The organism is Pseudovibrio exalbescens (assembly GCF_028737195.1).
GTDB lineage: Bacteria > Pseudomonadota > Alphaproteobacteria > Rhizobiales > Stappiaceae > Pseudovibrio > Pseudovibrio zosterae.
Genome location: NZ_JAQZAJ010000004.1, coordinates 113730 through 344415, shown reverse-complemented (window position 1 = coordinate 344415; position 230686 = coordinate 113730). Strand labels below are relative to the sequence as shown.

At 57.0% G+C, this 230686-nt stretch carries 195 protein-coding genes and 1 riboswitch (1 of these 196 running past the window's edge); of the genes, 88 read left to right on the top strand and 107 right to left on the bottom strand.

Going from position 1 to position 230686, the window contains the following annotated elements; all coding sequences use genetic code 11:
• Positions 1-1262, top strand: partial view of an SLC13 family permease gene (locus tag PUV47_RS13905; RefSeq protein WP_274219178.1) — the 3' portion only. Its footprint begins 199 nt before the window's first position; the window shows 1262 of its 1461 coding nt (coding positions 200-1461); the start codon falls outside the window, past its left edge; the stop codon is at positions 1260-1262.
• A gap of 48 nt (positions 1263-1310) precedes the next feature.
• Positions 1311-2219 carry a LysR family transcriptional regulator gene (locus PUV47_RS13900; RefSeq protein WP_274219177.1) on the top strand — a complete coding sequence of 303 codons (909 nt, stop codon included), beginning with the start codon at positions 1311-1313 and terminating at the stop codon, positions 2217-2219.
• A 26-nt stretch (positions 2220-2245) separates the two neighbouring features.
• On the opposite strand, the gene idi is transcribed toward PUV47_RS13900, so the two are convergent.
• The 8 genes from idi to PUV47_RS13860 form a co-directional block, all read right to left on the bottom strand.
• Positions 2246-2806: an isopentenyl-diphosphate Delta-isomerase gene (idi, locus tag PUV47_RS13895; RefSeq protein ID WP_274219176.1), complete on the bottom strand. Its 561-nt coding sequence runs from the start codon at positions 2804-2806 to the stop codon at positions 2246-2248.
• 81 nt (positions 2807-2887) lie between these two features.
• The gene (locus tag PUV47_RS13890; RefSeq protein ID WP_274219175.1) at positions 2888-3541 is read right to left on the bottom strand and encodes an energy-coupling factor ABC transporter ATP-binding protein; all 654 of its coding nucleotides are present in this window, start codon (positions 3539-3541) and stop codon (positions 2888-2890) included.
• Positions 3525-4316 (bottom strand): cobalt ECF transporter T component CbiQ, encoded by a 792-nt coding sequence (gene cbiQ, locus PUV47_RS13885; RefSeq protein ID WP_274219174.1) that lies wholly within the window; start codon positions 4314-4316, stop codon positions 3525-3527. The genes PUV47_RS13890 and cbiQ overlap by 17 nt, the downstream gene beginning before the upstream one ends.
• Positions 4317-4991 carry a cobalt ABC transporter permease gene (locus PUV47_RS13880; protein ID WP_274219173.1) on the bottom strand — a complete coding sequence of 225 codons (675 nt, stop codon included), beginning with the start codon at positions 4989-4991 and terminating at the stop codon, positions 4317-4319.
• Positions 4988-5608, bottom strand: a complete 621-nt coding sequence (gene cbiM, locus PUV47_RS13875) for a cobalt transporter CbiM (RefSeq protein ID WP_274219172.1) — start codon at positions 5606-5608, stop codon at positions 4988-4990. The genes PUV47_RS13880 and cbiM overlap by 4 nt, the downstream gene beginning before the upstream one ends.
• 35 nt (positions 5609-5643) lie before the next feature.
• Complete coding sequence (locus PUV47_RS13870; protein WP_274219171.1) at positions 5644-6441, bottom strand: DUF4198 domain-containing protein; 798 nt, start codon at positions 6439-6441, stop codon at positions 5644-5646.
• 153 nt (positions 6442-6594) lie between these two features.
• A riboswitch (cobalamin riboswitch) is annotated at positions 6595-6813 on the bottom strand.
• Positions 6814-6872: 59 nt separating this feature from the next.
• Positions 6873-8198, bottom strand: a complete 1326-nt coding sequence (locus PUV47_RS13865) for an MFS transporter (RefSeq protein ID WP_274219170.1) — start codon at positions 8196-8198, stop codon at positions 6873-6875.
• A gap of 245 nt (positions 8199-8443) precedes the next feature.
• A complete protein-coding gene (locus PUV47_RS13860; RefSeq protein ID WP_274219169.1) occupies positions 8444-9130 on the bottom strand; it encodes an MOSC domain-containing protein in 687 nt (228 codons plus the stop codon).
• 456 nt (positions 9131-9586) lie between these two features.
• Here PUV47_RS13860 and PUV47_RS13855 point away from each other — a divergent pair, with 456 nt between their 5' ends.
• Positions 9587-13264 carry an autotransporter domain-containing protein gene (locus PUV47_RS13855; protein ID WP_274219168.1) on the top strand — a complete coding sequence of 1226 codons (3678 nt, stop codon included), beginning with the start codon at positions 9587-9589 and terminating at the stop codon, positions 13262-13264.
• 144 nt (positions 13265-13408) lie between these two features.
• On the top strand, positions 13409-14152 hold the full coding sequence (locus PUV47_RS13850) for a glucosamine-6-phosphate deaminase (protein ID WP_274219167.1): 744 nt from the start codon (positions 13409-13411) through the stop codon (positions 14150-14152).
• Between the two features lie 213 nt (positions 14153-14365).
• Here PUV47_RS13850 and PUV47_RS13845 read toward each other — a convergent pair whose 3' ends face one another.
• The gene (locus tag PUV47_RS13845; protein WP_274219166.1) at positions 14366-15025 is read right to left on the bottom strand and encodes a Crp/Fnr family transcriptional regulator; all 660 of its coding nucleotides are present in this window, start codon (positions 15023-15025) and stop codon (positions 14366-14368) included.
• Positions 15026-15122: 97 nt separating this feature from the next.
• Between PUV47_RS13845 and deoD the strand changes: the two genes are divergently transcribed.
• Entirely contained in the window at positions 15123-15836 is a 714-nt protein-coding gene (gene deoD, locus PUV47_RS13840; RefSeq protein ID WP_274219165.1) for a purine-nucleoside phosphorylase, read from the top strand.
• Complete coding sequence (locus PUV47_RS13835; RefSeq protein WP_274219164.1) at positions 15833-16075, top strand: uroporphyrinogen decarboxylase; 243 nt, start codon at positions 15833-15835, stop codon at positions 16073-16075. Before deoD ends, PUV47_RS13835 begins: the two co-directional genes overlap by 4 nt.
• 97 nt (positions 16076-16172) lie before the next feature.
• Here the strand turns inward: PUV47_RS13835 and PUV47_RS13830 are convergent, their stop codons facing one another.
• The 8 genes from PUV47_RS13830 to PUV47_RS13795 form a co-directional block, all read right to left on the bottom strand.
• Positions 16173-16652 (bottom strand): pyridoxamine 5'-phosphate oxidase family protein, encoded by a 480-nt coding sequence (locus tag PUV47_RS13830; RefSeq protein WP_274219163.1) that lies wholly within the window; start codon positions 16650-16652, stop codon positions 16173-16175.
• Between the two features lie 13 nt (positions 16653-16665).
• Entirely contained in the window at positions 16666-17019 is a 354-nt protein-coding gene (locus tag PUV47_RS13825; protein ID WP_274219162.1) for a DUF1428 domain-containing protein, read from the bottom strand.
• Positions 17020-17105: 86 nt separating this feature from the next.
• Positions 17106-18269: a DUF1513 domain-containing protein gene (locus tag PUV47_RS13820; RefSeq protein ID WP_274219161.1), complete on the bottom strand. Its 1164-nt coding sequence runs from the start codon at positions 18267-18269 to the stop codon at positions 17106-17108.
• Positions 18250-19374: an imelysin family protein gene (locus tag PUV47_RS13815; RefSeq protein WP_274219160.1), complete on the bottom strand. Its 1125-nt coding sequence runs from the start codon at positions 19372-19374 to the stop codon at positions 18250-18252. The genes PUV47_RS13820 and PUV47_RS13815 overlap by 20 nt, the downstream gene beginning before the upstream one ends.
• Positions 19374-20918, bottom strand: coding sequence for a di-heme oxidoredictase family protein (locus tag PUV47_RS13810; protein WP_274219159.1), 1545 nt, complete (start codon positions 20916-20918; stop codon positions 19374-19376). Before PUV47_RS13810 ends, PUV47_RS13815 begins: the two co-directional genes overlap by 1 nt.
• A gap of 104 nt (positions 20919-21022) precedes the next feature.
• A complete protein-coding gene (locus PUV47_RS13805) occupies positions 21023-22291 on the bottom strand; it encodes an imelysin family protein (RefSeq protein ID WP_274219158.1) in 1269 nt (422 codons plus the stop codon).
• A gap of 1335 nt (positions 22292-23626) precedes the next feature.
• On the bottom strand, positions 23627-24466 hold the full coding sequence (gene fghA / locus PUV47_RS13800) for an S-formylglutathione hydrolase (RefSeq protein ID WP_274219157.1): 840 nt from the start codon (positions 24464-24466) through the stop codon (positions 23627-23629).
• A gap of 77 nt (positions 24467-24543) precedes the next feature.
• Complete coding sequence (locus PUV47_RS13795) at positions 24544-25671, bottom strand: S-(hydroxymethyl)glutathione dehydrogenase/class III alcohol dehydrogenase (protein ID WP_274219156.1); 1128 nt, start codon at positions 25669-25671, stop codon at positions 24544-24546.
• Positions 25672-25855: 184 nt separating this feature from the next.
• Between PUV47_RS13795 and PUV47_RS13790 the strand changes: the two genes are divergently transcribed.
• Together PUV47_RS13790 and PUV47_RS13785 are read left to right on the top strand one after the other, a co-directional pair.
• Positions 25856-26740, top strand: coding sequence for a LysR substrate-binding domain-containing protein (locus tag PUV47_RS13790; RefSeq protein ID WP_274219155.1), 885 nt, complete (start codon positions 25856-25858; stop codon positions 26738-26740).
• Between the two features lie 718 nt (positions 26741-27458).
• Entirely contained in the window at positions 27459-27830 is a 372-nt protein-coding gene (locus tag PUV47_RS13785) for a thiol-disulfide oxidoreductase DCC family protein (protein WP_274219154.1), read from the top strand.
• 96 nt (positions 27831-27926) lie between these two features.
• Here PUV47_RS13785 and PUV47_RS13780 read toward each other — a convergent pair whose 3' ends face one another.
• Entirely contained in the window at positions 27927-30596 is a 2670-nt protein-coding gene (locus PUV47_RS13780; protein ID WP_274219153.1) for a beta-N-acetylhexosaminidase, read from the bottom strand.
• Between the two features lie 460 nt (positions 30597-31056).
• Between PUV47_RS13780 and PUV47_RS13775 the strand changes: the two genes are divergently transcribed.
• Positions 31057-31875 carry an alpha/beta family hydrolase gene (locus PUV47_RS13775; RefSeq protein ID WP_274219152.1) on the top strand — a complete coding sequence of 273 codons (819 nt, stop codon included), beginning with the start codon at positions 31057-31059 and terminating at the stop codon, positions 31873-31875.
• Here the strand turns inward: PUV47_RS13775 and PUV47_RS13770 are convergent.
• Entirely contained in the window at positions 31818-32243 is a 426-nt protein-coding gene (locus PUV47_RS13770; protein ID WP_274219151.1) for a hypothetical protein, read from the bottom strand. The genes PUV47_RS13775 and PUV47_RS13770 overlap by 58 nt on opposite strands.
• 242 nt (positions 32244-32485) lie before the next feature.
• Between PUV47_RS13770 and PUV47_RS13765 the strand changes: the two genes are divergently transcribed.
• A complete protein-coding gene (locus PUV47_RS13765) occupies positions 32486-32803 on the top strand; it encodes a PilZ domain-containing protein (RefSeq protein ID WP_274219150.1) in 318 nt (105 codons plus the stop codon).
• A 162-nt stretch (positions 32804-32965) separates the two neighbouring features.
• Here PUV47_RS13765 and PUV47_RS13760 read toward each other — a convergent pair whose 3' ends face one another.
• Together PUV47_RS13760 and PUV47_RS13755 are read right to left on the bottom strand one after the other, a co-directional pair.
• The gene (locus PUV47_RS13760; RefSeq protein ID WP_274219149.1) at positions 32966-34237 is read right to left on the bottom strand and encodes an amino acid permease; all 1272 of its coding nucleotides are present in this window, start codon (positions 34235-34237) and stop codon (positions 32966-32968) included.
• 223 nt (positions 34238-34460) lie between these two features.
• Positions 34461-35837 carry a tyrosine phenol-lyase gene (locus PUV47_RS13755; protein WP_274219148.1) on the bottom strand — a complete coding sequence of 459 codons (1377 nt, stop codon included), beginning with the start codon at positions 35835-35837 and terminating at the stop codon, positions 34461-34463.
• A 1372-nt stretch (positions 35838-37209) separates the two neighbouring features.
• Here PUV47_RS13755 and PUV47_RS13750 point away from each other — a divergent pair.
• Positions 37210-38085, top strand: coding sequence for a DMT family transporter (locus PUV47_RS13750; protein WP_274219147.1), 876 nt, complete (start codon positions 37210-37212; stop codon positions 38083-38085).
• Between the two features lie 79 nt (positions 38086-38164).
• Here the strand turns inward: PUV47_RS13750 and PUV47_RS13745 are convergent, their stop codons facing one another.
• Together PUV47_RS13745 and PUV47_RS13740 are read right to left on the bottom strand one after the other, a co-directional pair.
• Positions 38165-38698 (bottom strand): hypothetical protein, encoded by a 534-nt coding sequence (locus PUV47_RS13745; protein ID WP_274219146.1) that lies wholly within the window; start codon positions 38696-38698, stop codon positions 38165-38167.
• 162 nt (positions 38699-38860) lie between these two features.
• A complete protein-coding gene (locus PUV47_RS13740; protein WP_274219145.1) occupies positions 38861-39856 on the bottom strand; it encodes a zinc-dependent alcohol dehydrogenase family protein in 996 nt (331 codons plus the stop codon).
• A gap of 149 nt (positions 39857-40005) precedes the next feature.
• Between PUV47_RS13740 and PUV47_RS13735 the strand changes: the two genes are divergently transcribed.
• From PUV47_RS13735 to PUV47_RS13725, 3 genes are all read left to right on the top strand, one after another.
• On the top strand, positions 40006-41628 hold the full coding sequence (locus PUV47_RS13735) for an MBL fold metallo-hydrolase (protein ID WP_274219144.1): 1623 nt from the start codon (positions 40006-40008) through the stop codon (positions 41626-41628).
• 222 nt (positions 41629-41850) lie between these two features.
• Complete coding sequence (locus PUV47_RS13730; RefSeq protein ID WP_274219143.1) at positions 41851-42222, top strand: VOC family protein; 372 nt, start codon at positions 41851-41853, stop codon at positions 42220-42222.
• A 219-nt stretch (positions 42223-42441) separates the two neighbouring features.
• Entirely contained in the window at positions 42442-44055 is a 1614-nt protein-coding gene (locus tag PUV47_RS13725) for a Na/Pi cotransporter family protein (protein WP_274219142.1), read from the top strand.
• Between the two features lie 4 nt (positions 44056-44059).
• On the opposite strand, the gene PUV47_RS13720 is transcribed toward PUV47_RS13725, so the two are convergent.
• The 12 genes from PUV47_RS13720 to PUV47_RS13665 all read right to left on the bottom strand — a co-directional run bounded on the left by PUV47_RS13720 (position 44060) and on the right by PUV47_RS13665 (position 57241).
• Positions 44060-45289, bottom strand: a complete 1230-nt coding sequence (locus PUV47_RS13720; protein WP_274219141.1) for an efflux RND transporter periplasmic adaptor subunit — start codon at positions 45287-45289, stop codon at positions 44060-44062.
• Between the two features lie 4 nt (positions 45290-45293).
• A complete protein-coding gene (locus PUV47_RS13715; RefSeq protein WP_274219140.1) occupies positions 45294-47657 on the bottom strand; it encodes an FtsX-like permease family protein in 2364 nt (787 codons plus the stop codon).
• Positions 47658-47661: 4 nt separating this feature from the next.
• Entirely contained in the window at positions 47662-48381 is a 720-nt protein-coding gene (locus PUV47_RS13710; RefSeq protein WP_274219139.1) for an ABC transporter ATP-binding protein, read from the bottom strand.
• A 186-nt stretch (positions 48382-48567) separates the two neighbouring features.
• On the bottom strand, positions 48568-49842 hold the full coding sequence (locus tag PUV47_RS13705; protein ID WP_274219138.1) for a lipopolysaccharide biosynthesis protein: 1275 nt from the start codon (positions 49840-49842) through the stop codon (positions 48568-48570).
• A 3-nt stretch (positions 49843-49845) separates the two neighbouring features.
• Positions 49846-50961: a lipid II:glycine glycyltransferase FemX gene (locus PUV47_RS13700; RefSeq protein ID WP_274219137.1), complete on the bottom strand. Its 1116-nt coding sequence runs from the start codon at positions 50959-50961 to the stop codon at positions 49846-49848.
• Complete coding sequence (locus PUV47_RS13695) at positions 50958-52220, bottom strand: hypothetical protein (RefSeq protein ID WP_274219136.1); 1263 nt, start codon at positions 52218-52220, stop codon at positions 50958-50960. The genes PUV47_RS13700 and PUV47_RS13695 overlap by 4 nt, the downstream gene beginning before the upstream one ends.
• On the bottom strand, positions 52217-52897 hold the full coding sequence (locus PUV47_RS13690) for a hypothetical protein (RefSeq protein ID WP_274219135.1): 681 nt from the start codon (positions 52895-52897) through the stop codon (positions 52217-52219). Before PUV47_RS13690 ends, PUV47_RS13695 begins: the two co-directional genes overlap by 4 nt.
• The gene (locus PUV47_RS13685; protein ID WP_274219134.1) at positions 52894-54132 is read right to left on the bottom strand and encodes a GNAT family N-acetyltransferase; all 1239 of its coding nucleotides are present in this window, start codon (positions 54130-54132) and stop codon (positions 52894-52896) included. Before PUV47_RS13685 ends, PUV47_RS13690 begins: the two co-directional genes overlap by 4 nt.
• 304 nt (positions 54133-54436) lie before the next feature.
• Complete coding sequence (locus PUV47_RS13680) at positions 54437-55039, bottom strand: hypothetical protein (protein ID WP_274219133.1); 603 nt, start codon at positions 55037-55039, stop codon at positions 54437-54439.
• Between the two features lies 1 nt (position 55040).
• Positions 55041-55529, bottom strand: a complete 489-nt coding sequence (locus tag PUV47_RS13675; protein WP_274219132.1) for a hypothetical protein — start codon at positions 55527-55529, stop codon at positions 55041-55043.
• On the bottom strand, positions 55526-56668 hold the full coding sequence (locus tag PUV47_RS13670) for a hypothetical protein (protein ID WP_274219131.1): 1143 nt from the start codon (positions 56666-56668) through the stop codon (positions 55526-55528). The genes PUV47_RS13675 and PUV47_RS13670 overlap by 4 nt, the downstream gene beginning before the upstream one ends.
• Positions 56669-56872: 204 nt before the next feature.
• Complete coding sequence (locus tag PUV47_RS13665; RefSeq protein ID WP_274219130.1) at positions 56873-57241, bottom strand: helix-turn-helix domain-containing protein; 369 nt, start codon at positions 57239-57241, stop codon at positions 56873-56875.
• A gap of 196 nt (positions 57242-57437) precedes the next feature.
• On the opposite strand from PUV47_RS13665, the gene PUV47_RS13660 reads away from it, so the two are divergent.
• The 3 genes from PUV47_RS13660 to PUV47_RS13650 all read left to right on the top strand — a co-directional run bounded on the left by PUV47_RS13660 (position 57438) and on the right by PUV47_RS13650 (position 59803).
• On the top strand, positions 57438-58757 hold the full coding sequence (locus PUV47_RS13660) for a ubiquitin-like protein (protein ID WP_274219129.1): 1320 nt from the start codon (positions 57438-57440) through the stop codon (positions 58755-58757).
• A gap of 264 nt (positions 58758-59021) precedes the next feature.
• Positions 59022-59372 carry a TM2 domain-containing protein gene (locus tag PUV47_RS13655; RefSeq protein WP_274219128.1) on the top strand — a complete coding sequence of 117 codons (351 nt, stop codon included), beginning with the start codon at positions 59022-59024 and terminating at the stop codon, positions 59370-59372.
• Positions 59369-59803, top strand: a complete 435-nt coding sequence (locus PUV47_RS13650; RefSeq protein ID WP_274219127.1) for a TM2 domain-containing protein — start codon at positions 59369-59371, stop codon at positions 59801-59803. Before PUV47_RS13655 ends, PUV47_RS13650 begins: the two co-directional genes overlap by 4 nt.
• A 22-nt stretch (positions 59804-59825) precedes the next feature.
• Here PUV47_RS13650 and PUV47_RS13645 read toward each other — a convergent pair whose 3' ends face one another.
• The gene (locus tag PUV47_RS13645; protein WP_274219126.1) at positions 59826-60683 is read right to left on the bottom strand and encodes a helix-turn-helix domain-containing protein; all 858 of its coding nucleotides are present in this window, start codon (positions 60681-60683) and stop codon (positions 59826-59828) included.
• A gap of 167 nt (positions 60684-60850) precedes the next feature.
• Between PUV47_RS13645 and PUV47_RS13640 the strand changes: the two genes are divergently transcribed.
• The 3 genes from PUV47_RS13640 (at position 60851) to PUV47_RS13630 (ending at position 64218) form a co-directional block, all read left to right on the top strand.
• Positions 60851-61750, top strand: coding sequence for a DMT family transporter (locus PUV47_RS13640; RefSeq protein WP_274219125.1), 900 nt, complete (start codon positions 60851-60853; stop codon positions 61748-61750).
• A 634-nt stretch (positions 61751-62384) separates the two neighbouring features.
• Positions 62385-63437, top strand: a complete 1053-nt coding sequence (locus PUV47_RS13635; RefSeq protein ID WP_274219124.1) for a bifunctional transcriptional activator/DNA repair enzyme AdaA — start codon at positions 62385-62387, stop codon at positions 63435-63437.
• Between the two features lie 19 nt (positions 63438-63456).
• Positions 63457-64218 carry an isocitrate lyase/PEP mutase family protein gene (locus PUV47_RS13630; RefSeq protein ID WP_274219123.1) on the top strand — a complete coding sequence of 254 codons (762 nt, stop codon included), beginning with the start codon at positions 63457-63459 and terminating at the stop codon, positions 64216-64218.
• 231 nt (positions 64219-64449) lie between these two features.
• On the opposite strand, the gene PUV47_RS13625 is transcribed toward PUV47_RS13630, so the two are convergent.
• Complete coding sequence (locus PUV47_RS13625; RefSeq protein ID WP_274219122.1) at positions 64450-64659, bottom strand: cold-shock protein; 210 nt, start codon at positions 64657-64659, stop codon at positions 64450-64452.
• Positions 64660-65154: 495 nt separating this feature from the next.
• Between PUV47_RS13625 and PUV47_RS13620 the strand changes: the two genes are divergently transcribed.
• Both PUV47_RS13620 and PUV47_RS13615 read left to right on the top strand, forming a co-directional pair.
• Positions 65155-67044, top strand: a complete 1890-nt coding sequence (locus PUV47_RS13620; RefSeq protein WP_274219121.1) for a 2-oxoacid:acceptor oxidoreductase subunit alpha — start codon at positions 65155-65157, stop codon at positions 67042-67044.
• A gap of 1 nt (position 67045) precedes the next feature.
• On the top strand, positions 67046-68059 hold the full coding sequence (locus tag PUV47_RS13615) for a 2-oxoacid:ferredoxin oxidoreductase subunit beta (protein WP_274219120.1): 1014 nt from the start codon (positions 67046-67048) through the stop codon (positions 68057-68059).
• Positions 68060-68603: 544 nt separating this feature from the next.
• On the opposite strand, the gene PUV47_RS13610 is transcribed toward PUV47_RS13615, so the two are convergent.
• From PUV47_RS13610 to PUV47_RS13600, 3 genes are all read right to left on the bottom strand, one after another.
• Positions 68604-69062, bottom strand: coding sequence for a DUF411 domain-containing protein (locus PUV47_RS13610; RefSeq protein WP_274219119.1), 459 nt, complete (start codon positions 69060-69062; stop codon positions 68604-68606).
• 50 nt (positions 69063-69112) lie between these two features.
• Positions 69113-69478 (bottom strand): hypothetical protein, encoded by a 366-nt coding sequence (locus PUV47_RS13605; RefSeq protein ID WP_274219118.1) that lies wholly within the window; start codon positions 69476-69478, stop codon positions 69113-69115.
• A gap of 106 nt (positions 69479-69584) precedes the next feature.
• Positions 69585-70556, bottom strand: coding sequence for a ChaN family lipoprotein (locus PUV47_RS13600; protein ID WP_274219117.1), 972 nt, complete (start codon positions 70554-70556; stop codon positions 69585-69587).
• 677 nt (positions 70557-71233) lie between these two features.
• Between PUV47_RS13600 and PUV47_RS13595 the strand changes: the two genes are divergently transcribed.
• Both PUV47_RS13595 and PUV47_RS13590 read left to right on the top strand, forming a co-directional pair.
• Entirely contained in the window at positions 71234-72166 is a 933-nt protein-coding gene (locus tag PUV47_RS13595; protein WP_274219116.1) for a flagellin, read from the top strand.
• A 651-nt stretch (positions 72167-72817) separates the two neighbouring features.
• On the top strand, positions 72818-73753 hold the full coding sequence (locus tag PUV47_RS13590; RefSeq protein ID WP_274219115.1) for a flagellin: 936 nt from the start codon (positions 72818-72820) through the stop codon (positions 73751-73753).
• Between the two features lie 115 nt (positions 73754-73868).
• Here the strand turns inward: PUV47_RS13590 and PUV47_RS13585 are convergent, their stop codons facing one another.
• The 4 genes from PUV47_RS13585 to PUV47_RS13570 form a co-directional block, all read right to left on the bottom strand.
• The gene (locus PUV47_RS13585; RefSeq protein ID WP_274219114.1) at positions 73869-74762 is read right to left on the bottom strand and encodes a DMT family transporter; all 894 of its coding nucleotides are present in this window, start codon (positions 74760-74762) and stop codon (positions 73869-73871) included.
• Between the two features lie 224 nt (positions 74763-74986).
• Positions 74987-75538, bottom strand: a complete 552-nt coding sequence (locus PUV47_RS13580) for a metallophosphoesterase (RefSeq protein ID WP_274219113.1) — start codon at positions 75536-75538, stop codon at positions 74987-74989.
• Positions 75539-76969, bottom strand: a complete 1431-nt coding sequence (locus PUV47_RS13575; RefSeq protein WP_274219112.1) for a sensor histidine kinase — start codon at positions 76967-76969, stop codon at positions 75539-75541.
• A 36-nt stretch (positions 76970-77005) separates the two neighbouring features.
• Entirely contained in the window at positions 77006-77728 is a 723-nt protein-coding gene (locus PUV47_RS13570) for a response regulator (RefSeq protein ID WP_274219111.1), read from the bottom strand.
• Between the two features lie 202 nt (positions 77729-77930).
• Between PUV47_RS13570 and PUV47_RS13565 the strand changes: the two genes are divergently transcribed.
• The 4 genes from PUV47_RS13565 (at position 77931) to PUV47_RS13550 (ending at position 82198) form a co-directional block, all read left to right on the top strand.
• Positions 77931-79202 carry an ABC transporter substrate-binding protein gene (locus PUV47_RS13565; RefSeq protein ID WP_274219110.1) on the top strand — a complete coding sequence of 424 codons (1272 nt, stop codon included), beginning with the start codon at positions 77931-77933 and terminating at the stop codon, positions 79200-79202.
• A gap of 74 nt (positions 79203-79276) precedes the next feature.
• Positions 79277-80188, top strand: a complete 912-nt coding sequence (locus tag PUV47_RS13560) for a carbohydrate ABC transporter permease (protein ID WP_274219109.1) — start codon at positions 79277-79279, stop codon at positions 80186-80188.
• A complete protein-coding gene (locus PUV47_RS13555) occupies positions 80181-81068 on the top strand; it encodes a carbohydrate ABC transporter permease (protein WP_274219108.1) in 888 nt (295 codons plus the stop codon). Before PUV47_RS13560 ends, PUV47_RS13555 begins: the two co-directional genes overlap by 8 nt.
• 17 nt (positions 81069-81085) lie before the next feature.
• Positions 81086-82198 carry an ABC transporter ATP-binding protein gene (locus tag PUV47_RS13550; RefSeq protein WP_274219107.1) on the top strand — a complete coding sequence of 371 codons (1113 nt, stop codon included), beginning with the start codon at positions 81086-81088 and terminating at the stop codon, positions 82196-82198.
• 11 nt (positions 82199-82209) lie between these two features.
• Here PUV47_RS13550 and PUV47_RS13545 read toward each other — a convergent pair whose 3' ends face one another.
• The 4 genes from PUV47_RS13545 to PUV47_RS13530 all read right to left on the bottom strand — a co-directional run bounded on the left by PUV47_RS13545 (position 82210) and on the right by PUV47_RS13530 (position 88717).
• Positions 82210-82830, bottom strand: a complete 621-nt coding sequence (locus PUV47_RS13545; RefSeq protein ID WP_274219106.1) for a 2OG-Fe(II) oxygenase — start codon at positions 82828-82830, stop codon at positions 82210-82212.
• A gap of 292 nt (positions 82831-83122) precedes the next feature.
• Entirely contained in the window at positions 83123-84838 is a 1716-nt protein-coding gene (ptsG, locus tag PUV47_RS13540; RefSeq protein WP_274219105.1) for a PTS glucose transporter subunit IIBC, read from the bottom strand.
• A 103-nt stretch (positions 84839-84941) separates the two neighbouring features.
• The gene (gene ptsP, locus PUV47_RS13535) at positions 84942-87512 is read right to left on the bottom strand and encodes a phosphoenolpyruvate--protein phosphotransferase (RefSeq protein ID WP_274219104.1); all 2571 of its coding nucleotides are present in this window, start codon (positions 87510-87512) and stop codon (positions 84942-84944) included.
• A 569-nt stretch (positions 87513-88081) separates the two neighbouring features.
• The gene (locus PUV47_RS13530) at positions 88082-88717 is read right to left on the bottom strand and encodes a hypothetical protein (RefSeq protein WP_274219103.1); all 636 of its coding nucleotides are present in this window, start codon (positions 88715-88717) and stop codon (positions 88082-88084) included.
• Between the two features lie 296 nt (positions 88718-89013).
• Here PUV47_RS13530 and PUV47_RS13525 point away from each other — a divergent pair, with 296 nt between their 5' ends.
• The 3 genes from PUV47_RS13525 to yghU all read left to right on the top strand — a co-directional run bounded on the left by PUV47_RS13525 (position 89014) and on the right by yghU (position 93266).
• Positions 89014-90591, top strand: coding sequence for an arylsulfatase (locus PUV47_RS13525; protein ID WP_274219102.1), 1578 nt, complete (start codon positions 89014-89016; stop codon positions 90589-90591).
• Between the two features lie 3 nt (positions 90592-90594).
• On the top strand, positions 90595-91620 hold the full coding sequence (locus PUV47_RS13520; RefSeq protein WP_274219101.1) for a formylglycine-generating enzyme family protein: 1026 nt from the start codon (positions 90595-90597) through the stop codon (positions 91618-91620).
• 767 nt (positions 91621-92387) lie between these two features.
• Positions 92388-93266 carry a glutathione-dependent disulfide-bond oxidoreductase gene (yghU, locus tag PUV47_RS13515; RefSeq protein WP_274219100.1) on the top strand — a complete coding sequence of 293 codons (879 nt, stop codon included), beginning with the start codon at positions 92388-92390 and terminating at the stop codon, positions 93264-93266.
• Between the two features lie 41 nt (positions 93267-93307).
• On the opposite strand, the gene PUV47_RS13510 is transcribed toward yghU, so the two are convergent.
• The 7 genes from PUV47_RS13510 to PUV47_RS13480 form a co-directional block, all read right to left on the bottom strand.
• Positions 93308-94042 (bottom strand): DUF1062 domain-containing protein, encoded by a 735-nt coding sequence (locus tag PUV47_RS13510; RefSeq protein WP_274219099.1) that lies wholly within the window; start codon positions 94040-94042, stop codon positions 93308-93310.
• 209 nt (positions 94043-94251) lie between these two features.
• Positions 94252-95073 (bottom strand): M55 family metallopeptidase, encoded by an 822-nt coding sequence (locus PUV47_RS13505; protein ID WP_274219098.1) that lies wholly within the window; start codon positions 95071-95073, stop codon positions 94252-94254.
• 165 nt (positions 95074-95238) lie between these two features.
• Positions 95239-96993: a SulP family inorganic anion transporter gene (locus PUV47_RS13500; protein WP_274219097.1), complete on the bottom strand. Its 1755-nt coding sequence runs from the start codon at positions 96991-96993 to the stop codon at positions 95239-95241.
• Between the two features lie 96 nt (positions 96994-97089).
• A complete protein-coding gene (locus PUV47_RS13495) occupies positions 97090-98778 on the bottom strand; it encodes a bifunctional protein tyrosine phosphatase family protein/NAD(P)/FAD-dependent oxidoreductase (RefSeq protein ID WP_274219096.1) in 1689 nt (562 codons plus the stop codon).
• 34 nt (positions 98779-98812) lie between these two features.
• Entirely contained in the window at positions 98813-99694 is an 882-nt protein-coding gene (locus PUV47_RS13490) for an MBL fold metallo-hydrolase (protein WP_274219095.1), read from the bottom strand.
• Between the two features lie 38 nt (positions 99695-99732).
• Complete coding sequence (locus PUV47_RS13485) at positions 99733-99945, bottom strand: YgaP family membrane protein (protein WP_274219094.1); 213 nt, start codon at positions 99943-99945, stop codon at positions 99733-99735.
• A gap of 217 nt (positions 99946-100162) precedes the next feature.
• The gene (locus PUV47_RS13480; RefSeq protein WP_274219093.1) at positions 100163-100837 is read right to left on the bottom strand and encodes a Crp/Fnr family transcriptional regulator; all 675 of its coding nucleotides are present in this window, start codon (positions 100835-100837) and stop codon (positions 100163-100165) included.
• Between the two features lie 220 nt (positions 100838-101057).
• On the opposite strand from PUV47_RS13480, the gene PUV47_RS13475 reads away from it, so the two are divergent.
• Together PUV47_RS13475 and PUV47_RS13470 are read left to right on the top strand one after the other, a co-directional pair.
• Complete coding sequence (locus tag PUV47_RS13475; RefSeq protein ID WP_274219092.1) at positions 101058-101891, top strand: aldo/keto reductase; 834 nt, start codon at positions 101058-101060, stop codon at positions 101889-101891.
• A gap of 114 nt (positions 101892-102005) precedes the next feature.
• The gene (locus PUV47_RS13470) at positions 102006-102473 is read left to right on the top strand and encodes a YbaK/EbsC family protein (protein WP_274219091.1); all 468 of its coding nucleotides are present in this window, start codon (positions 102006-102008) and stop codon (positions 102471-102473) included.
• A 105-nt stretch (positions 102474-102578) separates the two neighbouring features.
• Here PUV47_RS13470 and PUV47_RS13465 read toward each other — a convergent pair whose 3' ends face one another.
• The gene (locus PUV47_RS13465; RefSeq protein WP_274219090.1) at positions 102579-102878 is read right to left on the bottom strand and encodes a hypothetical protein; all 300 of its coding nucleotides are present in this window, start codon (positions 102876-102878) and stop codon (positions 102579-102581) included.
• Positions 102879-103117: 239 nt separating this feature from the next.
• Here PUV47_RS13465 and PUV47_RS13460 point away from each other — a divergent pair, with 239 nt between their 5' ends.
• Positions 103118-103675 (top strand): sugar O-acetyltransferase, encoded by a 558-nt coding sequence (locus PUV47_RS13460; RefSeq protein WP_425313768.1) that lies wholly within the window; start codon positions 103118-103120, stop codon positions 103673-103675.
• Between the two features lie 101 nt (positions 103676-103776).
• Here PUV47_RS13460 and PUV47_RS13455 read toward each other — a convergent pair whose 3' ends face one another.
• Both PUV47_RS13455 and focA read right to left on the bottom strand, forming a co-directional pair.
• On the bottom strand, positions 103777-104364 hold the full coding sequence (locus PUV47_RS13455; RefSeq protein ID WP_274219088.1) for a hypothetical protein: 588 nt from the start codon (positions 104362-104364) through the stop codon (positions 103777-103779).
• 190 nt (positions 104365-104554) lie between these two features.
• Positions 104555-106021 (bottom strand): formate transporter FocA, encoded by a 1467-nt coding sequence (gene focA / locus PUV47_RS13450; RefSeq protein ID WP_274219087.1) that lies wholly within the window; start codon positions 106019-106021, stop codon positions 104555-104557.
• Positions 106022-106275: 254 nt separating this feature from the next.
• Here focA and PUV47_RS13445 point away from each other — a divergent pair, with 254 nt between their 5' ends.
• Positions 106276-107181, top strand: a complete 906-nt coding sequence (locus tag PUV47_RS13445; protein WP_274219086.1) for a LysR substrate-binding domain-containing protein — start codon at positions 106276-106278, stop codon at positions 107179-107181.
• 770 nt (positions 107182-107951) lie between these two features.
• Here PUV47_RS13445 and PUV47_RS13440 read toward each other — a convergent pair.
• Positions 107952-108956 carry an alpha/beta hydrolase family protein gene (locus tag PUV47_RS13440; protein WP_274219085.1) on the bottom strand — a complete coding sequence of 335 codons (1005 nt, stop codon included), beginning with the start codon at positions 108954-108956 and terminating at the stop codon, positions 107952-107954.
• A 154-nt stretch (positions 108957-109110) separates the two neighbouring features.
• Here PUV47_RS13440 and PUV47_RS13435 point away from each other — a divergent pair, with 154 nt between their 5' ends.
• On the top strand, positions 109111-109377 hold the full coding sequence (locus PUV47_RS13435; protein ID WP_274219084.1) for a hypothetical protein: 267 nt from the start codon (positions 109111-109113) through the stop codon (positions 109375-109377).
• 154 nt (positions 109378-109531) lie between these two features.
• Here PUV47_RS13435 and PUV47_RS13430 read toward each other — a convergent pair whose 3' ends face one another.
• Both PUV47_RS13430 and PUV47_RS13425 read right to left on the bottom strand, forming a co-directional pair.
• The gene (locus tag PUV47_RS13430; protein WP_274219083.1) at positions 109532-109744 is read right to left on the bottom strand and encodes a hypothetical protein; all 213 of its coding nucleotides are present in this window, start codon (positions 109742-109744) and stop codon (positions 109532-109534) included.
• 633 nt (positions 109745-110377) lie between these two features.
• Positions 110378-111412, bottom strand: coding sequence for an ABC transporter substrate-binding protein (locus tag PUV47_RS13425; RefSeq protein ID WP_274219082.1), 1035 nt, complete (start codon positions 111410-111412; stop codon positions 110378-110380).
• A gap of 902 nt (positions 111413-112314) precedes the next feature.
• Between PUV47_RS13425 and PUV47_RS13420 the strand changes: the two genes are divergently transcribed.
• From PUV47_RS13420 to PUV47_RS13390, 7 genes are all read left to right on the top strand, one after another.
• Positions 112315-112995: a hydrolase gene (locus PUV47_RS13420; protein ID WP_274219081.1), complete on the top strand. Its 681-nt coding sequence runs from the start codon at positions 112315-112317 to the stop codon at positions 112993-112995.
• A 120-nt stretch (positions 112996-113115) separates the two neighbouring features.
• Positions 113116-114915, top strand: a complete 1800-nt coding sequence (locus PUV47_RS13415) for an amidohydrolase (RefSeq protein WP_274219080.1) — start codon at positions 113116-113118, stop codon at positions 114913-114915.
• A gap of 154 nt (positions 114916-115069) precedes the next feature.
• Positions 115070-116935, top strand: coding sequence for an amidohydrolase (locus PUV47_RS13410; protein WP_274219079.1), 1866 nt, complete (start codon positions 115070-115072; stop codon positions 116933-116935).
• 15 nt (positions 116936-116950) lie between these two features.
• Positions 116951-117238 carry a DUF1427 family protein gene (locus tag PUV47_RS13405; protein ID WP_274219078.1) on the top strand — a complete coding sequence of 96 codons (288 nt, stop codon included), beginning with the start codon at positions 116951-116953 and terminating at the stop codon, positions 117236-117238.
• A gap of 62 nt (positions 117239-117300) precedes the next feature.
• The gene (locus PUV47_RS13400) at positions 117301-117606 is read left to right on the top strand and encodes a GNAT family N-acetyltransferase (protein WP_274219077.1); all 306 of its coding nucleotides are present in this window, start codon (positions 117301-117303) and stop codon (positions 117604-117606) included.
• Entirely contained in the window at positions 117590-119203 is a 1614-nt protein-coding gene (locus PUV47_RS13395; RefSeq protein WP_274219076.1) for an MFS transporter, read from the top strand. Before PUV47_RS13400 ends, PUV47_RS13395 begins: the two co-directional genes overlap by 17 nt.
• 317 nt (positions 119204-119520) lie before the next feature.
• Positions 119521-121530, top strand: a complete 2010-nt coding sequence (locus PUV47_RS13390) for a BCCT family transporter (protein ID WP_274219075.1) — start codon at positions 119521-119523, stop codon at positions 121528-121530.
• A gap of 427 nt (positions 121531-121957) precedes the next feature.
• Here the strand turns inward: PUV47_RS13390 and PUV47_RS13385 are convergent, their stop codons facing one another.
• Together PUV47_RS13385 and PUV47_RS13380 are read right to left on the bottom strand one after the other, a co-directional pair.
• Positions 121958-123130 carry a helix-turn-helix transcriptional regulator gene (locus PUV47_RS13385; protein ID WP_274219074.1) on the bottom strand — a complete coding sequence of 391 codons (1173 nt, stop codon included), beginning with the start codon at positions 123128-123130 and terminating at the stop codon, positions 121958-121960.
• Between the two features lie 123 nt (positions 123131-123253).
• Positions 123254-124417 (bottom strand): helix-turn-helix transcriptional regulator, encoded by a 1164-nt coding sequence (locus tag PUV47_RS13380; protein WP_274219073.1) that lies wholly within the window; start codon positions 124415-124417, stop codon positions 123254-123256.
• A 495-nt stretch (positions 124418-124912) separates the two neighbouring features.
• Here PUV47_RS13380 and nrdD point away from each other — a divergent pair, with 495 nt between their 5' ends.
• The 9 genes from nrdD to PUV47_RS13335 all read left to right on the top strand — a co-directional run bounded on the left by nrdD (position 124913) and on the right by PUV47_RS13335 (position 135978).
• Entirely contained in the window at positions 124913-127033 is a 2121-nt protein-coding gene (gene nrdD / locus PUV47_RS13375) for an anaerobic ribonucleoside-triphosphate reductase (protein WP_274219072.1), read from the top strand.
• Positions 127034-127059: 26 nt separating this feature from the next.
• Entirely contained in the window at positions 127060-127617 is a 558-nt protein-coding gene (nrdG, locus tag PUV47_RS13370) for an anaerobic ribonucleoside-triphosphate reductase-activating protein (protein ID WP_274219071.1), read from the top strand.
• 136 nt (positions 127618-127753) lie between these two features.
• Positions 127754-129739 carry a hypothetical protein gene (locus tag PUV47_RS13365; protein ID WP_274219070.1) on the top strand — a complete coding sequence of 662 codons (1986 nt, stop codon included), beginning with the start codon at positions 127754-127756 and terminating at the stop codon, positions 129737-129739.
• A 122-nt stretch (positions 129740-129861) separates the two neighbouring features.
• The gene (locus tag PUV47_RS13360; protein WP_274219069.1) at positions 129862-131853 is read left to right on the top strand and encodes a hypothetical protein; all 1992 of its coding nucleotides are present in this window, start codon (positions 129862-129864) and stop codon (positions 131851-131853) included.
• Between the two features lie 238 nt (positions 131854-132091).
• Complete coding sequence (locus tag PUV47_RS13355; RefSeq protein WP_274219068.1) at positions 132092-132538, top strand: hypothetical protein; 447 nt, start codon at positions 132092-132094, stop codon at positions 132536-132538.
• Positions 132539-132888: 350 nt separating this feature from the next.
• The gene (locus tag PUV47_RS13350) at positions 132889-133632 is read left to right on the top strand and encodes an amino acid ABC transporter substrate-binding protein (protein ID WP_274219067.1); all 744 of its coding nucleotides are present in this window, start codon (positions 132889-132891) and stop codon (positions 133630-133632) included.
• A 54-nt stretch (positions 133633-133686) separates the two neighbouring features.
• The gene (locus PUV47_RS13345) at positions 133687-134361 is read left to right on the top strand and encodes an amino acid ABC transporter permease (RefSeq protein WP_274219066.1); all 675 of its coding nucleotides are present in this window, start codon (positions 133687-133689) and stop codon (positions 134359-134361) included.
• Positions 134358-135101: an amino acid ABC transporter ATP-binding protein gene (locus PUV47_RS13340; protein ID WP_274219065.1), complete on the top strand. Its 744-nt coding sequence runs from the start codon at positions 134358-134360 to the stop codon at positions 135099-135101. Before PUV47_RS13345 ends, PUV47_RS13340 begins: the two co-directional genes overlap by 4 nt.
• Before the next feature lie 106 nt (positions 135102-135207).
• A complete protein-coding gene (locus PUV47_RS13335) occupies positions 135208-135978 on the top strand; it encodes a hypothetical protein (protein ID WP_274219064.1) in 771 nt (256 codons plus the stop codon).
• Between the two features lie 48 nt (positions 135979-136026).
• Here PUV47_RS13335 and PUV47_RS13330 read toward each other — a convergent pair whose 3' ends face one another.
• Entirely contained in the window at positions 136027-136566 is a 540-nt protein-coding gene (locus PUV47_RS13330) for a cytochrome b (protein ID WP_274219063.1), read from the bottom strand.
• A gap of 78 nt (positions 136567-136644) precedes the next feature.
• On the opposite strand from PUV47_RS13330, the gene PUV47_RS13325 reads away from it, so the two are divergent.
• The 5 genes from PUV47_RS13325 (at position 136645) to PUV47_RS13305 (ending at position 140060) form a co-directional block, all read left to right on the top strand.
• Positions 136645-137085, top strand: coding sequence for a MarR family winged helix-turn-helix transcriptional regulator (locus PUV47_RS13325; RefSeq protein WP_274219062.1), 441 nt, complete (start codon positions 136645-136647; stop codon positions 137083-137085).
• 165 nt (positions 137086-137250) lie between these two features.
• A complete protein-coding gene (locus PUV47_RS13320) occupies positions 137251-137820 on the top strand; it encodes a VUT family protein (RefSeq protein ID WP_274219061.1) in 570 nt (189 codons plus the stop codon).
• Positions 137821-137845: 25 nt separating this feature from the next.
• Positions 137846-138307, top strand: coding sequence for a preQ(1) synthase (gene queF, locus PUV47_RS13315; RefSeq protein ID WP_274219060.1), 462 nt, complete (start codon positions 137846-137848; stop codon positions 138305-138307).
• Positions 138308-138450: 143 nt separating this feature from the next.
• Positions 138451-139941: a BCCT family transporter gene (locus PUV47_RS13310; RefSeq protein WP_274219059.1), complete on the top strand. Its 1491-nt coding sequence runs from the start codon at positions 138451-138453 to the stop codon at positions 139939-139941.
• The gene (locus tag PUV47_RS13305) at positions 139938-140060 is read left to right on the top strand and encodes a hypothetical protein (RefSeq protein WP_274219058.1); all 123 of its coding nucleotides are present in this window, start codon (positions 139938-139940) and stop codon (positions 140058-140060) included. Before PUV47_RS13310 ends, PUV47_RS13305 begins: the two co-directional genes overlap by 4 nt.
• A gap of 8 nt (positions 140061-140068) precedes the next feature.
• Here the strand turns inward: PUV47_RS13305 and PUV47_RS13300 are convergent, their stop codons facing one another.
• Positions 140069-140395: a hypothetical protein gene (locus PUV47_RS13300; protein ID WP_274219057.1), complete on the bottom strand. Its 327-nt coding sequence runs from the start codon at positions 140393-140395 to the stop codon at positions 140069-140071.
• 146 nt (positions 140396-140541) lie between these two features.
• Between PUV47_RS13300 and PUV47_RS13295 the strand changes: the two genes are divergently transcribed.
• The 5 genes from PUV47_RS13295 to PUV47_RS13275 all read left to right on the top strand — a co-directional run bounded on the left by PUV47_RS13295 (position 140542) and on the right by PUV47_RS13275 (position 144498).
• On the top strand, positions 140542-141714 hold the full coding sequence (locus PUV47_RS13295; protein WP_274219056.1) for a benzoate/H(+) symporter BenE family transporter: 1173 nt from the start codon (positions 140542-140544) through the stop codon (positions 141712-141714).
• A 133-nt stretch (positions 141715-141847) separates the two neighbouring features.
• Complete coding sequence (locus PUV47_RS13290) at positions 141848-142282, top strand: YeeE/YedE family protein (protein ID WP_274219055.1); 435 nt, start codon at positions 141848-141850, stop codon at positions 142280-142282.
• Positions 142283-142286: 4 nt separating this feature from the next.
• Positions 142287-142691, top strand: coding sequence for a DUF6691 family protein (locus tag PUV47_RS13285; RefSeq protein ID WP_274219054.1), 405 nt, complete (start codon positions 142287-142289; stop codon positions 142689-142691).
• 137 nt (positions 142692-142828) lie between these two features.
• Positions 142829-143173 (top strand): TIGR01244 family sulfur transferase, encoded by a 345-nt coding sequence (locus PUV47_RS13280; RefSeq protein WP_274219053.1) that lies wholly within the window; start codon positions 142829-142831, stop codon positions 143171-143173.
• Positions 143174-143283: 110 nt separating this feature from the next.
• The gene (locus PUV47_RS13275) at positions 143284-144498 is read left to right on the top strand and encodes a serine hydrolase (protein ID WP_274219052.1); all 1215 of its coding nucleotides are present in this window, start codon (positions 143284-143286) and stop codon (positions 144496-144498) included.
• Here PUV47_RS13275 and PUV47_RS13270 read toward each other — a convergent pair.
• From PUV47_RS13270 to PUV47_RS13245, 6 genes are read right to left on the bottom strand one after another with little or no spacing between them, the layout of a single operon-like run.
• A complete protein-coding gene (locus tag PUV47_RS13270; protein ID WP_274219051.1) occupies positions 144495-145223 on the bottom strand; it encodes a hypothetical protein in 729 nt (242 codons plus the stop codon). The two genes, PUV47_RS13275 and PUV47_RS13270, sit on opposite strands and share 4 nt — an antisense overlap.
• 43 nt (positions 145224-145266) lie before the next feature.
• Positions 145267-146244 (bottom strand): polysaccharide pyruvyl transferase family protein, encoded by a 978-nt coding sequence (locus PUV47_RS13265; RefSeq protein ID WP_337994504.1) that lies wholly within the window; start codon positions 146242-146244, stop codon positions 145267-145269.
• The gene (locus PUV47_RS13260) at positions 146241-146861 is read right to left on the bottom strand and encodes a glycosyltransferase family 29 protein (protein WP_274219049.1); all 621 of its coding nucleotides are present in this window, start codon (positions 146859-146861) and stop codon (positions 146241-146243) included. Before PUV47_RS13260 ends, PUV47_RS13265 begins: the two co-directional genes overlap by 4 nt.
• Positions 146852-147808 (bottom strand): polysaccharide pyruvyl transferase family protein, encoded by a 957-nt coding sequence (locus tag PUV47_RS13255; RefSeq protein WP_274219048.1) that lies wholly within the window; start codon positions 147806-147808, stop codon positions 146852-146854. The genes PUV47_RS13260 and PUV47_RS13255 overlap by 10 nt, the downstream gene beginning before the upstream one ends.
• 1 nt (position 147809) lies before the next feature.
• Entirely contained in the window at positions 147810-148736 is a 927-nt protein-coding gene (locus tag PUV47_RS13250) for a glycosyltransferase family 2 protein (protein ID WP_274219233.1), read from the bottom strand.
• A 53-nt stretch (positions 148737-148789) separates the two neighbouring features.
• Positions 148790-149560, bottom strand: coding sequence for a glycosyltransferase family 2 protein (locus PUV47_RS13245; RefSeq protein ID WP_274219047.1), 771 nt, complete (start codon positions 149558-149560; stop codon positions 148790-148792).
• A gap of 94 nt (positions 149561-149654) precedes the next feature.
• On the opposite strand from PUV47_RS13245, the gene PUV47_RS13240 reads away from it, so the two are divergent.
• Together PUV47_RS13240 and PUV47_RS13235 are read left to right on the top strand one after the other, a co-directional pair.
• Positions 149655-150431, top strand: a complete 777-nt coding sequence (locus tag PUV47_RS13240) for a glycosyltransferase (protein ID WP_274219046.1) — start codon at positions 149655-149657, stop codon at positions 150429-150431.
• A gap of 148 nt (positions 150432-150579) precedes the next feature.
• Entirely contained in the window at positions 150580-150927 is a 348-nt protein-coding gene (locus tag PUV47_RS13235; RefSeq protein WP_274219045.1) for a RidA family protein, read from the top strand.
• A gap of 48 nt (positions 150928-150975) precedes the next feature.
• Here the strand turns inward: PUV47_RS13235 and PUV47_RS13230 are convergent, their stop codons facing one another.
• The 4 genes from PUV47_RS13230 to PUV47_RS13215 are packed head-to-tail and all read right to left on the bottom strand — an operon-like array spanning position 150976 to position 154991.
• A complete protein-coding gene (locus PUV47_RS13230; RefSeq protein WP_274219044.1) occupies positions 150976-152505 on the bottom strand; it encodes an acyl CoA:acetate/3-ketoacid CoA transferase in 1530 nt (509 codons plus the stop codon).
• A gap of 26 nt (positions 152506-152531) precedes the next feature.
• The gene (locus PUV47_RS13225) at positions 152532-153311 is read right to left on the bottom strand and encodes an enoyl-CoA hydratase/isomerase family protein (RefSeq protein ID WP_274219043.1); all 780 of its coding nucleotides are present in this window, start codon (positions 153309-153311) and stop codon (positions 152532-152534) included.
• A gap of 15 nt (positions 153312-153326) precedes the next feature.
• Complete coding sequence (locus PUV47_RS13220; RefSeq protein WP_274219042.1) at positions 153327-154178, bottom strand: sugar phosphate isomerase/epimerase family protein; 852 nt, start codon at positions 154176-154178, stop codon at positions 153327-153329.
• Between the two features lie 24 nt (positions 154179-154202).
• The gene (locus PUV47_RS13215; RefSeq protein ID WP_274219041.1) at positions 154203-154991 is read right to left on the bottom strand and encodes a 3-ketoacyl-ACP reductase; all 789 of its coding nucleotides are present in this window, start codon (positions 154989-154991) and stop codon (positions 154203-154205) included.
• A gap of 260 nt (positions 154992-155251) precedes the next feature.
• On the opposite strand from PUV47_RS13215, the gene PUV47_RS13210 reads away from it, so the two are divergent.
• From PUV47_RS13210 to PUV47_RS13200, 3 genes are all read left to right on the top strand, one after another.
• The gene (locus PUV47_RS13210) at positions 155252-155902 is read left to right on the top strand and encodes a TetR/AcrR family transcriptional regulator (RefSeq protein ID WP_274219040.1); all 651 of its coding nucleotides are present in this window, start codon (positions 155252-155254) and stop codon (positions 155900-155902) included.
• A 76-nt stretch (positions 155903-155978) separates the two neighbouring features.
• The gene (locus tag PUV47_RS13205) at positions 155979-157196 is read left to right on the top strand and encodes a glycoside hydrolase family 108 protein (protein WP_274219039.1); all 1218 of its coding nucleotides are present in this window, start codon (positions 155979-155981) and stop codon (positions 157194-157196) included.
• Between the two features lie 219 nt (positions 157197-157415).
• Positions 157416-158675, top strand: a complete 1260-nt coding sequence (locus PUV47_RS13200; protein WP_274219038.1) for an Hsp70 family protein — start codon at positions 157416-157418, stop codon at positions 158673-158675.
• On the opposite strand, the gene PUV47_RS13195 is transcribed toward PUV47_RS13200, so the two are convergent.
• From PUV47_RS13195 to PUV47_RS13165, 7 genes are all read right to left on the bottom strand, one after another.
• Complete coding sequence (locus PUV47_RS13195) at positions 158672-159409, bottom strand: hypothetical protein (RefSeq protein WP_274219037.1); 738 nt, start codon at positions 159407-159409, stop codon at positions 158672-158674. The genes PUV47_RS13200 and PUV47_RS13195 overlap by 4 nt on opposite strands.
• Positions 159410-159559: 150 nt before the next feature.
• On the bottom strand, positions 159560-159943 hold the full coding sequence (gene cueR / locus PUV47_RS13190) for a Cu(I)-responsive transcriptional regulator (protein WP_274219036.1): 384 nt from the start codon (positions 159941-159943) through the stop codon (positions 159560-159562).
• Between the two features lie 61 nt (positions 159944-160004).
• Positions 160005-162407, bottom strand: a complete 2403-nt coding sequence (locus PUV47_RS13185) for a heavy metal translocating P-type ATPase (RefSeq protein WP_274219035.1) — start codon at positions 162405-162407, stop codon at positions 160005-160007.
• A 183-nt stretch (positions 162408-162590) separates the two neighbouring features.
• The gene (locus PUV47_RS13180) at positions 162591-163931 is read right to left on the bottom strand and encodes an HlyD family type I secretion periplasmic adaptor subunit (RefSeq protein ID WP_274219034.1); all 1341 of its coding nucleotides are present in this window, start codon (positions 163929-163931) and stop codon (positions 162591-162593) included.
• Entirely contained in the window at positions 163928-165964 is a 2037-nt protein-coding gene (locus tag PUV47_RS13175) for a type I secretion system permease/ATPase (protein ID WP_274219033.1), read from the bottom strand. The genes PUV47_RS13180 and PUV47_RS13175 overlap by 4 nt, the downstream gene beginning before the upstream one ends.
• Before the next feature lie 36 nt (positions 165965-166000).
• On the bottom strand, positions 166001-167932 hold the full coding sequence (locus PUV47_RS13170; protein ID WP_274219032.1) for a hypothetical protein: 1932 nt from the start codon (positions 167930-167932) through the stop codon (positions 166001-166003).
• Between the two features lie 78 nt (positions 167933-168010).
• Positions 168011-172549, bottom strand: a complete 4539-nt coding sequence (locus PUV47_RS13165; protein ID WP_274219031.1) for a beta strand repeat-containing protein — start codon at positions 172547-172549, stop codon at positions 168011-168013.
• A 767-nt stretch (positions 172550-173316) separates the two neighbouring features.
• Here PUV47_RS13165 and PUV47_RS13160 point away from each other — a divergent pair.
• Complete coding sequence (locus tag PUV47_RS13160; RefSeq protein WP_274219030.1) at positions 173317-173868, top strand: hypothetical protein; 552 nt, start codon at positions 173317-173319, stop codon at positions 173866-173868.
• Between the two features lie 249 nt (positions 173869-174117).
• On the opposite strand, the gene PUV47_RS13155 is transcribed toward PUV47_RS13160, so the two are convergent.
• The 4 genes from PUV47_RS13155 to PUV47_RS13140 form a co-directional block, all read right to left on the bottom strand.
• Positions 174118-175182, bottom strand: coding sequence for a PLP-dependent cysteine synthase family protein (locus PUV47_RS13155; RefSeq protein WP_274219029.1), 1065 nt, complete (start codon positions 175180-175182; stop codon positions 174118-174120).
• Between the two features lie 168 nt (positions 175183-175350).
• A complete protein-coding gene (locus PUV47_RS13150) occupies positions 175351-176868 on the bottom strand; it encodes a SpoVR family protein (protein WP_274219028.1) in 1518 nt (505 codons plus the stop codon).
• Positions 176868-178181: a YeaH/YhbH family protein gene (locus PUV47_RS13145; RefSeq protein ID WP_274219027.1), complete on the bottom strand. Its 1314-nt coding sequence runs from the start codon at positions 178179-178181 to the stop codon at positions 176868-176870. The genes PUV47_RS13150 and PUV47_RS13145 overlap by 1 nt, the downstream gene beginning before the upstream one ends.
• A 123-nt stretch (positions 178182-178304) precedes the next feature.
• Positions 178305-180239 carry a PrkA family serine protein kinase gene (locus PUV47_RS13140; protein WP_274219026.1) on the bottom strand — a complete coding sequence of 645 codons (1935 nt, stop codon included), beginning with the start codon at positions 180237-180239 and terminating at the stop codon, positions 178305-178307.
• Between the two features lie 412 nt (positions 180240-180651).
• Here PUV47_RS13140 and PUV47_RS13135 point away from each other — a divergent pair, with 412 nt between their 5' ends.
• The 3 genes from PUV47_RS13135 (at position 180652) to PUV47_RS13125 (ending at position 184398) form a co-directional block, all read left to right on the top strand.
• Positions 180652-181563, top strand: coding sequence for an alpha/beta fold hydrolase (locus PUV47_RS13135; RefSeq protein ID WP_274219025.1), 912 nt, complete (start codon positions 180652-180654; stop codon positions 181561-181563).
• Positions 181564-181780: 217 nt separating this feature from the next.
• Positions 181781-183106 (top strand): flavin-containing monooxygenase, encoded by a 1326-nt coding sequence (locus PUV47_RS13130; RefSeq protein ID WP_274219024.1) that lies wholly within the window; start codon positions 181781-181783, stop codon positions 183104-183106.
• Positions 183107-183237: 131 nt separating this feature from the next.
• Positions 183238-184398, top strand: a complete 1161-nt coding sequence (locus PUV47_RS13125; RefSeq protein WP_274219023.1) for a PQQ-dependent sugar dehydrogenase — start codon at positions 183238-183240, stop codon at positions 184396-184398.
• A 119-nt stretch (positions 184399-184517) separates the two neighbouring features.
• On the opposite strand, the gene repC is transcribed toward PUV47_RS13125, so the two are convergent.
• From repC to repA, 3 genes are all read right to left on the bottom strand, one after another.
• Positions 184518-185861: a plasmid replication protein RepC gene (gene repC, locus PUV47_RS13120; RefSeq protein ID WP_274219022.1), complete on the bottom strand. Its 1344-nt coding sequence runs from the start codon at positions 185859-185861 to the stop codon at positions 184518-184520.
• Between the two features lie 237 nt (positions 185862-186098).
• The gene (gene repB / locus PUV47_RS13115) at positions 186099-187178 is read right to left on the bottom strand and encodes a plasmid partitioning protein RepB (RefSeq protein WP_274219021.1); all 1080 of its coding nucleotides are present in this window, start codon (positions 187176-187178) and stop codon (positions 186099-186101) included.
• Complete coding sequence (gene repA, locus PUV47_RS13110; protein ID WP_274219020.1) at positions 187175-188383, bottom strand: plasmid partitioning protein RepA; 1209 nt, start codon at positions 188381-188383, stop codon at positions 187175-187177. The genes repB and repA overlap by 4 nt, the downstream gene beginning before the upstream one ends.
• Before the next feature lie 534 nt (positions 188384-188917).
• Between repA and PUV47_RS13105 the strand changes: the two genes are divergently transcribed.
• Positions 188918-190246: a hypothetical protein gene (locus PUV47_RS13105; protein WP_274219019.1), complete on the top strand. Its 1329-nt coding sequence runs from the start codon at positions 188918-188920 to the stop codon at positions 190244-190246.
• Positions 190247-190397: 151 nt separating this feature from the next.
• Positions 190398-191207, top strand: a complete 810-nt coding sequence (locus PUV47_RS13100; protein WP_274219018.1) for a mechanosensitive ion channel family protein — start codon at positions 190398-190400, stop codon at positions 191205-191207.
• A 50-nt stretch (positions 191208-191257) separates the two neighbouring features.
• On the opposite strand, the gene PUV47_RS13095 is transcribed toward PUV47_RS13100, so the two are convergent.
• The 3 genes from PUV47_RS13095 to rsgA form a co-directional block, all read right to left on the bottom strand.
• A complete protein-coding gene (locus PUV47_RS13095) occupies positions 191258-191731 on the bottom strand; it encodes a GNAT family N-acetyltransferase (RefSeq protein WP_274219017.1) in 474 nt (157 codons plus the stop codon).
• A 23-nt stretch (positions 191732-191754) separates the two neighbouring features.
• Positions 191755-192279, bottom strand: coding sequence for a protein-tyrosine phosphatase family protein (locus PUV47_RS13090; RefSeq protein WP_274219016.1), 525 nt, complete (start codon positions 192277-192279; stop codon positions 191755-191757).
• A 490-nt stretch (positions 192280-192769) separates the two neighbouring features.
• Positions 192770-193837 carry a ribosome small subunit-dependent GTPase A gene (rsgA, locus tag PUV47_RS13085; RefSeq protein ID WP_274219015.1) on the bottom strand — a complete coding sequence of 356 codons (1068 nt, stop codon included), beginning with the start codon at positions 193835-193837 and terminating at the stop codon, positions 192770-192772.
• An 816-nt stretch (positions 193838-194653) separates the two neighbouring features.
• On the opposite strand from rsgA, the gene PUV47_RS13080 reads away from it, so the two are divergent.
• From PUV47_RS13080 to PUV47_RS13070, 3 genes are all read left to right on the top strand, one after another.
• The gene (locus PUV47_RS13080) at positions 194654-196225 is read left to right on the top strand and encodes a Re/Si-specific NAD(P)(+) transhydrogenase subunit alpha (protein WP_274219014.1); all 1572 of its coding nucleotides are present in this window, start codon (positions 194654-194656) and stop codon (positions 196223-196225) included.
• Positions 196226-196239: 14 nt separating this feature from the next.
• Positions 196240-197676, top strand: coding sequence for an NAD(P)(+) transhydrogenase (Re/Si-specific) subunit beta (locus PUV47_RS13075; protein WP_274219013.1), 1437 nt, complete (start codon positions 196240-196242; stop codon positions 197674-197676).
• Positions 197677-197764: 88 nt separating this feature from the next.
• Positions 197765-198217, top strand: a complete 453-nt coding sequence (locus tag PUV47_RS13070; RefSeq protein ID WP_274219012.1) for a DUF805 domain-containing protein — start codon at positions 197765-197767, stop codon at positions 198215-198217.
• A 439-nt stretch (positions 198218-198656) separates the two neighbouring features.
• On the opposite strand, the gene PUV47_RS13065 is transcribed toward PUV47_RS13070, so the two are convergent.
• Positions 198657-198803 (bottom strand): hypothetical protein, encoded by a 147-nt coding sequence (locus tag PUV47_RS13065; protein WP_274219011.1) that lies wholly within the window; start codon positions 198801-198803, stop codon positions 198657-198659.
• 187 nt (positions 198804-198990) lie between these two features.
• Entirely contained in the window at positions 198991-199590 is a 600-nt protein-coding gene (locus PUV47_RS13060) for a TetR/AcrR family transcriptional regulator (RefSeq protein WP_274219010.1), read from the bottom strand.
• A gap of 80 nt (positions 199591-199670) precedes the next feature.
• Between PUV47_RS13060 and PUV47_RS13055 the strand changes: the two genes are divergently transcribed.
• Genes PUV47_RS13055 through PUV47_RS13045 form a run of 3 tightly spaced genes read left to right on the top strand, consistent with a single transcriptional unit; the run spans position 199671 to position 202199 of the window.
• A complete protein-coding gene (locus PUV47_RS13055; protein ID WP_274219009.1) occupies positions 199671-200639 on the top strand; it encodes an alpha/beta fold hydrolase in 969 nt (322 codons plus the stop codon).
• Between the two features lie 28 nt (positions 200640-200667).
• Entirely contained in the window at positions 200668-201588 is a 921-nt protein-coding gene (locus PUV47_RS13050) for a hypothetical protein (protein WP_274219008.1), read from the top strand.
• Positions 201589-201644: 56 nt separating this feature from the next.
• The gene (locus PUV47_RS13045) at positions 201645-202199 is read left to right on the top strand and encodes a DinB family protein (RefSeq protein ID WP_274219007.1); all 555 of its coding nucleotides are present in this window, start codon (positions 201645-201647) and stop codon (positions 202197-202199) included.
• Between the two features lie 892 nt (positions 202200-203091).
• Here the strand turns inward: PUV47_RS13045 and PUV47_RS13040 are convergent.
• Positions 203092-203985: an AraC family transcriptional regulator gene (locus PUV47_RS13040; RefSeq protein WP_274219006.1), complete on the bottom strand. Its 894-nt coding sequence runs from the start codon at positions 203983-203985 to the stop codon at positions 203092-203094.
• A 402-nt stretch (positions 203986-204387) separates the two neighbouring features.
• Between PUV47_RS13040 and PUV47_RS13035 the strand changes: the two genes are divergently transcribed.
• The gene (locus PUV47_RS13035) at positions 204388-205536 is read left to right on the top strand and encodes an iron-containing alcohol dehydrogenase (protein WP_274219005.1); all 1149 of its coding nucleotides are present in this window, start codon (positions 204388-204390) and stop codon (positions 205534-205536) included.
• A gap of 1255 nt (positions 205537-206791) precedes the next feature.
• Here the strand turns inward: PUV47_RS13035 and PUV47_RS13030 are convergent.
• Positions 206792-207886: a pentapeptide repeat-containing protein gene (locus PUV47_RS13030; protein ID WP_274219004.1), complete on the bottom strand. Its 1095-nt coding sequence runs from the start codon at positions 207884-207886 to the stop codon at positions 206792-206794.
• A gap of 904 nt (positions 207887-208790) precedes the next feature.
• Here PUV47_RS13030 and PUV47_RS13025 point away from each other — a divergent pair.
• The 4 genes from PUV47_RS13025 to PUV47_RS13010 all read left to right on the top strand — a co-directional run bounded on the left by PUV47_RS13025 (position 208791) and on the right by PUV47_RS13010 (position 211794).
• A complete protein-coding gene (locus PUV47_RS13025; RefSeq protein WP_274219003.1) occupies positions 208791-209996 on the top strand; it encodes an MFS transporter in 1206 nt (401 codons plus the stop codon).
• Between the two features lie 469 nt (positions 209997-210465).
• The gene (locus PUV47_RS13020) at positions 210466-210849 is read left to right on the top strand and encodes an MbcA/ParS/Xre antitoxin family protein (RefSeq protein ID WP_274219002.1); all 384 of its coding nucleotides are present in this window, start codon (positions 210466-210468) and stop codon (positions 210847-210849) included.
• Positions 210827-211582, top strand: a complete 756-nt coding sequence (locus PUV47_RS13015) for an RES family NAD+ phosphorylase (RefSeq protein ID WP_425313767.1) — start codon at positions 210827-210829, stop codon at positions 211580-211582. The genes PUV47_RS13020 and PUV47_RS13015 overlap by 23 nt, the downstream gene beginning before the upstream one ends.
• Positions 211582-211794 (top strand): DUF3955 domain-containing protein, encoded by a 213-nt coding sequence (locus tag PUV47_RS13010; RefSeq protein WP_274219000.1) that lies wholly within the window; start codon positions 211582-211584, stop codon positions 211792-211794. The genes PUV47_RS13015 and PUV47_RS13010 overlap by 1 nt, the downstream gene beginning before the upstream one ends.
• 1 nt (position 211795) lies before the next feature.
• On the opposite strand, the gene PUV47_RS13005 is transcribed toward PUV47_RS13010, so the two are convergent.
• The 9 genes from PUV47_RS13005 to PUV47_RS12965 all read right to left on the bottom strand — a co-directional run bounded on the left by PUV47_RS13005 (position 211796) and on the right by PUV47_RS12965 (position 219960).
• The gene (locus PUV47_RS13005) at positions 211796-212200 is read right to left on the bottom strand and encodes a PaaI family thioesterase (RefSeq protein ID WP_274218999.1); all 405 of its coding nucleotides are present in this window, start codon (positions 212198-212200) and stop codon (positions 211796-211798) included.
• An 83-nt stretch (positions 212201-212283) separates the two neighbouring features.
• The gene (locus PUV47_RS13000; RefSeq protein ID WP_274218998.1) at positions 212284-212781 is read right to left on the bottom strand and encodes a gluconokinase; all 498 of its coding nucleotides are present in this window, start codon (positions 212779-212781) and stop codon (positions 212284-212286) included.
• A gap of 161 nt (positions 212782-212942) precedes the next feature.
• Positions 212943-213863 (bottom strand): ribokinase, encoded by a 921-nt coding sequence (gene rbsK, locus PUV47_RS12995; protein ID WP_274218997.1) that lies wholly within the window; start codon positions 213861-213863, stop codon positions 212943-212945.
• Between the two features lie 7 nt (positions 213864-213870).
• Positions 213871-214866, bottom strand: coding sequence for a LacI family DNA-binding transcriptional regulator (locus tag PUV47_RS12990; RefSeq protein WP_274218996.1), 996 nt, complete (start codon positions 214864-214866; stop codon positions 213871-213873).
• A gap of 74 nt (positions 214867-214940) precedes the next feature.
• Entirely contained in the window at positions 214941-215822 is an 882-nt protein-coding gene (gene rbsB, locus PUV47_RS12985) for a ribose ABC transporter substrate-binding protein RbsB (RefSeq protein ID WP_274218995.1), read from the bottom strand.
• Between the two features lie 31 nt (positions 215823-215853).
• Positions 215854-216798, bottom strand: a complete 945-nt coding sequence (gene rbsC / locus PUV47_RS12980; RefSeq protein WP_274218994.1) for a ribose ABC transporter permease — start codon at positions 216796-216798, stop codon at positions 215854-215856.
• A 24-nt stretch (positions 216799-216822) separates the two neighbouring features.
• Positions 216823-218307, bottom strand: a complete 1485-nt coding sequence (locus PUV47_RS12975) for a sugar ABC transporter ATP-binding protein (protein WP_274218993.1) — start codon at positions 218305-218307, stop codon at positions 216823-216825.
• Between the two features lie 41 nt (positions 218308-218348).
• Positions 218349-218768 carry a D-ribose pyranase gene (rbsD, locus tag PUV47_RS12970; protein ID WP_274218992.1) on the bottom strand — a complete coding sequence of 140 codons (420 nt, stop codon included), beginning with the start codon at positions 218766-218768 and terminating at the stop codon, positions 218349-218351.
• A 691-nt stretch (positions 218769-219459) separates the two neighbouring features.
• Positions 219460-219960 carry a TetR/AcrR family transcriptional regulator gene (locus PUV47_RS12965; protein ID WP_274218991.1) on the bottom strand — a complete coding sequence of 167 codons (501 nt, stop codon included), beginning with the start codon at positions 219958-219960 and terminating at the stop codon, positions 219460-219462.
• Between the two features lie 254 nt (positions 219961-220214).
• Here PUV47_RS12965 and PUV47_RS12960 point away from each other — a divergent pair, with 254 nt between their 5' ends.
• From PUV47_RS12960 to PUV47_RS12945, 4 genes are all read left to right on the top strand, one after another.
• A complete protein-coding gene (locus PUV47_RS12960) occupies positions 220215-221348 on the top strand; it encodes an efflux RND transporter periplasmic adaptor subunit (protein ID WP_274218990.1) in 1134 nt (377 codons plus the stop codon).
• Positions 221349-221351: 3 nt separating this feature from the next.
• Complete coding sequence (locus PUV47_RS12955; RefSeq protein WP_274218989.1) at positions 221352-224549, top strand: efflux RND transporter permease subunit; 3198 nt, start codon at positions 221352-221354, stop codon at positions 224547-224549.
• Between the two features lie 143 nt (positions 224550-224692).
• Positions 224693-225181 (top strand): protoglobin domain-containing protein, encoded by a 489-nt coding sequence (locus tag PUV47_RS12950; RefSeq protein ID WP_274218988.1) that lies wholly within the window; start codon positions 224693-224695, stop codon positions 225179-225181.
• Positions 225182-225497: 316 nt separating this feature from the next.
• Entirely contained in the window at positions 225498-225986 is a 489-nt protein-coding gene (locus tag PUV47_RS12945) for a protoglobin family protein (protein ID WP_274218987.1), read from the top strand.
• Between the two features lie 70 nt (positions 225987-226056).
• Here PUV47_RS12945 and PUV47_RS12940 read toward each other — a convergent pair whose 3' ends face one another.
• Complete coding sequence (locus PUV47_RS12940) at positions 226057-228033, bottom strand: methyl-accepting chemotaxis protein (RefSeq protein WP_274218986.1); 1977 nt, start codon at positions 228031-228033, stop codon at positions 226057-226059.
• Positions 228034-228376: 343 nt separating this feature from the next.
• Positions 228377-230353, bottom strand: coding sequence for a methyl-accepting chemotaxis protein (locus PUV47_RS12935; protein ID WP_274218985.1), 1977 nt, complete (start codon positions 230351-230353; stop codon positions 228377-228379).
• Positions 230354-230686: the final 333 nt, after the last annotated feature.

Below are 230686 nucleotides of genomic sequence, written 5' to 3'. Positions count from 1 at the left end.
TCGTGTTCTGCATTGGCATGTGGGCGACTGCCGTCGTCCCTCTGCACTGGACGTCCCTGCTGTTCTTCCTGATTGTGGTTGTGTTTCAGATTGCCCCGGCACAGACGGTGTTCTCCGGTTTCGGCTCTTCAACATTCTGGCTGCTGTTTGCCAGCCTGGTTCTGAATGCCTCCATCCGCTTTACCGGACTCGATCAACGCGCAGCAGTGCTGATTGCACGGCTCCTTGGAAGCTCCTATCGCGGCGTTTTAGGCGGCGTCATCGTGTTTGCCTTGGCGCTCAGTTTTGTCATTCCATCCGCCATTGGCCGCATCGTCATCATGGTGCCCATCATCATCACGCTGGCCGGACGCATGGGGTACGGTGAAGGCTCTAACGGCCGCACGGGCATGGTGCTCGCAGCTTCCTTTGCCACCTTCATGCCAGCACTCACCATTTTGCCTGCAAACGTGCCGAACCTCATCCTGTCCAGCATGGCGGAGACGCTCTACGGCCACCAGATTTCCTATGCAGACTATCTGCTGCTGCACTTCCCCATTCTTGGTGCGCTGAAAGCTGTTCTCATGCTTTTTGTGATTGCCTGGCTGTTTCCGGATCAAGACCCAACCCACAGCGCCAAAACCGATGGCCCGGCCGCGCCGCTTTCCGGTCACGAACGCCACCTATTGGCCGTTCTTGCTCTTTGCCTTGGGCTCTGGCTGACGGACAGCATTCACCATGTGTCACCGGGCTGGGTTGCCATGGGCGCTGCAATCTACTGCCTGCTGCCCCAAACAAACCTTGCCGCCAAAGACTGCTTTGAAAAGCTGAACTATGCCTCCCTGTTCTTTGTCGTTGGGTTCATCGGCCTTGGCTCTGTTATCTCCGAAACGGGACTGGGGGAGGTCTTCGTACACTCCATCTCAGCCTACGCTTCGTTTGACCAAAGCGCACAACTGTGGAATGTGAGCGTGCTCACGGGCATCTCGTCGCTTGTCGCCCTTGTCACCAACCTGCCGGGCGTTCCTGCTGTCATGACACCCATGGCGCAAGACCTTGCGGCCCTGACCGGACTTCCCCTCTCCACCGTACTGATGACGCAGGTCTTGGCGTTCTCCAATGTGTTCTTGCCCTATCAGGCACCGCCACTGGTAGCCGCCATGCAGATTGGCAACCTGACCATTGGAGCCGTGACCAAGGTGTGTCTCACCCTGTTCTTTCTTGGGGCGTTTATCCTCTGGCCGCTTGATCTGCTCTGGTGGCATCTGCTTGGCTTGGTCTAAACTGCAAGGCAACCATCCAGAGCGCGATGGCAACCGGAAAGATCTCTGATGGAAATCTATCAGCTGAAGACATTTGTGAGTGTGGCGCGGGAGGGCAGCATCACCCGCGCCTCAGAAAAGCTCAACCTGAGCCAACCTGCCGTCAGCGCGCACATCAAGGCCATTGAAGAAACACTGGGCCTTGAGGTCTTTGAACGCACCGCCCGCGGGATGGTGCTCACCAACGCGGGCGCACGTCTTCTCATCAAGGCCGAAGCCACTTTGAGTGTCCATCAGGATCTCATCGCAGAAGCCTCCCGCATCAAGGGAAGCATCACCGGCAAGCTCCGCATCGGAGCAGGGGATGTGTCCAACGCCGAGGCGGTTGGCCGCTTGCTGACCCAGTTGGCGCAGCGCTGCCCCGAAGTTGAAGTGGAGCTGCAACACGGCTTTGGTCCTTCGGTGCTAAATGGGATCAAGGATGGGTCGCTGGATGCAGGCATCTTTAACCGCTCCCACGCCGATGATCCTGACCTGACCACCGTGGAAATGTCCCACTTCAATGTGTATCTTGCCGCGCCGAAGGGGTCGGGCTTCACACCGGGCGAGCCGGATTGGGCCCGTCTTGCAGACATGCAGTGGATCTGCCCGGCCAGCAACACCTGCTGTGGCCGCACGGCGGAAAACCTGTTTGCTACCCATAACATCCAGCCCAAACGCATCATCAGCATCGACCGGGAAAGCGTAACCCGAACCCTTGTTGCAGGCGGGGTCGGCGTTGGGCTCTTGCATGCCGACACGGCCAAAGAAGCCGAAGAAAATGGCGAAGTGGAGCTTGTCTATCAAACCCCAACCCACGTTCGGGTCCTGTTCGCCCATCTCAAGAGCCGTCATAACGATCCGCTCCTCCAGATTGCACGGGGTTTGGCGCAAGACAGTGCCCACGCGCCTGCTGCTGGAAAAGCAGAGCCTTACTGAAAAGCCTCTTGGCAGCTGTTCAATGCTCAGAGTTTGGCGATCTCGCGCTGCAGATCGTCAAAGTGCTCATCAAGGTAAAACTGGAACCACACCGCGAACTCATCGCGAGAACTGGCCAGCTCTTGCCGAACTTGCGCGAGGGACACACTGCGGACCCTTTCCACCTCGGAAGGAACAGGCGAAGGGGCCTCATCGGTCTTGCAAAAGAACACATGCACCAGCTCGTGTTCAGTCAACCCGTTCCCGCAATCGGCTTTGTACAGCGTTGAAAATCCATGGGTCAGCGGGGCTTCAAACCCCAGCTCTGCGCGCATGCGCCGGCGAGCGGCCGCTTCCAACGGTTCGCCGGGGCGCGGATGGCCGCACGCCGTGTTCGCCCATTTTCCGGCGCTATGGTATTTGGCAGCGGCGCGCTTTTGGATAATCAGCTCACCCGCGCTGGTTACTGCAAACACAGAGACGGCCCTGTGCAGCCTTGCATCCAGATGCACCTCCAGCTTGCCTGCCGTACCGATTGCCTCGTCGTTTTCGTCAACGAGAATAACCGTCTCCTTGTCATCAGGCAGGGTGTCTGGGTGCATGGTCATTTTTGTCTTTCATGGCGTGATCTGTTGCGGTCGTAAACCACGGAATCGTCCAGAAACGCAAGCTTTACCTTCCGGCGGGGCTCATGCTTCCTTCAAGATGCCGTCCTTCAGGTGCAGCCGCCGGGTTGCAAGCTGGTCACGAAAGCCAGCGTTGTGGGAGATAACGATCATGGCCTGCGGCAACCCCAGCAGGATCTCAAGGAGCCGCGCCTCGTTGGCCTCATCCAGATCATTGGTGGGCTCATCAAGAAGCAGCACCTCCGGTTTCATGGCAAGAACGGAGGCGAGGGCAACCAATCGCTTCTCACCGCCGGAGAGCTTGTAGGTGATGGCATCGCGCAAGTGCGACAGGTGCAGATTGCTAAGGATTTCTTCTGCAATGGCAACGGCTTCAGCCTTGGAAGCCCCAAGGTTCAGCGGACCAAAGGCGATGTCTTCAAGAACGGTGGGGCAGAACAACTGGTCATCCGGGTCTTGAAACATGTAGCCCGCCTTGCAGCGCACCTCATGAAAATCTGCCTCCTCCCGTCGCTCCCGTCCAAAGGCAGTTATGGTGCCGCCCTGCGGATGGTGAAGCCCCACAAGGAGCCGCAAAAGGGTGCTTTTTCCCGCCCCGTTAGCCCCGATGAGCGCCAGCCTTTCGCCGGGTGCCAGCGTCAGGCTGGTGCCATTGAGCACAGGCGCGCGGCCGGAATAGGCAAACCGCAGGTCTTTCAGATCAAACAGCAGAGCCACTGAAAACCTCCAGACCAATCAACACCACAAGAGCGCCGGAAAAAACGAGAGCAAAGGTAAAGTCGGCCTTGGAGTAGCGCAGATCATCCAAAAGGTAGAGCCTGCCATCAAACCCTCGGCACTTCATGGCATCAAGGATACGCTCCGAGCGATCAACGGCCCGCACCAGCAACATGCCCACCAGATACCCGAATGACCGGTAGGTGTGCAGAGTGTTTTTGGGCGTGAAGCCGCGCATCTTCATGGCAGCGCGCAGCCGGGTGTATTCCTCCTGCAATACGCTGATGTAGCGCACGGTGAAAAGCATGAGATGTACAAGTGTTTCCGGTGCTCTGAGCCGCGCGAGTGCATGGCCAAGCTGCCCTGGCTCCAGTGTCCCGACAAGCACCAATACCATGAGAATGATGGCGTTGGCCGTCAGGCCGATCTCAACCGCCTTCCAGATGCCGGTCGTGGACGCGTCGAACCCGAACAGGGTAAAGGCCGCCGGTCCCGCCGTGGTGAACGGCAGCAGCACCAGCATGAAGATGATGAAACCATCCATGGCGGCCATGCGGCGCAAGGTCTTGCCAATGGGCAGCCCCTGCACCAGCATGAGCGTAGCGGGCACGGCCAGAGCGACGGCAAGTGCCAGCGGGCTGGAGAGCGCCACAACACAAACAGCAAACACCAGAACACAGATCACCCGCGTACGCGGATCAAGCCGCTGCAGAAGACGCGATTCAGCGGTCGCGGTGTTCAACGTTGCCCGTTCGCTGCCAGCCAGATGGCCCATTCAGGTTGTCTCCTTCAGCTTCCGCCGGGCGGCGATGTAAAAGCCAACGCCAAAAATCCCGAGGATGTAGCCAATGCCGCCCAGAACGGTCTGGAGGTCGGTCTTTTCCTTGTAGGCGATCAACTCTCGCTGCAATGGGCGCACTTCCTTGCGCACCGCCTCAGCAATCATTTTGCGCTGTGCCTCTTCAAAGGCGGCCAGATCAAACGAAGGCTGAGCTGTAAACGCGGTTTGTTCCGCCGCAGGGCTTGCAGCAGGGGCAACTTCCGCACCTGAAGGAGAGGCCGTGGTATCACTGGCCAGACCTGGCTTTTCGGCCCAGGAGAGCGCATTTGAGCCGCCCCGGTCAAAAGGCACGTCGTCTGCCGGTAGCTCCGCCTGCGCAACATGGCCCTGTCCAAGATTTGCCTTGAAGATGTGGGGCACCTTGGCGGTTGGCACATAGGTGAAGAAACCTTCCTCATCCGTTGTGGTTTCGCCAAGCTTCGTGCCGTTGTCGTCAAAGACTTCCACCAGCGCTCCAGCGGCCATATCGCCATTTGAAAAACCCACTTCCCCTTCAATGGCCGAGCCGCTGACGAAAACGGAAGTGATGACCTTGTGCGCCTCGGCGGGCGTTGAATGCCAACTCAGGCAGGCGAACAGCACGAAGACTGCGGTTGCAAAGTGTTTCATATTGCCTTTCCCGGTGTCAGAGCGCCGAAAAGCTCCGGCTTCACCTTGGTTGCAAGATACACCGCCATGCCCGTCAGAACAGCTTCCACGGCAATCACCGGGATGTGGGCGAAGAACACCAGCTTTGCCGCTGGAATGAACGCCTCTCCCGAAAGGGCCAGAGACGCCCCCACCAGCACGGTAGTGAAGGCAATGGCAAGCCCCCCCGCCAGCCCGCCCCAAAGCGATGCGACGAAAGGCGAGCCGCGCACCACGCCCGGTCGGCAGAGGACGCCAGCCAGTACCGCGGCAAGGGCGATGTTGGTGGTGTTGACGCCCAATACGGTGAGCCCGCCAAAGCCAAAAAACACGGCCTGCAAGAGGAGCCCAACGAACAGGGCGGGAAATGCCGCCCAGCCCAGAACAAGCCCGGCGAGCCCGTTCAGGATCAGGTGCACACTGGTGGGTCCCAGAGGGACATGAATGAGCGAGGCGACAAAGAAGCAGGCGGACAGAACGCCCGCTGCGGGTATCCGCTCCAGCGGAAGTTTCTTGAGGCCCACGGCCACGCCGCCAGCGGCGATCAGTGCCCCGCCGATGACGACGGGGCTGGAGAGGGCACCATCAACGATGTGCATGGGCCGTTTCCTTGAACAGGTTGAGAGCGTTGGGTTCAATCCATGGCATAGGCACGCACCCAGATTACCGCATCCTGCGAAAGCTCTTTGCCCTCATGCACTTTGTCCGGACCAGTACCAAGCGCGGCGAAGCCCCAGAACCCGGCCTTGGGCACACCAAAGGTAAAGGTGCCATTGGCATCGGTCACCGCGACCAGAGAGCCCCCCGGCAAAGGAGAAGCCGTTGCTTCCGAAGCGCGGTTGTTCTCCATGTCGGGCTCTGCGGCCATGTACTCAATCTCGATTTCGGCACCGGCCACCGGCTTGCCATCAGACAGCACCTTGCCGCTGAAAGTGGAGCCCGCCACGATGTTGGTGGGCCGGTTCAGCGGAATGATCTCCGTTTTCAGCCCTTGCGGTTCCATCCAATCGGTCGGCACCTCACTACGGTTGAAGTAAGACTTGGTGATCTGCTGAATGAAGATGTCTTCGCTGGCCTCAAAGTAGGGGGCAGGTTCCACCACCACCACATAGTCGCCAGAGCGCTTGACCGGCAGCGTTGCCTCGAAGGCCGAACCGGCATTTTCTGAACCTTGAAACGAAATGGGCTTCAAGCTGCCCATAAGATCAATCTTTTTGCCACGGTTGATGGCATAGACCGCTTGCGGCGTTTCCATATCCATCACATGGCCGTTTTCGAAGGGATGCCAGAACACCAGCTTCAGCGGCAGGTCTCCTGACTCTTGCAGGTTCACTTCAGGCGAATAGGCGAGCTGAAAGTGGGCCTGTGCGGGCAGGGAAGCCAAAATGGCGGTTGCAGCAAGGGCGGAAAGCCCAAGTTTTTTAAAAGACATAGGTATCGTCTCTCCATAAGTCCGGCAGCGCCGGGTGCTAGGAAAGGACGAAGGGGGAACGGCAAAGAAAGAGAATACGGCTCAAATCTTTGGGCCTGCAGCTCATTTCCGCGCCAGACGCTCACCCCGGCGTCCGGTTGGATCCAAGGGCTTGCCCCTTGGCGATCAACGGCAGGTCTCCTGGCTTGCGGGTCGTTGCGAATTGGCTTTCCTTCCCGGAAGAAACTCCTTCCAGTGGTCTCTCAAGCCTCGCTCGCCGCTTACAGTTGCGGGGGCAGCCACGGATTTGGTCCCTGATGGGTACGCCGCACCGTGTTCCCTTTTAATCCCAGTAACGCATGTTCCTGAGAACCAATTGACGGGCGCAAAGGTGCCCCGACTTCAACTCAAAAGTCAATCGCTTCTAACGTGGGGGCGTGGGCAGCCCCGCCTCACATCCGATGTGGCCAATGCGGGTGCAGGTCATCAATTACATAGGCATGGCGGTGGGTACGCCCAAATCGGCGATCGCCCTGCGAAAGGTGCGGATCATCCCTCGACATTTCCGGGTGAGAATGCACCAGAGCTTCGCGGTCGGAAGCAGGCCAGAGCCACAGGCTCAAAATCAACCCCAGCCAACACAGCGCCGCCAGAACAACGAATGTCGGCCCCAAGCCAATGCCAGCGCCCAACCATCCGGCAAGCGGATAGGTCAACAGCCAACAGGCGTGGCTCAGGGCAAATTGCGCGGCAAACAGTGCGGGGCGGTCCGCACTGTGCGAAGACCGCTTCAAAACCCGGCCCGACGGTGTTTGCGCCGCGCCATATCCAAGCCCCATCAACGCCCAAAGCACCAGAAGTGTCTCATAGCCGGTTGTGAAGGTGCCCACAGACATGAGCACCGCCATGAGCGCAGCGCCCGCCTGCATGACAACACGGTCTGGCACCTGCTCCAGTACAGCTGGCAACACCAACGCTGCCACCATGGAGCCACCGCCAAAGCAGGCCAGCGCGATGGCTACATCACCCGGTTGCAGGCCGTAGGACCCTTGAACCAACACCACCGTATTGACGATCACCATGGCCCCGCCTGCTGCAACGCTCAGATAGATTGCCAGCATTCCGCGCAGCCGCGGTGTGCGCAGATAAATGTTGAGGCCAGATGTGAGCCGCTTACCGAAGGGCGCAGCGCCCTTGGCCCTGGGTGAAGGCAACACGACGCTGAGCACCAACAACGCAGAGGCAAGGAAGCCAATTGAAGTGCCCCAGAACAGGCTCTGGTAACTGGTCACCAGCAAGATAACAGCGGCAACAGAGGGCGTCAGAAGGTTCTCAAGGTCGTAGGCCAGTCGGGACAGGGAGAGCGCGTTGGTGTAGGTCTTTTCGTCCGGCAGAACCTCTGGAATGGTGGCCTGAAAAGTGGGCGTGAACGCAGCAGAAGCGGCTTGCATGATGAAAATCAGCAGGTAGATCTGCCAGATCTCCGTCACAAATGGCAGCAGCAACGCCACACTTGCGCGCACCAGCCCAAGCGCGACCAACACCGCCCGGCGGGGCAGGCGTTCGGTAAACACAGCGCTCAGTGGCGCAAGCCCCACATACGCCACCATCTTGATGGTGAAGGCCGTTCCCAACACCAGCCCAGCCTCTTCTCCCGCCAGATCGAACGCGAGCAACGACAACGCGACCGTGGCAAGGCCAGTGCCAAACAGCGCGATCACTTGAGCCGCGAAAAGATACCGGTAACGCCGGTCAGCAAGAGGTAGGAGAAGCTCCATCGGGTGCCTTTTTGCGCCTGTGCTCTTCACAGGATGCACGAAAGCATATCCCATTACGGGCAGATCGAAATGGCACAAAGGTTCAACTGAATTTCAGAGGATACCCTGCTGCACGGCACAAAAAAGAAACGGCTTGCCAGCAGAGGAGGAGCGCGCAGGCAAGCCGTCAATGGGAGGTTGGATGATCTGAAGATGGGGGGCACACATCCCGATTTTTAGTAGGGAGTGTTGCTTAACCGACCCGTTTAGCCGTCCAGCCGCTTGCTGGTGTCTTCTTTAAAACCCGCATGGGATTTCTTCAAAAAGGCTTTGCGCCAACTCTCGCTGAGAACAGCGGTGTCTGCAAGCTTCTGTGCCAAGGCTGGGTCAAGACGTGGATTGAACCGGGCAGCAATCACATCCGCGAGCACCAGATCCTCATGAGGACGGTCCAAGAGGCTCATGGTATCGCCCGCGCGCGCGCTGCCGCCTTCAAGAACGCGGTAGTACCACCCCGTAAATCCGGTCTTTTGAAATCGCATGGCCATGGAGGCAATACCCGTGTGTGAGACCAGCTTCCAGCAGGGCTGGCGGCCCTGGCAAATCTGCACCCTTGCGCTGCCCAAAGAGAAAACATCACCAAGGCACAAATTGCTTTCGGTCAGGCCCGTTGTGGAGATGTTCTCGCCAACTGCACCGGGTTTGAACAGGGCCGCATGCTCTGGAAACTCCTCTGCCCACCGCGCGTAATGTTCGGCAGCATAGTGATGCAGTGCCTTTTCCGGCCCGCCATGAACCTCCAGATCCGCTTGCTCATCCTCTAGAAAACCGAGTTTGTTCAACTCCAGCGGCCCTTCCCGATACTTTTTGCGTATCGCTGAGGGCGCCTTGTCCTGCCACAGACGTTCCGATTTGCCTACGTAAAGGCCGGTAATGCGCGCTGAAAGGGTCATAGCCAGTCTCCTGTAAAGGTGGCTAGTTCCTACGCTCTCTCCGCTCAGTTGTACAGCTTGAAGCGGAGTACAAGATTTTCAACAAAGCGCAGAAAAGGAAATTTCGGTCTTTGAAGAAGTTAGCTGTCGAATACAACCGTCTTGCTGGATGACAGGTCTTCGCCTGCTGCGATGACTTGACTGGTTAATAGAAGGTTACCGAAAAACCTGTATAAAACTTTGTTTTCCGTACTGTTTCTGATGTGCCTAGTGCAATTGCATCATGCGTAAAAGTAACAACTATGGCATTTAAAGGGCAAATCGTTCTCATTTGGCTCTTTTTAGGGCCATTGTTCGGAAGGCCCTAGAATGAAAAGCTGCAGCACTCGCGCACCAAAATATTCAACTCTTTCGCTTAGACCTTTTTTGTTGGCAACCACGGCAATAACAATTCTGTGTGTGCCGACTGCCAAGGGCATGGCTGCTGATCTTGATCTGTCAAATGAGGCCCGAACGATCTCGGATGAGCAAACGTTCAACAGTGTGATTGTGCGCGACGACGCGTCACTAACTATTGATAGTTCAGGTAAACTGATCGCTCAGGATGGACCGTCCGGATACGGAAGGGTCGATCTTGGGGGCAGTTACGCAGACAAGACAACTGTGCTGAGTGTTAACGGAGGCACTTTAGAGGCCGAGAGTTCGCTCCATGTGAGCGGCGCAAATGTGGTCGCAGAGTTCTTGAATGGAGCCTCCGCGAGCTTTGGTCAAGTTTGGGTATCTGACACGTTTTACCAAGATACAACAGCCTACATGCGTATTGATGGTGTAGGGACAGAAGTAGAGTTCAGGGGCACGTCATTCGTCGGCCAACGTGACACAGGGTATCTGGAACTGAGCAATTCCGCGAAACTCTCCACACAGGGAGATTTTTGGTTGGGGCACCTCAACGGTACGGCCCACATCTCCATTTCATCCGGCGCAGTTTTGAGCAGCAAGAACCTTGAAGCTCAGTCGGGCGGTGCGGTTGCTGTTAATGTGGACGGCGGGACCATACAAGCACTTGAAGACAATGCCTCTTTTATCTCAGGCTTTGACTCTAACGATACATTTACATTGTCCGGTTCTGGGCTGACTTTGGACACTCAGGCCTTCAACGTGGGAGTACAAGCCGATCTTTCTGGCGATGGGGGCCTGACCAAGACCGGTACCGGCACGCTCATATTGACCGGTACCAATACATATTCGGGAATTACTTGGCTCAACGAGGGTACTCTACAAGGTACGGCAGATAGCCTCCAAGGGTATATTTCGTCCTCTACAGGAACAACTCTCACATTTGATCAGGCAACGAGCGGCACTTCTTCTGTAAGGTACGTCGGGGATGGCCGCCTCGTAAAAACGGGTACCGGCACTGTCACACTGACAGGGACCAATAGCCATACGGGCGGCACTGTTGTTGAACAAGGGACACTATCTGGCCGAACGTCCAATCTGATTGGTGACATTTCCGTTGCAAATGGCGCAACGTTGGAGGTGAACCCTCCATCGGGCTCTACTGCGGATACCAGTTTTACAGCAAACGTTTCGGGTGAAGGGCGCCTTGTGAAGACCGGGCCAGAATCGCTTGTGCTAGAGGGGCAGTACACCCATACCGGCGGCACCCGCATTGAGGGCGGATCTCTGGTCGTAAAGTCAAGCAACCTGCAGGGCGATATTGATATCTCAGATGAGGGCTGGCTGAGATTTTATCAAGAAACCAGTGGCACTCACACTGGCAACATCACTGGTGGCGGCAAAATCGACAAATACGGGTCCGGCACTCTCATACTGACTGGCATGAATACCTATACTGGCGGAACGACAGTCAGCAAAGGCACTCTGGCGGGCAATACCGACAGCCTACAGGGGCAGTTTGCGCTCTATTACAACTCCAATATCCGTTTCGATCAGGATACCGATGGCACTTTCAACGGTGACATCTGGGGTAATGGAACGGTCACAAAACGCGGTACGGGCACGCTCACTTTGACCGATGAGATCAATGTTTTCAATGGGGTCACCATTGAAGAAGGTCGGCTTGTTGGCACCACTGAGAATTTGAAAAGCAGTGTCGACGTTGAGAGTGGGGCTGAGTTCGAACTGGATCAGAATGATGACGGCACTTTTTACGGTGTCATCAGTGGTGAAGGCAAGCTGATCAAGTCTGGCGAGGGCGACATCACTCTTACGGCCGCCAACACCTACTCCGGCGGCACCTTGATCAATGGCGGCGTTCTTACAGTCTCTCACATCAGTCAGCTCGGTACCGGTGCCATTTCTTTGAATGGGGGTACCTTCCGCACGACCGGCACAGAGGCAATCGAGCTCGATAACTTCGATCTGGATGGCGCGAATGGAACGGTGGATGTTTCCGGCAACACCCTGTCGCTCACCGGCGCAGTGACCACCGCAGGCCGTCTTGAAAAAACCGGTCTGGGCGACCTCCACCTTGATGCCGCCAACAACGTTGTTGGTGGCACGACAATCGTCAGAGACGGCAAGCTGGTGGTTGGCTCTTCTTCTGACAAGAACACGGCAAGCCTGCAAAGTAACGTTGAAGTCGAAGGCACGGGTGTTTTGGGTGGTCATGGCTCCATTATTGGCAATGTCACGAACAACAACGGCCGAATCGCGCCGGGCAACTCCATTGGCGTGACGACCATTAACGGCAACTACTCTGGCATTGGCGTGCTGGAAATCGAGGTGGAAGGCAACGTCAATGCCTCTCTTGCCAAGGCCGATCAGCTGGTTGTCACAGGTGATGTGGACATCAGCGGCACCACGCTTGAGCTGGTGATGACGCCAAACGACTCCACCCAGTGGGACGTTGCCCCAACAGGTCCGTTCATCATCCTTGACAATCAGGGCACAAACGCCATCACCGGCACTTTTACTGAGGTAAAGGACATCAACGACCTGTTGTTCCTTGATGAGACGCTTGACTATGCATCGGGCGATGGCAACGACATCTCCCTGACCTTGACCCGCAACGATGTAACCTTTGAAATCGCGGATGCCTCGGTCAACCAGAACGCGGTTGGCGCGGTTATTGGGTCCATGGACACCTCCAATGCGGTCTACAACGCTGTTGTGATGAGCACCTCCTCTGAAGCTGAGGCCGCCGCCGCCTATGACAGTTTGTCCGGCGAAATCAACGCTTCCGCACGCGGTGCGCTCATTGAAGACAGCCGCTTTGCCCGCACTGCGGCTGCCGATCGCCTCTATGAGGCCTCCGCCGGCGATGCCGCCCGTGTCGGGTCTGACCTGAGCACCGAAAAACTCGGCAGCCTTGCGCTGTGGAGCCAGGCTTTCGGCAGCTGGGGCCAGTCTGATGCAGATGGCAATGCCGCTGAAATGGACCGTTCAACCGGCGGCGTCATGTTCGGTGCGGACGCGCTTGCCTTTGGCACCGCCCGCGTGGGCGTGATGGGCGGCTACAGCACCTCCAACATGGATGTGGATGACCGCCAGTCTTCCATGGACAGCGACAACTACACCATCGGCGCTTACATCGGATCGCAGTTTGACCAGTTCAAAGTGCGCGGCGGCATGGCGGCCACCTGGCACCAGATGGACGGTAAGCGCGCTGTGTCCTTGGGCGGCGGTACGTTTACCGACAGCGTGACCTCCGATCAGGATGCCATGACCTATCAGGCCTTCGGTGAACTGGGCTACGGCTTTGATGTTTCTGGTGTTTATCTGGAGCCATTTGCAGGCCTTGCCTATGTCAACCTGGAGAGTGACGGCTTCACCGAGGAAGGCGGCAACGCAGTTCTGACAGCAGATGACCAGAGCGATGACGTTTTGTTCACCACCCTGGGTCTGCGGGTTGCGTCCACCTTCATGCTTGGCGACACCGCCATCACCGCACGCGGCATGGCTGGCTGGCAGCATGCATCTGAGGAAACCATTGATTTCACTCAGAGCTTTGCATCCGGCGGCAACAGCTTCACCGTGGAAGGGACGCCAATTGCACAGGATGTTGGCCTTGTGGAAGCAGGCTTTGCAGCAGCCCTCAGCGATCGCGCCAGCGTGGGCGTGACCTACTCCGGTCAGATCGCATCGGATGCCCAGAACCACGGCCTCAACGCCCGGTTTAACCTGCAATTCTAAGGGCTTATTCACCAACCCGGCGTCTTCAGAAATCCATTGGGTTTCTGAAGACGCAGAAAACAGCTAGTATTTTCAAAGGGAAACTTTTGATAGTCTAGGCTGGCTACCTGAGGTGAATTCACCGGTCTGGGTTGGGAGAAACGCATGCAGGTCATAATTGCCGACGACAAGACGGATTTGGACGCCCGGGCCGCTGAACTGGGCGTTCAGCTTATCAAGAAGGCCATCTCAGAGCATGGCCACGCCAACATCATTCTGGCCACAGGCACAAGCCAGATCGGAATGCTGGAAGACCTGGTGAAACCTGAGCACGACGTGCCCTGGGACAAGGTCACCGCGTTCCATCTGGACGAGTTCGTGGGCATTGCAGACGATCATCCCGCCAGCTTTCGCAAGTATCTTCTGGAGCGCTTTGTAGCCCATGCGCCGGGCGTGGAATTTGTGCCCGTGGAAGCAGACGCCGAGGATATGGTGGCAGAACTGACGCGGCTCACAGATCGTCTGGACCAAACCCGCATCGATCTATGTTATTGCGGAATTGGGGAAAATTGCCATCTGGCCTTCAATGAACCACCCGCCAACTTTGAAAGCGGCAGCGCCTTCATAGGGGTACAACTTGATGATGTCTCCCGCGTCCAACAGGTAAAGGAAGGCTGGTTTTCCGACCTGGACGCCGTGCCGCGCACCGCGATCACCATGACCATTCCGCAGATGATGAAAGCAGAGCAAATCATTTGCGTTGCCCCAGATGAGCGCAAGGCGGAAGCCGTGAAACACACCATCAGCGGGCCGGTGGACCCGATGTACCCAGCCTCCATTTTGCAGACCCACCAGAACGCGGTTGTGTTTCTGGATCCTCAGTCCGCCGGTTTGCTGGAGACAGCGTAAGATCTGACCCGACTAGATGAGGGCTGGGTGAGCCTTGGGGACCGCCCCCAAGGCTTGCAGGTTATCCCCGCACCCGGCCTCTTGCGGTGAAAAGTTATGCCCGCTCGACCCAATGGCCATAGCGGCAGCGGGCTTTCCCTGTCGCACAGAACGTCATGAGGCGGTGCGCCTTGTACAACGTTGCGAGTGATACGCCCGATCCATGAGCGCTCCTCAGCTTTCTTCTTCTTCCAGATAGCGTTTGAGGCGTTCGATGTCGGTAATTCGTAGCAGGGAATTTGTTTTTTCCACCAACTCAAGATCGATAAGCTGAGTTACGGCACGCCGATACACCCGTTCGGAGCAGCCAAACCGCTCGGCCTCCCGAAACACCTTGTCAAACTGTACCGCTGGCCGGTTTCCCAGCTCCCGTTCCAACAGGTCTTTGGCAATGCTGTAGGCGAGGGGGAACATGAACTGGTTCGTGAGATGCTGGGTAACATGGTGGTAGGTTTCCGCCATGCACTGCGCCAACCAGATGATCACATTTGGCTGCTCCTGCATAACGGTCGCCAGCGCGGCGGGCGGAATGACGACCACCTCCGCATCCTCATCGCAGCAAATGTCGAACTGAACGGGCCGCCCGTTCAGGAACTCGATCTCGCCGTAAAGGCGGTCACCGGGCCCAAACCGGCCATGGCTATATCTGCGCCCGTTCGCCGCAGTGTAATTCACCGTACATGTGCCCTTGGAGAGCCAGTAAAGCTGATCGATCTGCTGCCCTTGCCGCAGCACAAAGTCCCCTTTTTTCAGGGTTTTACGGAGGAAGCCGGACTTGGATATCCACTCGGTCAAATAGGCCAGGCCCGCATCAGCCTGCTGCTTTACGCACATTTTCCTCTGGCAACTCCCACTGAGGCGGACAAATGTCCTGTTTTGAATCCCTAGCGTTATTTACCGTCCCTTGTGAGGAATGCACAGGGAGAAAATGATGACCGCCCACATTAACGCGGAGATTGGCGATTTCGCCGAAACCGTTCTTATGCCAGGCGATCCATTGCGGGCCAAATTCATCGCCGACACATACCTGCAAGATGTGCGCGAAGTAACCAACGTGCGCAATATGCTGGGCTTTACAGGCACTTACAAAGGAATGCCACTCTCCGTGATGGGACACGGAATGGGCATGCCTTCCATTTCCATTTACGCTCATGAGCTGATCCACGAATACGGCGTCAAGAAGTTGATGCGCATTGGCAGCTGCGGCGCGGTTTGCGAAGAGTTGAAGCTGCTGGACCTTGTTGTTGCAACAGGGGCAAGCTGCTCCTCCTCCATCAACCGGGAGCGGTTCTCAGGTTATGACTTTGCAGCCGTACCAGATTTTGCGCTGCTGAAGGCCTGCGCCGACACTGCGGAGAAACTGAAGCTTTCGCCCGCCTTCGGCAACATTTTGTCGGACGATCTGTTTTACGGGTCGAGCCCGGCGCTGCTTCCAGCCATGCAGAAGATGAACATTCTGGCGGTTGAGATGGAAGCGGCAGCGTTGTTTGCCATTGCGGCCGAAGCGCGGGTTCAGGCGCTGTGCGTGCTCACCGTGTCAGACCACCTGATCACTTCTGAACAAGCCACCTCGGAACAACGCCAGACCAGCTTTAACCAGATGATGGAACTGGCACTCGAAACCGCCTTTGAGGTCTCCAAATGATAATTGAAGCAATGGGCTATCTGGCCTCGATCACGATCATGATTTCCCTTTTGATGGGCAATGTGGTTTGGCTGCGCGTGCTGAACATGATTGGCTGCATTTTCTTCACCGCCTATGGCTTCGCCATCGAAGCATGGCCCGTGGTGTTCTTGAATGGCACCTGCGTGTTCATCAACCTCTACCACCTGTGGAAGCTGAAGAAGGACGACCTTCGGCCTTTGAAAGTGGTGAAGGCTTAGAGCTTTTCAGCGTCAAGATAAGAAGAACAGCGACCAAGATCAGACTATGCCGGAGGGATGAGCACGCCTCCGGCATTTTTGTTTGGCTGAGGACGATTCAAGAGCCATCGTCTTCGGTAAGCGGACGCACGCCATACAAGGTGTAGGCTTCGCGCATCAGTTGCTCTTCTCCCTTGTCCGGAAAGAGATTGTAGCTGGGTGCCCAGATGCGCTGAACTTTCTCCACCTGAACGCAGATGATGTTGCGGATCGGATAATCCGGCCCCGCCTTTTCCAGAAGCGGATAGGCGATTTCCTGAAACCCCGGATCGCCCAATGGAATGACCTTAGCTACCCCCTTGACTTTAAACCCCTTTTGCCGAAATACGTCGACGAAACTCACGCACACCTTGTTGTAGGTGTTCAGGTTTCGAATACTGCCACGCGAGGCAATGTCGGCAATGATAAGACGATCACTGCCATAGGCGCAGAACATTTCCTTGGGGCTTACGGTTGGAAATCCATCCGCGTCCACGGTCGCCAACCAGCACAAAACAGAGCGATTAATGTCGTCGCGCACGGCGTCATTAAGGTGCATTGCCAGTATCCGATCAAATTTGGGAAAAGACAGAAAAACCGCCGAAAATCATGCGCTTGCCATCAAAGGGCATGTCCATGTCGGGATCTGAAAAAACGGGATCTTGCCAGACCTTGGCTGAGCCTTCCTCCCGCGCTTCCTTGGAGGGCCATACCACCCAGCCAACAGCCACCGTTTCATCTGGCTTGCAGGCAACCGCTTTCAAGAACGAGGTGACCTCGCCCTCCGGCACATCCGCGCCCCAGGCATCCAGCACCTCTGTGGCGCCGTACTTTTTGAAAACCCGTTGTATTTCAACACATTTTTCTTGATAGGCGGCTTTGTTTGCAGTCGGAACTGCAGCCACAAACACGTCCACATAGGCCATTGTCTTTCCCTCGCACTGTTCGGTTGCCGCAAAGGAAAGAGTGCCCGAGATCCAGCCCGGGCACAAGGACCTTATTCCTGTAAATGCTAAAGGGAAATCAAATGGTTATCCCAAGAGGTTCCAGGAACTTGCGCTGTCAGCTCCAGATACTCGGAGGTGCCTTCGGCAAAACGCAGGCCGCCGGACCCGTCGGAGATGAGAAAGAACTCCTGATCGAGCGGGGCAACACCGCACCCGTCTGCAACCGCTTGCGCTCCGAGGTAATCCCCGGAGGATGCGTTCCAGAACAAAATCTTACCCCCTCTCGGGCAGGAGGTGACGATGACTTCGCCGTCGCCGCTGGCGGTAACGCTGCCGACGTAGTTGCTCAGCTGCGCTTTAATTTGCTGTGGCATTTCATGGATGCGGGGCGTGCCATCCAACGTGAAGCTGGCGATGAGCGGGGGTAATTCTGACTTATCCCCCTGATACTGCCCGCCAACCCAGACGCGGCCGTGCCCATCCATGGCCATATGGCGCAGGGATAACTGGTGCAAACTTGGATCAAGCTCATGACGCGCGCGGATCTCCCCGGTTTGCGGGTGGAGGAAGGCAACGCTTGGCAACATGCTGTCGATATTAAGCTTTTCCCGATCACGATCAGGGCGGGTATGAATGCCGCCATTGGCAATGACCAATGATCCGCAGGTGGGCGAGAGGAGAATATCGTGGGGACCAATCCCGCCGGTCTCCATTTCCCCAATCCGGTGCGGGCGCGCACCTGTCATATCATAAAGCCCAAGGACACCGCGCTTGTGCACCCAGTCGTTTTCCGGGGCATAGAGCACCTTGCCGTCTTGGGAGAACACGCCGTGGCCGTAAAAGTGGCGGTATTCCGGTGCGGTGAACATGACCGGCCCATCTCCAGCCATGCCATTGACATACATGGCAAAATTGCCCGGCCTGCGGGCAAAGGCCACCAGCCGCGCCGTTTCCCGGTGCCATGCGGCAGAGTGCCCTCTGTCTGGAAGGGGCGCTTCGAAAACCGATGAACCATCTTCACGCATTACACGGAAAGCAAAGCTGCCATCTGCCTTTCGAAACGCGCTGGCAAACAGCGGTTCTTCTGCGTTGGTTTGAAACAATCGCGTATTTTTTGCGTTGGCCAACGCAACGCCGCCGGGAACGAGCGTGGTCACTGCCAACCCGAAGAGCCCTTGCAGCAAACTGCGCCGGGAAAGGGGGAGCGCCCTAGTCACCATCGAGCGCATTGAAGCCTCCGCTCAGCGCGAGATAGCCGGCGACATTGTTGGCCAGTGTGTCCTTCAACCCATCAATGACCAGTGTCAGGTAGACCAGCTTCTTGCGCTCCTCAATGTCCTTGCCGATGACCCGGATCGGGCCGCCGAGTTCTTCAATGACGCGGGCTCCATTTTGGAACTCGAAGTTGAGGCTGTCCGCTGCCCATGCGCCGTCTTCCGGCAAGGCATCCATGTAGCCTGCCGCGATCAGCGCTTGGTTGATGCCCTCAAGCGAGGAGGCCATGTAAAGCGCCCCATTATGACTGCGCGAGAACGGTGCGCGGTACGGCTTGGCCTTTTCCACCGAGGGGCCAATGACTGGCAGCAGGATTTGATCCTTGATCAGCACCAGCCCAGTAACCATTGAGTTGAACATGAGTTCCGCCGCTTCCTTGTGGGTCTGCACAAGGGCGTGGTCGCTGGCGGGGGCGCTCAAGGTTTTGGAAAAGCCTTCAGGGTCGGCCCATGCGGCCTCAAGCTCCTGCGCCGTGCCCACCAGATTTCGGGTGAGGGCAACCGCATAGGCGCATTCGAAGCTTTCATGGTCGCCGCGGGCGAGCTGCAAGGTGCCGTCGGTGGCAAAGCCGAAATGCTCCAGCGCGGTGAGACCTTGAAGCGCAACGGACTTGCCCGCAAGGCTTTCGGCGGTGGTGACGCTTGGGTCTTCAGTGGCCATGATCTTGTTCAGCTGCCGCGCGATCACGCCGCGCCGGTCTGGCAAGAAGGCAAGACGCTGTGCGCGGTTGTTCTCTGCCAGCGGGCCGAAGCGCAAAAAATCCACCCGAGCCAATTGGGCAATGCTGCCGGAGAGCGCCTGACGGAAGGCGTTTTCGCTCTCTGCCGACTGCCCAGAATGGCACAGAGCCCCTGTGGCTTGCTCCAGTCTCTTCAGCTTCTCAGTGAGCGCTGAGGTCTCGGGCCGTATGTATCCCTCAATCAGAGCAGGGGCAAAACGGCTGTAGTCTGTTGCGTACGTCTGTGGCCGTTCAACGGCGGCCTCCTGGGCCCAAACGGCCAAGCCCCCACCAAGGGTGAGGGCGGCTGAAAGCGCGATGGTTGCCAGTGTCTTGCGCATCACAGGGACTCCAGAAACTTGATGAGCGCTTCGCGGTCCTGCCGCTCCATGGCGACCACCGACTGCTTGGCGGCTTCTGCCTCTCCACCATGCCATAGCACAGCTTCCAGCAGATTGCGCGCCCTGCCATCATGCAGGAAGTAGGTGTGATCGCTCACGGTTTTGGTCAGGCCAATGCCCCAGAGCGGCGGCGTTTTCCACTCCCGGCCCGAAGCTGAGCCAATGGGCCGGTCATCCGCAAGGCCTTCGCCCATGTCGTGGAGCAGAAGGTCGGTGTAAGGCCATATGAGCTGGAACCGGTGGGCCTTGGTGGGCGCATCGCGGCGGGTCACGTATTTTGGAGTGTGGCAGCTGGTGCAACCGGAGGCGTAAAACAGCTCCTTGCCGCGCAGCACTTCCGGATCATCCACGTCGCGGCGGGCCGGAACCGCCAGATTCTGCGAGTAGAACGTGACAAGATCCAGCACCGGATCGGGTGCTTCCGTATCCCCCAAACGTTCCTGAACGCCGGAGGGTTGGGCATAGCAGCTTTCCTGTGCCTCGGTGCAATCGCCGTAAGGGTTTGGGGCGTCCGGGGTGGAGATGCCGATGTCGCCGTTGAAAGCGCCTGCGGACTGGGCGCGCACCGTGGCGTTGGCCCCTTTCCAGCCAAAGCGCCCGAGGATCATGGCGTCTTTGTCTGCGTCATACACCCAGCTGGCGCGGCCAGAAATGCCGTCGCCGTCCTCATCCTCCGGGTCCACCTTGGCCAGAATGTCACCCTCATGCACTTGTTCAAGCAGCCCGAGGCCAATCATCTGCGGCGCAACCCGAGGGGAAATCAAGGTGTTGGGCCCAAACGGCCCAAAGCCCGGATTGTCGATGCCATAGGTTGGCTTGCGTAGCTGCACCACGGTGCCGTCTGCAAGTTCCACCGGCACGTCCTCATAGGAAATGGTCATCTGGCCTTCACCGGGAAGACCGGGCACGGCAAAGGCCTGAAGCTGCCCGCCGTAAATGGGGTGGGGAATGGACGCGGCCATGCCGCTCTCCAGAAGGGCCTTCTGCTCTTCTGTTTGCGGCTTGACGGAAAGGCGCAGGAACATGGATACCGCGCGCTCACCCGGTTCTGGCGGGCGGCCGCGGCCATCCTTCAGGTGGCAGCCTTGGCAGGAGCGGGCATTGTAAAGCGGACCGAGGCCATCTGAGGCCTGCGTGGAAGAGGGCGAGGACACCCACAGCTTCTTGAAGAGGCCGTTGCCGACCTTGAAGTCCTGCTCTTCCTCAAAGGTGATGTTCTGGGTTGGGTGGGAAAAAGCATCCCGGTTGACCATCTTGCGCGAGGTGCCCGCGCCGCCTTGCATCAGCTCGTAAGCTTCTGCAGCTGAGAAGTCTTCGGCGGGCGCAAGCACCGCCTGAATGCGGGCGCGGTCTTTTTCGGAAAGATCATCCCGGTGCGCAAAAACACCTTCAGCGCCGGACGGGGCGCTGAGCGAAAAAAGCAGTGAACCGGTGATGGCTAACGCGGCAGTTGAAAGAAGCGCGGCTTTACCGACCTGTGGCATGATGGGGCCTTAAATTTTTGAAAACGTGCAGCAATTTGGAAAGAGAACAAGGCGGGAAGGAAAGAACAGCCCCGGACTGACGCGTCCGGGGCTTTCACTGGCTCTTATTGGAAAACAGCGGATGGGTTATCCAGAGAGTCAGAGCCTTCAAAGGCGATGTCTTCCAGCTCAAGCACCTTTACGGCACGCTGGATGGAAGCCGTCTGGTCGATCAGCGCGTCGATGGCCGCCTGTACAACCGCGTTGCCTTCTGCGTTGCCTTCGCCAATCATCTGATCGTAGGCCTCAACCGTTTCCGCGCGGGTGTTGACCGCTTCAAACGCCGCAAGCGAAGCCGCCAGCTTTGCTTCCAGCTCCTCGGCAACAGCCGGGTCTTTCGCAGCAATCAGCTCCTTCAAGGATGCGCCGGAAACTTCCGTGCCATCGATGCGGGTGTAGCCGCCGTGGAACACGTTGTTGATGCCAACCACATCGTAGTAGTGGGACATGTGCGTGTTGTCGGAGAAGCAGTCATGCTCTTCCTCCGGGTCGTTCAGCATCAGGCCCAGCTTCATGCGCTCGCCTGCCAGCTCGCCGTAGGACAGAGAGCCCATGCCGGTGAGAATGGTGGCAACCCCGCCAGCTTCACCCTTGTCTGCCAGTTCCTTGCGCGCGTCGCCGCCGTCTTTCCAGTTGGCAACCATGTCTTCCAGATCGGAGATCAGCAGGTCTGTCGCCGCCTGAAGGTACTGAATGCGGCGCTCACAATTGCCGCCGGTGCAGTTTGCCGGATCAAAGTCCGTTGCCGGGCGCGTGCCTGCGCCTGCGTCGGTGCCGTTCAGATCCTGCCCCCAAAGCAAGAACTCAATGGCGTGATACCCGGTCGCAACGTTTGCTTCAACTTCACCGGCTTCCTGCAGCTGGTCTGCCAGAAGTTCTGCGGTGATAACCGTTGCATCAATGGTTTCGCCCGCAGCGGTGAAGGTCGGGTTGGCGATGACATTGGCGGCGTAGTAGGGGTTTTCTTCGGACTCGACGCCGTAGGAGGCATCGGTGTAGTCGATCATGCCCTCGTCAAGCGGCCATGCGTTCACCTTGCCTTCCCAATCGTCAACGATGGCGTTGCCAAAGCGGTAGACTTCGCTCTGCTGATACGGGTTGCGGGAAGCCAGCCACGCTTGGCGGGCAGCGGCCAACGTTTCCTCAGAAGGGTTGGCCACAAGGCCATCGATGGCGCTCTTCAGGTCCTTGGCGCTGGCCAGGGAGTCTTCATAGATCGCCAGTGCGATGTCGCCGTAATTGTCCAGAACGTCGGTGGAAGTGGCTGCGCCCGCTGCGGTGCTGGCCATGATAACGGCGGATGCGGAAAGCAGTGCTGACTTGATCAGTCGCATGTGGTGTCCCCTGTTGCTTGCGCTGGTCGTTGCTTCTTCCGCGAATATTCGAAGGCTCCTTGAGCGACTTTGCCGGGTCAAAAAACCTGCGAATAATTCGCAAAAACTCGTCTCTGGGTTGGGACTATTCCTGCCTCACTCCGGCAAAGTCAACAAAACCTTTGATTTTTCAATAGTTTAGAATTGTTATAATATAAAAGTGACGGTCAAGCCCTTGAAAACATGCGAATTATAATCATTCGCATTTCAAGGTGGGCGGTGGATAACTTGATTGTAAGAGTGAAGTTTTGATTCTGACCACCCTGCAAGCGCGGATTTGAACCTACGCGTTACTATGTAGCCCCCACCGAACCACACCGCCGCCATACCGGAGAGGTGAACGCGCCATCCGGTATCTAGAGCCGCGAGCACTGAGCTGAGGGAGAGGCCGGGCTGGATCCCGCATCAAGTGCGGGATGACGGCAGTGGGGAGGGGTGACGTCCTAAGGATGACCGAGGGGGTGAGGAAGCGTGAAGGCGGAAAGCAGTGGGAGGCGACGCGCGGAGAATGACGGTGAATGGAGGCAAAGGTTTGAGAATAAGGTGGGAGACGCTGCCCAAACCGCCACCGTCATACTAGACAAGATGAGCGCTGCCCACACCACCCCTGTCATGCCAGAGAAGATGAGCACCACCCCAAACCACCACCGTCATACCGGACAAGGTGAGCGCAGCGAGGCGTAGATCCGGTATCCAGCGCAAAACAGACAGCAAAATCGGCACCACCGCTGCGCCTATGAGACCCAGCCCCAACCACACACAGCCGTCATGCTGGAGAAGCGAAAGCGCGCATCCGGTATGCAGAGCCGCGCGCACAGAGCGGGGTGAGAGGCCGGGGTGGATCCCGCATCAAGTGCGGGATGACGGTAGTGGGGAGGGGTGACGTCCTAGCGATGGCCGAGGGGGGAGGTGAGCGCGGGGGACGACGGCGGAGGGGGAGGCAGAGCCCGGAGAATGGCACGGGAAACGCGAGCGTGGAGGAGGAAAGCAGTGGGAGGTGACGCGCGGAGAATGACGGTGAATGGAGGCAAAGGTTTGAGAATAAGGTGGGAGACGCTGCCCAAACCACCACCGTCATACCGGACAAGGTGAGCGCAGCGAGGCGTAGATCCGGTATCCAGCGCAAAACTTACGGCAAAGCCGCTACCACCGCCGATCCGGTATCCAGAGCCCCACGCACAGAGCTGAGGGAGGGGCTGAGGTGGATCCCGCATCAAGTGCGGGATGACGCAAGTGGAAAGGCAACGCCCTAGGCATGCCCCGGTGGGGCAGAGAGGACGTTACCTTCCAGAGGGGTTAGTCCGTCAGATGCGCGGCGTGGAAGCGCAGGTGATCCTCGATGAACGAGGCGATGAAGTAGTAGCTGTGGTCGTACCCTTCTCGCATGTTGAGCGTGAGCGGGTAGTTCTTTTCCTGCGCGGCGGCCAGAAGGGTTTCCGGCAAGAGCTGTTCTGAAAGGAACTGGTCGGCATCCCCCTGATCCACCAGTGCCGGGATCTGGACATCTGCATTGCGCATCAACTTGCTGGCATCATACTGGGCCCATTGGTCCCGGTCCGGCCCCAAATAGGCCTCCAGCGCCTTTTCGCCCCATGGGCAGTTCACCGGGTTGCTGATGGGCGCAAAAGCGGAAATGGAGGTGTAGACCTCCGGGTTGCGCAGGCCCAGAACGAGCGCGCCATGGCCGCCCATGGAGTGTCCGGAAATGGCGCGTTTGCGCGAAACGGGGAACATCTCCTCGATCAGTTTTGGCAGTTCCAAATACACATAGTCGTACATCTGGTAGTGCCGGTTCCATGGTGCCTGTGTGGCGTTTACATAAAACCCTGCACCGGTGCCAAGATCATACCCCGGATCGTCGGCAACGGCTTCACCGCGCGGGCTGGTATCCGGTGCCACAATGGCCAGCCCGAGTTCCGCCGCCACCCGGTGCGCCCCCGCCTTTTGCATGAAGTTTTCATCCGTGCAGGTGAGGCCGGAAAGCCAGTAAAGCACCGGCACCTTTGCACCTTGAAAGGCCTGCGGCGGCAGGAAGATGGCAAAACGCATTTGGCAATTGAGCGCGCTGGACTGGTGCGTGAACTGCTTGTGCCAGCCGCCAAAGGACTTTGAGCTGGAGATGTTTTCGAACGACATGGTGCACCTGAGAACAAGAATGTTATTTCAAATGGGAGAGCCGCGCAGCTTGCCCGCCGCTCCCCATCATGAGCGGGTTATTGGGCGTAGTGAATGACAGAACGAATGCTCTTGCCTTCGTGCATCAGGTCAAACGCTTGGTTGATCTCCTCCAGCGGCATGGTGTGTGTGATGAAATCATTCAGCTTGAACTCACCGCGCATATATTGCTCCACAATACCCGGCAGTTCGGAGCGGCCCTTGACACCCCCAAAGGCGGAGCCCTTCCACACGCGGCCGGTGACTAGCTGGAATGGACGGGTGGAGATTTCCTCTCCCGCTCCGGCCACGCCGATGATGACGGACTCGCCCCACCCCTTGTGGCAGCATTCCAGCGCCGAACGCATGACGTTGACATTGCCGATGCACTCGAAGGAGTAATCCACGCCGCCGTCGGTCATGTCGATGATGACCTCCTGAATGGGCTTGTCGAACTTTTTCGGGTTGATGCAGTCGGTCGCGCCAAGCTTCTTGGCGAGTTCAAACTTGCTCTCGTTGATGTCGATGGCAATGATGCGGCCCGCCTTTGCCATGGTGGCACCAATGATGGCTGAAAGACCAATGCCCCCCAAACCGAAGATGGCGACGGTTGCGCCTTCTTCCACACTGGCCGTGTTCATGACAGCGCCGATGCCGGTGGTAACACCGCAGCCAAGCAGGCAGACCTCCTCAAGCGGTGCGGCCTTGTTCACCTTGGCGATGGCGATCTCAGGCAGCACGGTATACTCGGCAAATGTGGAGCAGCCCATGTAGTGATAGATTGGCTTGCCGTTCTGGCTGAAGCGGGTGGTGCCGTCGGGCATCAAACCCTTGCCCTGCGTGGCGCGGATTTTTTGACAGAGGTTGGTTTTGCCTGACATGCAGAATTTGCACTCGCCGCACTCGGGCGTGTAGAGCGGGATCACATGGTCGCCGACAGCCACAGAGGTGACACCCTCGCCAACGGACTCCACAATGCCACCGCCTTCATGACCGAGGATGGAGGGGAACACGCCTTCCGGATCGGCCCCGGACAGGGTGTAAGCGTCCGTGTGGCATACACCACTGGCAACCACCTTGATGCGCACTTCGCCCGCTTGCGGCGGCATCACGTCAACTTCCTCAATGGAAAGAGGCTGCTTTGGGCCCCAGGCAATGGCGGCTTTGCACTTGAGTGTTTCTGGCATGTGGATCCTCATCGGTTGAAGCGACGCTGCCGGGCCGGACAGCAGGCAGTCGCAAGCGCCTACGGGTTGTTACGTTAGCGGCAGTATAACTGATGCCCTCCTTGTGATAATCGGGATAAAATGCAAATTACTTTTACCAGTGGGTAACAATCTCCCGCACACCGGTGCAGAACAAGGATGACGCATGCAAATCTGGGAAGGCGTGAGCGAGTTTGTTGCAGTGGCAGAAACGAGCAGTTTTACCGCCGCGGCCAAACGGCTGGGCATTTCCACCGCCCAAGTAAGCCGACAGGTGAGCGCCTTGGAGCACCGGCTTGGCATCAAGCTGTTTTATCGCACAACGCGAAAGGTCTCGATGACGGAGGCCGGGCAGCTTTACTTCCAGCAATGCCGCCGGTCGCTGGATGGGTTGGAGGAAGCGGAGCGCGCCATCACCAACCTGCAGCTGACCCCGCGCGGCCTGCTGCGGCTGACTGCGCCTGTCACCTATGGCGAGCGAACCATTGCCCCGATCCTGAATGATTACCTGCACCGCTATCGGGACGTAGAAGCGCAACTGCACCTGACCAACCAGATGGTGGACCTGGTGGCGGATGGCTATGACCTTGCCATTCGGCTGGGCAAGCTGGAGGATTCAACGCTGATGGCGCGGCGACTGACATCGCGCACGTTCTATGTGTGTGCCTCCCCGGACTATCTGGCCCGACACGGCGAGCCCCACGCGCTATCCGAGCTGGACCAGCACCGCTGCCTTTTGGGAACGCAGGATACATGGCGGTTTCAGGAGCAAGGCCGCGCCCGTTCCGTGCGGGTGAAAGGCAAGCTGCGCTGCAACAGCGGGTGGGCTCTGGTGGACGCTGCGCTGAAGGGCATGGGGCTGATCCAACTGCCAGACTACTATGTGAAAGACTACATCGAGGCCGGGGCGCTGGTCTCGCTTCTGGAACCCTATCAGGAGCGGGAGGATGGCATTTGGGGCGTCTACCCCCACAACCGGCACTTGTCGCCGAAGGTGAGCTTCTTTCTGGACCACCTGACAGAGGCCTTGAAGGGGCAAGAGGCGGGCTGACATGAGCCTGCTACACGGCGGGGAAGGAACCCAACCCACCACCGTCATGCCGGAGAAGCAACAGCGCGCGTCCGGTATCCAGAACCGCGAGCACTGAGGTGTGGGCGAGGCCGGGGTGGATCCCGCATCAAGTGCGGGATGACGGCAGCGGGGAGGTGAGCGTGGAGGATGACGCAAAGGGGGAGGTGACGTCCTAGGGATGGCCGAGGGGGGAGGTGAGCGCGGGGGACGACGGCGGGGGGAGGCGGAGCCCGGAGAATTAGACGGGAGACGCTAACCAAACCACCACTGTCATACCCGACAAGATGAGCGCTGCCCACACCACCACAGTCATACCGGACAAGGCGAGCGCAGCTAGGCGTAGATCCGGTATCCAGAACCACGAGCACTGAGCTGAAGGAGAGGCCGGGGTGGATCCCGCATCAAGTGCGGGATGACGGTGGAGGGAGAGAATGCGCACGGCGAGGTGACGCTGGTGGGTGTTTAGACCTGAAAGCCGTTCTTCCCCTTTTACCGTCATACCGGACAAGGTGAGCGCAGCGAGCCGCCGATCCGGTATCCAGAACCGCGCGCACTGAGCTGGGGAGAGGCTGAGCTGGATCCCGCATCAAGTGCGGGATGACGCAAAGGGGGAGGTGACGTCCTCGAGATGGCCGAGGGGGGAAGAGTGAACCGCGGCGCGGGTTTGGCTCTATAACCTCAGGAAAGGCAAAGGGTCATGATCACAGTATTTTACGACGGGAAATGCGGATTGTGCGCGCGGGAGATCAACCACTATCGCAAGATTGCGCCGGAAGGTCGGATCACCTTCGCGGATGTGGCCACCTATCCCCAATGGCTGGATGGGACAGGACTGAACCAGGCGGATGCGCTGCGCTACCTGCACGCAGTTGATGCGGCGGGGCAGGTCCACAAGGGGGCCTCAGCCTTCACCTTGATCTGGAGCGAAATCGACGGGTGGCGCTGGCTGGTGCCGGTGGTGCGCGCCCCCATCATCAAGCAGCTCGTCGACGTGGCCTACGCTGGATTTGCCCACCTGCGGTTCAAAATGTACCGGCACTGCCGCGTTGCGGAGCTGACAGAACGCTAGCTGACAGGCAAAACAGGAAAGGCCGCTGAGAAAACCCAGCGGCCTTTTTTGTGTCCCAATACACCCCACCTTTAGTGGCGGTTTTTGACCTTGGCGTTATTGGAGAATCTCAACCCGGCTGATGCGCGTGCCATCTGGAGAGGTGGTGCGCAGGTGTACCGGCGTTGCGACTGCAGGCGGGGTGGCTGCATCATAGGTCTGCCAAGTGCTGCCGCCATCCAACGAATACTCGATGGTCAGGCCCGGAAACGCCGCATTTGCCTGCAGTTTGCCATCCGCCACTGTGGCACCCGGCACAGGCAGACGGTAGGAAACGCCGCCCCGATCAAGGCGCGCCAACTCGCGCTGGCCCAAGAGGTTGGCAAACCGGTTCCAGTCAGCGCGCAGCGCGTCGTGGTCCACATGGTTGGTTTCCCCGCCAACATATTCGCGGCCCGGTTCATAGTCTTGTTCCCATGCCGCCCGGTGCCACGCCCGCTCTGCAACAGACAGAAGACGCGGGAAGATCATGCTGTCCATCTGCGCGTCGGTGCGCACCGTCTCGCTCCACAGCTGAGCTGAAAGGCCTGTTGCACCCGGCCATTGCTTGTCGCTCTTGGCGGTGAAGTGGTTGCCATCCCGGTCAACGGACGTTTCCGCGTTTTGTGGCAGGTTGTCCGGCGCAAAGCTGAAGACCTTGGCCTCATCACTGAAGCGTGTGGCCCAGTAATACCCGCGCTCTGCCGGGTTCACCTCGTACGGCATGTCCAGGTAGACATAATCAGGGTTGGAGAGGATCACCTCAAAGCCCTTGTTGGCCCAATCCTGCGCACTGTCAAAGCCACCCCAGAACAGCGTATCCCAGAAGTTGACCCGCACCGTGTCAACGGCAAAATCCGCAGCGGAGCTGGCGTGCTTCAGACCATCCTGCCATGCCTGCATGGTGGAAATGCCGTTGTCTTTCAGGATCTTGCTCACCTCAACAGCGAAGTAGCTGGCAAGCTCGTCCACATCCCCAATGGTACCGGCATCGACCATGGCCTGACAGACCTGCGACTTGGCCCAAGGCTTGTCCTGAACGCTCTTGTCGATGGTTCCCTTCCATGGCACCAGCTCGTCGTTGAGGTCCTGATAGCCCCCACCAAGGTAGATGTTCTTGGCTTCATCGCCGCCAAAGTGCCATGTGGTCAGCGGCACGCCTGCCTCTGCATGCATGGCGGCAATTTCACTCACCACCTTGGTAACAAAGCGCTTGGACGAGTCCAGACACGGGTTCAGGTAGCTTTTGCGATCATAAAACTGAACGGAAGTGGTGTTGGAAGTGTCCGTTGGATCGACAAGGCGGAACTCGTTGGCCGCAACCTCGTTGCCTTCCGACATGTAGCGCTGGTAACGCGCTTCCATGGAAACCACAGCAGCACGCGCGTGGGCGGGCATGTCAATTTCCGGGATCACCTCGATGTGGCGGGCCTTGGCATAGGCCAGGATCTCCAGATAGTCCGGGCGCGTGAAGTGACCAGAACCGAAGTTGTCACTGTTCGGGCCAGAACCGAGCTGTGGCAGCAGACAAGTGGTTTCGGAGGGATCGTGACAGCGCTTGCTGCCCACTTCGGTCAGCTCTGGCAGACCGGGCACCTCAATACGCCAGCCTTCATCATCACTCAGGTGGAAGTGGAACTTGTTGAGCTTGTAGGCGGCCATCTGATCGAGCAGACGCAACACGGCCTGCTTGGAATGGAAGTTGCGGGCCACATCCAGAAACGCTCCGCGATAGGCAAGGCGCGGCGCATCTTCCACGCTGAGGTGGGGCAGGGTGAGGCTGCCGTCCGCAGGCAGCACGGAGAGCATGGACTGAAGGCCATAAAACAGGCCCGCTTCATCGAAGCCGACCACATCAACCCCCTCGGGCGTAATGTTGAGGCGGTAGGCGCCGCTCTTGGCAAGGTCGCCGTCAAACCCATCAGCGTCAACACGGCCCATGACCGGAGCCCCTTCGCCGCTGAAGTTCAAACCGGCACCTGCCATCTGCTCGCGCACAACGCTGAGCGATGCCTCAGAAAGACCCGAAAGAGACAGGTCAAGACCATTGGCAATGTCAAGGTCTGCCGCGCCAACCTCTAGCTTCATGGGGCTTGGAATGATCTGCCCCCGCAGCGCGGTCGCATCGAGCGGAGAAACGTGCTGATTTTTCTCGAAACGGCTTTGCGCGGTCATAAGAACATTGTTGTCCTTGGTGGTGCGCTTCCAGTTATCGCCGCTGATTGGTGCCAAAAACGCGCTTAGGTCTTCCGTGTCCGTGGCCGCCAGAACCTTGGGCTCGGCTCCCTCGGCGACGGCATACCAGCGCGGCATGAAGTCCGTTTCAAACAGCTGCCAGTACTCCCCGATGTAAGGCAGCGTGATGGACGCGCCCGCGGCAAGACCGGTGAACTTGTCTGTAGGTTCAAGCTTGTGCAAGTCGCCCGTAACGTGGGTGATCGTGAACTGATCGCTGTCCAGCTTCAGGATTTGGCGAATGCTATGGAAATACAGCGCCCAGCCGGTGCCTTCGATGGCGGTATCACCATTGGTCAGGGTCAGATTGACGGTGTTGCATGACCCCCAATCAGCGCCCAATGACGAACAATCAACGCCATCTTCAGCAGCCTGATTATCGAGGACCTGAAACTTGACGGAGATTTCGCTCAAGGCATCCACCAGCTGATGTGGTGTTTGATCGGCCTGAGCCGTAGAAAGGCCCAGCAGCAAGGGAACCATCGCTGCCAAAGGTCCTGAAAGATTTCGCATTCGCCACCCCACGAGTTGCAGTGAGCCTTGCCGACGCCGTTCACCCGAAAGGGTTTCGGCGGAAGGTTCACCAAACCATTAAGTCCTAAGGAACACCGCAGGTTCGGTTGACGACGCGTCCTCCCATTCAGGCCTTGCCGTCTCCTCCCATCATCTGCGGATTTCAGGAATTTAGCATATCCACCTGAAATATATCGTCGTTTCTCAACTAAAGGTGGTGGTCTGTGGAAGACCGAACCCACTGGCTCCCCTAGGTTATGAGGGTGTTGGGACGTTTATTCTTGATGGGCCAGCCTGTTAGAGCAATCCTAAACAACAGTAGGTTTACGTAGTGTCATGAGGAAGGGTTTATCAGGCCACTCGGTGAGCGGCGCTTTGTTCTCAAAACTTCGAGATGAAGATCTAACGGTCGGGCATATCCATGGAGAGATTGGTTGTCTCGCGAGGCGGCGAATGCCAAATGCGGTTGATTGCCGGCAAGGAGGATGCCTCCCGGCCTGTTTTGGTGTTGGGCCGCAGCAATCGATCTTTTCGGTCCATTCAAATCGATCGTCTGAACGCGCAGCTGCGGGATTGGGGCCTTGCGATTTGGCGTCTGGAGCCACGACCGACACCGCCCACGCAGAACGCCACTGAACCGGCTCACAGCTCTGCCGCGAAATCTCGCAGGGGCGGCTTGAGGGCGATGACACGCGCCATGAGCAGCGCCCTGCCCAAAGTTTTTGGCGGCTATCCGGGTTGGACGGACTATTTTTCCCCCAGCTTTGCGCAGGCCGCAGATCGCAGGGATGAGGTCCGCTCCATGCTCGACCAATTCCCAGTTTCTGCTCGGTTTTTACTGCTTGGACATTCCATGGGCGCACGGGTTGGCACCTATCTGGACCGCCATGCTCGGGTATCAGGCCATATCGCGTTCGGTTACCCCTTCCAGAACCCGGAGGAAGGCCCCGCCCTGTCACGGGTTCATCACCTGCGCAAGCTGAAGGTGCCGACCTTGATCATTCAGGGCCGAAGCGATGCCTATGGCGGCGAGGAGGTGGCAACCAAATACCGGTTCAGCCCCTCGATCTCATTTCTGTTTGTCGAAGACGATCACAGCTACAATTCTGCGTGCCAGACACTGACACGGCACATAACGTCCCGCGTCAGGGCCTTCATTTTGGAAACGCAAGACGGCCTGCCAAGTGCGCTTATGGCAGGCCGCGGGAGCGGTCAATCCGATCAACTGGACGGAAAAGCAGGGAAGTTGAAGTCTTCACGCACCTTGACGCTGTCATAGATGATGGTGACGTCCGTGATCTTGTCCAGCTCCGGCGTAAAGCAGAACAGGTCAACCACATCGATGGTGCGCGGCAGTGCGCCGGTCACCTGACGGTTGTAGCGCGCATGCAAGGCAGCGCGGGTTGGGTTTTCCGGACTCACCATTACCGATTGCACCCGAATGGATCGGTTGGAGATCTCGGTCAGGATGAAGGTATAAAATTCCTTTGCCCGCTGCTCTTCGAAGATGGGTGAGCGCACACGGGCATCGCTCGTGAACAGCTCCAGCAGGTAGTTCAGATCATTACCTTCCAGACGCCGGGCATATTCACGGCACATTGCTTCTGCTTTGGCGGTCCGTTCCGCGTTCTGTTCAGCGGCGATCATGTGGTTTCCTCCTGTGGTGCTCATCTGTTTTGCGCCGAGTATAGGCAGCGTTTTTCAGAATCGAAAGCACCGGATTTTTCCTGAGGCGCGTAGAGCGCGTGTAGCGGACCGGAAAAAAGCCATGGAGTCCGAAGAGGTTATTAGCCGTTAAAACTCCCTCAAGAAATGCCCTGCTACTACAAAGGAGCATTTTCATTTGAGCATTCAAATCAATTATTTCCGGCTTTTCTTACGAGTAAAACATGCTTCCAAAGCCCAAGCTGATCGAGATGGAAAACAGGGCGCATCCACGTCGGGCCTGCCGCTGGCGCGCCGTTTTGTTGGTGGAGCCTTTTAACCGCGCGTGCGTGGTGGAAGACATCGGCGAGGGCGGATGCCGGATATCGGTCAATCCCAGAGATCTGACAATCGGGTCCCATGTGGTGATCAACGTTGTGTCCAAAGGCACGCGGTTTGAAGGCATCATCCGCTGGATACAAGGCGATGAGGTGGGCATTGCCTTTGAAGGCGCGCACGCCGGGGTCGCACCAGCCCTTGTCTCTACCGGGCACCAACCCTAAGGACCACAGGCCGGGACGCCGCTGTGGCACCTCGCCTGAATCATAAAAAAATCCCCGCCGTGATCGACCAAATCGCGGCGAGGACTTCTTTTGTCACTACGAAGTTGCGGGCCCTTTTCAGGGATAGCGGGGGGCTATCCCTGTGAGAACCTATGGTGCAACTTAGGCTCCGAAGATCGGCAGGAGACCTGCGATTTCCAGGAAGGCAACGATGAAGATCAGTATGCCAAAGCCGAACACCAGAGCCATGCGCGGCATGCCACCTGTAACCTGATACATGTTCGGGTTACGCTTGCGGCAAATCATCACCATGACGATTGGGGAGAGAAGGCTGAAGATGACCAGTACAACGCCTGCGTAGCCAATCGCGGTGATGAATCCGTCTGGATACAAGATAGCCAGAACCACAGTAGGAAGGAATGCAATTGCACTTGCCTTCAGCTTGCCGTCCCAAGTGTGCTTATCGAAGTTGCACAGGTCACAAATGTAGTCGAACAGGGAGAGAGACACACCCAGGAAGGAGGTCGCAACTGCCATGTTGCCGAACACCTGCAGAGCAGTAGAAATGTTCGCGCTTACACCTGTTTCAGCCAGTGCAGCAAGGATGTTACCAATGTTACCACCATCTGCAATAATCTGTGGGAACTGCTCGCGTGGAACGTTTCCAAATACTGCCAGCATCCAGCAGAAGTAGAAACCACCTGCGATCATCATCGCATAGATCAGTGCACGACTCGTCCGCTTAGGGTCGAGACCGAGATAGTTGGTAATGGTAGGCACCGTGATCTGGAAGCCGAAGCTGGCTACCATGAAGCTAATTGTATAGAAGACGTAAGGTAGTTGATCGCCAAGATTGACCTGAGGGAACAGGATTTCCGTTGAAGAGTTGGAAATCAGTCCACCAAGGCTCATGACGAACGTAATGACCATACCACCGATAAGAACGGTGTTCACACGGTCCACTGCAGTCGCACCCAACATCACGATGGAGATGAGCACCGCCGCGAAGATGAAGCTGGCCATGCCGGAGGACAGGGCAAAGCCATCGCCAAGCAACGACAGGGAATATGTGATTACCGAGCTACCGCCGGAAATGTAGGCATAAGTGAGAACGTAGCACAAGAAAGCAACGGACAAGCCATTGATCAAGCGACCGAAATTGCCGAGCGTGCCTTTTGCGATACTGTCGTAGTTCGAGTCCTTAGGGAAGTGCAGTGTTGCTTCCATGATATACATAGACGCGCTATGCATGATGTACGCAACGGCTGCCATGACCACCAAGGCGATGGTGAACCACACACCACTGTTTGCCACGGGTAGAGAGAAAATGCCTGCACCCACACCTGTGCCCGCTGCAATAACAGCAGCGCCCAGAACAGTGCCTTGCGGCGAGGCCTTTTCTTTGGTTTGAGATTTTGCAGTTACATCAGTCATTAAGAGCCTCCCAACTCCGAAAAATTCGAGATCTGACGTGAAGGTTCAAATAGTTGCTTCGTCAAAAGCTGCTGAGTTGGGGTTCCCATAATTCCTGGCCCAAGAGCTGATGGTTAGTCAGCTTAGTCTTCCCGGTACAAATGACTTGAGGGGAGCCTGTGGCCCCCCTCTGTCACATAAGGCCTTATAGGTCGCTGGTATTCAGCAGTTTAACGTAAGGACCTTAGATTTCGCTAAAGCGACCGGTGAAGAAGCGCAGTACCTTTGGTTCGTATTCGAACTTCAGGCCACGGATGCTATCGCGGTTCTTGTAGAGCTCGATACATGCGTCTGCGACGTAGTCCATGTGAGCGTAGGTGTATACGCGGCGTGGGATCGTCAGACGAACGGTTTCGAGCTTTGGACGGTGATGGTCGCCAGTTTCGATGTTACGGCCAGCGGAAACGATACCGCGTTCCATGGTACGAACGCCGGAAGTGCGGTAGATCGCAGCTGCCAGAGCCTGTGCTGGGAACTGGTCCTGCTCAAGGTGAGGCAGGAATGCACGTGCGTCGAGGAAGATCGCGTGACCACCGTATGGCTTAACCATTGGTACGCCAGCTGCATCGAGACGCTCGCCCAGGTAACGGATCTGGTTTACGCGGTGTGCGATGTAATCGTACTCAACGGATTCCTTGATGCCGATCGCCATGGCTTCCATGTCACGGCCAGCAAGACCACCGTAAGAAGGCATACCTTCGAACTGTACAACCATTGCCTTAGCTTCGAGGAACAGATCGTCGTCGTTCAGGCAGAGGAAGCCACCGTTGTTGGTCAGACAGTCCTTCTTACCGGACATGGTACAACCATCGCCGTAAGAGAACATTTCGAAGAGGATTTCCTTGATGGACTTGTCTTCGAAGCCTGCTTCACGCTCCTTGATGAAGTACGCGTTTTCTACGCAACGGGTTGCGTCGTACATCACCTTGATGCCGTGCTTCTTACAAAGTTCGCTAACAGCCTTGATGTTTGCCATGGAAACAGGCTGACCACCAGCCAGGTTCACGGTTACAGCAAGACAGATGTAAGGGATCTTGTCTGCGCCAACTTCGTCGATCAGCTTCTGCAGCTTTTCGAGAGAAACGTTACCCTTGAATGGAACGCCGTCCATGTCTGGGTTGTGAGCTTCGTCGCAGATTACGTCTACGAACTTCGCACCGTTACGCTCCTGGTGGAAACGAGTGGTGGTGAAGTACATGTTGCCTGGTACGTAGTCGCCTGGCTTAATTGTCAGAGAAGACAGGATGTTTTCAGCGCCACGACCCTGGTGGGTTGGAACCAGGTGCTTGAAGCCGAAGTATTCACGAACAACTTCTTCAAGGTGGTAGAAGTTTTCGGAACCAGCGTAAGCTTCGTCACCAATCATCAGACCGGCCCACTGCTTGTCGGACATCGCGGAAGTACCGGAGTCAGTCAGCAAGTCAATGTAGCAGTCTTTGGACTTGATCAAGAAGGTGTTGAAGCCAGCGTCCTGGATAGCCTTTTCACGACGTTCCGGGTCAATGAAGTACATTGGCTCTACGGATTTGATCTTGAACGGCTCCGGCATGAACTTTTTCATTGCATCTTCCTTTTCGTACAAGTTTGATCTTAAGCAGGCCCATCTGCTTAAGAATGATGGATTGCCTGATAGTTCTTAAGTAATTCTGGAATCATTGCATGAACAAACTCCCATTTGTTCATGTAATGCAGATGCGACATCTTTAGCTTCGGCTTTGTGTTGCATGTGAATTACATGAGCTATACTGAACAGAAGTTTCAGAGTTTCTCAAGTAAGATCTAATGCTTATTTCACCTCGTTTATTCTTCGCTGTGGAAAATATAGTTTGTCTATTTTCACATATATACAGGCGTAGAGCCCCATTCACGTAAGTATAAATATAGGCATCGCCTACATTTTATTACGCGTTTACTTGATTATCGATTTGTTGGACGGTGCCATGCAGGACACAAAACGGACGGCGACTGACCGCCAGACAAGACTTACCCGCATCCTCAACTGTTTACTTCAGAGAGGATCAAGTATTTCCATCTACTCAAGAAACCCAGAACAGCAACTTTGAACCAAAACTGCGACGCCGGGAATGTTGAGACCCATTTTGTTTGGAGGAAGTTTTCTGGCTTGGCCTTGGAAGACTTGATCCCGTCAATTCTTCTTGGCAGCGCAGAAGCAGCAACCTCACGTCCAGAGGAACAGGCGCGCCCCGCCTATTCCCGGGCACGGTGGTTACCGAGCAGGAAAGTCGTAGGCAACGGTCACATCATCGATGTGCCAGAGGAGTTTAGAACTCTTTATTTGGGTGCAATACTGCTGGTGCCAGCGCATATGTCAACCTGCGATATAACTATGAATTTTCTTCACGTTTTGGATTTTGTCATCAAATATATTTTAGTCAAGGGAAACCGGGGAGGCTACGTGATCATGCCTAGCTGCGAACTGTTAGCAACTAGGCGGACTCTTAGATAAATCGGCTGAAATCTGCGATTCTTCCGTGATACTGCGAGAATTAGGGGGATTTTGAAGAAGTTTTTCCTCAATGGAAAGAATTTCACCTGAAAAACCGCAGTATTTCGCGCAAATCTCTGATATTTAAGCCTTATTCCGCAATTCACACGAGCAACCTGTCTGTGAGCGCCTCCATGGAGAGTGATTCACTTTCTGTGGAATCATGTGCTTTCGTTTTCGTAATTGTTGGAATCATTCGCCCCATTTCTTGGATATCAGGCAACCATTAACCCCTTCGCAGGATGAGTGTTGATACGTAGTTTAAATCATCATGTTTTCACGTAAAGGTGCCGCCCGGCGCGGACCTTGGGCGTAATTCTCTAGGTTTAATCGCCGCCATTGCTGCAACTCAAAAATCTAACAGCTCAGGTGCCGTAGCGGAGACGCAGGTTCATGTGGGCCGCGCATAGGCGCAGGAAATTAAGTGATGACCACTTTGCACACCACTGTGCGCGCGGATGCGTCCGCGGCTCAGGGCATGGCGCTCATGACGCTCAGCATGCTGTTGTTCGTCAGCGTCGACACCATGGCCAGATACCTGACACAGGACTACCCCGTCTTGATGGTGGTCTGGGCTCGGTTCTTCGTACATTTGGCGTTGATGCTCGTCTTTATCTTGCCGCGCATGCCTGCCATCGCCCGGCCAAAGAACCCCACTGTCATCTATGCCCGCGCGTTGCTGGTGTTCATTACCACCGCGCTGGCGGTCGCCGCATTTCAGCTGATGCCCGTGGCAGACTTTCACGCAATCAGCCTGATCTCCCCCATGGTCGTGACCGCCCTTTGCGCCCCCATGCTGGGAGAACGGGTTGGCCGGACCGCGTGGGGCTGCATCGCGGTGGCGTGCATAGGCGCTGCGCTTGTGGTCAAACCGGGCCTGTCCACATTGGGCCTGGGCACCTTGTTTGCCCTTGGCTCTGTGGGGACGTTCGCCCTTGGTGCCATCTTCACCCGCATCGCCAACCGCCATGACACGCCCATGACCGTGTTGTTCCATACCGCGCTGTTGTGCGGCGTGCTGTCCTGCGCGGTGCTGCCGTTTGTCTGGGTCACTCCCGATCTGGATGGCTGGGTGATGATTTTTGCCATCGGGCTGGTCTCGAGCCTGGCCCAATACTGCTCGGTGAAAGCCTTTGCAGCCGGGCCCGCCGCCCTGATCATGCCCTTCAACTATACCGGTCTGTTGTGGGCCACTCTGGCGGGTCTATTGATCTTCGGGGAATATCCTGACCACCTGACCATTTTGGGTGCCATGATCATTGCCGCCTGTGCGGCCTATATGTACGTGCGCGAGGGCCGTTGAACATTTATGCGCGTGTCAGGCGCTGGTTCCACGAAAAGGGCAACCGGCTGGTTCGAATGTACCAGCCGGCCAAGGCACCTTAACGGGCTTGATAGGAAACAATGACGCCAGCGCGCCCCCCGGTTTGCATGAAGCCGGACTTTGCGTATTGAACGAACACCGAAGTCAACTCTGTGCCGTTAATTTGCATGTCTTCGATTGGACCAGACATGGCTTCCTTGTCAGCCCAGATCTCCCCACGGTAGCCGGTAGAGCTGGACGGGTTGTCATAGTTCACACCGCGCACGCCGAAATTGTCGACCAGATCAGCATGAATGGCTTCATAGTCCTGAACGCTTGCCTCAGGCGCGTTGATGTCGCACATGGGCGCGCCAAAACGTTCGCCAAGGTCAATGCGCACATCAACCCCGGTCAATTTGCCTTCATAAGCCGCGGTCATAAACGGCACTTCAGTTGCTTCAGCCGAGGGGGTGAAGCCCATTTCTTCGATGGAAGCGCCTTCAATGATGCTGAGGCACAGCTCGTTGGCGTCCGCAAGAAATGCGCTTTGTGCAGATGCTGCGCTTGAAATCATGGCAGCGCCCACAAACGCTAAGGTAAAGGTCTTCTTCATGTGTTTGAGTCCATTTTCAATATTGGCTTAAACCGCCGTGAAATATGCGCTCTACATCATTTTTATCGGCAACCTCAAGCTGTAACTGACCGTAACTTGCAAGTAATGTGAGGAATCGGCGTTTTAAGTGCAGTCGGGTTGCCGCGAAAGTTCATCACCGAACTAAGGAGCCTCTGGGGGAACAAGAACCGCTGCACCGGATATGCGGCCCCGCCTTAAATCATCAAGCGCTTGATTGGCGGCTTGGAGCGGATAGGTGACCCAATGCGTTTTAACGCCTGCTTTCCTCGCAATGGGGAAAAACTCCTCCCCATCTTCACGGGTAAGATTGGCAACGGACAGCAGCTCCCGCTCTTCCCAGAGCAACGCGTAGGGCATGGCTGGAATGTCGCTCATGTGAATGCCGCCACACACCACGCGGCCGCCTTTGCGTACGGCTTTGAGGGCCAACGGGACGAGATCGCCAACCGGGGCGAAAATCAAGACCGCATCAAGCGCCACTGGCGGCAGCGCCGTTGAGGGGCCGACCCACGTGGCCCCCAAGGAGCGGGCAAATGCCTGCGCTTGATCATCCCCCTCGCGGGTGAAAGCGTAAACCTCCCGACCTTGCCACAGGCAAACCTGTGTGACGATGTGGGCTGCTGCTCCAAACCCATAAACCCCAACCCGCTGAGATTCTCCCGCCTTCTTCAAGCTCCGCCATCCAATAAGGCCCGCGCACAAAAGCGGTGCCAGATCAATGGCATTTGCCTCCTCGTCCAACGGGAACGCATAGGCGCGATCGGCGATGGTGTGGGTGGCAAAGCCACCGTCGCGGGTGTAGCCGGTAAACAAGGGGGCATCACAGAGATTCTCCTGATGCCGCGCGCAATAGGAACAGCACCCGCAGGTATGCCCGAGCCACGGAATGCCAACCCGCGTCCCCAGTGCCAGATCGCGCACCCCGTCACCAAGCTGGTCGACCCGGCCCACAATCTCATGCCCCGGTATCAGCGGCAGCTTCGGGTGGTCCAGATCACCATCCACCACATGCAGGTCGGTCCGACACACAGCGCAGGCTTCCACCTTGATCCGGATTTCGCCGGGGCCGGGGACAGGGTCTGGCCAGCTCTCCAAGGTAAGGGGCTCTCCCTTGCCGTGAAACACCATTGCTTTCATGGCAGTCTCCTTGAATGGGCGTTAGCCGCTTGGCCAAGTGGTGGAAGGAGGCGGGGAGATGGTAGTCTCCACCCACGTTCCTTCGCGGGCTGAAGTCTTCCTGACCTTAAGGCAACGCAGTGCGCGGCGGCAAGTGGAGGCACCTGACAATGGCACACCCCCAAACGACCCAGCCCTCCGGTCCCGTCAGCCTTTACTTTTATGGCGCGGCTCAAACCGTCACCGGATCGTGCATTCTGGTGGTGACGGAACGGGCGAAAGTGCTGGTGGATTGCGGCATGTTTCAAGGCTCGAAGACGGAGCGGGAACTGAACTACCGCGCCTTCCCCTTCGACCCCGGTGCCGTGGATGCCGTCATTCTGACCCATGCCCACATCGACCATTCCGGCCTGCTGCCAAAGCTGGTGAAGGCGGGCTTTGGCGGACCGATCCACGCCACGGAGGCGACGCGGGACCTTTGTTCTGTCATGCTGCCGGACTCCGGCCACATTCAGGAAATGGAAGTTCAGCACCTTAACAAGCGCAACAGTTGGCGCGGGCGCCGCCGTGTCGAGCCGATCTACACCGCTGCCGATGCCATGCGGACGCTGCACCAGTTCGTCTCCCAGCCCTATGAAACATGGGTACCGGTGGCCCACGGCATCCGCATACGGTTTTGGAACGCGGGCCACCTGCTGGGCTCCGCCTCCATTGAAATGGAGCTGGTAGAAAGCGAGCAACGGGTGCGCCTGCTCTTTTCCGGTGACATTGGCCCCGGCCACAAGCTGCTGCAGTATGATCCGGAAGCCCCGTCCGGTTGGGACTACGTGATTTGCGAGAGCACCTATGGCGATGAAGATCGGCTGGGAATCTCTGAGAGCCAGCGCCGCGGCATGTTGCGCGCTATCGTCAAGGAAGCTTACAAGCCAGATGGTGCGCTGATCATCCCGTCGTTCGCCGTGGAACGCACACAGGAACTTCTGGCCGATCTGGTCTGGTTGATGGACAGCGGCAAGGTTCCGCAAGCCCCCATCATCATCGACTCGCCGCTGGCGACCCGGGCCTCTGCCATCTTCCACGACCACGCCAACGAACTTGAGCACGGCGATGTGATCCACCGAGCCATGACAGCACACCACGTTCGCTTTACCGAAACGGTGGAGCAATCCAAAGCCCTTGATCACATGCACGGGTTCCACATCGTGATTTCCGCCAGCGGCATGTGCGAGGCCGGGCGCATTCGTCATCGCTTGAAAAACTGGCTGTGGCGGGAAGAGGGCACCATCTTGCTGGTGGGCTATCAGGCGGCGGGCACCTTGGGCCGCGTGTTGGAAGACGGGGCAAGCACCGTGCGCATTCAGGGCCAGGAGCTGGCCGTGCGCGCTCATATCAGAAAGCTGGACCTTTACTCCGGCCACGCTGATGCGCCCGAACTGGAAGCTTGGATCAAGGCCCGGTTGCCGATCCGAAGTGGCCTGTTTCTGGTTCATGGGGAGGATCAGGCAATCAAAGCCCTGCACCAACGGGTCGGCCGGTTCCTGCCGGAGGGGCGGGTGATCGTGCCAACCCTTGATGTGGCCTACGATTTGACGCCACAGGGACCAGAACTGAAGCTGAATGAGCTGCCGCCACCACGCCTTGCCCCAATGCATCTTGGACACGGGGATTGGAACAACGATTTTCAAGAGCTGCTGCTGGACATGCAGGATGAACTGCGCAATGCGCCAGACGACAAAGCGCGGCGCGTGTTGCTGCGCCGCATCCGGCGAGCGCTCGAAGAGCATCGGCCCTGAGCCCCATTTTGCGCTTTGATGTCCTGTCATTTCGCCCACCAGCCCCAAGCCCCCAGATATTAATTGTTCTCTATTTGTTCACAGCTTATTACAGCCAGCCGCTTTCACAATCCGTGGCTTCTGGTAGGTTTGATGTCGAGGGCAAGAGCGCCTGCAGCCCCTGCCTCCTACCTTTAATTGAACTTCTTTTATTCATGTAAAACAAAGACTTGGAGGCCTGAAATGGCAACAACAGTCAAAGCGAACCTTCAATTGATCTATGTGTCTGACATTGAACGCTCTACAGCATTTTACAAGGCCCTGCTGAACGACGAGCCGGTCATGGAGGTGCCCCGTTACGTGGCTTTTGGCGTGGAAGGCAAGGCGCTGTTTGCGCTCTGGTCTGGCGCAGAAGCACCACAGCCCGGCGCACCCGCTCATGGCGAGATCGGCATCATGATGCCAACGGGAGATGACGTGGACCGGCTTTATGCCGAGTGGCAGGAGCGCCTTGATCTGGACGTTGTTCTTGAACCAGTCACGGAGGTTTTTGGCCGCACATTCATGGTGCGCGATCCGGACGGTCACATGATCCGCGTCAGCCCTCTGGACTAGAGCCTGAGGCGAGCGCCACAGACGAGACCTAGGGCGCTAGGTTTTATTAGCCTGCTAATACCATTGGGCAATATTCTGGAAAGGGAATGGGCATAGACTAAGAGCAATGTCTGGGCCTTCTGGTGAAGGCCCTTGATGGATCGTTACGCCGCGGCGGCTTGCTGCCCCTGACCATGCCAGCCTTCCGTGGCAACGCCGGAACCAAGGCGGTGATCAGTCATGGTGCTCAGTTTTCTGTCGGCTCTTGGGGGTATCGGCTTGTTTCTGGTGGGCATGCACCTGCTCACCAGTGGCAGCCGTTCATTGGCAGGCACCAGCATTCGGTCCGCGCTTGCCCGGTTCACCTCAACCCCGCTTTCTGGCGCGGTCACCGGCGCTGTAACGACCGCCACCATCCAGTCTTCAAGCGCCACAACAGTGGCTGCGGTCGGGTTTGTCGCTTCAGGGCTGCTCACCTTTCCTCAAGCGCTTGGCATCATCTTCGGTGCCAACATCGGCACCACGTTCACTGGCTGGATTGTTGCCGTTCTTGGCTTCAAACTGGACCTTGGCGAAGTGATGCTGCCGCTTGTGTTCGTCGGTGCCCTGATGATGCTGATGGGCAAGGGCCGGCTTGCGAGCTTTGGCAAGGCGCTGGCCGGTTTCAGCCTGCTGTTTATCGGCATCGACAGCATGAAGGATGGCCTTGATGCTTTTCAGGGCATCGTGACGCCAACGGATTTTCCGCAGGATACGCTGTTCGGCCGCCTTCAACTGATCATCATCGGCATTGTCATAACACTCGTTACCCAGTCTTCAAGCGCCGGGGTCGCGACCGCCTTGGCGGCGCTGGGGGCAGGAGCGATCAACTTCCCGCAAGCGGCGGCCTTGGTCATTGGCATGGATGTGGGCACCACGTTTACCGCCGCCCTTGCCACCTTGGGGGGCGGCACCATGGCGCGCCGCACCGGCTTTGCACACGTCATTTACAACGTGCTCACCGGTGTCATGGCGTTCTTCCTGCTGGTGCCATACGCCAAAGGGGTTGAGCAGTTCGTGGCAGATGGCAACGGGCAAGTCGCCCTTGTTGCTTTTCACAGCATCTTCAATGTTCTCGGCGTCGTGCTCATTCTGCCGTTCGCAAAGCCGTTCGCCCGGCTGATGGAGTGGCTGGTGCCCGAAAAGGGCGAGAGCCTGACAAAATCGCTGGACCCGCTCTTGCTGCGAGAGCCCAAGACGGCGGCGGATCAGGCGGGCGCTGCGCTGACCCAGCTTACGCAAGCGGTGGCGGACCATCTTGCCGCGGCCCTTGAGGAAGAGCGGACCGGCCCGACCTATAGCCGCGAGAGTTTGCTGAGCGCGCTCGATGAAACACGCGGGTATCTGGACCGGATCAACGTGCCCCCGCAAGATCCGGTTCTGGCTGGCCAAACCAACACCCAGTTTCATGCCCTAGATCATCTGGCGCGGCTGTTATACCGCTGTGACCAACGAGAGCGCATCAAGGCTCTTGATGAAGATCCACGGCTTCACCGGTTGAAAGGGCTTGTGGCCAAGGGCGCCAGTTTGTTGGCGACCCCGGACGAAGATCGCCGCGGTGCCGATGAACTGAACCACTTGAGAAGCCTTTTGAGGCACCAGCGAAAAACACAGCGAGACAACATCATCGCACGGGCCGTCAGCGGCGAAATCAGTGACGAAGATGCGGCGCGCCACCTTGACGGACTGCGCTGGCTCCACCGCGTCAGTTATCACCTCTGGCGCATCAAGGTTCATCTCAATGGACTTTCCAGCCCAGCCTTGCTTGCCCCTTCTGCCTCACGAGAAGCCGAACTGGAGGTGAAGGCGGACTAGCGCTTCACTCTCCCATATGCCGGGGGATGACCTTGAGGCCATCTTCAATGCCGGAGGCGGGGTATTGGATCAGCGTATTGCCCTCTTCAAGGCCGCTGAGGATTTGAGCATGGATGCCGTTGTTCTGGCCCACTTCCACGGTCTTCAGCCGGGCGATGCCGTCTTCCACGGCGAACACCGCCCAGTTGGTGCCATCACGAAACAGGGCGTTGGACGGGATCTTCAAGGCGTTATCGTTCTCCCACACGACGATTTGCGCCTCGATGCGGTAGCCGTGGCCAAGGCTCTGCCGCGTCTCGGCCGGGTCGGTAAAGTGGACCACCGCGTTGACCCGCTGTTCCTCCACCCCAAGAGCGGAAAACTTGGTAAAGCCCCATGGGTCTACCCGGTCCACCACGCCGTTCAGCGGTTCATCCCCGCCCCAGGCATCAATGATGACCCGGTCCCCTGCGGAGACCTGAACTGCGTCCGTTGACAAAAGCTCCACCACAATTTCCAAATCACTGGTCACATCCCCAATTTCCATGATGGGTGTGCCAACGGGCAGGGTGGTTTCGCTCTTTTGCATCACTTGCAGAATGCGCCCGGTGGCCGGGGCGAACAGCGGTATGCCTTCCATGGCATCAACCTGAGCGGCATGCGCCGGATCGTTGAAGCTGATGAGCCGGGCACGGGTGTTGGCCAGCTCCGCCTCGCGCATGGAAATGGCCGCCTCCGCCGTATCCATTGTGGCCTGGGCAAGCCGCGCTTCCCGCAGGGCGCGCTCATAAACCACCTGACTGACAGTGCCCGAGTCGATGAGTTTCTTTACCCGGTTCAGGTCGCTTTCGCGCAGCTCCATGTCGGCAATGGCTTTGTTAAGGTCCGCACGGGCCACGCGCAGCGCCGCCTCAGCCGCCGTTACAGCCGCGCGGGCCTGCTCACGGGTGCGCACATCCAGGGCAGAAGGGTTGGTGGGCAGCATTTGCGCCACCACCGTTTCGCCGCGCACCACCGGGTCTCCCGGCAACACCCCGACACGCAGCAGACGGCCCGTGACCGGCGTTGACACTACATACGCATCATGCACACGGGTTCGGCCCTCTTCGGTAATGGTCACCACCATGGGGCCGCGTTCGGCCACGCCCATGTCCACCGGCGTCGGCTGCGGCCAGAACGAATAGGTCAGCGCGGCGCCCAGCAACACCAGAGCCCCAGTGGTCAGAATGAGCCGTGAACGTTTCTTCTTCGCCACGCTGCTACTCCCTTGTCTTCAAAGCAGTAATGATGTCTGCCCGGTCCACGTCGCGTTTCACCAGCCAGCCAGAAAAGGCCGCAGCAACCAGCACGGCCAACGCTGCACCGCCATAGCTCTTTGGCGCAAAAACGACAGGTATTTGATAGATATCGGTGCTGAAACCCGCCGCAACACCGTATGTCAGAAAATAGCCCAACACCGCACCAAGGGGCAGAGCCATCAAGGTGACAACCGCCAGCTCGCCCAAAAGCACAAAGCTGGCTTCGCCCTTGGTAAAGCCAATGACCCGCAAGCTGGCAAGGTCGCGCCCCCGTTCAGCCTGCGCAATGCGCGCCGCGTTGTAAACAATGCCAAAGGTGATCACCCCAGCAATGGCCGCCATAATGAACCGCATGGAGCCTGCGCCGGTGTTCATCACACGAATGAAGGCCTGCCGGGCATCTTCCTTGAGGCTTACACCGGCCACGGAGGGCATGTCTTTCAAAGCCCGATAGACAAACCCAGCTTCAGCTGCATCAATGCGCAGGTAGGCACCGGACACGCGGCCGGGCTCGCGCATGGCCTCGTTCAGGGCAGAGAGCTCCATATAGGCAGGCGCGCCAAGCAAGCTTTCGGTGATGCCAACCACCGGCACGGACAGGATTGGCCTGCGGCCCTCATGCACATCCACCTGAATGGTATCGCCAACGGCGGCCCGAATTTCCCCGGCCAAAGACTTGGAAAGCACAATGCCGTCGCTCGGCATTGTCAGCGCGTCCTCGTTCTTGTCAACGGCGCGGTTCAGACGCGGCTGTGTGACCAGCCCGTTGACGCCGCCGCGATAGCTCTCCACACCGTTGCGAAGGGTTGCAGAGACACTTCGGGTTGGTTCCACCTCAATCACGTGGGGCAGGCGCTGCAGCTCGTAAATCACCGTATCCGACAGGGGATCGGTGAAGGTGACGGTCACATCGCTGCGGTCCAGAACGTTGAAGGTCAGATCCAACGTCTTTTCAAAGCTTGAAAACAGCGAGATCATGGCAACAGCCAGCGCCATGCCCGCAGCAATGCCGAGCGTGGAGCCCAGCATGCGGCCCGGCTGCCGTGTCAGTCGGCGCAGCACCATTCGGCTTGGCTGGTCCAACAGGCGGCTGAGGGAAGCGCCAATCCGGCCGGAGCGGCTGTAGTCTGCCGGGGCAGGGGGGCGCATGGCCACCGCTGGGGTCAGCGTAAAGACACCCCTCAGCACAATGAAACCGCCCGCCGAGGCGGCCAATACGCTGGAGAGCACCCCAATGAGGAACGAGGCAGGTTCCACCCGAAACACCAGCAGGGGGAACTTGTAGTACTCAAGGTAGATGTCCACCATGCCGCGCCCGGCCATTGTGCCGAGCACGCAGCCCATCGCCGCCCCACCTGCCGAAATGATGAGGATCAGCTTGAAGTAATGCAGTGCCACCTCAAAACTGGTGTAGCCAAAGGCCTTGAGCAGGCCAATCTGCTCCCGTTCTGCCTGCACCATGCGCGAGATGACGATGTAAAGCAGAAACGCCGCCACGGCCATGAACAGCGGCGGCACTGTCTGGCTGGTTGAGCGCATGCTGTAGATCTCCTCCATCACGAAGCGGTTGGAGGTGTGATCCTTGACCAGATACGCGCCCCGGCTGCCATAGGGCTCCAGAATGCGGTCGACTGCGTTGAGTACCGCCGTTTCATTGGCGGAGCGCGACAGGGTCAGCAGGGCTTCGTTAAAGGCGCCTTTCATGTCATAGGCGGCTGCGAGGGCGGTTTCGTTCATCCACAGCGCCCCAAACCGGCTGTCATCGGACACCAGCTCACCGGGCGCAACGGTGTAGAGAAACTCGGGCGAGTGCACCAGACCAACAATGTGAAAGGTGCGCCGCGCGCCGTTCATGGTGGCAGACAAAGTGTCCCCGGGTTCAAGCCCGTGGGCTCTTGCAAAGCTGTTCAACAGCAGGATCTCGTCGGCCCGGTTGCGGGCCAGCCAGCGCCCGGCGGTCAGGTCCGGCAGGTTCAGCCGAGGCGGCCCTGCGTCTGGCACGGACAGCGCCTGAGCCCGGATGGGCAAGTCCAGCCCCTTGATGTCTACCAGAGCCGACCCGTTGACCCGGCCTTCCACCGCAGAAACGCCAGGCACTTCTGCGAGGTTGCGCAGCATGTGCAGCGGGGCACGTACCACCGGCGCAAACACGTTGGCAAGCCGGTTGCGCTCATAGTAGGCAAGGCGCGTCTGGTCCAGCGAAGTCACGATGCCGGACATCATCACCAGCAGCAATACGCCCGTGGCAATCACGGCGCTGATGGCAAGGGCCTGTCCCTTCATCCGCCACAGATCGCGTCCCAGTTTCTTGTTGAGCGGGCTCATGGCATCACCACTCAATCTGGTCGGGTGTCAGTTTGTGGGTGTTCTTGGTCACTTCACGAATGGCCCCATCTGCAAAGTGGATCACGCGGTCCGCCATGGCGGCAGTGTTGGCCGCGTGGGTTACAATCAGCACCGTGGCCCCCAGCTTCTCGTTGACCTCCTTGAGCACCTCCAGCACCGTGCGCCCTGTGGTGCTGTCCAGCGCACCGGTCGGCTCATCGCAAAACAACACGCGGGGGTTTTTGGCAATCGCCCGCGCAATCGCGACACGCTGCTGCTCGCCGCCGGAAAGTTGGGCCGGGAAGTGGTCGACCCGTTCCTTGAGGCCCACCAGTGCCAACGCGTCCTCTGGCGCCATGGGATCATCGGCAATCTCGGTAACCAGCTCCACATTCTCATAGGCGGTCAGGCTGGGCATGAGGTTGTAGAACTGAAACACAAAGCCCACGTGCTCGCGGCGATAGGCGGTCAGTTCCGCATCGCTCATGGCCGTTAGCTCATCGTTTTCGAAATATGCTGTGCCATCGCTGGCGCGGTCCAGCCCGCCAATGATGTTGAGAAGGGTCGATTTTCCGCTGCCAGAGGCCCCAAGCAGAACAACGATCTCGCCGCTGGGGATCTCCAGATCCACCCCGCGCAGCGCGTGTACGGCGGCCTCGCCCTCCCCATAAACCTTGGTAAGGCCCGTGGTTCGGAAGGCAAGAGGAACGGCGTTCTGCGGCATTGCGATGGTTCCGGATCTGTTAGACCGACGTCTCGGGCGGCGGGCAACTCGTCATTTATGACCAGATGGTCATCTAAGCACCCGAGTTGACGATTCGGTCAAGTAGAATCGATTCTGCTCGGGCACGCAAACAGCACAGACAAGGGTTTTGCAGCCTGCATCCGACGCTCAGCGCAGGTTCACTGCTCACGAGGCCTTCGCGATTTCGGTCCTTGGCTGCATCAAAAGCAAACCATAGAGCACGGCGGTGCCAAGCGCGCTCCAGAAGGTGTAGCCGAGGGCGATGCCCATCATGCCCAAGTGGTTCACGGCAAACGGCGCGGAGGCCGCTGACCCCACAAGGCACATCACCATGACCAGCGATGGAAGCCGGTGTTGTCCGTGCATGGCCAGCAGCGCTGAGGCTGGACCGAACACCCCACGGAAAAAGATGACGGCGCATACCACAAGAAGCACCGGCAGAGCCTCTTCAAACGCGGGACCGAACAGCCCGAGCACCCACTCGCCCAACAGCACGCACCCCGCAAGGACGGCCAATCCGTAAAGCGCTCCAAGGCCCTGTATCTGCAAGATGCCTTTGGTGGTGCTCAGCCCCTTGGCGTGCTGCTCATAAACCCGCGGCAGCAAAAGCATGTAAAGCGCACGCATTCCAAAGCCCGCCAGAGAGCGCAAGCGAAAACAGACATGCAGCATGGCCACCTGTTTTGCGGGCAAGAGCAACAGCCCAGCCAACAGGATTTGCACCTCAATGAAAAAGTCCCAGACCAGCGTGGTCACCACCCATGGAGGGGCGGACCGGCGCCATTCTGGCCGCTCGGTGTTGTCTGGCGGGCCGCTTCCAAGGGGCACAAAGCGACGCACGAAAGTCCGGCTCAGCAACAGCGCCGCCACATTGGCAACGGCAAACAGGAAAAACAGGCCCGAAGCGTTTTGCGGCCAGGAAAGGGCACTGGCTCCAAGGAGCGCACCCGCAAACAACAGGGGACGAAAGGCCACTTCCGGCAAGGCAGCGCGGACCTGCTGGTCAAACGCCACCAATACCGCACCGAAAAACGACAGAGAGGCGATGGCGTAGGCAGACAGCGCCAACACGGCGGCTGTTGCCCACAAACCCATACCGGAAAGGGGCGTTGCCCACGTCAGATAGGCCGCGCCGAGGGGCAGCACGAGCACAGTTACCAGCGCCCGAAGCTGGCCCGTATCCCGGCACAGGCCGCGCAGTTTTGCCAGTTGATCCGTTGCCTTGAAACGAGAGGCAAGCACCGTGGCGATGGAAGAAAAGCCAAGCCCGATCAGCTGCGCCATCACCGCGTTTGCCGCAAGCAGCAAGGAAAACAGCCCCAACACCTCGCCAGACCACATCCGGGCAATCAAAAGGTTCGCGCCAAACATGAGCACCGCCCCAAACAGGCGCAGGGCAAAGAGCGAGGTAAACCTTTGCAGCAAGGTGGAAATCTTCATGGCCTAGCGCCCAGTGCGTGTTTTGAGCGCAGACAGGAGACGATCGGTCTGCTGCTTGGCCCGGCGCAGGGAAAAAACGCCACGCGCAACGAGCGCCGCCTTGAGGCTGGCGCTGAAATGATAGTCCTCGGGGCATTCCATCTGCACGCCGGTCTTGCCAAGAAAACCGCTCTTGAACTGATGCAGGCCGGCGTCAAGGTCGTTGCCCCCAAGGTCATACCACTTGATGGCTAGGTCCGCGCACAGCCGTTCTGCCACCGCCCAGTGCAGGGCATAGCCCGCCCGTAAGGTCAGCGCGTCATCGCTGGTTGCGCCATAAAGGTAAGCGGCGGTATCACCGCAACGATGAATAACCGCTGAGGCACATAACCTGCCGCTGTGTTCTACATGCACAAAGATTGGCTGCAAGGCCGCCGGTGCGCTTTGGCAAAATGCAGGCAAGGTCGCAATCGCGGAATGGTCGGAAAAGCCCTTGCGCGCCAGCATCTCCTCATAAAGCGCCATGAAAGGAGCAAGCCCCTCATCGGCGTCGGTCAAGCGCACGGAGAAGGCGTTTTTCTCTGCTTTCTTCAGGTTGTATCGCCATTTTTGCGAGAGCGATTGGCGCAGGCCGCTCAAGGGCTGGTCCACATTTACAAAGTAACGAGCGGGCGCGGGCAGTTTTGCCCCGCCACGGAAGCCCAGCCGCTCCAACGCCTCAACGGCCGCGCCCGGCCACGAAGGCTCCGCCCGTGGCATCACGGTGAGATGCAACCGCCGACGCCCGCAAAGTTCCGCCTTTAAAGCTGAAAGAACTGTCTCAAGCCGCGCCGGGTCAGCAGGCTCACCCGCTTTGCGCCAAACAGGGCCCCATTTGACGATGGCAAGGCCGCCGCCGATCACGGGCATCTTCAACAGAACAACACCTGCACCGCCAAGGACTTGGCCGCCTTGGCTCACCTTGAAAAAGGCACAGCGATGGGCACCCCATCGCGCCTGCAAGAACGCGGCAGATTGCTCATGGAGCGCATCGTCAAAACCGCTCAAAAGCCCGTCCCAGTCAGCAGGGGAAAGGGCTGCCAGCTCCACGGCTGCGGTTTGCGCACATGCTGCTCGCCGGGCTAGAGAAAGTGTGTTCACGGGCTCACCTGCCTGTCTTTCTCCCGGCTTTCCTCTTGCTTGAAAAACAGCTTCTTTAAACGACGCTTAACACCGGAAAGCGACGGCATCAGCCGCCACAGTGTCACCAGCGCGGGCAGGGGGTCTTTCCAACTCCACACCATGTGGAGGTCGGCACGGAACGCGCTGCCAAGCGCCACGCCAAAGCGCTTGACCATTGTGGCAAAGCCGATTTCGCCTTTCATCTGCGCAACAATTGCCGCCAGCAGCTCGCCTGAAACCCAGACATAACGCATGCCCGTACGCCCCTCTGTCAAAGAAGCGACGGGGTGGGCGGTGGTCCGCACCCCAAGCGCCTTGCTCACCAGCAAAGGCCCCAGAGCCAGGCCCGCAGCTTCTGGCACATTCAGGTTGCCAGCAATACGCGCGTTGATTTCCAGAAAGCTGATCGCGCCCGTGCGCTCGTCCACCAGATACTGGGCACAGCCGATGCCGTCATACTCAAGATCCGCAATCAAGCGCATGGTATAGGTGCGCAGCGGCTCCAGCGGGGGAATTGTCTCTCCCTCCACCGCAAGACCAGAGCCGTCCGGACTGTCCGTGCGCAAAATGACGGCCTGCACATGGCGGGTCAGAACACCCTTTTCCGCTGCAAAATAAAGGTTGTAGCGCCGCCCACTGAAGTGCTGTTGCAGCACCAGGGCAGAGCTGCGGTTGTGCCACAGCGCCACAAGAGCGTCCACTTCCTGCGCCGTGTGCAGCGTCACCGCTTTCTTGCCGCCAAGCCGCTGGGTGGAAAGTTCCGGGCGCACCACCAGCGGAAAACCGAGTGTATCGCAGGCAGCTTGCAGCTCCTCCGCCGAGCGGGCCAGCGCAAACGGCGCACACGGCACCTGAAGACGGACACATCTTTGCATCATGCCCACCTTGTCCAGACAGGCAGAGACCAGCTCCGGCTCCATCATGGCGACAGGGGCAAGGGCTTCCACCCGCTGCCGGTGGCGCACGAAGCAGGTCACGAACTCTTCTGAAACCGGAAACAGCAGCGTAATCTGATTGCGCGCTACATAGGCCTCCAGTGCTGTCAGGAATGCGTCTTCGTCCTTCAGCAGGCTGGGGTGGTCCCATGTGGCGTTGGCATGGCGGCTGAACTCTGCCCCGCCGTCGCTGCCTTCCAGCCCCACGGTCAGGTGGTGCCCGGCAGCACCGAGGGTGCGCACCAAGGTCAGCGTGGGCCGATAGTTGCCAAGCAGCAGAATGCGATGTCGATCAGCGGTCATGAACGCGCTCCTTGCCGGTCTGTCAAAAGCTCGGTGAGCAGCAGAAAAACGGTCATCAGGTGAAAACCGGCCCAGCACACGATGCCGAAGAACTTGGCACTGTCTTCCAGATAGACCAGAACCGGCGACAGACTGTGAAACACCTGATCCACCGCAACGGATATGGCAAGGCCGCCCACCCCGAGGGCGAGCACCCACCACTCCTGACAGAGGATCAAACGCCAGTTCAAGGCCACATAAAGCAGCGCCAGCCCGGCAGTAACGCCAAGCACTAGCGCTTGCGGCAGGCCAAGGGAGGGCAGCACCAGTTCATGCAGAAGAAATGCATCATCAAGCGCGAGCCATCCGGTGAAAACACTAGCGCACACGGCAAAGCGCAGCGCCGGGGCCGAGGCCTTGGCGGCATAAAGACAACAAGCCGCGATCAGGCATGCTGCCGCCGTACCGGACCACAACATGATGCCAAGATTGGAGATAAAGCCGTAGTAAACGTGGCAGCAATCGCCTGAAAGCTCCGCCGCTGTCAGCGCATCAAGAAACATCCATTTGGGCTCGGCCCATGGCTGAATGAACACTGCGCCAAGAAGCAGGCCGGTAAACCCGACAAGAACCCCTGCCAGCGCTGCCTTGGCCTTGCCGGTCAACGGGCCAAACAAGAAGGGGGCACGTGTTCTCATGCGTCTTTTTCCCGGCCCAGCAGCGCCCGTTGCATATGGCGGCTGGCTCTGTTTGCTGCATACAGAAAAGCCATGACACGGGGGCGTTTCAGCGCCGCGCGCTTGGCCCGCTGTGTCACCTTGTGCAGCAGCGCAAGCCCCTGACCGCGCAAGGTTATCGGCAGCATGCTGTCAATCAGGATGGTATGATCTCTTGCCCATTCGCGCTTGTAGGCCTCATCGCCGCGCATCAGGTCATAGTGTGTGATGCCCGCGCGCGCTGCCAGCTCCATGGTCTGGATCAGGAGCAGTTGTCCCGGTGAGTGCTCGCGGTAGGCGTCCTTGTTGAACGCGTTGATGAGCACGGAAAGGCGTTTGTTCTCGGCAAAGCACAGAAAGCCTGCAATCATCTGCTCTCCCACAAACAAACCATAAACCCGCATGGAGCCAAGGGCTTCCGGCTGGTTCACTGCGGCTTGCAGGTGCTCGGTCAGCTTGGTTGGCGCGCCGCACGCGGTGCGAAACGGGTTCCGGCTCCCGCGCTCATCCAGTTGGTCGGCTTTCCACCGCAGCATCAGGGCCACGGCAGCTGCCCGGTCACACGCCCGGCGTAAACCTCGCAGATGAACAGGCCCGTTGGTCTTCAGTTTGCGGTGTTTCTGCGCAAGCCGTCGGCGCGTGTTCTTGCCCCGCAGTCCGGCGTAGAATCGGGGCCACGGCCACTCAACGGCCAGATGGTGGGCAATGCCCGTCTGTTGATGGCTGCCAAGCTGGGCAAAAGGGTTGGTCCGTCCGCCCAAAACGGCAGGCTGGCTTCGCAGCAACACCCCGTGAACGCCGCCTACATGGCTGGCAACCCGTTGCAGAACCTGTTCCCAGTCCTGCGCGGTCATGGCCTCAAACAAGCGCGGCGCAACAAGGGGCGCGCAGTAATCATTGACATCATCGCCCTGCCAAGCCAGCACCTTGTGGCCCGCAAACCGGCGTTCATGAAGCGGCACCATGCCCAAAAGCTCTGGCCCGTCGTGAACCATCACGAACAGGAGCGGGGCGTGGTGATGGGAGGCAGTCAGCTCGCACCAAGCCGCCATCCAACCGCTTTCTTGAAACGGACAGGTTTGCGCCACTGCCAGCAGGGCCTGCCAGTCAGCCCGCACCTCTTGCCAGTGCTTTCGAATGGACACGTGAAAGCCCTTCACGGTTCCCAGCGAAACCGCGCTGCCTTGCACCAAGTCAGGCTGTTTTTGGGCGCTCATGCCCGTATCCAGCGCCAACACACTCAATGATTGCCCCGAGTCGATAGAAGTCGTTGTTTTAACCTAATAATTATTTCAGTGATGAAATTACTAAGAAGTTGTCAGGGCTCCTGTTTCAAAGGGTTATCAGCTGAAGTTGGCGGGCATGGTTAAGGAAGCCTTTCGGTGTGCAACTCGCACGCGTGCGAGAAGGCTAACAGGTTCACAACCAACGGCTTTTGTCAGGTGGCGGAAAGACATCGCCCACCGCACACCCGGCAACCGCGCACCCAGCGACTGCGATGAGGCCGGGTGCGGGCCAAGGTCACGCTGCCTTGTGCTGGGTGCCGCCCCCAAGGAAGCTTTCAATCTCGCCAAGCACGGGAAAGTTGCTCAGGTCCTTCTGCAAGGCAGGCTCTTGCAAGAGCTGAGCAACCCCTTCCAAGACGCCAACCAGCACCGCCTGCAGGTAGGGTGAGACATTCATCTTGCCAATCAACAGCCCCGCCAGCTTGCCCAGAAGCGGAAGAGCAAAGTTCAGGATCATATTGCTGGATTTCACGTTGGCGAGGGCACCGGAGATGAGGGTGTCGATTTCGTCGCTCTGCTTTGTCCGGCCCATGAGCGTTTTTGCAAGCTCCTGATCCACGCTGGTGCAAATGTCGCGCAGCGCAAACAACACCGCCATGGTGATCTCACGGGCTTCACCAGCGGGCACCAGATTGGGCACAACGGTCGCGGCCTCATCCAGAATGCCTTTGGCCAGATCGAGATCGTTCTTGATGGACCGCCATTCGGTCGCATCTGGCGCAGCAGGCCCTGCTGCTTTCGGCTGTTGCGGCGGCTGTGGCTTCGGCATGGGGTGCGCCGCGGCGGGGGTGTGGTTCTGGCTGTGCGGAGCCGTGTGGTTCTGGGGTTGTGCGTGCATGTCAGACCTCTGGTTTTGTTGGTTTGTTTTGAGGTTGTGAAAAGCCACCCCTGACAGGTGGCAGGAGGCCGCGCGCAAGTGTGCGGGCAGCAAAAAGGAGTGTGATCTGACGCTCAAGCCCCAGCTTCAAGGCCTCCTGCGTCACGGGCACCGCGGCTGCAAACGGCGTTCTCGCCAACAGGCTCAGGCCAAGGTGGCCAGCTGCCTTTAGGCCCAGCCCCCGCGCCATTGCATGGGCCAGCCCGTGGGCCTGTTGGCCATGGGCCTGCAGAGTTTCAAGGGTCGGGGTGCAGCCATTGGTGCCCTTCAGTGCGGGGTGGGCCAAAAGCACGTCGCGCTCCGTCCGTAGCTCCAACACGGTCAACGGCGCAGAAATGTGATAGGCGCCAGAAAGAAACGCCAAGCGGATCAACCCATTGTAATAACCGCGAAGAACCAAGGGCGCTGTGCGGGCCACACCTTGGCGGAGGGCTGGTCGAGGCGCGCTCATGAGCCGGCCCCTTTCTGGTGCCGCTGTTGCGGCCCGGCCTGCACAGGGCCGGAGATCACCGACTTCAGCAGGCCTGCCGCCACCTGTTCGATTGATTGCGTGGCCGGGCTGAGGTTCGCCTGATGAAACGCGCCTTCAATACCCTGCCATTGAGATTTGGCCTGGTTTGCCTGATCGGGGGTAACGTCCCTCTGGCGCGCTTGAAGGTCAGATACACCGATGGCGGTCAGCGCGTCTTCCAGCGGCTTCAGGTTCAGCCAGTTCAGAACATCGTTCTCAATGGGCCCAAACACCTCTTTCTTCAGCGAGGAAGGGATCAACGCACCAATCTTGTCGGTCAACCAGCTGATGCCGTCGCCAATCCAGTTCGTCAGCGCCGACCCGCCGGGAATGGCGTTTTCCAAGGTGCGCAGCGGCGAGGTCACGTCCTCCAGCTTGCTCAGCACGCTGTCCAGATCCCCTTTGACGCTGTCGAGGGCAGGCTGAACGCTCTTCAGATCAGCGCTCAGGCTTTTGTTCAACGGTTTCAAGGCTTGAGAAAAACGGCCAAGGGCCAGTGCCAGTGGCACCAAGTCCGTGTTGGTCACCTTCAGGGCCGTGCCAAGGGCGCTTTCCAGGTCACGAGCGGGGGCGCGCAAAGCATCTGGCCCCATCACGGCGGCAACATCGTGCAGCACCGTCTCCGCGAGCCCCACCAATCCATAAACCTTGGCGAAATCACCGGAAAAGTCAGCGGCATCACCCACGAACTCTTTCAGGATGTCGAGCGCCGCAGACAGCTCACTGAGCACCGCACCAAGCGTTGTCACGATCGGTTCAATGGTTTCGTTCATCGTGCCAGTAAGGCCGTCGAGAGCCTCGGTAATCTCCGGCATCACTGCCTGAAGCGCCGCAGTGGCTTCGCCCACAATGGGCACCTCATCCACGGCCGTTAGCAGCCCTTCGATGGTGGTGACTTCAGCCGCAATCTGTTGAAGCTGTGTGGTTATGCCCTTGGTGTCAGAGAGGATGCCGCTGAAGCTCGCCACGGTCTTGGAGAGCGGGTCCAGCAGGTCGAGCAGGGGCTGCAAAGCTTCAGGCAGGCTCTGAAACGCCTGATAGACCTCAAACTCGAAAAGGGCAGGAGGGGATGATGGCAAGCCAGGTGTCCTTATCGTGGTTTTTTGCCATGACACCAGTTCAGGTGGTATTTTTGAAGCTGCAACCGGTTGCGTTTCATGCAAAAGCCTTGCGTGAAGCACCCATCAAAATTTAGAGCCTACTGAAACAGCTTGGTAACCGGATGCGGAACGCGAAAGGAGCCATGAGAGAAAACAGGCGTGCTTTCGTCATGTGACATGCAGCTATTGCGGGTCATAGGGGGCTTGATCAGTTCGGTCACCTGTTGGGGTGCCGCGCCCCAGCAGGAGCCAATCCAGCGAAACATTCAGGAGTTCAGAGAGGGCGATCAAGTGTTCAACAGAAACCTTGCCGCCCCGAAGCCAGCGCGACACCGTGCTCACATCCACATTCAGCGCACTGGCCAATGACAGTTGCTTGGTCCACCCCTGCGCATGGGAAATGGCTTGCAAGCGCTCGCCCCAATGAGCCGCTTCCCTTTTGTCAGTCAGATCCACCATTTGGGGGCGTGCCTTGGGGCCGACCAGAGAAACGGGGCGTTCGCGGGCCTTTCGGGCTTGTGCATCCGCAGTGGGCGCTGGCAACGGTCTCATGCGTCTTTCTCCACCCGCATCCATCTAGAGCATGAAGGAAAGACGCAGAAACTGGCGTTTGGTGAAGGGCGCATACTGCGCTTCCTCCATCAAACGCTGGACCAGCGTGGCAAATATTGGTGAATTTTACTAATCTTTTCTAAGGGAATTGCAGGTAGTGCTCGAACCATAACCTTGACCAAATCATGGCAGAGCAATGCGTTATCCTGTTAGTATCCTGCGCCTGAGTGTGTTCATGTTCTTCATCTTCGGTGGCATCGCGTCAGCCCATGCCATGCAGATATTCGCAAGCCTTCCCGGCGGCAAGATCATCACGCTTGATGTGGAATCCTCAGATTCCATCGAAGACGTGAAGACGAAAATCAGCGACATGGAGGACATCGACCCCGAGGACCAAATCCTCAGCTTCGGCGGGACAGAACTAGAGGATGGCCGGACACTCTCCGACTATAACATCAAGAAAGAAGCCGTCCTCGTTCTGACCGTAAAAGCAACGCCTGGGGAAGAAGGGAGCCTGGACAGCGAAAGCAAATCCGCTGTCACTCTCATCGAGAACGAGCTTGGGGCCGACCTGCGCTACCAGATGGGCGAAAGCAAGACCATGCTTCAAGGGGCGTCAACACGGCTATTGTCCGGGGCCTTGCAGCCAAACAAGGGCCTTTACCTGACGAACTTCTTTGCCAGTAAAAATGGCAGCGCAGCCCACGCGTTCGCCAACTTCTTTGCGGCAGACGCGGGCGACCTCTACCACACGATTGTCAGCGGAGACTTCGAAATCGAGGGCAACTCGGAAGGCACGTTTACCGGGCGTTTCGACATGCGCGCCGCGATAGAACGGCATTTTTCCGAGCGCTCCGCCCTCGCGCTTTATATGAGCGTGGATGGCAGCCAGTCGCACATCGACGGCACCTATAAAGGCCACGCAACGCGGGTTGGCGGCGGCCTCGGCATTTATGGCGTGTCACGGCTGACGCAGAAAATCACCATCGGGGCCTTTGGTTCCGTAGGGCTGGATTACAACCGCTTCGATTTGGAAGCCGACAGCATTGCCATTGAAACGGAGGAAGTTAGCGCCCGTTATCTGGCTGGTGCCACACTCTCTGGCCGGGGCAATTGGGATGGCTTCAGCATCATTCCGCAGCTTTCTGTGGTGAGTGGCACCTCGGATCTGGACAAAGTTCCCTTTGATACGCTCGATGGCAGCACAACGGGCAAGATAGACGTCAGCGGCGTGACACTGACACGGATTGCTCTGGAGCCGGAGATGCGTTTTGCCATGCCATGGGGAGAGCGGGATGAAACGCTCAATGCCAAATACGGCTTTGTCGGCGCGCGGGCAATCTGCGAGATGACCCATGAAGGCTCGGGCAGCTCAGATTGCGGTGCAGGCGCAAATGTAGGCATCAAGTACAATTTCGCCAATGGTGCGGGCCTTGTTGCGGCAAAAGTAGCCTACGAGTTCGTCGGCGATCTTGAACGCACCTCCGCGACCTTGTCTCTGGCCCGGCGGTTCTAAGGCAGGCAACCGGCCGCGCGCCCCTTCAGGGACCGCGGGGCTCCCTTTGCGTAATGGTCTAACCTTAATTGGCTGACCGTTACGGCATGATCAAATGATGCGTTTTAATACTTTTGTTCATGATATCTTAACGAACGACCAGAGTTTCAACTGAAAATTACATGACTCGGGTGAATTAGGGCTTTGGTGGTCAAATAACGTGTGCTAGCAGCACATGTCCCGGCGTTCACTGGGACCAACACTAGTAAAATTAGGGGCTCCCTCATGACTACCGAAACTGAAACGCTTGCCGCAGCACCAGCTGCTGGCGCGCATATGATCTATTGTAACACTTGCGGTCAGAGCATGGCTCAGACAGCACCGAACTGCCCAAAATGTGGTGCACCAAATGCCTTGGCTGGTCCAGAAACCTCCAACAAGTCATTTGTTGCAGCGCTGCTGCTCTGCCTGTTCTTTGGCATATTCGGCATTCACCGCTTCTATGTTGGCAAAATCGGCACCGGCATTTTGCAGCTCATCACTTTCGGTTGTTTAGGTATCTGGTCTTTCATTGACCTGATCATGATCATTGTTGGGTCCTTCAAGGACAAGCAGGGTCGGCCGCTCAACCGATGAGCACTGTTCCTCAAGCTCCACTCCACAACGGGTGGAGCTTTTGCACCTATTGCGGGCAAAAAATCGCCTTTGCTGCCCCAACCTGCCCGAAATGTGGTGCCCCCCAGCCAAAACGCACCTTGGCGGGCAATGCCGACATCAGCCCAAAGAGCTACGGCGTGTCCGTTACCCTGTGCGGCGTGTTTGGCATGATTGGCATCCATCATTTCTACATGGGCAACATTGTTCATGGTCTCGTCGACCTTGGACTGTTTCTGGGCTGGCTCGTGCTGCTTTTCGTCAGCAGCAACCCGAGCGACGTAGAGCTGCTGTTCGGATTTGCGTTTTTTATCGCAGATTTCATTCACACCTCCTGGGTGTTCATTTTGCTGATCTGCGGCAAAGCCAAGGATGGCAAGGGACGCCTCGTGGCCATTCCCAGTTCCCGCTAGGAGTTCTCTCCTAGCGGCTTCCTCAAAGACACCTTAGAAAATCCTTGGGGCTCGCCCCCGTCGCCCGCTTGAAACTGCGGGAAAAATGGCTCTGATTGGCAAAGCCGCAGGCTTCGCTGATTTGCGCCATGGGTTCACCTGCGCGCAGCATCTCTTTGGCCCGTTCAATCCGACGGCGCACCATCCAGCCTGCCGGAGACACGCCGGTTGAGGCCCGAAAGCTGCGCTGGGTATGGAACTCGCTCATGTCCACCTCTGCCGCCAGCTCGCGCAAGGTTACGGGCCGGCCCAGATGCGCGTCCATGAACTCCCGCAGCAGAGAGAGCTTGCGCGGCGACAAACCGCCACTGAGCTGTTTTTTGTGTTCGCTCAGCGCTCGCCCGTCGGAAAACAAAGCGTGCACGATTTCGCTGATCGCCTCATCCGCGTGGCCTGCCGCCCCATGCACAGAGGCCAGGTGCAGAGCCCGAAAACCCTGCGACAGCGCTGGGGTTTCGAAATAGGTCAGGTCCGTCAAATTCATGAGCCGCGCGTCCTTGTCGAACGTCTCGAAGTAGAGGCGGCGGAGTTCCTCATCGCTCAGGTAAAGATGAATGAACTCGAACGGTGTCGTGATCTCCCATTCAGAAGTGCAGCCCTCCGGCAGCACCACAACAGCACCTTCCCAACCGCGCGCCGACACGCTGTCAACGCGGCGCGTGCCCGTTCCGTTTTGCAGGTAGAAGCTGAACGTGTGCCCCTTCGGTGCCGTGTAGAGCATATGGTCGTCCTGATTGCGCCAAATCGCCGTTGAACGGTCAGCACCCAGGTCCATCGCACCCACAAGGCGGGCGCACGGCGAGCTGGACAAGAAACGGGAGACGGGCTGAGGGGCGCGCATGGCTGGACTTCAAGATGCTTTCTTCATGACTGGGCAAAAAAACTATAGAGCACCGCCATCGCAGCGCAAACCGACATGTGCACACGCTTTGGTCGAATACCGCAAGATCATGCAAAACTGCTGCACTGGATGTGGCTATGTGGAAGCAGTCATTTATTGGAGTAAGCATGAACGCGCTGTTATTCGCTGTCACGGTGCTGATCTGGGGTTCCACCTGGATTGCCATTTCCCTGCAGGTCGGGCCGGTCCCGGTCCTCGTTTCTGTGTTTTATCGTTTTGCCCTTGCCGGACTTGTGTTCCTGATTGGCCTTGTCCTCATGGGGCGTTTGAAACTGCCTCAACGCAGCGAGCAACCCTGGATCTTAATGCAGGCCCTGTGCCTGTTTTCCTTCAATTTCATCATGTTCTACATGGCGGCAGAACATGTACCATCCGGTGTCATCTCCGTTGTATTTTCGTTCGCCACGGTTTTCAACGCGCTCAATGCCCGCCTGTTTTTTGGCGACCGCATAACCGGCAAGACCGTTTTTGCTGGCAGTTTGGGCGTGCTCGGCTTAACGCTGCTGTTTGCGCAGGAACTGACGATTTCTGCCAGCACCGATACCCTCATCGGCATTGCCTGCGCCCTTGCCGGAACACTTTTGTTTTCCCTCGGCAACATGGTGTCACGGCGCAACTCTTCCACAGGCCTGACGCCTGTGCAGGCCAACGCCTGGGGCATGCCCTATGGCGCGGCGGTGTTGCTGGCGCTCATCTGGATCAGCGGCACGGAGATTGTCACGCCGCCCACGATCACTTACTTGGGGGCGCTGATCTATCTGGCGGTTTTCGGATCGGTTGTTGGCTTTACGACCTATCTGATGATGGTTGCGCGTCTCGGTTCTGCCAAGGCCGCCTATGCGACCGTGCTGTTTCCCATCATCGCGCTGGCGCTGTCCACCGTGTTCGAGGGCTACACCTGGAGCTGGATCAACGGTCTGGGCTTGTGTCTGGCTTTGCTCGGCAATGTGGTCATGTTCTCGCCACAGGGGCTGTTCTCCCGCCGCCGCCTTGCTCCAGCGGAGTAAGGGCAGGGGCCAGAACAGAGGGATGGGGGCTCTTCTGTGCTTTGAACTCAAAGCAAAGAGCCCCTTCGCCGACGCACCGCGCTTCTCCGGTATGACGGTCATGGTGTGTTGGGCGGGCGTTGCGGGCAAGGAGGTGATCGGCAGAAGGGATCGACGCTCCTAAAGCGTATGCCTCATGCAGATGACTCATAATCTCCGAGAGAGTTTCATCGGGCCTCGTCTTTACGGCCATCAGTAGATCGTCATCCGCCATGCGCTAAAGGTTCTTGGATCGGGCATGGCAAACGGTACGCTGAACCGTGAAAGCTGTTCTCGAAAGGGCCTATGACCACCGGGGGTTTCTCGTATCTCACTCTGTTGGAACGCTTATCCCGCAAGAAGGCCGCGAGTTGATATCGCCGCGAAGCCTTTGAAGAGCTCTATGAAAGGCGTTTGCACTCTCTGCTGCATCAACATCGACCTGTTGTGCTAACAAGACCGGGTATCCCTCAATTATCCGGGCCAACTCGCGCTGGCAAGGCCGATTTTGCGGATGCTGCGCAGTGGGAGAATGCCAGTTTCCGTTTTTAGGCTCTTAATGAATACATGCCTGATTTTCGGCGGTGCCGTACTTTAAGCATGCTACAAACGCCGCATGCTATTTGACCTTCCAGACCACGATACTCTGTATCAGTCCCTTTTGGACCGCAACGCCGCATTTGACGGGCGGGTTTATGTATGTGTTTCCTCGACCGGTGTGTTTTGCCGTTTGACTTGTCCGGCCCGCAAGCCAAAGCAGGAAAACTGCACATTCTTTGGCACGGTCGGGGAGTGTATCGAAGCGGGCTATCGCGCCTGCAAACGCTGTCATCCGTTGCAGCCTATGGCTTTGGCGGACCCTGCGATTGCAGCATTGTTGGCCGCGCTGGACGAGCGCCCCAATTACCGCTGGCGCGAGGGGGATATCGCGCGGATGGGGTTCGATCTGTCCACGGTTCGCCGCAGCTTCAAGCGCCAATTCGGCATGACGTTTCTGGAGATGGCGCGTCAGAGGCGGCTTCGAGAAGGGTTTGAAACACTAGCTGAAGGCGGCGCGGTCATCGAAGGCCAGCTTGATGCAGGTTTCGATTCTCCCAGTGCGTTCCGGGCGGCGTTCTTGAAGCTGATGGGAAAGGCACCGGGCAACCTGTCCTCGGACCCTTTGCTGTTCGCCGAGTGGATCCCGACACCGCTTGGCGACATGATCACCGTTTGCAGCAAATCGCAACTTCATCTTCTTGAGTTTTTTGATCGCAAGGCACTGCCGAAAGAGCTGGAGCGGCTTGATACCTTCGTCAAAGGCCGACTGGGCGTCGGACGAACAGACCCGTCGGAGCAGATCAAGGCCGAACTCGCCGCTTTCTTTGAGGGCTCGTCGTCAGACTTTCAAACCCCGCTCGCCTATCACGGATCGGATTTCAGCGGTGCCGTCTGGGATGCGCTCAGGCAAATCCCAGCGGGGCAAACTCGCAGTTACTCTGATATCGCCGCAAGCATCGGTCGCGCCTCAGCGGTTCGCGCGGTCGCCCGTGCAAACGGGGCCAATCAGATCGCTCTGGTCATTCCTTGCCACCGTGTCGTTGGCGCTGATGGCTCGCTGACTGGCTATGGCGGCGGCCTGTGGCGCAAACAGAAGCTCCTCGAAATCGAACGGCAATATCTGCCATAAAAAACAAAAGGACCCCCTCATGTCGCAAGCTGAAAAGGCATCTCGCTTCGCGGACCTGCACCAAAAGGGCAACCCGGTTGTGCTTTACAACATCTGGGATGCAGGGGGCGCGCAAGCTCTGGCGAAGGCCGGTGCCCCTGCCGTAGCCACCGGAAGCTGGTCCATGGCCGCAGCCCATGGCTACGGCGATGGAGAGGCCCTGCCATTGGACTTCTTCTTGAACATCGTCGAGCGAATTTGTGCTTCCGTTGATGTGCCTGTGACCGTGGATTTCGAGGGCGGATATGCGACCGAACCTGCCGAGGTTGCCCAAAACGCACGCAAGATGATCCGCGCCGGGGCCATTGGGATCAATTTCGAAGACAGAATCGTCAAGGGCGAAGGGCTTCATTCCATAGAAGCACAGGCTGCACGTATCAAGGCAATCAAAGCGGCGGCCGCTGACGAAGGTGTTCCCCTGTTTCTGAATGCCAGAACGGATCTGTTCCTCGGGACAGACCCAGCCACCCACGAAAGCAGTCTGGCAGAAGCGCGGGAACGCGAAGCCGCCTATGCAGAGGCAGGTGCGGACTGCTTTTTCATACCGGGGTTGACGGAGACAGCGTTGATCTCACGCGTTGTCGATGCGGCAACATTGCCTGTCAATGTCATGATGATTGGCGATCTGACGTCAGTCAAAGACGTGGCCGCCTTGGGCGTCTCCCGAGCGAGCTTCGGGCCTGCGCCGTTTATCCAGTTTCTTGCCGACTTCAAGAAGGCCTACGCTGGCGTCGTCAGCTAGAGCATGTGCCAAGCGCCCATGTGGAAGCGCCCATGTGGAGGCGGCCTCGGTGCCGGATCGTCAGGTTCCATGGAATTTTGAGATCCAGGTTTCGCTACCCCGGCGGAGGCACTTCGGAAAATGCTCCCGTTTGCTACTGAAGACGTTTGCTGGAGCATAACAAAAAAGGCAGAGCGTTTGCCCTGCCTTCTTCAAACTCAGTGCAGTCTCTCTTGATGAGAGCTGAAAGCCTTAGAGAGCTTCCAGGTTACCTGCGGAAGACTTGCCAGAGCGGCGGTCCTGAACGATTTCGTAGGAAACCTTCTGACCGTCAGAAAGCTCACGCATGCCTGCGCGCTCAACTGCGGAGATGTGTACGAAAACGTCGTTTCCGCCTTCGTCTGGCTGAATGAAGCCGTAACCTTTGGTGGCATTAAACCACTTAACTGTACCAGTTGCCATATCGCGAATCCTTTATAGTGCGCGTGTTGACGGTGACCAAACCGGGTCACTTTCCGATCGAATTCTGGAAAATAGCTTCGTCAGCTAGCGCACTTGGGCGCGAGGCATATAAACAGCAATGCCAAAAAATCGATGCCCCTCATGTAGCGATAAAAGATGTCGATATCAAGAACAACTTTTCGGTGACTTTACGGGCATACCCCCTAAAACACTGGTTGAAATGGCTGTGCCGACACTTTTCCATTCCTGAAACGGCGTAGCTTCTCGCGCTCTCACAGGCAGAATTGTTTTCTGCTAAGCTGCAAAACCAAAGCAAGCCCCTTGGGCAGTTTACCGCAAAGCAAAGGGTAGCGCAGGGCTGGAGAACCGCCTGCAAAAGCGCGTGAGTAGGGAGAAACCCGACTAGATTTATCGCCGCGCACCCAAGAAATGTAGGGGTAACACTCGCGTTTGTTAGAACGCGCTAAAACAACGACAAAACATGCGGAGCGCCAGATGCCAGAGACAGCGCAGGAAGCCCCAAACCTTCGGGAACTTCCCGTTTCACAGACCCCGGAAGTAGATTTTGTCCGCATCAGAATCGCTGGAGATTCCGGTGATGGCATCCAGCTCACAGGCACACGGCTGGCAGAAAGTGCCGCCCGGTTCGGCAACGACATTGCGACATTTCCGGATTTTCCGGCGGATATCCGCGCGCCGTCTGGCACGGTTTATGGCGTTTCCGCCTATTCCCTGAACATCGGCGAAACGGAAGTGCTCACGTTTGGCGATGAGTCTGATGCTTTGGTGGCGCTCAACCCGGCGGCCTTGAAAAAATACATGGGCGAGTTGAAAAAGGGCGGCCTGCTCATTTTCGACAGTGGCAGCTTTTCGGCCCGCGCCCTTGAAAAAGCAGGCTATGAGAGTGATCCGCGGGAAGATGGCACCTTGAGTCATTTTCGCCTGCTGCCGATCGACATCACCGAGCTCACCACGTCGGCGCTTAAAGAGAGCGGTGTCAGCGCAAAGGACGCAAAGCGCTGCAAGAACATGTGGACCCTTGGCCTGATCCACTGGTTGTTTGAGCGCGAGATTGACGCCCTTGAGAGCTGGCTGACGGAAAAGTTCGCCAACAAGCCGGAGATTGCCGAGGCCAACTTGCTGGCCCTGCGCGCCGGGCATCTTTATGGGGAAATTGCCGAGCTGCCCGCCGACATTTCTCAGTATCACATTGCCCCAGCTCCCTTGCGTGCGGGCGAATACCGAACAATCAATGGCAATGAGGCCATGGCCTATGGCCTTTATGCTGGCGCTACGCTTGCGGACCTTGAGGCGTTTTATGGCTCTTATCCCATCACGCCAGCTTCGCCGCTGCTGCACACCTTCGCCAAGCTGAAAGAGCTGGGGGCGCTCTCCTTTCAGGCAGAGGACGAAATTGCCGCCATCGGATCGGCCATCGGTGCGTCCTATGCCGGCCATCTGGGCATAACCGGCTCCTCCGGGCCGGGTATTGCCCTTAAAACGGAAGCGCTCGGCCTTGCTGTGGCAACGGAACTGCCACTGGTTGTGGTCAACGTTCAGCGCGGCGGCCCTTCCACCGGGTTGCCCACGAAAACCGAGCAGTCTGACCTGTTTCAGTCTGTTTTCGGGCGCAACGGCGACACGCCCATTCCGGTGATTGCGGCCTCACACCCTGGCGACTGTTTCGAGGTTGCCGTGGAAGCGGTGAAGATTGCCACCAAACACATGACGCCAATTTTCGTGCTGTCTGATGGCTACATTGCCAACGCTGCCGCTCCTTGGCGTTTACCCGATCTTGGTGAAGGTGATTTCGCGCCGTTTCCGGTGACAAAGGCCACCGATCCGAATGATTTTCAGCCGTTCAAGCACGACCCGGAAACCTTGGCCCGGCCGTGGGCCGTGCCCGGTACACCGGGCCTTATGCATCGCATCGGCGGGCTGGAGCGCGAGGAAGGGCGCGGCAACATCTCTTATGACGGCGACAACCATCAGCGCATGACGGAGATTCGCGCAGCCAAGCTGCAGGCCATCGCCAAGGACCTGCCACCGCAAACGGTCGAATCCGGCGCCCCTTCCGGCAAGTTGGCGCTGGTGGGTTGGGGCTCTTCTTGGGGCCCAATCCGTGTGGCAACACGCCGGGCGGTGCTTCAAGGCAAATCTGTATCGCACATTCATCTACGCCACATCTGGCCGCTGCCCCCCAACTTGAAAGAGCTGTTGGCGGGCTTTGAGGAAATCGTGGTGCCGGAAATGAACAATGGCCAGCTTGCCACCTTGTTGCGGGCCGAGCTGGGCCGCCCGATCCGCAGTGTTTCCTGCGTGAAGGGCCGCCCGTTCCTGGTGCGCGAAATCACCGAGATCATCAACAACGTGGTCGGAGGCTGACATGACCAAACTGACGGTAAAAGACTTCGCTTCTGATCTGGACGTGCGCTGGTGCCCGGGCTGTGGTGACTATGCGGTGCTCAAAGCCCTGCAAAAAACGCTGGCAGACGGCGGCTCCACGCTGGAAGACACGCTTGTGGTCTCTGGCATTGGCTGTTCCTCTCGCTTGCCTTACTACATGGCAAGCTATGGCTTCCACTCCATTCACGGGCGCGCGCCAACGCTGGCCACAGGGGCCAAGCTGTCCAATCCGGATCTGGACGTCTGGGTGGTGACCGGTGACGGGGATGGGCTGTCTATCGGCGGCAATCATTTGCTGCATGTGCTGCGCCGAAATGTGGACCTGCAGGTGGTGCTGTTCAACAATCAGATTTACGGCCTCACAAAGGGCCAGTTCTCTCCCACTTCCAGGCAGGGGACCAAGAGCCCAAGCTCTCCAACAGGCTCCATCGAAACGGGCCTGAACCCTTGCGTGTTTGCCCTTGGGGCGGGTGGCCAGTTCGTTGCCCGTTGCATCGATACGCAGGCCAAGGTGTTGCAGCCGGTGCTGGAAGCGGCCAAGGCGTTCAAAGGGACCGGGTTTGTGGAGGTGCTGCAAAACTGTGTCATTTACAATGACGGCATCTTTGATGGCTTGAAGGACAAGAAAACCGGACCGGATCACACCCTGCATGTGGAACACGGCCAGCCCATGGTCTTTGGGGTAAACAAAGACAAGGGCCTGCGCGTGGCAAAGGGCGGTTTTGGGCTGGAAGTGGTGCGGCTTGAAGGCGGGATCACACAAGAGGACCTTCTGGTCCACGATGAAACCAACATTCATCTGGCTCAGGCCTTGGCAGCCCTTGGCGAGAATGAGGGTGAGCCGGTCGTCATCGGCGTGCTTTACCGCCATGAAAAGCAGGAGTTCGTGGAAGGCGCCAGGCACGGCTTGCCGGAAGCACCGCTTTCGCGTGCGGAAAAGCTGAAACGCCTAGGTGCCACCTTGCGCAAGGCCGAAACCTGGCAGGTGAGCTAACCCCTTTCGCTTGGGTCTCCTTCACTCACCCACTACCACCACTGTCATACCGGAGAAGCGAGACGCCGATCCGGTATCCAGAGCAACACACACGGCAGGTGGTGAGGGGCTCTACTGGATCCCGCATCAAGCGCGGGATGACGCGGGTGTGGGGTCGCCCACGCCTTGCAATGACGGCGTTAACCTTTTCTGCCAAGTTCATACTTGGCAGCTGCCAATCTTCAGTGGGGCCATTATTCCTATGCACTTCCGATCCTCTTGCAGATGGCGTCAACGACTATTGCTTAAGAACACGTGGGAAAGCGAAGGGCACCAATAGCATATGAAGTGCATGCCGCATGCACCATAAAAGACGAGTTCGGCCCCGGTGGGCCGCTCGGCGGGGCGCGGCATCGGGAGCCTCGGCCATGTGTGGTCAAGATTGTTGCCGCCCACACCTCTTTTTCAGTCTCGTGTCTACACTTGAGCCGCATCTTCAGAAACTGACGCAAAATGCGCCGGTTTCATTCAAACCGACGCATCTTCAACGCAAACTCAGGGAAGGTTACTTACCGACCTCTAAATACGGTTTTGGCACCTTGGCCTTGCCGCCATAGGCGTAAACGGTGTAGCGCGTTTCAGCATCAGGCTCGCCCATTCCCAGAGAGCCCAGTGGCATGCCGGGAACGGACAGCCCACGGATCTCGGGCTTTTCTTCGAGCAGCTTGGCGATCGCCTCCAGCGGCACATGGCCCTCAAGCACATACCCGTTGAGAGTTGCCGTGTGGCAGCTCATCAGGTCATTCGGTATCCCCGCCTGCTGCTTGATCGGGTGGAGGTCCTCCACACTGGTGGTTTTTACAGTGTAGCCAGCTGCGCTCAGCGCATCCGCCCAATCTGTGCAGCACCCGCAATAGGGGGATTTATGCATATGGACTTCACCAAGGGACTGAGCAACCGCGTGGGAGGCAGGCAGGATGAAGAGGCCAACAGCGAGAGCTGCGGCAGAAGCTTGAATTTTCATGTATTTATCTCGATTACCAATAGGTTTCAGGGTGTTAGAGGGTCTGAAACTCAGGCAATCGGAGGGCGCAGCAGGAAAAAACGGTTGTAGCTCGCAAGTTCTGGCTGGGCAACGCGCGCAAATACGGGCGTTGCCATCTGGAAGCTCAGCCCTGCGGCGGCGGGGATAAAGCTGCAAAACGCCATGCAGTCGCCCATGGACGAACTGCCGTTTTCTTGCCCGTGGTCGCAACATGCCATGGCGCTCATGGGGCCACCGTGCTGGCTCTTGTTGCCCAGCTCATGCCCTTCCACAGACTGGGCGGCGGCATGTTGCGTTGCCGGTGCAGGCATGCCGCCAGACGGCATGAAGCCGCCAGCAAAGCTGTGCGTCAGCGGGAGCAGAAGCATAAACAGGGCGACGAGAAATCGGAGCATGCGCCGACACTATCAAGAAGATTTCGCCAGTTCAAACAAGGAACTATTAAATTTTCGTCATAGTGGAGCGCTGTCTTGAGAACGCCGGAACAGCACCTGCGCAGCCTTACTCAGATGTCGTGGCGGTGCCGTGGCTCTGCTTCATTCGCTCAAGTTGATCCTTGAATTTCACGCAGGGATCAACCTCATCCACCCGTCCCGTGAACCAGATGTAGTCGTAAACCTTCGGGTCGAAACTGGCGTAATCCTGAGGATTTTCGAGATCGCGCTGAACCTCCACTGGCGCAATCGCAATGCGGCTGCTGGTGTCATCCAGATAGTAGGGCACCCCGCGGTCAAGACGAATGTGACCATTTCCTGCGATCAGAACAGACCCCTGGCCGTCATCAACGGCGCGGCGCATCAACATGCCCATGAAGGCATCCTTCAGCCGCTGCATGGGAACAAGCGGCGCAACGCTCTCACGCCCCAAGATGCCGCAATGCGCATCCACCAGTTCTTGCTCCAAACTCTGAAGCTGGTCTGGCCGGTAGTCTTGCTGCCAGCGCAGTTCATCTGCCATTTCCTTTGGAAGATCAGAGCCTTGGCCAACCGCTTTAAGCAGATCTCGGGACGGACCACCCGGCACCATGTGAAAGTCGTAGGTGAGGGCGACTTCCGCAATGACCTGATAGATTTTCCAGTCGGGCCAACCGCGCTCACTCCAGCGGAGCGCCGTGCCCAGCTCATCAACGGTGGCCTTTTCCGCCGCAGCCAAGACCTCGCGGTGCTCAGGTTCCGCCATTTCGAACACCACTGTCCGGCGACTGCCGGCTTCTCCCAATGCCGCCATCACCTCGGCCTGAATGCGATGGTGACGCGGGTTGTCGTGGCGCTCTCCGAGAAGCACGTGGTCCTTGGAAAGGACGCGGGACATCAACTCTTCACGGGAAATTTGTTCCCCTGCAGCAACATCCCAGATTGTTTCGGCAAGAGGGTGGGAGTTGAGCAGCAGGTCTTCCGCACCCGGCAGAGCCTCACCTGCAAAAGCCGCGTTGTTTAAAATGAAAGTCATTGCAAGGGCAGCAAAGCGCTTCATCTCTCTCTCCAATGCACTGGCCACATGACGTTAGAGCTGGCTCATCAGAACGTCATGGAGTTTTTTCTGTTTTCGGATGAAGTGGCGGGACAAGGACACCAAAGTGATGGGCCGTCTGGCTGGATATCCCCTCCCTATAATACATGAGTTCATTACTCAAGTTATTTGACTCTTCCTACTCTTTAACAAGGTGGACGTCCTTTAGAGCTCGGCAAGAACATGTTCAAGGGTGCCGCCCCCAATCGCCTGAACTGCGGGATTATCTCAGCAAAACGCAACTAAAGCTTGCAGATTGAATCTAATGCTATCTATAGTATTAATAGCGCAACAATTTATATAAAATTCTCTCTATTGAGTCTTATTACTGGTATTCCAAGATTATGAATATCTTTGGTTGTACTTATTATCTAAAGAACTACCACAGATTTAGTTTTGTAGATTTTTTTTGAAAGTATCCACTGCATTAGGCGCACATATTGCGCTTTATGATGAAAGATAGTTCTTTGACTTTACATCGCTGAGGGGTGACTTCACCTTAAAGGCGTTCCACGGAATGCGGCTCCCGGCTCCTACTGAACTGCCGAACCTGTGCTTTGCCGCATTGCATGATGCATTCTTCCGTGGGCCGGTTAGATTCCGGCATGTCCCAAATGAACTTTTTCTAGGGACTGAAATCAATGTCTTCTCTTCTGACGAACACCTCCGCAATGGTGGCACTGACCACCCTTCGCAACATCAACAACGACCTGGCTGACACTCAGAACCGCATCTCCACCGGCATGCGCGTGTCTGACGCTTCTGACAACGCTGCTTACTGGTCCATCGCAACGACCATGAACTCCGACAACGATGCACTGTCTGCAGTACAGGACTCCTTGGGTCTTGGCGCTGCTACTGTCGACGTCGCTTTCACCGCAATGGATCAGGCAGTTGACGTTGTAAGCGAAATGAAGGCAAAGCTGGTGGCTGCTACAGCTCCGGGCGTTGATCGTACAAAGATCCAGTCCGATCTTAGCGAACTGCAGAACCAGCTGCAGACCATTGCTGACTCTGCCAGCTTTAACGGCGAAAACTGGCTCTCTCAGGACGTTACGACTACACCAGCTGATGCCGTGAAAACAGTTGTAGGTGGCTTCACCCGTGACGCAGCAGGCAATGCCGCCATCCAGAACATCTCCATCGACACCACCTCAATTGCGCTGGTTGATACTGGCGGTACTGCTGGTCTTCTCAATGCCGCGCTGGCAGGCGTTGACGGTACAATCGTGACCGGCGCAAATATGCTGGACTTCGACATCTCTGCCGCAACGGACTCTGCTGCTGATCTCGCACAGCTCTCCGCTCTGATCACGGGTGTTGATGGTGTCCTGTCGAACATGACCGATGCAGCTACCTCTCTGGGTTCAGCAAAGTCCCGTATCGACATGCAAACTGAGTTCGTGAAGAACCTGTCTGACGCTGTTGATCGTGGTGTTGGTCAGCTGGTTGACGCAGACATGAACGCTGAATCTACCCGCCTGCAGGCTCTTCAGACCCAGCAGCAGCTCGGCATTCAGGCTCTGTCCATCGCAAACTCCGGTTCTCAGAACATCCTGTCTCTGTTCCGTTAATCGGAAAGACTGGACACCTGAAACTGGTGGACTTCGAGCGGCCATCTCCTTACGGAGGTGGCCGTTTTTTGTTGCCTCGGGAAGGGGCACATAGCACCCACCAGCGCGGTTGGCAGCTCACCAACTTACTGGTGTTAGTTAGGCCCCACAAAATCCAACCATAGTTTTCGCCGCTCTCTCTCAAGAGGGCGTTTTTTGTTTCTGCTTCTCACATCAATAGGCCCGTTTGGGTAGCTGAGCGTGCAACCAGATTCGCACTGATTCAGGCATTACAACCTGAAATAGCCGCGTTTTATGCCTTCGGGCACGCCTTGATCCACAACACGGATCGAAAAATTCCCTCTTAAATTGCGAAGCTGATTATCAATGCAATCCTTGGTTGCTTCTATCGATATTACTGTTTAATTCCAATATCGTAGATGTCATTGCTAGGCAGCGGCGGAACGCGCAAGCGGCCACAACCTAGCCAGCCGATCTTTCAATAAATGCAACTTTGAGGAGTTTTGTTAAGCCTCGCGCAAGGTTTGGTAGGCGTCATTGGTTGCGTAACGGGCTGCTACACAACCTAGCAGTGCATGATGCTCTTAACCCGTTGCCACCGGCAGTTAGGCCGGAATGTCCCGATTTCTCTTCTTTATGGGACGAAATACTATGTCTTCTCTTCTGACGAACACCTCCGCAATGGTGGCACTGTCCACCCTACGCAACATCAATAACGACCTGGCTGACACTCAGAACCGCATCTCTACCGGCATGCGCGTTGCTGACGCTTCTGACAACGCTGCGTACTGGTCCATCGCAACCACCATGAACTCGGACAACGAAGCTCTGTCTGCTGTTCAGGATGCTCTGGGTCTTGGTGCTGCAACCGTTGACGTTGCCTTTACGGCCATGGACTCCGCAGTTGACGTCGTAAGCGAAATTAAGGCCAAGCTTGTTGCTGCCACCGATGACGGCGCGGACAAGAATAAGATCCAGTCTGATATCAAAGCGCTTCAGGAACAGCTGCAGACAATTGCTGACTCAGCGACCTTCAATGGCGAAAATTGGCTGTCTCAGGACATATCGACAACCCCAGCTGACGCCGTTAAAAGCGTAACTGGTGGCTTTACACGTAACGCCGCCGGTGCCGCAGCTCTCCAGAACATTACAATCGACACCACCAGTATCGCACTTATTGATACTGGCGGGACGACTGGTATCCTGAACTCGGACATGGCTGAAGTCACAGGCGCAGCAAACATTGCTGGTGCAAACATGCTAGACTTCGATATCTCTGGCATCACCGATTCAGCAGCGGACCAGACAGCCCTAGAAGCCTTGATCACCGCAGTAGACACAAAGCTTGGCACGATGACCGACGCAGCGACTGCACTGGGTTCCGCCAAGTCTCGTATCGACATGCAGACCGAATTCGTGAAGAACCTGTCTGACGCTGTTGATCGTGGTGTTGGCCAGCTGGTTGATGCAGACATGAACGCTGAATCCACCCGCCTGCAGGCTCTTCAGACCCAGCAGCAGCTCGGTATTCAGGCTCTGTCCATCGCAAACTCCGGTTCTCAGAACATCCTGTCTCTGTTCCGTTAATCGGACAGGCAGGCCGACTGAACCCGGTTGCCTTGATGCGGCCGTCTCCGAAAGGAGGCGGCCGTTTTTTATTGTCGGGTGCCCGATTGCTGCCTGACTGGCGTTCTTTTGCGCGCTACTTGCTCTCGCTGCGGGCTTCTTGAAGTTTGCGCTGACGCATGAGGGAGAACAACCCAGCCCCCACAATGAGGGCCGCACCGAAAACGGTCGCGCCGGTTGGCAGGTCGCCAAAAACGATGAAACCCACGGGAATGGCCCAAACCAGCTGCAAATAGGCAAAGGGCTGAATGTCGCTGGCAAGGGTGAGAGACAGCGCTTTCATCAGGCTGAAATGCCCACAAATGCTGGAAATGCAAATGGCACCCAGCAAGAGCCATTCGATGTCCGCCAGCGCGGGAAGGTGTTGCACGCCCATGTAGGTGCTCAGCACGGCCCCCACTGCGCCCACGTAAAAGAAGTGTGTGACCGCGCCATCATAAGCGCTCGCCATTCGGGTGAAGAGCTGATAGGTCGCGAAACTGAACGCGGCAGCGAGCACCACCAGAGCCGCCGGCCCCCAGATTTCACCGCCCGGCTGCACGATGATCAACAGCCCGATCAGCCCTACGCACAGGGCTGAGACACGGCGCCAACCCACTGTTTCTCCAAGGAAAAGCGCCGCAAGCGCTGTGGCGATGAGCGGATGCGCCATCATCACGGCGGTCACTTCCGCAAGTCCCAACAGGCTGAAGGATATGGTGATCAACGCGATTTCTGCAAAGAGCAGCACACCGCGCATGAGCTGAAGCTTCATGTTCCCGGTTCGAACAGTTGCTTTAAGGCCCTTTGTCGTGGAGGCGGCCCACAGCACGGCCACCACAAGATGCACCCAGAAACGCACCATCAAGATGAACCAGACCGAGTGGGTCTCCACCAATTGTTTGGTGATGGCGTCTTGAAGGGAGAAGATGAAGGTTGCCGCTATGGCACAGCTAATGCCGAGCACACGGGTGGGAAGAACGAGCGCCATGGGCACATCCATTTACGAAAAGCCCAGAATAGGGCGGGCAGAGGGGGAATGATAGTACCCGGCGGGAAATTGTCGGGTCGCAGTAAACGTGAAGGTTAAACGCATAACCGACACGGTGCCGCTTTGCAAGGCGCAACCTGATCAGACAAAAAAGGGGGAAGTGCAGCGGAGAAAAACGCGCCTTGGCGCGCTGTCCGATGGGGATACTGTTAGCTCTTGCGGTGTCAGCCGTGGGGAGGGACGGACTGAAACCGGGCCATGAGCTGGTGGGTGCTGACAGGCGTGAAGTCCCATCGATCCACCCCCACATCGCAGGAACGGCCAAGGTCAGGCAGCGTACCATGTGAATGGCCGAACAGGTGAATTGTGCCCTTGTTGTCATTGGGCCAGGTGCGCCAAGCGTAGTGGCACATGAAGTATTCCTGCGCCTCATGAGAAAAGCGCAGCATCTCGGTAACCGCCAGCTCGGGTGCCTTGGGGTCGTGAGATTGCCACGGCAGCGCCTTCACGGCGTCTCCGTCGTGGTTGCCAACAACAAGGCTCTTGGTGCCATTGAGAGCGTCAAAAGCGGCGCGCGCTTCCCCTTCGGTTGCCCGGTGTGCGAAGTCGCCCAGCACGAATACATGATCGTCCGGCCCAACCACAGCGTTCCAACGCTTAATCAGTTGCTCTGTCTGGTGCGCGCGGTCCTTGAAGGGGCGGTTACACAACTCGATGATGCGCTCATGCCCGAAGTGATGGTCAGAACTGAAGAAGTACATGGGCAGCCTTGTCATTTATGCTTCGCGGGGCAGTTCAACGGTGATGCAAAACTGGCCTTCATCTGTTTCACCCAGAAAGATGGCGCCGCCATGCGCCTTTACAACCTGATGGACAATGGACAGGCCAAGGCCAACGCTGGAAGAACGAGTGCGCTCATTGCTGTCGTTGCGGAAAAACGGTTCAAACACGCGCTCATGCAGATGCGACGGTATGCCGGGGCCCGGATCGCTGACAATGATGGTGAGCTTGTCATGCATATGGCTTTGCAGGCGCACGGTGGCCGCCCCGCCATACTTCAGAGCGTTGTCAATGAGGTTGGTAAACGCCCGGCGCAGGGCCGTTGGGCGTCCGTTCATCACGGCCCGGCCTTCCACCGCAAGCTGCACCTCGCCGCCGCCGCCAAAAATGCTGTGGGCCTGATCGGCCCGAGCTTGCCGCTCGGGGATAAAGGCGACCCGGCTCCCGGTATCTGTGTAGTCATCACACAAGGATTGCAAAAGCGCCCCGAGCGAGAGTTGTTGGGGTTCTTCCATGCGCACATCAAAGCGCAAAAAGTCCAGCGATGCGGTAATCAGCTGGGTCATTTCCTCCACATCATGCAGCATGCGATTGCGCAGCGCTGCGGAGTCGATCTGCTCCAACCTCAAGCGCAGGCGCGTGGCCGGTGTGCGAAGGTCATGGCTGATGGAGGCCAGCATGCGGGTCTGCTCGGAAAGCATCTCGGCACGGGCGTCTTGTTGCAGCAGGATCTTGTCCTGCAAGACCACGGCTTCTTCCGTGTCCCAGGGTTTCAGGTCCGCCCGGTCGTCTTCCGCCAGCGCACGAAACGGCACGGCCACGTAATGGGCGAGCATGCGTCCCACCACCAGCACCAGAATGACAGCGAGGCAAGACAGAATAACCACCACCGGCTCCGTCATCCGGTCTTTCCAGACGAGGGGCGCGGTGATCAACCGTCCGGCAGATGTGCCATCCAGAGCGGGCAGATAGAGCACGGCTCGCAAGTCCTGCCGGGAGATGGCGCGCACCAAATCGCCGAGCTGCCGCGCCGGGTACTGGTTCAGATCATAGTGGGCGCTGATAAGGTCGGGTCGGCGCGGTTCATCGTCAAACAGAACGAACAGTTTGAGCGTTCGATCGCCTCTCGCCATCACCACAGGCAGTTGACGGCTGTTTGCCGGGCTGATTGCAACATCCCCGGCAGTTATCTGCAATTTTTCGGTAGCAAAGGGTGCGGGCAGGGGGCGGCCACGCTCAAGGTTTTCAAGGTATTGACCCAGCTCGGAACCCACCTGAAACGAGGCTGCCAGCGCAATCTCCCGTTGGTTGAACGCATTCACGGCCATGCCGATGACAAAACAGATGGCGACGGCGGTTGCGATCAGCAAACCGGCCAGCCGCTGCTCCAGTTTCTTCGGCATCAGGTCCAGTGAGAGTTCAAACAAGGTTGAGGTCTTTCTGCGGCGCTTTCGCCTGTTTTGTTATACCTGCTGCACGGGCTGGGAAAACAGATAGCCCTGATGGCGCACAGTGCTGATGAAATCCTTGCCCGGTTCCGTTTGCGCCAGCTTCTTGCGCAGGCGACTGATGAGAATGTCGATGCTGCGATCATGGCTCTCAACCGCCGCGCCGCGCAGCACCTTGCCCAGTGCATCACGGGAGACCGGCTTTTGCGGCGACTTGACCAGCGTCAGCAGGGCATCAAACTCGGATGAACTGAGGTGCACCAGCACCCCGTCAGGAGCCTTGAGATGGCGCGTGGCCTCATCCAACACCCAGCCGCTGAATTCGTAGCGCTTCACCTTGGGCACAGCCTTGGGGGCGTTCGGGTCTTCCGTCCTGCGGAAAATGGCGAAGATGCGGGCCTGAAGCTCGCGGGGATTGAACGGCTTTTCCAAGTAGTCGTCGGCCCCAAGTTCTAGCCCCACAATCCGCTCCGTATCGCCAGTGATCGCAGAGATGATGATGATTGGCAACTTTGAGCTTTTGCGCACCCGCTGGCACAGAGCCAGGCCGCTTTCACCCGGCAGCATGATGTCGAGAACCATCAGGTCCACTTCATTGGCTTCCAGCACACCATGAGCTTCCTCCGCAGAATTGGCGGTCAAAACGGTGTAGCCACGATCTTGAAGAAACTCCGCCGTCAGGCTTGCGATTTCTTCATCATCATCAACTATGAGAAGTGTCTTGTTTGAGGTCATCATACCCGGGGGTGCCTGTTTTACAGCTCAGGGGAGCCCAACACTTGATTTATATAGCAAAACTTGTCTCTAGTGCGAGTGTATACGCTGCCCTTTGCGACACCTCACACGACTAATTTTGCGCAAATGCGCGATCTCTACGTACTTGTAGCTAGATTACCAAACAACGTCGAATCTCTTAGAGCTTTAATCTGGGAGGAAAACCATGGTCCAATCGCTTCTTAAGGGTGCCAAACTCGTGCTCGCACTTGCACCCTTGTGCGCCTCTTTGGCAAGCCCCACCACGGCAAGTGCCCAGCCAACCTCCGAGGTGCTTCACTACTGGACGTCCGGCGGAGAGGCGGAAGCCGTCAAGGTGCTTAAGGAAGCTTTTGAGGCCAATGGCGGGCGCTGGATTGACGCACCCGTTGCCGGTGGCGGCGGAGACGCACAAGCAGCGGTTCTGCGCGCCCGTGTGCTCTCCGGTGATCCCCCTTCTACCGTGCAGATCAAGGGCCAGAACATCCATGAATGGGCGGCGGCAGGCACGCTGAAAACACTGGATGACGAAGCTGAAGCGGGCAACTGGGACGCCTTGATCCCGGAAGTCTTGAAACGCGTGGTCAAGTATGAGGGCAGCTACGTTGCCGTGCCGATCAACATTCACCGCGTGGACTGGCTCTGGTCCAATCCTGAGGTGCTGGCGCGAGTAAACGCCGAGCCGCCGAGAACTTGGGAAGAATTCAACGCAACCGCGGAGAAGCTGAAGGCGGCGGGCTATATTCCGCTCGCCCATGGCGGACAACCTTGGCAGGATGCGACCTTGTTCGAAGTGGTTGTGCTCGGCATCGGCGGGGCGGACTTTTACAAGAACGCCCTTGAAGAGCTGAACGAGGACGCACTGCGTTCTGACACCATGGTCAAGGTGTTTGACCAGATGCGCAAACTCAGCACCTACGTGGACCCGGGCTTTCCGGGCCGCGAATGGAATTTGGCCACCGCCATGGTGATGCGCGGCGAAGCGGCCATGCAGATCATGGGGGACTGGGCGAAAGCGGAGTTTCTGGCAGCGGGTGAGGTTCCCGGCGAAGACTTCATCTGCACGCCGACGCCTTCCAACAACGGCTTCATTTTAAACTCCGACAGTTTTGCCATGTTCCGCGTGCCCGGCGAGGATGTTGCCGAAGGGCAGAAACTGATGGCCTCACTGGTACTTGATGAGGAGCTGCAGCGGGCCTTCAATCTTCTCAAGGGCTCCATCCCGGCCCGAAAGGGTGTAAGCTCGGAAGGGTTTGACCCTTGCGCCCTGCAATCCATGGAGGCCTTGGCCAGCGCAGAAGAGAGTGACGCACTCGTCAACTCCCTTGCCCATGAGATTGTGCAGGACGGGGCGGTGCGCGGCGCCTTTCTTGATGTGATCACTGAACATTTCAACACGGATATGTCTTCTCAAGAGGCTGTCAACTTGCTAGCAGAAACAGTAATGCTTGCGCGCTGACCCAACGCTGGGATACGCGGGCAGGGATCAGCCATAATCAAGCTCTGCTCGTGCCCTATCCAGAGAGAGAACCCATGTCCCACCGGCCTGCCGGGAACAAGCGTCCGTCTGTGCTCGACAGACTCTCAACTGTTCTACCCCAATTGGTGGTGGCACCGTCGTTCTTGCTCATTTTGTTCTTCGTCTATGGTTTCATCATCTGGACGGGCTACATCTCCTTTACCAACTCGCGCATGCTGCCCAGCTATGAACTGGAGGGCTTTCGCCAGTACCTGCGCCTGTTCGCCATGGACCGGTGGGATGTGGCCTTTAACAACCTGCTGATCTTCGGCGGTTTTTATATCTCCCTTTCCATTGTCATCGGGTGTCTTCTGGCCGTGTTGCTGGACCAACGCATCCGGGTGGAAGGAACGCTGCGGACAATCTACCTCTACCCCATGGCGGTGAGCTTCATCGTCACTGGCACGGCCTGGAAGTGGATGCTGAACCCGTCACTCGGCATTGAGAGCTACATTCGCGGCCTTGGATGGGAGAGCTTTCGGTTTGACTGGATCGTTGACAAGGACATGGCGATCTATGTGGTTGTGATTGCCGCCGTCTGGCAGGCCTCCGGCTTCGTCATGGCGCTGTTTCTGTCGGCATTGCGCTCGGTGGATCAGGAGATCATCAAAGCGGCGTATCTGGATGGTGCCAGCACGACCCGCATTTATCTCGGCATTTTGCTGCCCTCGCTGCGGCCTGTGTTTCTTTCAGCTTTCGTGATCCTTGCGCATCTGGCCATCAAGAGCTTTGATCTGGTGGTGGCGCTGACGGGCGGGGGGCCGGGCTACGCCTCCACGCTGCCAGCAAACTTCATGTACGAGATGACATTTCGCCGGAACCAAATCGGGCTTGGTGCCGCCTCCGCCGTGATGATGCTGCTCACCGTGGCGGCAATCATGGTGCCCTACCTCTATTCAGAATTGAGAGGGAAGCGGCATGGCTAGAGCAGAACGACTGCCCGGAGCAACCGGAAAGCGCCGTTTGTTTGGCCGCCTTTTCATCTGGTCGTTGTTGCTGTTTGCAGCACTGGTCTATCTGGCCCCGCTTTATGTTGTGCTGGCCACATCACTCAAGGATCTGGCAGAGATACGGGCCGGTGCGCTGCTCGATCTTCCGCACGAGCTGAACTTCGCCGCATGGCAGGCCGCTTGGTCCGAGGCCTGTATCGGCGTGCGCTGTGAAGGGCTCAAGCCGTATTTCCTGAACTCGCTGCTCATGTCCATTCCGGCGGTGATCATCTCCACGGTGCTTGGCGCGCTCAGCGGCTTTGCGCTTTCCAAGTTTCGTTTCAAAGGCGCAAACGCCATCTTCTCGTTGATGCTGTTCGGCTGCTTTATCCCGTTGCAGATCGTCATTCTGCCCATGGCGCAGACCCTGGGTTTTCTCGGCATTGCCAATTCGATCAGCGGCCTGATCCTGGTGCACACCATTTACGGTATCAGCTTCACAACCCTGTTCTTCCGCAACTTTTACGTGACTATCCCCGATGATCTGGTTAAGGCGGCCACCATTGACGGTGCCGGGTTCTTTCGCATCTTCTGGCGCATCATGTTGCCGCTGTCTCAACCCATTGTAGTGGTCGCCATCATTTGGCAGTTCACCCAGATCTGGAACGAATTCCTGCTCGGTGCCAGCTTTACCAGCGGCGGTGCGCAACCTGTCACTGTTGCGCTGAACAATCTGATCAACACCACCACCAGCGTCAAACAATACAATGTGGACATGGCCGCGGCGCTCATCGCAGCGAGTCCAACATTGCTGGTCTATATCATCGCAGGGCGTTACTTTGTACGCGGCCTTACCGCAGGGGCCGTCAAGGGCTAGGGACAACAAGAACACAAATGGCGACGCTATCCATCGAACAAGTCTCGAAGGCCTTTGGTGACACGCAAGTGCTCAAGGACATTTCCCTGAGCATGGAAGATGGCGAGTTTCTCGTGCTGCTCGGCTCCTCGGGTTGCGGCAAGTCCACGTTGCTGAACATGATTGCCGGGCTTGAACACGTCACGTCCGGCCTGATCCGCATCGACGGGGAGGTGGTCAACGACATCCACCCCAAAAACCGCGATACGGCCATGGTGTTTCAAAGCTATGCGCTCTATCCCAACATGACCGTTGAAAAGAACATCGGCTTCGGCTTGGAAATGCGCGGCGTGGGCAAGGCAGAGCGCAAGGCAGCGGTAAGGGAAGTGGCGGAGATGCTCCAGATCGAGCATCTTCTGGACCGCAAACCCTCCCAGCTTTCCGGCGGACAGCGCCAGCGGGTCGCCATGGGCCGCGCTTTGGTGCGCCGCCCAAGGATTTTTCTGTTCGACGAGCCCCTATCCAACCTCGATGCCAAGCTGCGCGTTGAAATGCGCACGGAGATCAAAAAGCTCCACCAGTCGCTCAAGGCAACCATGGTCTATGTCACCCACGACCAGATCGAAGCCATGACGCTGGCCGATCGCATTGCCATCCTCAAAGACGGCCGCATTCAGCAGGTCGGCACCCCCGCGCAGATCTACAACCAGCCCGCCAACATGTATGTCGCCGGGTTCGTGGGCGCGCCCGCCATGAATTTTCTGAGTGTGGAAGTGGCCGAACAGGCGGGCGACCTTGGCGTGGTGTTGCCGGTCAAATGCGTGGGAGAGACCGTCAAACACTTCATCCCACTGCCCAATCCGGAGCGGTTGCAGGGCCGCATTGGCCAGCCAGTGGTCATCGGCATCCGGCCGGAGATGATCCTGCACGCCTCTTGGGCCGCCGCCACTCAACCGATCATAAGCTGCGACGTCGAGCTGCTGGAACCCACCGGCGCAGACACGCTCTGCGTTATCGAACTGGCCGGGCAGGCCGCCAAGGCCCGTGTTTCGCCCATGCTGGCACCGCAGCCCGGAGAAATGATCGAGCTGGCCGTTGACACCTCCCGCATCTGCCTGTTTGACCCTGACACGCGCGACCTGATCGCCTGATTTGAGCTCGGCTAAGCAATCCGCAACAGCCGCTTCAGTTTGGTCTGAAAACCGCCGCGCTGCTCCTTGCGGTTCAGCTCTGCCTGAGAAATCAGGAAAGTGGTTTGCACCACATACCGCTCGCCCTTGTAGGAGGGGTGACCGTGCCAGCTGTTGTCCGCGCGTTTGAACGCAAACACATTGCCGGCAAGCGGCGATACTTCCTCAACATAATCCTCCATGTCACGCTCGTTGTTGAGCGCACGGATTGCTCCGCCCTGCGCATCCTCCCAATCTTCGTTGAGGTAGATCAGCATGGTGCAGATTTTCGACTTTGAATCCCGGTGAATGCGACCATCGCCATGCTTTGAAAGGCGGCGTACCGTGATCATCCGGGGCTTGTCCTTCAGGTCCAGATCCAGCTTTTCCGAAAGGATGTCAGCCAGTTCAGGCTTGTGCAGATCCTCTATCAACTGCTTGAAAGCACCGGAAGCTTCAAGCTTGGAAAGGGGGAGATAGCCCGGCTCGTTGATATCGGGATAGTCGCGGCGAATATCCGCGGCCTGCTCTTTCGTCAGAACCCCTTCACCCACAAGATAGCGGTAGGGAGTCGTGCGTGTACTAGAGGCTCTAAGAGCGTCAAAATTCAGCATTTTCTGGCTTCCCCCTGAGGCGCTTTATGCCCCTGTATTGACAGGCTGCCAGATATACCACGCCAGAAAACCGCCCAAAATTCGCAGTTATGGCGGCGCAAATTCCGGGATTGGTTTTTAAAGGGCACCGCTTCCAGTTGGCCGGTCTGAGGGTGTTTTGCCCGGCCTGAAACGCCATCAGCCCCGAGACGTTAATCTCGAGGCTGACTGGGAGGTTAAATGTCGATGGGCATCGCCGGAGACAAAGGGGAGAGAGCTTGAAACTCCAGCGACGCCCTTCGGGAGGCCCTGATCAGATCAGAGCAGTCAGGTCATTGGCGAGCTTGTCATGGCTATCACCAACAACGAGGTGCAGTGCTTTGTCACCCGCCTGCATTACCTGGACGCCAGCCTTCGACAGTTCGCCGACGGAGACCTTGGCAATGTCGCGTACTTCGACGCGAACACGGGTGTGAGCAACAGGCTCGGCTGCAACGAGGTTCGCCTTGCCGCCCAGCTGTGACAGGATGCTGTCTGCATCGAAGGCACTTGCTGGAACTGGAGCGTCTGCGGCTTGGCTACCCATGTTGCGCAGGTAGATTTCCATGTCGGTCTTCAGGTTTTCGGAGGCAGTACCGAAGATCGCCTGAGCGCCGTTACCTACACGGACCACACCACGTGCGCCGAGCTTTTTCAGAGCTTCATCATCCACCTTGGACACGTCCGCTGTGCTGATGCGCAGGCGGGTGATACAGGCGTCAAGGTTCGTGATGTTGTCTGCACCGCCAAAGGCCTTGACCAGAGCGGCAGACATTTCGTCTTCGCTGCCAGGTACGCCAGCAGCTGCACCTTCAATCGCGTCTTCACGACCAGGGGTCTTCAGGTTGAAGGTGGTGATGAGCACGCGGAACACCACATAGTACAGCGCTGCATAGCCCAGACCGAAGACGACCAGCATCCAGCCCTGAGTGGACAGCGGATACAGCAGGATGTAGTCGATGAAGCCGTGAGAGAAGGTCATGCCGTGCTTGATGCCGAGGATGATCATCAGCGCGTAGCCGATACCAGCCATCAGAGCGTGTACAACGTACAGCAGTGGAGCAACGAACAGGAATGCGAACTCGATTGGCTCTGTAATACCGGTCAGGAAGGAAGTCAGAGCTGCGGAGATCATGATACCGCCAACCATGGTGCGGTTTTCAGGCTTCGCGCAGTGCCAGATCGCAAGAGCTGCTGCAGGCAGACCCCACATCTTGAACAGGTAGCCACCAGCCATGTTACCAGCGGTTGGATCGCCAGCCAGGTAGCGCTGGATTTCACCGGTTACAGTCTGACCAGTTGCCGGATCAACGTAGGAACCAGCTTCAAAGAAGAATGGCACGTTCCAGATGTGGTGCAGACCGAATGGGATCAGAGAACGCTCTACAATACCATAGATGAAGAAAGCGGTTTCCGGGTTCTCGTTGGCAGCCCAGTTGGAGAACGCATTGATTGCGCCGCCAATTGGAGGCCAGATGAATGCCAGAACCACACCAAGAGCGATTGCGGAGAACGCGGTAATAATGGGAACAAAGCGCTTGCCAGCAAAGAAGCCGAGATAATCGGGCAACTTGATGCGGTAGAACCTGTTGAACATGGACGCGGCCACGCCGCCGATCAGGATACCACCGAACACACCTGTGTCGATGGACTGAATGCCCATGATTTGCTTGGTTTCAACGCCGATTTCGGCTGCGATCACACCCATGGTCGCAAGCAGAACACCGTAGCCAACCACAGCGGCAAGACCAGCAACACCATCGTTGTTGGTAAAGCCGAGCGCCACGGCAACGGCAAAGATGATCGGCAGGTTGCCGAAGATCGAGCCACCGGCTTGTTCCATCAGGTGGTTCACGATATCCGGAATGAAGAATAGGTCAGCAGCACCAACCCCAAGAAGGATACCTGCAGCTGGAAGAACTGATACTGGCAGCATCAAGGACTTACCAACCTTCTGCAAGGCTCCAAAGCTGTTTGCAAAAATGCTCATTTTTTGTCCCCCAGAGATGGATGGCGCGTTATTGGCGCCGATCCCTCTGATAAATTACAAGTAATTCCAAGTGGAACGACTTGCTCCCACGAATACTCCGCAATCACTTTTGTGACTTGAGGAGCTCCTTAACATCACTCGTATCCGCGCAATCAAGAGCTTCCTTTGCAAGCTTCTTGGATTCCTCCATGGATACTGAGCGAACCTTGTGTTTGACCTCAGGAAGGGCTGGCACTGAAACGGAAAGTTCTTTCACGCCAAGGCCGATGAGAACGGATACTGCTTCGACCTGACTTGCGAGGCCACCGCAGACGCCGACCCATTTGCCTGCCTTGTCAGCAGCCTTCACGGTCATGTCGATCATGCGCAGCACAGCCGGGTGCAGGGCATCCGCGCGGGAAGCCAGACCAGGGTGGCCACGGTCAATCGCCATGACGTATTGTGTGAGGTCGTTTGTACCGATGGAGAAGAAGTCAACTTCTTCTGCCAGTTTGTCTGCCATCAGGGCTGCGGACGGCACTTCGATCATGATGCCGATTTCCACGTTCTCGATGCCCAGATTGGCTTGTTCTTCTCGCACCAAGGCCTTCACAGCTACCAGCTCGTCCAGTGCTGCGATCATTGGGAACATGATGCGTGCATGCCCCTTGTTCGCCTGAGACAGAATGGCGCGTACCTGACGGCGCAGGATGCTGGGACGCTCAATGCCGATGCGGATGCCGCGCACACCAAGGAACGGGTTTTCTTCCTGTGGCATTGGCAGGTAAGGCAGAGGCTTGTCACCGCCCACATCCAGCGTACGAATGATGACAGGACGGTCCTTGCCCATCACTTCCAGAATGCTGCCAACCTTTTCAGCCTGCTCTTCTTCAGTCGGCTCGGTCAGACGTTCCAGATAAAGGAACTCGGAGCGCAGCAGGCCAACACCTTCGGCCCCGGCCGCAACAGCTTTTTCCGCGTCTTCAAGACTGCCGATATTGGCCGCAATCTCGATGCGCACGCCGTCTGTTGTCACCGCAGGCTTGTGAGCGTCACGCTGGTACTCTTCAGCCAGCTTTGCTGCATCCGCGATCTTCTGGTTGAACGCTGCCTGTTCTTCATCAGAAGGGGCAACCTTCACCTTGCCGCGCTTGGCGTCCAGAAGCAGCACGGTGCCGTCTTCCAGATCCATCATTTCTTCTTCAACATTGACCAAGTACGGCAGGTTGTTGGAGCGTGCGATGATGGCTGCGTGGGAGGATGCGCCGCCATGAGTGGTGCATAGGCCCACGATCTTGGTCAGGTCAAGCGCCACAATTTCTGAAGGGGTGATGTCTTCCTGCAGAAGGACGGTGCCTTCCTCAAGAATTTCATTGCCTTCATCAACACCCATCAGCTTCTTCAGGACACGCAGGCCAACGTCACGAACGTCGGTTGCACGGCCAGCCAACAGAGGATCGTCCATCTTGGCAAGCGTCTCAGCCTGCGCTTCATAGGCCAGCTTCCAGCTCCATGCAGCGCTCTGACCAGAGGCAATGTCTGCCAGTGGCTTTTCAGAGAGTTCCGGATCTGCCAGTAGCTGAATGTGGGCGTTAAACACCTCAGCCAGCTCTTCCTGGCCGTTTGCATTCAACCGCGCAATCACGTTCTGCAGGTCTTCCATGCTGGCTTTGACGGAGGCCTTGAAGGCCGCACGTTCTTCAGCCGCACCCATGCTTTCGCGGGTTACTTCTGGAAGGGCCTTGCTGTGCTTCACCAGCTTGCCGATGGCACGGCCGGGAGATGCTGTGAAACCAAGCAGAACGCCTTCTTCGCCAGATTTCACCTGAAGAAGAGGGGTTTCCTTGACCACTTCTGCCTTTGGAGCGGTTGGAATCTCGGAGATTTCTTCGCCCAAGCCACTTTTCACCGCAGCCACGATGTCGGCAACTGCCTTTTCAGCACCTGCACCCACCGCCTCGATTTCCAGCGTGTCGCCAAGCTTGGTCTTCAAGGACATGATGCCGGTAACACTGGCGCCGCTGCAGCTGTTGCCGTTGACGGTCAGGGTCACATCAGCGTCAGCCTCACGCGCAACAACAGCCAGACGGGCCGCCGGACGCGCATGCAGGCCGGTTGCATTCGGTATCTGCACGGCGCCGGTCGCCTTCGGCCCGCTTGGCTTTGCTGGTGCATCGGTTGACGCAGAAGGGCGTGTTGACGGCGCTGGCGCATCGGCCGGATCGTTGCCGCTTGCAACGGTAAACAGCGGCTGAGACAGATCGGTCTGCGCGCTGTTATAAGGCATCGCGATGTTGATCTCCTGACCGCTGGTTATGACGATCGCGGACTGTACGGAGACACATTCGCGAGCGATGACATCAGCATCGAACTGAATGAGTGGCTGGCCAGCCTGAACACTGTCGCCTTCCTGTGCCTTGAGCTCGAAGCCTCGGCCCTTCAGCGCCACGGTATCCAGACCGATGTGCATGAGAAGTTCAACATCACCCTGTTGGATGGTTACAGCGTGATGAGATGGGTGGATCTGTGTGATCTTGCCTGCGAAGGGGGCGTAGAGCACGGTGTCAAGCGGATCAATCGCGACACCATCACCCATCATCTTTTCTGCAAACACCGGGTCAGGCAGCTCAGTAATCGGCTGAACCACGCCTTTCATTGGCAGCAGAATTGAAAATGTGTTGGTTTGGTCCCTCACCGTTTTTCTCCCGGTTTCTAGGTAGTGCCTAGATTATGGAGGCCCGGTTATGCTTCCGAATTTAGAACGGGTCTCACTACTAGTTGGGGAGATGATCGGTACGAGGGGGGCGCACAACAATACGCATTTTGCCGATTGTTACGCGTTGTTACGTTTTGTTACAAACGGAAACCTTCGTTTCTGTTTTGTGTCATTTGTGAAAGTTATGTTAAGCGCGCCATATATTCTTTATCATTCTTCAATAGGCGCATTTTTATTTCCAAACAACGACCAGCTTTACTTCTTCATTGCTTCTATGGTCGTTCTTGGGGCGTCCGCGTACCGAGCATCACAGTAACAACAGCCTAATACATCACACTGGCCGTTCATGGTCAAAAAGATAAAGCAGATCCGGTTAGTGGGCCATGAAGATGAGAGAACAGGATTCGAAACCGGCCCGAAATGGACACTTCCGCAAGTCTATCGCGCCATTGCCTCCAAAAAATGACAGTAGCGAACATCGCAGACGAGGCGAAGATAAAACGGAGCACGGCCGATCCCGCGCTCCTCTGGCTTGGCTTTGCCCTTGCTTACCACGCGCAGGCGGGAGCCGGGGGCGCAGCTTGATCGGTGGCGGTCGCATTGGCAGCCATGGCGTCTTGTGAAAGCGTATCGAAAACCACGCGCTCTTGGTTTGGCGTTCCGTTCCATCGAGCTTGCAAGTTCTGGAACTGGTTCCGCACACCGGCGTTGGCATAGTGCATCTTGCAGTCATAGGCGCGCTGATCAAAAGCATCTCCTGGATCGCCGTGCGGGCGATTGGCATTGTTCGGGCCAACCACAAGGTTGCCTTGCATCCACGCGAACAAGGAGAACATCACGTCATTGGCTTCGTTATGGTCTCCATTATCTTCATCGACATAGGCGGCAGCCAGGTCGTTGGTATTGGCAAAACTGCCGATGTTTGCCTGACCAATGAGATTATAGGTGTCCAAAAAACCTTGAACTTCCGCAAGCGTTACGTATTCACCCACGCCATAGCTGATGAGTTCCTGCCATGGAATGATGTGATGCCGAGACTGATTGGCCTGCAGGGCATAGGGAACATTCGCTTGCCACGGATAGTTGGGGCGTTGTTGCGCGGCTGCAGTGCCCGCGGCCAGTGCAGTCAGGGTGAGCGCAGTGGCTGTAAGCACAAGCTTTGTTTTCAAGCTGTTTATTCGCATGGTTATCACTCCACGGTTGTAGGGGCCGTGAGATGACGCCTGCGTCCATGCTTTGTGAAGATGCAAGCCAAGGTTCCATAATGCGCATTATGGGTTGCTCGCATTTGGTAACCGTTATGAGCATCAATCCTTGCTCGGACACAATATTCCGTTAGGGTAACACGTGCTATTGTCCCTGCCGCGCGCCTGTTGGGCCGCGCAAACAGAATAGCAGCTCATTTCAGGTCGTCATGATCCGCCGCTTTCGATGAAGTGAAACCGGGAAAACAACAATAAGATCCGGAGGTCTCTCTAAGATGCGAACAAGATTGATCCGCCTTCTGGCGGCAGGTGCCTTTGCGGCGTCTCTGGTGGTTTCTGCCGCCGCTCAAGAACAGGACAAGCCCAACATCCTCGTGATCTGGGGCGATGATATTGGCACTTGGAACATCAGCCACAACAACCGGGGTATGATGGGCTTCGAAACGCCCAATATTGACCGCATCGCCAAGGAAGGCGTCTCCTTTACCGATTACTACGCGCAGCAAAGCTGCACCGCCGGGCGTGCCGCTTTCATTGGCGGAAGTGTGCCCGTGCGCAGTGGCATGACCAAGGTGGGCCTGCCGGGTGCTGAGCAAGGATGGCAGGAAGTGGATGTCACCATGGCAACCATCCTCAAGTCGCAGGGTTATGCGACAGGCCAGTTCGGCAAGAACCACCAGGGCGATCTGGATGAACACCTGCCAACCAACCATGGCTTTGATGAGTTCTTCGGCAATCTCTACCACCTGAATGCGGAGGAGGAGCCAGAAAACCGCGATTACCCAAGAGACATGGTTCTCAAGAATGGCAAGACCTTTCTGGAACAGTTCGGCCCGCGCGGGGTGATCCATTCCTGGGCCAATGAAGACGGCACCCAGAGAATTGAGGATACCGGGCCCCTTACCAAAAAGCGCATGGAAACGGTTGATGATGAGACCGTTGCTGAGGCCATGCGCTTCATCCGTGAGGCCCACGAAGCCGGTATGCCGTTCTTCGTGTGGTGGAATGGGACACGCATGCACTTCCGCACGCATGTGAAGGAAGAGCATCAGGGCCTGTCGGGCCCAAGTGGCAATAACTACCATGACGGTATGGTTGAACACGACATGCATGTGGGCCAGCTTCTGGATCTTCTGGACGAGCTGGGGATCGCCAACAACACCGTTGTGCTCTACTCCACCGACAACGGCCCGCACTACAACACCTGGCCCGATGCCGCGACGACCCCGTTCCGCAGCGAGAAGAACTCCAACTGGGAAGGCGCTTACCGCGTACCGGCCTTTGTACGCTGGCCCGGCGTTCTGCCTGAGGACACCACACTGAACGGCATCGTGGCCCATGAAGACTGGCTGCCCACCTTCGCAGGCATCGCCGGGGCTTCAGACATCAAAGAACAACTGCTTGAAGGCGTAGAGCTGAATGGCCGCACCTACCGCAACCACATCGATGGCTATGACCAGTTGCCCTATCTGAAGGGCGAAGTGGACACCTCCCCTCGCCGCGAGTTCTGGTATGTGAACGACGATGGACAAATCGTGGCCGCGCGCTTTGACGATTGGAAAGTTGTTTTCCTGGAAAACCGGGGGCAGCGGTTTGGTGTTTGGCGGGAGCCGTTTGTGGAGCTTCGCGTCCCCCTTTTGTTTCACCTGCGCCGCGATCCTTTCGAGAAGGCACAGCACAACTCCAACACCTATGAGGATTGGTTTCTGGATCGCCCTTACGTGATTGTTCCCATTCAGGCGCTGGCTGCGGAGTTCCTGCAAAGCATGCAGGATTACCCCCCAACACAAGAGCCGGGCTCCTTCAACCTCTCCACCATTGAACAGAAACTGCGTGAAGGATTGGGCAATTAGGCGATGCATGTTTCATTAAAAACTCCATGTCCGGGCGGCGCTCGTCGTCCGGGCAACATCGTGTGGGCGCTCTGTCTTTACACCCTGCTCGCAACCACGCCTGCCCTCGCCTCTGAAGCGGAGGGCTTCATTCCTCTTGACGGCGGCACGTTCACAATGGGGTCTGAGGCGCACTACCGGGAAGAAGCTGCCACCCGGCAGGTGACCGTCGGGCCGTTCTTGATCAAGGCAACTGAAGTCACGAATGCCGAGTTTCAAGCCTTTGTTGAGGCAACAGGCTATGTGACAACAGCCGAACAAGCGCTTGATCCTGCAGACTATCCCGATGTTCCACCAGACCTGCTCAAAGCCGGCTCCATGGTGTTTGCCGAGCCCGCTGAGAAGCAAAATCTTCAGGATTTCCGTCAATGGTGGCGCTATGTGCCGGGAGCAAACTGGCGGGCTCCTTCTGGCCCTGGCAGCACCATTCAAGGCAAGGAAGATCATCCGGTTGTTCACGTGTCACCGGAAGACGCCCGCGCCTATGCCAAATGGGCAGGTGGACGCTTGCCCAGTGAAGCGGAATGGGAGTTCGCCGCCCGTGGCGGGCTTGACGGTGCGACCTACACTTGGGGCGATAGCTATGACCCGTCTGAGGGTTGGAAAGCAAACACCTGGCAAGGGCTGTTTCCCAATGTGGATCTGGCGGAAGATGGCCACCATGGCACCGCGCCCGTGGGCTCCTTTCCGGCAAATGGCTACGGGCTCTATGACATGGCAGGAAACGTTTGGGAACACGTGGCGGACTGGTGGGTGCCCGGTCATCCGGCGCGAGAAGAGATTGACCCGCAAGGACCACCAGAAGCAATTGCCGCCAGTTTTGCCAATCAAGCTGTAGGCCCCATGCATGTGGTCAAGGGGGGCTCATGGCTCTGCGCCCCATCCTACTGCCTGCGCTACCGTCCCGCCGCCCGCCAAAGTGCCGAACGCAGCTTAGGTTCTAACCACATCGGGTTCCGCATCGTGAAAGATGTAGGCGAGGAACATTGAGGCCCGCTTGAGGTCCTCTTTTGCCATACCGCGCTTCTCTCGCCTCTCTCATCAACCCCGACGCTCGCCTACCCAAAGGCGTCCTCCCGCACTTGATGCGGGATCCAGTAGAGCCGCTCAACACCCACCGTGCGTGCGGCTCTGGATACCGGATCGGCGTCTCGCTGCGCTCACCTTGTCCGGCATGACGGTGGTGATGTGTGGTAGCGCAAGAGACCTAGCCAGCGTACCGCGCATATACAGTCACGTTGCAATGCTGGCGTTCCTTGGACAACTATCCTCTCGGTTGTCGCACTGAGCTGCGCGCAACCCATCGTCCTCCACCATGCTCGTCCCAACCACCGGCGTCCTCCACCATGCTCGTCCCAACCACCGGCGTCATCCCGCGCTTGATGCGGGATCCAGCCCGGCGTCTCACCACCTGCCGTGCGTGTGGCTCTGGATACCGGATGTGCGCTTCGCTTCTCCGGTATGATGGTCATGGTATGTTGGGAGGGCGGAGGCTCAGCAAACGAGCTGCGTTCTCACCAAACTGTGATGGCGAAACCAACCATTGCGCGGTTCCGGCGTTGACGTGCCGGGGCACTCTGCCCATCTCATTGCTAATGCGCCCACGCAAGCCATCGCTGGTTGCGCAAGCGCATGGGGTCAACTAAGTATTGTGCCTCGCCTTTTTTGGGAAACACCTGCTGTTTTTATGGTTGGTTGGCTTTGGAAGCGACCAACGCAAGGAATTAGCAAGAAGAGCAAAAGGAGATCGGCCGCTCATGACCGATAACAACGCGTATCAGCCACCAAAGGTTTGGGTTTGGGAAAAAGGTGAAGGCACCTGGGCAAGCATCAATCGCCCGATCGCCGGTGCAACCCACGAGAAGGAGCTGCCAGTGGGCAAGCACCCGCTCCAGCTTTACTCTCTTGGCACCCCAAACGGCCAGAAGGTGACGATCCTGTTGGAAGAGCTGCTGGCTCTGGGCGAAACTGGTGCCGAGTATGATGCATGGCTCATCAAGATTGGCGAAGGCGATCAGTTTGGTTCCGGCTTTGTGAGCGCAAACCCCAATTCCAAGATCCCTGCGCTGATGGACCACTCCGGCGATACGCCGATCCGAGTGTTTGAGTCCGGTCATATTCTGCTCTATCTGGCGGAAAAGTTCGGCAAGTTCCTGCCAACCGACCACGCCAAGCGCACCGAAGTGATGAACTGGTTGTTCTGGCTTCAAGGCTCCGCGCCTTACCTCGGCGGTGGCTTTGGCCATTTCTACCACTACGCCCCTGAAAAGATCGAGTACGCCATTAACCGCTTCACCATGGAAGCCAAGCGCCAGCTTGACGTTCTGGACCGCCACCTTGCTGAAAACCGCTATTTCGGCGGCGACGCGTACACCATCGCCGACATGGCGATCTGGCCTTGGTACGGCAATCTCGCCCTTGGCAAGCAATACGGCGCTGGCGAGTTCCTCGAGGTTGAGAGCTACAAGAACGTTCAGCGTTGGACCAAGGAAATTCTTGAGCGCCCTGCCGTTCAGCGTGGCCGTATCGTCAATCGTTCCTTCGGTGAGCTGCATGAGCAGCTTCACGAGCGTCATGACGCCTCCGACTTCGAGCTGCGCACGCAAGACAAGATCGGCGAAAAAGAAGAGAACTAAGCACTCAGATGGAAGGCCCCACTTCGGGGCCTTCCCCTTTTTCAGGCGGGCACCGCGGCTTCCTGCGCAAGCCGACCCCGCACCTCCTCCGGCATCTGCCGGAGCATAATGGTCTGGCCATCCCGTGCGGGACGGCTCAGCACTTTCCGCGTATCAGGCCAGACCTCCAGTCTGCCCTCCTGCATATAACCCTGCAACGCGCTGCGGGGCACCCCGAGTGCCGCGCCCAGAAGCCGGTCGAGCCGTACATGGCACCCGCTCGTGTTTACAAGGCTCAGCTCCGCATCCTCGCAAAAACGAGCGTTCTGAAGCACTTGGCTTACAATGTGCACCCCTTCTGGCGGGTCGATACGGGCCGAATGTTGACGCAGCCGTCCGGCATTACAGGCTAGCGCCATCAAAGGAGCCGAGAGGTTTGCCTCCATGGCTTCCAGGAGAGCGGGCGGCACGCTTTTTACCGGCGACCTTTCAAAAACCGGCAAATTCCAGGTGGCATTGCAACTGGTGCATTTGTAAATCAGCCAGGCATCCAACCGCTGACTGTTGGCATTCAGCCGGGCTTTGCCGCTGAATGAAAATGCCCGTGCCCGGCCGCATCCGCCACACATGTGCCAGGGGCGCGGCGCGGACAGAGGCGTAAGGGTCCAACGGACCTTGAGATGTAAAGACATACCGTCTTGGCCTTCCAAAAAACGGAAGTCCACCAGACGGGCACCAAGAACGGCGTGGCCGGTTGAAGGAAAGCGGCAGACAGCGGTCTGCCAAAATGGCTTCATAAAAAGCGCAGCAGGTGTTGCCAAGCCGGTCTCAACTGCCACGCGGTGAACGCACAAAAGGGAGCAGCGCCCAAAGGCACTCTCCGGTTCACGAGGTGTTCAAATTGAGACCAGCTTTACAAAGGCAAGATTGCAACCTCTCCGCGCGTATGAAGCGATCCGTTCCTAGCACAGCCCACGAGCGCAGAGAAGTTTTTTACGCAGGGAAATCAGGCCAGTGAAGAAGAAATCATGGAGAGAATGGTCAAGGTGCCAATCAATTCCTCATGATTGGCGCTGGTAAAGCGCACTGCGCGCGCGCCCGCTCGTTCCACTGTTGGCACCATCACCGCGGCATCTGCAAAGATCTGCTTGTTGAAGTGCACAGTCACATTCAGCGGCGTGATACATGGGCCCTCTGGCTTTGCCGAACCGGCATTTTTCAGAGCGGCGGTTACCTCTGCTTCAATGAGTTCGCGGGCGGCTTTTGGCGACAGGCTGCTGGCCACGCTGCCCCCCAGCGCTTCCTTCACAACAATGCGCCGACTGGATGGAAACTGACCTGCGATCTCCTTGGCCAGCTGATCATCCCCGCTTACCGCCAGCAACGGCACGCCAAGCTCTGCAGCAAACCCGCCGAAAATCGTTGGTTCTCCGGCTTGCACGCCATTGATCTCAATGCGGGCAAAGGCGAGGCCATTGATGGTGTGCGCCAAAACGCCCTGATGGTCAGCAGAAGCATGGTAACCAATGAAGATCGCCCCGTCGCAAGAGGCATCCAGCCCCTGCCCCATGGAGTGCGGGCGCGGACGACCGGACACAACGCGGGCCCGAGGGTCCAGATCCTCCACCATCATATTGCGAAGAGGCCCGTGGGAATCTGCCACGATCACCTCGGTTGCGCCTCCGGCAAACGCGCCGCGAATGGCCGCATTGGCTTCCTCTGTCATCAAACGGCGGGCAGTTTCGTATTCCGCGTTGCCTCGTGTGCCTTGAAGGGCTTCGGTCACACCCGCCACGCCTTCGATATCTACGGAAATGAAAATTCGCATTCTCTTTGTCTCGTCTCTGGAAGAAAGCGCGGCAGGTCCGGGCTTGGGCTGCGCCAGCACCGGTTGGGCCGCACTCTGTTTGGAAAGCAATGCAACCAGCCTAGGCGATCTGGAAGGAGAGTGCACCATGGGGCGCGGCCTCATGCACCGAAGAATACGCAGGCCCTAGACCGCAAGAGAACGAATGGCATCCTGACCATTTGAAACCGGGGCCAGTGTTTCCTGCGCATTGAACTGGGAAAGGAAGACCTTGCCCGTCAGCTCCTCAAGAAAATGAGAGCGTTTCAGCCGGTCCATCACCGGGCCTTTCACCTCTGAAAGATGCAATTGAATGCCCATGTCCTGCAGGCGGTGGTTGATCGCCTCAAGGCTCTCTAACGCGCTCATATCCACCTCATTGACCGCAGAGCACATCAGCACCACATGCTTTAGCCGGTCTTCGCCCACAACGCGCTCGTAGATGTAGTCCTCAAGGAACCGAGCATTTGCAAAGTAAAGGCTCTCATCAATCCGGATCGTCACCAGCTCCGGCGAGGTCAACACGCTGTGCCGATTGATGTTGCGAAAGTGCTCCGTGCCCGGCACCAACCCCACCTCCGCGACGTGCGGCCGAGAGGTCTTGTAAAGAAACAGCAGAATGGAGATGGCAACGCCCGCAGAAACGCCCAGTTCCACACCAAACCCGAGGGTGAGCAAGATTGTGGCGGCAACGGCAGAAAAGTCTTTCTTGGAGTAGCCCCAGGTGCGGGTCAAAATGCTGAAGTCCACCAGAGACAACACTGCCACGATGATGGTTGCCGCAAGAGTGGCCTTGGGAAGGAAGAAAATCAGCGGCGTCAGGGCAACGGCCGCAATCGCAAGGCCAATTGCGGTGTAGGCACCGGCAGCGGGCGTCTCCGCCCCGGCATCAAAGTTCACCACGGAGCGGGCAAAACCGCCTGTCACCGGATAGCCCCCGGTGAATGCGGCGCCCAGATTGGCAGCCCCCAAGCCGATCAGTTCCTGATCCGGGTCGATGCGCTGACGCTTTTTGGCCGCCAACGTTTGTGCCACGGAAACGGACTCCACAAACCCGATTATGGAGATGAGCAGGGCTGGCACTGCGAGGGTCAACAGCAGGTCTGGCGAAAACGAGGGCACCGTGAGCGGCGGCAGGCTTTGCGGCACCTCGCCCACAATGGCAACACCCTTTTGCGCCAGACCAAATGCCCAGACGGTCAGGGTGGTCGCAACCACGGCAGCGACGGGTCCGGCTTTGGTGATGACATCGGCAAGCCGGGGCTTGACCCCAAAACGGTGCAATAGGGGCTTCAACCCCTTGCGAACCCAAAACAAAAACGCGGTTGCAGCCCCCCCTATGGCAAGGGTGATCAGGTTTGTTTCCGGCACGTGCACCGCCAGTGACCAGAGCATTTCCAACAGCGTGTGCCCATGGGCGTTCACGCCCAGAATATGCTTGAGCTGGCTTGCCGCAATCAACACTCCAGACGCCGTGATGAACCCGGCAATAACCGGATGCGAGAGGAAGTTTGCCAGAAAGCCCAGCTTGAACACGCCCATAAGCAGCAAGATGGCCCCGGAAAGCATGGCCAGTGTGAGCGCGGCAACGGCGTAGCCCATGCTGCCTGCTTCTGCCACATTGCCAATGGCCGCCGCCGTCATCAGCGACACCACGGCCACCGGACCGACCGCAAGGGCGCGACTGGTGCCAAAGATCGCATAGAGCACGATGGGAAGGATGGAGGCGTAGAGCCCCATTTCAGGCGGCAGGCCAGCGAGCAGCGCGTATGCAAGCGACTGCGGAATGAGCATGATCGTCACAATGATTGCTGCAATCATGTCATTGGAGAACTGGTGTTTGTTGTAGGTGCGCCCCCACTCGAACACGGGGATTTTCCGGCGCAGCGCATTCCAAAACATCAAACTGCCTTTACCTAAAGAACTTTGGGAAAAAGTCTGGCAAGTACAACAACTTGCCAGACAAGGTGCTAGCGAGATCCAAATCTGGGGAGGGTGTTAGTGACCGGAGTTGGTTGCCACTTTCACCTTCTCAGGCTTTGCCAGCCATTCTTTCCCGCGCAGCATGGCCTTCCAGTAGATCGGCGGCAGGATCTGCTCTTTCAAAAGCCATGCAAGTCGGGAGGGTTTCTTGCCGTTCACCAGCCATACGGGGAAGCTGGGGAGCAGCGTGCCGCCATAGCCAAACTCGGCCAGCACAATCTTGCCGCGCTCTACCGTGAGCGGGCAGGAACCGTAGCCATCGTATTGGGCAACAGGGGACCGGCCCTTGATGTCGGCGATGATGTTTTCTGCCACCACAGGGGCTTGCTTGCGCGCCGCCGCAGCGGTCTTTGCGTTGGGCGCGTTCATCACATCACCAAGGGACCAAATGTTTTCAAAGGTCTTGTGGCGCAAAGTGGCCTGATCCACATCCACCCATCCGGCTTCATCGGCCAGTGGAGAGACGCGAATGAAGTCTGGTGCCGTTTGCGGGGGGCATACATGGATCATGTCAAAGGACAGCTCCACTTTTTCAACGGGCTGGTCTGGCTTCTTCACCTCAAACCAGGCCTTCTTGGCCGGGCCGTCAATGGCCACAAGGTTATGGAAAAACTTGAGATTTGAGCCGTAAAGCTCGATGTATTCTTCAAGCGCCGGCACATAATCCTTGACGCCAAAGAGCACACCGCCCGCATTGCAGAAGTCGATCTCGATGTCCTTCAGCACGCCTTGCTTGAGCCAATGGTCCGCCGAAAGATACATGGCCTTTTGAGGCGCACCGGCGCATTTGATCGGCATCGGCGGCTGGGTGAAGATGGCCCTTCCCTTCTTCAGGCCTTGCACCAACTGCCATGTGTAGGGCGCAAGGTCATAGCGGTAGTTGGAGGTGACGCCGTACTTGCCAAGCGTTTCCACCAGTCCATCGACCTTGTGCCAATCCAGTTTGAGGCCCGGACACACCACCAACCGGTCATATTTGACCACCCGGCAGCCATCCAGAACCACGGCATTGTCCTTGGGTTCAAAGGCCGCAACGGCGGATTTCAGCCAATGAACGCCCTTTGGAATGAGAGAACCCATGGTCTTGGCGGTGCTGGCGGCGTTGAAGATGCCCCCACCCACCATGGTCCATCCCGGTTGGTAGTAGTGGATGTCCGCCGGGTCGATCACCGCAATCTCCAGATCGGGCGCACGGCTCTTCAAGGAGGCGGCCACGGCAATGCCCGCAGCACCACCGCCCACAATCAGCACATCATAGGAGGCATCTGGCCGGTCCGTCGGCGTTTTGCCGCCATTGGCGATGCGACGCACCACCCCGGCCATATCGTAGCCAGCGGACTTCGTTGCGGCCAGTATGTCTGCAACACTCATGTTCTCAGCTTGACTGAGCGACCAGAGCGTGGCGCAGCGGGTGCCTGTTCGGCAATAAGCAAAGGCGGGCTTGGGCACCTCGCGCATGATCTTGCCGAACGCTACTGCGTCCTCGTCCATCACCTTGCCCGAGACCACGGGCTGATAGCGCACTTCAAGCCCTAACGCTCTGGCAACATTGGCAATTTCATCGAACACAGGCTGGTCGGCACCCTCCCCGTCCGGACGGTTGCAGATGATGCTGCGAAAGCCGAGATCGGCGATTTTTTGCACATCACTTGCCGTGATCTGCGGGCTTACCGACAGCTTGGCCGAGATGGTTTTCACGTCCATGTGGTTTCCTCCCCATTTGTTCAGCCTTCTGATGTCAGATCGCGTTGACCGGCACCTTCAGCATTGGTTTTCCATCCCGATCGGTGGGCACTTCTCCGGCGCGCATGTTCACCTGCAGGGATGGAATGATGAGCTTGGGCATGTCGAGCTGCGCATCGCGCTCGCGGCGGAACTTGATGAACTCCTCGCGGGAGCGTCCACCGCCGACGTGAATGTTATTGGCCTTCTCTTCGGCAACAGTCGTCTCCCACTGAATGTCGCGTCCGTTGGGGCCATAATCGTGGCACATGAAAAGCCGCATCTCATCGGGTAGAGACAGAACTTTCATAATGGAATCATAGAGTTCACCAGCATCGCCGCCGGGAAAATCTGCCCGCGCCGAACCACCGTCCGGCATGAACAGGGTGTCGCCGACGAAGGCCGCATTCCCCATCACATGCACCATGCAGGCGGGCGTATGCCCCGGTGTGTGCAGGGCAAAGGCTGTCATCTCGCCAATCTTGTAGGTATCGCCGTCCTTGAAAAGCTTGTCGAACTGGCTACCGTCCCGCTGGAACTCGGTGCCTTCGTTGAACACCTTGCCGAAAGTGTCCTGAACCACCGTGATGTTCTCACCAATTCCGATCTTTCCGCCCAGTTTTTGCTGGATGTACGGCGCGCCAGATAGGTGATCTGCATGCACATGGGTTTCGATAAGCCATTCAAGTTTCAAGTCATTCTCTTGAATGTAGGCAATCAGCGCATCGGCATTCTCATAGGAAATCCGTCCTGCGGCATAGTCGATGTCCATCACCGCATCCACCACCGCACAAGCATTCGAGGCCGGGTCCTTCACCACATAGCTGATGGTGTTGGTTGCCGGATCAAAGAATGCTTTGACCGTGGGTGTTTCTTGCATGTTCACTGCGTATTCCATCCTGCTTCCCTCCCAGAAAATCTATTATTTTCAGCGCGTTAAGCCCTGCAGGTCTTAAAGCCGAACAGCGAGTAGAGTGGGCAGAAGCCCGTTGCCGAGACCACAAGCATCACGCAGCCAACCACCAACGCGCCGTAGAAGAACAGCGGCGAGGCAAACAAGGCCAGATTGGAAAGGAAAGGTGCCAGGATCAGCGCAACACCAAGGGCGAAGCGGATAAAGCGATCGGTTTTACCAACATTGAGTGTCATCTGAAGTATCCTCCGACTACGGTTTCTCACCGATATCGCGTCGGAAGGCAGGCTTCAGTGACTTGATCACCAAACTCCAATATCCATTAGTCGGGGTAGGAGATGAACCGGCTGATTGAAAAGGAGTGGACGAACGCGAGGCCGCGAAGGCCCGAGCGGAGCCGTGCGTTGAAAATGCGTTGGTTTGAATGAAACCCGTATTTTATGCGTACAGCCCTCAGACTTCGGTGGCCGCCAATTTTTCAAGCGCTGCCCGGTCGGTGATCTGGATCGATCCACGGGACTGGGTGATCCACTCCCGCCGCTGGAACTCCCGAAGCTGCCGGGAGATCACCTCGCGGGCTGTGCCCAGCTCGGCTGCCATCTGCTGATGGGTGGCGCTGATGGCATCTCCCGCGCCCGCCAGTTCCACCAGCTTATGTGCAAGGCGAATATCAATGCGCTGGAACGCGAGTTCCTCAATCACCATGAACAGGTCGGTGATCCGCCGTGAGTATGCAGAAAACACAAATCTGCGGAATGTTTCCGACTGGGCGATCAGATCATCGAAAACCGAACGCGGGATGGCGACGGCCTCAACCTCGGTCTCGGCAATGCCCTCTGCCGAATAGTCCTCATAGGCCAGCAAGCACGCGGTTGTCAGCACACAGCTCTCTCCGGCATGAACCCGGTAGAGGATGATCTCACGCCCGCCCTCGGAAAGCTGCTGAACCCGAACCACACCACTCAAAAGGAGGAGAAGATTGTCTGGCGCTTTGCCCGGCCCGAAGATGACGGTGTCCTTTGGAACTGAGACAATTGTGCTGCGCCCCACCAAAAGATCCCGAATGGGCTTCTCAAGTTGAGAAAGACCTTGAAACCGATCAATCCAATTCATGGTTTCCGTTGTCATGTGCTGACATCCTCCTGATGGCAGACAACCTAGCCCATGCTCTTTCGGCTTGGAATGCATAAATGCAAGGGGCCTGAGTGCCCGCCTTCGGTCGCGTTTATGAGATAAATGTCGAACCTGTTCGAAAAATTCGCATTTTGCGGGTTTTTCCCAATTGGCCCGCGGGATTTGGGCGGGTTACGCAGAAGATCAGCTCATATGCACGGGGAAGGAGAGCAGGATGCGCAAGATCAAGTTTGGCAGCGAGCGGGAAGTGCCTGTGCTTGGCATGGGGACCTGGATGATTGGCGAAGGCCGTTCAGACCGCCGGGATGAGATCGCCGTTCTGCGCGAGGGCCTTGAGCGCGGGCTGGAAGTGATCGACACCGCCGAAATGTATGGCGATGGCCGCTCTGAAGAGCTGATTGGCGAAGCGATTGAAGGCCAGCGCGACAAGGCATTCCTCGTCTCAAAGGTTTACCCCTACAACGCCACGTTTGATGGCGTGCTGGCGGCTTGTGAACGCACGCTGCGCCGGCTGAAGACCGAATACCTTGACATGTACCTGCTGCACTGGCCGGGAAGTGTGCCACTGCAGGAGACGATTGATGCCTTCAAGTGGCTGCAAGAACGCGGCTTCATTCGCGATTGGGGCGTCAGCAACTTCGACCCCATGGACATGGAGGAGGTCTGGGCCTGTGATGGCGGGCAGGACTGTGCGACCAACCAGATCCTTTATAACCTGACCCGGCGCGGCCCGGAATTCGACCTGCTGCCGCTCATGGAGGAAAACAACACCCCGGTCATGGCGTATTCGCCCATTGAGCAGGGCCGATTGCTGCGTGATCACAGCTTTAACGCCGTTGCCAGGGAAGCTGGCATGACGCCCGCGCAACTGGGCCTTGCCTGGGTACTGCGCCGCGCCAACATGCTCGCCATTCCAAAGGCCAGTCATGTGCTGCGCCTGCGCGAAAACAGGGCTGCTCTGGACACGCAGCTTGGCAACGATGTTCTGGCGCAACTGGATGCCCTCTATCCGGCCCCGACACGGCCCGTTTCGCTGGAAATGCTGTAGGCTCGTTCCCAAGCCCGCCTCAAACTGGAGTTAAACTCAAGCGTGTGCGGGCTTGCGAACGCGGCCTCATGTAGCTATTCCAAACCACTGTTGAATCCATTTCTTGAGGTCGGCATGGCGAAGAAAAGCAGCATGGAACGGGTAGCAGAGGCGGCGGAAGCAACTGGGCTTGAGATCACGATCTTGACCATGCCGGACAGCACCCGCACCGCAGAAGAAGCTGCGAATGCGTGCAAGTGCGAAGTGGGGCAGATCGTCAAATCCTTGATTTTCCAGCGGGAAGACACGGAAGAGTTCGTGCTGCTTCTTGTTGCGGGTGACCGACAGGCGGACCTGGAGGCCGCAGCGACCGTTGTTGGCGGACCGCTGACGCGGGCAGATGCCAAGCGCGTGCGCAAGGAAACCGGCTTTGCCATTGGCGGTGTTGCCCCGATTGGCCACATGTGCCCGGTCGCCGTTTACATGGACCCTGCCCTGCTGAACCACGAGATTGTTTGGGCGGCAGCAGGCGCACCCAACGCTGTTTTCTCCGTGTGCCCTGCCAAGCTGAAGGCCGCCGTTGGCGCGGCAGTGCTGGCCTAGGGCGCGCGCACCCCTTCCGGGACTGGTGCAGGCGTGCCGTTGTCAAAGGTTGTGCCATGAGGGGCATGGGGGCCAAGGGGGCAAGGGAACACAAGGGCCGCCGGTTCAGCCCCAAATGGCCAGAATGAAGGGGCTGACCCCATAGGCGAAAATGGCAAAGCCGAACATTGCCGCAATTCGCCAGAGCCAGGAGGCTTTGCGCCAAAAATCCATGACCAAGACAAAACAATAGCACGCCAGCGACACCGTAAGAGGGAGCGTCGCGATGCTGAAAGCGATAATGAACTGGGTCCGGGTCCATCCAAAATAGACCCCGAGAAAGCCGGCGACGGCTGGCGGGCACCAAAACAGCAGTGCCCAAATGGCATGCATGTTGTCGCCTTCCGGATCTTCTTTCTCTGACATGATGCCCCCTAAAAACTGCGCCCAGCATAACTCAACGAGACAACGAGTAAACACGACAAGGCAACCTAAAGGTTTGGTGCCAACAGTCCGGTTGAAGCTTACATGGGTCAAACGGGCGAGAGGTGGCTTGACCAAACGATGGGAGCCGCCATGGAACGGTACATGCGTGCCATTGTCCTCTTGCCTTTTTATGGGGAGCCCTCGACACTTTGCGGTGATCGTCTGCAAGGGGGCAATTGATGCATAGTGAACGGCAGAAAATGGCGGCTGGTGAGTGGTATTGCTGCCTTGATGACGAGCTTGATGGGCTGCGCCGCAGGGCCCATGAAGCAGTGCATGAGCACTGCACCCTCCCGCCACAAGAGCGGGGCTTTATCAGCCCAAAGCTGCGGGCGCTTTTGGGCTCGTCCACCGACAGCACCCTCATCGAAAGCCCGTTTCACTGCTCCTATGGCTTCAACATCCATTTGGGCGCGCAGGTCTATCTGAATGCCGGCTGCACAATTCTGGACAGCGCGCCGGTGCGCATCGGGGACCAGACCATGCTGGGGCCAAACGTGCAGATCTACTGCGCGCAGCACCACAAGGACCCGGAAAAGCGGGTGGCAGGGCTGGAAATTGCCAAGCCTGTAACCATCGGGTCCCGTGTCTGGATCGGCGGCGCGGCCGTGATTATGCCGGGCGTGTCGATTGGCGATGAGGCAATCGTGGGCGCAGGCGCTGTGGTGACAAAGGACGTTGCTGAAGGCGCTACGGTTGTGGGGAACCCTGCCCGCCCTCTGCCATGTGCTCAATGAGGGCCCGCACCCTGCTGCATTAAACCCAAAAGACAGGCCACCAACCGGGGCCTGTCTTGCCGTTTGAGGAGAATTAGGCGCGCGAGGTGCGCGGCCAATGGCTAACTCAAGCGCCAGCCCTTGTTCTTGAAGCCTTGTGCGGAGTTGGTTTGCATGGTTTCAACATCGATGATGTAACCCGGCAGCTTCAGTGTGCCGCCAGTGGTGGTTTCAAACTCCAGATCCATGTCAAAAACACCGCCGAGCTTCTTGATGAGGGCTTGGCCGCCGCCTTCAACACTGCCGGAGGAGATGAAAATCCTTGTGACTTTTGGGTCCTGCTCCAGCGCGCGGGTCGCGGCGACAAAGCACAGCATATAGCCCAGCCCTTCCCCCGTCGGGTTGGTGGTCATGTAACCGAATTGGGCCCACATGTCGGCGGGCAGTTGGGCCTTGGCATCATCAAAGTCGATTGTGGTGGTAAAGGACACCGAGGACTGGTTGTCGGTATCGCCGTTGAAAACCCCAACCAGCCAGTCCCCATCCTGACTGACATTGAAGGTGTTTTCTTCACTTTCGAAATTCCACGGCATGGCACGAACCCCGTCTTCGGCATAATGGCTGTTACAGCCCTTGACGCCAGCACAGACGGCTTGTGAAGCGGACCAGCGGCGAGGCGGCGGCTGCAAAGCTGCTTCATCCAGCCGCATTGCCCAAAATTCAACTTGTGATAGGTGGCGGCGTCATTGCGTGTGCGTAATGCTCACGCCCCAATGCAAATAACCCCCCGGACCTTCCAGCCGGGGGGTTAGACCAATCCACGGCCCTTCCAAAACCGTGGACATGGTACCTCTGGTTCCTTAAGTGGAGACTTGGGCAGTAGGAACCAGAGGATCTCTTTTAGCTGGCAATGGCTTCCTTCTTGATGCCGTCCAGCACGTTGATCTTTTCGCCGTATACCGGGCGCAGGGCCTTGACCACATCCATCCGGGTTACCAGACCAATCACCGTATCGCCCTTCATCACAGGGTACTGGTGTGGGCGGCTGACGATGGCTTCCTTGGCCCGTTCTGCCAGCGGCTGGGTGGCAAGGCGTGTGGCATACCCCATGCCGGTGGTTGGGTAGAGGGTTTCCTTGTCGATGCTGAGGTACTCAGCCAGCTGAAGGACGCTGTCGCCTGCTTCAACCGTTTCCACTTCCCGGCGCATCAAGTGCTGTACCTGACGGTCGGTGTCGGGCATGTAGTCCTGCACCCACAGTTCAACCAGGACATCTTGAACAGAGAAGAAACCGAGAAGCTGCTTGTCCTTGTCGACAACAGGAGCACCATTGATGTCGTTGTCGAGCAGAGTGTCGAGGGCGGTGCGCACGGGGAGATCAGGTGCCAGAGTGATCGGTTCAGCGTGCATGATGTTTTCGATGAGCAGGTTGTCTTTAAGCATTTTGATCTCTCCAATCGTGGCCGCCTTCTTGTCGAACAAGCGCGTGATTTGGACCTCAGGTTGTTTCGGTTTGGCGAACTGGTAAATCCGCCAGTTGCTGAGGCCGACAAGCACGGCGCCCCCAACGATGTTGCCCAGTGTCACGGGGATCAGGTTCGCGACAATGAAGTTGTAAAGCGTCAGATCACTGTACTGGCCAGGCGTGGCCCCTACGGACTGCCAGAACTCTGGTCCCGCGAAGTTCTGGATCGTGATACCCAGCGGCACCATGAACATGTTGGCGACGCTGTGCTCAAAGCCGGTGCTGACGAACATGGCCACTGGCAGAACAACCATCATGGCTTTTGTCAGCATCTGCGTGGAACTGAATGTCATCCAGATTGCCAGACAAACCAGCATGTTACACAGGATGCCGAGGGCGAATGCCTGGGCCGGCGTGTGGTGCAGTTTGTGCTGGGCAATGTTGAGTGCATTTAAGCCCCACTGCCCGTGGTCCAGTTGGTAAAGGCCTGCCATGGCAACCAGCAGAAGAAGCAACATGGCCCCGAAGAAGTTGCCGACATATACCTTGGCCCACCCTTTCAGCATCTGAAACGAGGTGATCTGCCGGTTGGCTCTGGCAATTGCAGAGAGAACCGAACTGGTGAACAGTTCCCCTCCGCAGATGACCACCAGAATGAGGCCCATGCTGAACGCAAGCCCTCCGGCCACCCGGGTCAGTCCCCACCCCAGGGCCTCACTGCCCGTGGTGATGGTGATGTAGAAGACGAACGCGAGGCCAATGAACACTCCGGCCATGACAGCCAATCCAAGGGTCATGGCGGTCGGTTTTGAGGTTTTGGAGGAAGCGTAGTGTTCTGCCTGCTGCATCATCTCCGATGGACTGAACTGGGAAAGTTCAACCACTTTCAAGTCAGATGCCATACAGGTCTCCTTCGTTTTTTAGAGAGCCTGTGCGACGCTTGGACTTTTGAAAAGCTGCGTACATAACTCTTTGATCTCCTTCGGTTTTGAGCCCCATTTGCGTTTGGGATGACCTCAGTTAGCCGGATGTGACCTGCCGAGTAAAATTGATTGTTTTTCGGAGTGGATTCAGTAAAATTGATGTGCTGTTCAATCCCCTCACCGAGCGTCCCGCCCTATGCGGAAGCCATTCGGGCAACTAGGAAAATCAAGAAATGCGCTATTCGTTGAAGCAGCTGGCTGTGTTTGACGCCGTTGCAAGCAGCGGCAGCGTCAGTCAGGCAGCTGATAAGCTGGCGTTGACACAGTCAGCGGCCAGCATGGCGTTGTCACAATTGGAAAAAACACTGGGCCGCCCCCTGTTCGAACGGCAGGGGCGTCGGTTGGTACTCACTCACTGGGGCCTGTGGCTGCGCCCCCGCGCAAAGCAGCTTCTGTTCGATGCCAAGGAAATTGAACTTGGCTTTTACGATCAACACCTTATCAGCGGTGAGATCTCCGTTGGGGCCAGTCAGACCGGCGCTGAACACCTGGTACCGGACCTTATCAGTAATCTTGATAGGGAGTTCCCTGAGTTACGTATCAATCTGGAGGTGCGAAATACGGAACGTGTGACCCAAGGGGTACGCGAGTTCCGCTATGACCTGGGCATCATCGAAGGGCGCTGTGATGACAGCCGCCTGCAGCAGGAGGTCTGGTGTCACGACCACCTGGTGATTGTGGCTTCAAAGCACCATCCTTATGCGGCTAATGAAAGAGTGAGCCTGACCCAGCTGGAACAGGCCAAATGGGTGCTGCGCGAACCCGGCTCTGGTACACGTGCCATCTTCGATGCAGCGCTGTTTGGCGTGCTGGATGATCTGGACGTCTGGCGTGAATATGAGCACGTGCCAGTGCTGCGGGCGTTGATCTCCAACGGCCCTTACATCAGCTGCCTGCCCTATATGGATGTGATCCAGTACATCGAAAGCGGCGAGTTCGTGATGCTCAATGTGCCGGAGATCAAAATCGAGCGGATGTTGTCCTTCGTCTGGCGGACAAATGCCGAAGAAAACCCGCTGAAAGACGTGATTTTGCGCGAGGCAAAGCGCATGATTAAGCAAAATCCGATCAAGATGTAACAGCGGCAGATTATATCAGGATAACTGATAGTGATCACGCGCAACTATTTGATATATCAATACAAGTTCTCTGAAGGACAGAAAAACCTAATTATCTATTTGATTTAAATGAACTATTTGCCGCTGAATCCGGACTGTTTCAGCGGCTTTGTTTTGCGGATTTTGCGAAGTAAAGCCGCAAAAGCATCGTATTTCCTGCGCCCCACCGGCAGGCATCAGAGATCAGAAAACCACCTATCTATTTGACTATAATGGTGATTTTTCTGGGTCTTAAGCAGGTGACGTAGCGCCCCCCTAACTGGGCCTGGCTGCCAGTTTTGTATCAGTTTTCCTGATTTGAACTTCCATCTTTAGTGATATTTCACAGTACACTAACCCGTTGAATCCTCGCGTTTTTTCTACGGGAAATCGACTAGTTTTGGCCCGGCGCTGCAACACGCATGACGTGTATAAACCGAAGAAAAGCGCATGAAATCCGCGCGGCTCGTCTATCAGGAAAATAGATAGATCCATAAAGATCCGTTATCTATCTGACAGATATAGAGGATTCGGCGCATGGCATGATCGCAAAACACCCATGCCCGCCTGTTTGGAACCTATAGAAAAAAACGCAGCGGCTCGGGCCACTGCGTTCTGCATTTCATCAGGTTTTTTGAAAGTCACCTTCAAGGGTGCTGCTAGATTACCCTACGAAAGTTGAGAGGTCGTCCAAAAGGGGGAATTATCTCGCCCAAACAAACGGTTTTATGGGAAGTTGCGCCTGAGAGCGCTTAAAGGTGCTGCTTGAGATAGGCCGCGACCTCTGCCTCAATCTGCTGATGCAGCGCCGCCCGGTCCACCTCTGGCGCGTCCTGGCAGATCAGGGCTGCTTCTGCGGCAATGGCAGGTGGGCATGGGTCAATGAAAACGAAGTGCCTGCCGGGCACGGTATGCGCCGTGGCCAGATCGCCAAGACTGGAGGACACCAGCTCCGCGTTGACTTGCGCGGGCATCAGGCTGTCGTTCTCAGGGCGATAGAGCAGTACCGGAGCCTGAACCCTTGCCAGACCAGAGCCATCGAACATCATGGCATGAGGATCGAACAACACCACGGCCTTCAGACGCGGGTCTGCGGTGGGCTGCCATGTTTCCAAGGCGCGTTGCGCATCGGCGCTCATCAGCCAACCATCAGGTCCGCACGAGCCCACGTCGGCCGCGCCTTCCCCCGCGCAGTAGGCCGCCGCAGCGGCAAAGTTGGGGCTGGCCCCAGCAAGCACCAGAGCAGTGTACCCACCCGCCGAGTAGCCAATCATGCCGACGCGCTCGGGATCAATGGACGGCGCGAAGCGCTCATCCGCCAACATACTGCTGATGACGCTTCTCGCCTCCTCAGGCCGTTGACGGAACACTTCCGCGAGCGGCTGAGGCGGCATGCCGAAAGCATCGCCCTTGTGGGTTGGCGCCACAACTACAAACCCGTTGCGGGCCAGACTGGCTGCAAGCTGCCGGTGGGCCAGCGGGTCCGATTGTCGTCCATGGGAGATGACCACCAGCGGAAAGGCCTCGCGCGTTGATACCGCGCTGTCGCGTACCGCAGCAATCTGGAACGGCCCCAAAGACCACGGCTCCCCCTGCTCTTCGGTTGGGTACCACACCAACGCGGTCAGCGGCTCGTTGTCGGTCTGCACCATGATGCGCGTAACGCCGGCGTTGAAATTCCCCTCCTGCGCGCCCGCCAATTCAGGCGCGACAATCAGAGAGAACAGAAACGGGAAAATGCTCAGAAACTTGGGCACGGGTTCACTCCAGTTCACTGCGCGCCGCCAAACGGGGTGCCGCCAAACGGGGTGCCGCGGTGAAACTTAAAAACTAAAGAAACGCTTAGGTGTCGGAGGGGTCTGCGTCCGACGCGCTGATATGTTCCAGTAGTTTTGCCAGAAGCCCACCCAATTGTCTCTGCTCTTTTTCGGAAAGCCCGGCAAGCCCACGCTTTTCGTTTTAAATGTGCCGCGGCAAGACCCGCTCCATCCTCTCACCCCCTTCCTGGGTTCAGCGCAGGATGAACCTGCGGCAGACCTTGGGGCGGGTCGGCTTGAGTTCGCACGGGGCGCGGGTGCCTCGGCGGCGAATGTACACTTTGTGGAACTGGAAGGGTCTGCGCATGCGTCCAATATGGGCGGCGCCGTGGCCTTCACCTGCGCGCTGATGCCGTTTTAAAGGCCTGAAACTAGAAAAACCTCCGCTTCCGGGGAGGCTCACATGGGCCAAACAGGGAAGCTGAGGTTTTTTGTCGGAAGGAAGCGGTCTGTTTCAAAGGGCCCTGATCGGGCAGACACTTTTCCTTCTTATAAGCTCTGAGAGACGAAGGCGATTAGCCCAGTTCAGAGAGTTCGCGCTTAAGAGCAGCACGGGAGCGGCCCATAGCAGCCAGAGTAACATCGTCCATCTTCAGCAGGGTCTGTGCGACCTGACGCTGAGCCTGCATTTCGCGAGCACGGATTACACGAGCTACAAAGCGGGACAGACCAGACTTGTTTTCAACGTCGGAGCTCAGAGCGCCATCAAATACAGCAGTAATAGACATTTCGTATCCTTTCGTTTCCCTCTCGGGTGGGGGAGCTTGGCGCTTTTCTTGGGAGCGCCTTTTCGCTACACCCTGAATATGGACGAATGGCTTACGGATAAAAACAGACCGAAACGCAGTTCCGTCATGCGTTTCACGCATAGTTAACCTAAAATACCACCAATCTCGAGCACGTCGATGCATAGCTCACGCTAGCGGAATACGGATATTATCATTTATTTTCAGTAGGATAGGCCATAAACCCGTTGTCATGGGCACTTCATAATCGATTATCAGGAACCCTAGGAGGCGCGAGGGGCAATGACGGGAAAGGCGCAAAACCAGCATGCCCTGCATGAAACGCAGCTCTACCCTCCACCTAACGCAGAGCTGAACCCGTGATGTTGCCCGAAAAACAGCCAAAAACGATGACCTACGCCCAAGTGGGGCGCACGCGCTGAGCGCTCCGGCCACGCTCCCGGCACGCCGCCGACAGACTCACCCCACAACATCGCGGCTCAGCCCCCCCCTTTGAACAGACACAAAAAAGGCCCGCGCCCTCATGGAGGCGCGAGCCTGTTTGTCTCTTCAAAGCTCTCACAGGGTGCTCAAGCGGCACACGCTTGAACCACGCCCGTAGGAGAGCCTCAGAGCTTAGCTTGCGTTCAGAGCAGCTTCTACGCGCTCTTTAACGTCCGCTGGAACCCAAGATGCCCATGCATCGCGGTTGTTCTTCAAGAACTCGACTGCCGCCTCATCCGTGGACGCACCAGTGTCCTGCATGTAAGCAAGAGCCTTGGAGATGTCCGCGCTGGTGGTTTCGTAGTTCTTCAGGAACTCAACGATCTGTGGTGCACTCTCAGCAAACTCGGTGTTTGCGTAGGTGTAGATCTCGGTCAGTGGCGTTTCCACCGCAGCCTTTACCTGAGTTGGATCGCTTTCTGCGTTCATGGCGTCAAAGATTTCCTGATCGAACTCAGGCTCTTCGAGCTGTACCAGCTGATCCTGTACCTTACCCAGAACCCAGGTTGGGCCCCAGTAGTAGAATACGATCGGCTTCTTGCGCAGGATGCTGGATTCGATGGCTGCTGCCATGGATGCACCGGTACCTGGGCGGAAGTTCACGAAGTCATCCGTCAGACCGTAAGCGTGCATCTTTTTGGTGTTGACCACCTCACAGCCCCAGCCTGGTACGCAGTTGTAAAAGCGGCCCATGCCTGGCTCTTCAGGATCGGCAAACACTTCCTTGTACTTAGGCAGATCGTAAACAGACGTCAGACCCTTTGCTGGCGCATCTTCGCCCTCAACAAGGTACTTCGGAATAAACCATGCCTGAAGCGCATCCGGGAAGTTCACGCCCAGATTCACAACCTTGCCAGCTTCTTCAACTGGTGGCAGGGCATCGCCAAGCACGCTCTTCCAAACTTCCATGGTGACGTCAATGTCACCACGCACCATGCCGTTCAGCATTGGAATGGTGGAGCCTGGAATTGAGTCCGTCTGACAGCCGTAGCCGTTTTCAAGGATGAACTGCGCAACGGAGTTGTGGAACGCGTTAGAGTCCCAGTCCAAGCCAGCAAAAACAACCGGACGATCGATCTCACACTGAGCCTCGGCAGCGCCTGCGGGAGCAACTGCGAAGGCAGCAGACAGGGCAATACCCGCGGCAGCTAACTGAATGGATCTCATGTAATAACCTCTTTCGTGTCCAATGAAAAACAAGTGCCTTATACTCGAAACAAGTAATTTTGTAAAACAGCAGTGATACATTATGGGATTTGAGAGAAATAAAAACCTATTCAAAACAGCCCCATAATTCAAATAGTTCGAAGCATCTTTCAAGTATATAACTATAAATTTAATCGATTTTATTATCATCTCACGGAATGATGCGCATGATCATGTATTACATTGGATTTTCTCGAATGTTTCTTTACGTTTTACGGCGCAAGCACTTGTTTCTGCAAGAAAACGTCAAGCAAAAAAAATTCCAAAAAAAGTGCCTGCCGCACCGGATAACGCTGGGTCACTTGCGCGATTCTCTACCCATTTTTATGAGGTTCCGCCACCTGAGGATAGCCTTCTGAAGGAGGTGCATCTGGTGCGCGCATTCAGAATGAGAAATTCAAACCGCGCATGGAAGCAACGAAATTCCCTTTATTTTTCTGAAGGATCGCTTCCAGCATATGCATAGGTAAGCCGCCTCCCGAGCACGGAAGGTGAGGAACGCACACCCTACAAATACTTGCCCCATCGTCAACAATGACTTGGCTATCATGGCTCTCAGCGAGCCAACAGATGAAAACTACTATGCAATCGCCAGAGACCCGACGTCAGCTACGCAAAGCTACGATCTCTGCATTGTGTACATTCCCATTTGCATCCCCTTATCGTTCATTAAAAGTGAACAGTGTGGCCATTCTTTGCCTGATTGTCTTAGCGCCAAATCCGCGCATATTAGGGTCATCACGCAGGGAACGACTGACCACCGGGCGCTTCAATCCAGCCTGGATCGTCAACCAAACAGGGCTCTGCCACAGACACACATGCTTAGATCCACCGCCTGAAAGCGGCACACAAGGAGACCGGAAATGTCCAATAAACTGGAACTGCTGACCCCTGAAAATTCCCAGATCATTTTCATCGATCACCAGCCACAGATGGCATTCGGCGTTCAGTCCATCGACCGCCAGACCCTGAAGAACAACACAGTTGGTCTCGCCAAGGCCGCGAAGATTTTCGACCTGCCAGCGACCATCACCACGGTTGAGACCGAAAGCTTCTCTGGCCACACCTATCCAGAGCTGCTCTCCGTGTTCCCTGATGCGCCGCTTCTGGAGCGGACCTCCATGAACTCTTGGGATGACCAGAAGGTGCGCGACGCGCTGGCCAAGAACGGCCGCAAGAAGGTGATTGTTTCCGGTTTGTGGACCGAGGTCTGCAACCTGATGTTCTCTCTCGATGCGATCCGCGAAGGCGGCTACGAGATCTACATGGTCGCAGACGCTTCCGGTGGCACCACCAAGGAAGCACACGACTACGCCATGGAGCGCATGGTGCAGGCGGGTGTCATTCCAGTCACATGGCAGCAGGTTCTGCTTGAGCTGCAGCGCGACTGGGCCCGCAAGGACACCTATGATCAGGTCATCGGCCTTGTTCAGGAACACTCCGGCGCCTACGGCATGGGCGTAGATTACGCCTACACCATGGTTCACAAAGCCCCAGAACGCGCTGAGCACGGCCCCAAGCTCGACCCAGTTCCAGCCAAGTAAGGCTGAACAAACAGGACAGACCGGCCCCCAAAAACAAAAACAGCCGGTCTGCCCGCCCCGAACTCCTGACAATAGAAGCAATCACAACTGACCGCACCGCGTGCGGCTGGAGCCTTTGCTATGCCTATTCAACGCCGCCAGTTTCTTGCGGGCACCGCTGCCCTTCTGGGCTCTGCCCCTCTTCATTCAGCCGTTGGCCAAACGACCGACGCCTATGCTGACCTCGTTGTGCTTGATGGCCGCATCACCACAATGGACCCCAACCGCCCGGAAGCCACGGCACTTGCCGCCCGTGATGGCAAGTTCATCAAGATTGGTGACGAGGCGGATGTCACGCCCTTGATTGGCCCGTTCACGCAGGTGGTGCGCGCCAACAAGAAGCGCATCATTCCCGGCCTGATCGACAGCCACACCCACTCCATTCGGGGTGGCGTAAACTATAATCTGGAAGTTCGCTGGGACCATGCAGACAGTCTGGAAGAAGCGCTGCACCTGTTGCGCATTCAGGCAGAGCGCACGCCGGAAGGTCAGTTCATCCGCGTTGCTGGTGGCTTCTCCGAGTTCCAGTTCAAGGAAAAGCGGTTGCCAACCGTGGCGGAGCTGGACAGCGTTGCGCCGAACCATCCGGTCTTGATCCACTACCTCTACAAGATGACGCTGCTGAACAGCCGCGCGATCTCATACTTCGGCTATGACAAGGAAGGCCACCCAACCTACCCGGGCGGCGTGATCGAAAAGGATGCGAACGGCGATCCGACCGGCCGTCTCATTTCCGCACCGTCCGGCCTGCTCATGTACAAGACCCTGAGCCAGGCCCCGAAGCTATCGATCCGCGACCAGATCAACTCCTCCATGCAATACATGGACGAGCTGAACTCCATGGGCATCACCTCCGTGTCTGACGCCGGTGGCGGCGGCATGGAATTCCCGGATGCGGACCCATATCAGGTCATCAACCACATGCACCGCGAGGGTCTGCTGACCACGCGCATCGGCTACCACACCTTCCCGCAGGTGAAAGGCCGCGAGTTCGAAGACTACCAAGACTGGACCGACCGTTTCACGCCGGGTGAAGGCGATGACATGCTGCGCCTCATCGGTGCAGGTGAGAACCTGTCATGGGCTTCCTACGACTTTGAGATCTTCGGCGAAGAGCGTCCGGACATTGACCGGAACGCGGAAGAGATCCAGCACAAGATCATGACCTTGCTGGGTGAAAAGGGCTGGGCGTTCCGCCAGCACATCACCTACGACGAGACCGGCGATCGCCTGTTGAAGGTCTATGAAGATGTCAAACGCGGCGCGGGCCTCGTGGACGGCTGGTTCGTTGACCACGTGGAAACCTTCTCTGAGCGCAACCTTGAGCGCATTGCAGAGCTGGGCGGCGGTGTGGCGTTGCAGAACCGCTTGCAGTTCCAGGCGGAGGACTTCGTCAAGACCTATGGCATGGAGAAGCTGAAGAAGACGCCAAACTTCCGCTTTATCATGGACCTTGGCATCCCGATGGGCGGCGGCACGGACGCAACCCGCGTGACTTCCTATAACCCATGGTACTCCATCCAGTGGATGGCCACAGGCCTGTCGCGCGGCGGCATGCGCATGTACGACGATGACAACCTGCTGACCCGTGAAGAGGCGCTGCGCGTCTGGACCGTTGGTTCTTCCTGGTTCACCGGAGATTCCGGCAAGAAGGGCGCCATCACCGAAGGCCAGCTTGCAGACTTTGCCATTCTGGATCGCGACTATTTCGCGGTCACAGACGCGGAAATCGCACGCATCACCTCTGCCCTGACCGCAGTTGGCGGCCGTGTGGTCTACGCCAAGGATGAGTTTGCCACGCATGACCTCAGCCATGTGCCACCCGTGAGCCCGAACTGGTCACCGGTGGTCACCTTTGGCGACAGTCGCGACGCCAAGTAACCCGGATGACGGCACCTTTCAAAGCTGGTGCCGCCGCCCCTCTCTTTCGTGAGCCAGTAGACTACGAACATAGACGGTGGCCCGTGTTGGGGAATGCAGGCCACCGCTTTTCCTCGGCGCTCCTGAGAGCCGACAGAACAACGGAAGGAATAGCATGGCCGACGTAGACCTAATCCTCATGAACGGCAAGGTGACCACACTGGATCCGCAGCAACCTGCGGCGCAGGCACTTGCAATCAAAGACGGCCTGATTGACGCTGTCGGAACAAACGAACAGATCATGCGTCTTGCCCGTGAGACCACCAAAGTGATCGACCTTCAGGGACAGCGCGTCATTCCGGGCCTCAACGACAGCCATACCCACCTCATTCGCGGCGGCCTTAACTACAACATGGAGCTGCGCTGGGAAAACGTGCCCTCTGTTGCCGATGCCCTGCGCCTCTTGAAAGAGCAAGCCGACCGGACACCTGCCCCTCAATGGGTCCGTGTTGTGGGCGGCTGGTCGGAGTTTCAGTTCGCCGAGCGGCGCATGCCAACGCTGGATGAAATCAACGCTGCGGCTCCAGACACGCCGGTTTTCATTCTTCATCTCTATGGGCGCGCCCTGCTGAACAAAGCGGCGCTGAACGCGCTTGGCATCACCTCTGACAGCCAGAACCCTCCTGGTGGCCTGATCGAAAAAGACAGCCATGGCCGCCCAACAGGCATGCTGATTGCCAAACCGTCCGCACTCATTCTCTATTCAACGTTGGCTCAGGGCCCAAAACTCCCGCTTGAAGACCAGATCAACTCCACACGCCACTTCATGCGTGAACTTAACCGCCTCGGGGTAACCTCCGTGATTGATGCGGGCGGCGGCGGCCAGAACTACCCTGATGACTATGAGGTTATTGAGCGCCTTCGCAACGACGACCAGCTGACCCTGCGAATTGCCTACAATCTGTTCGCGCAGAAGGCGGGCGAGGAGCTGAGCGATTACGAACGCTGGGTGGCCATGACAGAACCGGGCGCTGGTGATGCGTATCTGCGCATGAATGGTGCCGGTGAGAACCTCACCTGGTCTGCCGCCGACTTCGAGAACTTCCTTGAGCCACGGCCGGATGTGGCCCCGCACATGGAAAAAGAGCTTGAACCCATTGTTGAGTTGCTGGCAACCAACAAATGGCCGTTCCGCATCCATGCCACCTATGACGAAACCATTGACCGGTTCTTGAGCGTCTTTGAACGCGTCAATGGCCGTACTCCATTTGAAACGCGGTTCATTATCGACCACGCAGAAACGGTGTCCGAGCGCAACATTGAACGCATCAAGGCACTGGGCGGCGGCATCGCCATTCAGCACCGCATGGCGTATCAAGGCGAGTACTTTGTTCACCGCTATGGCGAGCGCGCAGCAGAGGCAACACCGCCTGTCACCAAGATGCTGGAGATGGGCGTGCCGGTCGGTGCGGGCACGGATGCGACCCGCGTCGCCTCCTATGACCCTTGGGTGGCGCTCTACTGGCTCACCACCGGCAAGACCCTTGGCGGCATGCGCCTTTACCCGGAAGCCAACACGCTGGACCGAGAGACCGCCTTGCGCCTCTGGACCAACGGTTCGGCGTGGTTCTCTGGCGAGGCGGAGCAAAAGGGCACTCTGAGCGCAGGCAAATACGCCGACCTTGCGGTTCTTTCTGCGGACTATCTCACGGTTCCTGCGGAGGAGATCAAGCAGATCAGCGCTGAATTGACTGTTGTGGGCGGGCGCATTGTTTATGCCAGCGGCGCGTTTGCGAGCTACGATCCGCCGCTTCCGCCAGCCAGCCCTTCATGGTCTCCGGTGCTACATATGTCTTCGCCGGCACAGCGCGAGGGTGTCTATGCACCGCCGCAAGCAATGGAACGGGCGTGTCATGATGGCTGCTCGCATGGCTGCGGCCTCCATGGCCACCAGCACCAGATCGCTTGGGCCACCCCTATTCCAACCAAAGACCTCAAGAGCTTCTGGGGCGCGCTTGGCTGTTCGTGCTTTGCGGTCTGATAAGGAGTGCCGGAAATGAACGCGACCCCCTATCTGGTATCGCTCGGCATTGGGCTTGGTGTTGGTGCGCTTTATGCCTTGCTTGGCACACGATCCCCGGCGCCGCCGGTGATCGCGCTGCTGGGCCTTCTGGGCATGTTGGTTGGAGAAACAGCGGTCTCGTGGGCGCGAGACCAATTGACTGTCGACCAAGCTGCGGCCGAATGCCTGCACGCAAAGAGCTATGCCACCGGTTGCAAGCCCGCAGCACCGGCATCACCGCAGCAGCTCACCGCGACCGATCAAGGTTCGAAGGAAAGCTGATCCGGCCCTATGGTCTTGAAGTCAATGGCGGCTTTGTCCGCCCCCGCCACAAGGAAACCGCAATGTCCACCACAACACCCGTTCATATCACCCGCGAAACCACCGAGACCAAAGGGCAGTACATCGCCCGGGTTGACGCGATTGCCGACCCCGCCGAATTGACGTTCTCCATTGCCAGCGAAAAGCTGGTCATCGCCGATCATACCGACGTGCCTGACAGCATGCGCGGCATGGGCGTTGGCCTTCAGCTTGTTGAGCGCCTCGTGGCCGATGCTCGCGAAGGAAACTACAAGATCCTGCCACTGTGCCCCTTTGTGAACGCGCAGCGCAAAAAGCACCCGGAGTGGGCCGATGTCTTCCAAGGCTGACCCCGTCACCCCTGCGCCGAAACCGGGGGCTTGGGCCCCTTTCTCCCACAGTGCGTTTGCCGTGCTGTGGGGGGCAACCGTCATCTCCAACGTGGGCACATGGATGCATGAGGTGGGCGCGGCCTGGCTCATGACCACCTTGAGCCCCAGCCCGCTAATGGTCGCATTGGTGCAAGCAGCAACCACATTGCCCGTGTTTCTGTTTGCGTTGATTGCCGGGGCCCTTGCAGATCTGGTGGACCGGCGCAAGATCCTGCTTCTGGTCAACATGCTCATGGGCGGCACCGCCGCCCTGTTTGCGGTGCTGGTGGCTCTGGGCGCGATGACGACGAGCCTGTTGCTCATCTTCACCTTTCTGTTCGGCACCGGCGCGGCCTTCATGGCCCCAGCGTGGCAGGCCATCGTGCCTCAGCTGATCCCCAAAGAGCAGCTTTCCTCCGCCGTGGCGCTGAACTCCATGGGCATCAACATCAGCCGCGCGATTGGCCCGGCGCTCGCCGGTCTCCTGATCTCGCTGGTGGGCCTTGCCGCCCCGTTTGCGTTGAACGCCTTGAGCTTTATCGCCATCATCGGCGCTTTGCTCTACTGGCGGCCCGAAAACAAGGCCGAGAAAACCCGTGTCATCAAGGAACCTTTCATTCCGGCAATCCTGACCGGCCTGCGCTATGCCTTCAACAGTGTGGCCCTTACCTCCACGCTGGTGCGGGCAGTGGCGTTCTTCCTGTTCGCCAGTGCCTACTGGGCCATGCTGCCTTTGATCGCCAAGGACGTTCTGCAAGGCGGCCCAGATCTTTACGGTGTGCTCATGGGGTTGGTGGGCGCAGGTGCGGTGATGGGCGCGCTGTTGCTGCCCTCCATACGCGCGCGGCTGGACGCAGACCAAACGGTGATGGCCGGTTCCCTCGGCACCGCTGCCGTGCTAATCGCCTTCGCCTTCATCCCATCGGTGTGGGCCGCTTATGCGGGCGCTCTGCTGGGTGGCCTGTTCTGGATCTCCGTGCTTTCCAGCCTCAACGTATCGGCACAATCTTCCTTGCCGGAGTGGGTAAGGGCCCGCGGCCTTTCCGTTTTTCTCACCGTGTTCTTCGGGTCCATGGCCTTGGGCAGTGTGGTCTGGGGGCAGGTCGCCTCAAGTTTCAGCATTCCTGCTGCGCTCGCAGTTGCGGCATTGGGCCTTGCGTCCTGTGTATTCCTGACGCGCAAGTGGCACCTGACCGCAGCAGGCGACCTAAACCTCGCCCCCTCCCTGCACTGGCCGGCGCCCGTTGTGGAGAGCGACGTGGAACATGATCGCCGACCGGTGATGGTCACGCTGGAATACACCGTGGCCGAGGGCGATCAGCCCGCATTTCTAGACGCAATCCAGCAGCTCGCCAAAGTCCGCCGCAGAGACGGCGCGGTGGATTGGAACATCCTGCAGGATGCAGAAGACACGCAAACCTGGGTGGAGTACTTCATAGTGCCAAGTTGGCGGGCGCACCTGTTGCAGCACGACCGAGTAACGCATGATGACCGGGCCATTCAAGACGCGGTGAACGCCCTGAACCGGGGCCGCAGCGGGCCCAAGGTCCGCCACCTTCTCGCTGCTGATCTCTAACCTGAAACGCCCCGCCTTGTCTCAAAGCGGGGCGTTTTGCGATTGCTGAGCGCTGAGTTTTAGCCACAAGCATAAAAAAAACCGCTGAATCTACGCGGTACTGCCTAATCTACACTATTGAAATTCATGGAAATTCTGACAGGCTCTGGCTCAAAGTACGAATCTGTCAGCTAGACTAAGTAGAGCTACACATATCGCAAGCCTAAGAAAAACATTATCTACGCCAGTCTTCCAGGGCATGAAGACTGAAGACTTAGGCATTACATGTCCCTTCCAAACAAGCTGCAATAATATGCAGCATTTATTGGTGTATTCCGATGAAGTTCCACTACAAATTTAGTCCACCCGTCTTTGGCGGTTCTGTGGCTATGATTGCATTGCTTGTGCTGACCGGGGCCGCGTGGCCCACTGAATCGCAACAGTTTTACTCCGCCATCCAGTCGTGGATCGAAACCCATGTAGGTTGGCTGTATATTCTGGGCGTTGCAATCTTTCTCATTTTCATTGTGTTCGTGATGGCCAGCCGCTACGGCGACATTAAGCTCGGCCCGGATCACGCAGAACCCGACTACAGCTATGGCAGCTGGTTCTCCATGCTGTTTTCTGCTGGCATGGGCATTGGTCTGGTGTTCTTTGGCGTTGGCGAGCCGGTCATGCACTTTCTCGCCCCGCCCGATGTGTCGCCTGAAACCATCGAAGCTGCCCGCGAAGCGCTCAAGATCACCATGTTCCACTGGGGTCTGCACGCTTGGGCAATCTATGCTGTTGTGGCGTTGTCGCTGGCCTACTTCACCTATCGCCACCAGTTGCCGCTGCTGCCGCGCTCTGCGCTCTATCCGCTCATTGGCGAGCGCATCTATGGCCCGATCGGCCACGCGGTCGACACCTTCGCCGTTATCGGCACGCTGATTGGTGTGGCGACCTCCCTCGGCTATGGCTCCATGCAGGTGAACGCAGGCCTGAACTATCTGTTTGGCGTGCCTGTCTCCACCAACATTCAGATCCTTCTGATCGTTGTGATCTCGCTGATGGCGACAGCCTCTGTGTTCTCCGGCCTTGACCGCGGCGTGAAAAAGCTCAGTGAGCTGAACCTCATGCTGGCTTTTAGCCTGTTGGTACTGATCCTGATCGTCGGCCCAACGGTGACGCTGCTGCAGACCTTGGTGCAGAACGCCGGTTCTTACCTCAGTGACTTGGTGAACAAGACATTCAACCTCTATGCCTACGATCGCAAGGACGCTTGGCTGGGGGGGTGGACCCTGCTCTACTGGGGCTGGTGGATTTCCTGGTCACCATTTGTTGGCACGTTTATCGCCCGCGTTTCCCGTGGCCGTACCATTCGCGAGTTCCTCGTCGGCATCTTGTTTGTGCCAACCGGTGTTGCGCTGATCTGGTTCACCATCTTCGGCAACAGCGGCATTGACCTTATCATGAATGGCGGGGCCACCGATCTGGCGGAAGCGGTCAACACGGACGTGTCCGTGGCGCTCTTCAAGTTCTTTGAATACATGCCTTTGACAGAAATCCTGTCCGGCATTGCCATCATTCTGGTTGTCGTGTTCTTCGTGACCTCTTCGGACTCCGGCTCGCTGGTCATCGACAGCCTCACCTCTGGCGGCGTTACCGATGCTCCGGTATGGCAGCGCATTTTCTGGGCTTTGCTTCAGGGTGTTGTGGCCATTGTGTTGTTGTGGGCGGGCGGTCTGGCTGCTTTGCAAACGGCAACCATCGTCAGCGCGCTGCCATTCGTTCTGGTCATGCTGGCCATGTGCTTTGGCCTTTACAAGGCGCTTCAGGATGATGCGCTGCGCATGCGCAACCTGCAAAACCACCACACCACGGTGCAATACACCAAGACGACGGTGGATTGGCAAAGCCGCATCCGCAGCCTGAACTCTCGTCCGACCCGGCGCGACGCCAACCATTTCTTGCGCACCGTTGCAAGACCTGCGTTGGAAAACGTCCGGTCCGAGTTTGATGAGCAGGGCTTCCGGGTCAAGTTGACCGGCATCACGAACCTGCGTCTTGAAATCCAGCAGGCAGACGAGAACGTCTTCGTCTATGCCCTGCGCAAACGCTACTTCACCACGGCCCTCGCAATGGGTCCGGGTGAGCTGGTGATGGATGAAGACACCGAAGAAGCCGAGGACAGCCGCGCAGAAGAAGATGACGGCACCTTCTACTACCGTGTGGAAGTGTTCCTTGAGCAAGGCGGTCAGGAGTACGACGTGATGGGCTACACCGAAGAGCAGATCATTGCTGATGTGGTGACCCAGTACGAACGCTACCTGCAATACCTGCACTTGTCTCACGCCGAGCTGGTGTAACCAACGCCAAGGCACCTTGTCTTTGAAAAAGAAAAAGCCCGGATCGTGGCAGATCCGGGCTTTGTTTTGTGGGGGTGGCGCTCCCCACAAAAAGCATGCGTCTTCTGTGGCGGAAGACGGATGCAAAGTACAGGGCTCGTCAGTCGGAAAGCTCTGATCGAACCTGTGTCAAAGGTTAGTCAATATAAATGTGCGCCCGTCCGTGGGCTGGGCTTGAAATTGAATGCCCGTTTAATATGGAGACAACATAAATGGGCGGCGCACTGCTTCGCATGATGCAATTGCACTATGCAGGTCGAAAAAATGCACTCTATCCATTATTCTTTTGGTCTAGTTCGCGCTGGAAAACACCCGTTCCTACGGTCACTGGGTAAGTGATGTTCGCTTTTTGAGAGCATAGCGCAGCACCAACCGGCCGCAGCAATCGTCAGGCTTTGTCTTGGCCCCAAGAAAATCGGCCCGAATGCGCTGAGATGGTTCCGACAAGGCGCACAAGTTCCGTTTGCGAGTTGACGCCAACCCGGCCCGTGGCATTCTGCATGTGATTGCGCGCCGTGTTGTAGGACATACCCAGGCTGTCCGCTGTCTCCCGAAGGGTCGCCCCATTGGCAAGGCCCAGCACCAACTGGCTTTGTTTGTGGGTCAGGCCCAACAGGCGCTGGATCAACTCCTCATCGGCCTGTGGCAGGTCTCTCGGATCGAACAGGGTTATCAGTGCAAGGTCTCCCTCCACCATGAAGAACCGATGATAGTCCGGCGCATCGTAGAGCGAGTGGAGCGGCAGGCCGGAGAGCATGATGCCGGGCGCGAAGGCATTGGTCAGCATGATTGGCCCTGCGGGCAAGCGCTTGGTCAACGTTTGCACCAAAAGGCTTTCAAGCAGCAGATGATCCTCACTGCGGATGGCAACAAGTTGTTTGCCGTGCGAAAGCTGAAGAAGGGGCGAGGTTCGAAGGTACTGCTCTGCGCTCTTGTTCATCACCTTCACCACACCGCCTTTTGCCACAATGAAGGAGGGCGTTGGCAACTGATTGAGCCAGAACGTTTCGGCTTTCATCAGGGCCTCCTCGGCCCGTCGCGCATTCATTTCCAAGGACAGCTGATAGGCAGACTGCGCGAAAGGCATCAGGCGCTCTAAAGTACCCTCCAGGTCCAAGAGAGCATTGCCATTAAATCCCCGTGGGAAATTCACATTGATCTGCGCGGTGTTCACGCCCTCGCGCTTCAATATGATGGCGCTGGAGTTCTCAATGTTGTTGTGCCTGCGCAAAAATTCATGGTTGTACTCGGTGTTCTCAAGCTGGGAGAACTGCGCGTATCGGTTGAGCCGCATCAGCTCTCCGAGTGGCGCTTTTAGCAGCGCTGCGCTGTTGGGGTTGCCATGGGCTACCCTTGCGAAATCCTGAAGGAATGTGGGCGCGGCATTCAAGGTTTCAACATAGGGGTATTCTTGCCCATTACCGCCTTGATGCTGAAGCCGAAAAACAAAAATCACCTCATCGTAGCGTTTGGCAAGCGGGCGCAACGCATCTGTGAGATGCCCGCCGGTCATGACGGCACCGTACATGCCCTGTACGATTTGAGAGGTGAGTTCATCCATTCCAATTTGCCCCAGCGTATTGCGCTACAAACCGTGTGCAATCCCACAGTTTTGTCACAATTCATAAATGGCACAAGTGGAACGATGGAGTTACATCTGTTGTCCACATCAGCTTGAAGAAAACTACTTTTTGGAAGAAAATTGCCCGGCATGAGCTGAAATTGCACTGACAACCCGAACCAGCTCGGTTTGAGAGCTCAATCCTGCCCGTCCTGCCGCATTTTGAATGTGATTGCGGGCTGTATTGTAAGAAATGCCAAGGCTGTCTGCGCTCTCTCGCAGCCCCCGCCCCTTTGCCAGTTCAAGGATCAGTTTCGTCTGTTTGTCGGTGGTGCCCAAAATGCCGCCAACCAACTCCTCCGGTGCTTGTTGAACATCGGCAGGATCAAACAGTGTCAGCAGCATGTGTGTGCTGTCCGCCATGAAGAAGCGGTGGTAATCCGGTGCCTCATAGAGCCCATGCAATGGCAGGGCCTGCGCCATCACACCCAGCCCCTTGGGATGGTTCAGCACCATCGGGCCAACCGGCACATGCTGTGTCAGGCAGGTAGCGACCATATCCTGCAAGTTCTGCTCATGGTCCGTGAGGGAGGCATTCAACATGTTGTGCCTGTCCAACCACAACATCGGGGAAGCCTTCAAGAAGCGTGTTGCCGCCTCGTTGAACGCCTTCACCTTGCCGCCTTTGCCAAGAATGAAGGCCGGCGTGGGAATTTGCTCAAGCCAAAACCGACCGCAAACGTCAATCGCCTGCTCTTGCTGGCGCAAGTGCATTTCATGGGCATAGGAATAGGCAGAGCGCAAAACGGGCACAATGCGCTGCATGGTGCTGCGCAGCTCATCATAGGAGTTGCCGTTATAGGCCTTCGGAATGTTGGCGACCAATTGGGCGGTCTTGGTGCCCTCGCGGCGCAAGATCACCCCAACGGCTTTGGCAATCCCATTATGCTTGATCAGGAACTCGCGATTGTAGGGTGTCTCCTCCAGCTCGCGGAAATCCTTGTAGGCGTTGAAATCCACCAGTTCATCAACCGGAGCCTTCATCAAGATCGGTGCCAGCGGATTTTGATGCGCGACACGGATGAAGTCGTCCATATAGGCCTGTGTGCCGTTGACGATGAAGGCATTCATATTGGCGTTTTGCGGTACCGTGTGGTCTTGCAACCGACCGGTAAACACGACCTCATCATGCTGGGACGTTAACGGCCGCAGCGCTTCCGCCAACGGACGCCCAGTCAGCATGGCATCATAGATCTGATGCATGAGCACTGTGTCTAGAGCTGTCATTTCAGCGTTGCTACCCCAAGTGAATGCCTTGCAATTTAATCAAATTGCCTGCTTATCCTGTGCCGAAACTGACCACGCTCAGCTGCGCCCCCGGTCCGCCCCTGCCCGCATCATGGTAAAGCACAACCCAGCGACAGCATAGTTCAATATGCTGATTTGCATACTGGCGATATGGGAAAAAGCGTAGGCAAATCACCCCATAGGGGGAGTCGGGACAAAGGAATCGTGGTTTCGCTTTTTATTTCAACCTATAAGCGCCAAGCGTATGTCACAGACAGCTGCTAAAACAGGGTTAATAAAGCGTTTCAAATGACCCGCCGAAAGGCGGCCTAGCGTCAACCCTTTTTTTGACCAAATCCAAATCCACGACAAATTTCCGCCGCAATCCCTCAGAGATGTTGGGTTTTCCTGAGTTAGTATCTACTACATATTGTTTTCCAGAGGCTATTGGGGGGATGAAGAGGCCGTTCGAATTTCACCCCATTGGAGCCACCCGTGAAACCTCAAGTCATCAAGCGTGACGGCTGTCGTGTGCCGTTTGACCCTGTCCGCATCAAAGACGCCGTGCTCAGCGCAGCACCTGCATCTGAAGGTATGGGCCAGGCTTATGCACAAGATGTAGCGCAGGCGGTGACCGAGCAGCTCAATGCTGCTGATGAGGTGAACATCGACGCGATCCAGAACGCGGTTGAAGACATCCTGATGGCCGGTCCGCACAAGGCCGCTGCCCGTGCGTACATCGAGTACCGCCATGACCGGGATATCGCCCGCGAGCGCTACAGCAAGCTGAACGAGGAAATTCGCGGGCTCATTGACCAGAGCAACGCGGAAGTGCTCAACGAAAACGCCAACAAGGACGGCAAGGTCATCCCGACCCAGCGCGACCTGTTGGCGGGCATTGTCGCCAAGCATTATGCCAAGCGCTACATCTTGCCCCGCGACATTGCCAAGGCGCACGAGACCGGCGAGATCCACTATCACGACATGGACTACGCCCCGTTCTTTCCCATGTTCAACTGCATGTTGATTGATCTGGAAGGCATGCTGACCGGCGGCTTCAAGATGGGCAATGCGGAAATCGGTACGCCCAAGTCCATCTCCACCGCCACCGCTGTCACGGCCCAGATCATCGCGCAGGTTGCCAGCCACATCTATGGCGGCACCACCATCAACCGCATTGATGAAGTGCTGGCCCCCTATGTATCGGCTAGCTTTGAAAAGCACTTGGAAGTCGCTGAAAAGTGGGAGGTCAAGAACCCGCGCGCCTATGCGGAAGACCGCACGGAGAAGGAATGCTACGACGCGTTCCAGTCGCTGGAGTACGAAGTCAACACGCTGCACACGGCCAACGGCCAGACCCCGTTCGTCACCTTGGGCTTTGGCCTTGGCACCTCCTGGCAGTCCCGTCTCATCCAAAAATCCATCCTGCGCAACCGCATGGCGGGTCTTGGCATCAACGCCAAGACAGCGATCTTCCCGAAGCTGGTGTTCACCATCAAGGATGGCCTGAACCTGCGCAAGAACGATCCGAACTACGACATCAAGCAGATGGCGCTGGAATGTGCGTCCAAGCGCATGTACCCGGACATCCTGAACTACGACAAGGTTGTCGAGGTTACCGGCTCCTTCAAGGCACCCATGGGCTGCCGCTCGTTCCTCAATCCCTATGAGGAAGAGGGCAAGGAAATGCATGATGGCCGCAACAACCTGGGCGTGGTCAGCCTCAATCTGCCGCGTATCGCGCTGGAAGCCTACGGCAAAGAAGAGCGGTTCTTCCAGCTCCTCGATGAGCGGCTGAAGCTGGCGCGCCGGGCCCTCGACACCCGCATCGAGCGCCTGAAGGGTGTGAAAGCTCGTGTTGCGCCAATCCTTTACATGGAAGGCGCGTGCGGCGTTCGCCTCAAGGCTGACGACGACATCTCCGAGATTTTCAAGAATGGGCGCGCCTCCATTTCTCTCGGCTACATCGGCCTGCACGAGACCATCAACGCGCTTTATGGGGGGCAAGGGCACATCTACGACAGCGAGGCGCTTCAGGAAAAGGGTCTTGAAATCGTCCGCCGCCTCAAGGCCGCCGTTGATCGGTGGAAGGAAGAGACAGGCTACGCCTTCAGCCTCTATTCCACCCCATCAGAGAACCTGTGCAGCCGCTTCTGTGCGCTGGACACTAAGGCGTTCGGCATGCTCGACGGCGTCACCGACAAGGGCTACTACACCAACTCGTTCCATCTGGACGTGGAGAAGAAAGTTTCGCCCTACCACAAGATCGAGTTTGAACAACCCTACCCGGAAATCGCATCCGGTGGTTTCATCTGCTACGGCGAGTTTCCAAACATGCAGCGCAACATCGAAGCACTGGAAGATGTCTGGGATTTCTCCTATGACCGCGTGCCCTACTACGGCACCAACACGCCCATCGACGAGTGCTACGACTGCGGCTACACCGGCGAGTTTACCTGCACCAGCAAGGGCTTCCAGTGCCCAAGCTGCGGCAACCGCAACCCCGGCCGCGTTTCCGTGATCCGCCGTGTCTGCGGCTATCTGGGCAACCCGGATGCGCGCCCTTTCAACTTCGGCAAGCAGGAAGAAGTGAAGCGGCGCGTCAAGCACCTCTGAACGACGTTTGACACTTAGAGGTTCCGATGAATTTCCATCAGTATTACCCAATTGATGTGGTCAATGGTCCCGGCACGCGCTGCACCCTGTTTGTCTCTGGGTGCGCACACAAGTGTCCGGGGTGCTATAACGCGCGCACCTGGAAGCCGGAGAGCGGCGCACCATTCACCAGCGCGGTTGAAGACCAGATCATCGCGGACCTGACCGACACCCGCATCAAGCGGCGGGGTCTGTCCCTGTCCGGTGGCGACCCGCTGTTCCCGAGCAACGTGGAAGCCATCGCCAATCTGGTGGCCCGTGTGCGTCGGGAAGCGCCGGGCAAGGACATCTGGATGTGGACCGGCTACACGCTGGAAAGCATGACCAGTGCACAGCGCGAGGTGCTGCACGACATCGACGTACTGATCGACGGCAAATTCATTCAAGCGTTGCACGATCCACGCTTGAAATGGCGCGGCAGCGCAAACCAACGCATTATCGACGTACAGGATCAAGGCGTTGAGGATTGCACGTTTGTCCCGTCGCGCGACGCCCTTTTCTCGCTGTCTGTTCCCCCATGCCCGCAGGCCGTTGCGGCGGAGTAATCCCCGCCGGATAGGGGCATAACTCAACACGGCTTTAAGTCTTTAAAAACGCTAGGGCTAATTTGTTCCGGTGTTTTATCGCGGATTCACCTCTGAACTCCTAATCTTGCGCAACAACAAGAACAGGAGTTCAGAGATGAAAACCCTACTGGCAGGAACATTGGCGTTCCTTGCGCTGTTTATTGTCCAGACTTCAGCGCAGGCGCAGTCTTTGGAAGGCAGCGTCTCGGTTGGCCACGCCCCGCTACCGGATGCCAATGTAACCCTTTGGCAAACAAACGGTTTGAACGGGCCAGAACAGCTCAACGTGACCACCACCAAGGCGGATGGCAGCTTTTCCTTCAAGCAATTTGATGCAATCTCGGCACAGGGCAGTTTCTATCTTCTGGTCACAGCACAAGAGAACAAGAACCTTCTTCTCCTGTCGGTTCTGGGCACAGAGTTTCCAGAGAAGGCGGTGGTGAATGAGCTGACAACCGTTGCCAGCGTTTTCACCCACGCCCAGTTCCTCAAGGACCACAAGCTGGTCGGTACACCGCTTGGCCTTTCGATCGCAGCACGAAACACCCCAAATCTTGTAGACCCCGCCACCGGGACGTGGGGTGATGCGCTGCTCGATCCGCTCAACAGCACGCAGAGCACCACACTTGCCAAGCTGAACACCATGGCGTCCCTGCTGACAGCCTATGCCCTTTCCAAGGATTTGGACTGGACAGGAACCTATCAGGATCAAGTAGACGCCACACCGGCTGATAAAACCGCCGCCCGCACCACACTGGATGTGGCGGTAACGCTGGCACGGGCACCTTGGCAAAATGCAGAGCAGACTTTCAAGCTGTTTGAGACTGCCTACCCCATGAAAGAGGGCCTGCTTCGGCGGCCTGCGCCCTTCCAGCCCTATCTCCAGTATGCGCCCGATGACTTTGCGTTGGTGCTGCGCTTTGCCGGGGGCGGAACCTACGCGCCGGGGCGTCTGGCCATTGATGCGCAAGGCAATGTGTGGAGCGGTCAGAACTGGATGCCCGGTTCCCAGTCCAGCGTCGTGCACAATATTGGCGGCGGCTTGACCAAACTCGCCCCCGATGGAACGGCCCTTTCACCGCCCATCACGGGCTTTACTGGCCAGCGCGTAGATGGCGTGGGCTGGGGCACGGGTGTTGACCAGACCGGCATCTGGGTGGCAGCCCTGAACAGCACCATCAGCAAGTTCGACTTTGACGGCAACCTGATTGGCACGGAAAAGGACGCAGACCTCACCGGCCAGCTAGGGGAGCTGATGGGGGTCGCAACCGCGCCCAATGGCGATGTTTGGATTGCCGATGGCTCCAAGGACCAGCTGGTCCATTTTCCGGGAGGAGACACCAAACAGGGAAAGCTGGTTCAAGTTGAAGGCCTGAAGTCGCCCTTTGGCATCGCTGTTGACGCGGAAAACCGGGTCTGGGTGAGCAACTCTCAGTCCAACACCGTGCTGCGCTTTCCTGCCGATGATCCCAACGCCGTTGAAAGCTACAGCGTGGGCACCGGTGTGCGCGGGGTGGCGCTGGATTCCTCCGGCAACCTGTGGGTCGCCAGTCTGCTGGATGTGGGGGCGGAGCCACCCGCCATTCCCGCTGGAACACCCATCATGAAACAGTTCGAGCTGCTGGCAAAGTCCATGGAAAAACAGCTTGTTGGCGGTGAAAGCTCCGGCGTTGTCAGTTTGATCAGCCCGTCTGGTGAACAGGTTCATCCAAAGGGCTTTAACGGCGATGGCAAGATCAACGTCCCGTGGGGCGTTTCCGTGGATGGCCACGATGATGTCTGGCTCGGCAATTTTGGTGGACGCGGCGTCGCGCTTCTGGCGGGCGTTAAACGCAGCGATGAAATGCTGGATGTTGATCCGGGCGATGTGGTTCACATTTTCCAAAGCGGAAGCATTCAGATGGTAACGGATGTTGCCATCGACCCGGCAGGCAACGTGTGGCTTGCAAACAACTGGAACGATGCCGAGGTTGTGGTGAGTGACGACCCCAGCCGCCCTTCCTCCACCTGGGCTGGCGGCACCGGCATCGCCGTGATTTACGGCGCGGCCAAGCCCGTCGAGACCCCGGTGATGGGGCCCGTAAACGTTCCCGTTCAATAAGTTAGCCGGATACATCTTCTAAGCGTTACGCGGCGGACGCACGCGCCGCGTAAACCCTAGTTCAAACAGCTTGGTGCTTTTTGCCGTTTAAGCGCTATAGTTTTTCGCAAAAAGGCCGGAGAATGCCGATGATAACCGCTGTGCGCCAACTGATTGGCGCTCTAGCACTTCTTGCCCTTGTCCCCTTGCCGAGTTGGGCCGCCCAGCTTCAAGGCGTCGCCACGCTTGGCGGCGAACCTCTGGTGGCGGCCCCGGTGATCCTCTGGCAAACCGATGGCGAGTCAGGGGCCGACCAGCTTGGTGCCGCTGTGACCGATGAGAACGGCAGCTTCACCTTTTCCCGGCTCGACGGGGCCAATGAGGATGGGCTGTTCTACCTGACAGCCGCCCACGTTGAGAACAATCAGGTGATGTTGATGTCGGCCATTGGGCCGCGCTTGCAGGAGCAGGTTTTCATCAACGAGCTGACCACCATTGCCACCATCTTCACCCATGCCCAGTTCATGAACGGGGTGGACATTCGCGGCAACCAGCGGGGCCTTCTCATTGCCGCTGCCAACATGCCCAATCTGGTGGACCCACTCACCGGCACGTGGGGTGAGGCCGTGCTGAGCCCGCTGAACGCTAGAGAAAACAACAGTCTTGCCAAGCTCAACACCCTCGCCAGCCTGATCACGGCCTATCACCGCACCGAGGATGAGGTATGGGCCGATGCCTTTGAGCGTCTGGCCCTGCCCGTTCAGCAGGACCGCTCTGTGCCCCCCACCACCATTGATGTGATTGCAGCCATTGCCCAGCAGCCATGGATTGGGGCACCAGACATCTACGACCTGTTTGACCGGGCCTTTCCGGTGCCCGAAGGCGGCCAGCGCCGGGAGGCCCCGTTCGTGCCTTACCTTGATTTCCGACCACGCGACTTTGCCATGATCCTCGCTTTTGCCGGAGGTGGCATCAACGCGCCTGCGCGGCTGGCCGTAGACCGCTGGGGCAATGTGTGGAGCGGCCAAGTGTGGATGCAGGGCTCCCTGTCCTCTCCGGGGCAAAACATTGGCGGCGGCCTTGCCAAGCTCGGCCCCAACGGCGAGCCCAAATCCCCCGCGCCAACAGGATGGACCGCTGGCGATCTCAACGGGGTGGATTGGGGCGTGGCCAACGCCTACGACGCCATTTGGGTGGGGTCATTGAACGGCGAGATTTCGAAATTCAATTTTGCCGGAGACCTCATCGGCACTTCTGAAGATTCCAAGCTGAATGGCGAGATACAGCAGATTACGGGCGTTTCCGGCGCAGCAAGTGAAGACGTCTGGGCCGCTGACGCCCAAGGCAATCAGCTGATCTACTTTCGAAATGGCAACACGGAGAACGGCAAGATCATCGTTGTCGATGGGCTGGACCGCCCCTTTGGCGTGGTGGTGGATGACGAAGACCGCGTTTGGGTTGGCAACGGCGGCAGCGATACGGTGCTGCGTTTCAATGCGGGCGACCCTTCCAAGGCAAAGAGCATCAAGGTGCCCAATGCGCCGCGCGGCCTTGCCATAGACTCCCTTGGCAACATCTGGGTGGCCAGCGCTTTGTCGCCTGACACGCCGCTGCCTGAGCCTCGGGAAGGCGAGCCTGCCCTTTCAACGTTTGACCGGATCATTGAGCAGTTCCTTGCGGAAAAAGACAGCCATGCCCCGCAGGGACGCATTTATGCCATTCGGCCCGATGGTGAACTGATCACGGCAGAAGGGTTTGCCGGTGATGGCGCGCTGGACATGCCATGGAGTGTGAGCGTTGACGGCAACGACGATATCTGGATCGCCAGCCTCTGGAACCGCAGCGTTGTGCTGATGGCAGGCGTCACCCGCGGCGAGACCTCCCTCAACACTCAAGTTGGCACCGTGCTGCACAGCTTCCAGAGCGGCAGCATAAAGGGCGTGACCGACGTGGCCACGGACACCGCCGGGAACCTTTGGATCGCCAACACCTGGGATGACTTCTCGCAGGCCCCGGAAACCTCCAATCTGGTGGGCCCGCGCAAGATTTGGCGCGGTGGCGGTACGCTGGCCGTTATCTACGGTGTGGCAACACCTGTTCACACGCCCATCATTGGCCAGACACGGCGTCCTTGACCCCTCTGTCTGCCGTTCCTGCAAAGCGCGGGCGCCCGCCCGCAGTCCTTGGCTTACTGTCTTCGGCCCCAGCTTGTTCGTAGGCCCTATGCCCCGCACCTCAGTGCGGCGGGGATAGCTTTTTTCAATGCCCGGAAAGCATTCGGAAACCACGTTTGAAACAGGTCTGGTTATCCCCTTCACACCAAGCAAAACGGCGGGTCTTCGCCTCTTGGATAGCTGGGAAGGAGAACAACAAATGCCCTATCCCCTCACCATGGCGGCCAACCCAGAAGCGCTGGCACCGGGTCAAATCGCCTTTTCGGAGACCTTCATTCAAACCACGCCAATGGCTTCAAGCCTCGGCATTGCCTGCAGGTGCGGGTACTGGATGGCCGTGGCGCACCTGCCCCTTGTCATCACCTACGCGGCAGAAGGGGCCTTGGTGGCGGAAGTCTTTGATCGCACCGTAGCCCCTGAGATCTTTAAAGGTTTCCAGATGTTCGCCCGGATGAGGGCGGGCCAGCGCTTTGATGAAACGGTTTTCTTCGGCAGCGTTTCCGGCTGGGGCTGTCAGGCGGTCGGCTATACGGAGCTGCGCGGTTTCTTCGAAGGGGCCTCGACCCGTTTTGCCCTGCAAGACGAGGAAGACGGCCCGTGCAAGGTGCAGATCACAGAGAACGCCCTGTCAGTTATGCCCCTTTGAAAGGGGGAGAGACGGCAGCCCCGCCTGAACAAGCCCGGAGCTGCCAAACCCGGCAGCTCTGATATACCAAAAACGGGGTACTAACCAAAAATCATTCTCATATTAGCGTCTTCACGAGAAAGTTGAACGCGACAGCGCAAGCCCGCTAGAACAACTTCCCTTCTCCAATACCCCGCATGGAATGAGATTGTAGAAATTGCGCAACAATAGAATGCATTTCCAACATTTTTCTCTGAACTAGGTTTTACTGCTTTTCTTTTTGCCCCTTGCGGCCCCCTATGGGAATTTTATTCCAAAGCCGCTATATAGAGCCCAACGCACTTCATCACTCAAGCAATCAAGGTTTAATCATGCGTGCTCTTGTTGTAGCAGCGGCTCTTTTGACCGCGATCCCGGCAGCTCAGGCTGACACCATCCGCGTTGGAATGTCCGGCGGCTATTTCCCATTCACCTTTGTTCAGCAGGACAAACTTCAGGGTTTTGAAGTGGATGTCATGAACGCTGTCGGCGAAGTCACCGGCGACGACATCGAGTTTGTGACCATGAGCTTTTCCGGTCTGGTTGGGGCGCTGGAAGCAGGCCGCATCGACACCATTGCCAACCAGATCACCATCACGCCAGAGCGCGAAGCCAAGTTCACCTTTACCCAGCCCTACGTTTATGACGGTGCGCAGGTCGTGGTGAAGGACGGCAATCAGGACGAAGTAACCGGCGTTGAGGCCCTGAAAGGGCGCTCCGTTGCGGTGAACCTGGGCTCCAACTTCGAGCAGCTTCTGCGCGAACTGCCCTATGCAGACGAGATCGACATCAAGACCTACGAGAGCAATCTGGCACAGGAAACCGCTCTGGGCCGCGTTGATGCCTTCGTCATGGACCGTGTGAGCGCTGCACAGTTGATCAAGGAAACACCGCTGCCGCTGGCCCTTGCTGGCGAGCCCTTCTCCGAGATCCGCAACGCGCTGCCATTCCGCTCTGACGATGAGAGCAAGGCGCTGGCTGCAAAGGTGGACGCTGCCCTCACCACGCTGAAGGAAAACGGCAAGCTCGCCGAAATCTCCCAGAAGTGGTTCGAAGCGGACATCACCAAGAACTAAGAGGGCCTCTGCTTCCTCCCAAGCAGCGAGACCCCAAGCGTAGAGAGTATCCTGATGCGAGCGCTCGACTTTGAGTACATGCTCGGGCTGGTGCCCGTGCTCCTGAAATACGTGCCCCTGACCCTTGGCATGGCCTCGGTCTCGATGGCACTGGCGCTCGCATTGGCCTCTCTGCTTGCGATTATCCGCGTGGCGGGCATTCCGGTTCTGGATGGCATCACGCGGGTGTTCATCTCTTTCTTTCGCGGCACACCGCTCCTGGTTCAGCTGTTCCTGTTCTATTACGGCTTGCCACAGCTGCTGCCGATCCTGACCGCGCTGGACGGCGTGAGCGCCGCGATCATCGGCCTGACCCTGCACTTTGCCGCTTACATGGCAGAAAGCATTCGCGCCGCCATCCTTGGCGTGGACCGCAGCCAGTGGGAAGCCTCCAAGGCCATAGGCATGTCCATGGCGCAGATGATGCGCCGGATCATCCTGCCTCAGGCCTCCCGCGTGGCCGCACCAACGCTGGTCAACTACTTCATCGACCTGATCAAGGGCACCTCGCTGGCGTTCACCCTTGGGGTGACCGAGCTGATGGGGGCAGCCCAGAAGGAAGCGGCGGGCAGCTTCCTCTACTTTGAAACCTTCATCGTGGTCGCCGTGTTCTATTGGGTGATCGTTGAAGCGCTCTCCCTCTTCCAGCAGCGTCTGGAAGGCAGACTGTCGAAGGCATTTGTACGATGATCAAGATCCGCGGCCTCACCAAGATTTACAATGGCACGCCTGTGCTGAACGGCATCGATCTGGACATCGAAAAGGGCGAACGCATTGTCATCATTGGCCCTTCTGGCACAGGCAAGTCGACGCTGCTACGCTGCCTGAACTTTCTCGACACGCCGGATGGCGGAGAAATCATCTTCGATGATGAAACCATCGACGTGACCAAGGCCAGCCCGAAGGACATTCAACGCCTGCGCCTGCGCACCAGCTTCGTGTTTCAGAACTACGCCCTGTTTGCCAACAAGACCGCCCGCGAGAACATTGCCGAAGGTCTTTATACCGTGCGCAAGTGGGGCCGTGAGGAGGCGCTGAACAGGGCGGATGAGATCCTTGCCACCATTGGCCTTGCGGACAAGGCGGACGCCTATCCTGCCGCGCTTTCGGGTGGTCAGCAGCAACGCGTTGGCATTGGACGCGCCATGTCTGTTGATACGGACCTGATGCTGGTGGACGAGCCGACCTCCGCGCTCGACCCGGAATGGGTGGAGGAAGTGCTGCAGCTCATGAAACGGGTTGCCGACCAGCACCGCACCATGCTGATCGTTACCCACGAGATGAGCTTTGCCAAAGACATCGCTGATCGGGTGATCTTCATGGAAGGCGGCCGGATCGTCGAGCAAGGCCCACCCTCAAAGATCTTCTCTGCACCGGAGGATGATCGGACCAAGGCATTCCTGCGCAAAGTGTTGCCAAGCGCTTCCTGACGTGTCGTAGTTTTGTAATTCTTAGGTGTTGTTAAGGCGCTCAACTCAACTAGTATTAGAATAAATTCCATTTTCGGGTTTATTCTTGGATTGAGTTGGGAGCCAAATGAATATTGATCGCATTTCTTCTGTTGGCGCGACTGTAATCGCACTTGTTGCGTTGTTTGCGAGCCAGTTTCCACCGCTCTACACCTACTTCCAGCAGGGTGAGATTGAAGAGAGCGAACTTGCCGATTTTGCGCTTCGCTGCGGAAAGTGGGGTGTGTTTGCCACGGCCAAAATCCCCTATCAGAACGTGGGAGATGGCTATGCGACCGTGCTTTCCATGCGATTGGCCATTGCCGACAGCAGCGGCAAAGTTGTGGCCGCTTTTCAAGACCCCGGCGTTCAGTCCAAAACCAAAGTGGATATGCTTGCTCGGCCCGTGTTTGAGCCCTTTGTCAGCCGCGGGATAGCGCCGACGGAACAATGGGTTGCCAGTGCCGTCTATCAGCCAGACTGGTCGAGCCAGAACATTGAAACCTTCCGCATTTTGTTTCAGCGGCTGGAGAGTGCCATCGAGTACGCTGATCTCTCGTTGGATGCAGAGCCTGCCTACGATGTCGACCCGGAGATCACCGAGAATCTGAGCAAGGCTTATGAGCCCTTGATCAGGTGGGCTCAAAAAGGCGCGTACAGCATTGTGCTTGAAACGATCTGGAACGATGAGGATGGCGAGCGCCATACCATTCAAAGCACTACATCTTTTTCATTGGATGCCAACGAAGCAGCAGCACTCCAACGCTACTACACTGCGGACAATCTGAACGAAAACCCAGACTTCTATAACTCCTGCAGGATTGCGCCGGACCTGAAGAGAGTAAGCTACTCCTCTTAGCGCCCGGCAAGACACGAGGCGCGGTATGCCGCGCCTTTCTCGCCTTACCTATGCTTTGTCGTCCAAGTACCACATGCGGGCCAACGACTGATCCTTGCGCAAGAAGTGGTGATAAAGCGCCGCCACAACATGAAGCGCCAGAAGGCCCATCAGCAAACGCACGCCAAGGCCATGGCCCGCCCGGGGGCCAACTTCAGTAAAGTCTGGCAGAGGCCCAGCTGTGACATCAAACAGCACATCCGCGGCGCCGGTAAGTGCCATCATGCCAATGCCACTGATACACACGAACAGGATCAGGACATAGGTCAGCGTGTGAACAATCCGCGCCAACCGGTTTTGCAAGGCGTTACCCTCTTGCGCAGGCGCTGGCTTGCGGTCTGCCACCAGCCACCAACCAATACGCAGCACAGTGAGCACCAGAATGCCGAGCCCCATGGGCACATGGGCGGCCAAAATGGTCTTGCGCGCCACTTCGGAGGACGCATAGCCCGACAAGAAGCCTGAGGTGAGCAATGCAACGATCACCGCAGCGCTCAGCCAATGCAGAGTAACAGCAACAGTGCCGTACTGGTTCGGGGTGCTTTTCATGTCCGTCCTCATTTATTTATATAGCATGCTATATATCATAAACATAGCATGCTATGCAACTCTGTGTTAGACTGAGCCATGGAGTTTTCTAAAAACCGATCTGCCGGATACTTGGCCAACCTCATGGCGCGTCTGTTTGCCGAAGGCCTTTACGAGCGCATTCGCCCGCTTGGCATTTCGCCCGGCCAGTTCCCTGCCCTTCTTGAACTCTGGGAGCGGGGCAGCTGCACACAAGCCGATCTCGTTCGGGCCACAGACGTGGAGCAAGCCACCATGGCTGCCACCTTGAAGCGCATGGAACGCGATGACCTCATTCATCGCAAACCCCACCCGGATGATTCCCGCGCGCGTGTCATTTTCCTCAGTGAGAAAGGCAAGGCAATTCGGGAGGCTGCCTATGAGGCGGCCAAAGCACAAAATAAAGCCGCCCTTGCGGGCTTGAGCGATGAAGAGGTGGAGCAGTTCATCGACCTGATGCTGAAGGTGATCGCCACCATGCGCAGCGAAAAAGAGCACTAAACCCACAGCTCCAGCGGTTTTCCTTCACAAAAACACTGGTGATTTACGCAGGAACCATTAGAAGGCTGCGAATGCGCCCAGGCTGCTTCGCCTGTCAGCGCGTGAACCCGAAAAAGAAACGAATGCGCCCAGGTCTATTCCGCCTGCAAGCGCCAGGAGTTCCCTATGACACCCAATCAGATCTCAAGGCAGCGCCTTGAGGGCTTGTTCTTTCTCGCCCTGTTTGCGGCGTGTATTCCCACTTCCAACTGGATGCTTGCAAACGTTGGCACCGTGTGCCCGTCCAACGGCCCGTGCCTGATCCCTGTCGGCTTTGGCTTGATGGCACCAAGCGGCGTTGTTGTTGTCGGTGCGGCGCTTTTGCTCCGTGACCTGGTGCAGCGCCGCCTTGGTCTCAACTGGGCCATTGTGGCCATTGCCGTTGGTGCGCTGCTGTCGTGGATGGTGGCCCCACCTGCCATTGTAATTGCCTCCGTTGTGGCGTTCCTGCTGTCGGAATTTGCCGATCTTGCCATTTTCACGCCGCTGCAACGACGCGGTTTGGTGCGCGCCGTGGTGCTGTCCTCGCTGGTGGGACTGGTGCTGGACAGCGTGATCTTTCTGCAGCTCGCGTTCGGCAATCTGGATTTTCTTTTGGAACAGATTGTCGGCAAGGCATGGGTCGTGTTTGCCACCATCCCATTGGTGGCGCTGATCCGTCGCTATGACGCCCGCCGTGGCCTGCAACCCGCTTGACCCCCCAATACACAGAGGCGAGACAATGACCCATTCCGAACAGGGCCTTGGCCAACTTGGCGTTTCCACCCCATTGCCACAGAGCCCGGAAGAAGCCGTGCTGGAGCGCGTGCCCAACCCACACGAAGACACGAACTATGTGACCCGCTTCACCATGCCGGAGTTCACTTCCATTTGCCCGGTAACCAGCCAGCCGGACTTTGCCCACCTTGTGCTGGACTTTGTGGCCGACAAATGGCTGGTGGAGAGCAAGAGCCTGAAGCTCTATCTCCTGTCCTTCCGCAACCATGGCGCGTTTCACGAAGACTGCACAGTGGCGATTGGCAAGCGCATCGTAAAGCTGATTGAGCCGCGCTGGCTGCGCATTGGCGGTTACTGGTACCCGCGCGGTGGAATGCCCATTGATGTGTTCTGGCAGCATGGAGAAATCCCCGCTGGCACGTGGGTGCCAGATCAGGGTGTTCAGCCCTATCGCGGACGCGGATAACCAACCATCTGGCTGCAAAACTCGCTGCGCCGGTTTTCAGGAAGCCGGCGCACGCGCGCCCTTTACCCTAACGACAGCTTCAGTTTTTAGTTGTAGTGTTGCGCGCAACCTTGGGCTGATTTGGCCCCGACCAAGGAGCGTGCATGTTTGCCAAGCCGAAACTCCTCATTGCCCTTGCGCTTACTGCCTTCATCGCCGGATGGGGCCTTTATGATGTTGCCAGCCTTGCCGCCATCGCCACCGAGTTGGTAACCGTTCAGTTCACCTCTCGCGGATGGTTCATCATGCTTACGGTGAGCTTCCTGCTCCTCATCAGCTTTACCATTGCGGTGAGCCGCTATGGCAACATCAAGCTGGGCGCGGATGACGACGAACCTGAGTTTGACGTGGTGTCCTGGCTGACCATGCTGTTTTCCGCTGGTATGGGGGTGGGCCTGCTGTACTGGGCAACCGCCGAGCCCGTAACCCATTTTCTGACCCTGACAGAGCAAACAGAAGAATCCTTTGCCGCAGACAAGGCGCTGTTTCTGACCAACTTTCATTGGGGTCTGCACGCTTGGGCCATCTACGCAATGACAGGGCTGGTGATTGCGTATTTTGGCTTTCGCAAGGGCGAGCCAAGCGTCATCGGGGCCCCCATTCGCCATGGCTTTGGTGATCATGTGCTCGTACGGGCCGTGGCCTGGCTGAGTGACCTGCTGGCGATCTTTGCCATTGCAATCGGCCTTGGCGGCTCAGTTGCCATGGGTGTGTTTCAAGTGCAGGAAGGGCTGAACATCATGTTTGGACTGGAGGGTTCCGGCATGACCCTTACCGTCCTCGTGTTTGCAGCCTTGTGCCTGTGCTACTTTCCCGCGCTCGTGGTGGATCTGGGCAAAGGCATGTCGCTGTTGGCAAACCTTGCCATGGGCATAGCCATTTTGCTGCTTGTGTTCCTGCTGCTGGCAGGTCCAACCCACTACATCATGGGCGGGCTGGTGCAATCCATCGGCGAATATCTCTCCAGCGTGGTACCCCATGGCTTCCGAACGTTCACCTTCCTTGACGAGACGGTCAATGACTGGTTCCAAGCCTGGACGCTGAACTACATGGTGTGGTGGCTGGCGTGGGCTCCGTTTGTGGGCGTGTTCATTGCGCGCATTTCCAAGGGCCGCACAATCCGCGAGTTCTTGTGCGGCGTGATTTTGGTGCCAACGGCGTTTTCTGTCATCTGGTTCGGAGTGTTTGGCGGCGTGGGTTTTCATGCTGCGCTGGTGGACACGGTGCCCATTCTGGAAGTGACACGCACCAATCTGGATGCAGTGACTTACTATGTGCTCGACATGTTCCCCTTGCCGACCCTGACCAGCATCGCAGTAATCATCGCCACCTTCCTTTTCATTGTAACCAGTGTGGTGAGTGCCGCTTTCGTTCTTTCCATGTTTTCCTGCGAGGGGGATGTTAATCCGCCGTCGCGGGTCAAACTGGTCTGGGGCGTGATTTTGGGCGGGCTGGGCTTTGTGATGATCCTGACCGGAGACGTGGCCACGGTGAAAACAATCATCGCCCTTGGCGCACTGCCGTTTGTCTTTATCGTTTGCCTGCTGGTGGTCGCCTTCTTGAAAACCCTCAAGGCAGAGGAGAGTGTCAAATGAGCGAGTGGCTCGATACGATCATGAACATCGAGGTCTTCGCGTTCATCGCGCTTCTCGTGTGGCTGTACTTCGCCCCGATCGGAGTAGACAGCAAGGACCGCAAGGACAAACCGGACTGAAAAGCCATTCAGAACAACAGCGGTATCAACGTAAGCGCGTTGAACACTGAAAGCATGCTCAAGAGCACGAGACTGGCGGTGTTGAGGATCATCAACAAAACGATGAACCAGCGCTGCCAACCCTGAAGCAACAAGGCCAGATACATGTTGCAGAGTGTTAAGATCATGAAGAGCGCGAGCCCCGTGCTGCCGGGCAGCTGCGCGGCAAACACCGAGTTGGGCAGCTCGAACAGCGAATGCTGGGCCACCATGTAAAGGCCCGGCACAGCCACATTGATGAACACGGCATAGATTTGCCAGTTGTCGCGGACCTTGTTCTGCCCTGCCTTTTTCATCAGCGTCGTGCCCCCCACCAATGCTGCCTATCCCCTTAATGTTTAGCGCCATTCAGCCAGCACCTACACATCGGGTATTTACTTAACACTTGAGACCGTTACCCTGCGCGGTCTTGCCGCATATACCTATCGAGTCGGGCCCCGCCATGTTCAAAAGCATTTCATCAACGGCAGTCTTCGCCGGTTTCCTTGCCGCATTTGTTGGCTTTGCCAGCTCCTTTGCGGTGATCATCCAAGGGCTGCGCCAGGTTGGCGCGACACCCGAACAGGCGGCTTCCGGTCTCATGGTCCTGTCCATCCTCATGGGCGGCCTCGCCATCCTTTTAAGCCTGAAAACGAAGATGCCCATCAGCATCGCATGGTCAACGCCCGGTGCCGCCCTGCTTGCCTCGTCCGTGCCTCTTGAAGGCGGCTTCGCGCTCGCGACCGGCGCTTTTGTGGTGGCAGGGCTTCTGGTGGTTGTGACCGCCTATTTTCGCCCCTTGGAGCGGCTGATTTCTGCCATTCCGACGAGCATTGCGCAGGCCATGCTGGCAGGCGTGTTGATGGTGTTGTGTCTGGCACCCGTCAAAGCCGTGGCAAGCCTGCCGCTGGTCGCTCTGCCCATCGTGCTGACATGGCTTATCGTTGGCCGCATGAACAGGATCGCCGCTGTGCCGGCGGCTGTTGTTGCCACCGCCATTGCCATTTCCTTGACCACCGACCTTTCCGGCATGGCCACGGCCACACTGGTCGCAACGCCAATTCTTGTGTTTCCAGAGTTCAGTTGGGCCGCACTTGTGGGCATCGCCGTGCCGCTTTACATCGTTACCATGGCCTCGCAGAACATCCCCGGCATGGCCATCCTGAACAGCTTTGGCTACAAGCCCCGCTCCGGCCCAACCATTGGCGCAACGGGGATTGCAACCATGATCGGCGGCCCTTTTGGGGCGCTGTCCGTCAACATGGCAGCCATTACCGCCGCCATGTGCGCGGGCGAGGAGGTTCACCCAGACCCTGCAAGGCGCTACTGGTCTGCCGTCTTCGGCGGTGTTCTTTACATTTTTCTCGGCATTTTTGCAGCGGCCGCGGTGGCGTTCATCTCACTCTCGCCGCCAATCCTGATCGAAGCGGTGGCTGGTCTCGCTCTCATCGGTGCGCTCACCGCTTCCATGAGCGGCGCGCTTAAAGACACCGAAAACCGGGAAGCCGCCATGGTCACATTCCTCATTGCCACATCCGGCGTTTCCGCGCTCGGCATTGGCAGCGCGTTCTGGGCGCTTCTGTTCGGCTGTGCAATGGTGGCACTGAACCGGGTCCGACACCGGAACCCCGCCTGAGCCGGGCCGGAATGCCCGCAGAAAGTGTGCTTCGCCCCCTGTTGACCCTTGGCGCAAATCTCTATATTAGAATTATCTAATATTTAGAGCATCACGCAACAGCGCGAACGCGCCGTGCAAAGTGGACAGGGACATGGAAACAAGCTTTACCCCCCTCGCCTCGCTGGCGGGCGGCATCTTGATTGGTCTTTCGGCCGTGCTTCTTTATGCCGGTCTTGGCCGGATTGCGGGCATCAGTGGCATTGTGAGCCGCCTTCTGCCGCCATCCGGCAGTGCAAATGAACGCGGCTGGGAGGTGACCTTTGTCATCGGCCTCATAGCCGCACCGGTGCTCTTTCAACTGCTGAGTGGCGGCCCAATCCAGCAGACCTTTACCGCAGGCCTGCCCTTGCTCGCCATTGCCGGAGTGCTGGTGGGCTTTGGGTCCGTTTATGGCAACGGCTGCACCAGCGGCCATGGGGTCTGTGGCATTTCCCGTTTGTCTGTGCGCTCCATTGCAGCAACGCTCACCTTCATGGCGACCGGTTTCATCACCGTGTTCGTTCTGCGCCATCTTGTTGGAGGCTGATCCCATGGCACGACTTCTTCTCGGCCTTGCAGCAGGCCTGATCTTCGGTTTCGGTCTGGCGCTTTCGGGCATGGACAACCCGGCCAAGGTGCAAAACTTCCTCGACCTTGCTGGCACGTGGGACCCAAGCCTCGCTTTTGTGATGGGCGGGGCAATCGCGGTGGCCATGCCTGCGTTCTTCTTCTTAAACAAGTTGGAAAAGCCATTGCTGGACAACAGCTTTCACCTGCCGCTCAAAGCCGCAGTGGACAAGCGCCTTCTGGCTGGCGCTGGCATTTTCGGCATTGGCTGGGGTTTGGGGGGCCTCTGTCCAGGACCTGCCCTGTCCTCTGCCGGACTTGCAACGACAAGCGCACTTGTTTTTGTCGCCGCCATGATCATCGGCATGGCAGTGGCCCGCCGCGTTTAAAACGCCCCACTTCACCGGATGTCCTGCCGGGCTCGCGTCTTCTTCGTGGGAGGAGCGAGCCCCGGCCCTTGTGAAAGCCTGCGCAGATGATTAAGTATTTCTCCCAGTTACTCACTCAGCTGACTGGAGAAAAACGCGTGTCCATACGCCAGCTCACCCCTGACTTTTTTGTTGCCGGTCAGATTACGCCGGAAGATGTGCCTGCCCTTAAGGAGCACGGGTTCAACGCGCTGATCTGCAACCGCCCGGACGGGGAGGATTTTGGCCAACCCACCGTGGCCGAAGTGACCAAGGCCGCCGAAGAAGCCGGCATGGAACTGGTGTTTATTCCCGTTGACCACAGCTCTGACCTGATGACCGCCGCGCTTGAAATGGCTGAGGCAATCGACCGCCTGCCCGCCCCCGTGCTTGCCTACTGTCGCAGTGGCGCCCGGTGTACAACATTGTTTCAAGCAGCCCAATCCCTGCCCAAAGCAGGCTGAGCCGTGAACAAGCTGTTTCTCAGTTGAATTCCAAACTGGATTGCCCCCTGAAACCGCGCTAAACGGGTGAACGTGTTTCACCCAAGCGCCGGAACAGGAGCTCCCTCAGTATGCGTCTTCTTCAGGAAATGGTCCAAGGCCTCAAGAACATACAGGCTGGCCTGCAGAAGCTGTCTCCGGCAAAACGCCTTACGCCAGAGGCCATGGCCTTACGCGCCATGACGCCGGAAGACTTGATCTTCCGCATCTGGGCGGCAGAGCCTGAGGACTTATCCATGTTTTCCTCTGGCTTTCTTCAGGTTGTCGCGCCCGATGCCCTTAAGGCGTCGCTGCAGCAGGCGCGCAGCGTCTATGGCCCTGCGGTGGAGGTCGCCCGCGACCACAAGGGGCCTGGCTATCTGGTGACCACGCAGGACTTTGTTTTGCCTGTGCTTTTGGACCGCGCGCGCGCAGGCCACGCCTCTGGCTTTTTCATCAAGTCACCGCGCAGCAGATTGACCAACATTCAGGATATTCTACAGGCGATGCGTGAGCTTGCACCTCGCCATAGCCACCTGCTGATCAAGGATGGCCACGTAGAAGCTCAGTACAACGCGCAGGTGCGCCTCGCCATTGGCTCCTCCTTCAAGATGTGGGTGCTGGAGGCACTGCGCGCCAAGTTGAAGGCTGGCAACCTGAAGGCAACACAAAAGCTGCGCTTGTCAGAGGAGTTCGCCTCCCTGCCCGGCGGCCTTGTCAGTGGAAAGAACATTGGCGGCCTGCAGAGCGTGAAAGCGGTCACCCAGCAAATGATTGCCAATTCAGACAATTCTGCGGCAGATCTCATCATCAACCTGGTGGGAGCACGCACTCTGGACGGCGCAGACGGACGGACGCCTTTTCTGACCACACGCCAGTTCTTTCAGCTCAAAGCCGACCCAGCCCTTGCGGACCGCTATGCCGCTGCCAGCACTGACGAGCGCCTTGCCATTTTGGCCGAGCTGGCGGACCGCCCACTGCCGGGACCGGATGCTGCCGCCCTTCCCTACAAAGAAGGCCTGCAGTGGTATGCAAGTGCAGAAGAACTCTGCGAGATCATCGAGAAAGTGGGCGATGACCCCGCCATGAAAATCTTCCTTGGCGCGGCGGAAAAGGCCGACTGGCACCATGTGGCCTATAAAGGCGGCAGCGAAATTGGCGTGCTGAACTTCACCTATCAATTGGAAACAAAAGGCGGTACAAAATACCGCCTCTCCGCGACCTGGAATGACCCATCGGCCCCCATCAACGAACCCAAGGCCCTAGCCCTGATGGCGAGTTTGTTGGAGGGTTTTAAAAAAGCCTAACGGGTTAAAATTGTTTGTAGCGACGCGTCCAGACAGACCTGCTTTCCTGCCTTTCTAGCTTCATTGACTCTACGGCGAGCCACCTCTACTTCACGATCAGGGTCGTGAAGTCCAGTATGTTTAGCCCACACCCAAGGCTGCGTATTGGCCTCTAAGCTATTATTGTACTCTTTTTGATAGCCAGTTTGGAAAAAAGTAAAGCCGGAAATGCTCACACTATGTACAGGACAGCGTAACAAATAGGCTATAGCAGCTAAACCTGTTGTTGGAGCGTACCCTCCAAGATCTTCCACTAGTTCATTATAAAAAGAAAATGGCAGTACCTTTAGTTCAACACCGAACTTACTCAAGGTATTAGAAGCTCGATAAAACTTCCCTCCAACACCTAAATAAGTAGCGTGTGGAAAAACGACATACTTCACGTGTTCTTCGAACAAAGCATTCTTGGAAAGATTTCCTGCACTTCGCTCTCCCGTTTCCTCCAAATTGTGGAACAAGACTTTGCCAATCGCTGGAGCTCCAAAAACGTTTTCCGGCTTGGAATGAAGAAGGCGATTCATAACTATCAAGTAGTCAAATTGGCTAGCATCTAACTGAACATGGGTACCCTCGAGAGGCGCTGCAGGTCCTACCACAGCAATTCTCTTCGAAGTGAAATCACGCCCTTGCATAACGTGGCGACCGCCAATATTGGATGCCATAAATCGAAAGCGATTTACTGCCATCTTTAGTAATCTAGTCTTACCCAAAATAGTCTAACCGCCCAAACTAAAACCCGAACATTCGGGAAAAAAAGCTATTTGCTGAGTTTGTCCCTGCGTAAAGAAACTCGTTAATACTAGCATGTTCAGCCTCTGAAAATCGACTTAGCCGTTCTAGATCACCAGCCGACAGGTTCTTCAACCTCTCAAGCGAGACAACACGCTCATCATCTCCCAAGCAATCACCAACCAATGCCGAAATCTTCGGAGTATTGGATTCAACAGCAATAAAAGGTGTAGAAGTAAGAAGACACAAGGTAACTGTATGAAACCGCCCGGTTACAACAAGTTGTGCCTCACCTATGCGTTTCAAGAAACTGTGAAAGTCCGATGTCGGCTTATACAATCGCGTAGCCGGAAAAACACCTAGCGACTTTTTGATTTTTTTCCTTCTTTTTTCCAACCAGGTTGGTTTCCTCTGCATACTCTCAAAGACGAATGAGTGTTTGTCGGCGAAGGCCTTGATCTCACGGGAATATGACGGAAATACACTGTCGGTCGCCAACTTCGTGGTTCTTTCACCGCATGCTTCTGGCCGGAAACTCAAATCAACCATCGATAGATCAGGCGCGATTTCACAATTGATACCGTTTTTTTCCAAGTATTCTTTACTTCTACTTTCTCTAACCAAAATTTTTGAGAATGAATTTAAAGCCTCAAAGGCTTGGTCATCGAGATTAAATAATGAACTATTGACCAGAAACGAGGGAACTCCTAACTCCTTTGCAAATCTGGACAACCCCAGTAGTTGCCTAGCTCGGGGCCGCGAATCTACTGTATGAATCGAACCCTCACCGTTGACGACTATCGCATCTAACGACATTGATCGTAACCTTGCTTCAAAGGGTGACCAGTCGCTTGCCACTGGCCAGAAAAGGCAGGGCTCTGAAGCGTGCTTGGCCAGTAAATTCGTTAGATTTGTCATAACTAAGTTGCAACCGTGATGCAAAGTGGGCGAGGTGTCATTAAATAATGCAATTCTCACTTCATTATTCCCTTTCCAAAGCCTTTCAATGCACCAGTGAGACTAGCCAGTACCGTTAATGGAGACCTATGCCCCGCATCTGCCGCAATAATTTCCCAACCATTTTTAGAAACTAAAGTTTTTGCGAACAATCTTTCAGCGGCAAAGTCATGTTGGCCAAAGTTATGGTGCTTCTCGTAATAGCTTTTGGTTTCTTTAAAGTCGAAACCGTACAAGGTGACAGAGTACGGTTGGAATCGACTGATTAAATCCAAAGCCATGCATCCTACTGAAGGCCTAGCGCCGATCAATGCAGATAGTCTCGACCAATACTCACTAGGATAAACAATTTCTTCATTATCCGGTAAATTTACTTGCTTTGGGGACATTCCAATACGGTAGCGGTAGTTGGCTCTCTTTAGTACCGGTGTCATTTGATCTAGTACACTAAAACACCAAATGTCGGTTTTCTTGCCATGAGATCGAGCAGAAGGAGATACGACGCCCCGATTCAATCTTACAACAATGTCATGAGCGTCAATGTCTCGCCCAAATGAAGTTCTAAGCAAGGACTGCGCATTACCAACTATTGCGACACGATTTCCTCGCACTTCTTGCTCGATCTTTATTAAGTCCATCTATCAGCGGCGCTCCGAACGCTCGGTATGACTCGTCTACCATCTTGCTCCGCCATCCAATCAAACAGGTCAGAAAATGCGCGCTCATACTTATCTATAACTGGGAACAGCTCTTCGGCCTCGGACAGCGAGCTAGCCACAGGTATTTCGAGGCCCGAACTTTCAATTAAGCCTCTAATTTTATGTGTATTTCCTTCAAGTGCTACGAACGGAGTTCTTGCTTTGCAAGCTGCATAAACCGCGTGATGTCGCCCGGTTATGAGAACTCTCTTAGAAGACAAGAAGTCAATAGTTTCCTGCCATGTCCCCGCTGCCAAATCTAGGTATTCGTAGTTCTCAAAAGAGTTCACAAATTTAACGAACTTGCCCATTTCCTTGCTGTAATAGTCTGTTACTGCTACTCCATGCCTGTTTTGGTTTCGCTTCGGATGTACAGTGTCTCCAAAGAAAAATGACGCATCAATAACAAAGTCTGCTAGTACATCATGGCTAGCTCGCAACTCATGTTGGCTGAGTACATCGCGTGTAATGATACGATCTAGTTTTCGCAATATACCGTCATAGTTGCTGGTATTATTTGCCCAAACAGTGTTTACGAGAAATGCGGGCGCACCGAACTCCACAGCTGCTTTCAGGGCTCTCATTTTTTTATGGAAATTTGGGCCATTATCATGCATTGCTCCTTCACCATTTACCGCTAACGCATGGAAAGGCTCACCATAGACTGCAACTTGCCAACCATTCTGAATTGCAGCCTTGCGTAAACTTTCGATGACAGCAGTACAACCGCAATGGTAGCCGTCATGACTACCCAATATACGCAACTTCGGCTTACCAGTACCAGAATACTTGACTAGAGGCGGGTTAGTATACTCCCAATCCCGCTCTTTATCTTTTCTTAACCCAAGCTTTATTCGAGCGGCATCGAGTTTTTTCTTAATACTCATTTCAGCGACCATGGATTTTTTGATAGACTGAGGGCAGGGATTGTGCCAATCCAGCAATCGTACCTACCACATAAGCCAACTTTTTGGATGCTTTCAGAAGGACCTTGCGCCAGCCTTTGTTTTGAACCGCCCAAGCGCCCAAAGCAACAAATAACAGGCCAAAAGCCTGAACCAAACGCCCAGCCGCTTTTGGCAGTATCTGGATGACAGCGACAGCCATGCCTTTTCGAGATCTCGAGATATACCCATGCACAGCGGCTACCGCCTTTGCGCGTTTGATCTGATATCTTAACGTAAGGCGCTCGGCAGGTATTGTTTCTTTGGTTATAGCATCAGGCACCCAAACAATGCGATAACCAGCATCGGTTACACGGTAAAACAGCTCTAAATCAGTGCCACCGCTGAACCTCATGGTTTGATTAAAACGATACTTTTCTTTAGTGCCATCAACCAGTTGAGCTTTTATAACAACATTGTCAGTGCCAGCGGACGACATCTCGGTCCCGCCTACACGTTTGTTTCTCGGTTTGTTGAAGTACCAATCCAGATTTGCCCCGGGCTCCGGAGTTGATTGAGTCCAGCCGTGGAAAACATCAGCAGGCCAAGTCTTCATTGCCCGCTCGATCTCTAAGAGCCAGTTCTCATCAACTTGCTCATCATCATCAATGAAGCCAATCCACTCGGGTTTTAATGCAACGGCAGCCTCAATGGCGGTATTGCGGGCGAATGGAATGCCCGGCTCAGGTTCATTGACCAAAAAAAACTGAACTCCGACGGCTTCTTCAAGCGCCGAAACGTACCCTTTTTCCAGAGGCTCAGCATTGTTGTTGCAGACGAGAACAGACAGTTTCAAACTTGGCGCGCTTTTTAGGCGCCCAATTGCTATCATACAGGCCAACAGCATTTCCGACCTGCCGCGTGTACACACGCACAAAACTAAATTTTGCTTAGTCACCAATTACAATTCCGCCCCTCAGGAAACTAATGCATGCGGCTTTCAAGCATTTTAAGAATGCGCATGAACCGGGAAAACGATTGCGTTGCGGCAAAGGCAAAGCCCTTCCAACCTGCAAATATGAAACGCCGCACAAAAAGATACTTGAACATCTCAACTGGAAATTCAGTGATCAACCTCAATCTCAGCTGCCACAAGGGTTTCTTTTCCTGCGTCTGTGCTGCGAGATCTGAGGTGTAATTCAATTTTGCAATCGTATGTCCCCAGTTGCGAAAGGAGTAGTGGTACTGCCGAGCGCTCAATATACCCACGCGATAGCCATCATCGACCTGCATACGATCATAGGAAGGATCTAGCTTGATGCGCGCGTGCTTTAGATTGTAAAGACGCGGGACCTTGCGGTAGTCAGCAAACAGGCGGGGTTTTTCGTCTCCAGGAAGCACCATGGTATTTCGAATGAGGAAACAGACTTCTGTAGGCTCATCGTTGTTGAAGAGCTGCAGTATCTCGTCCTTCAGCTCTGGCGTCACGACTTCATCTGCGTCGATGTAAAACACCCAGTCAAATGCGCATTGTTTTTCGCCAAAACTTCTTTGCGGACCGAAACCGCCCCAAGGGTTATGTATTACCTTAGCCCCAAACGACTCAGCGATCTCTACCGTATCGTCGGTCGAGCCAGAATCCACGACGATGATTTCTTGCCCCAGCCCCTGCACGCTTTTCAGCGTTCTCGCTATGCGATCGCCTTCATTGAGACTTCTTATTAGCACAGATAATGGTGCAGGTTTCCCTGACATGGCACTAAGCTCTTTTTCTAGAGATCATTAGCGGGTACATATCGCGGCAAAATTTGACCAGATCAAGAGCCTCCCAGGACTGAGAAGCTTTTTTATGGAAAAGGCACGGATTATGACGGAAATCAACAGCAATGACGCTGACGTAACTCTTTGCATTACAAGTTGCGGGCGGACGGAGCTTTTGCAAAGAACACTGAATAGCTTTCTGCCTTCCCATAGGGATAGCTTCAAACGAATGTTGGTGATTGATGATGCCAATAGCACCCAAGTAAAAAACTGGCTCGAAGAAACTCATCCAGATGTAGAAGTGATCCTGAATCACCCCCAGTTGGGCCAAATGAAATCCATCGACAAGCTATATGATATGGTGGAGACCGACTTCATCTATCACGGTGAAGATGATTGGTTGTTCGACGGCGAAAACACGATCCCTTCCTGTATGAAAGTGCTAGAAGCAGAGCCGAACGTAAGTGTCGTAAGTGTTCGAAAGCTATCAGATCTGCAGGAGCGTTTTCAGAAAAACTGCATTCGCAAGGAAGTAGACGGGGTTCGCTATGCGTTGATGCCTTTGGATATCCACCCGGAATGGCTGAGTTTTTCGTTCAATCCTGGCCTGACCCGCTTGAGCCTCTGGAAGAGGTACGGGCCCTATGCCAAACACGTAACGGAAGAAAGAATTAGCATCGCAATGAAACGTGATGGCCTCATGGTTGCTTTTCTGGACCCAGGTGCATGCCATCATATTGGTGATGGACAGCATGTAGATGATCCAGCTCAACCCATCAGGGCGAAAACCTTTCCGCAACGTATGAAACGCTCGGTTATGAAGCGAGTAAACAGGTTGCGCCGCCGTCTGGGCGCCGATGTTTGATCCCTTCACCCACAATCGGATCGATCGCTAACCTGCGGCGATTTATCTGTGTGGGGATCATGAGCTGTGGCGGAATGCCCTTTGGCATGGCATCGCAGCGCCTATAGGGTCGCGTCTCAGAAAAGACCTCTAAACACCGGAGCGAAAAATGGCCGAAATCGAGCGCATGGAAATCAAACAGCGCATGAGCAAGATCGTGAAGCACAGTGGCACGGTTTATCTCTGCGGACAGGTGGGAAACCGCGGCGACAGCGTTGAAGAGCAGACCAAGGAGTGCTTGCGCCGCATTGACGCGCTTTTGGAGCAAGCCGGTTCCGATCGCACACGTATTCTCCAGGCAATTGTCTGGCTTTCCGACATGGCCGACTTCGCTGCCATGAACAACGTTTGGGATGCTTGGGTACCAGAAGGCCACGCCCCTGCCCGCGCTTGCGGCGAAGCCAAGCTCGCTTCCCCAGAGCTGAAAGTGGAAATCATCATCACAGCTGCCTGCTAAGGCACTGCGGAGATTGAACAAAGGCGGGACCAGCTCCCGCCTTTTTCTTTAGAGAAAACACCCTTCGGGCATGGTCCGCTGCAAATTAAGCCCGGGCCGGAAGTCCATGAATGGAAAAATGTCCCGCTCGGGCTCGATGCCCGGTGCCAGCTCGATGATCTCTAGCCCTTCATCGCTTAAGCGGAACACTGCGCGCTCGGTTATGTAAAGCACTTCCTGCCCAGACTGCCGGGCAAAGGCGCCAGAAAAGGTAATCGCCGCCACCTTTTGGGTGAACTTGCGCACCTTTCCCGGTTGGATCACCGCGAGCTTGCCGCCTACAAAAGCGACCTTGGCCCCTGCCGCATCAAACGTGCCGCAGAACACCACCTTCTTGGCGTTTTGGGCAATTTCGATAAAGCCACCCGGACCAATCAAATTGCCGCCCAGATGGGACACATTCACGTTGCCGTGCCGGTCCGCTTCGCCCATGCCCAAAAAGGTCACGTCAATTCCGCCGCCTGAGTAGTAGTCGAACTGCTCGATGGAAGGGATGATGGCGTCGGTGTTGCTCGCAGCCCCGAACAAGGCATCGTCCAGCATGCGGCCATTATGAATGCCCTGCTCAAGGCTCATCCAGAGCCTATCGCCAATACCTTGTTCTGCAACAACGCCAAAAATGCCACCGGGAATACCGAACCCGAAGTTGAGCGAAGCATTCTCCTTCAGTTCAAGTGCGGCGCGGCGGGCGATGATGCGGCGCTCCAGCTTGGCGGGAATATCTGCCGTTGCCTCCCCAAGATAGGCCCGTTTGGCACCAGAAACGGTAAGGTCGTAGGAGCGCCCATAAAACTGAGGTTGCTCGGGTGCGGCAACCACACCATTGACCATGATGCCCGGAATGCGCACGTGCCGGGCGTGCAAGGCACCTTGCGCCACCACCTGACGCACCTGTGCCAGCACAAGCCCACCAGAGTTGTGGGCGGCAAGAGCCATGGAGTGAATGTCCATGTCGATGCTCTCTTCCTCCGGGCTGATGTTGCCCTTGGTGTCGGCATAGGTGCCGCGCACAATGGCCACATCCACCTTGAACGGCTTGTAGCGGAGGATCTCCTTGCCATCCACCTCCATCAGCTCCACCAGATCTTCGGTGGTACGGGCATTGCACTTGCCCCCCTGCTGACGAGGGTCAACAAAAGTGCCGAGGCCCGAATGGGTGAACAGGCCCGGACGGCCCGCGCCGATTTCCCGCAGGAGATGCTGCACTACACCGCCGGGGAAGCAATAGGCCTCCACTTTTTCGTCGCGCACAAGCTGCTGCATCTTGGGCGACCAGGTGAAATGAGCGGCAATGACCCGCTTCACCATGCCCTCATGGGCAAAGCGGTTGGTGCCCATTCGATCGCGATCACCCAGCCCGAGAGAATGAACAAGCGTCAGATCCCTCGGATGTCCGGTCTCCAAAAACCGCGTTTCGATGGCCTCCAGAATCTCCTCAGCGGAGATCATCCCTGCGCCATTGCCGGATATGGCAATGGTATCGCCATCCTTGATCAGGGCGGCCGCGTCTTGGGCGCTCAAAAACTCTGCTTTTGCCATGGGTTCAGTCCAGTTGGTGGTTCGCTCTAGCGGTTGGTATAGGTGGGTCTGCGCTTTTCAAGGAAAGCTTGAACGCCTTCCCTGCAATCTTCCGTTCCGGCGGCCTGCGCCACCGCGCTGGCGTGGTGCTGCGCCATATCCTCGTGCATGGTGTCGAGAAGCCCCTTCACCAGAGCCATGGCCGAAGGGCCGTTGCCGGAAAGCTGCGCCAACCACTCCGCAGTTTTGGTTTGCAAGGCCTCCTGATCTTCACAGACAGCCGTGACCAGCCCCCAGCTCTCAGCTGTTTGGGCAGAAATCGGCGCCCCCAAGAGGGTGAGATGACGCGCGCGTGAAACCCCGGCGATCTCCGCCAGACGGCGCACGCCCATCCAGCCGGGGATCATGCCAAGCGTGACTTCCGGCGTGCCGAACTTGGCGCGTGCCGTACACAGGCGCAGGTCTGCAGCCATGGCCAGCTCCAGCCCGCCGCCAAGGCAATGGCCGTTGATGGCCGCAATGATCGGCTGAGGCAACTTGCGCAAGCGCTCAAACGCCTCAATGCCAAACAGTATCCAGTCACGCCCCATATCGTGCGGCGTCAGGCTGCCCCATGCCTCGATGTCTCCGCCGGTGCAAAAGAACCGGTCGCCTTCCCCGCGCAGGACAATGGCCCGAAGGTCTCGGTCCCCCCGCGCTTCCTCGCAGATCTTGCCAAGGTCTTCCAGCATGGCATAGGTCAGGGCGTTGCCCTTTTCCGGGCGGTTGAGGATGATCTCGCCATGGGCTTCATGGCGCACCCATCTTGTCTGCTCACTTAACTTCATGTCATCCCCACTGGCTCAGCAAACGGTGGTCATGCGGTCGATGCAGGTTGAAAGCACATCATCTTCATTCTGCAGCCACCAATTGTTTTTTGAGAATATTTCCACCTCGACAGGCCCTGCGTACCCTGCCGCCTCCACCCAACGCCGAATTTGGCGCAGGTCCACAACGCCATCGCCCATCATGCCCCTGTCCTGAACCAGATCGGTGGTGGGCACCAGCCAGTCAGACACATGGAAGCCCAAAATGCGGTTCTGCTTGCCGGCACGGGCAATGTCGCGCTCCAGATACTCGTCCCACCACAGGTGGTAGACGTCCACCGCAACGCCGAGACCCCCGCTGTTGTGTGGGTCGAGCGCCTCACACCAGTCCAGCGCTTGCCCTAACGTGTTGAGGCAAGACCGGTCCCCGGCTGTCATGGGGTGCAGCGGCTCCAGCGCCAGAGGCACACGAAGCTCTCGGGCGGTTTCCATCAGCTCGGCGACACCGTCCTTTACTTGACGGCGCGCGCCCGCAAGATCCTTGGAGCCTGCAGGCAAGCTTCCCACCACAAGGATGTAGCAGTCCGCGCCCAGCAGCGCTGCGGTCTCAAGTGCCCGCTTGTTGTCCTCAAGGGCCGCCCGGCGCGCTTGCTCTGTTTCCTGCGGAAAGTAGGTGGAGCGGCACAGCCCATTGACCTTTAGCCCTGCGTCATTGATCTGGCGGGCAACCGCATGAACCTCGCAGCCTTCAAGATCGCGGCGCCACGGCACGATGCTGCCGAAGCCATGACGGGCGGCGCGCTCAATCACTTCAGAAATCGGACTGCGATGCCCCAAGCTAGCGGTATTGAGGCTTAAGAGCGGGCTGTTCTTTTCCAAAACACGCATGGGAACTCAACAATCTCCCCGCCGTCAGAAATTCGGGATGGTGAGGCCACCATCAACCAAGACAGCCTGTCCAATGGAGTAGGGCATCTGGCCTTCGGCCATGCTCACCACGTATTTGGCAATGTCTTCTGGCTGGCCCCAGCGCTTCATGGGCACAAGGCCTTCCGCTATCAGCTTGTCGTATTTCGCCTTGGAGGGGCGCGTCATTTCCGTCTCGATAATGCCCGGCTGGATTTCGTAGACCCCAATTCCTTCTTCCGCCAAACGCAGGGAGAACAGCTTGGTGGTCATGCTGGACGCCGCCTTGGAGACACAATACTCACCGCGGTTCAATGCCAAAGCCACTACGTTGCAGGAGGTTACGTTGATGATGGCGCGGTGCTGGTCGCCAATCTGGCCCTGTGCCAGCATGTACTTTGCCGCCCGCTGGGTGAGAAAGAACACAGCACGGGTGTTGACGGAGAGGTTGTAGTCGTAGCTGTCCACCTCAACATCCAGAATGTCGCCTCGGTTTTTCACCGAGACACCAGCGTTGTTCATCACAACGTCAAGACGGCCCCACTTGTCGAGCGCGGCGGCAAACAGCACGCAATGAAGGTCCAGATCCGCAACATCACAGGCAAAAATTTCGGCATCTCCCCCCAAAGCCTGGATGTCCCGCGCCGCGCTTTGCAGCAAAGCGATATCCTCTGCGCCGTCGCGGTCGTTAAGCAGAACATTGAAGCCCGCCTTTGCCAGCGCCACGGCACAGCCTCTGCCAATGCCTCTGGCAGCACCGGTAATAAGGGCGACGGGGCGTTCGGAAACAGTCATCTGTGATACTCCACGGTTGTCTGTTGCCATTAATTAACTATCCAGTTAGTTAGTACAAGCAGTGATTTTACCAACAACGCACTCGCAGCACCGTTGTGTGACTGGGAAAGATCACTGGAATCAATAGGCTCAAGGTAACGTGAACGGAATGAATTATTGTTGCATTGTTCAAGTTGCCCCGAGAAAAACAGCGGAAGCCGTGGCAGCAACAGGGATGATGGGCAGCAACACAGGGCGTGTGTCCATCCCTTCAGAAAGACATGATGACAGAAACCGACAGGCCTAACCCCATGAAGCAGCGTCGCAACGCAAAGGAGACACGCCGCAAGATTTTGGAGGCCGCGCGGGATGAATTTGCCTCCGCCGGATTTGAAGGCGCGCGCGTGGACCGGATTGCAGAGAGTGCGGGCGTGAACAAGAACATGCTCTACCACTATTTCGGCAACAAGGATGCTTTGTTCTCAGTGGTTCTCGACGAGGCTTATCGCGACATTCGCCAGCAGGAAGCTGCCTTGGAACTAGACCACTTGTCCCCTCTGGAGGCGATCAAGGCTCTCGTTACCTTTTCATGGACCTACTACCTCAAGAATCCGGAGTTCATACGGCTGCTCAACGCGGAAAACCAGTTGCAGGGCCGCCATGTCAAAGCCTCTGCCGACACTAGGCAAATCAACCAGACCCATCTGGTGCGCATGAAAGAAATCCTGCAGCGCGGGCGAGAAGATGGCTCACTGCGCGATGATATTGACCCCATACAGCTCAACATCTCCATTGCCGCCCTCGGTTTTTTTTACCTCATCAACCAGCACACACTCTCGACCGTGTACCAACGCGACCTGATGAGCAATGAAGAGCTGGATGAGCGCCTGCGGGTGATGCAAGACACGATCTTGTGCTGGGTTCGTCGCTAGGCGCGGCACTTATCCCCCGCCTTGGCAGCGGCACTTAGACTGAAGTCCTCTTGCTTTCATGAGGAATGACCGCGCCATGAACCCGTTCTTATCCATCGCCCTTTCCCTTCTGCCCGATCTGGTATCCGCCCTTGAGCCGGATGAGGAGAGCGTTTCCACCCGCCGCATCAGCCGCGTGATCAAAAGCGTTACGGGAGCAACGGATCCGGAAAAGATCCGCGCGGCCCTGGAGCACGACAGGGAACTGGAGGTGCAACTCACCCTCGCCCTTGCCAAATTGAATGCCGATCTTCAGGCCAAACGCCTCAATGCCTCAGTCAAGCAGGCGGAAAATGCGCGTCAGGATGCGATGGCGCGGCTCGACCGGCATTTGGCAGACCAGCGCGAAGCGCGTTCCGCGTTTTCGACACTGGCAAGCAGTGCAAATCCGTTTGCTTGGGGGCCTGTGGCGGTCTCCATGGTTGTCACTCTCGGCTTCTTCGGCATTTTGGCTGGCTTGCTGGTGTTGTGGCAAGCGCCGGTTGAGGCCAGCAACCGAGAAGCGTTTCAGTTGCTCAACATTGCCATTGGCGCTCTGACAGCGGGCTTTGCCACCGTCATCAGTTTTTGGCTGGGCTCCTCGCAGGGGTCCCGCGCAAAAGACGCTGCCCTTGCCACCCCGGTGCGCCAACCGTTTTCTTCCCCCTCACAGCAGCTCACACCCCTGCAGCATTCACCCCAGCAGCTTTCGCCCCAGCAGCTTTCGCCCCAGCCCGCCTCTTTCACACCCCCCGCAACACAAGAGCGTTTTGACGCGTGCGTCGAGATTGTCCTATCTCATGAGGGTGGGTACGTGGACCACCCGCAAGATCCGGGCGGCGCGACCAACTTCGGCATCACGCTTGCCACTCTGCGCGACTGGCGCGGCGATCTCGCCTTGTCCGCCGAGGATGTGAAGGCTCTGTCTCGCACGGAAGCCAAGCAGATTTACCGGGCGCGCTACTGGCAGGCCCTTTCATGTGATCAGCTTCCTGCTGGCCTTGATCTGATGCTGTTTGATTTTGGCGTCAATGCCGGACCGGGCCGGGCGGCCAGACTGCTGCAACGCTTGGTGGGGGCCGCGGAAGACGGTGTGATTGGCCCCCGCACCCTTGCCGCAACTACCGAGTTAGCGACCCGTCGCTTGATCAACGCCTATGCGGACGCCCGGCTTGCCTACTACCGCGGGTTGTCGCATTTCAGCAGCTTTGGCCGCGGCTGGACAAACCGGACAGAGGCTGTTCGCAGCGCCTCCCTTGGCATGGTGATTGACTGACCTGCGCTCTGCCCCCCTGCGCCCCTGCGCCTTGTGCCTTGTGCTTTGTGCTTTGGCCCCAAAAACTAAGTGAGGCGTGTTCGCCTCACTTGTCCCCGCAGTTAGGGAAAGCAGCTCTTCCCTGCTGCGAAAAGTCACGTGAGCACTGGACGTTTCTCCTCCCATCGTGTAGGCACGCTCTCCCCCTTCTTACCGAGAGACCATTCAGGCGAGGCGAGCATGACCCCTACTTGCGCAGGCATTGATTTTGGCACGTCCAATTCCACCCTCGGGGTTTTCACCGGCAACGGACCGAAGCTCGTCCCCGTGGAAGGCGAAGCAACCGACATTCCCACCGCGATCTTCTTCAATTTTGAAGAGCAAGAGACCGTGTTTGGCCGTCAGGCGCGAGCAGACTATATGGACGGCTTTGAAGGCCGCCTCATGCGCTCGTTGAAAAGCGTGCTCGGCTCTGCCCTCATTGAAGAAAAGACCCCCATTCTCGCAAAGTCCGTCCCCTTCAAGGAAATCATCGGCATTTTTCTCGGACACTTGAAGGAAAAACTCACGCATTTTGCGGGCGGTGACGTCTCACAGGTGGTCATGGGCCGTCCCGTGCATTTCGTCGATGATGATGCAGAGGCCGACCGGGCCGCTCAGAACACGCTGGAAGAAATGACACGGGCACAGGGTTTCAGCTCGGTAGCCTTCCAATATGAGCCCATTGCCGCCGCGCTTGCCTATGAGCAGCAAGCCACCCGCGAAGAAGTGGTTCTTGTGATTGATATCGGCGGCGGCACTGCCGACTTCTCCGTGGTCCGCGTCTCACCAGAACGCGCAAAAGCAGCCGATCGACTGGATGATATTCTTGCAAATACCGGCGTTCACATCGGCGGCACAGACTTCGACCAGCTGCTTTCCATGGCGCAAGTCATGCCTCATATGGGCTACAAGAGCTTGAGCCGTGACGGCAAGCGGCCCCTGCCGTCAAAGTACTACTTTGAACTCGCCACCTGGCACTCCATCAACCGCATGTACGACCCAAAGATCCTCAGAGAACTGCGTGAAGTGCGCCGCGAAGCTGCCGAACCCCTTCGGGTCGACCGGATAATAGACGTGGTGACACATCGGCAGGGCCATGCGCTGGCAGGCCTTTGCGAGCAGGCGAAGATTGACCTGTCCGACGCGGCGGAAGTGACCGTTTCCTTGCCCCTGAAAGAAAGCGCGCTGTCGCTGCCGCTCACCAAGGCAGAGTTTGACGCGGCCATAAATCCCTCCGCTGAAAGGCTTTCCGAAGAGATCGACACAGCCCTTTCCATGGCAGGCGTGACCGCGCCGACCATCGACTGCGTGTTCCTGACCGGCGGCACCACCCGTGTGCCCCTGCTGCAATCCATGTTCCGCGCCAAGTTTCCAGAAGCACAAATCGTGGAAGGGGATGTGTTCGGCGCTGTGGGAATGGGCTTGGCGCTGGACGCGCACCGCAAGTTCGGCAGCTAGAACCAAACGCGCAGGCCTACTGTTCCGTAGTGCGCGCCGCCGTCCGTATCACTAATAAAGCCATAGGCCCCAGAGCGGTGATGGAAGCGGAACATGAGCTGAATATGCTCATACTCCGGCAGGGCAAAGGTGATTTCCGGAGCGAGGTAGTGAAGCAGGCGGTCGCCGCCCGCCTTCCCGCCCCGCGCTTCTTCCACGGGGGTGATCTTGTCCGCGTAGTTGATGCCCGTTGAAACGGCAACAGAGGTGTAAAGATACTCGCGCCATGGAAACCCGTCGAAACGCAAGTACGCGGCCAGCCACACTTCCGTTACATGTTGCTGCCCATAACGGCGCGCGATCCCCACTTCCGGTTCAACGTGCACCATGTCCCAGAGCGAAAGAATGCGCTTGGACGCCGCGCCAGCCACAATGAAGTCATTGTCGTAATCCCATGTGTGCGGCGGATGCGCCTCCGTGAAAATCTGATACATGCCGTCTTTCACATAGGAACCGTTATAGATGGACACCGCACAGCGGCCTTCGCAAGGCGTAAACAAGCCATACCAGCGAAAAGCGAAATCGTCCTGTGTCAGCGCATCGGCCTTGCCTGCCGCCTGCTCCGGCGGATCAGCGGCATAAACACCATTTGAAACATTGAGAATGGCTGCCAGCAAAAACGCGCCAAGGATGCGCGATAAACGCCAAAAAAACCGGCGCAGTTCTGCGCCCCCGGTTTTGACAGGGCTGAGCACTGACCAACGTCACTCCGCTTGCACCGTCGAAGGCGGGTAAGGCCTTCGAGTCGGATAGGATCCTTCAGACCCTAGTGCTAGCAGGTTCGCGCGCCGCCATAGCCCCCGACTTCTTTGAGTTTCCAGAGGCGAAAACGGGCAGTCTGTGGTTCAGTTGCTCAACTCGTTGATAATCGGGCAGTCAGGATCCTCACTGCCCGGGCAGTCCTCAGCCAACTCGTGCAGGGTTCGCTTGAGATGTTGCAAGGAGCGGATCTTTTCATCCACTTCACAAATTTTTTCCAGCGTCATTGCCTTGACGCTGGAGCTCGTTCGTTCTTCGTCCTCATAGAGCGAGAGCAGCGATCGGCACTCCTCGATGGAAAAGCCAAGGTTGCGCGCTCGTTGCAGGAACTGCAGCCGTTGCACGTCTTTTTCGGAGTAATCGCGGTAGCCATTCTCGGCACGGGCCGGACGGATCAGGTCAATCTCCTCGTAGTACCTTATGGTCTTTGCCGCCAAGTCAGAGCGGCGAGCTGCTGCACCAATATTCATGGGTCCAACCTCCAGAGGGAATCGCCTGAAGGCTCCGGAAAGCCCGGAGCCTTTAGCCAGTTTACAACTTAAGCTTACGTAACCGCAACGCGTTTGATATCACCGAAACAGATGACAAGCTCATTGCCGCTGCCGCAAGCATGGGCGAGAGCAATGTACCCGTGAGAGGATACAACAGACCGGCGGCAATCGGTACCCCACCTGCATTGTAGACAAAGGCAAAGAACAGGTTCTGCTTGATGTTACTCAGGGTCCCTTGCGCCAGCACACGCGCCTTGGACACCCCGTTCAGGTCTCCTGAAAGCAAGGTTATGCCCGCGCTTTCAACGGCGACATCTGCCCCTGTGCCCATGGCAATGCCCACATCCGCTGCCGCCAGCGCTGGTGCGTCATTCACGCCATCTCCGGCCATGGCGACCTTGCGGCCCTGCGCGTGCAACTCGTCAATGAGCTGTTGTTTTTCCTCTGGCCGCACGCCTGCACGCACTTCATCAAGGTTCAGCTCCCGCGCTACGGCGTTTGCCGTACGTTCATTGTCTCCTGTTGCCATGACAACCCGCAGGCCCTCGGCCCGCAGCCGTGAAATGGCCTCTCGGCTGGTTTCCTTGATGGGATCGGCAACCGCAAGCAGACCAGCCACTTCGCCGTTGACCGCAATGATCATTACGGTCTTTCCCGCGTCCCGCAGATCATCCGCCACGTTGGCAAAGGAGTCCGTTCCGATGGTGTTGGCGCTCATTAGGGCTGCATTGCCGAGCAGCACCTTCTTACCTGCCACAACACCAGAAACGCCCTGCCCCACATGTGCATGAAACTGGTCGACAGATTGAAGGGCCACACCCCGTTCTGCCGCACCTGCAACAATGGCATCCGCCAGTGGGTGTTCAGAGGCTTTTTCCAGCGAAGCCGCCAACCCGAGAAGTTCGTTTTCGCCCGAAAATGAGAGCACCACCACATCCGTCAGCGTCGGTTTTCCTTCGGTAATGGTGCCGGTCTTGTCCAGCACCAGCGTATCCACCCGCGCCATGCGCTCCAGCGCTTCTGCGTCCTTGATCAAGACCCCGGCCTGTGCCCCCCGCCCGGTCGCGGTCATGATGGACATGGGCGTTGCCAGCCCAAGTGCACAGGGGCACGCAATGATGAGTACAGAAACGGCAGCCACGATGGCATGTGCTAGAGCTGGAGAGGGACCAAACAGCGCCCAGATTCCGAACGCAACCACCGCCACCAGTACGACAGTGGGCACAAACCACCCGGCAACGCGATCTGCCAGCCCTTGAATGGGGGCCCGAGAACGCTGCGCGTTGGCAACCATGCCCACAATCTGAGAAAGCACGGTGTCTGAACCAACGGAAGCCGCTTCAATCACGAGCGTGCCGGATTTGTTCAAGGTGCCGCCGGTTACGCGATCGCCCCTTTGCTTTTCCTGGGGCACAGGCTCACCGGTAATCAGGCTCTCGTCGACAGATGACATGCCTTCGATGACAATGGCGTCTGTTGGCACGGCCTCACCCGGACGCACGCGCAAAAGATCTCCGGCAACGATGTTTTCCAGCGGGGCATCATATTCTTCCCCATCCGGGAGAACGCGCCGCGCCGTCTTTGGCGCCAAGTCCATCAACGCCCGTATGGCATCACCCGTGCGTTCACGGGCCCGCAGCTCCAACACCTGACCGACAAACACCAAAGCAACAATGACAACGGCCGCCTCAAAGTAGACCGGCACGTGCCCGGCCTCGGTCTTGAGCGTATCCGGGAAAATTTGCGGGAACAGCACGGCAACAACGCTGTAAGCAAATGCAGCGCCCACCCCAAGCATGATCAAGGTCCACATGTTGAAGTGCCGTGTTTTCAAGGAGGTCCACCCACGGGCAAAGAACGGCGCTGCCGCCCAGCCAACGACGGGCAGAGCGAGTATCAACTCCAAATAGAGCGATAGGGTTTCGCCAATCCACGAGCGAATGGGCAGTCCCACCATTGGCCCCATTGTGATGACCAGCAGCGGAATGGCCGCGCCGACACTCACCCACAAGCGACGGGTAAAATCGATCAGCTCGTGGTTCGGCTCATCGGATACACCGTCCATCGGCTCCAACGCCATGCCGCATATCGGACATGTGCCAGGCCCTTCCTGTACAATCTCCGGGTCCATGGGGCAGGTAAAAAGGGCGGACTTGTCCTGCGCCTTCGCGGCTTTTTCCTTGTTGCCAGAAAGATAAAAGTATGGATCGGCCTCGAACCGGTCATGGCACTTGGGATTGCAGAAATGGTAGTCCTCCCCCTTGTACCGCAACGAGGGTTTTCCGGCACCAAGAGTAACGGACATCCCGCAGACCGGATCAATGGCGGTATTGTTTTCATCCCCTGCAAGCCCCACGGGGGCGTGGCCGCCAGCTCCATGGCTGCCACAACATGCGGCATGGGAAGCCCCCTCATCGGAGGGGGAAGACTGTTGATTGCTCATGGCACACCTTCTTTTTCAACTTGTTATGGCGAGCCTAAAGGTTCCAGTGACTGGAAGGTCAAGCAGTCTATTTCGCGTTTTTTAGAAGAGCCAGCTCAAAAGCAGAGCATGCTTTTTCAAAGCCTAATCGGCCCCCAAAGGATGCGCCCACCTTGCCGCAGTCTCCCAGATGAGGCCGCGGCACTAAGGCTCGCGGAACGCCCGCGCCATGCTGTCTTGCAAGGGCTCAAGCAGGTAATCAATGAAGGTGCGGTCCCGCGTGGTGATATAGACCTCCGCTGGCATGCCCGGCGTTGCCTGAAAGTCGATCACGTCGGCTATAGCTTGCGGGTCCAGCTTCACACGGGCCACATAAACATCCGAGGCCGTGAACGAGCGGCGTTCATCTGGCAAGGCATCAGCGGAAACATAAATCACCTGCGCTGGCAGCATGGGGGTCGTTCTCTGGTTCAGCGCATTCATCCGCACCATGGCCTTCTGGCCCTTGCGCACATTGTCGATATCCGCAGGGTGAATGTTGGCCTCAATCACCAAATCGTCCTGCAACGGCAGGATTTCCATCAAGTCCTTACCGCTTTCTACAACCCCGCCAGCCGTGTGATAGCGCATACGAATGACCGCCCCCCGCACCGGCGCTTTGATCTCGATGCGCTTCAACACGTCTTTTGCCGCAAAGATCTGCTCACGCACATCATCTAGGTCCGCATTGATGGCCTGCAGTTCATCAACTGCAAACTGCGAGGCCTCATGACGTGCTTTGGCGATCTGGGCGCGGGTGCGGGCAATGCGCTCCGTTGCATCTCCAATTTCCGCTGTAATGCGTCCAACCTCGCCGCGCAGGTTCGCCATGGCCCGCTCCAGCCCCAGCACCTCCGACTTGCGGATCAAGCCGGACTTTAGCATTTCCCGTTTCGTCTCAAGCTCTTCTGCAAACAGCGCCATCTGCTCTTTCACGGCCACCCGCTGGGTCTTGCCGCCTGTCACTTTTTCTTCCAGCGCATCAATGCTCTGTTGCAGGATGTCAATTTCACTCTGCAACCTTTTGGAGCGCGCCTGAAAGGTCAGTGCCTGATTGAGCAAGATGGCGTGTATCCGCGGGTCATCGCGGCGCGCTTCCAACCCTTCTGGCCAAGAGATCTGCGTGATGCCGCGCCCCTCATGAACGAGGCGCGTCTGAACCGCCTCAAGACGCGCTTGCCGGATTTGCAGGCGGGCCAGGTTGGCCTGCGGAGCAGTGGGATCGAGGCGCAACAGCACGTCGCCCTCTTCCACGATGTCCCCTTCCCGCACCAGTATCTCTTCGATGATCCCGCCTTCAAGGTGCTGAATGATCTTGTTTTGGCCCGTTGCCACAAAGCTGCCGGTTGCAACAACGGCCCCGGCCATGGGGGCTGTTGACGCCCAAACACCAAAGCCAACAAAGGTCACCAGTACGACCACGAGACTGGCCAGAATTGGAAAAGTGGTGCTGCGCGGCACATCTTCGTACCAACTGCTATCGAGAATGAGGCTGCGCGTGGTCATGATGTCGGCTCCAGCTGGGCCCGGGGCGTTGCTGCGGTCTGATCAAGGGTCGGGGTCGCATTGGCCACTGGCGCGGGGCGCCGGCCTGTTACCAGCGGCAAAACGTCATCGCGCACCCCGAAGGCCTGCACGGTTCCGTCTTTCAACATCAGGATCTTGTCGGCACAGCGCAGCAACTGGGGCCGCTGGGTGATGGCCACCACCGTAATGCCTTCCGCCTTGGCGCGCCCCATGGCCTCGCTGAGCGCCTGCTCTCCCGTGGCATCCAGATTGGAGTTCGGCTCATCCAAAACCACCAGCCGCGGCTTGCCGAAGAAGGCGCGGGCAAGACCAATGCGCTGCTTTTGCCCCCCGGAAAGGGGCGAGCCATCCATCGCCACTTCTGTCTCATAGCCCTGCGGAAAATGTGAGACCATCTCGTGAATATTGGCCATTTGCGCAGCGTGGAACACCTCGGCGTCCGAAGCGCTTTCTCTCATGCGCGCGATGTTGGCCTTGATGGAACCGGGAAACAGCTGCACATCCTGCGGCAGATAGCCGACATTTTCGCCAAGCTGGCGCGGATCCCAGTTGCGCAGGTCCATGTTGTCAAGACGCACGTTTCCAGCAGTGGGCGCAATGGACCCCACTAGCATTTTGCCCAGTGTAGACTTCCCGGAGCCTGAGGCCCCCACAATCGCCAAGGCTTCACCCGGTGTCAGATCAAACGACACCCCATTCAGAATGACGCGCTTGTTTGGCGGCGGCACATAAAGAACCCGCTCCACCGCCAGCGCCCCTTTTGGTTCCGGCAAGCGCAGGCGGCGCACATTGAGCTGGGAGGTTTGCAGCAAAGTTCGGATGCGCCCGAATGCGGCACGCGCGGCGATGAAGCTCTTCCAGCCTTCAATGGTGCCTTCCACCGGCGCCAAAGCCCGCCCGCCAATGATGGAGGCGGCAATAATCATGCCGCCAGTGATCTCGTTGTTCAGCGCCAGCCACGCCCCCCATCCCAGCATGGTGATCTGGGTGCACAAGCGGATGAACTTGGAGATCCCCGCCATCACCACATTTCGGTCTTGCCCAACCACTTGAGACTTCAGCGAGTTCGCCGTTTCGCGCCCCCACAGTCTCACGCTCTCCGGTATCATGCCCATGGCATTGATAACCTGCGCATTCCGCGCCATGGCATCGGCTTGCAAATTGGCGCGGGCGCTGAACGCCCCGGCCTGACTGAACGGTATTGCGGTCAGCCGCTGGTTGATCCGCGCCACGATCAGCAAGATCACAATTGTCCCCGTAACGATCAGCCCCAGATGCGGATGCACCAGAAAAACTGCCAGCAGGTAGATTGGCGCAACTGGCGCATCCAGCATGGTCAAGAGCACAGAGCCTGTCAGGAAGCTGCGCAACTGCTGCAAGTCCCCAAGCGCCTGAAATTCCCGGCTTGATCCGTTGTGGGAGGCTTTGGCTGCGGCGCTCAGCACGGGTGCGCCGAGCCGCGTCTCCAGGTCCACGGCAACGCGCATCAACATGTATCGCCGAAACATATCAAGCAGCACATGGGCAAGGATCAGCCCTACCACGATGACAGTCAGCATCACCAACGTATCCACGCTGCGACTGGTCAGCACCCGGTCTGAAATCTGGAAGAGGTAGATCGGCAGTGCCAGCACGAGAATACTGGATGCAAACGAGAAAAGACCCACAACAAGGAGGTGCATTTTTGCCCGAACAAGAACGGAATGCAGCACCTGCCGAAAATCAAGGTCGGTCTCCTCCTGCTTTTTCTTCGGGTTCGAAGGCGGCTTTGCATAGGGACGCGGGAGAGGCCCGTGCAAGCCCGCAAGCAACCGCCCCTTCCCTTGCCCCTTTGAAGCCACCGCCCCCGCAGCAGAAAGCCCGCCGAACACAGGTGCAATGGCATTCTTCACGCGCCGCAGGCCCAAACGCACCTGCACTTTCCTCAATCGCCAAAACCTGCCTTTGGTTTCCGCGCGATCACGCGCCGTGCCCCACGCTGCAAAAGTCACATCAACATTGCTCAGTGTCATAAAGACCTACTTCTGGATTAAATGCCTTGTAAAAATCTAGGTAAGGAGATCAGAAAACAGGTCTCCCGCGTTGAGTGAGGCAAATGCATAGCCCCCCTCGTCCGTCGGCCCGCTGTCCTCCCCTCCTGTGAAAGCAATAACTTCATTCACAAGGTCTCCTGCCGACTTGAGCTGAGAAGGAGCGGAGGCGCTGTCCTCCACCGAGATGTTGACCTGAATGAGCAGGTCTTCCTCGGAGTAGGCGCCGCCCAGATACTGAAACCCGGACTGGCTGTCGTAATCGATGATTTCCGCCTTGTTTCGCGCAAGGTTTGCGCCGCCGCTGCCGTAGTTTGGTGTATCAAGCTCCCCAGTCGCAGCGCCCTCGCCGATGATACGGCCCGTGTCCATATCGGAAAGGACATTCACCTGCTCGATGACATTCAGGTGATAGCTGTTTCCTGTGACGAACAGCACCTTGAAATCAGTGGAGCCGATCTGAGGAAAGCCGAACTCGAAGCCGGCTGGCTTGTAGGTCAAAGAACTTTCGTGTTGTGCTATCCCGCTAAAAAACGCCGATGCCTCGGAGTCCATTGGTTTGAACAGCGAGCCGCCACCAATCGTCTTGATCTTGGCATCGTTGATGAGGCGGTTGCCTTGCCCCGCATCGGTCAAGCCAGAAGCTTCCCAGGACACCCGGTCGGCATCCAACAGCACATTGCGCTGCGAGATGTAGTTGAGATCAAAATAGTCGCCTGCGGTAATGATCATGTCGTAGGCGGACACATCCTTGATCACCTGGGCCGCATTGACCTGCGTGTTATCGCCAAGCGACACGTAGCTGCCGCCTGCGTTCAGCTCGTACTGGATGTGATCATTGTCAGAGAGAAAATTGTACTGCTGCACAACACTGACGTTGTAGAGGTTCCCCACCGCCACATCCACGTCGAACGAATAAAGCGCTGATGCTCCAGATACATAGGAAGAAATTAACGTCTCCCCCGAGCTGCTGATCTCGCTGGCGTTGAACAGGGTGGGTTCGCCGGTGCTGGCCGCCTGCTGTGTCGTTTGTCCAGCGCCCACATAAACGTTGCTCTGAACAATGGCGTTGGTGGCGTAGTAATCCCCCATGACCACCACCGATGTTTTTGCCTCAATCAAATCGGCAATCACGGCAACATTGGTTGCTTCGTTGTCGCCCAAGGCGACACTGTGTTCAGGCGCTTCGGGCTCTTTTGAACTGACGGGGGCTGTTTCTGCCTCCGCGTCTTTTTGTGCCTCAAATTCTGTTGGGTCATAGGTGCCGGTGTTCTCACCGATCTTCACGGTGACGTCTTTGAACCCGTTTTCAGCACGGGCGACCTGCCCTTGCGCAGCCTCTTTTGCAAGCTCAGGTTCGGGTTGTGCCAGCTCAGCGAGCAGTCCGGGCACCACCGCCGCCTCGGAGGCTTCAACTGCGCTCTGAAGCACTGCCTCTGCAGATGGAAGCTCGCTTGCTGGAGCCCAGACCACATGGTCCTGAACCAGAACATCGTCATCCTGCAGCGCGTTTTCCTGCTCAATACCGACATACGTACCCGGTGCGCTGAAGAAGTCGTAGTTCAGCTCTACATCCAACTCCCAGTCGGTAACCGGCGCGGGACCATCAAGGGGTCCAGACGGCGCGGTTTGCGCCGGAGCATCAACGGGTGGTTGGCCCTCTGGCCCAACAACAAGGCCGTTCAGAGCGGGAATGAAATCCAAGGAAAGATCCGGCACTGCGATCGGCACACCCAGAGGGTCCGCGCCAACCGGTGAGGCGTTGGTGGAGGGCAGCTCTTCCGGTTCGTCCGTGCGCCATGGCTTTACGTCCACCATTTGCTCAACGAGAACGTCTTCAAAGCCGGATATGGCGTGGTCGTAGCGGATGGATGTTGTTGCAAGGTCTTCCCTCAGCTTGAGATACCCGAGGAAGTGCCATGTAATTTCGTTGATGGATTGCGACAGCATCTGGGTTGCCTTGACTGTTGGTCTTCAAAGAAGACCTGCGCGGATAGTCTCCGCGCAGGCTTTGGTTCAAGGGGCAGATCAAGATGCCATGTCGTCTTCGCCAATGACGTTGACCGTGGAGGAACCGCCCACCACAGACACCTCGATGGAGTTAGCCTGAACATTGGCCCCCATGACGATTGTCTGATTGAAGGCAGAGGCCACACCCATGGCATCGGCCGTGGCGGAGGTTGCCGCGGCGATGGACATGTCGTCACCGGCAGAGAAGTCGAACAGGTCTTCTGCATCCAGAATGCCGTCACCGGCCATCGCAACACCGCCATCAACAGAGACCATCTGGTCCATGTCCGTGCTGTTTGCCGAGATGACGCTTGGGTTTTCGATGTAGTCCTGATCGGCCAGGCTGTTGGTCTGTTCAGCTGTGAAGACGGTGTCAGTGCCGTCTTTGTAGCTGTTCAAACCCGGAAGCTGTCCGCCGGACGGGGTCACGGACAGATCCAGACTATCGTCGTCGCCCACAAACAACGCCGTGTCGTTACCGCCGACAAAGTCAACGCTGGCCGCGTTGGCTTGAGTGTTGCCGCCGGAAAGCAGGGTCTGGTTGAAAGCAGAGACTTGAGCCGACGCATCCGCTGAGGCCAGGGCCTTTGCTGAGACACTGTAATCGTCGCCCACGGTGCCGCCCGCGTTGAACTGGCTGGCGCCATCATCATGGATGCCGTGCTGCGCAGTGGCTTCGCCGCCATTGGCTGTGACGTTTTGCGCCACATCGCTGCCGCTGGCGTTGGTCACCACCGCATCGACGATCTCATCACCATCATCGGCACTATTGGCCTGAGCCAAGGTAATCAGCGTGTCCGCATTGCCTGCCATGAAACCAGAGGCCAGCGCCGCTGCCCCACCGGTTGCATCTTCACCGATGCTCACGGAGTTTGCGTTGGAGGCCGTCACTTCAACAGCTGCATTGTTGATCTGAACGTTTGAGCCCGTCCGGATCAACTGATTGAAAGCTGAAGCCTGAGCAACGGCATCTGCACTTGCATTGGTTGACCCAGACACGGAGGCGTCATCACCCGTCTCATTCGGCCCACCCATGGACAACATCTGGCTGGAACCATCGCCAACGAGACCGGACCCAGCGCTGGCGCTGCCGCCTTCACTGGCAACGTTCTGGACCAGACTCCCGTCATTGGTGACCCTTGCACTTTCGACGTAGTCATAGTCGCTGTCCAGCAAGTTGGCCTGCTCGACTTCAATGGTGGTCTCCGCCGACAGCGCCACTCTCGGGCCAACAATCGGGCCAGCGACGGAAGAAGGCAGGCTGCCATCACTGTCCTCGCCCGTGGAAAGCGAAACTGCGTCGCCGCCCACGACACTGGTCGCCGCCGTGTTCTGCTGGCCATTGCTTGCCACATTGATGGACTGCCCGAAAGCCGCCGAGCCACCGCTGGCATCCGCTGACGCATCAGAGGCCCCTGCGATGGTGGAGTCATCGCCCACAGTATCGCCGCCAAGACGAGCCCCATCTGGTGCCGTGTAGTACTGGTCGATGCCGTCTCCGCTGGAAGCAGCGCCGCCGGTGCTGCCCACGTCCTGATCAACGGCACCGTCATTGGTAACCGTTGCCCAAGTCACCTCATCCGTGTCGGATTCAAGCAGGTTCTGTTGGGTAAGCGTTACTTCAGCATCCGAGTCAGCACCAATGAAACGCGGGGCCTGCGCCCATGTATCCTGAGAGGCACTGTTCTCCCCAGCAGTTGCCGCGCTGTCGTCACCGCCAACGATGTCAACTGAGGCCTGGTTCAACTGAACATTTGAGCCAGTGCTGATGGACTGGTTGAAGGCCGACGCAACTGCAGTTGCATCCGCGCTTGCCGAGGCACTGCCGGAGATCGCGCTGTCGCCGTTGACATCCTGTGCCCCCAAGCTGCCGCCATTGATCTGGCTGATGCCATCTTCACTTGTGGCCGAACCGCCCACAGAAGAGATGGTTTGGGACAAGGTGCCAGCATTCACAAGCTGAGCATCGTTGATGTCGTCATTGTCCGTGCTGTCATTCATCTGCTCAATGCTGACAACCGGATCGATCTTTGGCGTGATGCCGCGCAAGGTTGGCATGTCAACACTCACGCCATCATTGCCTGCGGAGGCTGACACGCTATTGCCACCGGTGATAGTAGCGTCTGCCTGGTTGGCTTGTGTGTTGCCACCGGTTGCGATGACCTGATTGAACGCACTGGCCGCCGCAGATGCATCAGCACTTGCGGAGGTTTTACCGACAATGCTGGCATCATCCATCACCTCAGCGTCGCCGCCGATCTGGCTGCTTGCCTCAACCTGCTGAATGCCATTTCCGGCAGTTGCAGTGCCACCAGTGGAAGCAACGCTCTGTTCAACGATGCCGCCTTCCTGATTTTCAACCAGAGGCGACGCGATGAAATCATCGTCCTCGGCAATGTTGAGCTGCCCGATGTTCTGCTCGGCCTCAATTACGGTCAGACCATCTGGAGCACCGCCATTCACTGCACCCACGGATGCACCGCTTTCCCCTGCTTCAGCAGAAATCACATGCCCGCCAACGGTGGACGCGGAAGCCTCGTTGATCTGCCGATTGCCGCCTGTCGCCAAAGCCTGATTGAACGCCGTCGCCGTTCCGGATGCATCCGCACCCGCTTCTGAGCTTCCAACGATGGAGGCATCATCGCCAACGCTGCTGAAGTCGCCGATGGTGCCGGCTGATTGCGACACGCCATCCAGCGCTGTAGATGTTCCACCCGTGACCGTCACTGTCTGCTCAAGGTTGGTCACCGGCTCGTCGGTGGTGCCGTCGAACGGATTGTTTACAACCGTCGCATCCGTGATCTCATCTTCGTCTGCCAGGTAGTTTGCGCTTTCAATGGCCTGATCGGCCCCCACCGCAAATGAGTCCGAAGACCATGCCACATCGCCAACCTGCGCCGCATTCTCGCCTGCGGTTGCCTTGGCGGTGCTGCCGCCAACCATTTCAACGGCGGCGTCATTCAGCTGAAGATTGCCGCCAGTTGTGAGCGCCTGCTTGAATACAGAAGCCCCGCCGATTGCATCTGCGGACGCGGAGGTGTGGCCGCTGATGCTGGTGTCGCCTTCTGTTGTGCCATTGCCTACACCAGATCCGGAGGCAATGCCATTTCCCGCGTTGGCAATCCCGCCATTCACGGTCACACCTTGCGTGACAATGCCTTCACTCGGGATGCCGCCATCAAGGTTGTCACCATCATTGAGAACCGTCGCAGATGAGATCTCATCTGCGTCTTCCGCCATGTTTTCTTGGGCAATGCCCGCGGCCTGAGTGGAGCCAACAAATGGGGCCATCAACGCACCGCTGTCAGCAGCAATGGTAGCACCATTTTCTTCCGCACTTGCGGCAGCGCGGCTTCCGGCAACCGAAGAAATCGCCGCAGAGTTCGCCTGCTGGTTTGCGCCACTGTCAATGTCCTGCGTGTAGGACATGGCAACGCCTTGGGCATCCGCAGAAGCCGATGCGGAGCCACCGATGCTGGCGTCGCCACCTACACCAGACGCCCCCACAAGGCCGCCAACATCAACCCCTTCACCGGCAGAGGCGGTGCCACCGTCAACGTCAACCGTTTGGGTGAGCTGACTTGCGTTGGTCACGCTGGGTGTTTCCACCAGGTCTTCATCGTCAGTCAGCTCATTCAGCTGCTCAACGGCTGAGAACGAGGTTGCGAAAACATTTTCAGCGCTGCTGATGGAAGAAAGCTGCGCCGCCCCATCGGTTCCCGCGCCTGCGCCGCCACCTTGAGCAACGTTCACATCAGCGCCCGTGACGGAAAGATCAGCCGCGTTGATCTGGGTGTTTTCCCCGGTCGCAAGCGCCTGATTGGCTGATGTGGCAACGCCTTGTGCGTCCGCGCTGGCAGCGGCGCTGCCTTCTATGGACAGATCGTCGCCAACACTGCCCGCTGCGCCAACTGCACCCCCGCCAACGCTGTTGATGCCATCACCTGCGGTGGCAACACCGCCGTCAACGGTCACCGTTTGAGTGGGATTGCGCGACACATTGCTTTCGCTCAGCACCGTCGCGTCAAGAATCTCATCCGCATCATCTGCGGTGTTTGCCTGCTCCAGGCTCACCGCACTCAGCGTTTCCAGCTGAGAATCTGACGCCTGACCGCTGTTGAAGGACGCGCCCTCACCACCAGACGCAGATACATCGTAGTCACCGCCCGTGACCGCAGCCGAAAAGGCGTTCTGCTGAACGTTGTTGCCCATCTCGATGCTTTGGACAAACATGTCCGCTCGGCCCGCAGCATCTGCGGAGGCTCCGGCCTCACCCGAGATCGAAAGATCATCGCCGACGTTTCCGGCGTCATTTACGTCGGTAATCCCGTTTCCAGCTGCTGCCGAGCCGCCATTCACACTGACGGTTTGCCATGGGTCTGCCGCGTTGGACAGCTCAGGGGCTTCAACCAGATCGAAATCGGAAAGCTCGTTGGTCTGATGCGCGGCCAATCCGGCATCATTGCCCGGATTATCGGTAGGAATGGGCATTTGCCCATCAACGTCGTTGATGGCGTCTTCAATCGCGTTTTTCAGGTCATCAATATCAACTGACATGCCTTGGCTCCAATAGAGCGGTCTGGCGGGCGTTTCAAAGCGACGATCTTCTACGTCATCGGGTCGAACGGTCCAGCACCGCGTGTTTCCTGCAGCGTTTGTGCAGTCGCCCTTTTTCGGGAACAGACCAGAGACAGCCCAAGCGTCGTTCAGGCAAAGCAACACCCTTCCTGAAACCTATGGTTTTCAGGTCAGCGACGCTTTACTGTCTCGATCCCTTGATCCTGTTGTTGCCCTGCCCCCACATCTTCTAATCGCAAAGATGACCTCGGCTAAAAGGACAAGAGAACGCCAAGGCGGGCACACTAAACAAAACGAACACCCGGTGCGGCAAACAGTGTAAAATCACCCGTTATTTTTTAACCTTGTGTTTTTACTGGATGAACTGCGCAGAATAGGCCTGTTTTGACCATGGATATCGAACAATCTATATATTCAATTTGAATATTTACATCATTTCTCGTAGTGCTCGTTGCGCAAAACATCCATTGCAAAATTGAAACATACATGACTACTCCAGAAAGCTGCTGTTATCTGGAGGCTAATCGTTGTTATGTGCCAATCGCATGTAAAATCAGCTTTACTGGTAAATTTTCACTCGATATCTACCAGGTTGACTGGGAAATAAAGCATTACAAGCACACATCAACATTGGTTCACCACCCATTACTTAGGTGATTTGTAATGCACCTCACCCAAAAGACGTGGAGGCAAGTTCTGTAAAATGCCCTAGACTCTTAAAATGAGTGAGTGGGAGGATGCCAAAAATGCCCGAGGACGAGCCACTTCAGCCCGATTTTGACGCCCTGCAACGCATAGCCCAAGAAAAGGCTGGAGAGCGAAACCTCATTTTCGCGCTTATTGGCAACATGAGTTATTGTTGGTCAAACAACGAAAGCATGTTCATTTACATGCTGCAGTATCTCATGCGCACCGATGAAATCACCGCGACCATCGTTTTCGGCACCTTGAACACGACCCGCGCCCGCTTGGATCTGGTTGAACGGCTGGCAGAGGCCAAGCTGACTGATCCAGAGGTGACGCGGCAGCTGCGCCGCATCATTCGGCTTTTTAATGAAAGCACCCGCCTGCGCAACGAGTTCAACCACTCGGTGTTCAAGACAGATGCTGAAGGGGCCATTACGCACACGCACTCCATGCGCATTCAGCGCAAGAACGGTCAGTTGCACTTGGGAGAGGTTAAACCTGTTGATCAAGCAAGGATTGCATCCATGGGAGCCTCAATCAAGAAAATGGTCAAATTGAACAGAGAAATCTGGGCGTTCCTGCCAACGCTGAAGGCAGCTATGCAAGCTTGATGCACACCTAATACGGGTAGCCCATGATAAATCATGGGTTGCGTCGGCAGGGCATCATCGTGCTTACATATAGGGCCCTCAACACCTTGATTTATATAGATAGGCCATTGCGGGAGGTTGTCTTGATCAAGGCCCGCCTGGACGGGCAAAAGACGATCGCAGCAGCGTCGCATCCTTCGGGGTCCATGTGTAACACGTCTCTCCGACGTCCCTGAGATGCGGCGCTCTGCACTTTCAACTTGCCGCGCGTTAAAGGGCTTCCCAGCGTCCAGTCCCAAGGAAAGTCAGAACCTGCTCCTCATAGGGACGGATGTGAATGTGGTGCTCTTCCAGCCAGGCATCGTTGTAATAGGTATTGGCATAGCGCTCGCCGCCATCGCACATGAGCGAGACAATCGAGCCCTCGTCCCCCCGGGCCAGCATTTCCGCTGCCAATTGACAAACGCCGTAGAAGTTTGTGCCAGTTGACCCGCCGGGGCGCCGCCCAAGTGTTTTTTCAAGCGCACGCATGGCCCCGATGGAAGCCGCGTCCGGGACTTGCCGCATTTCGTCAATCACCGTTGGCACAAAGGATTTTTCGCAGCGCGGACGCCCAATGCCCTCAATGCGAGAGCCGCAGGTCAGCGTCAGGTCATTTCGTTCCTGTGCGTAGCAGTCATAAAACACAGAGTTTTCAGGATCCACCACCAACAGTTTGGTGTCTTCACAGCGGTAGCGAATGTAGCGCCCAATGGTGGCCGAGGTGCCGCCTGTGCCGGGGCACATCACCACCCATTTTGGCACCGGGAAACGCTCGCTGGACATCTGCTCAAAAATGCTCTCGGCAATATTGTTGCTGCCGCGCCAGTCGGTTGCCCGCTCCGCATAAGTGAACTGATCAACAAAATGCCCACCGGTGTCATCGGCGAGCTGCTGAGAGACCGCCCCAATGGTGGTCGGGTCTTCCACCAAATGGCAGGTCCCTCCGTAAAACTCGATGGCTGCAATCTTTTGTTGAGAGGTCGTGGCGGGCATCACCGCGATAAACTCCAAGCCCAGCAGTTTGGCGAAATAGGCCTCGGACACGGCTGTGGAGCCGGAAGAAGCCTCAATGACAGGCTTGCCTTCACGGATCCAGCCGTTACAAATCGCGTGAAGAAACAAGGACCGCGCCAAACGGTGCTTCAGGCTGCCGGTCGGGTGCGTCGACTCATCTTTCAGATAGAGATCAACGCGTGTCAGGGCCGGAGCATCGACCCGAAAGAGATGCGTATCCGCGGAGCGATTGTAGTCCGCTTGAATGAGTTGAACAGCTTGCTTGCGCCAGGACGTCATTTTGGAAGGCTCTGTATGCAGGGCGGCAGACCGTTGGCTCCGCTCTTGTGGTTGTCATGAGGCAACTATAAGAGACCAAACCACCCGGGCGCCAGCCAGAACCTGCATATGGTTAGGGAGAACTCACTTCCATTCTCCCCTCCCCTCGCTTGTCGGCATACCTTGAGATCAATGGCGCGGCGGCGGCGCGTCCACTTCTTCCAAGAGCACACCATAACCCCACAATGTGCGCAGCAACGCCAGCACCTTGTCCCGTTCCTTCTGATCCAAAGAAACACCGTTGCGCTTGTAGTGGCGGAGCTTCAGCTGCCGGTCACCCAAGAGGTCAACATCAACAATCTGAATGTCCGGATCGATGACCGCCACATCGTAGTTTTGCGCCAGCTTTTCGCGCACTTCCCCATAGCCACGCTCATTATGGATCGACGAGACTGTCACATGGGAATCCTTCGCATAATCAGAAATGGCAAACATGCGGAAGTCGCGGATCACCTTGGGGCTCAGATACTGCTGAATGAAAGACTCATCGCGGTAATTGGCCCAAGCATCCTTTATGGCCCCCTTCCAGTCTTTCTTACCGGCAATCTCCGGCAACCATGCCCGGTCCTCCTCCGTCGGATCCAGGCAAATCCGCTTGATGTCCTCCATCATGGCGTACCCCAAAGCATAGGGGTTGAACCCAGAATACCTTGGATCATCAAAGCTGGGCTGGAACAGCACGTTGGAGTGATTGTGCAAGATCTCCAACATGGCACCATCTGAGAGCAACCCGCGCTGTTGCAAGGTGTTGACGATGTGATAGTGCACGAAACAGGCGCAGCCCTCGTTCATCACTTTGGTCTGGCGCTGCGGGTAAAAGTATTGGGCAATGTTGCGGACGATACGCAGGATCTCTCGCTGCCAGATTTGCAGGATCGGGCTGTACTGCTCCAGAAAATAGAGGATGTTCTCTTCCGGCAAACGCAAGGTGTGTTTGCGTTCTTCCGCTTCCTTTTGCGCCTCGGACTTTTGGCCCTCAGGTCCGGAATAGACGGTTTGCCACAGGTAGTTCACGGTGCGCTCTTCGTAATCCCGGCGCTCCTTTTCCTTCTCCTGCTCGGCCTTCAGGGAAAGTTTCTGCGGCCGGCGATAGCGGAAGACGCCATTGTTCATCAACGCATGGGCCGCATCCAGAATGCGCTCCACCTCGTGAACGCCGTGGCGTTCTTCGCACTTGGCAATGTACCCCTTGGCAAAGTTGAGATAATCAAGAATGCCTTCCGCATCAGTCCATTGCCGGAACAGGTGATTGTTCTTGAAGAAATGATTGTGACCAAACGCAGCATGGGCCATGACCAGCGTTTGCTGGGCCATGGTGTTCTCTTCCATGTTGTAGCTGATGCACGGGTCGGAGTTGATCACGATTTCATAGGCCAACCCGCGCAGGCCCTTTCGGTAACTCACCTCGTCGTTAACGAAGTGTTTACCAAACGACCAGTGCTGATACATCAGCGGCATGCCGATGGAAGAATACGCATCCAACATCTGCTCGGAGGAGATGATCTCCACCTGGTTGGCGTAAACATTCAGCTCAAGGTCCTTTACCGCCACTTCCTCGATGGCGTCATAGGTGCGTTGCAACACCTCGAAGTTCCAATCCGCCGTAGTGAAGAGCGGCTCGGCCTTGGTGGTCTTCACTGCTGTCATCAGGCCGCTCCACTCATTTTCTTGGCAAACAACTGACGGAACACCGGATAAATGTCCGAGGGGCTGGCGATCCGCTTCATGGCGAAGTTCGCCCAATCTTCCTTCACGCGTCGATACCCGCGCCATAGTTCCATGCCGTTCTCTTCGCCCTGGAACAACTTTAGCTCGGCCTCATCCAAAATTTCGATGTAAGCGAAATACTGACACCTCTTCATCACTTCTGCGTTCAACAGCTCCACACAGGTGTCCGTGTCGCCGGCAAAGTTCTCACCGTCCGACGCCTGAGCGGCATAAATGTTCCATTCCGACGGTGGGTAGCGCGCGTCAATGACCTCCAGCATTTCCTTTAAGGCCGTGCTGACCACGGTGCCGCCGGTTTCACGAGAATAGAAGAACGCTTCCTCATCCACCTCCTGCGCATTATGGGTGTGGCGAATGAAGACCACGTCGATCTTGTTGTAGCGCCGCTTCAAGAACAGATGCAGAAGCACGAAGAACCGCTTTGCCAGATCCTTTTCCCGCTCGCCCATGGAAGCAGAGGTATCCATGAGGCAGAACATGACCGCGTTGGCATTGGGCTGTGGTTGCTGCTGAAAATAATTGTACCGCACATCAAGCGGATCGATATAGGCGATCACCTTTTGCCGCCGCAATGTCTCCTCCAGCTCCTTGTGCAGCCGGATCAAATCCTTTTTCTGCTTGGAGGTCGGCGTCGAGACAGCTTCCAACTTGAAAATCTGTTCCTGCAGCTCCCGGACTTCCTTCTGGTTCGGGCGGCGCAAGGCCAGCCGTCGCCCAAGGGAGTTGCGCATGGTGCGGCCAACGTTGATGTTGGTTGGAGACCCGGAAACCGAATAACCGGCCCGGCGCGGTTTGAAGGTCTGCACCTCTTTCAAACTGTGTTTGATTAAGTCAGGCAGCTCAAGATCTTCAAAGAAGATGTCCAGAAACTCTTCGCGAGACAGGGCAAATACAAAATCGTCCTCCCCTTCCCCGCTGTCACTGCCTTCCTTGCCGCTGCCACCGCCCCCTTGTTCCGGCTTGGCAATCCGGTCACCAGAGCGGTATTCCTTGTTTCCGTTGAAGACGTAGTCCCGGTGGCCTGCGTCCCTGGCCCGACGAAACACCGGTTCGGTGATGCCCTCGGCAGGTACAGAAATGCGTTCGCCCTGATCCACATCCGAGATGCCGCGTTCACGCACTGACGCGTCGACCGCTTTCTTGATGTGTTTGCGAACTCGCCGTAAAAACCGTCGCCGATTACCCAGGCTCTTGTCCTTCGGGTTCAGGCGCCGGTCGATAAAATTGGCCATTAGCTACCTTCTGCTGCTCTGACTCCGACCCTGCGCTGCATCGCGCCCATGCGGCCCGGGCCATGCATCGTTTCAAACTCAACGACACATGACCGGCCCGGAACCGCTCAGGTTTGCGGAGTGTTACCCCGCCTTGTTGACGCGCATGTACCATTCCACCAGACGCTGAACCTGGCGCCGGGTATAACCGCGCTCAATCATCCGAGAGACAAACTCGTGGTGCTTGGCATCTGTCTCGCGGTCTTTCTTGGAGCCAAAGCTGATCACTGGCAGCAGGTCTTCCACCTGACCGAACATGCGCTTTTCAATAACGCGGCGCAGCTTCTTGTAGTTCTGCCAATCCGGGTTCTTGCCGCTGTTTTCCGCGCGGGCCCGCAGCACAAACTTGACGACTTCGTTTCGGAAATCCTTCGGGTTTGCAATGCCAGCAGGCTTCTCGATCTTGGAAAGCTCTTGCTCCAAAATCTCACGGTTGAACATCTGCCCGGTGTCCGGATCCTTGTAGTCCTGATCTTCAATCCAGGCGTCAGCATAGGCAATGTAACGATCAAACAGGTTCTGACCGTAGTCCTTGTAGGATTCCAGATAGGCCTTCTGGATCTCGTGTCCGATGAACTCCGCATAACGCGGTGCCAACTCGGATTTGATGAAGTCCAGATACTGCTGCTCTGTATCCTCCGGGAACTGCTCCCGTTTCACCGCCTGCTCCAGAACATACATCAGGTGCACGGGGTCCGCGGCAACTTCCAAGGTGTCGTGGTTAAAGGTTTCCGAGAGCACCTTGAAGGCAAAGCGGGTTGAAATGCCGTTCATGCCTTCGTCAACACCGGCTGCATCCCGATATTCCTGAACCGACTTGGCCTTAGGGTCGATGTCTTTCAGGTTCTCGCCGTCATAGACGCACATCTTGGAGTAAAGCGTTGAATTCTCATGCTCATTCAAGCGGCTGAGAACGGAGAAGCGCGAGAGCAACTTCAAGGTTTCCGGGGCACACTGCTCTTCTCCAAGTGTACTTCCCGTCAAGAGCTTCTCGTAGATCTCGGTTTCTTCGGTAACCCGCAGACAATACGGCACCTTCACCACGCTGATGCGGTCAAGGAACGCTTCATTGTTCTTGTTGTTCTTGAATTGCTGCCACTCGGATTCATTGGAGTGGGCAACGATCAAGCCTTGGAATGGGAACGCGCCAATGTTTTCCGTGCCGGTGTAGTTGCCTTCCTGTGTTGCGGTTAGCAGCGGGTGCAGCACCTTGATCGGCGCTTTAAACATCTCAACAAACTCGAGAAGCCCTTGAGTTGTCCGGTTCAAGCCCCCCGAATAGCTGTAGGCATCCGGATCATTCTGGCTCAGATGCTCGAGTTTTCTGATGTCGAGTTTCCCCACCAGCGCGGAAACGTCCTGGTTGTTTTCATCGCCCGGCTCTGTTTTCGCAACACAAATCTGACGTAGCTTCGACGGGTACAACTTTACGATCTTGAAGCGGGAAATATCGCCTTCGAATTCATCGAGTCGCTTTGTGGCCCAGGGCGAAATCAGCCCTGTGAGAAGGCGCTTTGGAATATTGTATTTGTCTTCAAGCAGATCGCCCGTTGTTTCGCGGTCGAACAAGCCAAGGGGAGATTCAAAGACCGGGCTGATCTGTTCGCCAGCTTTCAAGACATAAATCGGCTCTTGCTCAACGAGGTTTTTCAGAATTTCCGCCAGGCTGGACTTACCGCCCCCCACAGGCCCGAGCAGGTAGAGGATCTGCTTGCGCTCTTCCAATCCTTGAGAGGCGTGTCTGAAGAAACCCACGATCCGCTCGATGGTCTCTTCCATCCCGAAAAGGTCTTTAAAGGCGGGGTAGCGCTTGATTGTACGGTTCAGAAAAATACGACCGAGACGCTGATCGAGGCTTGTGTCGATGACTTCTGGCTCCCCAATAGCAGAAATCATGCGCTCCGCAATCGTCGCTCGCATGGAAGGATCATCACGACAGCCGAGGATGTAGTCTTGCAGCGACATCTCCTCGACTTTGGTCCGATCGTAGATTTCAGAGTATAGAGAGAACACATCCATCGGGGGAATCCTTTCGTTGTGTCAGCCTCCAAATTCTTGAAAACTTTGCTTACATATAATGTGGGCGCATACGCTAGATTAGCAACTCAATAGATATTGAACGCAGATTATTTTGGGTCAGCTGAACTTACTGCTTTGTTACACTCTTAATTTCGCCGGTGATTACTCCCGGGCGTGGTAAAACAAAACTTCATCCGGCGCGCTGCTTTCAACAATTCATCAAAAACTATCGAAAGCCGAGTCGGGGTACCTTTCAAGTAAACAGCCTCTACGTCATCTTCACAAGATGAACCTTCGGCCATCTGGACACTTGGCAGCTGCCAAGTTGCATTCTTGCCATGCTTTGTTCGAATAGACGCGCCACAATGATGTAGCTATGGTCGACAAAACTTCGAAACTGTCTGGGTAGCCAATGCGCACATCACAACCAACATTGGTGGAGATTTCCACGCCAGGCGGTCAGATCGTCGCTCACGATTGGCCGGGCTCATCACCTCCCGTTCTCCTGCTTCATGCAACTGGCCTGCACGCTCATTGCTGGGACTACATCATTCGCCGTTTGCCGGATGTTCGTTTTCTGGCGGTAGACGCGCGCGGTCACGGCAGGAGCCAGCAGGTCAACGGCCCAATGCTGTGGGATGAATTGGGCGAGGATGTGGTAGCTGTCCTAGATGCCGTTGATTTTAAGGGCGGCTTTGGTGTTGGCCATTCCATGGGCGGGGCCTTATTAGCTTATGCAGCAAGCCAGCGTCCGACACTTTTTCAGCGCCTGCTGTTGCTGGACCCGGTGCTGTGGCCACCCTCTGCCAGTGCAGGAAACCCGCATGAGATGAACCCGGAGGATCATCCGGTTGCGGGGCGCAGGTCTAAGTGGCGCGACCCGGATGAAATGCTCTTGAAGTTCCGAGGCAAGCCGCCGTATTCCAGCTGGAACAGGGAAGTGTTGAAAGACTACTGCCAGCACGGACTGATCGAAAACGGGCAAGATGGCAGCTGCCAACTGGCGTGCAATCCGGCGCGTGAAGCCGAGGTTTATGTCAACGCCTGCGGAACCGAGACCTATAACGGTCTTGCCGACATCAGCTGTGAGACCACCATTGTCAGAGCCCGCGACAAGAACGGACAAGACGGCCCGCTTTCATTTGGCTTCTCGCCAACTTGGCCAAACTTGGCAACTGCCATCCCCAAAGCCCGCGACATCAAGCTTACGGAGGCCTCGCATTTTTTCCCTCAAGAACAACCAGACTCCATTATCACCATGATCACGCAGATGATCGCCGGTGACCCATTACACTGGACTGATTCCGAAGGCCTCTATGGGTAAGGCCAACTTGGCAGCTGCCAAGTCCCGTGCTGCAGCCATCAACCCGGGCATATGCGTTTACATTTTGGTAAGATTTAAATGGGGTAGAGGCGCGGCCTTGCACGCTCCAATCATGGCCGGAGCCAGACTTGGCACTTGCCAAGTCCTACAAACTCCATAGTTGACTTTGGGGCAGCTACTCGCTTCCCTTAAATGGAAAGTGAGCAGGGGAGGGGACATGGGCAGACGGGTTGCAGTCATTGGCGCCGGGCCATCGGGTCTTGCAGCATTGAAGAACTTCAAGGACTTCGGCTTCAACGTGGTGGGTTTTGAACGGGGCAGGGGCGTGGGCGGCAACTGGCGGTTCGATGACGAAGCCGGTCATTCCAGCGTGTTTGAACACACCCATATCATCAGCTCCAAAACGCTGTCTCAGTATGAGGACTATCCCTTTCCCGATTGGGTCGCGGATTATCCCTCCCATCAGGTGCTGCGAAATTATTTTGAGGGATACGCCGCCACTTTTGGCCTCATGCCGCACATTCGGTTTCAAACGGAAATTGAACAGCTGGAGCCGGACAGGGGAGGGGGCTGGCGATTGCGCTGGATGGATCATAGAAAAGCCGTCCATGGCGAAGATAGTTTCGATGCCGTTTGCGTTTGCAATGGCCATCACCACACGCCCCGATATCCGGATTACCCAGGGGAGTTCAATGGCGAGTTCTTGCACTCTCATGAGTTCAAGCGTGCCGAACGCTTCCGGGGCAAGCGCATTCTTGTGATCGGCGGCGGCAACTCCGCTTGCGATGTGGCGGTAGAAACCGCCCGTGTCTCCGCCCGCACCGTGATCAGCTGGCGTCGCGGGTATCATCTATTTCCGAAATTTCTGTTTGGGCAACCCATTGATGTTTTCATGAAACGGTTCGGTCATGGGCCATTTTGGCTGCAAAAGAAAACGCTCGCTTTCCTGCTGTGGTTGGTTCAAGGCAGCAACCGAAAGATCGGCCTGCAAGACCCTGATCACGAAATTCTTGCCACCCACCCAACGGTGAACTCGGATCTTTACAGCGCAATCCGCCACGGCGATGTTCAGCCAAAAGGCGACATCGATCGGTTACATGGTGCTACGGTGCATTTCAAGGATGGGTCGCAAGAAGACTTCGACACCATCATCGCCTGCACCGGATACAAGATCCAACATGCTTTCATCGATCCTTCCCTCTTTGACTTTTCAAAGGGCACCCCACGGCTTTACATGAAGATGATCCCCGAAGACGCCCCAGGGCTTTACTTCATGGGTCTGTTTCAGCCGCTTGGGTGCATCTGGCCCGGGGCCGAGTTGCAATCGAAACTGGCCGCCCGCCACTTCGCCGGCTTGTGGTCGCCAAAGGCTCCCCTTTCAGACCTCATTGATCAGGAAATCGCCAACCCGGATGTGAAGCAACTCAAGTCCGCGCGGCACACCATAACGGTTCATGATGGGAACTTCCGCAAACGGTTGAAGAAGGAACTGGCGCGCAGCACTCCCGCGTCGGCACGCAAGCCAGATCAGGATGCCGCGTGAAGACGGGCTTTGAATGTTTGTCGCCGCCGATTGGAACAAGCGCCTCCCTGTTTTGACCAAAGAACCTACCTATCTCCTAAAGGGAAGATCGTAAACGGGTGCGCGCACCCCTAATCATCGAGGAGTTGGGAATGAGTTTTGGGCATTGGAGGTTCATCACCAAACATCGGGCCATAAAGTCCGTTTGGGCTGGCGCTTTAGCTGTGGTCGCGGGGTTTGCCTTGTCGGCTGTGGCTGGAACAGCGCAGGCGCAAACCCGCATTGCACCTGAAACCGTCACCAGCGGACTGAACCATCCATGGAGTGTCGCGGCCCTTCCGGGCGGTGGCTTTTTGGTGACCGAGCGCGACGGCGCACTCAAGCATGTCACTGCGGAAGGCGAGCAAAGCGTTGTGTCTGGAACGCCGAAGGTTTTTGCAAGCGGGCAGGGCGGTTTGCTCGATGTGGTGCTCAGTCCCAACTTTGCGTCAGATGGCCAGATCTTCCTCAGCTTTTCCGAACCAACCTCAGGGGGAGCGGGCACATCGGTGTACCGGGCCACGCTTGAACGTTCAGGCGATGGGTTTCAACTGAAAGATGGACGGGTCATCTTTTCAGGAAACAACATCTACAGGGGAGGGCGCCATTTTGGATCGCGTCTGGTGTTTGCGCCAGACGGAACCTTGTTCATGACCCTTGGTGACAGAGGCGACCGGCCAAGTGCGCAAAACACCCAGAACCATGCCGGGTCAGTCCTGCGTCTGACCATGGATGGCGCGCCAGCACCGGGCAATCCCTTTCTTGGTGACAGCAGCTATCAGCCGGAGATGTGGTCCATCGGCCACCGCAATCCCCAAAGTGCGGCCCTCCATCCCGAAACCGGCGTCCTTTGGACGGTAGAACATGGCGCCCGTGGGGGGGATGAAATCAACATTCCCGAAGCGGGGAAGAACTATGGATGGCCGGTGATCTCCTACGGCCGCCATTACACGGGAGGCCGCATCGGCGAAGGCACATCGAAAACGGGCCTGGAGCAGCCGATTTATTTCTGGGATCCTTCCATCGCCCCGTCCGGCATGGCGTTCGTGACCAGCACCAAGTATCCGGACTGGAACGGCAACCTTTTGGTTGGTGCCTTGCGTGGTCGTCACCTCTCCAATCTGTCATTGGACGGCACAACGGTTACCGGCGAAAGCAGACTCCTTGCTGAACTGGGAGAGCGCATCCGCGATGTCAGGCAGGCGGATGACGGCTTCATCTATGTGCTCACGGACAGCAGTGATGGCCAGTTGATCCGCTTGCTGCCGCAGTAGGACGCAATCCTTGCTCCGGGGGTGTTGTTTCCCATCTCCGGGGCAGGGGCCGCGAGTTTCTGGCCCGCCTCTTTTCACCGCCTGCGCATTCAACCGCCAGAGAGGAAACACCTACGCCATCACCCCTGAGCCAGCCCGAACAGCGAGCGATGCAAAGCCAGCTTTCCGTCAACCGCGCGGTCGATACAAGCCAGGAAGTAACCCGCAGGCCGCGCCAGTTGGTCCGGGTCGCGCAGGGCCTTTTCCGCCGTTGTCACAAGCACCGCCGCCGCCAAATGTTGGCCCACTCGGGAACACGCACCGCGCCATCCCGCTTCCGACAAACCAACCAGCAAGCGCAACTCGCTCGTCCGGCCCATCAAATCCCCCCAGGAGCGGAAGGCTCCGCCCAGAATATCCTGAGTTTCTCGGGTCGCCGTGTTGATCAAGCCAATAGAAACTTCAGAAAGTAGCGGCGAAGTTCCGTCCGCATTAGGCGGCACAGATGGCTTTGCCTTGGGCGGTTCAGCACTTGAGCGCGTTCGATCTGTGGCACCAGACTTGCGTAAATGCTCCTTTTCAGGAGCTTTATAAAAGCCGTAGGCTTTTTTTGATTTGAAGTCATCGACGTTAGGAGATGGCCGCTCATTACTTTTTTTAGAGTTTTGAGGGGTTGTAATATTATATGGGGTGACATCAGTGTCAGGTGCGCCCGACATTTCTTCAAAAGAAGTTTCACTTTCAGCGGCTGTAGCCTCTCCTTCTGCCGCAGCTTCATTCGTGCCGAATGCGGCAACAATGGCTTCGTAAAGCTGGGAGAGCCTGTCTGCCTTGAGGTCGTTCGGGATCGCACTTGCGAGAATGACTGAAAGCTCCGCCTCATGCTCTTCAAGGCGCAGGCCCTCAAGGGCCGCGACCGCCAGAAGGTCGGCAATGGCGCGGGACAGGCGGGTCACATTGCGCTTGGCCTCCTGCTTGGCCTTCAGCTCAGCGCTAAACGCATCCGCAATGCCTTGCAGTTCCTTGATGCGCTGCCGGGCCGGGGAGAAGTCCAGGCCAAAGCCGCGGTCGATATCGCCGCTCACTTCGTTACGGTAGATGAAGCGGCGTCCGGTCGGGCTGTCGCGGTAGGCCAGAATGCCCGCTTCCACGAGCTTCTTCAGGGACCGTGCCACCGTGCGGGTAGAACGCCCCACATAATCCGCCAGTTTCTCGTTGGAGATGGCCACCAGCGGGCGACGGTCCTGTTTCCAGTCGTCTGCCTTGGTCAGCCCGAGCAAGATATCGAGAATGTGATAGGTCGTGCCTTCAATGCCGAGCGCGGGCGCAGCCTTTTTCAGGGTAATCGCCACTTCAGCCTTCGTGGTTGCCACGATGTCATTGGCCATGGCGAGCCGTTGACTTTCCACCATGGCTGGCGTCAGCCGGCGGAAGGTCGCCACCGAGATCTGATTTTGCATAGTGCCACCGTTCACCAAAGCCATTGGCCTCAGTGTTCCTCACGGAATTCCATTCCGCCTTTGGGGATTAACGGGTACAACTGCGCATCAGGCCGCAAAAAGGCATTTCAGGCCCACTTGGCAGGCTTGATTCGGAACGCATCTCGAAGTAACGTGAAAATGCAAATGAGGGTTACGACGGGCGTCTAGCTTGTTGTACCGTTGAATTCCGGTCTTGCTGATTGCCGTCAGCAAGGCCGTTTTTCATTGGGAGCGCTTACCTCATGAGGCATCCTCCGTCTGTTTCCGTGCTTCAAACTCTTCAAGCAGCTCCGGCAGCCGTTCTTTCAGGAACGCTGCCAAGTCTGGCTGTTTGCGGGCGTCCACCTGAAAGCTCAAGGTCGCGCCCTTTGCTTTCATCAGAACCCGCTTGTTGCCGAGCCATGCCTTTTCCGAGGATGCCGTTGCCGCGGCAGCCTTGGCGTCAGCGACGCTCACAACAGCAGGGGAGGGGGCCTGGTTCACAAGCTGCCCCACCTCTTCAAAAATCATCATGAAGCGCTCATCGCTGGAGGAGCGCTTGTACTCTTCGCTCTCCATCAGCACTTCAATGGGCCCATTCACACCGGCGGGCAGAGCGCCCTCGTGAAAGTGAGAGGCCAGTTCTTCCCAGCGCGGGCGGCCAATACGCGGTGCAGGGCCAACCTTGCGCACGAATTCCTGCGGCAACTGGCCCATCAGGCGCAACAGCTTGGACACCGTTGTGGCGTCCTTCCCGATGGCCTTGGAGATGATGGTTTGCGGGTAGTCCGCCGCCAGCCGCGAGGCAAACAGCGCCGTCTCGATAAAGGACAGGTTCTTGCGCTCATGGTTTTCCTGACCTTGCGCAATCAGAAGTTCTTCATCGCTCAGTGGCTTGATGATCCCGCGCACCGGGCGGCCAAGCTCATGACAGGCCCGCCAACGGCGATGCCCGAACGCAATCTGATAGCGGCCTTCGCTGGTCGGGTGCGGACGGGCCAGAATGGGCACCTGCTGTCCATTGGCCTCGATGGATTGTTTGAGCGCCTCGAAATCGGCGTCCACTTCCACCACCATCCGATCCGCCACGAAGGAAGGCTCCAGCAGCTCCGTGTCCAGTTCACGGGCCATGTCGCCTTCTTCCAGCAACTTGCGCAGCTCTTCGTTTTCCTTCTCCACATTGGAAAAGGTGTTGCGCATGGACTTGATGGCACCGGCAGAAACGCGCTTGGACGACCCAAGCCCGGCTTGGGCAGGGGCGGGATCCTTGACCAGTTCGGACGGATCCACACCGCCAAACATGGCGCGCATCTTCTTGGATCGGTCGCTGGCTTTGTTCATGAGCGTCCCCAAACCTGCTTGATCAACTGATAAATCTCGGTGTTTACCGCGTCGACAGACTCCAGCGCGCGGTTCAAGGTGTCTCGGGTCACCATGCCCCGCTCCACCTCATAAAGGCTCTTCTTCTCAAGGCCTGCATTGGCGATGGCGGTGGTTTCCACCACGGCGGCGGCCAGCACATCCTCGCCAAACAGCCCGCGCAACAGCGCCGCCACATTCACCTGTGGCAGGTCGTGCGGGGTGTGGCGCGTCAACAGATAGCGCACGAAATCGTGGTGCAGGGAGCCACCCGCCTCTTCAATCACCGCCAGCAGCTCGGAGGTCATGGAAAGGAACTGGTTCATGGATGACACATCCAGCATGGCCGGGTGCACGGTAACCACCAGCCCGGTCGCCGCATAAAGCGCGCCCAAGGTGAGGTAGCCCAGCTGCGGCGGCGCATCGATAAGCACCACATCGTAATCATCTTCCACCTCTTGCAACACGGTTGCCATGCGGCGGAAGAACATTCCGTCGCCGCGGGAAAGCCCCTGCGCGATGGCTTGAGGCGTTTCGTGCTCATATTCCATCAACTCGAGGTTACCGGGGACAAGATGAAGGCCATCGAAGTAGGTTTCGCGGATAACTTCGCGCAGCGAGACCCGTTCCTCGTCATCATAGCGGATGGCCGCATAAAGGGTCTGGTTGTCGTCTACATCGAACTCCGGCTGGTAGCCGAACATGGCCGAAAGGGAGGCCTGCGGGTCAAGGTCAATGGCCAGCACACGCAGGCCTTGAAGGGCCAGATATTGGCTCAAATGCACGGTTGTTGTGGTCTTGGCGGACCCGCCTTTGAAGTTCGCCACGGCGATGACTTGCATCTTCTCGTGCTCGCGCCGGCGCGGGTCGAATTTCAGGGCATCCGCGGGCCGTTTGTCCGCCAGATACTTGCGCAGATCGTTGATCTGTTCGAGGGTATAAATGCGCCGCCCGTTTTCCAGCCGATCGGGGATAACTCCCTCGCCGTTGAGCGAAAGCTGGCGCAAGCTGGATTCGGCAACGCCCAAAAGGTTGGCCACGTCACGGGAAGAGAAGGTTTTCAGCTTCTTCTTTGCTTCAGGCGGGTACATTTTCTCGCGCAGGGATTGCAGCTGGCGTGACAGCAGCGCAGAATGGCGCGAGATCTTCTCCGCAGACGTTTCGTCGTGTTCAGCATTGAGCAGCATGTTGCCTGTTTCCTCGTATGACGGTTTTAAAGGGCCCGAATAGAAAAATCCGTCACAGCGCATAGTTTTCTTTTTTAATGGCGTCGTCAATGGCTTTATAGTTAACGCAAATTAACCATTGTGGCCAACACGTTATCCCGGCGAGTTATTTCCACTGAAATGACCATGCGCGCCTGTCCGGAGCCCGGTTTCACACCGCTTCCCTTCACCAAAATCCGCAGTTTTCTGCCATTTACAGCTGTAGTCGCCTCAGGATGCAGTCCTCCCCTGTTTTGGTCGTTTCGCGGTTGGTTTCCTGTGCATTTTCAGTAATGCGCCTCTGTTTCTGGCCTGAAAACCGGCCTCCCTGTGATGAATCGCAACGCTATTTTTGACGGCGCCCTTGCGAATCTCCGTGCAGGTTCAAGCCTTCCCGGTCCAAGGCTCAGCGAAAATTACATCCCCGTTCTGGGGAGTGTTGGCGGGTGCAATACTCACGTAGTCTGCGCAGATCATTGGCTTCCAAGTTCAGTGCTTGCGTAGGGGAGGGCACCAATGGTCAAGCTGCTTGTGGTCCAGACAGGACTGCATAACGAAAGCGCGAATGCGCATCCGGAAAGACGGGCCATCGCGGCGTTGTTTCAGGGTTTTGATCTGTGTTTTTTGACGGATGGTCCGGTGGGTGCGCCCCCCGTGGCGCCGCTAGGGCCGGAGGTGCGCGGTCTTGCGCCCGGCCATCGCCTCGACCAAATGCTCGAGAATGTGGCACCGGGGCTGAAGGCGCGCTGTCGCCGGCTTGCTAAAAACCCCTTTGGTCGCTCCTCTCAACCAGATTTTTCCAGCATCTTCGAGCCATTTGCAAAAGCTTTGGCGACCCATGGCCTGACGGCCCAGGATCATGTTCTGGTGCCTGATTGCCACCCGGGTCTCCTTCACGGGTTGACCCAGTTCTATGACCGTTTTGGTGCTTCCGATTTGCCCCGTTTGCACCTGCGGTTTCGGGACTGGCGTCAACCCGGCCTCTATCTCTCCCGGTTTCAAGCGACCGAGCGGCTGTCGCCCCTCGTATGGCAAGGCCATGCCGCCCTCTACACGGAAACTGAGGAGCATCTGTTTTACCTGAAGGCCACGTTGAACCTGCCCATGCGCGATGTGCTCGTGCTGCCCCGGCGCATCTCACCGTTCGATCCGCCGGTTCCCTATCAGCCAGCGCTGCCCGGAACGGCCCCCTTGGTCATCGGTGTGCTGGACCCGCCCTCAGCCTCCAGCGGCGGGCCCCGGCTGGCTTCAATCCTGTCCAACATTGCCCGGCTCACGCTGGAACGTCGCGGGCCCCAGTCTTTCCATTTCCTGCTTGCCGCCAGCAGCGCCGACCGCACCACGGGCGTTTACAAGGGGCTGGCGCGGGAAGGCCGGTTTGGAGACAAGGTAACCGTTGAGTTCCTGCCCGCGCCGCTTCCCTGCCGCGCTTATGCCGAAGCCATGGCCCGCACCGACGCCCTGCTGCTTCCTTATGAGGATGGCAGCCATGAGATCAACGCCGCTGGCCGGGTGCTTGATGCAGTTTTTGCTGGACGCCCGCTGGTGCATACCTCAGACATGGCCCCGCAACGCTTCTTGAGCACCAAGAACGCGATCGCCGCCTTGTCTGATCGGGACTTCGCCAAGGCCCTTCTTGCGCTGTGGAGCCACTACAGCACGTTTCGGGCTGGGGCCGAACAAACCCGCATATTGGCTGCGCAAAGTCTTCATCCAGCGGCCCTGCACAAGGGGTTTCGCTCTGCTGCAGCACTGGCGGCAGCCCCTGCCATCCCCATGCGCCCGGCTGTTGCGGTCTCCAGCCGTCCATTGGGCGGCGGCGTGGGTTTCATCGGCCTTGGATAGCGCCCCCAGGCCTTGTATCGGCTGGAATAGGCCGGGCGGCTGGCAGAAAAAGGCTGTTGTGTCCCCCGTTCACCCCGCCTTTACGCAGCGCGGGTAGTCTGTTACGCCAGTTGCAAAACCAATTGGTGCACCAGTAAACCGCGAGGTTCTCATGAACGAAACCATCACCGCCATGGGCGGCTATGAAGCCTTGGCTTTGAATGTGATCAAAGCGATTGTCTTCCTCATTCTCGGCTATTTCTTCGCCGGCTTTGCCAGCCGCATCGTGCGCGACCGGCTCGGCAAGGTGGAGCGTCTCGACCAGACCCTGGCCGTGTTCTTCTCATCGCTGGTCCGTTGGGGTGTGCTGGCGGTTGTGGTCATCGCCGTTTTGCAGCTCGTCGGTTTTCAGGCAACCAGCCTCGTTGCCGTTTTGGGTGCGGCGTCTCTTGCCATCGGCCTTGCGCTTCAGGGCACCTTGAGCGATGTGGCTTCCGGGGTGATGCTCATCATCTTCCGGCCCTACCGTCTGGGCGACTATGTGGAAGTGGGCGGCACCGCCGGAACCGTGAAAGAAATCAACCTGTTCGTCACCGAGTTGGCAACGCCGGACAACGTGCAGATCATCATGCCCAACTCCAAGGCCTGGAGTTCGGTCATCACCAACTACTCCGCCCATCCAACCCGGCGCGTCGACATCACCTTTGGCGTGGATTACAGCGATGATGCCGACAAGGCCATCGAGCTGATCACCGCAATTGCAACCTCTGATGAGCGTGTCCTGAAAGATCCGGAGCCATGGGTCCGTGTCGTGAACCTTGGCGAGTCTTCGGTAGACATCACCGCCCGTCTTTGGTGCAACAGCGCAGACTATTGGGATCTGAAGTTCCACATGACCAAAGCGGTAAAGGAAGCCTTTGACAAGGATGGCATTTCCATTCCCTATCCGCACCGCGTTGAGGTGGTCAAGAAAGCCTCTTGAAGGCCTAGAAGCACATAAGGGGCTCCGGGCCCCTTCCTGCTTTTATCGGGTTACAGTGTCACGTCGCCCTGCTCAAGGGAGCCAAAGCCCTCCTGCAGCGGGCGGCTCATGCGCACATAGGCTACACCGCGCTTGTCAAAGGGCGCGCTGTCCACCCTCATACCAAAGCGCTCATAAAACGGGATCGCGGTTTGCCGCGCGTCGCACCAGAACTCACTTGCCCCAAGGGCCTCAACCTGTTCCATGGTGTAGCGAACAAGCGTGCTGCCAATCCCGTGGCCCTGATATTCGGGCAGAACGGCGAATTTGCGCAGCCGCGCACCACCTTCGTTCAGGAAGATGGACGCCACCCCAACCAGCCAGCTCTTGTAGTAGGCACCAAAATGCAAGCCGGTATCATCTTCCGACACCCGCGCCGCGTCCATGGGAAGGTCCGGCCACAACACCCTGTGGCGGATGGGAAGCGCCACGTCGGCGGTAATGCGGTTGATGACGATATCGTCGCGCATGCCCAGTGTTTTCATGTGTTCTTATCGTTTTAGGGCGGTCAACTCGCCACCAGTTGCTCAAAAAGCTGCCCTTGAAACCCATAGAGCCCCCAGTTCAACTGCGGTTCGGTTTCAATGGCGCCCGGCTGTGCGCTGCGCACCATGCCGAGTGAACGCCTACGGCTCAAACCGCGCTCACGCAACAGGCGCAGGGCAACCATGCCCGATCTCCCCATGCCACCCCGGCAATGCAACAGCACCGAGCCTCCATGACACAGACAATCATGTATGCGCGCACTCACCTCAGCCCAAAACTGTGTCATCACCGGGGAGGGCACATCAAAATCCCGAATGGGGAACTGTACCCACTCAATACCACGGTCTTCCAGCATCAGGCTCATGGGCGCACTGCGGGCGTCCAGCGCTTCGGAAGGCTCGGTCAACGACACCAGCATCTGCGGATACCAGTTGGTGATCACATCAAGGTCATCGGAAAGGGGATTACGCAGGCCCGGTTGCGGGGCAATACCAATCCGGCTCCCGTTTGGAAGTGGAATGCTTGCGATTTTATAGGCTTCCGTCATGAAAGAACCCGCCTTCGTGTCACAGTGCTTGCCCTTGTCTGGGCCGTCAGCTCTTTCTTCGGAGAACTGATCTCAACTTTTATAGCTTACCTTTGGTCAGCCTTCGGCAATTCTGTTGCCGTTTTGTCTAGCAAGACCACGGTTTCATAAAAGTTTCGCGACACATCCTAGTATATTAGGGAACTCTTTCAAACGTGGAACCCCCCGGAAACCTACGCCATAAACATAAAAGAATTTAATCAATTGAAGAATTATTCAGAACGCGTCAGTATTTGAACTGCTTTTGTTTCAGCATGAAACAGCCATTAAACAAGAGTTTACGCAGATAAAAAATGCCCGCCATCACGCCCGACGCCACTCTATACCCAAGCACGCTTCATGGATCGGGATTCGCCAGCCCCGCTCTCAGTGTCGTTTTAATGGGAAGTGCCTGAGGGCTTTCAAGAGCGCGGCACCAGAGCTACCCGGCCGCGCCCTTGAGCAGTAAAGCTCACTTTGCCTTTTGCTTTTTCATCTGGCGGATTGTCTTGCTCAGCCGCTTGTTCTTGGACTTGCGCTGCGCCAGCACTTCTGAGTTCGACCGCTCTTCCTGCACCAGCTTCTGCCAGCGGTCATAGCGTTCCTGCTCGATCACCCCGCCTTCAATGGCCGGGCGAACCGCGCATCCCGGTTCACTCTTGTGCTGACAATCGCTGAACCGGCACTGCCCCACCAGCTCCTCAATGTCGGAAAACACTTCGGAAAGGCCTTCCTGCACATCGGCAAGCTGAATTTCACGCATTCCCGGCGTGTCCATCAGGCAAAAGCCTGCGGGCAGAATGTGCAGCTGGCGGTGGGTGGTGGTGTGCCGCCCCTTGCTGTCATCCTCGCGAATATCCCGCGTGGCCGCAATCTCATGCCCCGAAATGGCATTGACCAAGGTTGACTTGCCCACACCGGAGGAGCCGAGAAACGCCAGCGTCTGTCCAGGTTTCAGCCAGTCGCCCAGCTTTTCCAGCACATCCGGCCCCCGTGCATCCAAAAGCACCACCGGCGATCCAAGCAAGCGGGCTTCGTCCACGAAGGTCTGCGGCGCGTCACACAGGTCCGCCTTTGTCAGCACCAGCACGGCTTGTGCGTCCGAGTCTGTTGCCAAGGCCACAAACCGTTCCAGCCGCGCCCGGTTGAAGTCTTGGTTGCACGAAGTCACAACAAAAACCGTGTCCACATTGGCCGCAATCAGCTGAATGTCCCAGCCTCTGCCCGGTGCCTTGCGCTTGAACAGGCTCTTGCGTTCCAGAATGCGGCTGTGGGGGGGATAGGCCTTGTTCAACATGAGCCAGTCGCCAACGGCCACGTTGGGCACCACCGGCAAATGCTCTTCAATGCCTTCGCCCTTCACATCCACGCCGCTGCGATGAACGGCGGTCACACGCACGGGCGGAGACGTTTCCATCTCTTCCACGCTGGTTTGCTGCGCGAAAAACGGCTGCCAGCCAAGGGTTGCAAGCAGTGTCATGGGTTTGAAGGCCTTGAGGAGCGGAGCCTTGGGCACATAAGCAGAATAATCCCGTGTCATGGGGTGTTTGTCCGATAGGTAAGCATAAGGCACGGCCTCATGCAAAAACATGTCATTATGGGAGAAATCACAGGTCTTTCCGCACGACGGGCACTCTGCGCGACGCGGCATTAGGAACTGACTTGTTTTGGGGGCGCCTTCGCCTCCCCACCTTATCGGGACATAAACTCTCCAAGTGTCTTGCCGCCAGTTAAGCGCGCAAGGGGGAAGCTGTCAATCTCCTCAACTTCCCCAAAGACCGGCGCGCCGCCCTTGCCCCGGTGATGGGGCAGGGGCGCGCGCCACGGTTGCAACGTGTACCTGCCGCCCATTGTCGACAAAATGGTGCAAAATGTAGCGGGAAAAGACAAGGATCTGGAAGGATACGACAATGACTCCCGCACCTTAACCGATTAAATTTAGCGCTGTGCTCAAGAAAGTTGGGAGGATCACATCATGATGCCCCCAGCGTTCTATTGGTTTTTACGTAGTTGCCACAGGGCGGGTCACAGACTAAGCGCTGCGCATACAAACTACCTGAAAAGCAAGGGGGGTAGTGTTTTTCCGAAATAAACGAAAACCGCACGGAAGTTCTATGGATTGCATTTCATCAGCGTGTAACAGTCAGCTCTCTATTGCCATCTGAGAGATCAACAACTTTCATAACTGATGAAGAACACTCAATTGACACTGCGCGCTCTTCTGGTGCCACCTAAGGCCGTCAGGGCGCGGAATTATTGAGATCCAACAGGTACTTCCAAGTGCCACATTCCTGGACGGGCGGACCATAGATTTCGAAGAGTGAACGTGCATCGAGCGCATATATGAGGTTGAATTATGATTATTGGAGCTCCTAAGGAGGTCCTTGAGGGTGAGCTGCGCGTCGCGCTGACACCGGAAAGCGCCAAGCAGCTTCAGAAGCTGGGCTATGAGGTTGCCGTGGAAAGCGGTGCCGGCAAGGCGGCCAGCTTCTCGGACGCAGACTACGAAGCAGCCGGGGTGAAAGTTCTCCCGGATGCAAAGACCCTTTGGGAAACAGCGGACATCGTCAGCAAGGTACGCCCACCTGAGGAGGCAGAGCTGGAACTGGCACGTGAAGGCCAGATCCTGATCTCCTTCTTCTGGCCAGCGCAGAACGAAGAGCTGATGAAGAAGTTCGCTGACAAGAAGGTCACCGTTCTTGCAATGGACATGGTGCCGCGCATCTCCCGCGCGCAGAAAATGGACGCTCTGTCCTCCATGGCCAACATTGCCGGTTACCGCGCTGTCATCGAAGCAGGTAACAACTTCGGCCGTTTCTTCACCGGTCAGATCACCGCTGCGGGCAAGGTGCCACCAGCAAAGGTTCTGATCATCGGCGCAGGCGTTGCCGGTCTTGCGGCCATTGGGGCCTCCACCTCTCTGGGGGCCATCACCTATGCGTTCGACGTTCGCCCGGAAGTGGCTGAGCAGGTTGAATCCATGGGCGCCGAGTTCGTGTATCTGGACTTTGAAGAGGAACAGCAGGACGGCGCGTCCTCGGGCGGATACGCTTCCGTTTCCTCTCCAGAATTCCGTGCCGCACAGCTGGCCAAGTTCCGCGAACTGGCACCGGAAGTTGACATCGTCATCACCACCGCGCTCATTCCGGGCCGTGATGCGCCAAAGCTCTGGCTGGAAGACATGGTTGCGTCCATGAAGCCGGGCTCCGTGATCGTCGATCTTGCGGCAGAAAAGGGCGGCAACTGTGATCTCACCAAGATGGATGAGAAGGTTGTCAGCGAAAACGGCGTCACCGTCATTGGTTACACCGACTTCCCAAGCCGCATGGCAACCCAGTCTTCCGCGCTTTACGCCACCAACATCCGTCACATGATGGACGACCTCACCCCTGAAAAGGACGGTCAGCCGAATGTGAATATGGAAGATGACGTCATTCGTGGTGCCACCGTCACCCATGAAGGCGAAATCACCTTCCCGCCTCCGCCGCCGAAAGTGAAGGCAATCGCTGCGCAGAAGAAGCCGGAGGTGAAGGAACTCACACCAGAAGAAAAGCGCGCAGCCGAAGTTGCCGAGTTCAAGAAGAAGACCCGTCAGCAGGTTTCCCTTCTTGCAGGTGGTGGTGCCTTGATGCTTCTCGTGGGCCTTGTGGCGCCTGCCAGCTTCATGCAGCACTTCATCGTTTTTGTTCTGGCGTGTTTCGTCGGCTTCCAGGTCATCTGGGGCGTGGCGCACTCCCTTCATACGCCTTTGATGGCCATCACCAACGCCATTTCCTCGATCATCATTCTCGGCGCGCTGCTGCAGATTGGCTCGGGTTCATGGCTGGTCATTGTTCTTGCCGCCCTGTCAGTGTTCATGGCCGGCATCAACATCTTCGGCGGCTTCCTCGTCACCCGGCGCATGCTCGCCATGTTCCAGAAGTCTTAAGGGGGAGCTGAACAATGGAATACGGTTTCACCACTGCTGCTTACGTTGTAGCAGCCGTTCTCTTCATCCTGTCTCTGGGCGGCCTGTCCAATCAGGAAAGCGCAAAACGCGCTGTCTGGTACGGCATCGTCGGCATGGCACTGGCTGTCATTGCAACCCTAGTCGGTCCCGGTGCGGGCCTTTGGGTTCTCTCAGTCGTGCTCATCATTGCAGGCGGCATCATCGGTTACTTCGTCGCCATGCGCGTTCAGATGACCGAAATGCCACAGCTTGTGGCAGCCATGCACTCGCTCGTGGGTCTGGCCGCGGTTCTGGTCGGTTTCAATGCGGACTTTGAACTGTCCCGCGTTCTGGCGATGGACGAAACAGCCCGTCAAAGCCTTGAAGGTTTTGCAGCTGTTCTGGCACACAAGACCCCGGTCGAAGTCAGCATTTTGCGTGTTGAAGTCTTCCTTGGTGTCTTCATTGGTGCGGTCACCTTCACCGGCTCCGTGGTTGCCTTCGGCAAGCTCGCTGGCAAGGTCACTTCCGCAGCAACCAAGTTGCCCGGCGGCCACATGCTCAACGCAGCAGCAGCACTGGGCTCCATCATCCTCGGCGTCATGTACTTCAACGACGTTTGGGGTGTTTGGGCGCTGTTCCTGATGACGCTGCTGGCGCTGTTCATCGGCTACCACCTGATCATGGGCATCGGCGGCGCAGACATGCCGGTTGTTGTGTCCATGCTGAACTCCTACTCAGGTTGGGCAGCCGCTGCGATCGGCTTTTCTCTGGGCAACGACCTTCTCATTGTTGTGGGTGCGCTCGTCGGTTCTTCCGGTGCGATCCTCTCCTACATCATGTGTAAGGCCATGAACCGTCACTTCGTCTCCGTTATTCTTGGTGGCTTCGGCGGCACTTCCGGGCCTGCACAGGAAATCGAAGGCGAGATGGTTCCGGCAGAGGCAGACTATGTCGCCGAAACCTTGAATGATGCCGACAGCGTCATCATCGTTCCGGGCTACGGCATGGCAGTGGCACAGGCTCAGCAGACGGTTTCCGAGCTCACCAAGCGCTTGCGCGCCAAGGGCAAGAACGTCCGCTTTGCGATCCACCCGGTTGCGGGCCGTCTGCCCGGTCACATGAACGTTCTTCTTGCGGAAGCCAAGGTGCCTTACGACATCGTCATGGAAATGGACGAGATCAACGAGGACTTCCCGGACACGGATGTTGTCATCATCATTGGTGCAAACGACATCGTGAACCCGGCCGCACAGGACGATCCGAACTCCCCAATCGCTGGCATGCCAGTTCTGGAAGTTTGGAAGGCAAAGAACGTCTTCATCTCCAAGCGCGGTCAGGGCACCGGTTACTCAGGTATCGAAAACCCACTGTTCTTCAAGGAGAACTCCCGGATGTACTATGGCGACGCCAAGGCCTCCATGGACAAGCTCCTGCAGTTGGTAGATTGATAACCATAACAAACGAACCCCGCTTGTGCCTCACAAGCGGGGTGCTTAAAATTGTATATATTCATTTTATACAACCTGAGGCAGCACCGTGTCCAAACCAGTTTTCGAAAATGTCTTTACCTTTGAAGGTCGGCGAAACCGCCTGAGTTATTTCCTTTTCACTTTGGCTCTTGTTGGCATGTTGGTCATTGCCACCATCCTCGCCTCCACCACTATGACTTTAGGCGCCTCCCGCTCCATGTCACTCTTGCTGGGTGTTTTGGGGATACCTTTCTCCGCACTTTTTGTGGTCATGAGCCTCGCCGCCTTTTTTCAGCGGTGCCACGACATTGGTTGGAGCGGCAAGCCCCTGCTCATCATCTTCATTGTGTTAGGCGCAGGCTCGGCGCTCTTGGGGCCGATCTTGGGAATCGTCGCGGGACTGGCAAGCTCCGGGGTTACGCTGGCGCTTCTTCTGATGCCTGGCACGGATGGACCGAATAAGTATGGCCCGGATCCGAAAAAAGCGCCGCTCCAAGAGGGCGCTTCCGTCCCTAATTGATTGCGCAGATGGGGACACTCTGGTGTCCCCATAGCATCACCCAAGACCCTTAGCGCCCCGCTGCTCTTTGATGCCCACCCACTGACGTCATTCTGGGTCATCCCGCACTGCAGTGAAATAAGGTCACGATGCCACGACGGCGATACTTGCACACCTGTCCTCTCGGCTCTCGCACCGCGCCTCTCACCTCCTAAGGCGTCATCCCGCACTTGATGCGGGATCCAGTAGAGCCTCTCACAACCCGCTGGTGCACACAGCTCTGGATACCGGATCAGCGCCTCGCTGCGCTCGCCTTGTCCGGTATGACGGCAAAAGGGGACGAACCGCTCTCAGACCCAAACACCCACCTCCGCCATCCCACACCGTGCACTCATCACCACCGTCATCCCGCCCCCGAGCCGGGATCCAGTCAGTCATCCCACCGTGCACCTCTCACCTCCTAAGGCGTCATCCCGGCCCCCGAGCCGGGATCCAGCCGCCCGGCTTCCCCAAACGCACGCACCTCTGGATACCGGATCAGCGCCTCGCTGCGCTCGTCTTGTCCGGCATGACAGTGAGGGTAGGCGGTGAGCGCGGAAAGTCTCATGAGTACCGCAGTGAAATTAGGTCACGATGCAAGGATGGCGATCCTTGCACACCTATTCTCTCGACTCTCGCCCTAAGCCTACCATCCCCACCACCGTCATCCCGCACTTGATGCGGGATCCAGTAGCGCAGCCGGCGCACTCGAAGCGGTTACCGCCCACCAGTCCAGCTTTGCCTGGGCAACAGGCCTAAGCCTTCAGGCCTTTCACCGCGATGCGATCGAAAATGTCCGCGATTGCAGCTTCCAACTTTGTGGGATCACGCTCAACGGCCGCATAGGTCCTCAAGCCCATCAACTGGGTTTGAAGGTAGGTCACCAAGTCGGTTTGCATCCCCTCCGGCTGGTAAATCTCCCCGGCCTTCAGTGCCTTCTCAACGTATTGGCCATAGACCACATTGAGCTTGTCGAGCAACGCTTTGGTGCAAGCGCGCAGCTCTTCATTATTGCTCAGCTCGTGTATCGACATGGACAGCATACAAAGCGGCGTCGGGTTGGACGTCTCCTCCATGCCGATCACCCCCCGAAAGAACGCGGTGAACCCGCCGAGAATCGTGTCGTTTTGCTGCATCCGGGCATGCAGATCCTGCGCAACCTCAGCTTCATAAGCTTCTAGCGCCAGCTTGTACAAATTGCTCTTGCTGCCGAATGCGGCGTAGACGCTTGCCGGACGCATATCCAACCGCTGCTGAATATCTCTGGTTGAAGCGCTCAAAAAACCCTTCTCCCAAAAGAGCATCATCGCTTCGTTAAGTGCTTCTTTTTTATCGAACTTTGGGGGGTTTGCCATCACTACCTCTCGTACTTCCTAGAATATTGCTTGACAGCGCCCGGGGTTCAAGCCATTTTCAACTTGATCGATTGATCAAGATGAATAACCAAGTGGACATTGGCAATACCATGAACAAGATCACTACGAAGCTCACCCTGCTGATCATCGCCATGGCGGCGGTTTTATTCAGCCATGCAAACTCATTCGCCGAAGAAATTCCGGGGCGCAACTACGCCAAGATCGGCGACTATGAAATCGCCTATCGCGAGTGGGGCACCTCCGGCACGCCGATTATGGTCATTCACGGCATCCCGCTCAACACCGTGTTGTGGAGCAAGGTTGGCCCATTGCTGGCAGAGCAGGGCTACCATGTTTTCGCCCCCGGTCAGCTTGGCTTGAGCCACACCAAAGGCCCGTTTGACGCCGACTACTCCCTCAAAGGCCAAGCGGAACTCATGACCCGGTTTGCAGAGGAAGTCATTGGCAAGCCATACATTCTTTATGGGCATGATCTGGGCGGCGGCGTTGCGCAAATCATGGTCACCGATGCAGACCTGAAGCGGCGCAATGAGGTTTCCAAGATCATCATTGGCAACGCAGCCGTTCTCGACATGTGGCCGGTTCCAGAAGCCATTGCGGCAATCGAAGCGGCCAAGAGCGCTGATGCCAAAGCCATCTTCACCCCAGAAAAAGTGGGCGAAATGGTCACCGCCTTCGCCTCCGCCGGCCTGATGGAGCCAAGCAAGACCCTCTCCCCTGAAATCCGGGCGGACCTTCTAGCAAACTATGCGGAAAACGACGAAACCCGCCAGCACTTCATCAACTATCTCAAGGCCATGGACAACAAGTGGACAGTTGAAGCCTCTCCCAAGATGGTCATGTGGAACCGTCCGGCAATGCTGCTTTGGGGCGTTAACGACAAGTTCCAGCCGCCCTATACCTCTGGCGTCGCTTTGGCGCGCATCATGCCCCACGCCCGTTGGGAGTACCTGCAAGGCGCTCACTTCTATCCCCTCGAAGTCCCACAGGAAGTCGTGAATGCCGTCGTTGCGTTCGACCAGCAGTAACCGCGCCCTTGCGATGGAGACCTCTAAGATGTCACAGATGTTTACTCCTGCCGAGCTAGAAAAGCTCGCCATGTCGGGCCACCAGCGTATGCTCGCTGCGGCAAACTCCGGCTCCAATGAAGAGCTGCGCCAGGAGTTCGACCACGTGGTCGGCCTCTACACCGACCTTCACCGGCTCTTCAATGGATGGATGACGTCCATCATCACCTTCACCAGCAACACCTTCGGCCATGACAGCGCCAAGGCGATCGTGGCTGTTGAGGACCTTTTCGGCAACTACGCCGACACCTCTTTCTCCCTTGCCTCCATTCGCAGCCTGGTTCGCGATGCGGCAGCGCGGTTTCAGGAAAGGCTGGACCTAGGCGATCTTGATGGGGCAATTGAGTTCTATCTGGAAGTCGAAAAGGGGGCCAAAGACCTTCACGACTTCTATCGGGACTACTGCGGTTCCCTTCTAACAAACGTATACCGCAATCATGGCGTCGATGCCCTGCAAGACTGCCTTGAGTACAGCTGCGAGAAGGATTGGCTGGATTGGTATGCAGGCGTTAACAAACTGCCGCCCAAGGAGCGCATCATTGCCACGCTGGAGTTTTACGCAATTGCCAACTTTGGCAAACTGCGCATCACCGAGGAAGGCGACTGGATCCACGCCGTTCAGGACCCCTGCGGAAGCTGTGGCCGCCAGCAGCGCGGCGGGCGCTATGAAGAGCCGTGGAACCTTGCCATCGTGGAAGAAAAGCATCCCTTGTCCTATGGGCAGGGCGGCAACACGGTCTACCGGGCGCACGTGGCCATGATGCACCACATCATGCCTATCAAGCTGCATGGCGGCCCATGGCCCCACAAGCAATGCCCACGCAGCAAGTTTGGCACCTGCCACATCCGCATTCACAAGGAAAATCCATATCAACCCGTAGCCAACGAAGACATTCATTGGTCTGACTAGGTCCTTTCCAGAGGGAAGGGGGAGACCCCTTCCTTCTGCTGTTAAAGAGCATTGCCATGAAAGAAGCACTTGTTGCCCGCGCGGTGTACAATCGAAACAGTGACATCAAGCTGGTCGAGTTCATCCGCACGCTGCCTGAAGATAAGATTGCAAAGCCGCGGGGCGGCTGCATTGCAGGCCACGTTCAAGCCGACATTTCCCTGAAAGACCTTCTGGGCCACATGGCCCTTGGCGGCGTCTTCCTGTATCAACTGCTGCACAGCAAAGGCATTCAGGCAGATTATGATCAAGCCCTGTTAAAGATGCCGGTGCGTTCCATGCGTCCAAGCCCCACCATGTCATTGGACGGTATTATCGACCTTCTGCAGTCCTTTGATCACGCTTTGGTCAAGTTTGCCGAAACCATTGACCTGTCCAGTTTGGATGTCACCGACTTCAAGCCCTACAACGAGGCCCGCGGCCCCGGAGCACTGGGCTACAGCGCCATGACATGGCTGGAACACACCTACTCCCATCAAATCCACCATCGCGGTCAGATTTCGCAAATCCTCAGCGAGCTGGGCGTGGGCTATGACCTGTCTCAGTTCCGGATTTACGCGTTCGAGAGTTGAGTGCTGAAAGAGCCAACACAGAAGGCCCCGCACTGGGGCCTTTTTGGTGGGGGAGGGGTTGAGCTACGACACGCGGCTCTGAGCACCACAGCGGATGGGGGGGCCCACACATCCCTCCGTCATCCCGCACCGCGCTTCCCACCTCTCAACCGTCATCCCGCACTTGATGCGGGATCCAGTAGAGCCTCTCACAACCCGCTGGTGCACACAGCCCTGGATACCGGATCAGCACCTCGCTCCGCTCGCCTTGTCCGGCATGACAGTGAGGGAAGGTGGTGAGCGCGGAAAGTCTCATGAGAACCGCAGTGAAATAAGGTCACGATGCAAGGATGGCGATCCTTGCACACCTATTCTCTCGACTCTCGCCCTAAGCCTACCATCCCCACCACCGTCATCCCGCACTTGATGCGGGATCCAGTAGAGCCTCTCACAACCCGCTGGTGCACACAGCCCTGGATACCGGATCAGCGCCTCGCTCCGCTCGCCTTGTCCGGTATGACGGCAAAAGGGGACGAACCGCTCTCAGACCCAAACACCCACCACCGTCATCCCGCACTGCGCGTCCCACCCCTCGGCGTCATCCCGCACTTGATGCGGGATCTAGTCGCCCGGCCTCCCAACACCCACGCACCTCTGGATACCGGATCAGCGCCTCGCTACGCTCGCCTTGTCCGGCATGACAGCAAAAGGGGAGGATTGGCTTTCTGACCTCAACACCCCCCAGCGTCATCTCGCACTGCGCCTACCATCCCCTACCGTCATCCCGGCCCCCGAGCCGGGATCCAGTCAGTCATCCCACCGTGCGCTTCCCACCTCGCCACCGTCATCCCGCACTTGATGCGGGATCCACCACCGCGGCCGGCGCACTCGAAGCGGTTACTGCCCTCAGCTTCTACTCGAACTCCGAGTAGGACAGCTCGCCCGCTTGGCTGGGGGAGACGCCGAAGTAGCGCTTGAACTCCCGGCTGAACTGAGCCGCGCTGTCATAGCCCACCTTGAGCCCGGCCTGTCCCGCGCTCTCCCCATGCCGCACAATGAGCGACTTGGCTTTGGTCAGGCGCACTTTCTTGATGTATTGCAGCGGCGCGTCAGACACCGTTCTCTTGAACGCCCGGTGGAAGGACGACACGCTCATGCCCGCAAGGCTGGCCAGGTCCTCAACCTGTATCTTTTCCGGGTAGTTGGCGTTGATGTAATCCACCGCCTTGGCCAGCCGGTTGCTCACCGTCTCCCGTGTGGCAAACGCCCGCAAGGTGGAACCGGCCTCCGTGTACAGCATCCAGTAGAGCAGCTCTCGCACCAGTGAAGGGCCTAAAATGCTGCTGTGGCGTTCATCGCCAAGCGCCTCGCATAAACGGCGCAGGCTGGCGGCAATCTCTGGCGTCATGGGGAATGTGGTGACGCCCAGGTCTTCCCGACTTGCGTTCGCCGAGGGGGCGGAAAGTTCGTCCAGCTCATCCAGCAGCGCTCGAAGCTGGGGCATGTCCAGCTCAATGTGCATGCCGCGAATGGGCTCTTGCGGCGAACACAGCGCCTCGCAGGCAATGGGGTAGGGGGTTGAAACAAGCAGCCCATGGTCCGGGCCATATTCAAACCGTTTGCCGCCAAACACCCCCGCCTTGCGCCCGGAAATCATGAAGGTCAGGCCCACATGGTACATCATCGGCGTTTCCGGATGAACGCGGGACATTCTGAAGATGGAAACCCCTTGAACGGGCGCGCACAGAACGCCATCTCCATCAAGTTGTTCGAATACTTTGTAAGGTTCCTGCATCTGTTCGGCCATGGTGTGTTGCGTTTCCTCCGGTTTGCCATGTTGCCTTCAGCCCTACAACAAAAATATGCCTCAAGGCAGAATCATGCAAATCATCTGCAGGATCCTGTATCGCAAATTCCGGCAGCGGCTCTTAAGTTTCGCTCACATGATCACGGGCCACAAAGGAAATACCCAAGGATAGCCGCGCAATTGCGCCGCCACTCCAGCTTCCCAGTACACAGGGAGATGGGACACTTCCTGCCGAGCCCTGCACAAATGTGATAACCCGCACCCGCCCTTCAGCAATAGCGGGTGCCCGACACCCATCGGCCTTTGCTCTCATGAAATGAGCAAAGCGCCGGATACAACAGCAGCCTCTGGAACCTTGCTTCCAGAGCACTGTGTCAACTGAGCAAACAAATGGAGTGCTCCATGCAATTCACCTATGCAAACCCAACCCGCATCGAATTCGGTCAGGGCAAGATTGCAAGCATCAAGGACGCCATTCCTGCAGATCAGAAAGTTCTGGTCATCTACGGCGGCGGTTCCATCAAGCGCAACGGCGTCTATGATCAGGTCAAGGAAGCGCTTTCCGGCCACACATGGGTGGAGTTCTCAGGCGTTGAGCCAAACCCCCGGGCTGAAACGCTGGACAAGGCAGTGGCTCTTTGCAAGGAGCAGGGCATCGACTTCATCCTCGCAGTGGGCGGCGGCTCGGTCATCGACGGCTCCAAGTATGTGGCCGCTGCGGCCAAGTATGACGGCGCTGGTTGGGACATCATGGAGCGCAAGCACACCGTCACCGACGCACTGCCGCTCGGCGCGATCCTGACCCTGCCGGCAACCGGTTCCGAGTCCAACCAGGGCGCGGTCATCACCCGCGGCGAAACCCAGGACAAGCTGGCGTTCATGTCTCCAGCCGTGCAGCCGAAGTTCGCGGTCATGGACCCAGACGTGATGAAGACCCTGCCAGAAAATCAGGTGGTCAACGGCCTTGTGGATGCATGGGTTCACATCTGTGAGCAGTACCTCACAAGGCCCCACGCGGCCAAGGTTCAGGACGGCTATGCCGAAACGCTTCTGCGCACGCTGCTGTCACTGGCCAACGACTTTGACAAGCGCGACAGCGACGAGTGGCGCGCCAACCTGATGTGGACCGCCAATCAGGCCCTCAACGGCCTCATCGGCACCGGCGTGCCCCATGACTGGGCAACCCACATGATCGGCCACGAGCTTACAGCGCTCTACGGCGTGGACCATGGCCGCTCGCTTGCCATCATCCAGCCATGGCTTCTGCGCAACCAGATGGAATTCAAGCAGGCCAAGCTTGAGCAGATGGGCCGCAACGTCTTCGCGTTGGAAGAGGGCGACGATCTGGCGGAACGCACCGTTCAGGCCATTGAAAAGTTCTACCACTCTTTGAACGTCAAGACCCAGCTGGAAGAATACACCGGCACCCGCGAAGAAGCAGTCAACGCCGTTGTGGAGCAGCTGGAGCGCCACCAGATGGTGCAGCTGGGCGAGAACCAGTCCATCACCCTGGACCGCTCCCGCGAGATCCTTGAAAAGGCCGTTGCCTAAGCGCTTGTTTTAAAAGCACCACATCACCCCAATCTGGCCCGCGCCAGGTTGGGGTTTTCTCTCCCTCCACCAACCAACCCGGCCTGCACTTAGCACCCTGCGCCTTTCACCCCTCAGCGTCATCCCGCACGGCGCCTACCATACCCACCACCGTCATCCCGCACTGCGCCTACCATGCGCCCACCTCCGTCATCCCGGCCCCCGAGCCGGGATCCAGCCAGTCATCCCGCACCGCGCGTCCCAACCCCACCCCCGTCATCCCGCACTTGATGCGGGATCCAGCCGCCCGGCCTCCCCAAACGACCGCTCCCCTGGATACCGGATCAGCGCCTCGCTGCGCTCGCCTTGTCCGGTATGACAGTTAGGGTATGCGGTGAGCGCGGAAAATCTCATGAGCACCGCGCATTTACTGTCACGATGCAAAGACGACGATCATTGCACTCCCATCGCACTGTGCGTTCCACCTTCTCCTGCGTCACCCCGCACCGCACTTCCCACCCCTCGGCGTCATCCCGCACCGCGCTTCCCAACCCACCTCCGTCATCCCGGCCCTCGAGCCGGGATCCAGTAGAGCCTCTCTCCACACCCACGCACCTCTGGATACCGGATCAGCGCCTCGCTGCGCTCGCCTTGTCCGGCATGACAGCAAAAGGGGAGGAACCGCTCCCAAATCTCAACACGCATGAGTGTGATTCCACACCGCACTTCACTCCCCCCACCAGCGTCATCCCACCGTGCGCTTCCCACCTCGCTAGCGTCATCCCGCACTTGATGCGGGATCCAGTAGAGCCCGTCCCGCTTCCGGATTTACGCCTTTGAAAGCTGAGTGCTGAAATAACCAACGCAGAAGGCCCCGCGCTGGGGCCATTTTTGTGGGGGGCGGGTAAGCCACGAAACGCGGCTCTAGACCGCCGGAGCGGGCGGACGCCCCGAAAAAGCGATGTGCCTAGTGCAGCAAACGGAACGAGCAAGAGCCCCCCGCACCGCGCGCCCCACCTCTCAATCGTCATCCCGCACTTGATGCGGGATCCAGTAGAGCCTGTACCGCTTCCGGAATTACGCCTTTGAAAGCTGAGTGCTGAAAGAACCAACGCAGAAGGCCTCGCACTGGGGCCTTTCTTGTTGGAGAGGGATCAAGCCACGAAACGCGGCTCTAGACCGCCGGAGCGGGCGGACGCCCCGGAAAAAGCGAAGTGCTAAGCACCGCAAACGGAACGAGCAAAAGCCCCCCGCACCGGAGTGCTCCACACCAACGTCAATCCTCATAGGGAAAGCCTTTGAGGCCGAGATCATCCCAGAGTTTTTGCATCATAATAGCTGTCGCCGCGTCGCGCCAATCGAAACGGCTCCAGTAAAGCAACCCTGCGGTCTGCAAGCGGGATAGTACTCCCTTCTCGTCGTCTATTCTTCTGTCGTGTTTTAAGTAAAAAAACTTCTCCATATCTTCACTGTGTTGATCGCGCTTCAACTCAATATTTCCATGCAAGATGGTATCCCGGCTTCCTAGCGTCGGGTTTACACTGTCCTCATTCCTGAAAAACCTTATGGCCGAGATATCGGCTCCGGCTACAGTTAGGCCTTTTGCCTCTGCAGCTGCATAATAAGAATCGTTCAGTCCTTGCAACGCTGTGATTTTAACTCCATCAAGAACTGCCCCAGTCAAATCCGCCTCACGGAACTCAGCATAGTTAAGCATGCATCCCCGCATGCGCACAGCTTTGAGTTTTGCGTTTCCAAACCTGCAATTCTGCAAATCGCTTCCGTTGAACAGCGCCCCTTCGAACTTCCCACCTTTAAAGTTCGCACCGGAAAGATTGGTTTCGCGCAGGTCCAGCCTATACTTTTTCTCCCACTCAACCTTCACTTGTTCATCTGTTCGGCGGCCAATCACGTCAATGGCCGCTTGAATGTCCGTTCTCGGCTTTGGCAAAGGCATCAAAATAGAACGTGCCTCTAGTTTTCCTGCAGGCCCGTTTTCTCGGATGTAGGCCGTCAGGATTTCCATGATCTGGATATGGTCGCGGAGGCTGTCTTGCGCGATCCGTTCCAGCGCATAGATTGACCCGATACGCACCTCCAGATTGGGCAGAGTTTCTGAAAAGACTTGCCAGTCGCCTCTCTCCGTCACCTCTTCTTCTTCGTTGAGTTCAAGGGGCTTGCCCTGCCATTCAATCTCAGTGCGCTCGGTTTCAATAAGCCCGACCCGGTCAACAATCTTGATCGGCCGCCCAATGCGGTCCACGGTGCGCTCCGCGCCCAACCCGGCCACAGCCTTGTTGATCTGGTCTGTGATGTGGCTTTGCTCCGCCGTGTCAGCTTGCTTTTGCGCCACGACCGCGCGCCAGACCACGAAGGGCGCACCAACAATGGCAGCGACAACAAAGCCGATGTTGCGAATGGCTTCGTGGTTTTCACTGAAGCCAAAAACGGCCTGTAGAAACCCAATGACGGCAACTATCGCAGACAATATGAGAAGAGCGCCCAACAGCAAGATAACGAATCCGAGAAGGGTACCTACAAAACGATTGCGGTCCGGCTCGAATGTGAACTGGAACCCCAGCCAGCTCAGAAGGTTTTGCTTCGTTTTCTTTTCTGTCATGCCCGGTCCAAATCGTCATGGCGCGCCCTGCCGGACAAGGCGGCAGAAAGCGCAAAAATGCTCGTTAAAAATGCTTTGTTTGAAACACTGCAACCGTTGCCGGTTGGTCCGCCATTTTTATGCGAGCTGCAAGCCAGCGCAAGCAAGCCGTCCCGCCATCAACAGCACAAACGGCCCAAATCAAGGGTTCGCTGTGAACGCGCTACAGGTTTTGCGGGTGAAATGCACGGCAACAGGCGTTCCTGCAAAGGAATTAATCTGTCGCCCGCTCCCTAAAGCAGTGTTTTCTTGTGGCTTGTGCGCAAAGGGCACAGGCGTTGCGCGGCCTTTAGCCTGCTCAAGAAACAAGCCAAACAACCGCAAGAAACACTTGAGGCTTTACGCCTCACAACCCTAGAAATACCAGTGCGCTTGTCCGCCTGCGCAAATTCTTGCGCAACGTGACGCAGTTCTTTTCCAAACGAATCATTGGCTTCTACTTTGGTTTCAGTCAAATGAGCGTGTCGAAAGGGCGCTAAAGCCCCCATTTCGCGTATTCCAAAACAGCACAAGCTTCTTTGGCAATCGTCGGTCGGCTGCCCGTCACCCATGAGCAATCGGCTCGTGGCCGTGGCAGTGCCCGAGAAGCAAATGATACAGAAGGCTGCAGGTCGGCATGAACAAATACACCTCAACAGATGGCGCCACCACCACGCCACAGGTTCAAAGCGGACTGATGATTGGCATCGGCATTTCCGCAATGTTCGCCCTTTGGAATTTCGGGCAGGGGTTCTTTCACGCCTATTTCCCGCTGCATCTGGAAGCGCTGTCTTTCACGCCGGTTCAGATCGCCTTCATTGTGGCCTTGCCAAACCTCTTGCGCATCATCGCGAGCCCGGTTCTCACCGGCCTGGCCGACCGCGCCGGGCGTCGCCGCCATTCCATTGCCCTGTGTTGCATCGGCTATGCCGCCGCGTTCGTCGGCATCATCATGGCGGATGTTTACCTCATGGCCGTTGCCCTGATGGTGCTGGTGTCGCTGTTCAACGCGCCGGTGCAACCGCTCATGGACGCCTACGCCTATGAGGCCGTGCGCACGCGCAACCTGTCTTATGGCCCCATGCGCGCTGTGGGCTCGGCTTTCTATGTGCTTTCCACGCTGGTCGGTGGTTTTCTGGTGGCGCTTTATGCCCCCACAGACCTGATGTGGCTTTTGGTGCTCGGCACCTTGCTCACCGGGTTGATTGCGCCGGTGCTGCCGGGCATGCCCTCTGAAAAACCCCAGCACGGCAAGCGGGAGTCCCTTTGGAAGGCGCAGGAACTGCGCCGCGTGGAGCTTCACCTTGCGCTGCTGGCCACCGGGCTGGTGCTGGGTGCCTTTGGTGCGTTCTTCTCCTTTGCCAGCATTTTCTGGCTGAACGCAGGCATCGAGCCCAGCATGGTGGGCGTGTTGTGGGCGGCTGGCACCATGGCCGAGATCGGCGTTTTCGTGTTTGGGGCGTGGTTCCTGCGCACCCTTGGCGCACGCAACATGATGCTCATTGGTGCGGCGGCCGGGGTGCTGCGCTGGTTCCTGTTTCCTTACGCCACCGATCTCTGGATGGCTTTGGGCCTGCAAACCTTGCACGCGCTGAACTATGGCATGCTTTATCTGGGTCTCATGAGCTACGTCGCCTCCGTTGTGTCCTCCGAACGTCTTGGCACCGCGCAAGGCATGACACAGACCTATTTCGGCGTCTGCGTGGCCGGTGCGGGCATCGCCAGCGGTGTGCTGTTTGAACTCTCCCCGGTCTGGACGTTCTGGGCCATGGGCATCCTCTGCGCCATCGGTCTCACCATCCTGCTGGTCATGGGCCGCAACTGGGGCAACGCTCGGGTTTAGCCGTTCCGGCGGCCTCAAGCCACTCTCGGCCTCAGCGCCAGTCAGCTCTGTCGCTCTCGGCTTTGGCGCTGCTCTACCTCTGTCGCTGTCGGCGCTGTCTGGCCGCTCGGGTTTTCAAGCACACCTGCTTTCGATGTGCTCACCATACCCGCCGCCCACATCCGGGGGGATAAGTTTAACTTGTCCCCTCAAGCGGGTTTCGTGCTAAGCGCACTCGTTGACGCTCTTGCGGCGGGTCTCTCAGGTAAATCCTAGGGCTTTACGCCAGGCGACCGCCCCCAACGCACAATCTACGCGTTTCATTCAAAATCATTCAAATCCGCGCAACCCAACGCAACCCCACATCCGCACCGCCTCAACCGGAGCCCATAACGCGGCTACCGTCGGGCAGGTCGATTTCCCTTGCTCGCAAACACACCCTTCACATGAAAGATGTTATGCTCTATATTTCATGTGAAAGGAGGGCATCATGACCCCATCATTACAGGCAGCAGCCGTTCGGCCTTCGCGCTCGGAGGTTCTGAGCAAGGCCGTATTGCGGGCAAGTGAGCGCCTCGGCATGACCGCCGAGGGACTGGGCAAAGCCATTGGCGTCAGCCCGGCCTCCATCTCGCGCATCAAGAGCGCGCAAAAGCTCATTCCCGAGGGCTCGAAAGAGTTTGAACTCGCCGCCCTGATCGTGCGCGTCTTCCGTTCTCTGGACGCCATCTCCGGCGGTGACCCAAACGTAGTTCGGGAATGGATGCGCAATGAAAACAACGCTTTAGGCGGAAAGCCGATCGAGAAGGTGCAAACCGTCAGCGGCTTGGTAGAGGTTCTAGGCTATCTGGATGCGCGCCGTGCAATCCTCTGATCTGAAGCCTTATTCAAAAGCCGTCTGGCGTCTGGTTGAATCCCAGCATCAGTTCGCCACCATGAAGCTGGTGGACACAGTCGAGGAGCAAGAACTGCTGGAAGACATTCTGGAGGAGACCAAACCGACGGTCCCTCAAGAGTGTCAGCACCTGCACTATTTGCTTTCCACGCCGTTCCGCTATGGCAGCCCATACCCACATGGCTCGCGGTTCCGCCGGGCAGGGCGGACCTTGGGTGTCTATTACGCTGCCGAGCACATTGAAACCGCCCTCGCAGAGCTGGTGTTCTACCGCCTTTTGTTTTTTCAAGAGAGTCCGGCCACACCTTACCCTGACAATGCCGCAGAATTTACAGGATTTGCTGTCACGGTAGAGACTCAGGTCGCCGTTGATTTAACGGTGCCGCCGTTCTCTGCCGAAAGAGCCAAGTGGTTGGATTTAATGAGTTATAACGCCTGTCAGTCCCTTGCCGACACCGCCCGCGAGCACGGTGCGGAGCTGATCCGCTACCAGTCGGTTCGCGATCCGGAGGCCCGCGCCAACGTGGCCGTTCTCACCTGCAACGCCTTTGCAGATCCCGGCCCAACCCAGGCTCAATCGTGGCGCATTCGCATCCAGCAGGGCGGTGCTCAGGCGGTCTGCGATGGTCCACGCAAGCGCATGGATTTCCCAATCCAGTTGTTTGCAAACGACCCGCGCATCGCCCGCAAGATTGAAGAGGCTCAAAGCTGATGACCAAAACTCAAATTGTATTCGTCATACTTACGCTGATCGGTGTTGGTTGTGTTGTGGCCTTTCAAATGATCGGCAGCACCGTCGACGAAAACGGGCTCTTGCGTGAGCCATTTTTCCTCATCCCCATGGGCTATCTGTTCCTTGCCGCCGGCCTTGGCGGCTTGGTGATCATGGCATTGAAGCGCGGCCTGCGCCGGCTCACCAAATGAGCTAACCCGCTGGAACCACAGTGCCTTGCGCGATTGCACAGACCTTCTCGGCCCCATCGGCCAGAACAAAGATTGCGCAGGAGCACACGGCTTGGCGTTTGCCGGAGGCCTCTACCTTTGCCCGCGCAATCAGCGTCTCGCCAACCGCCGGGCGTACATAGTTGATCTTGTATTCAGAGGTCAACGCGTTGCCGCCAAGGGCAATGCCGCCCGCAAAAGTGATTGCATTGTCAGCAAGATAGCTCAGCACACCGCCATGAACAAAATCATGCTGCTGTTTCAGTTCGTCCCGAATTGCCAACGTGATTTCAGCAGTTGTTGGTGTCGCTCCTGTCAGTTCCGCTCCAATGAACTTCGAAAATCGCTGCGCTTCAAAAACGCCCTTGGCAAAAGCCAGTATGTCCATTTGCTTCCCTCCCTGTTTCTGGAAGGAAGGCTAGCGGCCGCCATAGCACCCGTAAATTGAACCGTTAGACCTAATAGGCTTTGCTATCCGGCTTCGCCTTCAAGCCACAGGACTGCTTTTTCCGCAAGAGTTTCAGCATGTTCTGCCACATCAAGCGGCAGCACACCGGGCTCTTCAGTTGGGTTCTCAAGCGTGGCAAGCTGGCTTTCCAGCAGCGCGGGCGGCATGAAGTGCCCTTCGCGCGTTTCCATGCGCTGCTGCAACAGGTCTCGAGAGCCGTAAAGGAAAATGAATTTGAGATCAGCACCGGATGCACTGCGCAATCGATCACGATAGCTCTTCTTTAGCGCGGAGCACGCGGCAACCGCACCATGGTCGGGCGCAGCAAGAGCATGGCCCACCTGGTCCAGCCAGGGCCAGCGGTCTTCATCGGTCAGTGGAATGCCTTCAGCCATCTTGCGTTTGTTGTCATCGGAATGCAGCGCATCGCCTTCGATATACGGCAACCCGAGCCGGTCTGCCAAAGCACGACCGACTGTGGACTTGCCACATCCGCTTACACCCATCACGACAATACGCATGGAAATCCTGTTCCTTCTCACCATTCGGAACGCGGTGTACCACACTGTGCCACAAAGAAAAGCATGGCCAATAGGGGAGGCGCGGAAATTCTGGGCGTTTAAAACAAAAAAGAGGACTGGCGCGCCACACACCAGTCCTCCTCGGGTTCAGTGATATGGCCTCACTGTGAATTGAGTAGAGCTTCCACTTCTGCCGCTGTAGGCGCGGCAGGGGCAGCGCCGATCTTGGTGGTTGCAAGCGCGCCGCAGGCCGCAGCGTAGCGGACGGCCTCACCAAATGGCAAGCCGGTATGCAGGGCGTGTGCAAGACCGCCATTGAAGCAGTCACCAGCAGCCACGCTGTCGATGCTCTCAACTTTGAACGGCTTGATGAAGCCGGTCTCACCATAACCGCTGTAGTACACCCCGTTGGCACCCAGCTTCACGATGGCGGCAGATATGCCTTTTGCATGCAACTTTTCGGCAGCCTGCTGGGCCTCAGCTTCGTTGGTTGGCAGAATACCGGTCAGGATATGAGTTTCGGTCTCATTGGGCGTAACCACATCAACGTTTTCAAGGAAGCCCGCAGGCAGCCCATGGGCAGGCGCTGGAGCCGGATCAAAGATCACCGTTCCCCCGGCTGCCCGGCACAAGGCCGCCGCTTCAAGGCAAGTCTCAACCGGCACTTCCAGCTGAATCATCAGGATCTTGGCTTCTTCAATCACCGATCTGGTGCGCGCCACATCAGATGAATCCACGGCCATGTTGGCACCGCCGATCACCGTGATGCTGTTTTCCGCATTCGCATCAACGCCAATCACGGCAATCCCGGTAGCCGTGTTCTCATCCACCATGACATCCGTCAGAGGCACGCCAAATTCCCGCAGGTTATCAAGTGCAAGCTGGCCAAAGCTGTCCTTGCCAACCCGGCCAATCAGCGTGGTGTCGCTGCCCAGTTTGCGTGCTGCCACGGCCTGGTTACAGCCCTTGCCGCCAAGACTGGTGGTATAGCTTTGCCCATGCAGGGTCTCGCCCGGCTTTGGCAGACGCTCTGAACGCGTGATGATGTCGACATTGATGGAGCCTAGAACCGCGATGGACATGGCTTTCCTACTTCCTTACCGATTGACGGATGACGAGTTCTGGCACGAGCTGAATGACAGGGGGCATGTCCACCTTGTTGTCCAGGTGGTCGATCAGCGTTCTGGCAGCTTCCAGACCCAGCTCGAAACTCGGTTGCTTGATTGTTGTCAGTGTTGGCGTCATGTAGCCAGCATATTCAATATCATCGTATCCCATAACAGAAATGTCCTCAGGGATACGCAGGCCTCGCTCCTGTATCGCATGGTAAGCGCCAATGGCCATGAGATCGTTGAACGCGAAAATGGCTTCTGGCATCTGACCACGCTCCAGGATCTGGGACATGGCTTTGTAGCCCCCAGAAACGGTGAGGGGCCCAGAAGCACTCCATTCGGCGTTCACTGGCAAATCAGCTGCAGACATGGCCTCAAGATAGCCGCGATGACGGTCGATGGAGCGTGGATGGCCTTCCGGGCCCTTCAGGCAGCCTATTTTTTTCAGGCCGCAGGACAGCAGGTGGTTGGTGGCCAGACGACCGCCAAGAACAGAGTCATCCTGCAACGTGCAGGCATGTTCCTGCGGCGCTGAATCCAACACCACCTTTGGCAGGCCCTTCACTTTTTGCAGGGCCTCATTGAACTTTTCTTCGGAGCGATTTGTCATGACCACCAGCGCATCAATGCGCTTTTGAACAAGTGTGGTCAGGTTATCGAGCTGCCGGTCAATCTCATTGCCCGAGTTGCACAGGATCAGGCTGAAGTTGTTTTGATAGCACCCTTCCTCAACCCCGCGAACAACCTCTGCAAAGAAAGGGTTCGTACTGGAGGAAACCAACATGCCCAGATTGTTGGTCCGGTTCATTTTCAGGGCACGGGCGAGAGTACTTGGGTGGAAGCCGAGCTGGTCGATCGCCCGCTCTACACGTCGGGTTGTCGATGGGGACACGTACCGTGTCTTATTGATAACGTGAGAAACTGTCGAAGGTGACACGCCAGCTGTTTGAGCTACATCTTTGATACTGACCATCTTTCCCCACGCCTCGTCTGGTGGACCCGGCACGGTGCGCCGGGTCCGAATCTATCACAGCACTAGCTGATGTATTACTTGGTTACCAGCTTCAGTGGAACAGGAGTGTAAGCTTCTACGCTTTCACCCTTAAGGATCTGGTCTGCAGTGATGATGCCGATGGCACCGATCATGCTAGCCTGCTGTGCAACAGTCGCCAGCATGGAGCCATCGTTTACCGCTGCAACGCCGTCATTGGTGCCGTCAAAGCCGACCACGATGATGTCGCGACCAGATGCTTCAATTGCCTTTGCTGCACCCAGAGCCATTTCATCGTTGTGTGCGAACACAGCGTTGATCTCTGGCTGTGCCTGAAGGATGTTTTCCATCACGTTCAGACCCTTGGTACGGTCAAAATCAGCTGGCTGGCTGGCAACAACTTCGATGCCTTCCACTGCTGCAACTGCCTTGTTGAAGCCTTCACCACGGTCACGAGCAGCTGACGTACCTGGTACGCCTTCCAGCTCTACAACCTTACCGGAACCGCCAAGCTTTTCAGCGATCAGCTTACCGGCCATTTCGCCGCCCAGAACGTTGTCGGATGCAACGTGAGAGACAACTTCACCACGGGACGCGCCACGGTCCAGGGTAACAACCGGAATTTCCTTGCGGTTTGCAGCGCGGATCGAGCTGGAAACTGCGTCAGAGTCGGTTGGGTTGATGAGAAGGATCTTGATGTCCTTGTTCAGAACGTCTTCAACGTTGGCAAGTTCTTTGGCTGGATCGTTCTGGCTGTCGAGAACAAGCAGTTCGTAACCCATTTCCTGAGCCTTGGCTTCAGCACCGTCCTTGAGGGTGACGAAGAATGGATTATTCAGGGTGGAGACAACCAGTGCCATGGTGTCAGCTGCCATTGAATGAGCGGTGGAGCCCAACAGCATTGCTGTACCGACGGCGATTCCAAGTAGTTTCTTCATTTCAATCTCCCGATGAAGTGGCCTACGTGACCTAACCATTTGCCTTGCCACGGCTGTCAACAACAACCGCGAGAAGGATCACAGCGCCCTTGGCGATCATCTGGTAGTAAGATGATACATCCATGATGTTCAGGGCGTTGTTCAGCACGCCGATAATCAGCGCACCGATGATGGTGCCAATAATTCGACCACGGCCGCCCATGAGGCTGGTTCCTCCCAGAACGACTGCGGCGATGGCATCCAACTCGTAACCCAGACCTGCTGTAGGCTGAGCTGACTCCAAGCGAGCGGTCAGAATGATCCCCGCCAGAGCTGCCAGCGTGCCACTGATAGCGTAGACGGTAATTTTGACAGCTCTTACATTTACGCCGGACAAACGTGCTACGTTTTCGTTGCCGCCAATAGCGTAAACATACCTACCCAACTTGGTGTGTGTAAGAATAAACCAACAGATGATTAACACGACCGCTGCGACGACCACAGGGTTAGGCAAACCAAAGGTATAGCCCGCACCGAACTGATAAAAGCTCTCTGCAACGTCGAAGCTGCCGGTCGAGATTGGGCGACCCTCAGTATAAACCAGGGTTGCACCGCGGATCATGGTCATACCAACAAGTGTGGCAATGAAAGGCTGCACCCCGGCATACGCGATGATGACGCCACTGGTTGCGCCAAGCGCCGCGCCCACCAGCAATGTGGCAAACAAGGCCAGCACCAAGGGGGTGTCCATGCCGATCAGACTGGCGCAGACGGCGCCCGCAAAGGCAAGGATTGAGCCCACTGACAGATCAATACCAGCCGTGATGATTACAAAGGTCATGCCCATCGCAATCACAGCGTTGATTGAGGTCTGACGCAGGATGTTCAGCATGTTGTCAACGCCAAGGAAGTTGGCATTGATCACCGAAACGATTGCCATCAATAGCAGAAGGCCAATCAGCGATTTGTTGTCGCTTGCGAATTGTTTAACGTTCATGGTTCCTACCCGTTTTCTGCGCGCTTACTGGCCCGCTACAGCGCAGCGCATGATGCTTTCCTGGTCGGCTTCGTCCCGAGAGAATTCACCGGTCAGCTTTCCGCTGGAAAGCACCAGAATCCGATCTGAAATGCCCAAAAGCTCAGGCATATCGGAGGAAATCAGGAGTATGCACAGACCCTCGGCCTTGAGCGTGTTGATGAGTGAGTAAATTTCCCGTTTGGCGCCGACGTCGACACCGCGGGTTGGCTCATCAAGGATCAGGATGCGCGGTCCGGGGATCAGCGATTTGGCGATGGAGACCTTCTGCTGGTTACCACCGGACAGGTTCTGCACCAGACTTGCGCCACCTTGTGTCTTGATGCTGAACGCCTTGATGAACTCGTCAATGGTGATCTCTTCAGACTTGCGGTTCACCATGCCCATGCCATTGGTGAACTTGGCAATGCCGGTCAGCGACATGTTGGAGCCGACCGGATGCATCTGAATGAGGCCTTCGGACTTCCGGTCCTCTGTCACATAGCCAATGTGATTGGCAATGCCCTGACGTGGGTTGGAGATCGTCACTGCTTTCCCATCAATCTTGATGGTGCCACTTGTGACGTGGTTGGCTCCGAATATGGCCTTGGCCAATTCGGTCCGGCCGGCGCCCACCAGTCCGGAAAAGCCAACCACTTCACCCGCCCTTGCGCTAAAGGAAACTTCGTGGAAGCCTTTTGCTGAAAGTTTTTCGACCTCTAGCCGAATGTCACCGGGCTTTGCCGGAACGAATGGATACTGGTCGGAAAGTTCGCGGCCCACCATGTGCCGGATCAGATCATTTTCCGTAATCTCGGCGGTTGGGCCGGTGTGGACCATCTGACCGTCGCGCAGAATGGCGATGTCCTCACAAATCTCAAAGATCTCTGCCAGACGGTGAGAGATGAAGACGAGGCCTTTGCCCTGCGCTTTTAGGTCAGCCACGACCTCAAACAGGATCTTGGCTTCAATATCGGTCAAGGCGTCCGTCGGCTCATCCATGATGATGACTTCCGCGTTGAGCGACAGGGCCCGTGCGATCTCAACCATTTGCTGCTGAGCAATGCTGAGGGAACCCAGGGGCGCGGCAGGGTCGATGTTCTGCTTGAGCGCCTCAAGCCACTTCTTGGACTCGGACTTAACGTAGTCCCACTGGATCTTTCCAAGCTTCGTTGGCTCGCGCCCAAGGAAAATGTTTTCAGCAACGCTGAGGCCTGGCAGGAGGTTTAGCTCCTGGTGGATCACTGCGATGCCATCATCAATGGCCTGACGGGCACTGGTGTAGTTTACCGTTTCACCCTTGTAGGTGATGGTGCCAGCATCTCGTGCATAAATGCCTGCAATGATTTTCATCAGGGTTGACTTGCCCGCACCGTTCTCGCCGGCGAGGCCAACAGCCCGGCCCGGATGGATCTCAAGACCAACGGACTTGAGAACATGAACCGCGCCAAAGGACTTCTTGATGTCTTTAAGTTCTAATAGGGCCGACACTTCCGCTTACCCTCCCAAGCTGCAAGTTTGGTCGTTACGACTTAAAACGAAACGCCAGCGTAGAAAATGACGTTTGCGTAAGGAGTACACTCCCCGGTGCGCACAACGGCCTTACAACTTGCTGTTTCTTTCTTGAAATCATCATGGGAAGTAGTGGCGACGGCAATGTCGGTGCCTTGCGCATCCGCAATGCGCGCTATGAACGCCATGACTTCCGCGTGGTAGTCGGGCTGTTGCTCGACCATTTCTTTCGCGATCAGAACACGTTCGATCTGAAGCTCACCACCAATGGTCTCGGCCACATCAAGCATGCCAGGCAAGTGACGACGGACCGCAAGATCGATCCGCTCGGTACCTGCTGGAATTGGCAGGCCTGCATCACCCACGCAGATGCCATCGCCATGGCCCATGCGGGAAATGATGTCGGAAATAGGTGCGTTTTGAAGAACGCTTTTTCTCATGAGGGCCGCTCCCAAACAGATCATGAATCGTGTCGTTGGAGGCATTAAAACCCCAGACAAACGTTTGCGCAATCGTTTTCCTACTTATATATCACTGCTAGGGAGAAACTCTGACCTTAGGGAATCTTTATGACCACTGAATTACAGCGGGTCAATATCTAGGTGTTTTGTTGAGCCATACGCTACCTCTGAAATTTCAGGGAACAGGATTTTTCGAGTGAGTTCCGCTAGTTAATATCTCACGAGCCAATACCTCGACTGGGGCCACCAAAGTAAAACTCAAGTTCGAGAATACGCGCACTGAGTGCAATCCCACCTCACTGCTGCAACTTTGAACAGGTCTAATATATTTCAAATAATTTTCATCTGTTGTGGGCAGTTCACCTGTTTTGAGTGAATCAGGATCACATCAAAGGCCCAAGCCTGCACTCAACGCTACGTGGAAACGCGCAGAGACCGCCATTTCACCCGTTGCGCATTCGCTTTTCATCCGACCTGTTTTCAGTCGAACTGGACGTCTCTGCCCCGGTCGACCTGACAGCGGTGCCTTGGCGAGGGGTCTGCAGCAGAAGAAATTTTCCAGGAGCAAAAACTCAAGACACATTCCAAGTTGTTTGCGCTTTGAAAACCAGCTTGAAACACCCTCTCATTAACGCCACCGGGATGTTTCGGCCCTGCGGGGCCGGAACATCTACCTTGGGCCGACGCCTTCAAAAAGGGTGGTCAGTACGATCTGAAGCGCTTGTTCATCGGTCACCTTGCCGCCTGCGCGCAACTCCCACGCCGTGAACAGCAATGCATCAACGGTTGATCCGATCCATTCTGGCGGCAGATCCGGGCGCAAGACGCCCTCGGCCTGCGCCTCGACAATGAACTGAACCATCTCCTTGTCCCGCTCCGCGAGCTCCTGAGCGCTGAGAACCTTGGGCGCAAGTTCATCCCAATGCACGCCAACAAAACGAAAGTGTTCAGCCTTTGGCAGGAGCGCTGCAACCAAGGCCACGATGGCCTCTCGACCGCGCTGCCCGGTTGCCTCCAAAGCGGCGATCTCTGCCGCCAGTACCTCCAGAGAGTCAATGAACACAGCCAGTATCAACGCATCGCGCGTGGCAAAATGCCGATAAAGCGTGGCCCGCCCAACCCCTGCGAACTTTGCAACCTCACTTAAAGACGCGCCTGGATTTTTGAGCAACAACTGCCGCCCTGCGCTAATGAGGGCATTTCTGGATTGTACGATGCGTTTGTCCTGCTGCGTCATTGGAGCCTATCGAGCGAGAGAATTTTATGAGACATACTTGTATCATATATTGTTATTATGATACAAGTATGTCTCGAAAATTAGAAGCCCTGAGGACAACTCACCTCACCACTGTCTAGGTCAATTCATGAGCAGATTTGCTCGCCTACCGTTCCACAGGGGCAAGAATCGGGTTCTAGGAGAAAAAAATGGCAAAGCGTCTCTTGTGGCTGCTTGCGGCTTTCATGGTGTTGGGTGGCGTCTTGGCATTTCTTTCAATGCAGGAAGACGAACCGGAAGTAGCTGAGGACGAAACTCAGGAGGAATCCAGGCCACTTGTGAGCGTGGTGCCCGCAAACATCACTCGGCATCAGGGATATGTTTCCGTGTTCGCGGAAGTGGACCCGCGTTGGTCCATTGACCTCAAGGCACGCGTTTCAGGCACGGTGCGCAGCGTCTCAATGCAGGCTCTTGCGGGCAAGCGTGTGACCAAGGGCACGCAGATGGTGCGCCTTGAACAAGCCCCCTACAACGCTGAGCTTGCCAATGCACAATACGAGTTGGCCAACGCAGAGTTCACATTGCGCCAAAAGCGCAACAAGAGCCGCATTGCCGAAAACGACTGGCGCGCCAGCCGTCCCAATGAAAACCCACCGGAAATGGCCATACACCTTCCTGAGGTGCAAGTGGCTGAAAGCGCCGTAGAAGCAGCAAAGCGCCGCGTTGCTTCGGCGCAATATGATGTGGACTCCACGACGATTACCGCCCCGTTTGATGGCATCATCACCAGCCGTTCTGTGAGCATCGGCCAGAGCGTATCGGCAGGGGACACCCTGTTCACGCTTCTGGATGACAGCCAACTCGACATCCATGTTTCTCTGGACGCGCGCCAATGGGCGCTGCTTGACAAACGTTGGAGCGACAGCCGTGCCCGCATTCTGGATGAGAGCGGTGCGTTTATCGGAACAGCGACCGTGCAGAGCGGAGGTGGGTTTCTGGATCGGGAAAGCCGCCGGTATCAACTGTTTCTGGAAGTGGACGGCACCGAAAACCAAGGGGCATTGCCGGGCCAGTTTGTAACCGTCGCTCTGCCGGGACAGGCGGTCGACAACACACTGGAAATACCGGAGAGCGCGCTAACCCCAAATGGCTTTGTCTGGTATGCCGACGAAAACGACCTCTTGCGCCGGTTTGAAGCCCGCGCGCTGTTCCGTAACGACGGCCATGTGGTGGTACGCCCACCTGAAAATCTGGTGGAAGAGGGCTCCTTGCGTGTTCTGGTCATGCCAATGGCTGCTTACCTGCCGGGCCAGAAGGTCAAGCCTGTTCTTGAGGAGCGCTAACCCATGACTGCGCTGACAAACTGGTTTATTCGCAACCCGGTTGCGGCCAACCTGCTCATGGTGTTCCTGCTCGTGGTGGGGGTGACCTCCCTCATGACCATGCGCATCGAGGGATTTCCCAAGATCCCTGCGGACACGGTGGTGGTGACGACCACGCTGCCCAACGCCTACACCGAGCAAGTTGACCAGCAGATAACTCGCAAGATTGAGAAAGCCATAGAAGGCTTGCAGGGCGTAAAAAACATCCGCTCCGTCTCTGAACCGGGCTTCTCCAGAATTCGCATTCAAAAGGTGAATGGCTACGAGCTGCAAAAGCTGCTGGATGACGTGCGTCTCAAGGTGGATGGCGTGTATGACCTTCCCAAGGATTCCCGCCGCCCGATCATCGAAACCAACAATTTCGATGTGCCCGCGCTCTATGTCTCCATCCACGGTGAGACGGACCTCAAAACGTTGCAAAGCCTTGCGCGTTCGTTGCGCCTGCGCTTGCTGGCAGGCGAGGAGATATCTCGCGTCAACGACTGGGGGCTTCAGGGACAAGAAATTGCTGTTGAGCTGAAACCCGGCACGCTCGAGAGGCTGGATCTGACCATCTCAGAAGTGATGGCAAAGATTCAGGAAAGCTCGCTCTATTTTCAGGGCGGCACGCTGCGCCGGGAAGGGGGATACATTTCCCTGCGCGCAGATAGCCAAGCCTATTCGGTAGAGGATTATCGACAGATCCCGCTCATCGAATGGGCAGATGGCTCCACCACCTACCTCGGCGACGTGGCAACAATCACGGATGGCTTTGAAGAGGTAGACTTTCAAACCCGCTTCAATGGCCTTCAGTCTGTTGGCATGGAAGTGCTCATTGGACGCAAGGACAACCTGCTCGACGTTTCGGCAGAAGCAAATGAAATCATTGAGGACTTCAACCGCACACTGCCGGAGGGCGTGACTGCAGAGATCTGGGGCGATTCCAGCACTTACATCTCTGACAGGTTGCAACTGCTCAGCTCAAGTGCCGTGCAGGGCCTGTTTCTGGTGGCGTTGCTCTTGGCGATCTTCCTCAATGTGAAGCTCGCTTTCTGGGTGGCCATGGGCATTCCAATTTCCATGGCCGGCGCGCTGGCGGTTTCCACGACAGGCTGGATCGACTATTCGCTCAATGACATCACCACCTTTGGCTTCATCATTGTGCTCGGCATTCTGGTGGACGATGCCGTGGTGGTGGGTGAAAGCGTTCACGAACAGCGCCGCCGATTTGCTGATCCCATCAAAGGCACGGAAATCGGCGTTGAGCGGGTGTCGATTGCCACCGTGTTCGGTGTCTTGACCACTGTTGCGGCGTTCGCGCCCATGCTGCTCATCGACAACCCCTTGGGCAAGGTGCTCGCCAGCTTTGCAGGTGCGGTGATCCTTGCGCTGCTTTTCTCCCTTCTGGAGAGCAAGCTGATCCTGCCAGCCCACCTTGCGCATATCTCCATTCACAGTGAGACCAAGAAGTCTCTGCCCGCGCGCCTTTGGGGACATGTGCAGCGATTTTTCCGCTCCGGGCTGTTCGGGTTTCGCGACAAGATCTACGCACCGGTTCTCAAGGTTGCTCTGGCAAATCGCTACGCCGTGCTGGTGCTGTTCTTTGCCGTTGCTACCTTTGTCTTCGGCTTGATGGCAACCGGGCAGATCAAGTCCACCTTCTTCCCCAATGTACCGGGGCAGATTGTTTCAGTGAGCATGGAGATGGACTCCCGCGCACCGGTGCAGCTGACACGCAAGAACGTGGAGATCATCGAACAAGCAGCGCTGGAACTGAACGAAGAGTTTGCACAGCGCGTTCCGCAGAACAAACAACCCATTGAGCACCTTTTCACTTACATGAGCGGGGCTGCAAACGCCTCCCTGTACATGGAGCTTATTCCTTCCGAACAGCGCCCAGACCTAACCACCCGCGACATCATGGAGGCTTGGGAACAGCGGGTTGGCCAGTTGGAGGGCATCTCTGAAATCTCGTTCTCCGGTTTTGAAGAGTTCAGCGGCGGCTTTGAAATTCGCTTGCTTGGCGAAAATGCTGAGCTGTTGCGAGCCGCCTCAGCTGAAGTGCGAGATAAGCTTGCCAGCTTCAAAGGTGTGAGCAATGTGCGCGACACATTCAACTCTGGCCAGCCGGAACTGCGCCTGCGCCTGAAGCCAGAAGCACGGCATCTCGGGTTCTCTTCGGAACGCCTCGCCAGCCAGATTGGCTATGCCTTCGGCGGGGGTGAAGCACAGCGCATTCAACGAGGCACCTCGGAAGTTCGTGTGGTGGTGCGCTCCGTCCTGGAAGCCCGCAACACCATTGAGGACCTTCTGCAGCTGCGCCTCAAGAGTGCCGACGGCACATGGATTCCGCTGCAGGCTGTGGCAGATGTAGAAGCCCGCTATGTCAACAATGAAATCACCCGGCGCAATTCCTCTCAGATCTCGCTGATCTCGGCGGATGTAAACCGTGAAGTGGTGCCCCCGGAAGAACTCGGGCAAGCGCTGTTCGGCGCGTTTGCTGCGGAGATCGAGGCCAAATATCCGGGCGTTGAGCTGAAGCAAAGCGGTGAGCTGGAAGACATTGGAGAAATGAAAGGCGGGTTGCTGCGCGCCTTCATCATCGCCGGGCTTCTGATCTACATCTTGATTGCAGTGCCGCTGAAATCCTACTGGAAACCCTTGCTCATCATGTCGGTGGTGCCCTTTGGTTTCGTTGGGGCGGTCATTGGCCATGGCATCATGGACCTGCCGTTCTCGCTGCTGTCGTTCTTCGGTGTTCTGGCTCTGATCGGCGTGGTCGTGAATGACTCCCTGGTGATGATGACGTTCTATCTCCAATCCCGAGAGGAGGGCATGTCTCACGAGGATGCCACGTTCCGCTGTGGGGTAGACCGGTTTCAGGCAATTTTCCTGACCACAGCCACCACGGTGGTTGGCCTGATCCCACTCATGAGCGAAACCTCGGAGCAAGCGCGCTACCTGATCCCAGCGGCTGTGTCTTTGGCCTATGGCGAAATCTTTGCCACGCTGATCACCTTGATCCTGATCCCGGTTCTTCTTTCCATTGGAGAAGACATACGCCGCCTGATCTGGGGCAAGACCAAAGAGCCATCCTTTCCGGCTGTCGAGCCTGGAACACTGGAGACACCTTCAAGCGTTCCTCATGCGCCACATGAGCGCGCCGACCCCATAGACGCGTGAATCCCGTGCATCGCGCAGCAATATTTTGCAGTGCGATGCACAAATCTCAGGAAAACACAGAATATGAACTCTTGGCGTGTTGTGTCAGGACATATGCTACCCTAGGTGTTACGCTGGCGAATTAATTAGAGTTTTAGGGAATTATGAGCCTACACCGTCCAGTGACCAGCGTTATTCCAAAGTACCGGGCATTTCTTGGCATCGATGATCAGATGCTTGAAACAGCTCGCTCGCTTTGGTCTGAACTTGAGCCGGCACTGGAACCGCTCCTCTCCGAATTCCACAACAAGACCGATAAAGTGCAGGGCCTCGGCGAACGCACCGCGGCCCGACGCCCGGCTTTGATCCGCAAACAAAAAGCACATATTGCCCTTCTCTTGAATGGAAAGCTGGACGGGGCCTATGTTGCTTCAACCATGCGTACGGCGCTGGCTCACCGAGAAGAGGGCCTGCCTCTGGCATGGTACATCAACTCCCACGTGGTGATCGGAGAGATGATCTGCAAACACGTTGCCGCTTGCCATGAGGGGGATCCGGTAAGGGCGAGGGCGGCTGAAGACGCCATTTGCAAGCTGGTCTCACTGGACATCGCTGTCGCTTCCTCCGCCTATGAAGCTGTGCTGCTGGATTAAACGAGGCACCTAGCGCACCAAAATCTTGTTGCTGAAGTTTTCCACATCTATGAATTGCGCAGATTTTAGCTCAAGTTGCGCACTCTACATGGCGCCATCCTAGTCAACTCAAGCGGCAACAGGTTCTATTCAAAGGCTTTTCTGAGAGCTACTTGATCAATTCTCCTATGAACCCACGAGAGTTTTCCCACTGGCGTTGCTGATCAATGCATTAATTTAGAGTTCGCTTAAGCATGCATCATCCTTATCAGCTTGTTTCGTAGAGTTAGGTTTGCTAGTCAATTCTTAGTTGTGGCGTTGTTTATGTTAGCGAGAGATGGACCTTTACTCGGACCTAGACAGTATTGTTCCCGATTATCGTCGTTTCCTCGGCATTACTGAGGGCGATTTGACTGTTCTGTTGTCCATTTGGCCTCACATTGCGCCAGAGCTGGACGATGTTCTGGTGGCGTTTCACGACCGCACGAGTTTGATTGACGGTCTTGGCGATTACACCTACGCCGAACGCAGCGCTCTGATAGACAAGCAAAAAAGAAACATCACCATGCTGTTTACGAGCCGCCTTGGTGAAGACTATGTGCGTTCGACCATGCGCATGGCGATCAGCTATCGCGTGCGAGATTTGCCATTTGGTTGGTACATCGCAGGCTCCGCCGTATTTTCCGAACTGATCAGAGCAAAAATCCTCGGCGCAGCGGGGCTAGATAATGCGCTCAAGTTTCAAGCGCAGGAGGCCGTTCTGAAGCTCGTTGCGCTGGACACAGCACTGGCTGCATCTGCTTACAACGCTGCCCTCCTAGACTAATCCCATCGCAAGCGCATAAAAAAGGCCCCCAAGAATGGGAGCCTTTTCACTTTATGGGCCATGTTGTGCGTCAGGCGGTACGGATCGCCTGCACGAAGTCGCTCACCGTATTCTGCAGGTTGGCGGACTTGGCAGAAAGGTCATTAGCGGCAGAAAGAACCCGCTGCGCGTTTTCTTCGGTCTCAGAAGCGCCTTGCGTCACCAGAACGGTGCTTTCGGACACTTCCTGCGTACCCTTGGCCGCTTCGCTGACGTTATGAGCGATTTCCTGCGTGGCTGCACCCTGCTGATCAACAGCTGCGGAAATCTCGGAGGAGATGGCGTTGATTTCGCTGATCACCGAACCAATTCCGCGGATTGCCGTTGCCGCTTCATTGGAGACAGTCTGCATGGAGTTGATCTGACCTGCGATCTCTTCCGTTGCCTTGGAGGTCTGGTCGGCGAGGGACTTCACTTCAGAAGCCACGACCGCAAACCCTTTACCCATTTCACCGGCACGGGCCGCCTCAATGGTGGCATTCAGCGCCAACAGGTTGGTCTGTTCAGCAATATCGCTGATGAGACCCACGATCTGACTGATACGATCCGTTGTTGTGACAAGGCTTTGAACGGTCCCGTCCGTTTGCGTCGCTGCACCAGCTGCGCGCTCTGCAATCTCGCGAGACTTGTTCACCTGACGTGCAATCTCGGAGATCGACGCTGCCAGCTCTTCCGAGGCGGCTGCCACGGAACGCACGTTGGTTGAGGCTTCTTCAGAGGCCGCTGCCACTGTCGCGGCACTGCGGGCACTGGATTCAGCCGTCATGTTCAGGTGAGAGGCTGTGCCTTCCAGATCCCCGGAAGACCGGCTGATTGTCTCCAGCACCTCACTCACGCTGCCATCGAAATCCAGGATAAGCTGGTTCACGCGTTCGACACGGCGCTGCTTTGCAGCTTCTTCCTCAGCCTGCTGTGCAGCTAGCTGTTCTTTTTCAATCGCATTTTGCTTGAAGATCAGAACCGCATCAGCCATTGCGCCGATCTCATCCTTGCGTCCAACACCTGCGATCTCAACCGCGTTGTTGCCATGCGCAAGACTTCCCATGGCGCCGGTGATGTCGCGGATTGGCTTTGCAACCATCTTTGTCAAGAACACGCCGAGAACCACAACCATGACCAGAGCTGCCAGCACCACCGCGATCGAAGCAGAGATGCGGAACTGGGTGAGGTTGGCATAGGCAACGTCACGGTCCATGGACAGTGCCACATACCAGTCAACCGGCAAGCCATCAATGGCGCGGAAAGTGACCAGCGAGGTGCCATCGCCGTCCTCGACCTCAGAAATCTCATTGGAGATACGCGGCGCACCCTTAGGGTAAGCCTCATTCAATGTCTTGGCGATCAGGCGGCTATCGGAATGAACAAGGATCTTGCCAGAGTTTGAAACGAGGAAGGCGTGGCCCGCCCCGTTAAGGTCGGTCTGTTGCAACATGCTCACCAGACGGCCAATGTCAAAGTCAGCGCCTGCCACACCCATCAGACCGCGGCTCCCGCGCACTGGGGAAGCGACGGAAATGATGAGTTCCTGAGAGGAAGCATCTACATAAGGATCCGTAAGGACCGCTGAACCCTTGCGCGCGGCATCCTTGTACCAAGGGCGCACGCGTGGATCGTAATCGGCGGGCATGTCTGAAGCCGGCCAGATATGAAACTTCCCGGTTTCTTCACCGATATAGGAAGCCTGAAAGTTCTCCTCCATGAACCTGTGCTGGAGCACAGAACCCACATTCTCATTGGCAGGCACTTTTCCGGCGGTCTCGGCCACCGCATCAATCAGCATGATGCGGCCCTGAAGCCAGTTGTTAATGCTGTTCGCCGTTGTCTGCCCCACGTTATCCATGAAGCTTGACACTTCCTTTTTGATGGAACTGCTTTGCAACGCATCATTGTAGAGCGCGAAAGCGGCAAAAACGAAGAAAACGGCCGCGGCGGCAACCAATAGAGCTTTCGTCATGATGCTGTCGAGCAGCTTGACGGAAGCCGTTTGCTGAGAATGTGAAGATGTCATTTTAGGCCCGGATTTTCAGTGATCGAATTGCCCCTAGGGTAGCGATGCAAACCCTAACCAAACATTTATGGGTTATTTTTATTCACCATAATGGCAGGGGTTTTCCCGCATGTCGTGCAGGAAGTGGCCTGATAACCGTTAAAGTAAGCAATTTTGACATGAAAATGATAGAAAAAGCCGTTCCAGAATAAGAGTTCTTCGGCGGCGCAAATCAAATTCGGGATTTACTGGTCGATTATTGCGAGGATTCGTTTCATCTTTCCAAGGGTAAGCATTGACCAAAAAGAAGGGCCCGCACCGTGATGCGAGCCCGAGACTTAAATCAAGTCATGTATAGCGTGAGTTAGGCAGAACGGATTGATTGGACGAAGTGTTCCACTGTTTCACGCAGGGTGTCGGACTTGCCGGAAAGGTCATGCGCCGCAGTCAGCACCCGTGAGGCGTTGTGCTTGGTATCGGAGGCACCCTGCTTCACCAAGACCGTGCTTTCGGAGACTTCCTGGGTACCCTTCGCCGCTTCACTGACGTTATGGGCAATCTCCTGTGTGGCACTGCCCTGTTGGTCGACAGCTGCAGAGATTTCGGAGGAAATGGCATTGATCTCGTTAATGACGCTCCCGATGTCACGGATCGCTGTTGCCGCTTCATTGGAGACCGACTGCATGGAGTTGATCTGACCTGCGATCTCTTCCGTTGCCTTGGAGGTTTGGTCGGCAAGCGACTTGACCTCGGAAGCCACGACCGCAAAGCCTTTACCCATTTCACCCGCGCGCGCGGCCTCAATCGTTGCGTTCAATGCAAGAAGGTTGGTTTGCTCTGCGATATCGCTGATCAAGCCAACGATCTGACTGATGCGGTCCGTCGTCGCCACAAGGCTTTGAACGGTGTTGTCTGTTTCGGCAGCCGCGCCGGATGCACGCTCTGCTATTTCACGGGACTTGTTCACCTGACGAGCGATTTCGGAAATGGAAGCTGCCAGCTCCTCTGATGCCGCAGCGACCGAGCGCACATTTGTTGACGCTTCTTCGGAAGCTGCCGCAACAGTGGCCGCGTTCTCGCTTCCAGCGTCCGCCGTGGAGGTGAGGTGGGTTGCCGTGCTCTCAAGCTCGGAAGAGGAGGAGGTGATAGTCCCCAGAACATCGCCCACTGCTCGGTCAAACTCGCAGATCAGCTCGTCAACGCGCTCCATCCGGCGGCGTTTGGCTTCTTCCTCTTCAGCCTGCAGAAGGCGCATTTCTTCCTGCTCAATGGCATTTTGCTTGAAGATAAGCACTGCTGACGCCATTTCGCCGATCTCATCCTTGCGATCCGTACCAGACACATCAACACCGTGGTTACCCATGGCGAGGATGGACATGGCCTCGGTGATCTTGCGCAGCGGCTTGGCAACAATCTTGGTCAGACAGAAGCCCAGTACGACAATCATCAGCAACGCCGCTAGACCGGTGGCAATGGCTGCTGACATGCGGAAACGCGTCAGGTTTGCAAATGCCACATCCTTGTTTAAGGACAACGCGACATACCACTTGACCGGAAGGCCAGAAATTTCCCGGAAGGTAATCAGCGCGGTATGGTCGCCTTCAACAACCTCAGAAATCTTTGCGGAGATGGCAGGCGCGCCCTCCGGGTAGATATCCGTCAGGGATTTGTCCATGAACTCACGGTTGCTGTGAACCAAGACCTTGCCGGTTTCAGAAACAAGATAGGCATGGCCCGCACCGTTCAGGTTGGCCTGCTGGAGCATCTCAACGAGTTCGTTGATTGTAAAATCGCTGCCGACAACACCCGCAAGGCGGCCTTCATGGGTGCTTGGCGCGGCAACGGACAGTGTGAGTTCGCCATTTGCAGTCGCCACATAGGGTTCGGTTAGAACCGCTCCGCCTGCACGAACCGCATCCTTGTACCATGGGCGGGTGCGTGGATCGAAGCCATCCGGCACCGGGCCTTTTGGCCACATGTGAAACTGTCCATCCTGTGTGCCCATGTAAGAGAACTCGAAGTTCTCGGTCATGAAGTCACGCTTCAATGCGGTGACAGGATCCTCACCCTCTTCCAGGTTGGCGGCAATTTCAGCCACAGCCGAGGTCAACATGATACGGCCTTGCAGCCAATTGTTGATGCTGTTTGCAGTGGTGCTGCCAACACTGTCCAGATAGTTGGAAACTTCTTTGCTGATTGAATCGCTCTGCAACGCATCGTTGTAGTAGGCAAAGCCAGCGAAAACCACAAACACGGCACCAATTGCAACAATCAGTACCTTGGTCATGATGCTATTGAGTATGCTGATGGATGATCTCGCTGAAAGATGTGCTCGTGACATGGATCGAACTCGATTTCTTGTGTAACTGGTACAACCTAATATATCTATATGCCACCTATTGAAAGTATAGATTAGTTAAGATTTCCAATATCCCCCAACTGTTCTTCACATTGCATAGTATTTTAAAATATAACTAACATTGATACATCCATAAGAGCGTTAAATGATAGACCCAAAACTATATGTATAGACACTTATAAATGTCGTCATCTACGACAGTGACACACCCCAAAGCCCCTTAACGACCGAGTACCAACACCAAAAACACGAAGTGACACGTACGTGTGAGGACGGACCAAGCCCGAACGAGAACAATCAGCACTTTCGCACAAT

What these genes read in the sequence shown, in the direction of transcription:
- PUV47_RS13900 (WP_274219177.1), top strand. Translation starts at nt 1,311, where the DNA reads ATGGAAATCTATCAGCTGAAGACATTTGTGAGTGTGGCGCGGGAGGGC.
- idi (WP_274219176.1), bottom strand. Translation starts at nt 2,806, where the DNA reads ATGACCATGCACCCAGACACCCTGCCTGATGACAAGGAGACGGTTATT.
- cbiQ (WP_274219174.1), bottom strand. Translation starts at nt 4,316, where the DNA reads ATGGGCCATCTGGCTGGCAGCGAACGGGCAACGTTGAACACCGCGACC.
- PUV47_RS13880 (WP_274219173.1), bottom strand. Translation starts at nt 4,991, where the DNA reads ATGAAACACTTTGCAACCGCAGTCTTCGTGCTGTTCGCCTGCCTGAGT.
- cbiM (WP_274219172.1), bottom strand. Translation starts at nt 5,608, where the DNA reads ATGCACATCGTTGATGGTGCCCTCTCCAGCCCCGTCGTCATCGGCGGG.
- PUV47_RS13870 (WP_274219171.1), bottom strand. Translation starts at nt 6,441, where the DNA reads ATGTCTTTTAAAAAACTTGGGCTTTCCGCCCTTGCTGCAACCGCCATT.
- PUV47_RS13865 (WP_274219170.1), bottom strand. Translation starts at nt 8,198, where the DNA reads ATGGAGCTTCTCCTACCTCTTGCTGACCGGCGTTACCGGTATCTTTTC.
- PUV47_RS13860 (WP_274219169.1), bottom strand. Translation starts at nt 9,130, where the DNA reads ATGACCCTTTCAGCGCGCATTACCGGCCTTTACGTAGGCAAATCGGAA.
- PUV47_RS13855 (WP_274219168.1), top strand. Translation starts at nt 9,587, where the DNA reads ATGGCTGCTGATCTTGATCTGTCAAATGAGGCCCGAACGATCTCGGAT.
- PUV47_RS13850 (WP_274219167.1), top strand. Translation starts at nt 13,409, where the DNA reads ATGCAGGTCATAATTGCCGACGACAAGACGGATTTGGACGCCCGGGCC.
- PUV47_RS13845 (WP_274219166.1), bottom strand. Translation starts at nt 15,025, where the DNA reads ATGTGCGTAAAGCAGCAGGCTGATGCGGGCCTGGCCTATTTGACCGAG.
- deoD (WP_274219165.1), top strand. Translation starts at nt 15,123, where the DNA reads ATGACCGCCCACATTAACGCGGAGATTGGCGATTTCGCCGAAACCGTT.
- PUV47_RS13835 (WP_274219164.1), top strand. Translation starts at nt 15,833, where the DNA reads ATGATAATTGAAGCAATGGGCTATCTGGCCTCGATCACGATCATGATT.
- PUV47_RS13830 (WP_274219163.1), bottom strand. Translation starts at nt 16,652, where the DNA reads ATGCACCTTAATGACGCCGTGCGCGACGACATTAATCGCTCTGTTTTG.
- PUV47_RS13825 (WP_274219162.1), bottom strand. Translation starts at nt 17,019, where the DNA reads ATGGCCTATGTGGACGTGTTTGTGGCTGCAGTTCCGACTGCAAACAAA.
- PUV47_RS13820 (WP_274219161.1), bottom strand. Translation starts at nt 18,269, where the DNA reads ATGCGCTCGATGGTGACTAGGGCGCTCCCCCTTTCCCGGCGCAGTTTG.
- PUV47_RS13815 (WP_274219160.1), bottom strand. Translation starts at nt 19,374, where the DNA reads ATGCGCAAGACACTGGCAACCATCGCGCTTTCAGCCGCCCTCACCCTT.
- PUV47_RS13810 (WP_274219159.1), bottom strand. Translation starts at nt 20,918, where the DNA reads ATGCCACAGGTCGGTAAAGCCGCGCTTCTTTCAACTGCCGCGTTAGCC.
- PUV47_RS13805 (WP_274219158.1), bottom strand. Translation starts at nt 22,291, where the DNA reads ATGCGACTGATCAAGTCAGCACTGCTTTCCGCATCCGCCGTTATCATG.
- fghA (WP_274219157.1), bottom strand. Translation starts at nt 24,466, where the DNA reads ATGTCGTTCGAAAACATCTCCAGCTCAAAGTCCTTTGGCGGCTGGCAC.
- PUV47_RS13795 (WP_274219156.1), bottom strand. Translation starts at nt 25,671, where the DNA reads ATGCCAGAAACACTCAAGTGCAAAGCCGCCATTGCCTGGGGCCCAAAG.
- PUV47_RS13790 (WP_274219155.1), top strand. Translation starts at nt 25,856, where the DNA reads ATGCAAATCTGGGAAGGCGTGAGCGAGTTTGTTGCAGTGGCAGAAACG.
- PUV47_RS13785 (WP_274219154.1), top strand. Translation starts at nt 27,459, where the DNA reads ATGATCACAGTATTTTACGACGGGAAATGCGGATTGTGCGCGCGGGAG.
- PUV47_RS13780 (WP_274219153.1), bottom strand. Translation starts at nt 30,596, where the DNA reads ATGCGAAATCTTTCAGGACCTTTGGCAGCGATGGTTCCCTTGCTGCTG.
- PUV47_RS13775 (WP_274219152.1), top strand. Translation starts at nt 31,057, where the DNA reads ATGCGGTTGATTGCCGGCAAGGAGGATGCCTCCCGGCCTGTTTTGGTG.
- PUV47_RS13770 (WP_274219151.1), bottom strand. Translation starts at nt 32,243, where the DNA reads ATGATCGCCGCTGAACAGAACGCGGAACGGACCGCCAAAGCAGAAGCA.
- PUV47_RS13765 (WP_274219150.1), top strand. Translation starts at nt 32,486, where the DNA reads ATGCTTCCAAAGCCCAAGCTGATCGAGATGGAAAACAGGGCGCATCCA.
- PUV47_RS13760 (WP_274219149.1), bottom strand. Translation starts at nt 34,237, where the DNA reads ATGACTGATGTAACTGCAAAATCTCAAACCAAAGAAAAGGCCTCGCCG.
- PUV47_RS13755 (WP_274219148.1), bottom strand. Translation starts at nt 35,837, where the DNA reads ATGAAAAAGTTCATGCCGGAGCCGTTCAAGATCAAATCCGTAGAGCCA.
- PUV47_RS13750 (WP_274219147.1), top strand. Translation starts at nt 37,210, where the DNA reads ATGACCACTTTGCACACCACTGTGCGCGCGGATGCGTCCGCGGCTCAG.
- PUV47_RS13745 (WP_274219146.1), bottom strand. Translation starts at nt 38,698, where the DNA reads ATGAAGAAGACCTTTACCTTAGCGTTTGTGGGCGCTGCCATGATTTCA.
- PUV47_RS13740 (WP_274219145.1), bottom strand. Translation starts at nt 39,856, where the DNA reads ATGAAAGCAATGGTGTTTCACGGCAAGGGAGAGCCCCTTACCTTGGAG.
- PUV47_RS13735 (WP_274219144.1), top strand. Translation starts at nt 40,006, where the DNA reads ATGGCACACCCCCAAACGACCCAGCCCTCCGGTCCCGTCAGCCTTTAC.
- PUV47_RS13730 (WP_274219143.1), top strand. Translation starts at nt 41,851, where the DNA reads ATGGCAACAACAGTCAAAGCGAACCTTCAATTGATCTATGTGTCTGAC.
- PUV47_RS13725 (WP_274219142.1), top strand. Translation starts at nt 42,442, where the DNA reads ATGGTGCTCAGTTTTCTGTCGGCTCTTGGGGGTATCGGCTTGTTTCTG.
- PUV47_RS13715 (WP_274219140.1), bottom strand. Translation starts at nt 47,657, where the DNA reads ATGAGCCCGCTCAACAAGAAACTGGGACGCGATCTGTGGCGGATGAAG.
- PUV47_RS13710 (WP_274219139.1), bottom strand. Translation starts at nt 48,381, where the DNA reads ATGCCGCAGAACGCCGTTCCTCTTGCCTTCCGAACCACGGGCCTTACC.
- PUV47_RS13705 (WP_274219138.1), bottom strand. Translation starts at nt 49,842, where the DNA reads ATGAAGATTTCCACCTTGCTGCAAAGGTTTACCTCGCTCTTTGCCCTG.
- PUV47_RS13695 (WP_274219136.1), bottom strand. Translation starts at nt 52,220, where the DNA reads ATGACCGCTGATCGACATCGCATTCTGCTGCTTGGCAACTATCGGCCC.
- PUV47_RS13690 (WP_274219135.1), bottom strand. Translation starts at nt 52,897, where the DNA reads ATGAGAACACGTGCCCCCTTCTTGTTTGGCCCGTTGACCGGCAAGGCC.
- PUV47_RS13685 (WP_274219134.1), bottom strand. Translation starts at nt 54,132, where the DNA reads ATGAGCGCCCAAAAACAGCCTGACTTGGTGCAAGGCAGCGCGGTTTCG.
- PUV47_RS13680 (WP_274219133.1), bottom strand. Translation starts at nt 55,039, where the DNA reads ATGCACGCACAACCCCAGAACCACACGGCTCCGCACAGCCAGAACCAC.
- PUV47_RS13675 (WP_274219132.1), bottom strand. Translation starts at nt 55,529, where the DNA reads ATGAGCGCGCCTCGACCAGCCCTCCGCCAAGGTGTGGCCCGCACAGCG.
- PUV47_RS13665 (WP_274219130.1), bottom strand. Translation starts at nt 57,241, where the DNA reads ATGAGACCGTTGCCAGCGCCCACTGCGGATGCACAAGCCCGAAAGGCC.
- PUV47_RS13660 (WP_274219129.1), top strand. Translation starts at nt 57,438, where the DNA reads ATGCGTTATCCTGTTAGTATCCTGCGCCTGAGTGTGTTCATGTTCTTC.
- PUV47_RS13655 (WP_274219128.1), top strand. Translation starts at nt 59,022, where the DNA reads ATGACTACCGAAACTGAAACGCTTGCCGCAGCACCAGCTGCTGGCGCG.
- PUV47_RS13650 (WP_274219127.1), top strand. Translation starts at nt 59,369, where the DNA reads ATGAGCACTGTTCCTCAAGCTCCACTCCACAACGGGTGGAGCTTTTGC.
- PUV47_RS13645 (WP_274219126.1), bottom strand. Translation starts at nt 60,683, where the DNA reads ATGCGCGCCCCTCAGCCCGTCTCCCGTTTCTTGTCCAGCTCGCCGTGC.
- PUV47_RS13640 (WP_274219125.1), top strand. Translation starts at nt 60,851, where the DNA reads ATGAACGCGCTGTTATTCGCTGTCACGGTGCTGATCTGGGGTTCCACC.
- PUV47_RS13635 (WP_274219124.1), top strand. Translation starts at nt 62,385, where the DNA reads ATGCTATTTGACCTTCCAGACCACGATACTCTGTATCAGTCCCTTTTG.
- PUV47_RS13630 (WP_274219123.1), top strand. Translation starts at nt 63,457, where the DNA reads ATGTCGCAAGCTGAAAAGGCATCTCGCTTCGCGGACCTGCACCAAAAG.
- PUV47_RS13625 (WP_274219122.1), bottom strand. Translation starts at nt 64,659, where the DNA reads ATGGCAACTGGTACAGTTAAGTGGTTTAATGCCACCAAAGGTTACGGC.
- PUV47_RS13620 (WP_274219121.1), top strand. Translation starts at nt 65,155, where the DNA reads ATGCCAGAGACAGCGCAGGAAGCCCCAAACCTTCGGGAACTTCCCGTT.
- PUV47_RS13615 (WP_274219120.1), top strand. Translation starts at nt 67,046, where the DNA reads ATGACCAAACTGACGGTAAAAGACTTCGCTTCTGATCTGGACGTGCGC.
- PUV47_RS13610 (WP_274219119.1), bottom strand. Translation starts at nt 69,062, where the DNA reads ATGAAAATTCAAGCTTCTGCCGCAGCTCTCGCTGTTGGCCTCTTCATC.
- PUV47_RS13605 (WP_274219118.1), bottom strand. Translation starts at nt 69,478, where the DNA reads ATGCTCCGATTTCTCGTCGCCCTGTTTATGCTTCTGCTCCCGCTGACG.
- PUV47_RS13600 (WP_274219117.1), bottom strand. Translation starts at nt 70,556, where the DNA reads ATGAAGCGCTTTGCTGCCCTTGCAATGACTTTCATTTTAAACAACGCG.
- PUV47_RS13595 (WP_274219116.1), top strand. Translation starts at nt 71,234, where the DNA reads ATGTCTTCTCTTCTGACGAACACCTCCGCAATGGTGGCACTGACCACC.
- PUV47_RS13590 (WP_274219115.1), top strand. Translation starts at nt 72,818, where the DNA reads ATGTCTTCTCTTCTGACGAACACCTCCGCAATGGTGGCACTGTCCACC.
- PUV47_RS13585 (WP_274219114.1), bottom strand. Translation starts at nt 74,762, where the DNA reads ATGGCGCTCGTTCTTCCCACCCGTGTGCTCGGCATTAGCTGTGCCATA.
- PUV47_RS13580 (WP_274219113.1), bottom strand. Translation starts at nt 75,538, where the DNA reads ATGACAAGGCTGCCCATGTACTTCTTCAGTTCTGACCATCACTTCGGG.
- PUV47_RS13570 (WP_274219111.1), bottom strand. Translation starts at nt 77,728, where the DNA reads ATGATGACCTCAAACAAGACACTTCTCATAGTTGATGATGATGAAGAA.
- PUV47_RS13565 (WP_274219110.1), top strand. Translation starts at nt 77,931, where the DNA reads ATGGTCCAATCGCTTCTTAAGGGTGCCAAACTCGTGCTCGCACTTGCA.
- PUV47_RS13560 (WP_274219109.1), top strand. Translation starts at nt 79,277, where the DNA reads ATGTCCCACCGGCCTGCCGGGAACAAGCGTCCGTCTGTGCTCGACAGA.
- PUV47_RS13555 (WP_274219108.1), top strand. Translation starts at nt 80,181, where the DNA reads ATGGCTAGAGCAGAACGACTGCCCGGAGCAACCGGAAAGCGCCGTTTG.
- PUV47_RS13550 (WP_274219107.1), top strand. Translation starts at nt 81,086, where the DNA reads ATGGCGACGCTATCCATCGAACAAGTCTCGAAGGCCTTTGGTGACACG.
- PUV47_RS13545 (WP_274219106.1), bottom strand. Translation starts at nt 82,830, where the DNA reads ATGCTGAATTTTGACGCTCTTAGAGCCTCTAGTACACGCACGACTCCC.
- ptsG (WP_274219105.1), bottom strand. Translation starts at nt 84,838, where the DNA reads ATGAGCATTTTTGCAAACAGCTTTGGAGCCTTGCAGAAGGTTGGTAAG.
- PUV47_RS13530 (WP_274219103.1), bottom strand. Translation starts at nt 88,717, where the DNA reads ATGCGAATAAACAGCTTGAAAACAAAGCTTGTGCTTACAGCCACTGCG.
- PUV47_RS13525 (WP_274219102.1), top strand. Translation starts at nt 89,014, where the DNA reads ATGCGAACAAGATTGATCCGCCTTCTGGCGGCAGGTGCCTTTGCGGCG.
- PUV47_RS13520 (WP_274219101.1), top strand. Translation starts at nt 90,595, where the DNA reads ATGCATGTTTCATTAAAAACTCCATGTCCGGGCGGCGCTCGTCGTCCG.
- yghU (WP_274219100.1), top strand. Translation starts at nt 92,388, where the DNA reads ATGACCGATAACAACGCGTATCAGCCACCAAAGGTTTGGGTTTGGGAA.
- PUV47_RS13510 (WP_274219099.1), bottom strand. Translation starts at nt 94,042, where the DNA reads ATGAAGCCATTTTGGCAGACCGCTGTCTGCCGCTTTCCTTCAACCGGC.
- PUV47_RS13505 (WP_274219098.1), bottom strand. Translation starts at nt 95,073, where the DNA reads ATGCGAATTTTCATTTCCGTAGATATCGAAGGCGTGGCGGGTGTGACC.
- PUV47_RS13500 (WP_274219097.1), bottom strand. Translation starts at nt 96,993, where the DNA reads ATGTTTTGGAATGCGCTGCGCCGGAAAATCCCCGTGTTCGAGTGGGGG.
- PUV47_RS13495 (WP_274219096.1), bottom strand. Translation starts at nt 98,778, where the DNA reads ATGGACGTGAAAACCATCTCGGCCAAGCTGTCGGTAAGCCCGCAGATC.
- PUV47_RS13490 (WP_274219095.1), bottom strand. Translation starts at nt 99,694, where the DNA reads ATGGAATACGCAGTGAACATGCAAGAAACACCCACGGTCAAAGCATTC.
- PUV47_RS13485 (WP_274219094.1), bottom strand. Translation starts at nt 99,945, where the DNA reads ATGACACTCAATGTTGGTAAAACCGATCGCTTTATCCGCTTCGCCCTT.
- PUV47_RS13480 (WP_274219093.1), bottom strand. Translation starts at nt 100,837, where the DNA reads ATGACAACGGAAACCATGAATTGGATTGATCGGTTTCAAGGTCTTTCT.
- PUV47_RS13475 (WP_274219092.1), top strand. Translation starts at nt 101,058, where the DNA reads ATGCGCAAGATCAAGTTTGGCAGCGAGCGGGAAGTGCCTGTGCTTGGC.
- PUV47_RS13470 (WP_274219091.1), top strand. Translation starts at nt 102,006, where the DNA reads ATGGCGAAGAAAAGCAGCATGGAACGGGTAGCAGAGGCGGCGGAAGCA.
- PUV47_RS13465 (WP_274219090.1), bottom strand. Translation starts at nt 102,878, where the DNA reads ATGTCAGAGAAAGAAGATCCGGAAGGCGACAACATGCATGCCATTTGG.
- PUV47_RS13460 (WP_425313768.1), top strand. Translation starts at nt 103,118, where the DNA reads ATGCATAGTGAACGGCAGAAAATGGCGGCTGGTGAGTGGTATTGCTGC.
- PUV47_RS13455 (WP_274219088.1), bottom strand. Translation starts at nt 104,364, where the DNA reads ATGCGGCTGGATGAAGCAGCTTTGCAGCCGCCGCCTCGCCGCTGGTCC.
- focA (WP_274219087.1), bottom strand. Translation starts at nt 106,021, where the DNA reads ATGGCATCTGACTTGAAAGTGGTTGAACTTTCCCAGTTCAGTCCATCG.
- PUV47_RS13445 (WP_274219086.1), top strand. Translation starts at nt 106,276, where the DNA reads ATGCGCTATTCGTTGAAGCAGCTGGCTGTGTTTGACGCCGTTGCAAGC.
- PUV47_RS13430 (WP_274219083.1), bottom strand. Translation starts at nt 109,744, where the DNA reads ATGTCTATTACTGCTGTATTTGATGGCGCTCTGAGCTCCGACGTTGAA.
- PUV47_RS13425 (WP_274219082.1), bottom strand. Translation starts at nt 111,412, where the DNA reads ATGAGATCCATTCAGTTAGCTGCCGCGGGTATTGCCCTGTCTGCTGCC.
- PUV47_RS13420 (WP_274219081.1), top strand. Translation starts at nt 112,315, where the DNA reads ATGTCCAATAAACTGGAACTGCTGACCCCTGAAAATTCCCAGATCATT.
- PUV47_RS13415 (WP_274219080.1), top strand. Translation starts at nt 113,116, where the DNA reads ATGCCTATTCAACGCCGCCAGTTTCTTGCGGGCACCGCTGCCCTTCTG.
- PUV47_RS13410 (WP_274219079.1), top strand. Translation starts at nt 115,070, where the DNA reads ATGGCCGACGTAGACCTAATCCTCATGAACGGCAAGGTGACCACACTG.
- PUV47_RS13405 (WP_274219078.1), top strand. Translation starts at nt 116,951, where the DNA reads ATGAACGCGACCCCCTATCTGGTATCGCTCGGCATTGGGCTTGGTGTT.
- PUV47_RS13400 (WP_274219077.1), top strand. Translation starts at nt 117,301, where the DNA reads ATGTCCACCACAACACCCGTTCATATCACCCGCGAAACCACCGAGACC.
- PUV47_RS13395 (WP_274219076.1), top strand. Translation starts at nt 117,590, where the DNA reads ATGTCTTCCAAGGCTGACCCCGTCACCCCTGCGCCGAAACCGGGGGCT.
- PUV47_RS13390 (WP_274219075.1), top strand. Translation starts at nt 119,521, where the DNA reads ATGAAGTTCCACTACAAATTTAGTCCACCCGTCTTTGGCGGTTCTGTG.
- PUV47_RS13385 (WP_274219074.1), bottom strand. Translation starts at nt 123,130, where the DNA reads ATGGATGAACTCACCTCTCAAATCGTACAGGGCATGTACGGTGCCGTC.
- PUV47_RS13380 (WP_274219073.1), bottom strand. Translation starts at nt 124,417, where the DNA reads ATGACAGCTCTAGACACAGTGCTCATGCATCAGATCTATGATGCCATG.
- nrdG (WP_274219071.1), top strand. Translation starts at nt 127,060, where the DNA reads ATGAATTTCCATCAGTATTACCCAATTGATGTGGTCAATGGTCCCGGC.
- PUV47_RS13365 (WP_274219070.1), top strand. Translation starts at nt 127,754, where the DNA reads ATGAAAACCCTACTGGCAGGAACATTGGCGTTCCTTGCGCTGTTTATT.
- PUV47_RS13360 (WP_274219069.1), top strand. Translation starts at nt 129,862, where the DNA reads ATGCCGATGATAACCGCTGTGCGCCAACTGATTGGCGCTCTAGCACTT.
- PUV47_RS13355 (WP_274219068.1), top strand. Translation starts at nt 132,092, where the DNA reads ATGCCCTATCCCCTCACCATGGCGGCCAACCCAGAAGCGCTGGCACCG.
- PUV47_RS13350 (WP_274219067.1), top strand. Translation starts at nt 132,889, where the DNA reads ATGCGTGCTCTTGTTGTAGCAGCGGCTCTTTTGACCGCGATCCCGGCA.
- PUV47_RS13345 (WP_274219066.1), top strand. Translation starts at nt 133,687, where the DNA reads ATGCGAGCGCTCGACTTTGAGTACATGCTCGGGCTGGTGCCCGTGCTC.
- PUV47_RS13340 (WP_274219065.1), top strand. Translation starts at nt 134,358, where the DNA reads ATGATCAAGATCCGCGGCCTCACCAAGATTTACAATGGCACGCCTGTG.
- PUV47_RS13335 (WP_274219064.1), top strand. Translation starts at nt 135,208, where the DNA reads ATGAATATTGATCGCATTTCTTCTGTTGGCGCGACTGTAATCGCACTT.
- PUV47_RS13330 (WP_274219063.1), bottom strand. Translation starts at nt 136,566, where the DNA reads ATGAAAAGCACCCCGAACCAGTACGGCACTGTTGCTGTTACTCTGCAT.
- PUV47_RS13325 (WP_274219062.1), top strand. Translation starts at nt 136,645, where the DNA reads ATGGAGTTTTCTAAAAACCGATCTGCCGGATACTTGGCCAACCTCATG.
- PUV47_RS13320 (WP_274219061.1), top strand. Translation starts at nt 137,251, where the DNA reads ATGACACCCAATCAGATCTCAAGGCAGCGCCTTGAGGGCTTGTTCTTT.
- queF (WP_274219060.1), top strand. Translation starts at nt 137,846, where the DNA reads ATGACCCATTCCGAACAGGGCCTTGGCCAACTTGGCGTTTCCACCCCA.
- PUV47_RS13310 (WP_274219059.1), top strand. Translation starts at nt 138,451, where the DNA reads ATGTTTGCCAAGCCGAAACTCCTCATTGCCCTTGCGCTTACTGCCTTC.
- PUV47_RS13305 (WP_274219058.1), top strand. Translation starts at nt 139,938, where the DNA reads ATGAGCGAGTGGCTCGATACGATCATGAACATCGAGGTCTTCGCGTTC.
- PUV47_RS13300 (WP_274219057.1), bottom strand. Translation starts at nt 140,395, where the DNA reads ATGAAAAAGGCAGGGCAGAACAAGGTCCGCGACAACTGGCAAATCTAT.
- PUV47_RS13295 (WP_274219056.1), top strand. Translation starts at nt 140,542, where the DNA reads ATGTTCAAAAGCATTTCATCAACGGCAGTCTTCGCCGGTTTCCTTGCC.
- PUV47_RS13290 (WP_274219055.1), top strand. Translation starts at nt 141,848, where the DNA reads ATGGAAACAAGCTTTACCCCCCTCGCCTCGCTGGCGGGCGGCATCTTG.
- PUV47_RS13285 (WP_274219054.1), top strand. Translation starts at nt 142,287, where the DNA reads ATGGCACGACTTCTTCTCGGCCTTGCAGCAGGCCTGATCTTCGGTTTC.
- PUV47_RS13275 (WP_274219052.1), top strand. Translation starts at nt 143,284, where the DNA reads ATGCGTCTTCTTCAGGAAATGGTCCAAGGCCTCAAGAACATACAGGCT.
- PUV47_RS13270 (WP_274219051.1), bottom strand. Translation starts at nt 145,223, where the DNA reads ATGGCAGTAAATCGCTTTCGATTTATGGCATCCAATATTGGCGGTCGC.
- PUV47_RS13260 (WP_274219049.1), bottom strand. Translation starts at nt 146,861, where the DNA reads ATGGACTTAATAAAGATCGAGCAAGAAGTGCGAGGAAATCGTGTCGCA.
- PUV47_RS13255 (WP_274219048.1), bottom strand. Translation starts at nt 147,808, where the DNA reads ATGAGTATTAAGAAAAAACTCGATGCCGCTCGAATAAAGCTTGGGTTA.
- PUV47_RS13245 (WP_274219047.1), bottom strand. Translation starts at nt 149,560, where the DNA reads ATGTCAGGGAAACCTGCACCATTATCTGTGCTAATAAGAAGTCTCAAT.
- PUV47_RS13240 (WP_274219046.1), top strand. Translation starts at nt 149,655, where the DNA reads ATGGAAAAGGCACGGATTATGACGGAAATCAACAGCAATGACGCTGAC.
- PUV47_RS13235 (WP_274219045.1), top strand. Translation starts at nt 150,580, where the DNA reads ATGGCCGAAATCGAGCGCATGGAAATCAAACAGCGCATGAGCAAGATC.
- PUV47_RS13230 (WP_274219044.1), bottom strand. Translation starts at nt 152,505, where the DNA reads ATGGCAAAAGCAGAGTTTTTGAGCGCCCAAGACGCGGCCGCCCTGATC.
- PUV47_RS13225 (WP_274219043.1), bottom strand. Translation starts at nt 153,311, where the DNA reads ATGAAGTTAAGTGAGCAGACAAGATGGGTGCGCCATGAAGCCCATGGC.
- PUV47_RS13220 (WP_274219042.1), bottom strand. Translation starts at nt 154,178, where the DNA reads ATGCGTGTTTTGGAAAAGAACAGCCCGCTCTTAAGCCTCAATACCGCT.
- PUV47_RS13215 (WP_274219041.1), bottom strand. Translation starts at nt 154,991, where the DNA reads ATGACTGTTTCCGAACGCCCCGTCGCCCTTATTACCGGTGCTGCCAGA.
- PUV47_RS13210 (WP_274219040.1), top strand. Translation starts at nt 155,252, where the DNA reads ATGATGACAGAAACCGACAGGCCTAACCCCATGAAGCAGCGTCGCAAC.
- PUV47_RS13205 (WP_274219039.1), top strand. Translation starts at nt 155,979, where the DNA reads ATGAACCCGTTCTTATCCATCGCCCTTTCCCTTCTGCCCGATCTGGTA.
- PUV47_RS13200 (WP_274219038.1), top strand. Translation starts at nt 157,416, where the DNA reads ATGACCCCTACTTGCGCAGGCATTGATTTTGGCACGTCCAATTCCACC.
- cueR (WP_274219036.1), bottom strand. Translation starts at nt 159,943, where the DNA reads ATGAATATTGGTGCAGCAGCTCGCCGCTCTGACTTGGCGGCAAAGACC.
- PUV47_RS13185 (WP_274219035.1), bottom strand. Translation starts at nt 162,407, where the DNA reads ATGAGCAATCAACAGTCTTCCCCCTCCGATGAGGGGGCTTCCCATGCC.
- PUV47_RS13180 (WP_274219034.1), bottom strand. Translation starts at nt 163,931, where the DNA reads ATGACCACGCGCAGCCTCATTCTCGATAGCAGTTGGTACGAAGATGTG.
- PUV47_RS13175 (WP_274219033.1), bottom strand. Translation starts at nt 165,964, where the DNA reads ATGACACTGAGCAATGTTGATGTGACTTTTGCAGCGTGGGGCACGGCG.
- PUV47_RS13170 (WP_274219032.1), bottom strand. Translation starts at nt 167,932, where the DNA reads ATGCTGTCGCAATCCATCAACGAAATTACATGGCACTTCCTCGGGTAT.
- PUV47_RS13165 (WP_274219031.1), bottom strand. Translation starts at nt 172,549, where the DNA reads ATGTCAGTTGATATTGATGACCTGAAAAACGCGATTGAAGACGCCATC.
- PUV47_RS13160 (WP_274219030.1), top strand. Translation starts at nt 173,317, where the DNA reads ATGCCCGAGGACGAGCCACTTCAGCCCGATTTTGACGCCCTGCAACGC.
- PUV47_RS13155 (WP_274219029.1), bottom strand. Translation starts at nt 175,182, where the DNA reads ATGACGTCCTGGCGCAAGCAAGCTGTTCAACTCATTCAAGCGGACTAC.
- PUV47_RS13150 (WP_274219028.1), bottom strand. Translation starts at nt 176,868, where the DNA reads ATGACAGCAGTGAAGACCACCAAGGCCGAGCCGCTCTTCACTACGGCG.
- PUV47_RS13145 (WP_274219027.1), bottom strand. Translation starts at nt 178,181, where the DNA reads ATGGCCAATTTTATCGACCGGCGCCTGAACCCGAAGGACAAGAGCCTG.
- PUV47_RS13140 (WP_274219026.1), bottom strand. Translation starts at nt 180,239, where the DNA reads ATGGATGTGTTCTCTCTATACTCTGAAATCTACGATCGGACCAAAGTC.
- PUV47_RS13135 (WP_274219025.1), top strand. Translation starts at nt 180,652, where the DNA reads ATGCGCACATCACAACCAACATTGGTGGAGATTTCCACGCCAGGCGGT.
- PUV47_RS13130 (WP_274219024.1), top strand. Translation starts at nt 181,781, where the DNA reads ATGGGCAGACGGGTTGCAGTCATTGGCGCCGGGCCATCGGGTCTTGCA.
- PUV47_RS13125 (WP_274219023.1), top strand. Translation starts at nt 183,238, where the DNA reads ATGAGTTTTGGGCATTGGAGGTTCATCACCAAACATCGGGCCATAAAG.
- repC (WP_274219022.1), bottom strand. Translation starts at nt 185,861, where the DNA reads ATGGCTTTGGTGAACGGTGGCACTATGCAAAATCAGATCTCGGTGGCG.
- repB (WP_274219021.1), bottom strand. Translation starts at nt 187,178, where the DNA reads ATGAACAAAGCCAGCGACCGATCCAAGAAGATGCGCGCCATGTTTGGC.
- repA (WP_274219020.1), bottom strand. Translation starts at nt 188,383, where the DNA reads ATGCTGCTCAATGCTGAACACGACGAAACGTCTGCGGAGAAGATCTCG.
- PUV47_RS13105 (WP_274219019.1), top strand. Translation starts at nt 188,918, where the DNA reads ATGGTCAAGCTGCTTGTGGTCCAGACAGGACTGCATAACGAAAGCGCG.
- PUV47_RS13100 (WP_274219018.1), top strand. Translation starts at nt 190,398, where the DNA reads ATGAACGAAACCATCACCGCCATGGGCGGCTATGAAGCCTTGGCTTTG.
- PUV47_RS13095 (WP_274219017.1), bottom strand. Translation starts at nt 191,731, where the DNA reads ATGAAAACACTGGGCATGCGCGACGATATCGTCATCAACCGCATTACC.
- PUV47_RS13090 (WP_274219016.1), bottom strand. Translation starts at nt 192,279, where the DNA reads ATGACGGAAGCCTATAAAATCGCAAGCATTCCACTTCCAAACGGGAGC.
- rsgA (WP_274219015.1), bottom strand. Translation starts at nt 193,837, where the DNA reads ATGACACGGGATTATTCTGCTTATGTGCCCAAGGCTCCGCTCCTCAAG.
- PUV47_RS13080 (WP_274219014.1), top strand. Translation starts at nt 194,654, where the DNA reads ATGATTATTGGAGCTCCTAAGGAGGTCCTTGAGGGTGAGCTGCGCGTC.
- PUV47_RS13075 (WP_274219013.1), top strand. Translation starts at nt 196,240, where the DNA reads ATGGAATACGGTTTCACCACTGCTGCTTACGTTGTAGCAGCCGTTCTC.
- PUV47_RS13065 (WP_274219011.1), bottom strand. Translation starts at nt 198,803, where the DNA reads ATGAGACTTTCCGCGCTCACCGCCTACCCTCACTGTCATGCCGGACAA.
- PUV47_RS13060 (WP_274219010.1), bottom strand. Translation starts at nt 199,590, where the DNA reads ATGGCAAACCCCCCAAAGTTCGATAAAAAAGAAGCACTTAACGAAGCG.
- PUV47_RS13055 (WP_274219009.1), top strand. Translation starts at nt 199,671, where the DNA reads ATGAATAACCAAGTGGACATTGGCAATACCATGAACAAGATCACTACG.
- PUV47_RS13050 (WP_274219008.1), top strand. Translation starts at nt 200,668, where the DNA reads ATGTCACAGATGTTTACTCCTGCCGAGCTAGAAAAGCTCGCCATGTCG.
- PUV47_RS13045 (WP_274219007.1), top strand. Translation starts at nt 201,645, where the DNA reads ATGAAAGAAGCACTTGTTGCCCGCGCGGTGTACAATCGAAACAGTGAC.
- PUV47_RS13040 (WP_274219006.1), bottom strand. Translation starts at nt 203,985, where the DNA reads ATGGCCGAACAGATGCAGGAACCTTACAAAGTATTCGAACAACTTGAT.
- PUV47_RS13035 (WP_274219005.1), top strand. Translation starts at nt 204,388, where the DNA reads ATGCAATTCACCTATGCAAACCCAACCCGCATCGAATTCGGTCAGGGC.
- PUV47_RS13025 (WP_274219003.1), top strand. Translation starts at nt 208,791, where the DNA reads ATGAACAAATACACCTCAACAGATGGCGCCACCACCACGCCACAGGTT.
- PUV47_RS13020 (WP_274219002.1), top strand. Translation starts at nt 210,466, where the DNA reads ATGACCCCATCATTACAGGCAGCAGCCGTTCGGCCTTCGCGCTCGGAG.
- PUV47_RS13015 (WP_425313767.1), top strand. Translation starts at nt 210,827, where the DNA reads ATGCGCGCCGTGCAATCCTCTGATCTGAAGCCTTATTCAAAAGCCGTC.
- PUV47_RS13010 (WP_274219000.1), top strand. Translation starts at nt 211,582, where the DNA reads ATGACCAAAACTCAAATTGTATTCGTCATACTTACGCTGATCGGTGTT.
- PUV47_RS13005 (WP_274218999.1), bottom strand. Translation starts at nt 212,200, where the DNA reads ATGGACATACTGGCTTTTGCCAAGGGCGTTTTTGAAGCGCAGCGATTT.
- PUV47_RS13000 (WP_274218998.1), bottom strand. Translation starts at nt 212,781, where the DNA reads ATGCGTATTGTCGTGATGGGTGTAAGCGGATGTGGCAAGTCCACAGTC.
- rbsK (WP_274218997.1), bottom strand. Translation starts at nt 213,863, where the DNA reads ATGTCCATCGCGGTTCTAGGCTCCATCAATGTCGACATCATCACGCGT.
- PUV47_RS12990 (WP_274218996.1), bottom strand. Translation starts at nt 214,866, where the DNA reads ATGGTCAGTATCAAAGATGTAGCTCAAACAGCTGGCGTGTCACCTTCG.
- rbsB (WP_274218995.1), bottom strand. Translation starts at nt 215,822, where the DNA reads ATGAAGAAACTACTTGGAATCGCCGTCGGTACAGCAATGCTGTTGGGC.
- rbsC (WP_274218994.1), bottom strand. Translation starts at nt 216,798, where the DNA reads ATGAACGTTAAACAATTCGCAAGCGACAACAAATCGCTGATTGGCCTT.
- rbsD (WP_274218992.1), bottom strand. Translation starts at nt 218,768, where the DNA reads ATGAGAAAAAGCGTTCTTCAAAACGCACCTATTTCCGACATCATTTCC.
- PUV47_RS12960 (WP_274218990.1), top strand. Translation starts at nt 220,215, where the DNA reads ATGGCAAAGCGTCTCTTGTGGCTGCTTGCGGCTTTCATGGTGTTGGGT.
- PUV47_RS12955 (WP_274218989.1), top strand. Translation starts at nt 221,352, where the DNA reads ATGACTGCGCTGACAAACTGGTTTATTCGCAACCCGGTTGCGGCCAAC.
- PUV47_RS12950 (WP_274218988.1), top strand. Translation starts at nt 224,693, where the DNA reads ATGAGCCTACACCGTCCAGTGACCAGCGTTATTCCAAAGTACCGGGCA.
- PUV47_RS12945 (WP_274218987.1), top strand. Translation starts at nt 225,498, where the DNA reads ATGGACCTTTACTCGGACCTAGACAGTATTGTTCCCGATTATCGTCGT.
- PUV47_RS12940 (WP_274218986.1), bottom strand. Translation starts at nt 228,033, where the DNA reads ATGACATCTTCACATTCTCAGCAAACGGCTTCCGTCAAGCTGCTCGAC.
- PUV47_RS12935 (WP_274218985.1), bottom strand. Translation starts at nt 230,353, where the DNA reads ATGTCACGAGCACATCTTTCAGCGAGATCATCCATCAGCATACTCAAT.